General features: G+C 37.1%; 244 protein-coding genes, 2 tRNA genes, 1 pseudogene, 2 riboswitches and 3 other annotated features (2 of these 252 running past the window's edge). Of the genes and pseudogenes, 45 read left to right on the forward strand and 202 right to left on the reverse strand.

What is annotated here, in order from left to right; translation table 11 throughout:
• From IGK96_RS10300 to udk, 17 genes are all read right to left on the reverse strand, one after another.
• Nucleotides 1-754, reverse strand: the 5' portion of a protein-coding gene (locus IGK96_RS10300) for a DNA topoisomerase II (RefSeq protein WP_085443128.1). Its footprint begins 275 nt before the window's first position; only the first 754 of its 1,029 coding nucleotides appear in the window; it begins with the start codon at nucleotides 752-754; the stop codon falls past the left edge of the window.
• Nucleotides 755-847: 93 nt separating this feature from the next.
• Nucleotides 848-1,858: a sugar kinase gene (locus IGK96_RS10305; protein WP_002415894.1), complete on the reverse strand. Its 1,011-nt coding sequence runs from the start codon at nucleotides 1,856-1,858 to the stop codon at nucleotides 848-850.
• Nucleotides 1,859-1,867: 9 nt separating this feature from the next.
• Entirely contained in the window at nucleotides 1,868-2,611 is a 744-nt protein-coding gene (gene dagF / locus IGK96_RS10310) for a 2-dehydro-3-deoxy-phosphogluconate aldolase (protein ID WP_113851318.1), read from the reverse strand.
• A 3-nt stretch (nucleotides 2,612-2,614) separates the two neighbouring features.
• Nucleotides 2,615-3,721, reverse strand: coding sequence for a DgaE family pyridoxal phosphate-dependent ammonia lyase (locus IGK96_RS10315; protein WP_104846706.1), 1,107 nt, complete (start codon nucleotides 3,719-3,721; stop codon nucleotides 2,615-2,617).
• Nucleotides 3,711-4,820, reverse strand: a complete 1,110-nt coding sequence (locus IGK96_RS10320; protein WP_002381282.1) for an amidohydrolase/deacetylase family metallohydrolase — start codon at nucleotides 4,818-4,820, stop codon at nucleotides 3,711-3,713. Before IGK96_RS10320 ends, IGK96_RS10315 begins: the two co-directional genes overlap by 11 nt.
• 8 nt (nucleotides 4,821-4,828) lie before the next feature.
• The gene (locus IGK96_RS10325; RefSeq protein ID WP_002355714.1) at nucleotides 4,829-5,917 is read right to left on the reverse strand and encodes a DUF871 domain-containing protein; all 1,089 of its coding nucleotides are present in this window, start codon (nucleotides 5,915-5,917) and stop codon (nucleotides 4,829-4,831) included.
• Nucleotides 5,918-5,925: 8 nt separating this feature from the next.
• Nucleotides 5,926-6,225 (reverse strand): hypothetical protein, encoded by a 300-nt coding sequence (locus IGK96_RS10330; protein WP_002363233.1) that lies wholly within the window; start codon nucleotides 6,223-6,225, stop codon nucleotides 5,926-5,928.
• Between the two features lie 25 nt (nucleotides 6,226-6,250).
• Nucleotides 6,251-7,564, reverse strand: coding sequence for a PTS sugar transporter subunit IIC (locus tag IGK96_RS10335; protein ID WP_002358780.1), 1,314 nt, complete (start codon nucleotides 7,562-7,564; stop codon nucleotides 6,251-6,253).
• A 130-nt stretch (nucleotides 7,565-7,694) separates the two neighbouring features.
• Complete coding sequence (locus IGK96_RS10340; RefSeq protein WP_002361314.1) at nucleotides 7,695-8,390, reverse strand: DUF4310 family protein; 696 nt, start codon at nucleotides 8,388-8,390, stop codon at nucleotides 7,695-7,697.
• Nucleotides 8,391-8,409: 19 nt separating this feature from the next.
• Entirely contained in the window at nucleotides 8,410-9,189 is a 780-nt protein-coding gene (locus IGK96_RS10345; RefSeq protein WP_002355709.1) for a DUF4311 domain-containing protein, read from the reverse strand.
• Nucleotides 9,190-9,204: 15 nt separating this feature from the next.
• A complete protein-coding gene (locus IGK96_RS10350; RefSeq protein WP_002355708.1) occupies nucleotides 9,205-9,561 on the reverse strand; it encodes a DUF4312 family protein in 357 nt (118 codons plus the stop codon).
• 30 nt (nucleotides 9,562-9,591) lie between these two features.
• Nucleotides 9,592-9,948 (reverse strand): glycine-rich SFCGS family protein, encoded by a 357-nt coding sequence (locus IGK96_RS10355; protein WP_002355707.1) that lies wholly within the window; start codon nucleotides 9,946-9,948, stop codon nucleotides 9,592-9,594.
• A 14-nt stretch (nucleotides 9,949-9,962) separates the two neighbouring features.
• Nucleotides 9,963-10,286 carry a PRD domain-containing protein gene (locus tag IGK96_RS10360; protein WP_002386165.1) on the reverse strand — a complete coding sequence of 108 codons (324 nt, stop codon included), beginning with the start codon at nucleotides 10,284-10,286 and terminating at the stop codon, nucleotides 9,963-9,965.
• Complete coding sequence (locus IGK96_RS10365) at nucleotides 10,252-12,171, reverse strand: BglG family transcription antiterminator (RefSeq protein WP_002388793.1); 1,920 nt, start codon at nucleotides 12,169-12,171, stop codon at nucleotides 10,252-10,254. The genes IGK96_RS10360 and IGK96_RS10365 overlap by 35 nt, the downstream gene beginning before the upstream one ends.
• Before the next feature lie 370 nt (nucleotides 12,172-12,541).
• Nucleotides 12,542-13,507 (reverse strand): Gfo/Idh/MocA family protein, encoded by a 966-nt coding sequence (locus IGK96_RS10370; protein WP_033625730.1) that lies wholly within the window; start codon nucleotides 13,505-13,507, stop codon nucleotides 12,542-12,544.
• A gap of 101 nt (nucleotides 13,508-13,608) precedes the next feature.
• Nucleotides 13,609-13,950 carry a type II toxin-antitoxin system PemK/MazF family toxin gene (locus IGK96_RS10375; protein ID WP_002355703.1) on the reverse strand — a complete coding sequence of 114 codons (342 nt, stop codon included), beginning with the start codon at nucleotides 13,948-13,950 and terminating at the stop codon, nucleotides 13,609-13,611.
• 168 nt (nucleotides 13,951-14,118) lie between these two features.
• A complete protein-coding gene (gene udk, locus IGK96_RS10380; RefSeq protein ID WP_002355702.1) occupies nucleotides 14,119-14,748 on the reverse strand; it encodes a uridine kinase in 630 nt (209 codons plus the stop codon).
• Nucleotides 14,749-14,922: 174 nt separating this feature from the next.
• On the opposite strand from udk, the gene IGK96_RS10385 reads away from it, so the two are divergent.
• The gene (locus IGK96_RS10385; RefSeq protein ID WP_002386989.1) at nucleotides 14,923-15,378 is read left to right on the forward strand and encodes a GNAT family N-acetyltransferase; all 456 of its coding nucleotides are present in this window, start codon (nucleotides 14,923-14,925) and stop codon (nucleotides 15,376-15,378) included.
• Nucleotides 15,379-15,554: 176 nt separating this feature from the next.
• On the opposite strand, the gene IGK96_RS10390 is transcribed toward IGK96_RS10385, so the two are convergent.
• Both IGK96_RS10390 and IGK96_RS10395 read right to left on the reverse strand, forming a co-directional pair.
• Nucleotides 15,555-16,235, reverse strand: coding sequence for a YjjG family noncanonical pyrimidine nucleotidase (locus IGK96_RS10390; RefSeq protein ID WP_002355700.1), 681 nt, complete (start codon nucleotides 16,233-16,235; stop codon nucleotides 15,555-15,557).
• Complete coding sequence (locus IGK96_RS10395; RefSeq protein ID WP_002358774.1) at nucleotides 16,232-17,014, reverse strand: 16S rRNA pseudouridine(516) synthase; 783 nt, start codon at nucleotides 17,012-17,014, stop codon at nucleotides 16,232-16,234. The genes IGK96_RS10390 and IGK96_RS10395 overlap by 4 nt, the downstream gene beginning before the upstream one ends.
• 330 nt (nucleotides 17,015-17,344) lie before the next feature.
• Between IGK96_RS10395 and IGK96_RS10400 the strand changes: the two genes are divergently transcribed.
• Complete coding sequence (locus IGK96_RS10400) at nucleotides 17,345-17,953, forward strand: 50S ribosomal protein L25/general stress protein Ctc (RefSeq protein WP_002358773.1); 609 nt, start codon at nucleotides 17,345-17,347, stop codon at nucleotides 17,951-17,953.
• A gap of 251 nt (nucleotides 17,954-18,204) precedes the next feature.
• A complete protein-coding gene (locus tag IGK96_RS10405) occupies nucleotides 18,205-18,528 on the forward strand; it encodes a DUF960 domain-containing protein (RefSeq protein ID WP_002355697.1) in 324 nt (107 codons plus the stop codon).
• A 69-nt stretch (nucleotides 18,529-18,597) separates the two neighbouring features.
• On the opposite strand, the gene IGK96_RS10410 is transcribed toward IGK96_RS10405, so the two are convergent.
• From IGK96_RS10410 to IGK96_RS10425, 4 genes are all read right to left on the reverse strand, one after another.
• Nucleotides 18,598-21,612, reverse strand: coding sequence for a polysaccharide lyase 8 family protein (locus IGK96_RS10410; RefSeq protein WP_085443328.1), 3,015 nt, complete (start codon nucleotides 21,610-21,612; stop codon nucleotides 18,598-18,600).
• A gap of 114 nt (nucleotides 21,613-21,726) precedes the next feature.
• Entirely contained in the window at nucleotides 21,727-22,527 is an 801-nt protein-coding gene (locus tag IGK96_RS10415; protein ID WP_002383066.1) for a PTS system mannose/fructose/sorbose family transporter subunit IID, read from the reverse strand.
• The gene (locus tag IGK96_RS10420) at nucleotides 22,520-23,311 is read right to left on the reverse strand and encodes a PTS mannose/fructose/sorbose/N-acetylgalactosamine transporter subunit IIC (RefSeq protein ID WP_002358771.1); all 792 of its coding nucleotides are present in this window, start codon (nucleotides 23,309-23,311) and stop codon (nucleotides 22,520-22,522) included. The genes IGK96_RS10415 and IGK96_RS10420 overlap by 8 nt, the downstream gene beginning before the upstream one ends.
• A 48-nt stretch (nucleotides 23,312-23,359) precedes the next feature.
• Entirely contained in the window at nucleotides 23,360-24,253 is an 894-nt protein-coding gene (locus IGK96_RS10425) for a PTS mannose/fructose/sorbose transporter subunit IIAB (RefSeq protein ID WP_002407978.1), read from the reverse strand.
• Nucleotides 24,254-24,513: 260 nt separating this feature from the next.
• Here IGK96_RS10425 and IGK96_RS10430 point away from each other — a divergent pair, with 260 nt between their 5' ends.
• Nucleotides 24,514-25,221: a GntR family transcriptional regulator gene (locus IGK96_RS10430; protein WP_002366233.1), complete on the forward strand. Its 708-nt coding sequence runs from the start codon at nucleotides 24,514-24,516 to the stop codon at nucleotides 25,219-25,221.
• Nucleotides 25,222-25,245: 24 nt separating this feature from the next.
• On the opposite strand, the gene IGK96_RS10435 is transcribed toward IGK96_RS10430, so the two are convergent.
• From IGK96_RS10435 to IGK96_RS10460, 6 genes are all read right to left on the reverse strand, one after another.
• Nucleotides 25,246-27,024, reverse strand: coding sequence for a glycoside hydrolase family 35 protein (locus IGK96_RS10435; protein WP_085443327.1), 1,779 nt, complete (start codon nucleotides 27,022-27,024; stop codon nucleotides 25,246-25,248).
• A gap of 12 nt (nucleotides 27,025-27,036) precedes the next feature.
• Nucleotides 27,037-28,200, reverse strand: a complete 1,164-nt coding sequence (locus IGK96_RS10440; RefSeq protein WP_002390979.1) for a glycoside hydrolase family 88 protein — start codon at nucleotides 28,198-28,200, stop codon at nucleotides 27,037-27,039.
• A 271-nt stretch (nucleotides 28,201-28,471) separates the two neighbouring features.
• Nucleotides 28,472-29,299, reverse strand: a complete 828-nt coding sequence (locus IGK96_RS10445) for a hypothetical protein (RefSeq protein ID WP_085443309.1) — start codon at nucleotides 29,297-29,299, stop codon at nucleotides 28,472-28,474.
• A gap of 3 nt (nucleotides 29,300-29,302) precedes the next feature.
• The gene (locus tag IGK96_RS10450) at nucleotides 29,303-31,042 is read right to left on the reverse strand and encodes a DUF2264 domain-containing protein (RefSeq protein ID WP_050588841.1); all 1,740 of its coding nucleotides are present in this window, start codon (nucleotides 31,040-31,042) and stop codon (nucleotides 29,303-29,305) included.
• Nucleotides 31,043-31,419: 377 nt separating this feature from the next.
• The gene (locus IGK96_RS10455) at nucleotides 31,420-31,668 is read right to left on the reverse strand and encodes a GlsB/YeaQ/YmgE family stress response membrane protein (protein ID WP_085443311.1); all 249 of its coding nucleotides are present in this window, start codon (nucleotides 31,666-31,668) and stop codon (nucleotides 31,420-31,422) included.
• A gap of 106 nt (nucleotides 31,669-31,774) precedes the next feature.
• Entirely contained in the window at nucleotides 31,775-33,406 is a 1,632-nt protein-coding gene (locus IGK96_RS10460) for a peptide ABC transporter substrate-binding protein (protein WP_010707804.1), read from the reverse strand.
• Nucleotides 33,407-33,553: 147 nt separating this feature from the next.
• Nucleotides 33,554-33,787, forward strand: a binding site (T-box leader).
• Nucleotides 33,788-33,943: 156 nt separating this feature from the next.
• Nucleotides 33,944-34,186: a binding site (T-box leader), on the forward strand.
• A 53-nt stretch (nucleotides 34,187-34,239) separates the two neighbouring features.
• Between IGK96_RS10460 and IGK96_RS10465 the strand changes: the two genes are divergently transcribed.
• Genes IGK96_RS10465 through IGK96_RS10475 form a run of 3 tightly spaced genes read left to right on the forward strand, consistent with a single transcriptional unit; the run spans nucleotide 34,240 to nucleotide 36,376 of the window.
• Nucleotides 34,240-34,884 carry an amino acid ABC transporter permease gene (locus IGK96_RS10465; protein ID WP_002383057.1) on the forward strand — a complete coding sequence of 215 codons (645 nt, stop codon included), beginning with the start codon at nucleotides 34,240-34,242 and terminating at the stop codon, nucleotides 34,882-34,884.
• 12 nt (nucleotides 34,885-34,896) lie between these two features.
• The gene (locus tag IGK96_RS10470; RefSeq protein ID WP_002355681.1) at nucleotides 34,897-35,532 is read left to right on the forward strand and encodes an amino acid ABC transporter ATP-binding protein; all 636 of its coding nucleotides are present in this window, start codon (nucleotides 34,897-34,899) and stop codon (nucleotides 35,530-35,532) included.
• A gap of 10 nt (nucleotides 35,533-35,542) precedes the next feature.
• Nucleotides 35,543-36,376: an amino acid ABC transporter substrate-binding protein gene (locus IGK96_RS10475; protein ID WP_025188884.1), complete on the forward strand. Its 834-nt coding sequence runs from the start codon at nucleotides 35,543-35,545 to the stop codon at nucleotides 36,374-36,376.
• Between the two features lie 72 nt (nucleotides 36,377-36,448).
• On the opposite strand, the gene IGK96_RS10480 is transcribed toward IGK96_RS10475, so the two are convergent.
• Nucleotides 36,449-37,593, reverse strand: a protein-coding gene (locus IGK96_RS10480) for an IS3 family transposase (RefSeq protein ID WP_096397480.1) whose coding sequence is annotated in 2 segments (ribosomal slippage) — nucleotides 36,449-37,320 and nucleotides 37,320-37,593 — 1,146 coding nt in all. Because the reading frame shifts where the segments join, the coding sequence is not laid out codon by codon here.
• Between the two features lie 240 nt (nucleotides 37,594-37,833).
• On the opposite strand from IGK96_RS10480, the gene IGK96_RS10485 reads away from it, so the two are divergent.
• Nucleotides 37,834-38,277: a hypothetical protein gene (locus IGK96_RS10485; RefSeq protein WP_002355676.1), complete on the forward strand. Its 444-nt coding sequence runs from the start codon at nucleotides 37,834-37,836 to the stop codon at nucleotides 38,275-38,277.
• Between the two features lie 611 nt (nucleotides 38,278-38,888).
• Here the strand turns inward: IGK96_RS10485 and IGK96_RS10490 are convergent.
• The 6 genes from IGK96_RS10490 to spxA all read right to left on the reverse strand — a co-directional run bounded on the left by IGK96_RS10490 (nucleotide 38,889) and on the right by spxA (nucleotide 46,224).
• Nucleotides 38,889-39,827: a glycosyltransferase family 2 protein gene (locus tag IGK96_RS10490; RefSeq protein WP_002376017.1), complete on the reverse strand. Its 939-nt coding sequence runs from the start codon at nucleotides 39,825-39,827 to the stop codon at nucleotides 38,889-38,891.
• A complete protein-coding gene (locus tag IGK96_RS10495) occupies nucleotides 39,793-41,367 on the reverse strand; it encodes a hypothetical protein (RefSeq protein ID WP_010707214.1) in 1,575 nt (524 codons plus the stop codon). The genes IGK96_RS10490 and IGK96_RS10495 overlap by 35 nt, the downstream gene beginning before the upstream one ends.
• A gap of 327 nt (nucleotides 41,368-41,694) precedes the next feature.
• Complete coding sequence (gene pepF / locus IGK96_RS10500; RefSeq protein WP_010707213.1) at nucleotides 41,695-43,506, reverse strand: oligoendopeptidase F; 1,812 nt, start codon at nucleotides 43,504-43,506, stop codon at nucleotides 41,695-41,697.
• Between the two features lie 47 nt (nucleotides 43,507-43,553).
• Nucleotides 43,554-44,732, reverse strand: coding sequence for a competence protein CoiA (locus tag IGK96_RS10505; RefSeq protein WP_010707212.1), 1,179 nt, complete (start codon nucleotides 44,730-44,732; stop codon nucleotides 43,554-43,556).
• Nucleotides 44,733-44,820: 88 nt separating this feature from the next.
• On the reverse strand, nucleotides 44,821-45,483 hold the full coding sequence (locus tag IGK96_RS10510; RefSeq protein ID WP_010707211.1) for an adaptor protein MecA: 663 nt from the start codon (nucleotides 45,481-45,483) through the stop codon (nucleotides 44,821-44,823).
• Between the two features lie 342 nt (nucleotides 45,484-45,825).
• The gene (spxA, locus tag IGK96_RS10515; protein WP_002356477.1) at nucleotides 45,826-46,224 is read right to left on the reverse strand and encodes a transcriptional regulator SpxA; all 399 of its coding nucleotides are present in this window, start codon (nucleotides 46,222-46,224) and stop codon (nucleotides 45,826-45,828) included.
• Between the two features lie 359 nt (nucleotides 46,225-46,583).
• On the opposite strand from spxA, the gene trpS reads away from it, so the two are divergent.
• Entirely contained in the window at nucleotides 46,584-47,594 is a 1,011-nt protein-coding gene (gene trpS, locus IGK96_RS10520; RefSeq protein ID WP_002359559.1) for a tryptophan--tRNA ligase, read from the forward strand.
• Nucleotides 47,595-47,636: 42 nt separating this feature from the next.
• Here trpS and IGK96_RS10525 read toward each other — a convergent pair whose 3' ends face one another.
• Entirely contained in the window at nucleotides 47,637-49,352 is a 1,716-nt protein-coding gene (locus IGK96_RS10525) for an ABC transporter ATP-binding protein (protein WP_010707210.1), read from the reverse strand.
• Between the two features lie 327 nt (nucleotides 49,353-49,679).
• On the opposite strand from IGK96_RS10525, the gene IGK96_RS10530 reads away from it, so the two are divergent.
• Together IGK96_RS10530 and IGK96_RS10535 are read left to right on the forward strand one after the other, a co-directional pair.
• The gene (locus IGK96_RS10530; RefSeq protein WP_010707209.1) at nucleotides 49,680-50,393 is read left to right on the forward strand and encodes an HAD family hydrolase; all 714 of its coding nucleotides are present in this window, start codon (nucleotides 49,680-49,682) and stop codon (nucleotides 50,391-50,393) included.
• A gap of 110 nt (nucleotides 50,394-50,503) precedes the next feature.
• Nucleotides 50,504-51,648, forward strand: a protein-coding gene (locus IGK96_RS10535) for an IS3 family transposase (RefSeq protein ID WP_113821027.1) whose coding sequence is annotated in 2 segments (ribosomal slippage) — nucleotides 50,504-50,777 and nucleotides 50,777-51,648 — 1,146 coding nt in all. Because the reading frame shifts where the segments join, the coding sequence is not laid out codon by codon here.
• Nucleotides 51,649-51,712: 64 nt separating this feature from the next.
• Here the strand turns inward: IGK96_RS10535 and elrE are convergent.
• From elrE to IGK96_RS10585, 10 genes are all read right to left on the reverse strand, one after another.
• Nucleotides 51,713-52,738 carry a transmembrane protein ElrE gene (gene elrE, locus IGK96_RS10540; protein ID WP_002376547.1) on the reverse strand — a complete coding sequence of 342 codons (1,026 nt, stop codon included), beginning with the start codon at nucleotides 52,736-52,738 and terminating at the stop codon, nucleotides 51,713-51,715.
• A gap of 74 nt (nucleotides 52,739-52,812) precedes the next feature.
• Entirely contained in the window at nucleotides 52,813-53,589 is a 777-nt protein-coding gene (gene elrD / locus IGK96_RS10545; RefSeq protein WP_002388408.1) for a WxL domain-containing protein ElrD, read from the reverse strand.
• Between the two features lie 39 nt (nucleotides 53,590-53,628).
• Nucleotides 53,629-54,411 (reverse strand): WxL domain-containing protein ElrC, encoded by a 783-nt coding sequence (elrC, locus tag IGK96_RS10550; protein ID WP_002394120.1) that lies wholly within the window; start codon nucleotides 54,409-54,411, stop codon nucleotides 53,629-53,631.
• A 1-nt stretch (nucleotide 54,412) separates the two neighbouring features.
• Entirely contained in the window at nucleotides 54,413-54,781 is a 369-nt protein-coding gene (gene elrB / locus IGK96_RS10555) for an LPXTG anchor domain-containing protein ElrB (protein WP_016618106.1), read from the reverse strand.
• 3 nt (nucleotides 54,782-54,784) lie between these two features.
• Nucleotides 54,785-56,956: an enterococcal leucine-rich protein ElrA gene (elrA, locus tag IGK96_RS10560; protein WP_010713154.1), complete on the reverse strand. Its 2,172-nt coding sequence runs from the start codon at nucleotides 56,954-56,956 to the stop codon at nucleotides 54,785-54,787.
• A 189-nt stretch (nucleotides 56,957-57,145) separates the two neighbouring features.
• Nucleotides 57,146-58,051 (reverse strand): Rgg family transcriptional regulator ElrR, encoded by a 906-nt coding sequence (elrR, locus tag IGK96_RS10565; protein WP_016618104.1) that lies wholly within the window; start codon nucleotides 58,049-58,051, stop codon nucleotides 57,146-57,148.
• Nucleotides 58,052-58,118: 67 nt separating this feature from the next.
• Nucleotides 58,119-61,316 carry a DEAD/DEAH box helicase gene (locus IGK96_RS10570; protein ID WP_002362298.1) on the reverse strand — a complete coding sequence of 1,066 codons (3,198 nt, stop codon included), beginning with the start codon at nucleotides 61,314-61,316 and terminating at the stop codon, nucleotides 58,119-58,121.
• 19 nt (nucleotides 61,317-61,335) lie between these two features.
• Entirely contained in the window at nucleotides 61,336-64,473 is a 3,138-nt protein-coding gene (locus IGK96_RS10575) for an SbcC/MukB-like Walker B domain-containing protein (protein WP_070415719.1), read from the reverse strand.
• A 4-nt stretch (nucleotides 64,474-64,477) separates the two neighbouring features.
• Nucleotides 64,478-65,746 (reverse strand): exonuclease SbcCD subunit D, encoded by a 1,269-nt coding sequence (locus IGK96_RS10580; RefSeq protein ID WP_016618102.1) that lies wholly within the window; start codon nucleotides 65,744-65,746, stop codon nucleotides 64,478-64,480.
• Between the two features lie 51 nt (nucleotides 65,747-65,797).
• A complete protein-coding gene (locus IGK96_RS10585; protein WP_010707202.1) occupies nucleotides 65,798-66,424 on the reverse strand; it encodes a lysophospholipid acyltransferase family protein in 627 nt (208 codons plus the stop codon).
• A 188-nt stretch (nucleotides 66,425-66,612) separates the two neighbouring features.
• Between IGK96_RS10585 and IGK96_RS10590 the strand changes: the two genes are divergently transcribed.
• Complete coding sequence (locus IGK96_RS10590; RefSeq protein ID WP_002356457.1) at nucleotides 66,613-67,347, forward strand: tRNA1(Val) (adenine(37)-N6)-methyltransferase; 735 nt, start codon at nucleotides 66,613-66,615, stop codon at nucleotides 67,345-67,347.
• Nucleotides 67,337-67,603, forward strand: a complete 267-nt coding sequence (locus IGK96_RS10595; protein WP_010707201.1) for a GIY-YIG nuclease family protein — start codon at nucleotides 67,337-67,339, stop codon at nucleotides 67,601-67,603. Before IGK96_RS10590 ends, IGK96_RS10595 begins: the two co-directional genes overlap by 11 nt.
• A gap of 66 nt (nucleotides 67,604-67,669) precedes the next feature.
• Here IGK96_RS10595 and IGK96_RS10600 read toward each other — a convergent pair whose 3' ends face one another.
• The 3 genes from IGK96_RS10600 to IGK96_RS10610 are packed head-to-tail and all read right to left on the reverse strand — an operon-like array spanning nucleotide 67,670 to nucleotide 69,258.
• A complete protein-coding gene (locus IGK96_RS10600; protein WP_002356454.1) occupies nucleotides 67,670-68,365 on the reverse strand; it encodes a 5'-methylthioadenosine/adenosylhomocysteine nucleosidase in 696 nt (231 codons plus the stop codon).
• 15 nt (nucleotides 68,366-68,380) lie between these two features.
• Complete coding sequence (macP, locus tag IGK96_RS10605) at nucleotides 68,381-68,677, reverse strand: cell wall synthase accessory phosphoprotein MacP (protein ID WP_002356451.1); 297 nt, start codon at nucleotides 68,675-68,677, stop codon at nucleotides 68,381-68,383.
• Nucleotides 68,674-69,258: an NUDIX hydrolase gene (locus IGK96_RS10610; protein WP_002356449.1), complete on the reverse strand. Its 585-nt coding sequence runs from the start codon at nucleotides 69,256-69,258 to the stop codon at nucleotides 68,674-68,676. Before IGK96_RS10610 ends, macP begins: the two co-directional genes overlap by 4 nt.
• Nucleotides 69,259-69,660: 402 nt before the next feature.
• Here IGK96_RS10610 and IGK96_RS10615 point away from each other — a divergent pair, with 402 nt between their 5' ends.
• From IGK96_RS10615 to IGK96_RS10630, 4 genes are all read left to right on the forward strand, one after another.
• Nucleotides 69,661-70,341: a 5-bromo-4-chloroindolyl phosphate hydrolysis family protein gene (locus IGK96_RS10615; protein ID WP_002356448.1), complete on the forward strand. Its 681-nt coding sequence runs from the start codon at nucleotides 69,661-69,663 to the stop codon at nucleotides 70,339-70,341.
• Between the two features lie 19 nt (nucleotides 70,342-70,360).
• On the forward strand, nucleotides 70,361-71,548 hold the full coding sequence (locus tag IGK96_RS10620) for a toxic anion resistance protein (RefSeq protein ID WP_113851301.1): 1,188 nt from the start codon (nucleotides 70,361-70,363) through the stop codon (nucleotides 71,546-71,548).
• Between the two features lie 144 nt (nucleotides 71,549-71,692).
• Nucleotides 71,693-72,532 carry an NUDIX domain-containing protein gene (locus IGK96_RS10625; RefSeq protein ID WP_002384084.1) on the forward strand — a complete coding sequence of 280 codons (840 nt, stop codon included), beginning with the start codon at nucleotides 71,693-71,695 and terminating at the stop codon, nucleotides 72,530-72,532.
• Between the two features lie 16 nt (nucleotides 72,533-72,548).
• The gene (locus tag IGK96_RS10630) at nucleotides 72,549-73,073 is read left to right on the forward strand and encodes a GNAT family N-acetyltransferase (protein WP_085443044.1); all 525 of its coding nucleotides are present in this window, start codon (nucleotides 72,549-72,551) and stop codon (nucleotides 73,071-73,073) included.
• 44 nt (nucleotides 73,074-73,117) lie between these two features.
• On the opposite strand, the gene IGK96_RS10635 is transcribed toward IGK96_RS10630, so the two are convergent.
• The 4 genes from IGK96_RS10635 to recX form a co-directional block, all read right to left on the reverse strand.
• The gene (locus IGK96_RS10635) at nucleotides 73,118-73,603 is read right to left on the reverse strand and encodes a hypothetical protein (RefSeq protein WP_002356444.1); all 486 of its coding nucleotides are present in this window, start codon (nucleotides 73,601-73,603) and stop codon (nucleotides 73,118-73,120) included.
• Between the two features lie 137 nt (nucleotides 73,604-73,740).
• Nucleotides 73,741-74,865, reverse strand: a complete 1,125-nt coding sequence (locus tag IGK96_RS10640; protein ID WP_033625435.1) for an LCP family protein — start codon at nucleotides 74,863-74,865, stop codon at nucleotides 73,741-73,743.
• Between the two features lie 180 nt (nucleotides 74,866-75,045).
• Nucleotides 75,046-76,230, reverse strand: a complete 1,185-nt coding sequence (gene mutY / locus IGK96_RS10645; RefSeq protein ID WP_016618101.1) for an A/G-specific adenine glycosylase — start codon at nucleotides 76,228-76,230, stop codon at nucleotides 75,046-75,048.
• Nucleotides 76,220-77,020 carry a recombination regulator RecX gene (gene recX, locus IGK96_RS10650; RefSeq protein WP_085443043.1) on the reverse strand — a complete coding sequence of 267 codons (801 nt, stop codon included), beginning with the start codon at nucleotides 77,018-77,020 and terminating at the stop codon, nucleotides 76,220-76,222. The genes mutY and recX overlap by 11 nt, the downstream gene beginning before the upstream one ends.
• 131 nt (nucleotides 77,021-77,151) lie before the next feature.
• Between recX and rlmD the strand changes: the two genes are divergently transcribed.
• Nucleotides 77,152-78,522: a 23S rRNA (uracil(1939)-C(5))-methyltransferase RlmD gene (gene rlmD / locus IGK96_RS10655; RefSeq protein ID WP_016618099.1), complete on the forward strand. Its 1,371-nt coding sequence runs from the start codon at nucleotides 77,152-77,154 to the stop codon at nucleotides 78,520-78,522.
• 71 nt (nucleotides 78,523-78,593) lie between these two features.
• Here the strand turns inward: rlmD and IGK96_RS10660 are convergent, their stop codons facing one another.
• The 3 genes from IGK96_RS10660 to IGK96_RS10670 form a co-directional block, all read right to left on the reverse strand.
• Nucleotides 78,594-78,842, reverse strand: coding sequence for a GlsB/YeaQ/YmgE family stress response membrane protein (locus IGK96_RS10660; RefSeq protein WP_002356434.1), 249 nt, complete (start codon nucleotides 78,840-78,842; stop codon nucleotides 78,594-78,596).
• Nucleotides 78,843-79,021: 179 nt separating this feature from the next.
• Nucleotides 79,022-82,144, reverse strand: a complete 3,123-nt coding sequence (gene ebgA / locus IGK96_RS10665; protein ID WP_161975143.1) for a beta-galactosidase subunit alpha — start codon at nucleotides 82,142-82,144, stop codon at nucleotides 79,022-79,024.
• Entirely contained in the window at nucleotides 82,077-83,576 is a 1,500-nt protein-coding gene (locus IGK96_RS10670) for an amino acid permease (protein ID WP_002359464.1), read from the reverse strand. The genes ebgA and IGK96_RS10670 overlap by 68 nt, the downstream gene beginning before the upstream one ends.
• Nucleotides 83,577-83,724: 148 nt before the next feature.
• On the opposite strand from IGK96_RS10670, the gene IGK96_RS10675 reads away from it, so the two are divergent.
• Entirely contained in the window at nucleotides 83,725-84,555 is an 831-nt protein-coding gene (locus IGK96_RS10675; RefSeq protein ID WP_002356429.1) for an AraC family transcriptional regulator, read from the forward strand.
• Between the two features lie 318 nt (nucleotides 84,556-84,873).
• Nucleotides 84,874-85,746: an LPXTG cell wall anchor domain-containing protein gene (locus IGK96_RS10680; RefSeq protein ID WP_161975142.1), complete on the forward strand. Its 873-nt coding sequence runs from the start codon at nucleotides 84,874-84,876 to the stop codon at nucleotides 85,744-85,746.
• Between the two features lie 249 nt (nucleotides 85,747-85,995).
• On the opposite strand, the gene rplL is transcribed toward IGK96_RS10680, so the two are convergent.
• The 5 genes from rplL to lsa(A) all read right to left on the reverse strand — a co-directional run bounded on the left by rplL (nucleotide 85,996) and on the right by lsa(A) (nucleotide 90,092).
• A complete protein-coding gene (gene rplL, locus IGK96_RS10685) occupies nucleotides 85,996-86,364 on the reverse strand; it encodes a 50S ribosomal protein L7/L12 (protein ID WP_002382519.1) in 369 nt (122 codons plus the stop codon).
• Between the two features lie 62 nt (nucleotides 86,365-86,426).
• Complete coding sequence (gene rplJ, locus IGK96_RS10690) at nucleotides 86,427-86,927, reverse strand: 50S ribosomal protein L10 (RefSeq protein ID WP_002356426.1); 501 nt, start codon at nucleotides 86,925-86,927, stop codon at nucleotides 86,427-86,429.
• Between the two features lie 130 nt (nucleotides 86,928-87,057).
• Nucleotides 87,058-87,187: a sequence feature (ribosomal protein L10 leader region), on the reverse strand.
• Between the two features lie 62 nt (nucleotides 87,188-87,249).
• Entirely contained in the window at nucleotides 87,250-87,939 is a 690-nt protein-coding gene (gene rplA, locus IGK96_RS10695; protein ID WP_002356425.1) for a 50S ribosomal protein L1, read from the reverse strand.
• A 111-nt stretch (nucleotides 87,940-88,050) separates the two neighbouring features.
• Nucleotides 88,051-88,473 carry a 50S ribosomal protein L11 gene (gene rplK, locus IGK96_RS10700; RefSeq protein WP_002356424.1) on the reverse strand — a complete coding sequence of 141 codons (423 nt, stop codon included), beginning with the start codon at nucleotides 88,471-88,473 and terminating at the stop codon, nucleotides 88,051-88,053.
• Nucleotides 88,474-88,595: 122 nt separating this feature from the next.
• Nucleotides 88,596-90,092, reverse strand: a complete 1,497-nt coding sequence (gene lsa(A) / locus IGK96_RS10705) for an ABC-F type ribosomal protection protein Lsa(A) (protein ID WP_010713140.1) — start codon at nucleotides 90,090-90,092, stop codon at nucleotides 88,596-88,598.
• A 375-nt stretch (nucleotides 90,093-90,467) separates the two neighbouring features.
• Between lsa(A) and sdaAB the strand changes: the two genes are divergently transcribed.
• Nucleotides 90,468-91,136 carry an L-serine ammonia-lyase, iron-sulfur-dependent subunit beta gene (gene sdaAB, locus IGK96_RS10710; protein WP_002414070.1) on the forward strand — a complete coding sequence of 223 codons (669 nt, stop codon included), beginning with the start codon at nucleotides 90,468-90,470 and terminating at the stop codon, nucleotides 91,134-91,136.
• 22 nt (nucleotides 91,137-91,158) lie between these two features.
• Complete coding sequence (gene sdaAA / locus IGK96_RS10715; protein ID WP_438756129.1) at nucleotides 91,159-92,019, forward strand: L-serine ammonia-lyase, iron-sulfur-dependent, subunit alpha; 861 nt, start codon at nucleotides 91,159-91,161, stop codon at nucleotides 92,017-92,019.
• Nucleotides 92,020-92,095: 76 nt separating this feature from the next.
• Here the strand turns inward: sdaAA and IGK96_RS10720 are convergent, their stop codons facing one another.
• Genes IGK96_RS10720 through IGK96_RS10730 form a run of 3 tightly spaced genes read right to left on the reverse strand, consistent with a single transcriptional unit; the run spans nucleotide 92,096 to nucleotide 95,683 of the window.
• Nucleotides 92,096-92,941: a M55 family metallopeptidase gene (locus IGK96_RS10720; RefSeq protein WP_002362310.1), complete on the reverse strand. Its 846-nt coding sequence runs from the start codon at nucleotides 92,939-92,941 to the stop codon at nucleotides 92,096-92,098.
• On the reverse strand, nucleotides 92,938-94,041 hold the full coding sequence (locus IGK96_RS10725; RefSeq protein ID WP_002356417.1) for a M42 family metallopeptidase: 1,104 nt from the start codon (nucleotides 94,039-94,041) through the stop codon (nucleotides 92,938-92,940). The genes IGK96_RS10720 and IGK96_RS10725 overlap by 4 nt, the downstream gene beginning before the upstream one ends.
• A gap of 13 nt (nucleotides 94,042-94,054) precedes the next feature.
• A complete protein-coding gene (locus IGK96_RS10730) occupies nucleotides 94,055-95,683 on the reverse strand; it encodes a peptide ABC transporter substrate-binding protein (RefSeq protein ID WP_002362523.1) in 1,629 nt (542 codons plus the stop codon).
• Nucleotides 95,684-95,759: 76 nt separating this feature from the next.
• Between IGK96_RS10730 and IGK96_RS10735 the strand changes: the two genes are divergently transcribed.
• Nucleotides 95,760-96,482: a MurR/RpiR family transcriptional regulator gene (locus IGK96_RS10735; RefSeq protein WP_070415713.1), complete on the forward strand. Its 723-nt coding sequence runs from the start codon at nucleotides 95,760-95,762 to the stop codon at nucleotides 96,480-96,482.
• A gap of 92 nt (nucleotides 96,483-96,574) precedes the next feature.
• Here the strand turns inward: IGK96_RS10735 and IGK96_RS10740 are convergent, their stop codons facing one another.
• From IGK96_RS10740 to rpmG (IGK96_RS10755), 4 genes are all read right to left on the reverse strand, one after another.
• Complete coding sequence (locus IGK96_RS10740) at nucleotides 96,575-97,453, reverse strand: alpha/beta hydrolase (RefSeq protein WP_085443040.1); 879 nt, start codon at nucleotides 97,451-97,453, stop codon at nucleotides 96,575-96,577.
• A 118-nt stretch (nucleotides 97,454-97,571) separates the two neighbouring features.
• Nucleotides 97,572-98,117 (reverse strand): transcription termination/antitermination protein NusG, encoded by a 546-nt coding sequence (nusG, locus tag IGK96_RS10745; protein ID WP_002384070.1) that lies wholly within the window; start codon nucleotides 98,115-98,117, stop codon nucleotides 97,572-97,574.
• Between the two features lie 124 nt (nucleotides 98,118-98,241).
• The gene (gene secE / locus IGK96_RS10750) at nucleotides 98,242-98,412 is read right to left on the reverse strand and encodes a preprotein translocase subunit SecE (protein ID WP_002356409.1); all 171 of its coding nucleotides are present in this window, start codon (nucleotides 98,410-98,412) and stop codon (nucleotides 98,242-98,244) included.
• A 20-nt stretch (nucleotides 98,413-98,432) separates the two neighbouring features.
• Complete coding sequence (gene rpmG / locus IGK96_RS10755; RefSeq protein WP_002356408.1) at nucleotides 98,433-98,585, reverse strand: 50S ribosomal protein L33; 153 nt, start codon at nucleotides 98,583-98,585, stop codon at nucleotides 98,433-98,435.
• A 285-nt stretch (nucleotides 98,586-98,870) separates the two neighbouring features.
• Here rpmG (IGK96_RS10755) and cbpA point away from each other — a divergent pair, with 285 nt between their 5' ends.
• The gene (gene cbpA, locus IGK96_RS10760; RefSeq protein WP_002365057.1) at nucleotides 98,871-99,509 is read left to right on the forward strand and encodes a cyclic di-AMP binding protein CbpA; all 639 of its coding nucleotides are present in this window, start codon (nucleotides 98,871-98,873) and stop codon (nucleotides 99,507-99,509) included.
• Between the two features lie 73 nt (nucleotides 99,510-99,582).
• Here cbpA and murB read toward each other — a convergent pair whose 3' ends face one another.
• Complete coding sequence (murB, locus tag IGK96_RS10765) at nucleotides 99,583-100,470, reverse strand: UDP-N-acetylmuramate dehydrogenase (protein ID WP_002387193.1); 888 nt, start codon at nucleotides 100,468-100,470, stop codon at nucleotides 99,583-99,585.
• 86 nt (nucleotides 100,471-100,556) lie between these two features.
• Nucleotides 100,557-101,471, reverse strand: coding sequence for a Gfo/Idh/MocA family protein (locus tag IGK96_RS10770; RefSeq protein WP_085443039.1), 915 nt, complete (start codon nucleotides 101,469-101,471; stop codon nucleotides 100,557-100,559).
• Nucleotides 101,472-101,677: 206 nt separating this feature from the next.
• On the opposite strand from IGK96_RS10770, the gene IGK96_RS10775 reads away from it, so the two are divergent.
• From IGK96_RS10775 to IGK96_RS10785, 3 genes are all read left to right on the forward strand, one after another.
• A complete protein-coding gene (locus IGK96_RS10775; protein WP_010707186.1) occupies nucleotides 101,678-102,433 on the forward strand; it encodes an exodeoxyribonuclease III in 756 nt (251 codons plus the stop codon).
• 34 nt (nucleotides 102,434-102,467) lie between these two features.
• Entirely contained in the window at nucleotides 102,468-103,001 is a 534-nt protein-coding gene (locus tag IGK96_RS10780) for a 3'-5' exonuclease (RefSeq protein ID WP_002356400.1), read from the forward strand.
• Nucleotides 103,002-103,121: 120 nt separating this feature from the next.
• Complete coding sequence (locus IGK96_RS10785) at nucleotides 103,122-103,712, forward strand: hypothetical protein (RefSeq protein WP_025194001.1); 591 nt, start codon at nucleotides 103,122-103,124, stop codon at nucleotides 103,710-103,712.
• Nucleotides 103,713-103,811: 99 nt separating this feature from the next.
• Here the strand turns inward: IGK96_RS10785 and IGK96_RS10790 are convergent, their stop codons facing one another.
• From IGK96_RS10790 to IGK96_RS10855, 14 genes are all read right to left on the reverse strand, one after another.
• Nucleotides 103,812-105,494 (reverse strand): FAD-dependent oxidoreductase, encoded by a 1,683-nt coding sequence (locus IGK96_RS10790; protein ID WP_085443037.1) that lies wholly within the window; start codon nucleotides 105,492-105,494, stop codon nucleotides 103,812-103,814.
• A 96-nt stretch (nucleotides 105,495-105,590) separates the two neighbouring features.
• Nucleotides 105,591-106,154 carry an alkyl hydroperoxide reductase subunit C gene (gene ahpC / locus IGK96_RS10795; RefSeq protein WP_002367212.1) on the reverse strand — a complete coding sequence of 188 codons (564 nt, stop codon included), beginning with the start codon at nucleotides 106,152-106,154 and terminating at the stop codon, nucleotides 105,591-105,593.
• A 240-nt stretch (nucleotides 106,155-106,394) separates the two neighbouring features.
• Entirely contained in the window at nucleotides 106,395-107,084 is a 690-nt protein-coding gene (locus IGK96_RS10800; protein WP_002381418.1) for an O-methyltransferase, read from the reverse strand.
• Nucleotides 107,085-107,697: 613 nt separating this feature from the next.
• Nucleotides 107,698-108,702, reverse strand: coding sequence for a lipoate--protein ligase (locus IGK96_RS10805; protein WP_002356394.1), 1,005 nt, complete (start codon nucleotides 108,700-108,702; stop codon nucleotides 107,698-107,700).
• Between the two features lie 32 nt (nucleotides 108,703-108,734).
• Entirely contained in the window at nucleotides 108,735-109,475 is a 741-nt protein-coding gene (locus IGK96_RS10810; protein WP_002356393.1) for an MBL fold metallo-hydrolase, read from the reverse strand.
• A 145-nt stretch (nucleotides 109,476-109,620) separates the two neighbouring features.
• Nucleotides 109,621-110,412: a DUF975 family protein gene (locus IGK96_RS10815; RefSeq protein WP_002372324.1), complete on the reverse strand. Its 792-nt coding sequence runs from the start codon at nucleotides 110,410-110,412 to the stop codon at nucleotides 109,621-109,623.
• Nucleotides 110,413-110,432: 20 nt separating this feature from the next.
• Nucleotides 110,433-111,515, reverse strand: coding sequence for a M42 family metallopeptidase (locus IGK96_RS10820; RefSeq protein WP_002367214.1), 1,083 nt, complete (start codon nucleotides 111,513-111,515; stop codon nucleotides 110,433-110,435).
• Nucleotides 111,516-111,727: 212 nt separating this feature from the next.
• Complete coding sequence (dltD, locus tag IGK96_RS10825) at nucleotides 111,728-113,002, reverse strand: D-alanyl-lipoteichoic acid biosynthesis protein DltD (RefSeq protein ID WP_010707183.1); 1,275 nt, start codon at nucleotides 113,000-113,002, stop codon at nucleotides 111,728-111,730.
• Nucleotides 113,002-113,238 carry a D-alanine--poly(phosphoribitol) ligase subunit DltC gene (dltC, locus tag IGK96_RS10830; protein ID WP_002356389.1) on the reverse strand — a complete coding sequence of 79 codons (237 nt, stop codon included), beginning with the start codon at nucleotides 113,236-113,238 and terminating at the stop codon, nucleotides 113,002-113,004. Before dltC ends, dltD begins: the two co-directional genes overlap by 1 nt.
• Nucleotides 113,239-113,270: 32 nt before the next feature.
• Nucleotides 113,271-114,476, reverse strand: coding sequence for a D-alanyl-lipoteichoic acid biosynthesis protein DltB (dltB, locus tag IGK96_RS10835; protein ID WP_161975141.1), 1,206 nt, complete (start codon nucleotides 114,474-114,476; stop codon nucleotides 113,271-113,273).
• Nucleotides 114,473-115,993, reverse strand: a complete 1,521-nt coding sequence (gene dltA / locus IGK96_RS10840) for a D-alanine--poly(phosphoribitol) ligase subunit DltA (RefSeq protein ID WP_085443135.1) — start codon at nucleotides 115,991-115,993, stop codon at nucleotides 114,473-114,475. The genes dltB and dltA overlap by 4 nt, the downstream gene beginning before the upstream one ends.
• Nucleotides 115,994-116,007: 14 nt before the next feature.
• Complete coding sequence (locus IGK96_RS10845; RefSeq protein ID WP_002356384.1) at nucleotides 116,008-116,157, reverse strand: teichoic acid D-Ala incorporation-associated protein DltX; 150 nt, start codon at nucleotides 116,155-116,157, stop codon at nucleotides 116,008-116,010.
• A 203-nt stretch (nucleotides 116,158-116,360) separates the two neighbouring features.
• Entirely contained in the window at nucleotides 116,361-118,457 is a 2,097-nt protein-coding gene (locus IGK96_RS10850; protein WP_104846701.1) for an ABC transporter permease, read from the reverse strand.
• Nucleotides 118,447-119,214 carry an ABC transporter ATP-binding protein gene (locus IGK96_RS10855; protein WP_002356382.1) on the reverse strand — a complete coding sequence of 256 codons (768 nt, stop codon included), beginning with the start codon at nucleotides 119,212-119,214 and terminating at the stop codon, nucleotides 118,447-118,449. Before IGK96_RS10855 ends, IGK96_RS10850 begins: the two co-directional genes overlap by 11 nt.
• A gap of 405 nt (nucleotides 119,215-119,619) precedes the next feature.
• Here IGK96_RS10855 and nrdD point away from each other — a divergent pair, with 405 nt between their 5' ends.
• A complete protein-coding gene (gene nrdD, locus IGK96_RS10860) occupies nucleotides 119,620-121,803 on the forward strand; it encodes an anaerobic ribonucleoside-triphosphate reductase (RefSeq protein WP_010825490.1) in 2,184 nt (727 codons plus the stop codon).
• Between the two features lie 32 nt (nucleotides 121,804-121,835).
• Nucleotides 121,836-122,432: an anaerobic ribonucleoside-triphosphate reductase activating protein gene (gene nrdG / locus IGK96_RS10865; protein ID WP_002356379.1), complete on the forward strand. Its 597-nt coding sequence runs from the start codon at nucleotides 121,836-121,838 to the stop codon at nucleotides 122,430-122,432.
• Between the two features lie 44 nt (nucleotides 122,433-122,476).
• Here nrdG and dinB read toward each other — a convergent pair whose 3' ends face one another.
• From dinB to IGK96_RS10935, 14 genes are all read right to left on the reverse strand, one after another.
• Complete coding sequence (dinB, locus tag IGK96_RS10870) at nucleotides 122,477-123,592, reverse strand: DNA polymerase IV (RefSeq protein ID WP_023894966.1); 1,116 nt, start codon at nucleotides 123,590-123,592, stop codon at nucleotides 122,477-122,479.
• A 128-nt stretch (nucleotides 123,593-123,720) separates the two neighbouring features.
• Nucleotides 123,721-124,479 carry an ABC transporter permease gene (locus IGK96_RS10875; protein ID WP_002356377.1) on the reverse strand — a complete coding sequence of 253 codons (759 nt, stop codon included), beginning with the start codon at nucleotides 124,477-124,479 and terminating at the stop codon, nucleotides 123,721-123,723.
• Nucleotides 124,463-125,125 (reverse strand): ABC transporter ATP-binding protein, encoded by a 663-nt coding sequence (locus tag IGK96_RS10880; protein WP_002356375.1) that lies wholly within the window; start codon nucleotides 125,123-125,125, stop codon nucleotides 124,463-124,465. The genes IGK96_RS10875 and IGK96_RS10880 overlap by 17 nt, the downstream gene beginning before the upstream one ends.
• 14 nt (nucleotides 125,126-125,139) lie before the next feature.
• Nucleotides 125,140-126,012 (reverse strand): 16S rRNA (cytidine(1402)-2'-O)-methyltransferase, encoded by an 873-nt coding sequence (gene rsmI, locus IGK96_RS10885; protein ID WP_002356373.1) that lies wholly within the window; start codon nucleotides 126,010-126,012, stop codon nucleotides 125,140-125,142.
• Nucleotides 126,013-126,123: 111 nt separating this feature from the next.
• On the reverse strand, nucleotides 126,124-126,471 hold the full coding sequence (locus IGK96_RS10890; protein ID WP_002356372.1) for a DNA replication initiation control protein YabA: 348 nt from the start codon (nucleotides 126,469-126,471) through the stop codon (nucleotides 126,124-126,126).
• Nucleotides 126,464-127,303, reverse strand: a complete 840-nt coding sequence (locus IGK96_RS10895; protein WP_002356371.1) for a PSP1 domain-containing protein — start codon at nucleotides 127,301-127,303, stop codon at nucleotides 126,464-126,466. Before IGK96_RS10895 ends, IGK96_RS10890 begins: the two co-directional genes overlap by 8 nt.
• Nucleotides 127,304-127,418: 115 nt before the next feature.
• Nucleotides 127,419-128,369: a DNA polymerase III subunit delta' gene (holB, locus tag IGK96_RS10900; protein ID WP_002384059.1), complete on the reverse strand. Its 951-nt coding sequence runs from the start codon at nucleotides 128,367-128,369 to the stop codon at nucleotides 127,419-127,421.
• Between the two features lies 1 nt (nucleotide 128,370).
• Entirely contained in the window at nucleotides 128,371-128,700 is a 330-nt protein-coding gene (locus tag IGK96_RS10905) for a cyclic-di-AMP receptor (RefSeq protein WP_002356367.1), read from the reverse strand.
• 19 nt (nucleotides 128,701-128,719) lie between these two features.
• The gene (gene tmk / locus IGK96_RS10910) at nucleotides 128,720-129,358 is read right to left on the reverse strand and encodes a dTMP kinase (RefSeq protein WP_002382493.1); all 639 of its coding nucleotides are present in this window, start codon (nucleotides 129,356-129,358) and stop codon (nucleotides 128,720-128,722) included.
• A 208-nt stretch (nucleotides 129,359-129,566) separates the two neighbouring features.
• On the reverse strand, nucleotides 129,567-130,163 hold the full coding sequence (recR, locus tag IGK96_RS10915) for a recombination mediator RecR (protein ID WP_002356363.1): 597 nt from the start codon (nucleotides 130,161-130,163) through the stop codon (nucleotides 129,567-129,569).
• Between the two features lie 175 nt (nucleotides 130,164-130,338).
• Nucleotides 130,339-131,001 carry a thiaminase II gene (gene tenA, locus IGK96_RS10920; protein WP_002379778.1) on the reverse strand — a complete coding sequence of 221 codons (663 nt, stop codon included), beginning with the start codon at nucleotides 130,999-131,001 and terminating at the stop codon, nucleotides 130,339-130,341.
• 11 nt (nucleotides 131,002-131,012) lie between these two features.
• Nucleotides 131,013-131,666: a CbiQ family ECF transporter T component gene (locus IGK96_RS10925; RefSeq protein WP_002362491.1), complete on the reverse strand. Its 654-nt coding sequence runs from the start codon at nucleotides 131,664-131,666 to the stop codon at nucleotides 131,013-131,015.
• Nucleotides 131,657-133,015, reverse strand: coding sequence for an ABC transporter ATP-binding protein (locus tag IGK96_RS10930; RefSeq protein WP_049095896.1), 1,359 nt, complete (start codon nucleotides 133,013-133,015; stop codon nucleotides 131,657-131,659). The genes IGK96_RS10925 and IGK96_RS10930 overlap by 10 nt, the downstream gene beginning before the upstream one ends.
• The gene (locus IGK96_RS10935) at nucleotides 133,012-133,575 is read right to left on the reverse strand and encodes an ECF transporter S component (RefSeq protein ID WP_002359429.1); all 564 of its coding nucleotides are present in this window, start codon (nucleotides 133,573-133,575) and stop codon (nucleotides 133,012-133,014) included. Before IGK96_RS10935 ends, IGK96_RS10930 begins: the two co-directional genes overlap by 4 nt.
• Before the next feature lie 104 nt (nucleotides 133,576-133,679).
• Nucleotides 133,680-133,770, reverse strand: a riboswitch (TPP riboswitch).
• A gap of 178 nt (nucleotides 133,771-133,948) precedes the next feature.
• On the opposite strand from IGK96_RS10935, the gene IGK96_RS10940 reads away from it, so the two are divergent.
• Nucleotides 133,949-134,734, forward strand: coding sequence for a TraX family protein (locus tag IGK96_RS10940; RefSeq protein ID WP_002374038.1), 786 nt, complete (start codon nucleotides 133,949-133,951; stop codon nucleotides 134,732-134,734).
• A gap of 163 nt (nucleotides 134,735-134,897) precedes the next feature.
• On the forward strand, nucleotides 134,898-136,259 hold the full coding sequence (locus IGK96_RS10945) for an MFS transporter (protein WP_002382490.1): 1,362 nt from the start codon (nucleotides 134,898-134,900) through the stop codon (nucleotides 136,257-136,259).
• Nucleotides 136,260-136,327: 68 nt separating this feature from the next.
• On the opposite strand, the gene IGK96_RS10950 is transcribed toward IGK96_RS10945, so the two are convergent.
• Nucleotides 136,328-137,500: an MFS transporter gene (locus IGK96_RS10950; RefSeq protein WP_016618086.1), complete on the reverse strand. Its 1,173-nt coding sequence runs from the start codon at nucleotides 137,498-137,500 to the stop codon at nucleotides 136,328-136,330.
• 144 nt (nucleotides 137,501-137,644) lie between these two features.
• Between IGK96_RS10950 and IGK96_RS10955 the strand changes: the two genes are divergently transcribed.
• The gene (locus IGK96_RS10955) at nucleotides 137,645-138,001 is read left to right on the forward strand and encodes a winged helix-turn-helix transcriptional regulator (RefSeq protein WP_002356348.1); all 357 of its coding nucleotides are present in this window, start codon (nucleotides 137,645-137,647) and stop codon (nucleotides 137,999-138,001) included.
• Between the two features lie 92 nt (nucleotides 138,002-138,093).
• Here the strand turns inward: IGK96_RS10955 and thiD are convergent, their stop codons facing one another.
• The 8 genes from thiD to galE form a co-directional block, all read right to left on the reverse strand.
• Nucleotides 138,094-138,924 carry a bifunctional hydroxymethylpyrimidine kinase/phosphomethylpyrimidine kinase gene (gene thiD / locus IGK96_RS10960; protein ID WP_002362487.1) on the reverse strand — a complete coding sequence of 277 codons (831 nt, stop codon included), beginning with the start codon at nucleotides 138,922-138,924 and terminating at the stop codon, nucleotides 138,094-138,096.
• On the reverse strand, nucleotides 138,921-139,556 hold the full coding sequence (gene thiE, locus IGK96_RS10965) for a thiamine phosphate synthase (RefSeq protein WP_010707177.1): 636 nt from the start codon (nucleotides 139,554-139,556) through the stop codon (nucleotides 138,921-138,923). Before thiE ends, thiD begins: the two co-directional genes overlap by 4 nt.
• Complete coding sequence (locus IGK96_RS10970) at nucleotides 139,553-140,371, reverse strand: hydroxyethylthiazole kinase (protein ID WP_085443138.1); 819 nt, start codon at nucleotides 140,369-140,371, stop codon at nucleotides 139,553-139,555. Before IGK96_RS10970 ends, thiE begins: the two co-directional genes overlap by 4 nt.
• A complete protein-coding gene (gene thiW, locus IGK96_RS10975; RefSeq protein WP_002356342.1) occupies nucleotides 140,355-140,843 on the reverse strand; it encodes an energy coupling factor transporter S component ThiW in 489 nt (162 codons plus the stop codon). The genes IGK96_RS10970 and thiW overlap by 17 nt, the downstream gene beginning before the upstream one ends.
• A gap of 140 nt (nucleotides 140,844-140,983) precedes the next feature.
• Nucleotides 140,984-141,072: riboswitch (TPP riboswitch) on the reverse strand.
• 147 nt (nucleotides 141,073-141,219) lie between these two features.
• Nucleotides 141,220-141,534: a YbaB/EbfC family nucleoid-associated protein gene (locus tag IGK96_RS10980; RefSeq protein ID WP_002384048.1), complete on the reverse strand. Its 315-nt coding sequence runs from the start codon at nucleotides 141,532-141,534 to the stop codon at nucleotides 141,220-141,222.
• Between the two features lie 20 nt (nucleotides 141,535-141,554).
• Nucleotides 141,555-143,315 carry a DNA polymerase III subunit gamma/tau gene (gene dnaX / locus IGK96_RS10985; protein ID WP_085443139.1) on the reverse strand — a complete coding sequence of 587 codons (1,761 nt, stop codon included), beginning with the start codon at nucleotides 143,313-143,315 and terminating at the stop codon, nucleotides 141,555-141,557.
• Nucleotides 143,316-143,386: 71 nt separating this feature from the next.
• Complete coding sequence (locus IGK96_RS10990) at nucleotides 143,387-144,637, reverse strand: UDP-glucose--hexose-1-phosphate uridylyltransferase (protein WP_161975140.1); 1,251 nt, start codon at nucleotides 144,635-144,637, stop codon at nucleotides 143,387-143,389.
• Nucleotides 144,618-145,610 carry a UDP-glucose 4-epimerase GalE gene (galE, locus tag IGK96_RS10995; protein ID WP_002378649.1) on the reverse strand — a complete coding sequence of 331 codons (993 nt, stop codon included), beginning with the start codon at nucleotides 145,608-145,610 and terminating at the stop codon, nucleotides 144,618-144,620. The genes IGK96_RS10990 and galE overlap by 20 nt, the downstream gene beginning before the upstream one ends.
• Nucleotides 145,611-145,877: 267 nt before the next feature.
• On the opposite strand from galE, the gene IGK96_RS11000 reads away from it, so the two are divergent.
• A complete protein-coding gene (locus IGK96_RS11000) occupies nucleotides 145,878-146,045 on the forward strand; it encodes a DUF3042 family protein (RefSeq protein WP_002356337.1) in 168 nt (55 codons plus the stop codon).
• Between the two features lie 162 nt (nucleotides 146,046-146,207).
• Here the strand turns inward: IGK96_RS11000 and IGK96_RS11005 are convergent, their stop codons facing one another.
• The 8 genes from IGK96_RS11005 to IGK96_RS11040 form a co-directional block, all read right to left on the reverse strand.
• Nucleotides 146,208-148,046, reverse strand: a complete 1,839-nt coding sequence (locus IGK96_RS11005; RefSeq protein WP_085443045.1) for an FAD/NAD(P)-binding protein — start codon at nucleotides 148,044-148,046, stop codon at nucleotides 146,208-146,210.
• Nucleotides 148,047-148,059: 13 nt separating this feature from the next.
• Nucleotides 148,060-148,410, reverse strand: coding sequence for a DUF488 domain-containing protein (locus tag IGK96_RS11010; protein ID WP_002365077.1), 351 nt, complete (start codon nucleotides 148,408-148,410; stop codon nucleotides 148,060-148,062).
• A gap of 121 nt (nucleotides 148,411-148,531) precedes the next feature.
• Nucleotides 148,532-148,930 carry a rhodanese-like domain-containing protein gene (locus IGK96_RS11015; protein ID WP_002356334.1) on the reverse strand — a complete coding sequence of 133 codons (399 nt, stop codon included), beginning with the start codon at nucleotides 148,928-148,930 and terminating at the stop codon, nucleotides 148,532-148,534.
• 15 nt (nucleotides 148,931-148,945) lie between these two features.
• Entirely contained in the window at nucleotides 148,946-149,917 is a 972-nt protein-coding gene (locus IGK96_RS11020) for an ROK family glucokinase (protein ID WP_002356333.1), read from the reverse strand.
• Entirely contained in the window at nucleotides 149,918-150,136 is a 219-nt protein-coding gene (locus IGK96_RS11025) for a YqgQ family protein (RefSeq protein ID WP_002356332.1), read from the reverse strand.
• 17 nt (nucleotides 150,137-150,153) lie between these two features.
• Entirely contained in the window at nucleotides 150,154-150,864 is a 711-nt protein-coding gene (locus IGK96_RS11030) for a rhomboid family intramembrane serine protease (RefSeq protein WP_002362481.1), read from the reverse strand.
• Between the two features lie 10 nt (nucleotides 150,865-150,874).
• The gene (locus IGK96_RS11035) at nucleotides 150,875-151,417 is read right to left on the reverse strand and encodes a 5-formyltetrahydrofolate cyclo-ligase (protein WP_002384041.1); all 543 of its coding nucleotides are present in this window, start codon (nucleotides 151,415-151,417) and stop codon (nucleotides 150,875-150,877) included.
• A gap of 87 nt (nucleotides 151,418-151,504) precedes the next feature.
• A complete protein-coding gene (locus IGK96_RS11040; RefSeq protein ID WP_010707173.1) occupies nucleotides 151,505-152,275 on the reverse strand; it encodes an alpha/beta fold hydrolase in 771 nt (256 codons plus the stop codon).
• Between the two features lie 165 nt (nucleotides 152,276-152,440).
• On the opposite strand from IGK96_RS11040, the gene IGK96_RS11045 reads away from it, so the two are divergent.
• The 3 genes from IGK96_RS11045 to IGK96_RS11055 all read left to right on the forward strand — a co-directional run bounded on the left by IGK96_RS11045 (nucleotide 152,441) and on the right by IGK96_RS11055 (nucleotide 155,757).
• The gene (locus IGK96_RS11045; RefSeq protein ID WP_002356327.1) at nucleotides 152,441-153,016 is read left to right on the forward strand and encodes a DUF805 domain-containing protein; all 576 of its coding nucleotides are present in this window, start codon (nucleotides 152,441-152,443) and stop codon (nucleotides 153,014-153,016) included.
• A 90-nt stretch (nucleotides 153,017-153,106) separates the two neighbouring features.
• Nucleotides 153,107-154,672, forward strand: coding sequence for a membrane protein (locus IGK96_RS11050; RefSeq protein WP_025192000.1), 1,566 nt, complete (start codon nucleotides 153,107-153,109; stop codon nucleotides 154,670-154,672).
• A gap of 371 nt (nucleotides 154,673-155,043) precedes the next feature.
• Nucleotides 155,044-155,757, forward strand: coding sequence for a DUF4950 domain-containing protein (locus tag IGK96_RS11055; RefSeq protein WP_411860126.1), 714 nt, complete (start codon nucleotides 155,044-155,046; stop codon nucleotides 155,755-155,757).
• 259 nt (nucleotides 155,758-156,016) lie between these two features.
• Here IGK96_RS11055 and IGK96_RS11060 read toward each other — a convergent pair whose 3' ends face one another.
• The 42 genes and pseudogenes from IGK96_RS11060 to IGK96_RS11265 form a co-directional block, all read right to left on the reverse strand.
• Entirely contained in the window at nucleotides 156,017-157,081 is a 1,065-nt protein-coding gene (locus IGK96_RS11060; RefSeq protein ID WP_002362350.1) for an FUSC family protein, read from the reverse strand.
• A gap of 255 nt (nucleotides 157,082-157,336) precedes the next feature.
• Complete coding sequence (locus tag IGK96_RS11065; RefSeq protein WP_002393583.1) at nucleotides 157,337-157,588, reverse strand: hypothetical protein; 252 nt, start codon at nucleotides 157,586-157,588, stop codon at nucleotides 157,337-157,339.
• Nucleotides 157,589-157,677: 89 nt separating this feature from the next.
• Nucleotides 157,678-157,767: transfer RNA gene (locus IGK96_RS11070), tRNA-Ser, on the reverse strand.
• 324 nt (nucleotides 157,768-158,091) lie between these two features.
• A complete protein-coding gene (locus IGK96_RS11075; protein ID WP_113821090.1) occupies nucleotides 158,092-159,351 on the reverse strand; it encodes a LysM peptidoglycan-binding domain-containing protein in 1,260 nt (419 codons plus the stop codon).
• Nucleotides 159,352-159,363: 12 nt separating this feature from the next.
• Nucleotides 159,364-159,744 carry a phage holin family protein gene (locus IGK96_RS11080; protein WP_010706839.1) on the reverse strand — a complete coding sequence of 127 codons (381 nt, stop codon included), beginning with the start codon at nucleotides 159,742-159,744 and terminating at the stop codon, nucleotides 159,364-159,366.
• 10 nt (nucleotides 159,745-159,754) lie between these two features.
• Nucleotides 159,755-159,877, reverse strand: coding sequence for an XkdX family protein (locus tag IGK96_RS11085; protein WP_002368228.1), 123 nt, complete (start codon nucleotides 159,875-159,877; stop codon nucleotides 159,755-159,757).
• 1 nt (nucleotide 159,878) lies between these two features.
• Entirely contained in the window at nucleotides 159,879-160,274 is a 396-nt protein-coding gene (locus tag IGK96_RS11090) for a hypothetical protein (RefSeq protein WP_113821091.1), read from the reverse strand.
• Nucleotides 160,275-160,290: 16 nt separating this feature from the next.
• Nucleotides 160,291-160,761: a hypothetical protein gene (locus IGK96_RS11095; RefSeq protein WP_113821092.1), complete on the reverse strand. Its 471-nt coding sequence runs from the start codon at nucleotides 160,759-160,761 to the stop codon at nucleotides 160,291-160,293.
• A complete protein-coding gene (locus IGK96_RS11100) occupies nucleotides 160,761-161,048 on the reverse strand; it encodes a collagen-like protein (RefSeq protein ID WP_002365086.1) in 288 nt (95 codons plus the stop codon). Before IGK96_RS11100 ends, IGK96_RS11095 begins: the two co-directional genes overlap by 1 nt.
• The gene (locus IGK96_RS11105; RefSeq protein ID WP_002365087.1) at nucleotides 161,045-161,641 is read right to left on the reverse strand and encodes a hypothetical protein; all 597 of its coding nucleotides are present in this window, start codon (nucleotides 161,639-161,641) and stop codon (nucleotides 161,045-161,047) included. Before IGK96_RS11105 ends, IGK96_RS11100 begins: the two co-directional genes overlap by 4 nt.
• Nucleotides 161,634-162,515 carry a phage baseplate upper protein gene (locus IGK96_RS11110; protein ID WP_438756145.1) on the reverse strand — a complete coding sequence of 294 codons (882 nt, stop codon included), beginning with the start codon at nucleotides 162,513-162,515 and terminating at the stop codon, nucleotides 161,634-161,636. Before IGK96_RS11110 ends, IGK96_RS11105 begins: the two co-directional genes overlap by 8 nt.
• A gap of 14 nt (nucleotides 162,516-162,529) precedes the next feature.
• Entirely contained in the window at nucleotides 162,530-165,256 is a 2,727-nt protein-coding gene (locus tag IGK96_RS11115) for a phage tail tip lysozyme (protein ID WP_438756147.1), read from the reverse strand.
• Nucleotides 165,253-165,957, reverse strand: a complete 705-nt coding sequence (locus IGK96_RS11120) for a phage tail protein (RefSeq protein ID WP_002418624.1) — start codon at nucleotides 165,955-165,957, stop codon at nucleotides 165,253-165,255. Before IGK96_RS11120 ends, IGK96_RS11115 begins: the two co-directional genes overlap by 4 nt.
• Before the next feature lie 2 nt (nucleotides 165,958-165,959).
• A complete protein-coding gene (locus IGK96_RS11125; RefSeq protein WP_033781481.1) occupies nucleotides 165,960-168,257 on the reverse strand; it encodes a phage tail tape measure protein in 2,298 nt (765 codons plus the stop codon).
• A gap of 191 nt (nucleotides 168,258-168,448) precedes the next feature.
• On the reverse strand, nucleotides 168,449-168,904 hold the full coding sequence (locus tag IGK96_RS11130) for a hypothetical protein (RefSeq protein ID WP_002380802.1): 456 nt from the start codon (nucleotides 168,902-168,904) through the stop codon (nucleotides 168,449-168,451).
• Complete coding sequence (locus IGK96_RS11135) at nucleotides 168,904-169,548, reverse strand: major tail protein (RefSeq protein ID WP_002385663.1); 645 nt, start codon at nucleotides 169,546-169,548, stop codon at nucleotides 168,904-168,906. The genes IGK96_RS11130 and IGK96_RS11135 overlap by 1 nt, the downstream gene beginning before the upstream one ends.
• Nucleotides 169,545-169,907 (reverse strand): HK97-gp10 family putative phage morphogenesis protein, encoded by a 363-nt coding sequence (locus tag IGK96_RS11140; protein WP_002385662.1) that lies wholly within the window; start codon nucleotides 169,905-169,907, stop codon nucleotides 169,545-169,547. Before IGK96_RS11140 ends, IGK96_RS11135 begins: the two co-directional genes overlap by 4 nt.
• Nucleotides 169,897-170,235, reverse strand: coding sequence for a hypothetical protein (locus tag IGK96_RS11145; RefSeq protein WP_002385661.1), 339 nt, complete (start codon nucleotides 170,233-170,235; stop codon nucleotides 169,897-169,899). Before IGK96_RS11145 ends, IGK96_RS11140 begins: the two co-directional genes overlap by 11 nt.
• The gene (locus tag IGK96_RS11150) at nucleotides 170,225-170,551 is read right to left on the reverse strand and encodes a phage head closure protein (protein WP_002365100.1); all 327 of its coding nucleotides are present in this window, start codon (nucleotides 170,549-170,551) and stop codon (nucleotides 170,225-170,227) included. The genes IGK96_RS11145 and IGK96_RS11150 overlap by 11 nt, the downstream gene beginning before the upstream one ends.
• Entirely contained in the window at nucleotides 170,529-170,819 is a 291-nt protein-coding gene (locus tag IGK96_RS11155; RefSeq protein ID WP_002385660.1) for a head-tail connector protein, read from the reverse strand. The genes IGK96_RS11150 and IGK96_RS11155 overlap by 23 nt, the downstream gene beginning before the upstream one ends.
• Nucleotides 170,812-172,176, reverse strand: a complete 1,365-nt coding sequence (locus IGK96_RS11160; protein ID WP_010711435.1) for a phage major capsid protein — start codon at nucleotides 172,174-172,176, stop codon at nucleotides 170,812-170,814. Before IGK96_RS11160 ends, IGK96_RS11155 begins: the two co-directional genes overlap by 8 nt.
• 12 nt (nucleotides 172,177-172,188) lie before the next feature.
• A complete protein-coding gene (locus tag IGK96_RS11165) occupies nucleotides 172,189-172,761 on the reverse strand; it encodes an HK97 family phage prohead protease (RefSeq protein ID WP_002385658.1) in 573 nt (190 codons plus the stop codon).
• Entirely contained in the window at nucleotides 172,733-173,959 is a 1,227-nt protein-coding gene (locus IGK96_RS11170; RefSeq protein WP_002385657.1) for a phage portal protein, read from the reverse strand. The genes IGK96_RS11165 and IGK96_RS11170 overlap by 29 nt, the downstream gene beginning before the upstream one ends.
• An 18-nt stretch (nucleotides 173,960-173,977) precedes the next feature.
• On the reverse strand, nucleotides 173,978-175,705 hold the full coding sequence (locus IGK96_RS11175) for a terminase large subunit (RefSeq protein ID WP_033781484.1): 1,728 nt from the start codon (nucleotides 175,703-175,705) through the stop codon (nucleotides 173,978-173,980).
• Entirely contained in the window at nucleotides 175,702-176,154 is a 453-nt protein-coding gene (locus tag IGK96_RS11180; RefSeq protein WP_002365107.1) for a P27 family phage terminase small subunit, read from the reverse strand. The genes IGK96_RS11175 and IGK96_RS11180 overlap by 4 nt, the downstream gene beginning before the upstream one ends.
• A 111-nt stretch (nucleotides 176,155-176,265) precedes the next feature.
• The gene (locus tag IGK96_RS11185; protein ID WP_002367266.1) at nucleotides 176,266-176,640 is read right to left on the reverse strand and encodes an HNH endonuclease; all 375 of its coding nucleotides are present in this window, start codon (nucleotides 176,638-176,640) and stop codon (nucleotides 176,266-176,268) included.
• Nucleotides 176,640-177,047, reverse strand: coding sequence for a hypothetical protein (locus IGK96_RS11190; RefSeq protein WP_002367268.1), 408 nt, complete (start codon nucleotides 177,045-177,047; stop codon nucleotides 176,640-176,642). The genes IGK96_RS11185 and IGK96_RS11190 overlap by 1 nt, the downstream gene beginning before the upstream one ends.
• Nucleotides 177,048-177,202: 155 nt before the next feature.
• Nucleotides 177,203-177,274 (reverse strand) — tRNA-Trp (locus IGK96_RS11195).
• Nucleotides 177,275-177,574: 300 nt separating this feature from the next.
• Nucleotides 177,575-178,042 (reverse strand): ArpU family phage packaging/lysis transcriptional regulator, encoded by a 468-nt coding sequence (locus IGK96_RS11200; RefSeq protein ID WP_002380819.1) that lies wholly within the window; start codon nucleotides 178,040-178,042, stop codon nucleotides 177,575-177,577.
• Between the two features lie 764 nt (nucleotides 178,043-178,806).
• Nucleotides 178,807-179,217, reverse strand: a pseudogene (locus tag IGK96_RS11205) (YopX family protein); the annotation flags it as partial.
• Entirely contained in the window at nucleotides 179,201-179,773 is a 573-nt protein-coding gene (locus tag IGK96_RS11210; RefSeq protein ID WP_173950968.1) for a hypothetical protein, read from the reverse strand. The pseudogene IGK96_RS11205 and the gene IGK96_RS11210, both read right to left, overlap by 17 nt.
• 12 nt (nucleotides 179,774-179,785) lie before the next feature.
• The gene (locus IGK96_RS11215) at nucleotides 179,786-180,730 is read right to left on the reverse strand and encodes a tyrosine-type recombinase/integrase (RefSeq protein ID WP_174125538.1); all 945 of its coding nucleotides are present in this window, start codon (nucleotides 180,728-180,730) and stop codon (nucleotides 179,786-179,788) included.
• On the reverse strand, nucleotides 180,727-181,380 hold the full coding sequence (locus IGK96_RS11220) for an N-6 DNA methylase (RefSeq protein WP_174125540.1): 654 nt from the start codon (nucleotides 181,378-181,380) through the stop codon (nucleotides 180,727-180,729). Before IGK96_RS11220 ends, IGK96_RS11215 begins: the two co-directional genes overlap by 4 nt.
• A gap of 53 nt (nucleotides 181,381-181,433) precedes the next feature.
• Nucleotides 181,434-181,640 carry a hypothetical protein gene (locus IGK96_RS11225; RefSeq protein ID WP_002395701.1) on the reverse strand — a complete coding sequence of 69 codons (207 nt, stop codon included), beginning with the start codon at nucleotides 181,638-181,640 and terminating at the stop codon, nucleotides 181,434-181,436.
• 15 nt (nucleotides 181,641-181,655) lie between these two features.
• Nucleotides 181,656-182,261 carry a hypothetical protein gene (locus tag IGK96_RS11230; RefSeq protein ID WP_438756154.1) on the reverse strand — a complete coding sequence of 202 codons (606 nt, stop codon included), beginning with the start codon at nucleotides 182,259-182,261 and terminating at the stop codon, nucleotides 181,656-181,658.
• Nucleotides 182,262-182,280: 19 nt separating this feature from the next.
• On the reverse strand, nucleotides 182,281-182,751 hold the full coding sequence (locus IGK96_RS11235; RefSeq protein ID WP_002365121.1) for a DUF1064 domain-containing protein: 471 nt from the start codon (nucleotides 182,749-182,751) through the stop codon (nucleotides 182,281-182,283).
• A gap of 148 nt (nucleotides 182,752-182,899) precedes the next feature.
• Entirely contained in the window at nucleotides 182,900-183,169 is a 270-nt protein-coding gene (locus IGK96_RS11240; protein ID WP_002385648.1) for a hypothetical protein, read from the reverse strand.
• Nucleotides 183,170-183,307: 138 nt separating this feature from the next.
• Nucleotides 183,308-184,159 carry an ATP-binding protein gene (locus IGK96_RS11245; RefSeq protein WP_195945315.1) on the reverse strand — a complete coding sequence of 284 codons (852 nt, stop codon included), beginning with the start codon at nucleotides 184,157-184,159 and terminating at the stop codon, nucleotides 183,308-183,310.
• A gap of 11 nt (nucleotides 184,160-184,170) precedes the next feature.
• Nucleotides 184,171-184,950: a DnaD domain protein gene (locus IGK96_RS11250; protein ID WP_195945314.1), complete on the reverse strand. Its 780-nt coding sequence runs from the start codon at nucleotides 184,948-184,950 to the stop codon at nucleotides 184,171-184,173.
• Between the two features lie 17 nt (nucleotides 184,951-184,967).
• Nucleotides 184,968-185,783: a PD-(D/E)XK nuclease-like domain-containing protein gene (locus tag IGK96_RS11255; protein ID WP_181037376.1), complete on the reverse strand. Its 816-nt coding sequence runs from the start codon at nucleotides 185,781-185,783 to the stop codon at nucleotides 184,968-184,970.
• Nucleotides 185,746-186,762, reverse strand: a complete 1,017-nt coding sequence (locus IGK96_RS11260; protein WP_010821115.1) for a recombinase RecT — start codon at nucleotides 186,760-186,762, stop codon at nucleotides 185,746-185,748. Before IGK96_RS11260 ends, IGK96_RS11255 begins: the two co-directional genes overlap by 38 nt.
• A gap of 74 nt (nucleotides 186,763-186,836) precedes the next feature.
• The gene (locus IGK96_RS11265; protein ID WP_002400767.1) at nucleotides 186,837-187,142 is read right to left on the reverse strand and encodes a hypothetical protein; all 306 of its coding nucleotides are present in this window, start codon (nucleotides 187,140-187,142) and stop codon (nucleotides 186,837-186,839) included.
• Between the two features lie 50 nt (nucleotides 187,143-187,192).
• Here IGK96_RS11265 and IGK96_RS11270 point away from each other — a divergent pair, with 50 nt between their 5' ends.
• Nucleotides 187,193-187,447, forward strand: a complete 255-nt coding sequence (locus tag IGK96_RS11270; protein ID WP_002400768.1) for a hypothetical protein — start codon at nucleotides 187,193-187,195, stop codon at nucleotides 187,445-187,447.
• Here the strand turns inward: IGK96_RS11270 and IGK96_RS11275 are convergent.
• The 5 genes from IGK96_RS11275 to IGK96_RS11295 form a co-directional block, all read right to left on the reverse strand.
• Nucleotides 187,422-187,640, reverse strand: a complete 219-nt coding sequence (locus IGK96_RS11275; RefSeq protein WP_002370011.1) for a hypothetical protein — start codon at nucleotides 187,638-187,640, stop codon at nucleotides 187,422-187,424. The genes IGK96_RS11270 and IGK96_RS11275 overlap by 26 nt on opposite strands.
• A 103-nt stretch (nucleotides 187,641-187,743) precedes the next feature.
• Complete coding sequence (locus IGK96_RS11280; RefSeq protein WP_002358104.1) at nucleotides 187,744-187,968, reverse strand: hypothetical protein; 225 nt, start codon at nucleotides 187,966-187,968, stop codon at nucleotides 187,744-187,746.
• Nucleotides 187,965-188,264, reverse strand: a complete 300-nt coding sequence (locus IGK96_RS11285) for a hypothetical protein (protein ID WP_002388460.1) — start codon at nucleotides 188,262-188,264, stop codon at nucleotides 187,965-187,967. Before IGK96_RS11285 ends, IGK96_RS11280 begins: the two co-directional genes overlap by 4 nt.
• Before the next feature lie 66 nt (nucleotides 188,265-188,330).
• Entirely contained in the window at nucleotides 188,331-188,510 is a 180-nt protein-coding gene (locus IGK96_RS11290) for a hypothetical protein (protein ID WP_002400769.1), read from the reverse strand.
• 34 nt (nucleotides 188,511-188,544) lie between these two features.
• Nucleotides 188,545-188,814: a hypothetical protein gene (locus IGK96_RS11295; protein ID WP_002365131.1), complete on the reverse strand. Its 270-nt coding sequence runs from the start codon at nucleotides 188,812-188,814 to the stop codon at nucleotides 188,545-188,547.
• Between the two features lie 75 nt (nucleotides 188,815-188,889).
• Here IGK96_RS11295 and IGK96_RS11300 point away from each other — a divergent pair, with 75 nt between their 5' ends.
• Nucleotides 188,890-189,204, forward strand: a complete 315-nt coding sequence (locus tag IGK96_RS11300; protein WP_010776102.1) for a hypothetical protein — start codon at nucleotides 188,890-188,892, stop codon at nucleotides 189,202-189,204.
• On the opposite strand, the gene IGK96_RS11305 is transcribed toward IGK96_RS11300, so the two are convergent.
• The gene (locus IGK96_RS11305; protein WP_010776103.1) at nucleotides 189,185-189,313 is read right to left on the reverse strand and encodes a hypothetical protein; all 129 of its coding nucleotides are present in this window, start codon (nucleotides 189,311-189,313) and stop codon (nucleotides 189,185-189,187) included. The genes IGK96_RS11300 and IGK96_RS11305 overlap by 20 nt on opposite strands.
• Before the next feature lie 146 nt (nucleotides 189,314-189,459).
• On the opposite strand from IGK96_RS11305, the gene IGK96_RS11310 reads away from it, so the two are divergent.
• Nucleotides 189,460-189,642, forward strand: coding sequence for a hypothetical protein (locus IGK96_RS11310; RefSeq protein WP_122634212.1), 183 nt, complete (start codon nucleotides 189,460-189,462; stop codon nucleotides 189,640-189,642).
• On the opposite strand, the gene IGK96_RS11315 is transcribed toward IGK96_RS11310, so the two are convergent.
• Nucleotides 189,634-189,936 (reverse strand): hypothetical protein, encoded by a 303-nt coding sequence (locus IGK96_RS11315; RefSeq protein WP_104802090.1) that lies wholly within the window; start codon nucleotides 189,934-189,936, stop codon nucleotides 189,634-189,636. The two genes, IGK96_RS11310 and IGK96_RS11315, sit on opposite strands and share 9 nt — an antisense overlap.
• A gap of 12 nt (nucleotides 189,937-189,948) precedes the next feature.
• Complete coding sequence (locus IGK96_RS11320) at nucleotides 189,949-190,140, reverse strand: hypothetical protein (RefSeq protein WP_010829959.1); 192 nt, start codon at nucleotides 190,138-190,140, stop codon at nucleotides 189,949-189,951.
• Between the two features lie 289 nt (nucleotides 190,141-190,429).
• On the opposite strand from IGK96_RS11320, the gene IGK96_RS11325 reads away from it, so the two are divergent.
• Nucleotides 190,430-190,762, forward strand: a complete 333-nt coding sequence (locus IGK96_RS11325) for a helix-turn-helix domain-containing protein (RefSeq protein WP_085382934.1) — start codon at nucleotides 190,430-190,432, stop codon at nucleotides 190,760-190,762.
• Nucleotides 190,763-190,780: 18 nt separating this feature from the next.
• Nucleotides 190,781-191,125: an ImmA/IrrE family metallo-endopeptidase gene (locus IGK96_RS11330; protein WP_438756162.1), complete on the forward strand. Its 345-nt coding sequence runs from the start codon at nucleotides 190,781-190,783 to the stop codon at nucleotides 191,123-191,125.
• A 24-nt stretch (nucleotides 191,126-191,149) separates the two neighbouring features.
• Here the strand turns inward: IGK96_RS11330 and IGK96_RS11335 are convergent, their stop codons facing one another.
• The gene (locus tag IGK96_RS11335) at nucleotides 191,150-191,383 is read right to left on the reverse strand and encodes a hypothetical protein (RefSeq protein ID WP_002367290.1); all 234 of its coding nucleotides are present in this window, start codon (nucleotides 191,381-191,383) and stop codon (nucleotides 191,150-191,152) included.
• Nucleotides 191,384-191,472: 89 nt separating this feature from the next.
• On the opposite strand from IGK96_RS11335, the gene IGK96_RS11340 reads away from it, so the two are divergent.
• Both IGK96_RS11340 and IGK96_RS11345 read left to right on the forward strand, forming a co-directional pair.
• Entirely contained in the window at nucleotides 191,473-192,156 is a 684-nt protein-coding gene (locus tag IGK96_RS11340) for a hypothetical protein (protein WP_129194668.1), read from the forward strand.
• A 175-nt stretch (nucleotides 192,157-192,331) separates the two neighbouring features.
• On the forward strand, nucleotides 192,332-193,513 hold the full coding sequence (locus IGK96_RS11345) for a tyrosine-type recombinase/integrase (protein ID WP_085444263.1): 1,182 nt from the start codon (nucleotides 192,332-192,334) through the stop codon (nucleotides 193,511-193,513).
• A gap of 102 nt (nucleotides 193,514-193,615) precedes the next feature.
• On the opposite strand, the gene rpmG (IGK96_RS11350) is transcribed toward IGK96_RS11345, so the two are convergent.
• From rpmG (IGK96_RS11350) to IGK96_RS11390, 9 genes are all read right to left on the reverse strand, one after another.
• On the reverse strand, nucleotides 193,616-193,765 hold the full coding sequence (gene rpmG, locus IGK96_RS11350; RefSeq protein WP_002356321.1) for a 50S ribosomal protein L33: 150 nt from the start codon (nucleotides 193,763-193,765) through the stop codon (nucleotides 193,616-193,618).
• Between the two features lie 125 nt (nucleotides 193,766-193,890).
• Complete coding sequence (locus tag IGK96_RS11355; protein WP_002359399.1) at nucleotides 193,891-196,026, reverse strand: peptidoglycan D,D-transpeptidase FtsI family protein; 2,136 nt, start codon at nucleotides 196,024-196,026, stop codon at nucleotides 193,891-193,893.
• A 164-nt stretch (nucleotides 196,027-196,190) separates the two neighbouring features.
• Complete coding sequence (gene thrS / locus IGK96_RS11360) at nucleotides 196,191-198,128, reverse strand: threonine--tRNA ligase (protein ID WP_002359397.1); 1,938 nt, start codon at nucleotides 198,126-198,128, stop codon at nucleotides 196,191-196,193.
• 396 nt (nucleotides 198,129-198,524) lie between these two features.
• Nucleotides 198,525-198,704 (reverse strand): 2-hydroxymuconate tautomerase, encoded by a 180-nt coding sequence (locus IGK96_RS11365; RefSeq protein WP_002356318.1) that lies wholly within the window; start codon nucleotides 198,702-198,704, stop codon nucleotides 198,525-198,527.
• Between the two features lie 118 nt (nucleotides 198,705-198,822).
• A complete protein-coding gene (locus tag IGK96_RS11370) occupies nucleotides 198,823-199,533 on the reverse strand; it encodes a M15 family metallopeptidase (RefSeq protein WP_002356314.1) in 711 nt (236 codons plus the stop codon).
• A 97-nt stretch (nucleotides 199,534-199,630) separates the two neighbouring features.
• On the reverse strand, nucleotides 199,631-200,743 hold the full coding sequence (locus tag IGK96_RS11375; protein WP_010707131.1) for a sensor histidine kinase: 1,113 nt from the start codon (nucleotides 200,741-200,743) through the stop codon (nucleotides 199,631-199,633).
• The gene (gene vanR, locus IGK96_RS11380; protein ID WP_002356311.1) at nucleotides 200,736-201,440 is read right to left on the reverse strand and encodes a VanR-ABDEGLN family response regulator transcription factor; all 705 of its coding nucleotides are present in this window, start codon (nucleotides 201,438-201,440) and stop codon (nucleotides 200,736-200,738) included. The genes IGK96_RS11375 and vanR overlap by 8 nt, the downstream gene beginning before the upstream one ends.
• Before the next feature lie 98 nt (nucleotides 201,441-201,538).
• The gene (locus tag IGK96_RS11385; protein WP_002370561.1) at nucleotides 201,539-202,984 is read right to left on the reverse strand and encodes a L,D-transpeptidase family protein; all 1,446 of its coding nucleotides are present in this window, start codon (nucleotides 202,982-202,984) and stop codon (nucleotides 201,539-201,541) included.
• 146 nt (nucleotides 202,985-203,130) lie between these two features.
• Nucleotides 203,131-203,994, reverse strand: a complete 864-nt coding sequence (locus IGK96_RS11390; protein ID WP_016622607.1) for an aminoglycoside 6-adenylyltransferase — start codon at nucleotides 203,992-203,994, stop codon at nucleotides 203,131-203,133.
• A gap of 121 nt (nucleotides 203,995-204,115) precedes the next feature.
• On the opposite strand from IGK96_RS11390, the gene IGK96_RS11395 reads away from it, so the two are divergent.
• Together IGK96_RS11395 and IGK96_RS11400 are read left to right on the forward strand one after the other, a co-directional pair.
• On the forward strand, nucleotides 204,116-204,697 hold the full coding sequence (locus IGK96_RS11395; RefSeq protein ID WP_002359392.1) for a YdcF family protein: 582 nt from the start codon (nucleotides 204,116-204,118) through the stop codon (nucleotides 204,695-204,697).
• Between the two features lie 157 nt (nucleotides 204,698-204,854).
• A complete protein-coding gene (locus IGK96_RS11400) occupies nucleotides 204,855-205,799 on the forward strand; it encodes an endo-beta-N-acetylglucosaminidase (RefSeq protein WP_002382461.1) in 945 nt (314 codons plus the stop codon).
• A gap of 280 nt (nucleotides 205,800-206,079) precedes the next feature.
• Here the strand turns inward: IGK96_RS11400 and IGK96_RS11405 are convergent, their stop codons facing one another.
• From IGK96_RS11405 to bgsA, 26 genes are all read right to left on the reverse strand, one after another.
• Nucleotides 206,080-206,910, reverse strand: a complete 831-nt coding sequence (locus IGK96_RS11405; RefSeq protein WP_161975151.1) for a DUF6287 domain-containing protein — start codon at nucleotides 206,908-206,910, stop codon at nucleotides 206,080-206,082.
• Nucleotides 206,911-207,144: 234 nt separating this feature from the next.
• Entirely contained in the window at nucleotides 207,145-207,864 is a 720-nt protein-coding gene (locus IGK96_RS11410) for a YebC/PmpR family DNA-binding transcriptional regulator (RefSeq protein ID WP_002356305.1), read from the reverse strand.
• 86 nt (nucleotides 207,865-207,950) lie between these two features.
• Complete coding sequence (locus tag IGK96_RS11415) at nucleotides 207,951-209,138, reverse strand: nucleotidyltransferase (RefSeq protein ID WP_002362361.1); 1,188 nt, start codon at nucleotides 209,136-209,138, stop codon at nucleotides 207,951-207,953.
• Nucleotides 209,139-209,218: 80 nt separating this feature from the next.
• Nucleotides 209,219-209,959: a class I SAM-dependent DNA methyltransferase gene (locus IGK96_RS11420; protein WP_002356302.1), complete on the reverse strand. Its 741-nt coding sequence runs from the start codon at nucleotides 209,957-209,959 to the stop codon at nucleotides 209,219-209,221.
• 1 nt (nucleotide 209,960) lies between these two features.
• Nucleotides 209,961-210,299: a ribosome silencing factor gene (gene rsfS / locus IGK96_RS11425; RefSeq protein WP_033072556.1), complete on the reverse strand. Its 339-nt coding sequence runs from the start codon at nucleotides 210,297-210,299 to the stop codon at nucleotides 209,961-209,963.
• 46 nt (nucleotides 210,300-210,345) lie between these two features.
• Complete coding sequence (gene yqeK, locus IGK96_RS11430; RefSeq protein WP_002356300.1) at nucleotides 210,346-210,936, reverse strand: bis(5'-nucleosyl)-tetraphosphatase (symmetrical) YqeK; 591 nt, start codon at nucleotides 210,934-210,936, stop codon at nucleotides 210,346-210,348.
• Nucleotides 210,914-211,573 carry a nicotinate-nucleotide adenylyltransferase gene (locus IGK96_RS11435; RefSeq protein WP_002379799.1) on the reverse strand — a complete coding sequence of 220 codons (660 nt, stop codon included), beginning with the start codon at nucleotides 211,571-211,573 and terminating at the stop codon, nucleotides 210,914-210,916. Before IGK96_RS11435 ends, yqeK begins: the two co-directional genes overlap by 23 nt.
• A gap of 17 nt (nucleotides 211,574-211,590) precedes the next feature.
• A complete protein-coding gene (yhbY, locus tag IGK96_RS11440; RefSeq protein ID WP_002356298.1) occupies nucleotides 211,591-211,902 on the reverse strand; it encodes a ribosome assembly RNA-binding protein YhbY in 312 nt (103 codons plus the stop codon).
• 23 nt (nucleotides 211,903-211,925) lie between these two features.
• Entirely contained in the window at nucleotides 211,926-213,035 is a 1,110-nt protein-coding gene (gene yqeH / locus IGK96_RS11445) for a ribosome biogenesis GTPase YqeH (RefSeq protein WP_330502086.1), read from the reverse strand.
• Complete coding sequence (locus IGK96_RS11450) at nucleotides 213,032-213,559, reverse strand: YqeG family HAD IIIA-type phosphatase (protein WP_002356296.1); 528 nt, start codon at nucleotides 213,557-213,559, stop codon at nucleotides 213,032-213,034. The genes yqeH and IGK96_RS11450 overlap by 4 nt, the downstream gene beginning before the upstream one ends.
• 221 nt (nucleotides 213,560-213,780) lie before the next feature.
• Nucleotides 213,781-214,569 carry an acetyl-CoA carboxylase carboxyl transferase subunit alpha gene (locus IGK96_RS11455; RefSeq protein WP_002362363.1) on the reverse strand — a complete coding sequence of 263 codons (789 nt, stop codon included), beginning with the start codon at nucleotides 214,567-214,569 and terminating at the stop codon, nucleotides 213,781-213,783.
• 1 nt (nucleotide 214,570) lies between these two features.
• Nucleotides 214,571-215,437, reverse strand: coding sequence for an acetyl-CoA carboxylase, carboxyltransferase subunit beta (gene accD / locus IGK96_RS11460; RefSeq protein WP_002356293.1), 867 nt, complete (start codon nucleotides 215,435-215,437; stop codon nucleotides 214,571-214,573).
• Between the two features lie 94 nt (nucleotides 215,438-215,531).
• Nucleotides 215,532-216,902 (reverse strand): acetyl-CoA carboxylase biotin carboxylase subunit, encoded by a 1,371-nt coding sequence (locus IGK96_RS11465; protein WP_002359385.1) that lies wholly within the window; start codon nucleotides 216,900-216,902, stop codon nucleotides 215,532-215,534.
• A gap of 7 nt (nucleotides 216,903-216,909) precedes the next feature.
• The gene (gene fabZ, locus IGK96_RS11470) at nucleotides 216,910-217,335 is read right to left on the reverse strand and encodes a 3-hydroxyacyl-ACP dehydratase FabZ (RefSeq protein WP_002356286.1); all 426 of its coding nucleotides are present in this window, start codon (nucleotides 217,333-217,335) and stop codon (nucleotides 216,910-216,912) included.
• A 3-nt stretch (nucleotides 217,336-217,338) separates the two neighbouring features.
• On the reverse strand, nucleotides 217,339-217,827 hold the full coding sequence (gene accB, locus IGK96_RS11475; RefSeq protein WP_002362458.1) for an acetyl-CoA carboxylase biotin carboxyl carrier protein: 489 nt from the start codon (nucleotides 217,825-217,827) through the stop codon (nucleotides 217,339-217,341).
• 1 nt (nucleotide 217,828) lies between these two features.
• Complete coding sequence (gene fabF, locus IGK96_RS11480) at nucleotides 217,829-219,064, reverse strand: beta-ketoacyl-ACP synthase II (protein ID WP_002356284.1); 1,236 nt, start codon at nucleotides 219,062-219,064, stop codon at nucleotides 217,829-217,831.
• An 18-nt stretch (nucleotides 219,065-219,082) separates the two neighbouring features.
• Nucleotides 219,083-219,820, reverse strand: a complete 738-nt coding sequence (gene fabG, locus IGK96_RS11485; protein WP_002356283.1) for a 3-oxoacyl-[acyl-carrier-protein] reductase — start codon at nucleotides 219,818-219,820, stop codon at nucleotides 219,083-219,085.
• A 3-nt stretch (nucleotides 219,821-219,823) separates the two neighbouring features.
• Nucleotides 219,824-220,753, reverse strand: a complete 930-nt coding sequence (gene fabD / locus IGK96_RS11490; protein ID WP_002356280.1) for an ACP S-malonyltransferase — start codon at nucleotides 220,751-220,753, stop codon at nucleotides 219,824-219,826.
• 32 nt (nucleotides 220,754-220,785) lie between these two features.
• Complete coding sequence (gene fabK / locus IGK96_RS11495) at nucleotides 220,786-221,742, reverse strand: enoyl-[acyl-carrier-protein] reductase FabK (RefSeq protein ID WP_002356279.1); 957 nt, start codon at nucleotides 221,740-221,742, stop codon at nucleotides 220,786-220,788.
• Nucleotides 221,743-221,878: 136 nt separating this feature from the next.
• Nucleotides 221,879-222,106: an acyl carrier protein gene (locus tag IGK96_RS11500; RefSeq protein WP_002356278.1), complete on the reverse strand. Its 228-nt coding sequence runs from the start codon at nucleotides 222,104-222,106 to the stop codon at nucleotides 221,879-221,881.
• A gap of 52 nt (nucleotides 222,107-222,158) precedes the next feature.
• Nucleotides 222,159-223,124, reverse strand: a complete 966-nt coding sequence (locus tag IGK96_RS11505; protein WP_002388469.1) for a beta-ketoacyl-ACP synthase III — start codon at nucleotides 223,122-223,124, stop codon at nucleotides 222,159-222,161.
• A 15-nt stretch (nucleotides 223,125-223,139) separates the two neighbouring features.
• Complete coding sequence (gene fabT / locus IGK96_RS11510; protein WP_002362455.1) at nucleotides 223,140-223,580, reverse strand: fatty acid biosynthesis transcriptional regulator FabT; 441 nt, start codon at nucleotides 223,578-223,580, stop codon at nucleotides 223,140-223,142.
• A gap of 389 nt (nucleotides 223,581-223,969) precedes the next feature.
• On the reverse strand, nucleotides 223,970-224,200 hold the full coding sequence (locus IGK96_RS11515; protein WP_002379802.1) for a YkuJ family protein: 231 nt from the start codon (nucleotides 224,198-224,200) through the stop codon (nucleotides 223,970-223,972).
• 100 nt (nucleotides 224,201-224,300) lie between these two features.
• Nucleotides 224,301-225,191, reverse strand: a complete 891-nt coding sequence (locus tag IGK96_RS11520) for an NAD(P)-dependent oxidoreductase (RefSeq protein WP_002359377.1) — start codon at nucleotides 225,189-225,191, stop codon at nucleotides 224,301-224,303.
• A gap of 72 nt (nucleotides 225,192-225,263) precedes the next feature.
• Entirely contained in the window at nucleotides 225,264-226,487 is a 1,224-nt protein-coding gene (gene bgsB, locus IGK96_RS11525) for a cell wall glycolipid biosynthesis glucosyltransferase BgsB (RefSeq protein ID WP_010707124.1), read from the reverse strand.
• A 46-nt stretch (nucleotides 226,488-226,533) separates the two neighbouring features.
• On the reverse strand, nucleotides 226,534-226,815 hold the 3' end of the coding sequence (gene bgsA / locus IGK96_RS11530) for a cell wall glycolipid biosynthesis glucosyltransferase BgsA (protein WP_010707123.1). It continues 723 nt past the right edge of the window; the window shows 282 of its 1,005 coding nt (coding positions 724-1,005); its start codon lies beyond the right edge, outside the window; its stop codon occupies nucleotides 226,534-226,536.

Consider the following 226,815-nt stretch of genomic DNA (forward strand, 5'->3'; position numbering starts at 1 on the left):
CATAGTGGGTTCCACCAAGACTGGGATAATGCCCATTAACAAATGTTTTTTGCACTTGCGGCGCATGATTTTTACTCAAAATAAATTGAACAAGGGCCAATTCTGTTTGCTTGGCTTGAATAATCGGTGCAGTTTTTCTAGTTAATGGGTTATCTTTTTCAAATAAATAATTACTTAAACCTTTAGGGTAATAACAAAGATTTTTTTGTTCCTCTTCTTGTGTTAAGAGAATCTTTAAGCCTGGATTCAACATGGCAATCTGTTGACATTGTTGTAAAACACGCATATAAGAAAGTGATTCTGTACCAAAAATTTGCGTATCTGGCCAAAACAAGACTTCAATTCGTTCCTGGGTTTCTTCAATAGGTAATAATAATCGTTTTTTCAATTGCCCTTGATGATAAATAAAAATAGTCCGCTGTTTTTCTTGATCGATACTGATTCCTACTTGTTTTGAGAAGGCTTGTAAAACAGATAAATACAGAAAAGGTGGTTCTAAATCGACTTGCTTTTGTTCAAAAACAAGCGGTCGTGTGGAAGATACCTGAAAAGAGATTTGTTGACGCGATAACTGTATAGCAATTTTCCCTTGATTCTTTTCAATGAAAAACTCTAATAAACCGTTAATTGTCTGAACAAGTAAATTCTCTAAGCCGACTAAGCCAGTCGTTCCAATGAACGCTTCTGGTCGTTTTTGAATCCGTTCAATAAATTCATCATTTTCTAAAACTGTTAAAAGATGTGCAACACTCATCCTGCTGCCTCCTTTGCAATCTGTTTCTTTTAATTATAATGAAAAAAAGACCAGAAGAAAAGCCACACACGACTTTTCTTCTGGTTTTCTTCTTTAACGAATTAAATCAATATTCGGATGCTCAAGAACGTGATTCACTTGTTTGACCGTTGTCAAAGGAATATCTCCTTGAATCGTATGTGCAAGGACCCCATTGACTGTGGCAAAGGTAACTGCCTTTTCTAACGACCAATTTTGGCTATAGCCATATAAAATCCCCGCCGCATAAGCATCACCAGCACCAATTCGATCAAGATTAAGAAGCGGTCTTTTTTCACTCTGTTGGTACTCATTTTGGGTATATAAATACCCACTTAAGTAGTTTTGATTTTGGGAATGACTTCTCGTTGTCCCAGCAAACCATTCCAAATTGTATTGAGACATGAAACGCTGAATCAGTTCAGTTTCTTGTGCCTCACCTTCTAAATCTTCTCGCGGAATGAAACCCAATAGCTCGACCAAATCACGTCGACTGCCAAAAACAATATCACAATAAGGTAAAATACGTTCGTACTGTTGACGCATAAAGAGTGCGCTATTTGCTGTATTCAAACTAGGTCGATAATTAAAGTCAAAACAAACTTTCTTTTGACAGGCATGCGCCTTTTGAGCAAGTATCAAAGCAGCATCACGAGTTTTTTCAGTTAAACTTAACGAAATACCACAAATATGCACCATATCTACTTCCGCTAAAAAGGCCTCAAAATCGTAGTCCTTCGCCTCGCTGATGCCAAAAGCACTCTGATGGCGATTTTGATAAGTTACTTGTGTGGGTCGGATTCCATAACCCATTTCTGCAAAAAAACTACCAATATGATCGCCCTTTTCTCCTACCCATTGATCTGAAATTCCTAACTTCCTTAGCGCTGCTTTGCCAGCTTCACCAAGACGATTGGCAGGTAATTTCGTAATCAATGCTGTTTCTAGTTGAAAATGAGCCAAATTTGCTAAGAGATTTACGCCAGTCCCTACAAAGTTCATTCTTAACTGCTCTGTTTGTTCTAACATTAGATACTCTGGCGGAGTGAAACGAAGCATGACTTCACCAAACGCAGCAATTTTCATCTTTGCCACCTACTTATTCAATGTGTTTTTCATCATGGTTAGTAACGTTTTCACGTCTTCTGTTCTAGTGTCCCCTGTTTCTTGATCAATAATTGAGCTGTAGACATGAGGAATGATTTTTTTAACGCCGGCATCCACCGCAATTTGAACAATTTCTTCAAAGTTTTCTAAATCAATGCCCCCTGTTGGCTCTAAATAAAAGTCATACTTGGCACAAGCTGCTGCTACTGCTTGGTATTCTTCTTTGTGAGCCAAGCCTTTTATCGGGAAATATTTAATGGAACTGCCCCCCATGTCTTTCAACAATTTGATGGCGGTTTCGATAGGCACTTCCGCCGCTGGCGCACCAGAGCTTAACGGACCTGTCGCAATGTTGACATAGCCAACTTTGCCTGTGGGTGAAACCAAGCCATTAATCACTGTTTCGTCTTGACGAAGTAAGGCCCGCGAAGCGCCGACACCTGTGAAGACTTGGTTCACGTGTTGCGGTTGTAAAACTTCTGATAAGCGAGCCACCATTTGACTTTGATTTGGATCACCAGCTCCTAAACCGACAGATAAAGCGTTGTTGGTTGCTGCTTGGTATTTTTTCATATCGTCAATGGCTGCTTCATCGGTTTCATAGTTTTTTGAAAGGACGCCTAACACAACATGCCCTTCTGCTGCTTCATAACAGGCTTGGGCATTTTCTACTGAATTGGCTAAGACGTTTAAACAAATGCGTTCTTCTAAATAATTAGGTTTTAATGACATGGCTTATTTCTCCTTTGTCTCCATAATTTCTTGTAATCGTTGCACGATTTTGTTCATTTCTTCTTGATTGACAGAACGAATGTCAAATTCAATGATGCCATTGTTGGCTTGATATTCTCGCGTATAAATGGCTGGACTTTCTGCTTTTAATGCTTGGATGACTTCCTTAGCGGTTTTTCTGCCGTCCACTTTGACACTGGCGCGATAAATGTCTCGTCCGGCGCCATCCTGGACGATTTTAGCGGTTAAATCTGACAGGTTGTTGATGGCTTCAACAAACGGTTTTAAGCGCTCTTGCATCGAAGCCCCTGATTCACTGCCATGTGCCAAGTATTCTTCCACTGCTTGCGTAAAGCCTAGGATATTGTCTTTGCCAATTTTCATTGCTCGACCAATGCCTTTGCCTTGCAGGCGCACCCAGTCAATGTATTCTTTTTTCCCGACCACTAAACCAGCACTTGGCCCTTCAATGGCTTTGGCGCCGCTGTAAATCACCAAATCAGCGCCTGCTTCGGTGTATTTGAAAAGATCTTCTTCTGCTGCCGCGTCAACAATTAGCGGCACCTTGTGGCGTTGCGCCACTTTGGCCGCTTCGGCCACCGTCAGCATACTTTTTTGCACGGTATGGTGGCTTTTGATGTATAGAATGGCCGCTGTTTTTTCAGAAATCATCATTTCCACGTGTTCTGGACTGCACATGTTGGCGTAGCCAGCTTCCACCACTTGGCCGCCACCTTGCGCTATCATAACTTCTACAGGCGTGCCGTAGTCCACGTTGTGCCCTTTAGGTAAAACAATCTCTCGCTGTTCGATCTTTTCTGTATAGGGATGATACGCGTGGTACAAGCTGCCTTTTCCAATCAAGGCAGCCACCGATTGGGCAATCCCCGCCGAAGCCGAGGAAACGATTTGGGCATCTTCTACCTTCAACAAGTTGGCTAAAAAGGCCCCTGTTTGCACACTAAGTTCACTCATTTCAAAGAAATGTTCGCCGCCGAATCGTTGAGCCGCGAGGACTGCCTCCGAAACTTTGGAGACACCTAGAATGGTCATTTTGCCAGAAGCATTAATGACTTCTTTTAAGTGGAATTTTTCGTAACTAATTGTCATAGATTTGTCCTCCAATAATTGTTTTGATTGGGCGAATTTGCTCTTTGGCTACTCGTGTCAATCCATTAGAATCAGTCAATGTTTTTTCTTCTGCTTGAATCGTGAAAATCGTTAAATCAGCATCTTTACCTATTTCCAACGTGCCTTTTTGCGTTAAATGGAAATTCTCAGCAGGAGCCTTGGTTACCTTTTCAATAATTTCTGGCCAATCATAGCCGACCACACGGAGTTTTTCCATCGTTGTGGCTAAATCATAAACAGGACCATTTTCTCGGTTACGGATGTAGATATCTGTGCTAATTGATGCAGCTTTCATTCCCTCGCGCAACGCTGTTTCAGCTACGTGAAAATTGAAACTATCCGTACCATGCCCGATATCAAATACGACCCCTTTGTTGTACGCTTGCCAAGCGAAGTCTTTTATTTTATCCGTTGCTTGGTCTAAGATGCCATTTTCTTTCCCATTAAAACAATGGGTTAGGACATCCCCTTTTTCCATCAAGGCTAAAATTTCATCTAAATGAGGCGGTGCTGATCCAATGTGAACCATTAAGGGAATTTCTTGGTTCTCTTGCTGAATCTGTTTGGCCAATTCTAAAGGCGTAATGCCGTTATCGCCAATAACGGTCCTACTCATACGGGCTTTAATCCCTACAACAAAATCTGGTAATTCTTGAATCGCTTTTTTGACCAAACTCGCTTGTACTTTACTTAAATCTGCGAGTTCGTCCTGAGCAACGATGCCCCATTTAGAAATATTGACTAATCCAAAAACATTTGTTTTTGCTTGTTGCGCTAAGTCATAAAATTCATGAATGTTTTCAGCACCTGTTGTCCCAGCATCAATCACTGTCGTAACACCCTTTTTGACCCCAATTTCATCTGGATAATCATAATAAAGAGCCATTTTTTCAAAACAATGAACGTGATCATCTATCCAGCCTGCGGATACATAAGTACCTGGTTCTAAGTGGATAGTTTCTTTTGCAGAACCTGAAATAGTTGCTGCAACAGCAGCTATTTTTTTCTCTTTAATTGCAATTTCAACAGGCATACCATCTACTGTCTGTCCATTTTTTATAAGTAAATCGTAGTCCATATTCTTCCCTACTTTTCTATAAATCTAAATTTTGTCCAAGGCTTAATGAATTCTAATAATACAAGTTCTTCTTCTATAATACGCCCTACTCGATTTTTGCGTGAGTCTTGATGTGGTTCTAAAACGACTTGTAATTCATTTTTGTATTTTCCAAATGCATCATTTCCCACAACAACATCTCCAGGTTGTAGCATTGCTTGATTATCATGTGGGGGATTAGCTTCATTTTTATATTTTTTACGCACTTCTGTGGAACGAATCATCTGCTGAGTGATATCTCCACGGCGAAAATGTTGATTTTTTGTTACGATTTCTTTTTCAATTTCAGAAGTCGCTTCTTCAAAAACAATGGTCAATTCTGTTTGATAACGATTCAACTGACCCAATGCTTCTAATTCTTCGTTGGAAGCATAAGCATTTCCAATAACAACATCATCAATTAAATTTGTTGCAAATAAATGTTTAGCTTGAACAGTGACTGGCAACTGTCTATGCATTTCTAAAGTAGGTAGCCCATCATTCACATCCCAAGGACCAATTTCACCTACCTGTGATGAAATAAAAGCAGCTGTCCGAATACCTTCCTTTTTAAAACGGATGCTACATTTTTCAAAGAAATCATACGGCAATGCAGTTCCCGCTTGTGGATAAAAGTTATGACAACCATATAAGAAAGGTCGATTCGCTTCATACGTCAAAATGTTATCAAGATAAGCGACATCATTACTCATATTCAACTCAATAGCCACGCCGAATGGATTAAACGTCAACATGGCTTCTTTATTTCCATCAAAACCTGTATCCAACCGAATCCCATCAGCTCCTAATTCGCTGAAAAAAGTCAAATCATCATATGAAATTTCCAATTCATCAAAGATACTTGGAACGACATCTAAAATTGTTTCAAATCCTAAATTTTTCGCATAACTAATTAATTCTTTAAATTTTTTCTGAACCGCTTCTTTGCCATCGGTCACTTCTAACATACTCATAAAAATTCGAGTAAACCCACATTCGCTGGCTTTTTTTAAATACGCTTTATCTTGATTGATATCACTATGATCTGGATAAACTGATACACCTAATGCTCTTTTCATCTTCGTTCTCACACTCCGCTATTTTCAAATTTATTTCGAAATTTCCAAGCAATCACCGAGCTACACAGGATTGTTGTAGAGCCAACGAGCAATACTGGTTGATTTAGAAATCCGCCAATTATCATGGAAAGAGTAATACAAACTGCCGTAAAAACCAACGTCTTTACCAAACCAAATTGATAAACAACAGTAGGCAACTGCCCTTTTTCTATAATAATTTGACTAACGATAAAAAAGAAAATGAACCAAATAATCATCTTATACGCTCCTGACTTTCTTCTCTGACTTAGAAGGGGCAGGATATTCATATCAGAACACCCGCCCTAACATTTTTTAATTTTTCGCTGCTTGTTCAGCTGCTAATTCTTCTGCTTCTTTATCCAATTGTTGTTTTTCATAAACTTTGAAAAATGGATAGTAGATAGCCATTGTAATTAAGAAGTTAACAATCACTAATACTGCGGCCGAGAAACTCCAATTGGTACTCATCCAAGCAGCAATTGGTGCTGGAATTGCAAACGCTAAACGTGCAGCCATCATCGGAATTATATTAGCGACTGTTAAGAAATAAGATAACGTTGTGGTAATTAACGGTGCCACGATAAACGGAATACCTAAAATAGGATTCATTACGATCGGCGTTCCGAAAATAACTGGTTCATTAATATTAAACAAGCCTGGTAAGAACGATAAACGGCCAAGACTTTTCAGATACGTTGATTTAGAAAACATCATTAAAACAACTAAAGAAAGCGTAGTTCCAGCGCCACCAATCCAGATAAACCATTGTAAAAACTGTTCTGTAAAAATATTAGGTAACTGATGAACGTTTGCGCCATTGGTAAAAGCTTCAAGGTTTTCTGCAATCGACATATCCCAGAAAGGACGAATAACCGGGCCCATAATCGCTGGACCATGAATCCCTAAAACCCAGAAGAAACAGATTAAGAAGACTGTTAGTAAGCCGCCAAATAAACTGTTACCAGCAAGGATACCTTTAAGTGGCATTAATAACGTACTCAAGAAACCATTCAAATCAAAACCAATTACGTGGCGAATAACCCAGAATAATAAAAGAATAACTGCTCCTGGAATTAACGCAATAAATGAATTTGACACTTCAGGCGGTACGCCATCTGGCATCTTAATCATAATATCTTTTTCAATAAAGAAGCGATAAATTTCAACAGATAACAGCGCTGTTACAATCGCACCAAATAAAGAAGCTGAACCTAAATTTGCTAAATTAATATAGCGCCCTGCTGTAATGACGTTGTCAACATCTTCAAAGACACGTGTTGGTGGTGCCGCTGTTACTAAAAAGGCCATTAATGCTAAAATTCCGCACGTCAAAGAGTCAAGCTTATAACTTTTGGCCAATGATGAAGCAATCCCAAATGTTGCATAAAGTGCAAGTAATCCCATCGTATAGCGGGAAGGAATATCTAAAATTGCTTGATAAGGTTCAATCAATTTTGTGTATGCCTCAATTGGAATATTTTGAAAAATTGTAAAGAATGAGCCCACAATTGTTAAAGGCATCGTTGCAATTAATCCTTTTCTAATCGCTGTCATATGGCGTTGCGAACCAAATTTATTCGCAATCGGCATTAACTTAACTTCCATCCACTGTACAAAACCATTCATTTGTTAATTCCTCCGTTCAACTAATAAAAATAATAATTATTTCGCATTTATAATAACATAGTAACATTATAATGTAAACGCTTATTCTTATTCATGACAGAGAAAGTGCAAAACAAAAGGCTTTTTCTTATTATAAAGAAACTGGGAATATTGCACCAAAAATCATTGCGCCTAAAATTGCGCCCCCAGCGATTGGTTTTTTCCAAATGTAAAAACCTAAAGCTCCTAATGTAGCACCAATCCCAATAGGAATCGAAGCACCCGCCGCACTCAAAATAATTAACGGGCCTAAGAAACGTCCTGAGGCATTACCAGCCCCCATCATCACATCCGCACCAAAAGTGGAATTTCCTTGATTGATAGTAAATTTCCGAATCAACACAATTACGCCACCAACTGCTAATCCTAGTAGCGCACCTGTTAAAAGTGCTAAGCCAAAGTTTTCTACAGGTGCTTTAATACCCATGCTGAGGAAAATTGCAGGTACGCCAATCCCGATCCCCGTTAAAATTGAGCCACCTAAATCTAAAATTCCGACTAAAGAACCTTCTAAAATTCGTGCAAACAGGAAACTTGCACCAAATGCTGCGGCAGCGCCATAAGAACCACCATCTAAACCAGCTTTTAGCATAGCGACAATTGAAACTTCATTAAAGGCGCCTACACCATAAACTACATACATATGTGTTCCTGCAAAAATTGCCGCTGACATAATCCCGACTAAAATGGGAAAGCCCCAATCAGCATACCAAAAACTTTTGCCTTTTAAACCTTCTTGAATTTCTTGTTCTTGTTGTGCCCATTCATTTTTTTCTTGCTGTTCCATCTATGAGACCTCCTTTTTTCTATTTAACGGTGAAGACATTGTGTAAATTATTTAACCATTGAGGAATAGACAAGCGGAAACTTTCGATCATTTCTAAGTCGAACCCTCGGAAGAAGCCACTTAAAATAAATAATAAGATAATGGCACCAAGCATGCCGCGTGTCATTCGGGTCCATCCTAAATCATCGACACCTTTACCGATTAAGATCCCTAATACAACTCCTGGGACAGCATTGCCCATGACTAATTGAGATAATCCGCCAAATAACGTTCCCCAAAAACCCGTCCGTTTTCCTGCATCTAAAGCCGCTAGCCAGAATAAAACGGGCATCACAGTATTGATTAAAATCGTTGCTGCAGGTACCAACACCGCAACTGCTGTTACTTGTAGCGATTCTGGAATTGCTGCAGCTGTACTATTTAAGAAAGCCACAGTCGCCATTCCTACAAAGGCCCCGACAATCCCCATTTTTTTGGGATTATGCATCGTTTTAGTGACATCTTTATCCTTTACCAATAAAATTGCTGCAGCCCAGTTAGGCACAATCCGGTGGGTCACATCTTGTGTAAAGGCCCCTGCTCCCACGGCCGAAGCCCAAGCATTAAAGAAAAAACCTAAACCAAAAGAAAAGTGTGATGCTGGATCTCCTTGTGCCGCGTTCATTTCTCCTAATGTTCTAAATGCCCCTAACCCTTGCGTTTGTGGTGCATGAAACATCCGAGCAGCGCCTGCGCCAGCTGCAAAACCTAGTAAACCACCAATAAGCAATGACTTCAGCAAAATGATTACAAATTCCATTCCTTCTTCCTCCCTTTATACGCCTCTTTTTGAAAGAAACGGAACTACTACTGCGTTCGGTTCTTTAATTGTTTCCGTTAAAAAATCAACTTCTTCGACTGCAATGGCTTGGATTTCCACTTCTACAGCTAGTTCGACATGATAAATCACTCTCTTTCTAGGAAAGAAGAAGAACAGAAATTTTTCTGTATAAACTTGTTCTTTTGCCTGACGAATAGTTACTTCTTTCGGTTCAATCCGGATGAGGACCTCTGTTGTTTCTTTTAATACTTTTTTTGAAACATCATTCAACGCACTTGCAAAAGCTTCATTCTTCTTATTACCTTTTCCAGAAACAATCACGGTTTGTGTTGACCGTTTTGTGGCATCCATAATTACCGCTCCTTTCTAAGTTACTACTTTCTATGCTCCGTGTTTCTTAATAAATGCTTCAGTTACTCGTTTACCAAGTTCTTCCTGATCCATAAAACCAAATCCAAGAACAGTTTTCCCATCGTTAATTGCTGTTACCCCTTCTTCGATTGATCGCATGCCATGTCTTTCGGGATACCCGTATTTAGTAGCAGCCGTTAACGCCCCTGCACCACCACTGCCACAGAAAGAAATGCCTAAATCTGCCTTTTCTTGTTGCATCACATCTCCTAAACGCATATCAGCGCCCATTCCTGGAACAACAACCGCGCGACCACCGGCTTGCTCCACTCCTTTTGCAACATTTTGTCCTTTTCCTAAACGATCTGCGATAACTACTGTAATCATAACTTTTCCTCCTATTAATTGTTTTGTTTAGCAACTTCAAAATGAACAGCTAAAACATACCATTCATCTTCTGATAACTGACCAATTGCTTCTGTTGTTTCTTGTGCAATTTTCAACGTTTCTGGTGTTAGTTCCGTAAATAACGTCCGATCAACACCAGCTAATGTCGTTCCTTCTCTTGAACGATTCAGCATCTCATTGAGATGGTTAATCAAAATCGTCCACTGTAATTCCGTTGGTTCAATTTGTGCTTCTGCTAATCGCGCACTGGTTTGTTTGATAATCGATTGTAGCTTTTCTGGTTCAGCACTTTGTCGAATGATCTCCTGTGCTTCCATTGCTAGTTCCATCCTCTTCCTCCTTTGGTTGTTCTAAATAATTAAGTAATGCTGAAATTTCAGCATGATTGACAGGTAACTCATTTTTAGCAAATAAACATTCAATTTGCCGAATTTCTTCTTGCCTTTCATGAGATACTTCTCTATTACAAGGAATCTCTTCGTATTGTTTATTAAACGTAATCCGATGTGTCATTAATAAAACGTGAAGTAAAAAGGCTTCTTGATATTCGCTCAGTAACTTTGTTTGAAACATTCGTTTTAACTCTTCATAAATAATATACGCTTTTACTAATAAATCTTGGCTTTGTATCCGTTCATTTTTTTCAATTACATCAGATTTCGTGGAGCGAGCGGTACCTTTTCCTTGACGTTTCCCTAATAAAATTTTATCGACCTCTTCCCGAATCAAACTTAAATCTGTGTCCGTCAACAATGGACTAACTTTAATAAATGGGTATGTCATTTCTTCAATTGGGAAAATACTCAATACCAAATCGGGCTTTTCTGCTTGAATCACTTCAGTTGCATTTAAAACAGAAGCAAATCCTGCGAGTTCAACGTTTGGTACTTCCTCTAAAATTTTTTGTTCAATTAAACTGGTCACACCTAAGCCCGTCGAGCAAACATACACAATCCTAACAACTTTAGCTTCCTGCTGTTGTCGTTCCTGAGCTGCCAAAAAATGCAACGCAATATATGCGCAGAAAGAATCGTTGACTAACAAAACAGAACGTTGAATTAATTGTTTACAGGCACTTTGAATAGCTAAAAATAACGCTGGGTGTTTTCCTTTGATTTCTTCAGAAAACGGATTGTATTCATTAATAAATAAATGTTTTTTTGTAAAACGTAAGGACAGGTGTGCAAACAAGTTCGTAAATAATTGGCGATCATTTACAAAAGGATAATTCAGCTCTTTTGAAACGCTTTCAATCACTTGCTTTGTTAATTGAACCATATCTTGCCGTTGATGGGTTCCGAATAAATCACTATAAATATAAAAATATTCATCCGCTAATAAAGGCAAGTCATACCGTTCAAACACCTCTTGTAAAAGTAAAAGTGGTACTTCGTTCCGTTGTTCAAAGCGTGTTTTTTGCGATAACACTCGGTAAGTCCCAATTGTATGTGCCATCTGCATACGTGCTGCGGCAATTGCCACTCTCAACGTAATAGATAATATTTCGGCATAATCAAATTGATTTTGATCGAGTGGATTAATTAAATTTCGCATTTTTTTCAATGCACTACGATAACAACCTTGAAACAATGTCCCTGACCCAAATTTAATTTTAGGGATTTTTTCAGCCCCTTTTGTCTTTGTCACATAGTTCATAATTTGGTAAATATCGTATTCTGTAAGTTCTTTTTGAGTGATAAATTCCATCAGTAATCGTACATTGCTTTCTTCACCACTAATTGTAAACCCTTGCCGTGCTTGGCGAATTAAGGTTAAATCATATGCTTGCAGCAACCGTTCGACCTGTTCCAAATCACTGACAATTGTGTTTCGACTCACTAATAATTCATCTGCTAGCTGCTGTGCCGTTAAGTACCCTTTGACTGACAATAGCTGAAAAATCAATACATTGACTCGTCTTTTTTGATCAGGATAGGTTTCAAATCGATCGACATCGATAATTTCATTTTTTAACAGTAAGCGTTTAGAGTCAGGTAAATCTAGCCAGATTCCCTTATTTCGTTTTGAATAAAGTGTCTCATCGTGCTGTTCAAACCAAGCACGAATATCTTCTAAATCATACTTAATTGTTCGAACGCTGACAGTAAAGTTCTCAGCTAATTCTTGCGTGGTAATACTCCCTTCCAAATCCAAAAGCATCAATAAAATATTTATCGCTCTTTTGGACAACAACACGGTCATGCCTTGTCACCTCTTTTCTTTTCCCTTTACACTTAAAACTATAGCGTTATTTTATCTGTTCCACAACACAAAAAAGTTGCACTTATAAAAGTGCAACACTTCTCTTTTCATACAAAAAAAATCCCTTAACAGTAGTAACTGTTAAGGGATACCACACTATTTATTTGCATAAATAGACAGAAACCTTCTCCACAAAAGTATTCTGTCCGACACGTTACAAATCCGGTAACTGATAGCCGTACTATCTGGTGTCGTTGTGTTTGACAATCACTAGCCGTCAAAACGGAATAGCCGAAGCTATCTGATTGAGTCAACTCGTCGCATAAAACACACTTTAACACAGAATAGTTTGGATAGCAAGTGGGGGTAATTATTCGTTATCAAACCATTCTTGATAAAAACTTTCAACAATTTTAACGGTTGCTATCGTTAATTCTTTCGTCATTACGGGGCTAGTTAACTTTTTGTCTTGTAAACATTGATTCACATGATTGATTTCATAGGTAAATTCACTAGTGAATTGTTCAGACCATTTGACAGTGTTGCCGTGAGCATCTGTATAATAAGCACAATCTGTTTTCCAGAAATTAGGAATAACGATTTGCCCTTTTGTCCCACAAATGGTCATTTCACTAGGTATCTTTAAACCAACATTAATAAAAATATTGCCCAGCGTCCCTTCAGCAAATTTCAAAGCTAAATTACATTGACTATCCGTCGCCCCTTGCTGATACGTTGCGGTTCCCGTAACCTCTTGAATCTCTTTCCCTAGTACGTATTGTAAGTATTGTAATGGATAACTTCCTGAGCCATGAAGCGCTCCACCACCCGCTTCTCTCGAGTAAAACCAGGGAATATGATCCACATTGGGATAGGCAGTAACTGACTGAACCCATAAAATCTCTCCCAATCCCCCTTCTTGAATCGTCGCCTTTACTTTTTGGGTAATTGGTAAAAAGGCAGACTTCTGAGCTTCCATTAGAAAAACCCCTTGCTCCTGTGCGATTGCGAAGAGTTCTTCTGCTTCAGCAGCATTTAATGTAAATGGTTTTTCCAGTAGGACGGGTTTTCCTTGTGATAACGCAAGCTTAGCTGCTGAGTAATGTCCTTGATTGTAGGTGGGAATATAAATAATATCAATTGTTTCATCCTTACATAACTCTTCATAACTGCCATAAGCTACCGGAATCGCTAATTCTTTAGCCATTTTTTGAGCATTCTCTAAACGCCTTGATGCAATCCCGCGCACTTCAGCTTGCGCGCTTTCTCGAAGCCCTGCTACAAATCTTGGGACAATTTGGGCAGTACTCATAATTCCATAACGAATTTTATCCATGTGATCGCCTCCTCTTTCACTATACGAGAAAAACGAATATTTGGAAATCATTTCAACAAAAAAAGAAACCGTTTCCCCAAAACGATTTCTTTATATGTAAATTAACGGATACCAACGCTAACTTTTAAAGCTTGATTGACCTGTTCCATCTCTTCACGAGAAAGTTGACAAACCTTGTGTAGCATTCGTTCTTTATCCAATGTTCGAATTTGTTCTAACAAAATAAGTGATGGCGTCCTGCACTCGTTATGGGGAATTTCGATGAGGACTTGCGTTGGTTGCAGCCGCTTGCTTACGTTACGGGTAATCGGTGCAACAATCAACGTTGGACTAAATAAGTTACCTTTGTTATTTTGAATAATCAGGACAGGTCGAATCCCACCTTGTTCAGAACCAACAACTGGTGAGAGATTCGCATAAAAAACCTCACCTCTTTTTATCATTCAGATTCCCTTCCCTCCTTTTCCTTTAAAAAATTATAGCATATTGTTTCTTGCAATATTTTCAACTTTTTAGCTATCCCTTAAAATATTTGATAAAACCACCCTTTAAAAGTCAAAAAAAGCTTAAACAGTCGACTCTGATATAGAGACGGCTATTTAAGCTAACTATTACATTTTTGTTAAAATACTATCCACTTTTGTATTAATTAAATCAATAGCAACGTGGTTTTCGCCACCTTCTGGCACAATGATATCTGCATAACGTTTCGTAGGTTCAATAAATTGGTGATACATGGGCTTGACGACTGTCAAATATTGTTCAATCACAGAATCCAAAGTACGGCCACGTTCTTCCATATCACGCTTGATTCGACGAATAATGCGGATGTCATCATCTGTATCCACATACACTTTAATATCCATTAAATCCCTTAAGCGGCGATCTTCTAAAATTAAAATCCCTTCAAGAATAATTACTTCTTTCGGTTCTTGGATCACCGTTTCTGTACTTCTTGTATGCGCAACGTAGTCATAAACTGGCTTTTCAATGGCTTGATAGTTTAACAGTTGTTCAACATGTTGAATCAATAAATCTGTATCAAACGCAAAAGGATGATCATAATTGGTATTTAAACGTTCTTCAAAACTCAAATGGCTCTGATCTTTATAATAAGAATCCTGTTCTAACATCATAATTGAATGATCGGGAAAATTATTAAAAATCGCACGGCTAACACTGGTTTTTCCGCTTCCTGATCCGCCAGTAACACCAATGATAATTGGCTGACTATCTTTCATGTATAAACCTCTTTCTTTTCAAAAACTTCATTGTCTTTTACTATTATAATGAAAACTCTGAAGAATGCCAGACCTTTTCCAAGACTTTTCATGTGATTTTTATCTTCTTATGAAAAATCTGCCCACACTTCTTTCAATTACAGTATACTTATCAATAAAAGGAGAATCCTACCTATGATTAAAAAAGTCAAAAAAGAAGCACTTACAACGGCGCATTACGCTCTTCTTTATGAGGCAGATCCCTCAAAAAAAATGGTGGCAGATTACATTACCCGCGGCATTTGCTTTGACTATCAGACTGAAGAACTTCAAGGAATTTTAGTCCTGTTGCCGACTCACCCACGGACATTGGAAATCGTAAACATCGCTGTCTCAGAAGAAAGCCGAGGGCGGGGCATCGGGCAAGAATTATTACATTTTGCCATTGATTTTGCCAAAAAAGAAAAGTATGATTCCTTGGAGATTGGGACTGGGAGCACAGGCTTTCAACAGCTATATCTCTACCAAAAAGTCGGTTTTCGAATGACACATATTGAACCAGATTTTTTTATCCATCATTATGATGAGCCTATTATAGAAAACGGCTTGCCTTTAAAGGATATGGTTCGCTTACGGTTACATTTAAGTTAAAAAGAGGTCGGGACAGAACCGTTTAGCTCCGAGAAATAAGAAGAAATTTCCGAAAATTGCTCTTTAATTTTTGGAGAATTTCGGCTTATTTCCGAAGGAGTTGGTTCTGTTCCCGCCGTTTATCAGTTTTTGAGCGTGGAGCAAAAATCCAAAGTGATTTTTGTCCCACGCTCTTTTTAATGCCCAAGAATTGGTAACAACTCATCTAGCTGTTGAATCGTATAATTGGGTTGAATGGTTGGTGTTGCTGGAGCGGAGGTCGGATTGAGCCAAACAGTTTGAATTTTCGCTTGTTGGCCTCCTTGAATATCTGAATGCAAAGAATCGCCAATAATCATTGTTTTTTCTCGACTAAAATTAGGAATCCGTTCAAAAACAAAATCAAAATACTCTTTCATTGGTTTTTGATAACCCACTTCTTCTGAAACAAAAATATCTTTAAAATAAGGCATTAATTTCGAATCTTCCAACCGACGATACTGTGTTTTTGCCACTCCATTTGTCACAATATATAAATCATAATGGGGTGCTAATTTTTCCAAGATACGTTGACTATTGCCAAGCAAGTCATGTCCTTGACTTAAATATTCTCGGTAGTTTTCTCCCATTTTAACGCTATCAACTTCTCGATTAAACGCGTCAAATAATAAACCAAACCGTGTATCAAGGAGAACATCTTTTGTTATTTTTCCTTCTTCAAATGAACGCCATAATCCTTGATTAATTCGGTGGTATGTTGACTCGACTTCAGATGTAAATGGTACATTTTCTTCTTCAAATAAGGCATGGAGCGCCTTCTTTTCAGCCAATTTAAAATCTAACAATGTATCATCAACATCAAAAAGCAATGTTTTCATTTCCGTTCCTCTTCTCTTTTCAAATTACTCGGTAACGCTTTGCTTGTTTGTTGTTTTTCAATAAAAAAATAAGGCAATAGCAATTGTAACTCTTCTCTTGTTAATGAACGATAAGCACCTAAAGGTAATTGCGGATCTAGCCGCAACGGCCCCATAGTTTGGCGTTTTAAAGCAGTCACTTTTTTCCCCACAGATAAAAACATTTTTTTCACTTGGTGAAATTTTCCTTCTTGAATAGTCAGGAAAACATGACTCTCCGTTTCAGTCGCTGCAAGAACAGTTATTTTTGCTGGCTTACATTGAATGCCTCCTTGCAAAACAATCCCATCTTTAAATTTAGCACAATCTTCTGCAGAGACCAAACCATTGACTTTCACTTCATAACATTTCGCTACTTCTTTATTTGGCCGAATTAATTGATACCCTAATTGTCCATTATCTGTTAATAGAAGTAACCCTTCCGTATCGCCATCGAGTCTGCCCACTGGATAAAGACCAGGGCGTCTGTCTTGTGGCGCAATCAAATCAATGACTGTTTTTTTAGATGCATCTGAAACAGCGCTAACCACACCTTTTGGCTTATTCAACATATAGTACACATGTGTCTTATGCGAAATTAATTGTCCTTTTACTTTAATCATTTGTAATTGTGCATCGACGTTTTGGCTTTCATTTAATGTCACGATGCCATCCACAGTGACCTGCTTGCCTCTGATTATTCGTTTCACCGTTTTGCGTGATCCAAACTGAAGTTCTTCTAGTAATTTATCTAATCGCATTGTTCCGCTCCATTCTGGTATTAGTATAGTGGAATCCGTTAAAGATGAAAAGTAGAAAAAGGTAATTCCTTGACGTATAAAAATATAAGTGTTACGGTTAATAAGTAAAGTAAATAAAGGTTTCTCAAAAACAGCGTAATGACCTGGGAGAGAACAACGATAACAATGAACCATTCCCATGAGTGTTGCCTGGCAATATTTGTGGGGATTTTTTGATTATTGTTAGCATTTTTCTAGACAAGAACAACTGAAAAAAGAGTTTCTTTTTTCCATTATGTTTTGTTTCTGAGTTTAACCAAATCACTCATTATTTCAAGGAGGAATTAGGTTATGTCAGTACAATTAGAAGTTAAAGAAAGAGCTATCCGTCCACGTTCACTAAGAAATCAGCTACGTCACGAAGGGAAAGTACCTGCCATTGTTTACGGTTACCAAATTGAAAGTACACCAATCTATTTTGAAGAAAAAGACTTATCAAAAATTTTACGCGAACATGGTGCTAACACCGTTATTAAAATGACAGTTGATGGCAAAAACATCAACACATTAATGTCAAAAGCACAATTAGATACCTTTACTGGTCAAATGCTTCATGTTGAATTCTTATCTGTAAATATGAAAGAAACAACAGAAGTCGAAGCAGAAGTTCAATTAATTGGTGAATCTGCAGGTGTGAAAGCTGGGGGTACCTTAGCTCAAAACTTGTACACTGTTTTAGTGGCAGCCACACCAGATAAATTGCCAGAATCAATTGAAGTAGATATTACAAACTTAGAAATTGGTGATGCTCTTACAATCGCTGATTTACCTGAACACAAAGACTATGAAATTTTAACTGATCCAGAAGAACAACTAGTTGCTATTGTTGAAGCACAAACTGCTCCTGAAGAAGAAGAAGGAACAGCTGCTGAAACGACTGAACCAGAATTAGCCGAATAAAGAAAACACTTTTGTTCAGCTGATTCTCTTAAGTTTTAGAAATGGGACGTACGTTGAAACAACGTACGTCCCATTTTCTTTTTACTGCATGTCTTGATTTCTTTATATAAATGATGACACCTGCAAAGCTAGGAAGCTACAGAGGAATATTAAATTTTTGCTAATCTACGCAATATTTTCAAACGAAACAATTTCTTTTTTTAAAATTTGCAGTATACTAAAAGTAAGTAAACAAAAAGGAGGTCATCCATATGTTTGAACGTTTTGATAGTGACCGTAGCCGCTATGCTTCATTAGGTGTTGTTTCCAGCTTACCTAGTGGCTTAATTGATAGTATTTGGTTGATTATTGACTTAAATCTAAAAGGGGTTATCCCTTTAAACGACTTACTTCACTTTGATTTGTTGAACAATAATGGCAAAGTGACTGTCCATTTTTCTCAAGAAAATAGTTCAGTAGAAATGGCCATCGACTTACCATTTAGTTATTCTACGGCATATCCGTCGCGAATTTTTGCTTTTGATGATGGCCATCGTGAAACGATTTTATTACCTGCAGAAATGTTAGAATCTTAAATAATTTCAACAAAGTAGCCTCAAATTCCGATTAAAACTGGAATTTGAGGCTACTTTAATTTCTTTTAGTTATTCTACAATAATTTGTTTACTACTTCCTGCAGCATTTTCAAAATTAATAGTAAAGGTTTCTGTTGCATCATCATAAGTGATTCCGTCACTTTGACTAATTACTCTGCTGTAATCTTTTGGTATTTTTAAAGTCAGTGTCTTAGTTGTTTGTGTGGGATCAGAGAAAGTATACGTTTTTTGGTGTTGTTGTGTCTTTCTCATTAAAGAAATAGCTTTATTTGAGGTAATCCCTGCTATTGTACCGCCAGTTTCTGACCAAATGTTAACCCCAAGATAGCCTTCTTCTTCTTGCTTAACTGCTTGAATTTCTTCTGTATTTGAGAGAACTTCTACTGTTTTTTTGGCAGCATATGTTTTTAAATCAGTTTCATCGATTCCTGGTAAAACTACATAAGCATAATGCTCGTTCGTTGGGTGTTGACCATGTTGAATCGTAAATGTTCGATAATCACCTACATATTCTTTATCACTTGGAAATGCTTCATTAATTGCTTTATAGGTTCCTTTTCTAGTTTCACTTTTAACATTTACCGTTGTTTCTTCTGGAAAATAATAACCCATATTAGCATTGGAATGATCCGACTTTAGTAATAACCATTGTTTTTTACTCGTTTCATTTTTCTCATGAATCTCCCCAATATTTGATAGCACTTGATACTGATAGGCATCATTTAACAAACGATTATCAACAACTGTCTCAATCGAAGCTTCTGTATCCCCTTTAATTCTTGCGCCTAATGCGATAATTTGCCCATTTAATACAAACCAAGATTTTTTAGCTTGTAGGTTCATAGGTAAAAGTTTCCCATTATTTTTGGTCCCGTCTTTATTAAGAGCCATCCCTACTACTGCCTGATTTTCTGACGTTACTCCACCAACCCATTGCTCTTTCGATGTGATTGTTGTAAATGCTGAAACTTCATCTGCCAAAGAAATGGTATCTACAGTTGTTCCTGGTAGTCGATAGGGATCTACAGTTGGCCAATAGCTGGAATTAAATTGAACCTCGTCATCATTATATACGTACATCATTCCGTCACCAGTGTGCCAGCCACGTTTATTTTCTTTATTCCCTGCTTCAAAAGATGCAGTGCGCTTTGAATACAAGCCTAGCCCAAACATATAACTAGGTGTGCGTTGGACAAATCGATCCATCGAAGCATAAAGTTTCGTGCCTGTAAAAGGAAGTTGCCCTCCCGTAATTTCTGGATTAGTTAAAAGTTGCATAGTCATCTGTAAATCATTAAAATCACGAGCATTTGTCAAATAATAATCTGGGTTCTCCTTCATCCAATATTTAACGGCTTCTTGAAATTTCTTTTGATAATTATTAGGAGCAAATTTAGCCACAATTAATAAATTATACATGGTAGTTGAGCCATAGCCTGTTTTTCCAACTGCTGGGGCTCTTGAGATGGAACGGCCATTCACAGTTGGTAGCATTTCACCTTTATAAATCAAAGGAAGAAAGGCACGATCAACATTTTCAACAAATTCTGTCACAAGAGTTGCATCCATTTGAAAAGATGAATCTGCTGTAATGGCCAAAATTTGTCCAACCCCTTTCACCAAAACATTGCCATACGAACCTGTATAAGGAATGTTATTGTGCTGGATAAAAGAACCATCTTGGTAAAAACCATCACCTTTTGTGACTAATTTAAATACATCGACGATACTACTGGATGCTTGGTTAATTTTCCCGCTATCCTTTTGTAAAATTCCTAACCCCAAAACAGTTAAAGCTAAGTCCGTGCGGTTCGCTCCTGATGTCACAAAATTTGGGATAAAAGCTAAATCCACAAACGTTCCTTGTGGTTTTGTATACAACTGTTTAAACGGATCTGGGACATAACTGCTCAGCGCATTTGTATAGATTTGTTGCTTTTCCGGAGAAACTTTATCCTCTAAAATCATTAGAATATTAAGAAACTTCTGTGGCACACCAATTTGCCAGTCCCACCAATTTCCGTGGTACTTTTTCCCATCATACCCTTTTTGCGTCACCATAAAATCTAAGCCATCAATAATGGTTGTTGCCAATTTGTCATCTTGGTAAAGCGTACTCCCCTTCGTTCCATAGGCTAACGCTAATTTTTGCAATTTGGTAAATTGAGTCGTTAAATCAGCCGATGGCGTATTGCCAGGCTCTAGTGGCCATAAATAGCTGCGGTTCGGCTCTTTATTCATCGTTTGATCGAGTTCTGTTGCTTCATTGGAGATTTTTTGGACGTAGTCTACAAGCGCTTGGTTAGTTGAATCATATTCTTTTGAAACAAGCTGATTTCGCCATTTTTCTTTTAATTCTCGGTATTCTGCAGATGAATCGATAACAGGAATGCTACCAACGGAGCCACTTTTCATAGAAATGATATTCAGCTTTGATAGATTACCAAATAGTCTAATTCCTACAGCCCCCGTCCAGTCATCATTAATGGACGTACCATCAGGATAATGAACCTCTTCATTTTCATAAAATAATTGATCATTCAGGAATGTTTGAATTTTTTTCCCATCATAGCGAACCAGCAGTTTATATTGTTGGCCACTTAGTAATGTTGGTCCCGGAATATTAGTTAGCCATTTACCGCCTGGTTGTCCTAATTGCCAGCGGCCGTCACGATTATAAGCAAAAGATTGCCATTGACTCGTCTTTTGTTTATCTCCGCGAAAAACCAATCCGAAGTTACTTTGTCCTTCATATAAAAAGGTTAGTTCAAGATCTCCTGAAGATTGTTCGCGTGCATCAAGATTGATAGAGACAGATTCGAGGTTTGTCCCTTGCTTCGTGTTTGCGATCCATAAACCAGTAGAATCATTCTTTTTTTCTGCTGTTCCCACCAAATCTTGCCAATGCCCAACTTGATTGGGGAAATCTGAAATGTAAGAGGGTTGCTCAATCGTTTGGCTTGCTTCGTTTTCTTCTGCAAAAGTAAGGGTGGTTCCCATAAATCCACTCGTCAAAGCAGTAAACAGTCCGACCAGCATTACCCATATTTTCCTGTTTTTCATTCTTTCTCCTCCTAAAAAATTATCGTAAAACGCTTACATCCGAATTAGAGAAAAAGAGTGAAGAAAAATACTTTCTACACTCTCCGACTCTCTGAAAATCACTTAATATACTTTTTACGCCAAAATACCAAAGGCACTCAAAACAATCGATAAAATTAAAATAATCCAAATCACTCGTGTGGAATTTAATTTCTTTTGACCTAACATCCAATAAGTTAAAAGAACAAGTAAGATTGGAACTAAGGAAGGTAAAATTGCATCTAACGTATCTTGAATAACTAATTCGACCCCGTTCTTTTTATAAACAAAAGGAACTGTCGCCTTGATAACTGAAGGAATTAAGGCACCAATCACAGTCACACCAAGAACAGTTGCTGCATTCGTAAAGGCAGATAACTTGTCTTTTAAGGTCGTCACTAGTTTGACCCCTTGCTTATAACCAAGTGGTAAGAGCGCGGCCCGACCAAACAATAGTGCAATATTTGCAATAATCCAAATAACACAGCCCACCACCGAACCATTTTGAGCCAGTGTCCCTGCAACAGAGCCGAAAATCGTCCCCCAAATAACGTGGAATAAAGAGTCACCCACGCCTGCCAAAGAACCCATCAGAGCTGTTTTTAGCGCAATAATTGTTTCTTTCGCTTTATAGCCATCTTGCTCTTCAATCGCAACATCAATCCCCATAATTAAATTCCCAAAAATAGCATTGGTGTTAAAAAATTGATTGTGTGTGCGCATCATATCTTGAAATTGTGCTTCATCATGACCATAGAATTTTTTTAAAACAGGTAAGATGCCGTATAAATATCCTGAACTCATCATACGTTCATAGTTCCAGTTTAATTGGCTTCCTAAAATATAACGCCAGCTAATTGCATTTAATTCTTTTTTTGTCAGTTTATGCTTACTCATCGCCGTCATATCCTCCTTCAAAATCACCATTTCCTGTTGTTGCTTGTGTCGTGCTTTTTGCCCCATCACGTTTAAATACAAGCATCGCTGCTACCATCCCAACTATCGAAACACCTAACATTGGAACTTTTAAATAAGCCGCTAAGAAAAAGCCTAATAGTAAATAGGGGATATATTGCTTCGTTGGCAAGTAACGTAATAAAATCCCTACACCGACAACAGGTAATACTCCTCCAGCTGTTTTTAAGCCCGTCATTAGCCATTCTGGCATGTTATCGGTAATCGTTGTTACTACAGCATCCCCCGCTAATAACATTAATAAAATCGGAATGGCACGAGACAGTCCCCATAGAACAGAACCAGATAAAACTAAACGTGGAATCCGTTTTACTTGCATCTTATCAATCGCTTTATCGACACTATGAAGTAAAAAGACATTACAAAAACGGGCCACTACATCTAGTTGCAACATCAACAGAGAAACAGGAACAGCTAAACCAATGCCATACTCCGCTCCTTTTCCAGAGATTACAGCGAAAGCGGTTCCTAAAACAGCCCCTGTGAAATAATCAGGTACCGATGCTCCACCAAAAGCAGCAATTCCTAAACGCATTAATTGAAGAGTGCCGCCAACCATTAAACCAGTTTTTAAATCTCCCATAATCATTCCAGAAATCATTCCAGCAATAGCTGGTTGCGTCAACGTATTTGAAATAAGTGAGTCATTAATAGCAATAAACGCATAAATAGTAATTAAAATAATTTGATACGCTGCTAAATGCATTGAAATTTCCTCCTAAATTTAAAAATATTCTTTCTTAGTCTGACTGTTTTAGCCGCGTAATTTTTTCATAAAATCAACGACTGGATCGTTTGGAACTAATTGGGCTGTCACAGTGACGCCTTTTGAAGCGATTGTTTCAAAAATTTGTTCTTCTTCTGGTAAAACTTGAATACTTTTTGTTACTTCGCGTGCTCCTTCTTTGTAACTCATATTCCCAACATTTACAGTTTTGATAGGTCCTTGCGCTTCGATAAAGCGGAGCACATCTTTCGGATTTTTAAATAATAAAAATAAACGCTGTTTACCATATTTTCCTGATTGAATATTTTTAGCGGCAGCCTCTACTCCAAGAACAGATAAACGCATCGAAGAAGGCGCTGCCATTCTCAAAGATGATTTTTGTAAAGGATCTGTAGCCGCCTCATCATTGGCTACAATTATTCGCTGTGTACTAAGACTTGTCGACCAAATTCCCGCTACTTGTCCATGAATTAACCGTTCATCAATCCGTGTGTTTACAATATTTTCTTTTCCAACATATTGACTATAGTTACTTAATTCTTTTTCTTTGCTGGCTTCTGAAATCTCTTGTTCTGCTTGATTCATTCCAGCCTTTACATCAACAATATTTTCTTGTGCTAAACAAACTAATTCTTTAATCGAAGCCTGTTGATTAACCACTGCTTCAATCACAACAGAGAGCGTCATCCCTGCAATAATTTCCACTCCGTCAACGTTCAAATAATTCTTTGTTGCCACGTTACATGGCGTTCCTCCTAGTAAATCAGCAATAATCAGTGTCGTACCGTTAAGGGCTTTCATTTTTTCATTTAGCTCTTTCTCAAATTGAAGATTGTCACTATCTGGTCGTAATGAGACTGTATGCACGTGTTCTTGCCGACCAACAATCATTTCTAAGCTAACTTTGACGCCTTCAGCCATGCTACCATGACTAATTAGTACAATGTTTTCCACGAGTTTCCCTCCCTAGATGTAGGTGACCCTACTTAACATGTTATGTTCTCTACGAACTTACTATAACACATACTAAGTTATCCGTAAACCTAATATCTTAATATATTGAATTTATTTTTTTGAATTCTTTAAATAAAAATTGTCTTTCCTCTTTTTCAAAGTGTTTGCTAAAGGCTAGTTAACATGTTATGCTTAATTCATTCGATTACTAGAATGGAGGCAATCGCATGTTACCTAAATATGAACAAATTAAACAAGACCTTTTACGTGAAATAAAAAATCATACCTTTATTCCTGGTGATAAATTTTATTCTGAAGCCGATATTAAACGAAAATATGCTGTTAGTTCTATCACAGCTGTCAAAGCACTGAATGAGCTAACCAGTGCAGGTTACTTGTATCGTATCCAAGGAAAAGGGACCTTTGTTTCGAAATCAAAAGTTTCTCAAAATGTAAAATTTTCTGATATCGAGTTGCATTCTTTAGACTCTGAAAAAGTTAAAGTCCTTTCAATTGAAGAAGAAAATCAAGCCGAAATTTTAAAGGAATTAGGCTTACCAGCTAATGCTTCTTATTATAGAATCAAGCGTGTACGCTATTCTGAAGATACACCCTTTCTCGTACATATCACACATCTTCCCAAAAAGCTTGTTAAAGAGCCGCTCTCAAAGGACCTTACAGCTTATGCAAGTGTGTATGAACGAGTCCGTAAAGATTTTTCAGTAGACCTCTTCTCGTTGGCTTCTGTAGAAACAAATGAAATTGTCTTTCCCGAAGATGCTGAGTTATTGAATTTACTTCAATTAAGTTTTCGTGAACCCGCTGTTAAACAAGTTAAACATTCCTATCTCGCAGATGGTAGTGTTGCTGAATATATTATTAGTTATAAACATTGGAAATATTTCAAAACCAAAATAGAAGTAGAAGCCGAATAAATTTCAGCTTCTACTTCTATTTTTTTAGTCTATGATTACTTGATTCGTAAATTTCAAGTACTCAATGTTAATTCCCTCTGTTTCAAAAATTACTACTTCATTTTGTCCTTGCTGTAAAAATTCTTTGGGACAATACAGCGAATGAATGGGTCCTATTTCCCAATAACGACCTAGATGATGGCCATTGACCACAACGAATCCTTTGCCGTAGCCTCGACAGTCAATATACGTGTCTGCTAGCTGTTCTAATTCAAATGTTACTTGATAAAACGAAGGCTGCAATGGATTTTTTCCAGCTGTGTAATCAATCTTGGCTAATTGCTCTTGTGAAAAAGTTAAGGGATAGTGTTGATAGCCTTGGTGAAAATGAATGTCTTGCATCACTCCACCTCGAATTCCTTTACTTTGTGTGGGATTATTTAATTTAAAGCCATAATTAACGCGACCTAAGTTTTCCACTAAGATATCTAACGCAAGTGTGTCTTTTTCAGTTTGCCCTGAAATGAGTAGCTCTTCTCCCACTGTCTCTTGATATTGGGTAGCAGCTAAATCTCCATCTACATAAATGTGTAAACGATCACTGGCCTCGACCACTTTTAGTTTATTTTCATGATGATAATTTTTTAAATCAAACGAATAAAGCAAGTAGCCATAGCCTGAGCCAGCTTCTTCCATACTTAATGGATACGTGGTGGTCTTCGGTGTCATCATTTGATCTTTTACTGCGAATAAAGATACGCTAGCAGTTACTGGAAAGCTTCCCAAATTTCCCAGTTTTTTCGTGCGTGGTTGTGCTTGCCAAACTTCTGGACATACTTCTTTAATTGCTTTTTGAACGGCATAATATTTTTCTGTTGGTTCTCCTGCTTCTGTTAATAAAGCATCATAATCATAGCTAGTGACTTGAGGTAAATCTTTTGCACCTCGCGCCGAACACCCGTTATAAAAGCCGAAATTTGTTCCTCCATGAAACATATAGAGATTTAAAGAACCCACTGCCAGCATATCTTTTACTTCCTTCGCCAAGTCGGTACCTTCTCGCTGAATCACTGGTTCGCCCCAACGATTGAACCACCCATCCCAGTATTCCATGCACATCAATGGCCATTTTTTACCATGACGAGTCATAAATTTTTTCAAAACGGCAGCATTTTCTTTCGAATGACTACCAAAATTTCCTGTCACAAAAACATCCTCTTCAATTAACGTCCCCGCATCCAAAACCTCTTCCCAAGCGCCATCAGATGTAAAAAGAGGAACCTCAATCCCCAGTTCTTCCATTATCTGCTTGGTTTGTCGCAAGTACGCTTTCTCCATGCCATAGGACCCATATTCATTTTCAACCTGCATCATGATCACTGGTCCACCTTGTGTTATCTGCAGTGGTGCTAGTTTAGGCAATAATACTTGAAAATAGTTACGAACTTTAGTCATAAAAATAGGATCTGTCGAACGTAATCGCACGCCTTTTTCTTTCAAAAGCCATGCGGGTAAGCCACCAAACTCCCATTCTGCACAAATATAAGCCGAAGGACGCAGAATAACTAGTAAATTCAGTTTTTCTGCCAAGCGGACAAATGCTTCAATGTTTTTCATTCCTTCAAAATCGTATACGCCTTCTTCTGGTTCATGAATATTCCAAGGAATGTAGGTTTCTACTGTATTAGCTCCTAAAGCTTTCAGATTATAGAGGCTATCTTCCCATTGTCTAGGTGTCATTCGAAAGTAATGAATCGCCCCGCTAATAATTTTTATTGGTTGTCCATTTAATAAAAAGTCTTCTTTAATCTCAAACGTTTGCATCATTTTTCCCCTTTACCAGTATCTTTGCCATGATGGTTTTGCTAAACGCATTAAGGCTTCCATGTAAAAATAATCGCCCCATAAGTTGGGTTCATCAATCCCTTTTCCTTCTGCATGTGCGTAAACACCATGGAGTAGCAGTCCTTCATTTTCGGAATCATTTTGCGTACGATAATATTCTCCTAATTGATAAATCATTCCTTTGGCAAGCTCTTTCGCTTGAGGAAAAGCCTGTAGTTTGTCTGCTTCCAATAAACCACATGCCGCAATTGCCAGTGCCGAGCTATCTTTGTCAGATGGCATTTGGTCATTAAAATCAAAATCCCAATAGGGAATTAAATCTGCTGGCAAATGAGCTAGAAAAACCTCCACTATTTGTGGATAAATTTCCGGAAATGGTTGGGAATGGAGAAATGTTTCGTTTAGGGGAATCCCTAAAATTGCCCAACTTTGGCCTCGTGCCCAAATGGAAGTATCACTATGTCCTTGATGCGTAGCTCCATGTTTTGGTTTGCCTGTTTCTGGATCAAAATAATAGGTATGATAAGTTGTCGCATCGGATTTAATCACCGTTTTCATTAACGTATGATAGTGACGTGAGGCAATTTCCTCATAAACCCTATTTCCAGATAATTTAGTTGCTTCAAATAAAAGCGGTAAATTCATTAATGAGTCGATAATTAATCGATATTCTTTGGGATCACCATAATGGCCCCACGCTTGAATGAAGGAGCCATTTTCTTGGAATCGTGCTGACAATACTTCAGCGGCAGCTAGCACTTCTTGTTTACAGCGCTCATCACCGGTAATTTTATACCCAGCACCCGCCGATAGACTATATAAAAAACCAATGTCATGGTGGTCCAAAACAAAATGCTCCTCTAATCGTTGTTGAAAGCTGTCAATATTTTCCATTGCCAGTAAACGAAATTTTTCTTGGTGAGACCACTCATATGCCAGCCAAAGCATGCCTGTCCAAAAGCCATTGGTCCAATCATCGTTAGCTTTGAGACGATATCGACCATTCGTAGCACAAGCTGAAGGAAACTGTGTTCCGAAACGCTGCATATTTTTAGCAATTTTTGAAACGCATTCATTTAATTGCGTTTGAATCCATTCATCTGTGACATTTTCTCCTAGAGAGATCAGTCTTTGTTTATTTTCTTGACTACACATCTCCACCACTCCTTAACTTGTTAACATATTAACTTATTGTATTATAACGTAAAAGAAAATAAAAAGCGACCTTTCTTGATTATTTCTCTTAAAAACAAGAGCGTGGGACAAAAATCACTTTGGATTTTTGCTCCACGCTCAAAAACTGATAAACGGCGGGAACAGAACCAACTCCTTCGGAAATAAGCCGAAATTCTCCAAAAATCAAAGAGAAATTTTCGGAAATTTCTTCTTATTTCTCAGAGCTAAACGGTTCTGTCCCGACCTCTTGTTATTTATTCCGACCGAATACTTCAATTTGGGTCAACGCTGGAAACGGAGAAGAGTCCAGCGCTTTTCGTAAGCATTTTAATGTCAAAGTTTGTGTTGTTTTCATTGGGAACTTTATTTCTTGAAAACAGGCGGTATTCGTTGTGGCAACTACTCGTTCCTCTCCATCTGAAAAGGCTAAAGTGACTTCCTCCCAATAGCTATCATGTGGGTAATCCGCCCGAAATAGCAAGCGGATCCAGTCCGTTTCTACAGGTCTGCCAAAGTCAATCGTTAACTGCGCCTCCTTTTGTTGGTTAATTCCCCAAGAAGCAAATGGATACGAGCCATGAGAAAAGTTACCAAACTTAGAATCAATAGCATTTTTCGCAAAGAAAACAGCATCGTCTCTCGTTTCAACGTTTGCATACGCATGAGGATAGGCTCCTGAATATTCTTTTTGGTCATGTGTATTCATAGAAAGATTTTGATAATTGTCTTTTTCAAACGTGTGCGCTTGTCGAACCATTATTTGGTGCCTTGCTGAATGAAAGGCCGTCTCAACAAAAGCTTTTCGAGCAGATTCTTCTAATGGAATTTGATATTCCCAAACTTTTTCTTTCAAATAAATCAATGAAGGAGCCAAAGTTTCATCTAATTGAACCATCAAATAAGGGGTAGCCCCTGTATAAGTCACTACAATTTTATCGCCAACTTGATAAAGGTACTGTTTAATTGCTAATACCGCTAACGTGTCTCCCTCCGCCATGAATGGCGCTTCTGGCTTCTCGTGATCGATTCGGCCAGTAATAATCTGATTGTCTTTATTTTTCAATTCGATTTTTATCATTTTTTATTCCTCCCTTGTCACACCACCTACCAAACAAATCAGGCGATGCGTTCCTATTGGTAGCTCTTTTTGCAAATAAGGTAAACTTGTTCTTGGGAAAAACAACGATGTATTGGGTTCAGGTTGAAGAATACCTGCGTGGTCATACCCTTCAATTGCAACTATTTGCGAACACAATTCTCCTGAATCGACTCTAGCCCACTCTTTACCAAGTTCTTTTTCTGAAAATTTTCCAAGTAACGGTAGACTGAATCCTCCTTCGCGCACTTTTAATGGAACCGATGTCACTATTTCATGTACTCTAACATGCCATTCTCCAAAAGGATAAATGGTTGTTTCAATTTCTACTTCTTGAAAAGGTAGCCATTTATAATAAACTTGCTCCTCTGTTAAATAAAAATCATGAATTTTCCCTTTAACACGAAAATATTCACCATCACGAGAAACAGCCAATACGTTATCAAAAGCTCCCTCCTCATAACACGCGCCAGCTTTGGGAACGCTAAAACCAAAGCGGCTAGAATAGACAAATTTACTATATTTAGCCGCAGCATGTGCTTGATTTTCAAGCCATAGTCCTGCAGGATAGCCGAGGACATGCGTTTTCATTTTAGGATGGATTAATAACATGTTTCCCTTTTCTATCAAACGCTTTTCTTCTCGTTTTATAGCCAGCGGTTCAGCACGCCAAAACGGATGGTCTTGATCCACTGCGAGCAACAAAAATGTTTTAAAAGCCCAATACGGAGAGCCTGGTGCGTTATAACCTTCTGCCATTACTAAATTTTCGTAATGATAGCCAATGGACAACCGACCATCATAAGTGAAAATAGTCTGTTGCATCCAACAGTGTAAATGTTTTGCTAACAGCGTTTTTATTTGTCCCCAAGGTAACGCCTCTACTTCTGCAAATATCAAAGCTGCGAAAAACGCTCCTTGAGCAAACCGATACGTTTGACTACGTCCGTAAGGTAACGCTTCGCCCTCCTCATCAAAATAGTACAGATAGTCCTGAGCAAACATAACGGCTCGTTCTGTAAAACGTTTCGCACGAATAGGATCTCTTTCTCGCATAAATTTGACACAAATCAAACTATAATAATGAAAAGCAAACGAAATATAATAATCTCTTTGCGTAGTTTTACCATCCATATACCAACCATCACCTAAATACATGCGTTCAATCAACGCCAATTCTTCCTCTAGTTCCGCTTGGTTAATCACTTGTCCACATCCCTCGAGTGCCAAACGAATGAGCACTTTGAAAAACGTCCAATTATTTTTAGGAATTTTACACCCAAGTGCTTTATTTAACCAAACCATGATATTTTCTTGCTGTTTCTCAGAAAAACAGGACCAAAAATATGTCTTATGAAGCAATAAAGTTAAAGATAATGCTGCTGCTTCCACAATATATTGATCATAATCAACAATATCGCCCCAATAATCTGGGGATGACGGATCAGTTCCTGCGATTAATTTTTCCACATAAGCATCTCTTAAAACATCATCTTTACAAGCAACCCAATACGGTCCAATTCCCCATAATGGTCGAATGAGCGCTTCCATTTCAGCATGTTGCTGATCATAGACAGCACCACTGGACCCAAAATTTACACCAGGTTTTTCTGATGTTAAAATAGCCGTTTTTAAAGGTGTCATGATTGTTTCAAAAGCTTCCAAATATGCTTCTCTGGTCAAAAAAAGATTACTTTTTAACGATTCCATGCTTTTCGCCTCCATTAGTTTAATTCAAAGAATAACAAGGGCACTTATTTTTTTCAACTATCGTTTAATGAATAAAACGGCATATTATGAGAGCAGCATTTCATCTTCCCCAAACTTAACATATTAATTTTTTCTTTATTTTTGTTGAGCCTTGAGCTATTCACTTTATCCAACAAAACTTCCTTTATCAAAAATGAATAATAAATGAAAAATAAGCAGTCTAACGCAGGAAATTCTCATAATAAATATTTTAAAAAAAAGAGTCTATGACAAAAATCCAAAGAGATTTTTGTCATAGACTTAAAATATGAGAGAAAAGACATCAAAAGTAATGGTCTGATTAACCTTCACAAGTTTTATGATGCTTTTCAAGATATCATTTTGATACAATTTTACGCCTTGCGGTTTACAACAAAAGAGTAAATAGCGATACAGATAATCGCTCCTAGCAACGCTGAGATAATTGGAAAACCGCCGATGACTGGTCCTAAAGAAGGCAACAAGAGTGATGCTACCCAACTTCCTAAAAAGCCCACGATAATATTTCCAATAATGCCACCTGGCACGTCTTTTCCTAAAATTGCGCCAGCAATTGCGCCAATAATTCCTCCGACAATTAATGCCCATAGAAAGCTAAACATTTGAAAAACCTACCTTTCATAGTTGATTTTTTTAGTTAATTTTCCTACTTTAAGGATAAAACAGAAAGCAGACTTTTTCAAAAGATAGGACTTTTCAGAAGTCAATTTATTCTTCTACATAAGCTAAACGATAGGATACTGTGCGACCAAAAGAAAATACTTGCAAACCTTGTAGGCGATCTGATTTCAAGTAACCAATGGCTCCTTGGAATAGTGGTAAAACACCAGCATCTTTTTCAATTAATGTTTTTTCTAAACTTAGTAATTCATTCCAGCGTTTTTCAGGTTCATTAGCGTAATCTTTTCTAACTTTTTGGAGACCCGCATCATACGCTGAATCGTTATAACCAGAAGTATTTAAGCCACTTTTTGAGTCATAAAATTCTAAAAAATTAATGGGATCAGCATAGTCAGGTGTCCATGTTCCAAAGGCTAAATCGTAATTACCTGCTGTTTGTAAATCCAAACGATTTTGCAAAGGCAATGATTTTAATTTGATTGTTAAACCTGGTAAATTTTGTTGCAATTGCCCTTGAACAAATTCAATGGTTTTCTTGGCAATCGCTGAGTCCGCTGAGATTAGTTCCAATTCAATTTTATCTTTGCCCAACTCTTCTTTCGCTTTGGTCCAGTTAGCTTGGGCTTCTTTAATATTATATGGCAATAAATCACCATTTTCTTTACGGAAATCTTCACCTGTATCTGGATTTTTTGCAAAATTAGCTGGTACAAAACCATTTAAAGCTGTCGAGCCATCTCCTAAAATTTCTTTTGCAAAAGTTTCTTTATCAATCGCTTGTAAAAAAGCTTTTCGAACATGTTCGTTGCCGGTGATTTCACGGCGATGATTAGGGCTTAAATAACCTACCATAGCTTTAGGTACAAAATGCGCTTGTTTTGACTCTTTATACTGAAGTGCATAAGTATCTGCTAAAACAGTGTAATCTAAGTCGCCATTATCAAAAAGATTGGCTCCTGTGCCAATTTCTTTCACTACTTGAACATCAATTTCATTCAATTTTACGTGTTCTTTATCCCAATAATGATCATTCTTCTTCAATTTCCAAGTTTCGGAATTGCCATCCCAACCTGAAATTACAAATGGTCCATTGCCAACAAAATTATCTGCAGAAGTCCCATAGGCAGTACCTTTTTCTTTGGCAAAGGCTTCATTTTTAGGCATAAAAGGTGTTCCAACTAAGACTTGGGCTAAATAAGGAATTGGATTTTCCAATGTTAGTTCTAGTGTCTGGTCATCGATTGCTTTGACACCAAATTCTTCCATCGTGGCTTGTCCTTCCCGCACCGCACGCCCATTTTTAAAAATATCCATTTGATTACTGCTACTTGAACCATACGCTGGATCGACCACGTTTCTAAACGCAACTACAAAATCCCCTGCTTTAACTGGATCCCCGTTTGTCCATTTTGCTTCTCGTAACTTGAATGTATAGACTAACCCGTCTTCACTAACTTGTGGCTCTGCTTTCGCCATAGCTAGCTCAGGATCTCCGTTTTTATCTTGTCGATACAAGCCTTCAACTACTTGACCAATCATATCGGAACTATAGACATCTGTATAATGAGCGCTGTCTAATGTCGAGAGTTCACCACCAGATGCGACGTTAATTTTCTGTGTAATTGGTTCGTTCGAGGTTGTTTTCGAACCGCCACTTCCACATGCTGCTAAAACCAAGCCCAGTGCAACAAGTCCGATTAACCACTTTTTCTGTTTCATACCAAAACTCCTCCTTCTGTTCAAACAACTTACCTACATTTTACATGATTTTCCATACATTTGTCCTTTTTCAGCACTTACTTTTTGAAAGAAAAATATTTTTTTAAGAATAAGAGTTGACAGATATTTTTTCTGGTGGTACAGTATTGAAAAACAGAGAACAGAAGAGTAACTGTTTCCTTTAGTGAAGAGAGTCTTTGGTTGGTGGAAAAAGACGTAAAGAAACAGCGAACCACATCTGGGAGTTGACTTTTTGAACCCTTAGTAGGAAAGTCCGGGACCACTCGTTAACAGGCGAAGTTATGAACTTCATAAGGTTCGTGTTGCGAAACACGAATAAACTAAGGTGGAACCACGATAATTTGATTATTCGTCCTTTGGCTATTCAGCCAAAGGACTTTTTTGTTTTTTTAGATGCGCTTTTCAACCTGAGAGAGTGCCTCAACTGCTCAAGTCTGTTGTCCTCTTTTCCATATGCTTAATGGGATAATCTAGAAAAGCAACAGGTTTTCTGTTCCGTTCGAACAATTTCATACTTACAAATCAAGGCTTAGGACATAGTAATTTAGCTCTTCCTTTACAGAGACTTTTTCATTGGCTGAAAGAAAAAGATGGATTCTTCTTTACTCACACCTAAAAGATGTTTTTCTGAATCCTTTAGTAAGAAAAACCGGTGACTCTATCGTTAACAGAGAGTAGTTGTCAACGCAACTACATAAGGCTTATCTTGTGAAAGATAAGTAAATTGAGGTGGCACCACGAATGCGATTCGTCCTCTTGGCTCACAGCCAAGAGGCTTTTTTGTTTTTTAATAAAAATTGTTGGAGGAAAAAATGATGGATTATATTTTAGAAATTTTACCTGCTTTAGTTAGCGGAGCTGGCATGACACTGAAAGTCTTTTTCTTTACACTCCTTGGCTCGATTCCACTGGGGATTATCATTGCCTTTATTTTACAAAGTTCGTTTAAACCTTTACGTTACTTAATTAACCTCTACATTTGGTTAATGCGCGGCACTCCGCTATTGTTACAATTAATTTTTGTTTTTTACGGCTTACCATTAATTGGTATTGTCTTTGAACGTTACGATGCGGCCTTATTCGCATTTATTTTAAATTATGCTGCGTACTTTGCTGAAATTTTCCGCGGGGGGATTCAAGCAATTCCCCAAGGTCAATATGAAGCTGCTAAGGTTTTACGTTTAACACGTTTTCAAACAGTCACGCGGATTATTTTGCCACAAGTTGTTAAAATCGTGCTGCCTTCCGTAGGAAATGAAATTATCAATTTGGTCAAGGATACTTCTCTTATTTATGTACTTGGCTTAGGCGATCTTTTACGTGCTGGTAAAATTGCGATGAGCCGCGATGTTACATTAGTGCCATTAGCTTTAGTGGGAGTGATTTATTTACTCTTTACGGCAATTTTGACTGTTGCTTCTAAGAAAATTGAAAAATTCTATCAATATTATAAATAGGAGGACTCTACCATGTTAACTATTAAAAATTTAACCAAACATTTTGACAACCGGACTATTATTGATCACTTAAATTTAGAAATTCCAGAGGGTAAAATTTTAACGATTGTTGGTCCTTCAGGCGGCGGAAAAACCACTTTACTTCGTTGTTTAGCTGGTTTAGAAACCATTGATTCTGGTGAGCTTTTGTTGGATGGTGTTCCTTTCAATCCTGCTGAAATGGACAATGCCGATCAAGTGGTTGGGGTCGTTTTCCAGGATTTCCAACTTTTCCCTCACTTATCAGTTTTAGAAAACATTACCTTAGCACCTACATTAGTACTAAAAGAAGAAAAAGCAAAAAGTCAGCAAGAAGCTTTAGAATTACTGGAAAAATTGGGCTTGGCTGGTAAAGAAAAACTCTATCCATATCAACTTTCCGGTGGACAAAAACAACGAGTTGCACTTGCTCGTGCCTTAGCAATGAAGCCAAAAGTTCTTGGGTACGATGAACCAACGAGCGCGCTAGATCCAGCTTTACGTCAACAAGTGGAAGAAGTTATTTTAGATTTACGGAAACAAGGCATGACACAGATTGTCGTGACCCACGATATGGCTTTCGCTGAAAAAATTGCAGACAATCTTTTGACGGTTGCCCCCGTCCAATAGAAAGGAGTTTATGATGAAAAAGAAATATTCTTTAGCCTTGCTGGTTATCTGTTGTAGTTTACTCCTATTTGCAGGTTGTGGTAAAAGAAAAAGCAACGAAGATCAATGGACACGGATTAACGAAGAAAAACGGATTATTATTGGCTTAGATGACTCCTTTGTGCCCATGGGTTTTCAAGATAAATCAGGCCAAATTGTCGGCTTTGATGTCGACTTAGCCAAAGCGGTTTTTAAACTTTATGGCATTTCCGTTGACTTCCAACCGATTGATTGGTCTATGAAAGAAACAGAATTACAAAATCAAACCATTGATCTTATTTGGAATGGCTACACTAAAACGAGCGAACGGGCCGAAAAAGTTCAATTCACACAACCTTACATGACGAACGACCAAGTACTTGTTTCTTTAAAAGAAAAAAACATTGCAACAGCGAGCGACATGCAAGGCAAAATTTTAGGGGTTCAAAATGGCTCTTCTGGCTATGATGGCTTCGAAAGTCAGCCTGACGTTTTGAAAAAATTTGTTAAAGACCAAACGCCTATTTTATATGACGGGTTTAATGAAGCTTTCTTAGATTTAAAATCTGGCCGAATTGATGGGCTCCTAATTGATCGCGTCTACGCCAACTACTATCTTTCCCACGAAGATAATTTAAAAAACTATACTATTTCTCATGTCGGCTATGACAATGAGGATTTTGCTGTGGGCGTCCGAAAATCAGACAATCAATTAGTCCAAAAAATCAATACTGCCTTTGAAACGTTACGAAAAGATGGCACCCTTAGTAAAATTTCTCAAAAATGGTTTGGAGAGGACGTTACAAATAACACAAAAATAAACTAAATAACGAATAAAAAGGTGTACTGCTGACGGAACTGACCTAAGATTGTGAGACAGGAATAAAAAAGCATTTTCCTAGACTGCTGATTTCCGATAATCTATCGGCGATTGGTAGTCTAGTTTTTGTTGAATTCGACTTTCATTATAATAAGTAATGTATTTTTTTACAATTTCTATTACAATAGATGTAGGTTCATTTGTGAGCCCATCTAAGTAGAACGTTTCAGACTTTAGTGAGGCATGAAACGATTCGATGCAGGCATTATCTGAAGGTGTCCCTTTGCGGGACATACTCATGGTAATGCCTTTTGTTTTTATTTGATTCTGGTAGTCAAAAGAAGTATAAACAGAGCCCTGATCACTATGCAATAGACAATCCGTTGTTTGGGGCAATTGATCAAGTGTATCCAGAACAAAAGCCGTATCTTGCTTATCACCGATGGTATAGGCAATAATTTCACCATTGTATAAATCCATAATTGAAGACAAATACAATTGCTTTTGACCAAAAGGCAGATAAGTAATATCTGTTACCAATTTCTTTAAAGGAGCGTCTGAAGAAAATTGTCTATTTAGCTTGTTCTCGACAACCGTGTAAGGTTGTCCCACTTTACTGCGTTTCTTCATTTTCACGCGACAATTCCAATGATATTTCTGCATAATCTTTTGTACGGTGTTTTTGTTTACTTTGTATTCCTGATTAATCAACGCAGTAATCTTTCGATAGCCATATCGAAACTTATGTTGGAAGCAAAGTCGACGAACAGCTTCTTCAAGAGGTGTTAACTTTCCCAAGTCTTTTCGATGAGTCCAACGATAATAAGTAGCTCGCGAAACGCCGAAAAGTTGACACAATGCAGTAATGGTTATTTTTCCTTTCATTCTTTTAACTAATTCTACAAATATTTCTGGCTCCACGTCCTTTCCAATTCTTTGTACTTTTTTAGCACCTCAATATGCATTTTTAAATAGTTATTTTCATTTCTAAGCTGTTGTTCATTTGATAGAATTTCTGGACCTTTTCCATAAGCATATTGTTTTCCAACGGGTTGAACCAGACGATGATTCTCGCCATTACGGTACCAACGCCACCATGTTTCAATTTGTGTTTTGTTTTTAATTCCTAATTCTGCCATAATTATTTTTACAGGAATATTCTCTTTTTTCATCTGTATAGCCATTTCTTTGATGTGAATCGGATAAGAAACTCGATTTCCCATTGAAAAAGCACCTCCTAGTTAAATTCATTTTAACGTGAATTCAACAAGAGGTGCTTTTTTATTTTGTCTCAGTTTATTGGGTCAGTTCATGACTTAGTACACCTTTTTATTTGAATCAAATTCTTAGCAAATTCTAACTTATGAAGAACTTTTATTTTTGCTACACTAGTAAAAGTCGAGAGAATTTGTCCTTTTCTGCCTAGAACAATCATTACTCTCAATAAATGAAAGGAGAAAAAAATGCCTACTAATAAAAAAGAAGGAATGCTTTTTACTACGTTAATGTGCTTTCTGATGGTTTTCGGAATGAGCACCTATAATTTATTATTGCATGGAGAATTTTCATTGTACGCCTTATCAAAAGGTTTGCTTCCTGGATTTATCGTTGCTTTTATTTTAGACGTTTTCATCGTTGGTGTCTTAGCTAAGAAAATCGCTTTTTCTTTACCCTTTAATAAAGAAAAACGGCTATTACTTATTCTGACCATTTCGAGTCTCATGATTATCGGCATGGTGACTTGTATGTCTTTATTTGGCTTATTAATGGAAGGCCAGACGTTGTCACTAAGTGCGTATTTCCAAGCTTGGGGCCTGAACTTTATTGTTGCCCTTCCTTATCAATTGCTGATTGTCGGTCCCTTTTCACGTATGATCTTAACCAATTACCAACAACGACAAACTTAGAAAATAGATTTTCATTATTTATTAACTTTTACTATACAAAAAAGAAATGAAAAAATGTATTACGCCTCCAAAATTAGAACAAAAATCTAACTTTGGAGGCGTATTTAAACTAGCAAAATATGATTATGCATTCAAGAACAAAGTAGTAAAAGCTTATCAAAATGGAGAAAAGATGCTATCAAACACTGGACAAAGCAATTTAATATCTCTTCATATTCCACTGTACAAGAATGAGTCAAAATAGTAGAAAAATTTAATTTTAAGGTCCTTCATCAAAAAACTGCCAACGGATACACCTGAATTTAAGCATTCGAAACATAATCAAAACGGAACATCCTAATTAAGAATGATGCTCTAGCTGAATCCTTTTCTTGATTTGTTTAATGATAAAGTTTTGTCCTTTCCATATTGCTAAACACTCGAATATAAAAGCGATTCTTGACAAAAGAAATTAATAAATTGATTTCCTCTAATTATCAGCGAAGCAAAACGAAACTTCGGTTCAGTGTTCAATACTGTAAACGGTTCATTTCATAAAAATACCGGCCAGATTTCTCCAGCCGGTATTCGAGCTCAATTTTGTATTTTACTAAAAAATTCTATTTTTTAATTTAGACTTCTTCTTCAATAATAAAACGTGGTCGCCCCTTAACTTCGGAATAAATTTTACCAATATATTCGCCCACAATAGACAGACTGATTAATTGAATTCCCCCTAAAAACCAGATACTGATGATAAGAGAAGACCAACCAGCTTCAACATTTCCTGTAAAATGTTGTATTAAACTATAAATCATATAAAAGATACCAATTAATAAAGTAATAAACCCTATGTTTCTAACCATTTTTATTGGTACAATTGAAAAGGAAGTAATGCCTTCCATAGCAAAATTAAGCATTTTTTTTAGCGGATATTTTGACTCACCAGCTACTCGAATATTTCTTGAATAATAAACTTTTGTACTAGGAAATCCAACTAATGGAACCATCCCTCTTAAAAATAAGTTTTCTTCTTTAAAAGTTAGTAATACCTTAGTCGCTCGATTGCTCATCAAACGAAAATCTGCATGGTTTGGTACGGTATTCACACCTAGTTTATTCATAAATGAATAAAACATTTCTGCAGTTTTTCTTTTGAACGCGGTATCTGTATCACGGTTACTACGAACGCCATAAACAACATCGTTTCCATCATGATAAGCATCAATCATTCCCTCAATTGCCTCGACATCATCTTGTAAATCTGCATCAATCGTAACAATCATATCTGCAAATTGAACCGCTGTCGTCATACCAGCTAAAAGTGCATTTTGGTGACCAAAGTTGCGACTAAATTTAAGACCTTTAAAATGTTCTTCTTGTTCAGATAGTCTTTTAATAATAGCCCATGTTTTATCTTTACTACCATCATCCACAAACAAAATGGAACTTTCTGTACTTACTTTATTCTTAGCAATCATTCGTTTTAAAAAATCCAACAATACCTTGCTGGAAATAGGTAGTACTTCCTCTTCATTATAACATGGTACTACTATAAAAAGTTTTGACATTTTCTTTTTTCCTCCTATTAGTTGCTGTTAACACACTTTCCCATCCAATTGCTGAAAGTAAATAGAAAAATGGTAAAAATTGAATTAAATAGCGTGAGCGACCACCTTCAAATAATAGTAGAAACATCATAGCTCCAATAATAGTAAGCTTTATGATTAATTCTTTTTCATCTATTTTTTTCATATTAAATGAACATCCAGTAATAAACATACCTATTATGGTTATTAGCCACATAATCTGCATATAAAGTTTCATGAATGACGTCCATTTACCTACTTGAAAATAATTGTCTTGTAAAAATATTTTAAACCTTGATCTATTAGAATCGCGGTCGAGTTCCATAGGTCGTGGTCCATAATCTTTCCAATCAAAATCTCCAGCGGCTGTATTATAATATTGCTTATTCAATAAAAACTTTGTATATCCTATCGGTCCATAATCTTTTAGTCTTTTTTTTATGACTTTAATATTGTAGTCCTTTTTATCCTGATATTTTTTTTGACTACTAGTCGCATTAGAATCGGATAAGTTATATCCTCCGTTGCCTTTTAATCCCATCATCATCCAATGAGTCATTGGATACTGTTCATTTTTATTGAATTCAATCGTTGTTTGTGTACTTCTATAAATAGAGAAACTACTGATTGTACCAAACATAAAAATAAAAGCAATAAGAATATTCAATACCTTCGCTAAATTTATTGGTTGTATTTTCTTCTGTAAACAATCAATAAATTTAACAATACTCCAAGCAATGATAAATATGATTGCAGATGGCTTAATTAGATATAATATTGCACAACAAATGCCTAACATCATACTAAAAAGTAAGCTATTTTGTTTTTTTGTGTTAATAAACGAATACAAAAACATACTAAAAGACACAATTGTGAATGCTCCTATATCTGTGTACGGAACAATAATTAACGGAGATAACGCTAAACTAAGAATCGACAAATAAAATACTAAATAAGCAATCATATGAGAAAATAACCGTTTGGTAGCGGTATATAAGAAAAAGAAACCTAAATCAATAAACACCGTACTACATAATTGCCAAAATAGCCACGTATTACCTATACCATCTACAAAAATATTAGCTATTTTTGTTATTCCTAACATCACAAAAAAGAAAAATGCATTATTAGGATATCTCGAAAGATACGCATCCATGGGTTGATTTTTTGTTACTCCCAAAAATATCACTTTGACATCCCAACCAATGGGGGCTGATATAGTACTCACAAGAATGAATTGTAATAATATAGTAATCGCAACAATTAAAATTGTAATAACTTTTATATTCTTTCTAATATAATCCTTAATTTGTTTCAAAAAAAATAAAAAATAATTTCTAACGTTACTTGATATGATAATACAGACAATAAAACAAACTAATGCTAATCCTAAAACAAGTGATGCACCCTTTAAGTTTGCTATATTGAAATACGGATGTCGTATAACTCCAAAAAGTGTAATTAAGATTGCTAAAGTAAAAATAAAGTTAATAGACTTGTATAGAAAATTCTTAATATTCATCTCTTCTTCCTTCCAAAAAAATTACTGTATATTTTAACATAAGCAAAAACAGACAGCTTAAAATATAAAATCTCAGCTGTCTGTTAATTATATCATATTTATTTTGCAAAAAAATTTAATATGGGTAAATTTAAACTTATAAAAAATTAATTATTTTAGAACGCTTTTTATTTAATAATCTTCTCATAAAATACAGACAATAGAATTTAACACTTTATTTGATAGTTGAAACAGAAGCATTTCATTTTGATAAAACAAAGATAGAATCTCTATTCACTTATCAAGTTTCTAACATTTCTTAACTTAAACTTTAGTTTCTAATCCTTGTTATAATTTTTCAACCAAAGCTTCTAATTCCGTTAAACGTTCTTCAAAAACTTTCATTGCATCTTCGATATACGCGGCTTGTGTCATATCCACGCCCGCTTTTTTCATCACTTCAATTGGGAAGTCACTACTTCCTGCTTTCAAGTAGTTAAGGTAGTTCTCTAAAGCTCCCTCTTCTCCAGCTAAAATATGTTTAGACAATGCCGAAGCGGCTGAGAAGCCAGTTGCATATTGATAAACATAGTAATTGTAATAAAAATGTGGAATTCTCGCCCATTCGTAACTGATTTCTTCGTCTCTAACTACTTCTGGTCCATAATATTTAGCATTGAGCTCGCCATAATACTCACTCAAATATTCACTTGTTAATGGCGTGCCTTTAGCATCTTCCGTGTGAATAAAATGTTCAAATTCCGCAAATTGGGTTTGACGGAAAATGGTTCCCTTAAAGCCGTCTAAATAGTGATTTAAGACATACGCACGTACTTTAGGATCTGTTTCTGTTTGTAATAAATATTCTGTTAAAATATTTTCATTTGTGGTTGAAGCAATCTCAGCTAAGAAAATTGAATAGTCGCCATAAACATACGGCTGATTATTTCTTGTATAGTAACTATGAACACTATGGCCCATCTCATGGACTAATGTAAATAGTTGATCCAAACTATCATGCCAATTCATTAAAATGTATGGGGCTGTGTCATAAGCTCCTGAAGAATATGCGCCGCTTCGTTTTCCTTGATTTTCAATCACATCAATCCAGCGACTTGAAAAAGCTTCTTTAACAATAGATAAATAGTCTTCACCTAGTGGTTTTAAAGCCTCAATTGCTTTTTCTTTTGCTTCTTCATAGCTGTAACGAATTGGTGCTTCACCTAGCAAAGGCGCATACAAGTCGTACATGTGTAATTCTTCTACGTTTAATAATTTTTTTCTTAATTTTACATAACGATGTAGCAAAGGTAAATGTTTATTTACTACAGCTACTAATGTTTCGTGAACACTTTCAGGAATATGATTACTTGCTAAAGAAGCTGCCCGAGCAGAATCATAATTTCTAATTTTTGCTTTATAGTTATGTGTTTTAACATGTGCACCTAAAGTTGAGGCTAATGTATTTCTAAATTGTTTGTATACTTTGTACAACCCTTTAAATGCTGCTTCACGAACAGATGGATCGACACTTTCCATTAATTGACCATAAACGCCATGAGAAAGTTGAATCGTTTCGCCTTCAGCATTTTGCACAGTTGGAAATTCTAAATCTGCATTATTTAAAATTGAAAATGTATTACTTGAAGCACCAAAAATTTCACTAGCCCCCGCCAGTAAAGCTTCTTGTTCCATCGATAAAACATGGGGACGTTCATCTAAAATATTTTGAATATAGTGACGATAAACAGCTAATTTCGGCTGCTCTTCAAAATATCCCCAAATTTTTTCATCACTTAATGTTAAGACTTCTGGATCAAACCAAGAAACAGCTTCACTAACTTGTGCATATAAAGAACTAGCTCTGGCATATAAAGCTTGGTAAGCTGTATTTGTAGTGTCTTGATCATTTTTTAAATGAGAATAGACATATAATGTTTCCACTTTTCGATAGACATCTAAAACGTATTCTAACGCAGCTAGAAAAGCTTCTGCACCATTCCCTAAGGTACCTTTAAATGATTCTGCTTGATTTAGCTCTTCTGTCAACTGATTATACGCAACATCAAAAGCAGCATCATCTTTAAAAATTTTGGTTAAATCCCAAGTCAATGGAGTTGGAACTTCATCACGTGTTGGTAATTGTTTAATTTCGCTCATAGTTTACTCTCCTTTAAGAAACGTTTTACTCATTATACTATCATAATTTAACACGTGTGACTAAAAAAATGTTGTTTTTTCACTTTTTTTAGCCAATGAATGAGCTTTTCAGGATCTTCTCTTAGGAAAATACTAGTTATTAGGTACTTATTGTTTACTTTAATTAACACATAACATTCTTGTAACCATCTCAATAAGTTATTTCCCACAATTTTAAAAAGCTTTTTTAAGCCAATATTCGGCAGTGGCTGCCAAACAAAGTTCCCTTCTTCCAAAAAAATAGCTTCCAAGATACGCCATAGTTCCTGTTTGGTCACTAAACGCTCTTCTTCGGTTTTTAGTGCTTCCCAAACAAGCATTTTTAAATGAATATCTTCTTCAGAAGAAGGTAATAGCTTCAATCCAGGATAGTAAAACCAAGGAGGTAACTGGAGAAGATGACAACCTTTCGTATATAAAAAGCTCTGTGTTCTAAGCAACTGAGCATTTCTGTAACCAAGTTGTTGCGTCAATTTTTGATAATAATCATGCATCAATTGACCAGTGTGCCGTCTATTTGGCAGTAAATTTAAATTAGCGGTCGGTAGTCGGAAGATTTCTAGTAATTTTTTTTCGTAAAAATCCCATGATTGTTTTCTTCTATAAAATTGTTGACATTGACTCTCTTCAATATGACAAAGTAATTCTATTCGTTCTTGCTTCTTATTGGCCGTCCATAAATAAAATCCCAAGGACTCCGAAAAGTAAAGGAATTGTTTCGTTAATTGCGTGAGCTTGTCTTTAGGCACTAATCGTTCACCTAAAATCCAAACAACTTGATAGCCATGAGCTTGATAAGTCTCCGTCCGTTCCACCAAACGTTTAATTGGCAATGGACTACATTGAATTTCAATGGCTATCTTGCCAATGAGTAAATCTGGGCGTTGCTTCAAGGTGGGTAAGTATGCCTCAACTTGAAAGGACAGCTTTTCGCGTAAACACTTTTCCGCAAAAAGCTGCTTCAAGCGGAGGTGTTCTTCTGTTTCAGCTTCTGCTTCGTACCAACAACTATTCTTTTTACGATGAGCAAAATGGGGTATTTTAATGGGGCCTGCCTTCAAAATGACCGATTGATGACACATTGGACACACAAAAGCTTGTTCGCTTCGTATCTGTGTTAATTCATCAATCGAGCAATCGATTAAAGAAAATAATTCTTGGTTGTCTGCCGTTAAAGCTGTTAACATGATTTTCACCTCTCATAAATAAACTACGCAAAGTTTCTTAATTTTCATCAAAAAAAAAGCAAAAACTCGAAAGTTTTTGCTTTTTTGCTTAATCATTAAAGTAATAACGTGTTAATTCCAACGCACTGCGTTCCATAATACAAGTGCCATATTCGACTAAAGTATCCTGAGTGACAGTTGTTTTATGAGCAAATTCTAAAATCTGTGCAATTTCATTGTCAACATTTGTCTTTTCTAATTCATCGGTTAAGAACAAAACTTGTAAGTAATAACGATCGTTGTACGTGTATAAGTTAGTCAAAACAGATTGCATGAAGACTTCTTTGGATAATTGGATCATCGCTTCAAAATTATCTAATTCAAAGATTACATTTCTGTTTGTTTCATCTGTGGTTTCCATCTCATCAAGTTCATCGGCGGCTGCCTTGTCTGCTTCAATTTGTTTGCGAATTAATTCGCTAACATCTGCATTGACTTCGCTCAGACCTTCTAAGGAAGACAAGTCGTCCATAGCGACATTTTTACTAATAAACAGTTCTAAACCATCATTTTTAGGCAAGACTTGGAAAGTGACTGCTTCACTACCTTGGAATTCATCTTCGACATCAACTTCTTCTAAAATACTATAAAAGAAATTTTCAACATCTTTGTGGTTTCCTAGTAAGTCAAGAAAAGTAATCCCTCTATCCGCCAGGTCTTCGTTGCCAATTAACACACGAATCGTATTTTCATTAATATGTTCCATTTCCATAGCGCTACACCTCTCTTTGCTTCAATCAGGAAACTTCTTACGTTCATTGTAGCGAAAACTACACAAAAGTAAAGTGGAAAGTCTATAAATCCTCGAAAACTAGCGAACGTTTTATAAACTTTGAACTTTTTTAACGATTGGTTTTTCGCTCCTTCTACCTCTTCATCTTAACGCAGTCTCTCCAAAAAAGATACTATTTTTCCTTGACCACGTTCTGCCAAATCAAATGAATACAAGTTCTAAATATGTATTAAAAAGCCAGAGATAAAAATCCCTGGCCCTAAATTCATATGAATCGTTCTTTATTACAATTAACAAATACAGAACAAAATTTTATATTTTTTATAAACCTGCCATTAATTGTGCTTGGCGCAATTCCAGTTGTCGAACATCTCTTGGTAAGAATCGGCGAATTTCATCTTCGTTAAAACCGACTTGTAATCTTTTCTCATCAATCATAATTGGCCGACGCAACAATCCAGGGTTTTCTTGAACCAACTCTAATAAATCTTGAAGTGGAAGCTCGTCCAAATCCATATTTAATTTTTGGAAAACTTTAGAGCGAGTAGAGATAATCTCTTCTGTTCCATCTTCTGTCATGATTAAAATTGCTTTTAATTCCTCAATATTTAAAGGTTCAGAAAAAATATTTCTTTCTTTAAAAGGAATTTCGTGCTCTTGCAACCAGGCTCTAGCCTTACGACATGACGTGCAACTTGGGGAAGTATAAAGTGTCAACATTGTGCATCACTCCTTTTCGCGAATCATCGCGTTTCTGAAACAGGGAACTGTACTGTTCCTCTATTTAAAACCAGTATACCTAATTTCTAATAAAAATACTAGGGGTTTTTAAACATTTTTTATTAACTTTGTTTATTTTTCCTTCATTACATCCGTGTAAAATTAGGGTTAATTTTTATGAAATTTTATGGATATTCGTTATAATTCTGTAAAAAAGTAATACAGTTTTCTATTTTCATGGTTGCTGTTATAATTTACTTCTCTTGGTGATTTTTCAAGAAGTTCCCATGTATTTTTTTCTAATAAAATGTATAATAGAACTATTCACTATCTTAAGTCTAAAGTCAGGTGGTTATTTAATGAAAACAATTTTTTCTGGTATTCAGCCCAGTGGTACTCCGACAATCGGAAATTACATTGGTGCAATGAAACAATTTATCGAATTACAAAATGAATACAATTGTTATTTTTGTATTGTGGATGAACATGCCATTACCGTTCCCCAAGAACCGCAAAAGCTACGCCAACAAATTCGTAGTTTAGCAGCTCTTTACCTAGCGGTTGGTTTAGACCCACAAAAAGCAACAATTTTCATACAGTCTGAAGTGAGTGCGCATGCAGAAGCTGGTTGGATCATTCAGTGCAATACTTCTATTGGTGAGTTAGAGCGAATGACACAATTTAAAGATAAATCGCAAAAAAATGGTCGTGCTGGCGTAAGCGCTGGTCTTTTAACATACCCTCCATTAATGGTTGGTGATATCGTGTTGTACAACGCTGACTTAGTGCCAGTCGGAGATGATCAAAAACAACACTTAGAATTAACACGTGATTTTGTGGAACGCTTCAATAAACGTTATGCCCAAAAAAATCAAGAAATTTTAACGATGCCTGAAGTAAAAATCGCTGAGCAAGGTAGTCGAATTATGAGCTTACAGGAACCAACGAAAAAGATGAGTAAGTCTGATACAAATGTGAAGGGCTTTATTTCAATGCTTGATGAGCCAGCAGTGATTCGCAAAAAAATCCGCTCTGCTGTAACTGATTCAACTGGTGTAATTGAATATAATAAAGAAGAAAAGCCTGGTATTACTAACTTACTAAATATTTATTCTGCTGCGACAGGTCAAACTGTTGAGGAACTTGTTCAAGCATACGAAGGCAAAGGCTATGGAGACTTCAAAGCAGATTTAGCAGAAGCAGTAGTTGCCTTATTAGAACCTATTCAAGTGCGCTACCAAGAGCTTCTAGCTTCAGAAGAATTAGATATGATTTTAGATGAGGGTGCAGAAAACGCTCGCCAGGTAGCCAACAAAACACTTCAACGAATGAAAAATGCTGTTGGTTTGGGAAGAAAAGTTCGGCGCTAACTAAACATAATAAAAACCTGCGAAGTTTTATTCGCGGGTTTTTTATGTTCTAAATTGAGCATCGTACAAGCGACGATAGTGGCCTCTTTGCGCGTACAAAGTTTCATGTGTTCCATCTTCTAAAATTCCTTGGTCACTCACTACGATTATTCGATCAGCATGTTTAATCGTTGCCAGTCTGTGGGCAATAATTAATGTTGTTCGCCCGTCAGCTAACGAGTTTAATGACTCTTGAATCACTTGCTCTGTTTCTGTATCTAATGCAGAAGTCGCTTCATCTAGAATTAAAATCGGCGGGTTCTTCAAGAACATTCGCGCAATTGCCACTCGCTGCTTTTGACCGCCCGATAATTTCACGCCACGTTCGCCAATAATTGTGTCCAAGCCATCTGGCATTAGCTGAATTACATGTTCTAAATGTGCTAATTTCACCGCTTGTTGAATGTCTATTTCTGTAGCATTTAAATTCCCATAAGCAATATTTTCTCGTAATGTTCCAGGGAATAAAAACACATCTTGTTGAACAATTCCAATCTGCTTACGTAATGAAGCCAAGGTCATTTGCTGGATATTTCTACCGTCAATCGTAATTTCACCACTACTGACTTCATAAAAACGAGGCAACAGATTACACAAGGTCGTTTTTCCTGAACCACTTTGTCCAACGAAAGCAACGGTTTCGCCAGGTTGAATTTTTAAATTGATATGGTCTAAAACTTTTGTGCCATCTTCATAAGCAAATGAAACATCTTTATAGGCAATCGTTCCTTCTAAATGTGAAACAGCAACAGCTCCTGGCAAATCTTTGATGGACGGTTGTTTGTCCATTTCTTCCGTAAAACGTTTAAAACCAGCAAATCCTTTGGGATAACTTTCAATCATATTATTGACTTTTTCAATCGGCCGAATAAAAATATTGGCTAATAAAATAAATCCTACAAACTGACCTTCTGTAATTTCTCCTTTAATTGTATAATACGCACCAAAAATTAATGAAAACAAATTTATCAGACGAATTAATAAGTAATTATAGGCGGAACTGACACCCATCACCTTATAAAAATATAATTTCGATTTTCGATACATTTGATTTAAATAATTAAACTGTTTTCGTTCAAATGGTTCATTTGCAAAAGATTGCGTGACACGTATCCCACTTACTGACGCTTCAATCCCAGCATTAAATTCACCTAAATTATCGTAAATATCCGTATTCGCTTTTGTCATTTTCTTATTAAAATAACCTAGCGCAATCGTGATAAATGGCAATAAAATAAACGTAGCGATGGCTAATTTCACGTGAATGGTTAACATTAATAAAAAAGAACCTGCTAACGTCATAACCGTAATAAAGACGTCTTCTGGACCATGATGCGCCACTTCCGAAATTTCAAAAAGATCAGTGGTCAAACGGCTCATTAATTTCCCTGTTTTTTGATTATCATAATACTCAAACGGTTGTGTTTGAAGATGTTGATATAATTCTTCACGCATATCTGTTTCAATATTCACGCCTAACATATGACCAAAATAAACCACAATAAATTGTAAAAACGTATTGATTATATAAAATGCAAATAAGCCCGCACTAGCTAATGCAATGAGGCGAAAATCTCCTTTTGGCATAATCTTATCAATTACTTGGTTGACTGCTACTGGAAAAGCCAACTCTAACAGCCCCGCAAAAACGGCACACCCAAAATCCAAAATAAATAATCCACGATACGGCCGATAATACCCAAAAAAACGCTTTAACATAACTCCCTAACTCTCCCCCTTCATTCTCATTCATTATACGGAAAAAGACTGTCTCTTGCAAAATTCTAACTTCTATCAGAACACGTGTTATTTAAGTAACTTTGACTCAAAATCATTTTCACAAACTTTTCATTATCAGAATATTTTTTCATTTATCGTTTCCATTTTTTCGGTAAAAATAACTATAATTGTCTTTTCCCGCAAGGCTTTGATTTCTGTGCAAAACCTTGAAATACAGTGAAAAATACTCTATTTATTTGTGAAAATATCGGCTACAATATAACATATGAAAAGTTTTGTAAAAAAGTTAAGAGGTGCACTTGTTAAATGAGAACCATTGTTTTTGATGTTGATGACACGCTGTACGATCAGCAACAACCCTTTCGAAATGCGATGACTAAAATTTTCCCGAACGTTGCGACAGAGGATATGCATGAATTGTATCTTCGTTTTAGACACCACAGCGATGAAACGTTTCCGAAAGTTTTAGCCAATGAATGGTCCCTAGATTTCATGCGGTTTTTCCGGATGAATGAAACATTAAAGGATCTAAACTATCCAGGAATTTCACAAGAAGAAGGAAAAATTTTCCAACAAGTTTATGAAGAAGAATTGGATAATATTACGATGCATCCAGAAGTTACTAAGCTTCTTGATACTTTACAAGAAAAGGAAATTCCGATGGGGATTATTACAAATGGTCCAACAGACCATCAATTTAAAAAAGTTAAACAATTGAATCTTGAAAAATGGGTTCCAAGCCAAAATATCATTATTTCTCAAAGTACGGGTTTCCAAAAACCTGAAAAGGAAATTTTTGATTTAGCCTGTAATCAATTTTGTATGGAACCTGAACATACTTTATATGTTGGTGATAGTTATGACAATGATATTGTAGGCGCACGTAATGGTGGCTGGCATTCTCTTTGGTTTAACCACCGCTCTCGTGAACTACCAAGTTGCCAACCTGCATCACACCTTGTAGAAGTCACTTGTTTCACTGAACTTTGTCCGACTGTGGAGAAATTATTTAATCTTTAAAAAAAAGCCGCTCTTCAAATTTGAACTGACCCAATAAACTGAGACAAAATAAAAAAGCACCTCTTGTTGAATTCACGTTAAAATGAATTTAACTAGGAGGTGCTTTTTCAATGGGAAATCGAGTTTCTTATCCGATTCACATCAAAGAAATGGCTATACAGATGAAAAAAGAGAATATTCCTGTAAAAATAATTATGGCAGAATTAGGAATTAAAAACAAAACACAAATTGAAACATGGTGGCGTTGGTACCGTAATGGCGAGAATCATCGTCTGGTTCAACCCGTTGGAAAACAATATGCTTATGGAAAAGGTCCAGAAATTCTATCAAATGAACAACAGCTTAGAAATGAAAATAACTATTTAAAAATGCATATTGAGGTGCTAAAAAAGTACAAAGAATTGGAAAGGACGTGGAGCCAGAAATATTTGTAGAATTAGTTAAAAAAATGAAAGGAAAAATAACCATTACTGCATTGTGTCAACTTTTCGGCGTTTCGCGAGCTACTTATTATCGTTGGACTCATCGAAAAGACTTGGGAAAGTTAACACCTCTTGAAGAAGCTGTTCGTCGACTTTGCTTCCAACATAAGTTTCGATATGGCTATCGAAAGATTACTGCGTTGATTAATCAGGAATACAAAGTAAACAAAAACACCGTACAAAAGATTATGCAGAAATATCATTGGAATTGTCGCGTGAAAATGAAGAAACGCAGTAAAGTGGGACAACCTTACACGGTTGTCGAGAACAAGCTAAATAGACAATTTTCTTCAGACGCTCCTTTAAAGAAATTGGTAACAGATATTACTTATCTGCCTTTTGGTCAAAAGCAATTGTATTTGTCTTCAATTATGGATTTATACAATGGTGAAATTATTGCCTATACCATCGGTGATAAGCAAGATACGGCTTTTGTTCTGGATACACTTGATCAATTGCCCCAAACAACGGATTGTCTATTGCATAGTGATCAGGGCTCTGTTTATACTTCTTTTGACTACCAGAATCAAATAAAAACAAAAGGCATTACCATGAGTATGTCCCGCAAAGGGACACCTTCAGATAATGCCTGCATCGAATCGTTTCATGCCTCACTAAAGTCTGAAACGTTCTACTTAGATGGGCTCACAAATGAACCTACATCTATTGTAATAGAAATTGTAAAAAAATACATTACTTATTATAGTGAAAGTCGAATTCAACAAAAACTAGACTACCAATCGCCGATAGATTATCGGAAATCAGCAGTCTAGGAAAATGCTTTTTTATTCCTGTCTCACAATCTTAGGTCAGTTCCAATTGAAGAACGGCTTTTTTTTATTTATTTTTTTGTTTTTTCAGACGTAAAATGATGAACAGGCAGATTATCAGTAAAAGGATCAATAAACCGATTAAGAGATAAATAAGTTTAGATTCCGTTTTTTTGACGGTTACATCTTTCTCATTAAATGTTTTTGCTTCTTCTTTTGAGATCGTAAATTCTTTCGTAAATTGCCATTTTTTTCCTGAGCCTTCCACAGTCATTGCCAATACATACGTCCCAGCTTCCATTTCATTTTCTTCATAAGGAATAGGGAAATTAAAAATTGAATTGGGCGCCATTTGCATATCTTCTTGTTCTTTCTCTAAAATAACGTTATTTGTTTTCTTATTTTTAACATTTGCCGTTACTTTCATTGATTGAAGATAGGCTGCTTCATGGTTTAACAGTGTTGCAGAAATAACACTGCGCGCATTTCTTTGCGTCGGTTCAACTTTCTCTAAAGACAATTCTGGTTGTACAACTGTTTCATTTTCTCGAAGTAAAACAGCTACTGTATAGGCATAGCGATTTTCAATTGCTAAGCCGTTTGTATTTTCTTTTTGCTTGTCTTTCGTTTCATCGACTTTTTCACTAAACGTGATCCCGCCCGCTAGTTGCCCTGAAAACTCTTCTTTAGGCATCTTCACTCGTAATTCAACTACTTTTTCACTTTTAGCAGGCAATTCAACACTCTCACCGCCGTCTTTCAGTTGAATGATTTCTGATAAATCTGCTGGTGCAGATTTATCTAATGCTGTCAACGACTCACCATATTCAATCACTCCGTTGCTGTTTGTTGTGGCCGACTTCACACTAACATCAATCACTAAATTTTCATCTGTACTATTGGCCGCTCGAACTTTCAAAATTTGTTCTTGGTCTGGTTTCATCATTAAATCAAAATATGTTTTTGTTTTATCTATTTGGTTTTCTGGAATTTCTGTTTCAACACTAAATCGTAATTCTGCTGCTGAGGTTTCAATCCCAAAAGCAAAGAAATAAAAACTTAGGATCATCAGAATAAAATATCTATTTTTCATTTCGCTCTACACTCCATTTCTATGTAAAGGAGAAAGGCTGAGTTCCCCTCTTCCTTTCTCCAAAAAGGTTCTTTTTATACTGGCGTATTAGCTAATGTCCAAGTAATTGTTGTTTTGTAGGCATCATTTAATTTAACTGATTTACCTGGCACTTTTAATTGAACATCTTTCATTACTTGACGGCCGTCAACTTCAGCAATTGAACTAGCATTGCCGTATAAGTATGACCATTTCCCAGCGCCTTGATCTGTTGCGGCTACCATCACGTTATGACTTTCACCCACTGTACCAAAAGTTACGCTCGCTAAACTTGTTGGTGCAGCGCTTTGTCCTGCTGTCACAGCTGAAGCATTTTGAAAGACAATTTCAGTTCCTTCAAGCGTCTGACCTTTTGTAGCAGAAGTAAATGCAGAATTTTGTTTTGCAGATAAAGTCCAGCCTTCTAAAGTTCCACGATTATCTGTAATTTGAGCAAATAATGGGCCCGTTTTTTCAACATTATTTTTATCTTTTAAAACTTGTGCTGATGCAAAATAGGTTTCATCTTTTGTGCTGATGATATTTTCACCAAAGTTTAAACTTGAAGCATAGTCCAAGGTTAAGGGACCTGTAGAACCTTCATCAACTGGTTTGTCAGGATTTACTGGGTCGATAGGTGTCACAGGATCTTTGCCGTCTTTGTCTTCTGGATCCACTACAGGATTTTTGCTGTTGGGGTCTTTTTCATCTGGTGCTTTAAATTTTACAATAGCATCTGTGTCGCGATTAGCCACTTCCTCTGCTTGAACTGGTAGTGTGCCTACCGCGATGGTTGCTAAAATTAAGCTGCTTGCGATGGTCATTTTTTTCATGTTAGTGCTCCTTCTCTTCTATTGTTATAGTTTCAATAATTATACGCTTGGTAAATCAGCGATTGTCCATGTTAAAACAGTTTTGTATTGAACAGCATCTTTTGGTGTTGCTCCTGGTACAGTTAATGTGATCGCTGTATTTTTATCTACGCTTTCACCGTCAACTTCCACTTTTTCAATCCCACCGAACGCACTAAGCCAAGTTCCAGAACCTTGACCTTCAGCGGCAGACATCACATTTGATGAATCGCCAGCTACTAAAGTTACTTCATGCGCAGTTGGTGTGACTGCTTTGGAATTAGACACTGCTTTGTTTTGACTTAATTTAATTTCTGAACCGTCTAAAACTTTATTTAATGTTTCTTTTGTCGCTGTTAATTGTGTTTCTTGTTTAACTGTTAAGGCCCAACCGGCATTCGTTCCGCGTTTGTCGGAAATTTGTACATAATTTGGTTTAGGATTAGTCAAATCAGGACCAGAACCGTCTGCCAAGAAAAAGTATTGTGGATTTGCATAATATTTTTCATCTTTATTTGAAATTTTATTTTTGCCAAAGTCTAAACTAGAAGCATAATCGATACTTAGTGGACCAGTTGTTCCTTCATTTGGCTTATTACCAGTGTCTGGTGTCGTTGGGTCAAAGGGTTCAACAGGTTTTTCGGTATCTGGATTCACTGGATCGACAGGTTTGTTGATAGAGGTATCCGGCGTAAATTCTACGATGGCATTTGATTCATAGTTTTTTTCTTCTGCATTCACTTCTGGTGCAATAGCCACGCCTAAAGTGATAGCTGGGATTGTTGCTAAGATAATTTTTTTCATTTTATTGTTCCTTCTTTCTTTTTTTTAAAATAAAACTAGCCAAAAAGATGACTATTATTCCGAGATAATTAAACATTTGTTGCTGTTTAATACCAGTTCGAGGTAAGAAGCCTGAGCCTTTTTGATCAACCGTTTTACTTGTTGAATGCTTCAATGATTCTCCACTCACTGCTGGTATTGCTTCCGACTGCTTGGGGAAACGCTGTGGTATCTTACCATCTGGTTTTTCTTTGTTGGCTGGTGGCTCATACTCGCCATAAAAAGAAACTTCTGCATTTGTCGGATAGGCATTTGTTTCAGCAAATACATCAACTGATGAAAACAATCCTAATAACAACACGCCGTTAACTATTTTTTTGATAAGACTCACCCCCTATTTTGCACTGCCATCAGGTACGTCCATCAAGTGCCAAGTTAGTTTTGCTTCGTATTCTTCTGCTTTGGCCGTCCCTCCAGGAACAGATAATAACAACTCTTGGTCATTTTCTTTCCATTGATCAGAAATATTTGTTTCTTGATGTCCATTGACTTGGTTGTGAACAAGAATCGATTGGCCTTCTGGAATGTCCTGTAAGCGATGGTTGGTTCTAAATTTTAAAATATTTGGCAACGTAGCACCTGATTCAGATTTGAAATCAGAAGTAACGGTTAGTGCAAGCGACCAATTATTCCCCGTTTGACGAGTATCCCGTATCACTAATGGTTGATCCATGGAAACAATTGGATATTGGGTCGTGCTACTAGCGATTTGCAGCTCATTCCCAAAGGAAATCGCTGTGGGTACCGTTTTGAACCTGACAGAGCCAACCACAGTGACTGTTAGCGCTAATTCATCAATCTTGTAGCCTTTATCATAGACTTCCACGACCAACTGCTGTTTTCCATAAGTTAGTTCTGGTAATAACAAGGCTTTTTCCTTAAATGTTTTAGAATTAGTGGTTGTTTCATCTGCTAATTTCTGGATTTCTTGGCCCTCTTTTTTGACAATAAATTGTAATCTATTCCCAGCATCGACATCTTGCCAATAAAAAGGCAGGGCTGTTTTTTGAAAGTCATCAATATCGATTGTTTTTTCCATCGACTTTTCTATACGCTCTTTTGACCAAGATAGTTTCGTTTCACTTAAGAAAACTTCTTTGACAGGTTGGACGACTGTTCCAGAAAAGTTCCCTAAGTATGCTTTATCTGTTGATTCCCAGATATAAGAAACGCCTTCATGAGCTTTGGGTAAATTCCATTCAAACAGTCCTTTTGTGGCATCGTAACTTCCATAAGGGCTAATCGTCAGCGGTGGAAATAGTTGACCATCACGAGATACCACCTTATTTTTTAATTGCAGGGGCTTCCCAGCAATATAATCGACAGAAGATAAGATAATCATTTGATTAGATACATCTAGCCCTGTAATGGCCGTTAAGCCTTTTAACGGACTGATATCTGAAATTTGATTTTCTCCCACATCTAAAACTGTTAGATTGAGTGTTTTCTCTAACGGTGCCAAGGAAGAAATTTGATTGTTTCTTGCATACAGTACACGCAGATTAGGAACAGTGCTTAAAGCTTCCAGACTAGCAATCGTTTGATTCATAATACTCAACTCTTCTAGACGTGGCTTATTCGCCAAGGGCGCAATTGTTTTTAATTGATTATTTTCCACATAAAGACGGAGTAGGTTATTTGCTTCCGTAAGCCCATCTAAAGTAGCAATCTGATTATTGGCAGCCCAAATGGTTTCTAAATTACGAAGAGAACGAAGCGGGTCGAAGGAAGTCACTCGATTATTCGGCGTGATTTTTGACGGATGATCTGTCGTATTTTGGATACTTAAATTTTTTAAAGCAGCCATTCCTTCAAGTCCATTTAATGTCGTTAATTGATTGTTCTCAACATACAAGCCTTCTAAACTAATTAATCCTGCTTGACCTAACGGACTAAGATCAGCTATTTTATTGTTTCTCATATATAAAAAACGTAATAGCTTAAATTCACCTTTAGCAAAAGGACTCAAATCTGTTACATTGAGCGAATCTTGAAAAGATAATTCTTCTAAGTTTCTTAGGTATTGAACTCCTTCCACATTAGAAACAACGACATTTTCTAAAATAACTTTATTCAGTTTATCCAATTCTGCTTGGGTGACAGTATTAGAGGTCCGAGATTTGCTTAACTGTTTTCTGATATTTTCCGCAAAGGCTGGATCAGGAAATAGTGTACTGATAGGCGTCGCTTTATCTAAGACAGCACCTGCGTATAATTGGGGCATCATCAGTTGTGCTTCCGTTATCGCTAGTGCTTCATTTGGCGGCTCTTCACTTGTTTCAACAGTCGTTAACTCTTCTGATTGGGGAATCTCCGAACTACTGGTTGCTGAATTTTGCTCTTCTGCCGATGAAGTTTCTGGAATCTTTTCTTCTGAAACAGATGAAACATTTTCTTCACTGGAGGATGCGATTGTTTCGGTCGTTTCGGCGAAAGTTGTTACAGGAAGTAGCAAACTATTAGCCAAAAGTAAGGCACTAACTGCGGAGATGCACATTTTTTTCATAAACTTCACCTCCTGATATTTTCTTAATTATAGTGAATATCAACTGAAAATGGGTTCAATTACGACAAACTGTCCAAATTAATTTGTATAGACAAGACAAAGAGCGCCAAATAGGGTTTTCTACCCCTATTTGGCGCTCTTTGTCGCTAAACACAACCAGAATGTATTATGACAAATTCTCAATTATGCCTAGTTTTCTTTTATTTCTTTTAAACTATCCTCTATTTTTTCCAATTGCCCAGCAAAAAATTCTTGTTTGGCTTTTGGTAAAAACAATGTGATAGATAAGAGGATTTGTTCTTTAAAGATTGACCAATCTGCGAATATTTCTTCATTGGTTAAAATCATTTCTATTTTTTCTGCTATTTTTTTCCAGAGGATCATTCGCCAGTTATTTTCACCCACTTCATATTCTTTAAACATGCCTAATACATGAAGAATATGGGGAACATTTTGGCTGACAATCGCCGCAAATAAAAAATCAATAATTACTTGCTCGATAATTTCTAGCGAGCGAATATCAATAATTTCCCGCTCATTGACAGATTGTAGCACACGAAAAAGTAACGAAGTTGGAAACGGCTGCAAGCCAACGTTTTTTTGTAATGCTAAAAATTTCAAATTAAAAATAGTATACACATCGGCATTAATTAATCGTTCCAGAATCTGATTTTCTAATGCAATAATCTCTTCTTTTGTCACAACTGTTTGAGGGTTAAAAAGATATTCCAACGCCAACATCGAATACATTACTTCTTGCTTTCCTAAAGCAAAAGACGATTTATCATAATACGCCCGATAATCTGCAACGATTCGACTACTTTCTTGAAAATTTTTACTAAAGATTGCTTGATTAAACTGCTCCTTAGCTAAAACTGTTTTGGACATTGGCGTTAATTTTTCTGTCATTTCCATCGGCGAAATAGACAAGATTTCGACAATAATGGCTAAATCCGAAATACGCAATTCACTATTTCCTTGGACAAAGCGTTGATAACTTCGACTAGAAACACCATTTTCATCAAAGACACGCAGAGGAATATTTTTCCCTTTACGAATCCGTTCAATTTCTTCACCTAGCGGCCGATATTCCATATATTCTTTTTGTTTCAAACGAATTACTCCATTTCTCTTTAAATAAGATAGCAACTAAGTTGAACGGCTATTCCCCAATGCTTAAAATTGTGCGAATATCTTCTTCCGTCATTTTCGCTAATTGCTCTTCATTTCCTTGAATCACTTTTTGGAACAGCTCGCGTTTTTCTTGCTGTAAGGAATTCATTTTTTCTTCAACCGTTCCTTCTGCAATCATCCGCCACACTTCAACAACCTTTTTCTGTCCCATGCGGTGCGCCCGACCAGCCGCTTGTTCTTCGACTGCGGGATTCCACCATAAATCGTATAAAATAACTGTATCTGCACCAGTTAAATTTAGTCCGGTTCCCCCTGCTTTCAATGAAATTAAGAAGACATCTTTTTCTCCTTCATTGAAGGCATTCGCCATCGTTAACCGATCTTGAGGCTTCGTACTTCCTCGTAAATAAAACGTCTCTAAGCCTAATTCATTTAATTCTTTTTCTAAGATAGAAAGCATGCTTGTGAACTGAGAAAATAATAGGACACGACGATTGTTTTCTTTGGCAGCCACTAAAAAGTCTTTGACTTGTTCCACTTTGCCAGAACCTCCCGTGTAATCCTCAATAAACAAACGCGGATCGCAACAGATTTGTCGTAAACGGGTCAAGCCTGCTAAAATACTCATGCGATTTTTCTTGAAGGTCGCCTGATCCATTTGACTGACATCTGCTTGCATTTGTTTTAGATAGGCCAAATAAACCGTTTTTTGTTCTTCTGTTAAGACACTGTACATATTATTTTCAATTTTTTCTGGTAAATCTGCGAGCACCGTTTTCTTATCTCGTCGCAAAATAAATGGTTGAATCATTTTGGCAATTTCTTCCGGCTTAATTTCTCGAAAGGCTTTTTTGCCTGGGAACAATCCCGGTAAGATCATTTGGAAAATTGACCACAGTTCATCTAAATTATTTTCAATTGGTGTGCCACTTAATGCAAAACGTTGGGGTACTTTTAAACTTTTTAAGGCTTGCGCCGTTTTAGTTCCACTATTTTTAACCATTTGGGCCTCATCTAAAATCAAATAGCCGACACGCATTTCCTGATAAAGCTGAACATCTTGTCGCATACTTGCATAAGAAGTAATCAGAATATCTTCGGTGCTATTTTGTAAAAGCGCTGCTCGTTCTTGGCGATTGCCAGAAACCACTTGAACATTTAAGGTTGGCGCAAAACGTTTGACTTCGGCTAACCAGTTATAGGTTAAACTTGCAGGAGCGACAATCAAAGCTGTCCCTTTCAAGCGCTCTTCTTCTTTTTCCGAAAGTAAATAGGTAATGGTTTGCAGTGTCTTCCCTAAACCCATTTCATCAGCTAAAATACCGCCAAATTGATAATGGCTAAGCATTTTCAGCCATTTATACCCTGTTTCTTGGTAATGGCGTAACGTTGCTTGTAAGGTTTTGGGGACTTGCGCTTCAAAGTTTTCTGGATGCGTTAAATCCGTGACCATTTTTTTAAAGGAATCTGAAAAATGTGCTCGCTCATTGTCTTCTAATAAACTTTCGATCATGAGGCCTTGGTTTTTGGGCACATGAATGACATTGTCTTCTTGATGCATATTTTTTCGCAGCTTCGTTAAAATTGCACTTGTATGGAAAAATTCCTCTGAATCAAAAGCAAGAATTTCACCACTTTTTAACGTATAAAAAGCATCATTACGTAGCAGACTAGTCAATACTGCATCGATTTCGGTTTCATCAATGCCAGTGACATCAAACCGAATATCCAACCAAGAATCCCCTTCCGCAACTTCAATCGTTGGTTGATGATGCTGGGCATCTAAATACAATTCCCGTAATTTCCGTCCCATCCGAACTTCTCCTAATTGACGGAAAGCTGGTACTTCGGCTTTAAAGAAATAATACAAGGACTCCCCAGCAGGTAAGACTTTTTCAAAGCCTGTGGTTGTTTGCTGATAGGCAAACTGTTGAAATTGCTGCTTAATTGCTGTTTCTTTTGCTTTATCTCGAACGATTTCTTGATTGACTTCAGGTAATTGAGCATATTTCGGGTTTGTCGAGAAAATGACTTCTCCATAGTGATAGTCAATTCGAGCATTAATCCGACCTTTAATTTTCTTAAAAATAAAGACTGCTTTTAAAGGATGATGGACGACTAGTTCTTCAACTGATTCTTCAACAGACACTCGACCAATTTTTTCCAATAATGGTAACACTTCACTAAATAAATCAGAAACTGTTTCTTTTTCATAAATAATTGACGGCTCTTCCAAGCGTTTCATTAATTGAAGTAACGTGGTGTAGATGGCTTCCTGCTCTTCTGTTAGTAAATAAACCGTTTGATCCGCAATCGCCCAGTGATAGTGGGCTAGAAACGTTGTAATAGGATTCTGAATAGTTAATTTGAAGCTTTGTTCCTCGGTTTTTTGCACTGTAAACGTAAGTGGCAAACTGGTTTCTTTGAACGTTAGATAGCGATACTTATGAGTTTGATTGGTCAATATAAACTGACCCGTTCGATTCATTTTTTCAACTAACGATTGACTGCGATCAATTGGTAATAATAGATAACGTTTGTCGATTTTCCCTTTAACTTGAATACCGTTTGCACCTAATAATTGGCTGGTATGATAAATTGCCGCAAGTTCTGTTAAAATTTCTTGAATCTCCATTGAAAAAGAATCATGTAGCAAGGTAAATTGGTGTTGTTTATTCACCATAAAGGTCATTTCTTTTTCATATGCTTGTAAAAAATCACCAATATTTTTCACAATATATGTTTTAGGTTTGGTGCCTTCCAAACCAATTTTTAAAGAAAGACCAATCGTTGATAATTCTGGATAGTAATTATTCGTTTCGATCACATCTAAATGAAATTCTAAACGTAAAGGCTGCAAGGGAACTTCGGCAGAAGCTTTGCTTAATTTGGCAAAGCCTTTGGTAAACATTTCAGCTGTTGATCGATTTGTTTTCTCAAAACTGACTGTTTGATTCGCTTGAATAATTCTTGACACGCCTCGTTGTTTCAGTGCCAGTTCAACTGCCACTGTATGCTTGCAATAGCCATGTTCCATCCAATATTGACATTCACAAACATCTTGTTCTTTGGCGGTACCATCCAATTCAACAAGATAAAGTTCTTCCCCTAAAACCTCAGACAACCAGATCCTTTTTTCTGGATTTTGAACGATAGATAAGACCCGGCCTTCTTGCATATATTCGCGCCCTTGTTCAACGATTCGCTCTGGAATACTCCATTTCATCGACTCACCTCCTCTTCTACTAAGCTAGCTGATAGTGAACGGTACTTTGACCATTCCCATTGCTTTTTATTTGTAATTGTTGTGGAATTCGTGCTTTTAATTCGCCAATATGACTAATAATCCCAATCATGCGGCCTTCATTTTCAATCGTTTCTAACGCCTCCATTGCCATTTCCAATGCTTCTTCATCTAAGGAACCAAAGCCTTCATCAATAAACAACGCATCAATTAAGACTCCGCCGGCTTGTTCTTGAATCACTTCTGCTAAAGAAAGTGCCAAAGCTAACGCTGCTATAAAACTTTCCCCGCCTGATAACGTGTGAGCACTGCGCACCGTCCCCGAATTGTCATCATAAATATTGATTTCTAGCCCCGTTTGATTCCGATAACTGCCTGCTTCGTGATTCAATTCAAATTGATAACGACTATTGGTCAGGCGGTCTAAACGCTGATTAGCGACTGCCAGCACTCTTTCTAAATACGTTTGTAACATATACCGTTCAAAACTAATTTTTTTAGGATTATTGCCATTCACCGTATCTGCCAACTGCTGTAGTGCAGCAACTTCCGCAAACTTGTCTTCAATTGTTGTTCTTTGCGCATTAATTTCTTGAACCAACTGTTGGTTATTTTGCATTTTTTCATGCAGTTGATAGTATTTTTTTTCTTGTTCTTCAATTTGTTGTGTTATTTGTTCAATTTCTGTGGTGATTAAAGATAATTCTGGGAACGTATCACTAGATAATTTTTTTTCAATTTCAGCGAGTTGGATAGTCAGTTGGGTTTGCTCTTGTTCAAATAAAGCAATTTGTTCTTGCTGACTTTCTAGTGTCGGTACTTCTTTCAACCACTCCGTCAATTGGTCCTCTGTCACGCCTTGTTCCGTTAAAACTGCGTTTAACTGACTCTCAAGTTGCGCGACTGTTTGTTGAAGTGTTTGTTGTTCTTTCTCCAAATGCGTCAACGTACTTTCAAGGATCATTTCTTCTTTCTTCAAGGTTTCTCCTTGTGTCGTCACGTTTTCTTTTTGACGTTCAAATGCAGAGAGTTCTTCTTGAAGCAAAGCTTGTTGTTTGGTCATTTCTTCGTATGTGACGGTTGCATCCAATAATTGGCTAGCAATCATTTGCTGCTGGATAGTGATTCTTTCCAGACTTTGTTGCATTGTTTCTACTTGTTGTCGGAGCACTTCAAAGCGTTGAGAATTTCCAGCTACTTGTTCTTCTAGTTCCGCCAGACGGTCCTTTTCGACTGAAATTTCCGTTAGTTTTTGTGCTATTTGTTGTTTTTCTTTAGCTAATTGCGACTCAACTTCCGCAATTTCTGCAGGTGTTACTTGTGAAAAAGTTAGTCCTGTTAACGGCAACTGCAAGTCAGCAAACTGCGCTGCTAATTGTTCTTGTTCCTCAGTATACGCAGCTTCCTGTTCTTGTAATTGGCTTTCTTTCTGTTGCTTTTCCGCCCCTAATGCAGAGAGCGTTTCAGTAAATCGTTGAACCGTTTTTTCAACTTCCGTTAATTCCCGTTCCGCTTGATCAATCTCTTCTAAGGAAACTTCTTGATGAGTTTGTTGCTTTGGATGTTCTAAAGAGCCACAAACTGGGCAAGGTTCCCCCTCTTCAAGTAACAAGCTTAATCGTTGGATTTGTAAAGAGGCCCATTGACTTTTCTTTGTCTGCAACTTCGCTTCTTCGGCGCTTTTTTGTTGCTGTTCAACAGCAAACCGTTGTGTCAACTCGTGCAATTCCACTTGGTTTTGACTAATTTTTTGCCAAGCTTTTTGATTTTTTTGCCAACGTTCTACAAAATTTTGCCAATGATCTGCTACACTAGAACATTCAAAATTTGCTTTTTCAAGTGTTCCTTCTTGTTCAATAAATTGTTTGGCTGTCGCCACTTTATCCGCTAATGTTATTTTTTCCTGTTGGCAAGATTCATACTCTTTTTGAATGGCTTGATAATTGGCTTGTTCTGCTATTTGTTGTTGGGCTAACTGTTCATATTCTTGGTATTGTGGTAATTGACGTTGAATCGTTTGAAGACGTTCTTGTTTTTCAGCAATCAATGGTTGTTGTTCTTCCAACTCACTCATGATTGCTTGCCAATCTGTCAATGCTTGTTGCGTTTCCATAAGAGCTTGTTGTTTGGACTTTGTTTCTTGCTCTTTTTGTTGTTTTTCGCTTCGTTTTTCAAAGACTTTTTCAGCTAAAGATTGCTGTTTTTGGCTCCATTTTAATTGCTGAATCTGTTCCTTTAGCCGCTCAATGACGGTTTCCTGTTCAGCTTGTTTTGCTTTCTTTTCCAGTAATTCTTCTTTTTGCTGTTGCAAGTTTTGCCGTTCTTCAATGGCATAACGAACTTGCTCTTTTGCTTGTTTGGCTTGTTTTAAGGTTGCAATTTGTTCTCTTTCAACTAATAGTTGTTGCTGAGCCTCTTGTTGTTGGCTTTCTAATAATTGAAGTTTTTCAAAAAGTGTCATTGTCGGTTCAGGTTCTTCTGACCAATGCAACTGTTCTGTTTTCAGTTCAATTTTTTGCTGGGTTTCTTGAATCTCTTGATTGGCAATTTTTAAGCGTTCTTTTAAATTTTCGCTGAACAACTGATACAATTCTGTTCCGAATAAATTACGCAAAACCTTTTCTTTTTCATCACTTTTAGCAATTAAAAAAGTCCGAAACTCTCCTTGTGGTAACAATACAATTTGAGCAAATTGATTGGCATTCAAATGCAATAATTCTTGAATGAGTTCGTCCACTTCGCGTCTTTTAGAATAGGCTCGTAGTTCTTTCCCTTGAGCATCTTTGACAATTAAAGAAATTTTGGCACTTTGTTTACGGACTCCTGTGCCACGTTTTTTAAAAAGTTCTTGTTCGGGAAGGCGGTTCAGTTCATAGAGATACTCGTTATGTTTAAAAAGCAAAGTAACTTCAGTGGCTTCTGAGGGGTCAGCAAATGTGGAACGCATTTCTTTGCCTAAACGTAATTTCCCAGAACTTTCACCAAACAAAGCATAGCTCATTCCATCAAAAATCGTTGTTTTCCCAGACCCTGTTTTTCCACTAATTAGAAAAAGTGAAGAATCTTCAAACTTCGTAAAATCAATGGTTTCATTAATATACGGTCCGAAGTTTTTCAATGTTAAAGATAATGGTTTCATCCTGTTACTTCCCTCTTTCTAATTGATTAAGTGTACTCAGTTCTTCTTGGACCCATTGTGCTTGTTGTTCTGTCAAGGCCTCTCCTGTCACATCGTTAAAAAAGTCATGCAGATGTTCTTCTGGTGAACGTTGTTCTATTTGTACCACTTTTTTCTGATTTCCGTTGCTTGTTTCTCGACCATTCAAACGTTCCAACCCAATAATTTTGGGGTAAATTTTTCGCAATTGATTCATCATGTTGGGAATGATCGCTCGGTCGGTTAATTGGACATGTAAATAATTTTCCCGATTCACTTCTTGATAAAAAGCGGGATCCGTTAACTGCTGAAACGAGCCCGTCAATTGTTGAATGTCTCGCAATGGTTTCAAAGCACGGAATTGAAAATGAACTTCAGTTTCTGTTTCAACAAGCCAAACACCCTTTTCTTGTGTCATTTCTGATAAAGAAAATTTTACAGGCGAGCCACTGTATCGAGCATTAGGTGCCTGCAACGCATTTTTTCCATGTAAGTGGCCCAACGCGACGTAATCAAAAGGCTCTAACAAAGCCGTCGGAACAACATCCAAACCACCCACTGTTAATTTTGTTTCAGAATCAGTTTTTTCACTGCCAGCGACAAAAAAATGACTAACTAACACCTGTTTTTTGTTGGGAAGAAAAGATTCCTGCATTTTCGCGACAACTTTTTCCATCGCCGCCTGAATCGTTCGAATCGTTTCATCTTCAAAATATAAGCGAGCCGCAATCGGTTCAAAATAAGGCAACAAATAAAATTGGGTATTGTCGATTTCAATTGGTTGAAAGGCTTGTTCTAAACGCGTATTCAAATGAAATTGCGTTTGGTTAAACCAAGGGCCTCCTGTTTCTAAACGAGTGCTGCTATCATGGTTTCCCGAAATAGCTAACACGGGGAAATGCTCTTTGAGATTCATTTGAATCATCATTTCATTAAAAATCTCGACTGCTTCAACTGCTGGAACAGAGCGATCATACAAATCTCCAGCGATCACAACAGCATCCACTTGCTCTTCTTTCGCAATTGCTAAGATTTGTTTAAAGGCTTCCCTTTGTTCTGCCAACAAATCAAAACCATGTAATTTTTTGCCAATATGCCAATCTGCTGTATGTAAAAATTTCATTTTTTCACCGCCTAAAAAAGTCCTTCTTATTATTATAACAAATTTCTGGTATTTTTTAAGAAAATCGGACAGAAGAATTAGATTTTTAACAAACTTTTTTCTTAACGCAAGAAAAAAGACAGGGAGCATCATCTTTTGATGAGACTACCTGCCAGTAACATTCCTATTCTATAGCGGTTTGTTTTATTCTTTTTCTGTTGATTCATATTTAAAAGTTGGATCAATTTCTTTATCTAACTGATCAAATGCTTCTTGCATCCGACGTTCCACTTCAGCTAAACCGTCTTTATCCATTTTTTTAATATCGCTAATATCGATTGGCTCCCCAAAACGAACCGTTACTTTTTTACGTTTAAACAACTCTTTTAAAGTTAACGGACCTTGATAAACAGATGGCACGATAGGTACTCGACCCATTTTAGCAATCAAGGCTACCCCACCTTTTAATTCTGAGGAATGACGCGTGCCACTGGGGAACATAATCAAACTTAAATCAGAATTTTTTAAAATTTTGACAGGTGTTTTAATCGCGCTGGGACCGGGCTTCTCACGATCCACCGGAAACGCATTCGCATGTTTTAAAATGAAACGTAAAACAGGATTTTTAAACAACTCTTTTTTTGCCATAAAGCTAAACTTCTTAGGACTGCCAGCAACAGCTAAATACAGCGGTTCCCACCATGTTCGATGCGGCGCAACTAAGATATAGTTTTGGTCTTTTGGTAATTTTTCTTTATTTTCATAATGTGCATTTCCATTAATCACAAATAAAATGACGCGAACCACGCCACGCATAAATGTAAAAAACATAATTTTCTTCCTTTCTTCTCTCCGCTTTCTAGTATGCCGAAAGCTCTACCTTTTGACAAGCTTTTTTTACGTCTATCAATCAGAGAAATAACATGTTCCTACTAATCTAGCGAACAGATTTTGTCATATGGGTTTAAAAGTAGTATAATACATGAACAATCAGATGAAAAGTTGGAGGTTCTTAATCTATGTTATTATCCGGCGAACGGATTGATCAATTATATGCGGATGATATTCAAATTATTCAAAGCAAAGAAGTCTTTTCTTTTTCCATTGATGCAGTCTTATTGGCTAATTTTCCGCAACTACCAAAAAAAGGCAAGATTGTCGATTTGTGTGCTGGCAATGGCGCGGTCGGCCTCTTCGTTAGTCGGAAAACAGCTGCAAAGATCGACCAAATCGAATTACAACCTCGTTTGGCAGATATGGGGCAACGAAGTATTCTATTAAATAAATTGGAAAAACAAGTAACGATGTATGAACGTGATTTAAAACAAGCGACAGAGGTCATCAAAAAAGATTCTGTGGATTTAGTACTATGTAACCCCCCATACTTTAAAGAACGACCAACTAGCCAAAAAAATCCAAACCCGCATTTAGCGATTGCCCGTCATGAAATTCACACGTCTCTTCAAGAAGTGGTCACTGTGTCGGCGGATTTATTAAAAACAAATGGTCGCCTCGCAATGGTTCATCGTCCTGATCGTTTCCTGGATATTTTACATGCCATGGAAAACGCCAATATTGCGCCGAAAAAAGCTCGGTTTGTTTATCCGAAGCCAGGCAAAGAAGCCAATGTTTTACTAATTGAAGGCATTAAACAAGGCAAAAAAGACGGTTTTCGTGTGTTACCACCTCTTTTTACATACAATGAAAAGAACGAATACGAAGCAGAAATGAAGGCTATGCTGTATGGAGAATAAGAAATCCCATTATTTTTATGTTTTACTTTGCCAAGATGGTTCCTTTTACGGTGGCTATACAACTGAGCCAGAACGTCGATTAACCGAACATAATAGCGGAACTGGTGCAAAATATACTCGATTAGCCAAACGACGGCCAGTCGAAATGATTCATACAGAGAAATTTGAAACACGTAGCGCGGCCACCAAAGCCGAAGCCGCCTTTAAAAAATTAACGCGCAAACAAAAAGAACAGTATTTAAAAACTTTCCATTAAGTGACAATAAGCAAAAAGAAACAGCCATCATTTCATTGATGAAATGATGGCTGTTTCTTTCTCTTTTTAAACTAAGTTTTCGACAAAATGAATAACCATTTCGGCTGATTTTTTCCCAGCTTCATCGATGAATTCGTCAAAGCTTTGAGTTGCTTCGCCATCTGCTGTATCACTCATTGCCCGTACAACTAAGAATGGAATATTGAACTGTGAAGCGGCTTGGCCAATTGCTGCGCCTTCCATTTCACAAGCTAAGGCTTCAGGAAACTCTTTCTTAATTTTGGCAATTTTCTCAGCGCTGTCCACAAAAGTATCTCCAGTAACAATCAATCCTTTACGAATAGCTAAACCAGTTTTTTCAGCAGCTTTCGCAATTTCCATCCGTAAGTATTCACTTGTTTCAAAATACAAAGGCACACCACCAGGCAATTGTCCATAGGCATAACCAAAACCAGTGACATCAACATCAAAGTAAGCTAATTTGTCCGCAATGACTAAATCGCCGACTTTTAGTCCTTCACCGATACCACCAGCAGAACCGGTATTAATCACCATATTTACGCCATATTGATGAATCAATAAAGTCGTGGTCACAGCTGAGGCCACTTTACCAATTCCTGAACGAACCACAATCACCTCATGTCTTCCTAACGAACCAGAAACAAATAAAGCGCCTGCTCGTTCCCATGACATCGTGTCTGTCAATTTTTCTTTTAGAATTTTGACCTCTTGATCCATTGCTCCAATAATTCCAATTTTCATAGTGATTCCTCTTTTCTATAAATTCAAAACGATATATGCCACAACGGCTAATAAAATCGCTACAATAATAATTGCCTTGTTTAACCAAGTACTCCGTTCTCGACGCTTCGAGTATTCTCCTACTCGTGACTTGTTGATTGGTTTTTGTTTTTTCTTTTCTTTACGATAAAACGTCGAAATTTCTTTTTCTTTTCGCTTATACGCTTTTTCCGCCAGCTTCTGCTCTTCTTGCTGACGACGTTCCGCTTCTTTTTCTTCTGCTTCTCTGCGTTTGCGAAGCTCTGTCCGAGTGACTAACGGACCTTTGCTCATTGCGTGTCCTCCTTAAACTGTCTCTGCAGTAAATACAATTCCCAGTATTGTATAGCAAAAAGTGTTTTGGCATCACAAATCGTGCCTTTTGCCACTTCTGCTTTGGCTTCAGCTATTGTTAGCTCGTAAAGTTCCAAGATTTCATCTTCATCTTGAGGACGCGGATTTTCGACTTTCTGCAAATCCGTTGCCAAATAGAGAGCCAATTTTTCATTAGCAAATCCTGGTGACAGATACATTGAATTTATGTAGGTGAGCTGACCTGCACGATACCCAGTTTCTTCTTCCAATTCCCGCATAGCCGTCGTTTCCAGTTGATTTTCTTCTCCAGGATCAATTTTTCCCGCCGGAATTTCTAAAATTACTTGTTCCAAGGGTTTTCTAAATTGTTTAACTAAGACGATTTTTCCTTCTGCGGTTAACGGAATCATAGCTACTGCGCCTGAATGAAAAACCAATTCGCGTTTAGCAGTGCCGCCTGTCGGTAAAGCCACGTCATCCAAAAAAACATCAATAATCTTTCCTTTAAAAATTTCTCGACGTTGAAGTGTTTTTTCTTCGAAGTCCTCATAATTTAACATATCTTTCACCAACCTTTCTTGTTTATCATACCCTAAAATGATAAAAATCGCACCCCTTCTTCTCTAGTTAAACCCTTTTCAAAGAAAAAAATTTATTGCTTTAGAAAAAAATTACATTTTCGAAAAAAAATAGACATAAAAAATTCACAACTTCCTTGTATTATTTAAGCATACCAACAAACAACCCTAACAAAACACTTTTTCATTTTTAACTCCTTTCCCGTCCTACCCCCAATTAGGACGGGTCTTTTTTTGCGTTTTATACTTTTTTTCTTAGGATTTCACTAAATCATAAAATACATCTTCCGCTGTATGTCTTTTCTCTCACAGAGTATGCTAAAATAACTATTGTAACGAGAGCTGACTCTTTCGAGGATTAGATAGATAGGAGGAACTATATAAATGAACAAATTAAATACAAAATTACTGATTGGCTATATTCTTTTAGGAGCCTTAATCATTGCTGTCGCTAGAGAATATGGCTTCTTCGCTTTTGTGATTCTGGTAGGCTTTTTAGTATTCGTTCTCTATCGAAAAAAGAAAAATGCCGCCGACAAGAGCGATCAAATGCCTTACTTAACAAAAGATAAAGAAGCCCATTATCGTGAGTTGGGGTTATCTCCACAAGAAATTGATTTTTTCAGAAGTACAATGAGCACAGCCAAAAAACAAATCATACAATTACAAGAAAACATGAATCGTTCAACTAAATTACGGGCGATTGACTTACGTAATGATACTACGAAGGTTTCTAAAGCTCTGTTTAAAGAGTTAGTGAAAGAACCTAAAAAGTTACACTTAGCCAATCACTTTCTCTATACACATTTACCAAATATCGTTGACTTAACAAGTAAACATTTAGAAATCGAACAACATGAAGTAAAAAACAAACAAACGTATGAAAAATTAGAAGAAAGCGCACAAATCATTGACCAATTGTCAAAATTAGTTAAAAATGATTATGAGGAAATCGTTTCCGATGACTTAGACGATTTAGATGTCGAAATGTCGATCGCTAAAAGCAGCTTGTCGCAAAAAGCTGCAACTGAGGAATCACCTCAAGTAAACGAAGACCAGCAATAATCATTAGGGAGGAAAAAAAATGACTGAGCAACAACCCAAAGAAACAACATCTGTAACCAATACATTGGATGATTTATTAAGTAATCCATTTTCATCAATGGATGAACTAACACCAACGCAACAAAATGAACTATCTGAGTTAAAAGAACAGCAAGCAGCTCCTCGTTTAATTGATAAATTACCACAAGAACGTCAAGCCCAAGCAAAAGAGTTAGCTTCAAAAATTGACGTCCAAGATTCACAAGCAGTAATTACCTATGGTTCAAATGCCCAAATCAAACTCGGCGAATTTTCGCAAGCGATGTTAAACCACGTTCAAGCACAAGACATTGGTCCTGTTGGTGATTCACTGACCGATCTAATGTTTCGTTTAAATGAAGCCAATCCCAATGAATTACGTGCTGGCGAAGGCAACTTTATTCAAAAAATGTTAGGTAAAGTCAAACAATCCGTTTACGAAATTACCGCCAAATATCAAAAAATTGGTGCGCAAATTGACAAAATTGCTGTCAAATTAACCCATGAAAAAGATGGTCTTTTAAAAGATAATGCCATGTTAGATCAATTGTATCAAAAAAATAAAGATTATTTTGATGCCTTAAACATCTATATTGCCGCTGGGGAATTAAAAGCAGAAGATCTACGGACGCAAATTATCCCTGAAGCCATGAAAAAAGCGGAAGAATCTGGGGATCAAATGGATGTCCAAATTGTTAATGATTATAACCAATTCCTAGACCGTTTAGAAAAAAGAACCCATGATTTACGCTTGGCTCGTCAAATTACGATTCAACAAGCCCCACAAATTCGTTTAATCCAAAATACTAACCAAGCTTTGGCTGAGAAAATTCAATCATCGGTGAATACAGCGATTCCGTTATGGAAAAACCAAGTAGTCATCGCCTTGACCTTACTCCGTCAAAAAGATGCTGTGACTGCTCAACGTCAAGTCTCTGAAACCACCAATGACTTACTGAAGAAAAATTCAGAAATGCTAAAAATTTCTGCAATTGAAACAGCAAAAGAAAACGAACGTGGCCTAGTCGATATTGAAACATTACAAAAAACACAAAATGATTTAATTGAAACTATCCAAGAAACATTACGTATTCAACAAGAAGGAAAAGAAAAACGCCAAGCTGCCGAAATCGAACTTGGCCATATGGAAGAAGATTTGAAAAATAAATTATTAGAATTAACACAATAAACAACGTTTAGAACAAACTTCTTATAGTACAAGCCTGGGACAAAAATCCAAAGTGATTTTTGTCCCAGGCTTGCTTTTCTTTTTACGCTTGAATATTGTATTTCAGCCACTTAATGATACAATAAAAGAAAACCATGTTTCTTTTTGAAAGGAGGAGCAATTGTGCCACAATTTGCTTCTAAAGCCGAAGAAAAAAATTATTATGAACGCCAAGCTAGCTTAGCAGAGTTTTTAACTTGGTATCATCAACAAGAATTACCTGAATATGAAAAACCCTCTTTAACCGTTGATATGGTTCTTCTTTGTTACAACAAGGAAGCCGATCAATTAAAAGTCTTACTGATTCAACGTAAAGGTCACCCCTTTAGAAACTCATGGGCGCTTCCTGGCGGTTTTGTTAATCGTAACGAATCTACTGAAGATAGTGTTTTAAGAGAAACAAAAGAGGAAACTGGTGTGGTGATTTCTCAAGAAAATATTGAACAATTACACAGCTTTAGTCGCCCAGATCGTGATCCTCGTGGCTGGGTCGTGACAGTCAGCTATTTAGCCTTTATTGGTGAAGAACCTTTAATTGCTGGCGACGATGCCAAAGAAGTCCACTGGTTCAATCTTGAACGGCATGGTCAACATATCACGTTATCTCATGAAGATGTGGAAATTACTTTAGACTTGAAAACAGCGGCCTCTCTTGGTAAAGATACATTAGCCTTCGACCATAGTGAAATTATAATTAAGGCGTTTAATCGTGTTGTTGATAAAATGGAACATGAACCGCAAGTGCTTCAAGTCTTAGGAAAAGATTTCACCATTACGGAAGCCCGTAAAGTTTTTGCGAAGTTCCTCGGCGTTGATTATCGTAGCATTGACCATTCAAATTTTAAAAAAGCCATGACACAATATTTTGAAGAGTTAGGTGAACGTCCCGTTGGCATTGGCCGCCCTTCAAAAATTTACCAATTGAAAACAACAACAGGTTTCTAAGAGGAGGGAATATTTTTTGACTGTTTACTTAAGAAAAGCAGAACCTTCTGATTTGCCAGACATCCTTGCTATCATTGAAGATGGACGCCGCACCTTACAAAAAAGTGGCATTCCCCAATGGCAAAACGGCGATGGCCCGAATCAAGAAATTTTAGCAAAAGATATCGACCAGCAAACTTGCTATATTTTAATGGTTGAGGATACCTTGGCAGGCGTTGGTGTTTTATGTTCGGAGATTGATCCTGCTTATGAAGCGATTTTTAATGGTTCTTGGCAACCTCATTCTCAAGCTACGTATACGGCAATTCATCGTGTTGCTCTAAAAAGTTCCTTTCAAGGTCAAGGACTGGCCTTGGTGCTTTTGCGCTCACTGGTTACAGCCGCTCGTTTGCAAGGCGCTACTGATATTCGAATTGATACACATCCACAAAATCTCGCTATGCAGCACCTGATTAAAAAAGCTGGCTTTGTTTATCAAGGTGACGTGATTTTAGATGTTAACGATGGCGAACGTTATGCTTATCAGATGATATTGAAATAAAAAAGTTAGGGATAACTGCCAGATTGACAGCTATCCCTAACTTTTTACATCTTATGAACACTATGAGCGCTTTGAATGCCCTCACAGGCTTCTTTACAAGCTTGATTAATTAATAAATAAGAGGATTCTTTTTGGCGGATTCCTAATTGATATTTCAATTCATCTGTCACTTGGCAAGATTCACTTAATGCCTCTAACCAGAAAAATACTCCTTCTTTATACGTATCTAATCCTTCTAGCAAGATTTTCGTTGCTTCTTTATCATAATACGGCTCTAAATTTTTACGAAACATCATTTCTTCTGTAAAAAAACGATTCACATTATTTCGGCAAAACATATAAGTGTCACGGCCTCTCCGATGTGCAGCCTGATTACAACCGTATTCTTGAACTTCTTTAGAGATGGCTTTGAAAATTTCGTTGTATACTTCAATTCTTTGCATAATTGACAAAATGGTATCTGTATAACTAAACATAACTCCTTGCTCCCTTCCCCTTCTAAGTAACAAAAATTTGCTTGTTACTTTCATTATAAAGGGAATGTTGGGTTTATATCAAATGATACGCTGTTTCCTTGCTAAAATCCTTCGTTTTTTCCTTAGAAGAATAATAAGTAAGCGGATTATTTAATCTGTTATGTTCGGATTTTCTACACTTGGAAAATAAATTATTTTATAAAGCCATTTTCCGTTTTAACTGATGGCAACGGGCCAGTCTGTGTATTGCCAGGAACACCAATATACGTATTGCCGTTGATGGAAGTCATTTCGTTTTCCTCAGCTGCTTCATCTTGAACGGTATAATCACTTTGATATAAAAATTCACCGTTCGTATGGAAGACATAGCCGTCTTGATCTCGTTCATCTGGCTTTTCTAAATTTAAAGACACACGTAATTGATGACGGACATTTTCAATACTATCTGGATATAGTTCAACCATACTGCGCCCTTCATTACTAAAAGTGCGCCAATCAAAAGAAAGCTGTTGTTTATCATAATTGGTCCAAGTCAAACCTTCTTTGACTAAATGAGTCAATTCATTGGAATCCACATCAGTTTGAATGTTTCCATTTAACGAATCAATAATGTCCATTATTTTCATGATTGATTGACCAGATTTCAACTTGTCTTCAACTGCTTGAATAATTTCTTGTTGTCGGAATCCACGCATAATATCGTTATCGCTATGTCTTTCACGGGCATAAGATAAAGCTTTCGTACCATCTAAATGCTGTTTCCCTGCATCAAAATGAATGGATCCTGGCCCGTCTTTGGTAACACCATCAAACGCCTGCTTGACATTGATATCTATGCCACCAACCGCATCAATTAACTTAATAAAAGATAAAAAGTTAAACACAACGTAATGATTGATTGGAATATTCAATAATTTCTCAACGGTGTTAACAGAAGCTGTTGGTCCATCGTAGGTATAGGCAGCTTCAATTCGCTGCATCCCTTGGTAATTTTTCGCATCAATTTGAACAAAACTATCCCGTGGCAAACTTAAATAGGTTATTTTCTTCGTCTTGTTATTCACGGTAATCACCATCATAGCATCAGTCCTAGTTGTGCCTAATTTCCGTTCAATTGTATTGTCTAGACCCATGACCAAAAACGATTGACTATCTTTATTTTGCGCTTCAGTATAATCATTTTTTATGGGGACATAGCCTTTATCAATCGTTTTCTTTAAATAGCTACCCGCTACAGCAAAGTATGCTGAGCCGACTGTGACAAAAAACAAAATGATGACTAAACTAATTAAGCTGATTTTTCGCTTCCTACTCATTGGCTGTACTTCCTCTCTCTTGAAAAGTCTCCACCATCATTACTACTCCTCTAAGCAGACAAGAGACAAGTCTATCTTACCAGTCCCCTTCAAAACTAAACATAGCAGAATTTATATAGGGGTATAACCTAGAGGAAACAAAAAAGAGGGGCTTGTTTGTTTAAAAGCCTCTCTTTTTTGTTATTTATTTTTGTGTTCTTTTTTGAACAATTCCACCATTTTTTGCTGTGGTTTTGGAAAAACATACTCTGAAAATTGTTGTGCTGCCACCCATCGCTGCGACTCTAGTGTGGCTAATTCGCCTGTATTTCGGCCATAAAAGACTAAGATATGCCATTTTAAATGACTGAAAATATGAACGACTTCGCCTAAGGCACGTTTTTGCCAGACAACTGTTTCATAGTCAGCAAAAACATTGACAGGTTCTTCAGCGACCAAAGGCTCTGTTACAGGCTCTAACTCTAAAGTTAATTGTTTTTCCGTTTCTGCTGGTTGCGCCAGTTTTTGCAATTGTTGAAATTGTTTTTTGCTAATTTCTTCAATCGGAAACAGCCACATATTGGCTAACAAACCGGTTTCAGGGCGTTGTTCTAATAAAAATTCTTGCTTTTTATTTTCAATAATAGTGCCGACATAATACACATCTTTCGGCTTAACTTTTTTTGATTTGACTGGATAAGCGGTCATTTTATCTGCCTGATAGGCCGCACAATATTGCTGAAGCGGACAACTTTCACACTTAGGGGAAGTTGGGGTGCAGACGGCTGAGCCTAGATCCATTAAGGCTTGATTAAAATCCCCTGGACGCTCACGATCGATGATTTTAAGCATCGCCGCTTCAAATACTTTACGACTACTCGCTTTTGCAATATCTGCATCAATTTCAAATAAACGGCTCACTACCCGCATGACGTTACCGTCAATTGCTGGTTCGGGGAGATTAAAGGCAATACTGCCAATCGCACCAGCCGTATAGGGGCCGATTCCTTTTAAACTCCGAATATCTTCGATTGTGTCAGGCATTTTCCCACCAAATTCTGAAACAATCTGTTGCGCTGCCACTTTTAAATTACGCGCTCGTGAATAGTAGCCTAACCCTTCCCAAGCTTTCAACAACTTATCATCTGGCGCTTCCGCTAAATCTTGAATCGTCGGAAACCATTCCATAAATCGATAAAAATAATCAATGACTGTATCTACGCGAGTTTGTTGTAGCATAATTTCAGAAATCCAAATACGATATGCATCTGTATTCGCTCGCCAAGGTAAATTGCGTTTTTCTCGTTCATACCAAGCTAAAAAATCTTCCTGGAATGAACTAACTTTTTCGGGACTCCACGCCTCCCAAGGCTCTTTATTCGTCATGTTCTACTTCCTTTTCGCTAATAAATTGCTGAATCAAATCATAGTCAAACCCTTTTTGGAATAAGCTTTGTTTGACTTTTTGGACTTTTTTAGAAAAATCAAATCGCTGATTGGCACGCCATAAACGTTCGCCTTCCTTGTTTAACGCTTGTTGTTCTTGTTCTTCGTCCTTTTCAAAAGCTAAAGATTCCAAAGCTAGATCAATGATTTCATTTGTAAAGCCCTTTTGCATCAGATGCAGACGCGTTTTCTGTAGTGCATCTTTAAAACTTTTAGTTCGATAGCGTTTCATGGCCTTTTCTGCAGTTGCTATGGCAACATTAAGCTGTTCATCTAACGTATAAAAGGTCAAGCCATGCTGAATATCTTCTTCACTAATGCCTTTTTGCTTTAATTGTTGTGCCACATTTCGTGGTCCCTTATCACTGGTTCGCATAGCTGTCCGTACGTAACTTTCACTAAAAATTGCATCATCCAACAACCGCAGCTCTTCTAAACGTTGAACGATTTTTACTCGATCTTCAGGTACAATTTCTTTCTCTTTTAAATAAGTAAAAATTTCTTTCTTTGAACGTAATTGATAGCTTAAGTAATTCATCGCCATTTGTAACCCGACATCATAAGAACTAGCTTTTTTTATTTCTTCTATTAAAGTATCTGATAACTCTTGGCCTTTTAGCAGACGCTGCCGTACTAAAATATCTTCCGAGACACGCAGTTTTTCGCCTGAAGATAGCCAAAGTAGATAAAATTCACCTTTATCTTTACTAATTCGTATGATTGTTGTCATCTTATTCTCCTGCCCCTCTAAATCAGAACATATATTCTACTATAACATAGAATCCTTGGAAGCCAAATAAATAAAAATGTGCTAAAATGGGAGGAAGTGAAAAATGTGAGATGACTAAAGGATGAAAGAATATGACCCAACAACTAGTAAAAAAAGGCCAACAAATTTCTTTAAAAATTAAACGATTAGGAATTAATGGCGAAGGTATCGGCTATTATAAAAAATTAATTATTTTCGTTCCTGGGGCGCTACCGAAAGAAGAAGTGACTGCCACGATCACAAATGTTACACCAAAATTTGCTGAAGGAACCCTTCAATCTGTCAAAAAAGCTGCTAAAGATCGCGTGGTCCCTCCTTGTCCTGTATATGAAACATGTGGCGGCTGCCAACTACAACATTTAGCCTACAAAGCACAATTAGACTTTAAAAAAGATTTATTAAAGCAGGCGCTTAACAAATTTAAACCAGCCAATTATCAAAACTATGAACTACGAAAAACAATTGGGATGGAGAATCCTTGGAATTATCGAAATAAAGCCCAATTCCAATTACGCCAAATCGATGGCCAAGTAGAAGCTGGTCTCTATCAAGCTGATTCACATCAATTAGTACCGATTGATAACTGTTTGGTCCAACAGCCTGCGACAACCAAGGTGATGAATACATTAGTTGATTTATTGAATGACTTTCAATTACCAATTTATGATGAACGTAAAAATAGTGGTATCTTTCGAACATTAATGGTTCGAGTGGGCATCCAAACTGGCGAAGTCCAAGTAGTGTTCATTACACAATCGCAGAAATTTCCACAAAAAGAAAAAATGGTTCGCGCAATTAATGAACAATTACCAGAAGTTGTTTCTATTATGCAAAATGTCCAAAATAAAAAAACCTCTCTAGTAATGGGTGATGATACCATTCACTTATGGGGCAAAGAAAGCATTGAAGAACACATTAACGACGTTGTCTTTGATTTATCGCCGCGAGCATTTTTCCAATTGAATCCAGAACAAACGGAAATTTTATATAATGAAGGAATCAAGGCCTTAGATTTACAACCAAATGAAACTGTTGTTGATGCTTATTGTGGCGTCGGGACCATTGGCTTAAGTTTAGCGAAACAAGCGTATCAAGTTCGTGGTATGGATACCATTCCCGCCGCAATTGACGATGCTAGATTCAATGCAAAACGACTTGGTGTTACGAACACACATTATGCTGTTGGAACAGCTGAAGACTTATTACCTAAATGGTTCAAAGAAGGCTTTAAACCTGATGCCATTGTAGTTGATCCCCCACGGACTGGTTTGGATCGTAAATTATTAACGGCCCTTTTGAAACAACCACCTAAGAAAATGGTGTATATTTCTTGTAATGTATCCACGTTAGCACGTGATTTAGTTCAATTAGCCAAAGTATATCAAGTAGACTATTTACAATCTGTTGATATGTTTCCACAAACCGCTCGTTGTGAAGTTGTCGTAAAATTAACGAGAAAATAAAAAAAGGCACCAAGTTTCACGAAATTCGTGAGACTTGGTGCCTTTAACTAATTAAACAATTATTTACTTAATTAGCTATTTTTTCGTCCGAAGAAGAATGAAACCACAGCAACTAAAATTACTGCCCCAATAATTGATGGCACAATTGCCATACCTGCTACGTGAGGACCCCAGCTACCTAAGATTTTTTCTCCGATAAATGAACCAACTAAACCGGCAACGATATTCGCAATCCAACCCATTGATTGACCTTTGCTTGTAAGCGCGCCAGCGATAGCACCGATAACAGCACCAACGATTAAAACCCATAAAGTATGCATAAAATAATTCCTCCTAAATGCTTTATCTAGCGAATAATTCGCTATGTTACTATTATGGACTACTTTTATTAGATAACAAAATAGTTTGCTTGTTTCCATGAAAAAAAGCAATAATTTCTGATAATTTCATTAAAAAAACTCAGAACAGGAGACCGAAGTGCACTGTTCTGAGCTTTTATTTAAGAAATTGTTGGTCGTTTTACTCGTTCATGTGCGACATCCGCTGCTTGAATCTCTTTATTATTAAAAGGTGTTAAGCGGAATGCCAATTGGAATTCTTCAAACGTAGTCCGGTATTTTTCTAATTGCCACTGGCCACAAGAGTAGCTACCTAGGGCGTTTTGTTTGTAATCGATATTTAAAACAACATACTCACTTTCTTGTAATTCATTGGTATGCTTAGCAACATCTAGCGCTTGTTCTTCAAAATAAGAAACACTAAAATTATATGAATCAGCCGCTGTTGCTACTACCCCTTGGCCGCGATCATCCGTGAATGCGGACCATTTAGTCGCCATGTGGTTACCATTGGCTTGTGGAACAACATAATTAGTGAACATTTCCGCCACTGTAGCATCATAAACGCCAAGTAAACCAGCTTCTTGTGAATCTACATAGTTTTCTCTCGGCCCTTTACCGAAATATTTTACTTCTGATAGAGACTTGTCTAAATGGAGAGTCACACCCAAACGTGGTAACATATCTGGCGCATTTTCAATTTTACCAGCAGGACTACCTTTTAAGTCGAAGAAAATTTCGCCATTTGGTGCAATTAAATACTGATAGGTACATTGATAATGCCAAGCACTGTTAGTCGTTCCGTTAATTGTTTTTACGATGACTTGGATAAAATCATCAACTTTTTTCCACTCAAAAGAACGGACAATTTCATGCTCTAAATGTAAGAAATATTTCTTCTTCATTTCATCAATAATTTCCATATCATTACTGATCGGTGCCCGCCAAAATGTAAATTTCGGCCCTTTATGCAATAATTTTTTACCATCTCGTGTCACATTCGTTAAGGCACCCTTCACTTTATCAAAATTAATTGAAAAGTTTGGTCCTTCAATGTATAAATGAGGGCCAATTTCCTTTGCCATTAGCGAGCCAACTGGTGTGATCTCAATCCCTGGTGTTGCAATTGGCAATTCAAACTGTGCGGTAGCTAATTCATGACCAGCAGATGCATAGGCAGTCGTTTCTTTCAATTGATATGAAAGAGTTAAATAATAGGCGGCTCCTGCCTTTTTAGGAAAATCTAAATGATAAGGTAAGTGCAGTCTTCCTTCTTCTCTAGCAGCAATTGCTGGCACTGCTACTGTCCCTGATTGAATCACTGTTTGATCTTCAGTAATTGTATAAACCAGCTTAAAGATAGCCAAGTTTTCAAAGTCAAACCGACTCAATAATGAGAATTCACCTGACAGAACGTCAATAGCGCTAGTTGTAATGGGTTCAATGACTTTTTTGTATTCATACAAGCTAGGAGATGGCGTACGGTCAGGCATCAACATCCCATCAATACAAAAATCTTTGTTACTTGGATCATCGCCGAAATCGCCGCCATAACGATAATAAACTTCACCATTATCTGTTACAGATTCAATGCCATGGTCAAACCATTCCCAAATAAAGCCACCTTGTAATTTATCATGAGCATAAAATAGCTCTTGGTATTCTTTTAAATTCCCAGGGCCATTCCCCATCGCATGACAATATTCACATAAAATATGCGGTTTTTTTGAATTTTCAATAATCGTATTCATCAGTAATTCTCTAGTTGGGTGTTCCAACCACGTATACATTGTAGAATAGACATCCGTGACCTCTGCCTCAAAATCACCTTCATAATGAACCAAACGTGTTGGATCCATTTCTTTGGCAATACGGGCCATTTCAATAAAGTTATGACCAAACGCAGATTCATTTCCTAACGACCAAAAGAGAATTGATGGATGGTTTTTATCCCGTTGAATCATCCGTACCATCCGAGAAACATAAGCCGTTTCCCATTCTGGATCGTTGCTAATCCAATCATATTCTCCGGTTAATTCAAAGCCATGACATTCCAAATCAGTTTCATCAATCACATACATTCCATATTCATCGCATAAATCATAGAAATAAGCAGATGCTGGATAATGACTGGTTCGAATGGCATTAATATTAAATTGTTTCATTAAACGAATATCTTTTTCAATTTCTTCACGACTAACCACTCGACCATTTTTCGGATTATAATCATGACGATTCATTCCTTTTAGTTTAATGGCCACACCGTTGACTAAGAAAGTCTCACCAGATACATGAATATTTCTGAAACCAACTTTTTGCGGAATAACTTCGACGACTTCCCCTTCAGAAAAAACAGTGATAAATAGTTGATACAAGTATGGTTTTTCAGCTGACCAAGCAGTGACAGACGGTAAACTTGCTGAAAATTCAACCGTACCTTGATTTCCTGCGACAGTCTCTTTAAGAACCGTTTTTCCCTGCTGATCCATCAACTCCAATTGAACTTGTTGTCCTTTGTCTTGCCAAAATTTACCCGTAATTGCCAAGTGGCCATTTTGATACGAATCATCTAAATCGGAAATAATAAAGAAATCTTCCAGCCCATTTTCTGGTACACCGAGTAATTCAACATCACGAAAAATACCACTTAACCACCACATATCTTGATCCTCTAAATACGTACCATCTGACCATTGATAGACTCGCACCGTTAAATCATTTTTTTCACCAATTTTAGCGTAAGGCGTAATGTCAAATTCTGCTTCATTTCGTGCACCTTTACTGTAGCCAACTTCATGGCCGTTCACCCAAACATGATAAGCTGAATCTACGCCACAAAAACGTAAAATGATTTTTTTATCGTGAAATGTTTCATCTATAGCAAATGTCCGTTTGTAAATACCTGTTGGGTTTTCAGTTGGTACATACGGCGGATTAATGGGAAAATTGTACCATAAATCAGAGTAATGCATTTTGCCATATCCTTGGACTTGCCAATTTCCAGGAACAGCGATTTGATCCATTTGGCTTGTATCAAAGTCCGTCGCAAAAAAGTTTTCTGGGCTGTATTCTGGCGCTTCTAAAAAGATAAAATGCCAGCATCCGTTTAAATTTTTGTATGCTTGTGTATATTTATTTTCATTTAATAACGCTGTTTCTTTCGAAGGAAAGCTCGAAAAATGTGCTCGTCCAGGCAACCGATTGATACTATCTACTTTATAATTTTCCCAAGTCTTCATAATCCATTTCTCCTTTACCAACTTCATTTTTTTCTTTTGTTTCATATCGTTTCCAACAAATCCAAGCAAAGCCCATAAAGACAATTAACCCAATAATGTTATACGCCAACATGCCCAGTGGACTAGCGGTTCCTTTCGGTAACGTGCCATTGATTTCTTCCATGATTAATTTTGGATCCGGCACAGTTGACATAAAGAATACAAAGATAAAAATGGCTAATAAGAAAATTCCCGCAATTAAGCCAAAGGTTCGATTACCAAAGCGGAAACTTCTCGGCATTGTTTCTTTTTTCCAACGAAGCCCAATATAGGCGATTAACAAAAACAAGACAGGCACTAATGACGTAGAAGCTGTCATATTAATTAACGTTTCTAAAAAGCTATCCATATTTCCAATTCCTAATGCTGGAATGGCAACTAAAATCGTCACAATAATTCCTTGAACTAACAAAGCATTGGTTGGATTTCCCTCTTCGTTGGTTTTCACTAGCCACTTACCGAAGACCCCATCAGGAATTTCTGAGAAAAATACTTTAACTGGTGCTGCCGTCCACAGAGCCAAAGAACCAAGACTTCCGACAAATAAGATAATTCCTACTAAGCGCACCATCATTGCTGCGGGAATATGGAAATACGTACCTAAAATTTTAAAGATATCAAAAATACCATTTGAAAAATTTCCTTTTAAGACGTCCGTTGGCACTACCAAACCTACAGCAACGGCACCAAGAATATACATGATACCGACCGCAATCGTTGCACCAATCATCGTGCGGACAAACGTTTTATTGCCGCCTTTAACATCCTTAATATATACACCGATACTTTCACCACCGCCAACAGCTTGTAAAATCCACGCCATCGTCATGAAAAAAGTCCAATTAAAAGTTGGCATAATTGACGTCGTGGTAAACTCTTGTGCTGGCTCATTGCCAAAACCAAACACGACGACAAAGGCTAAAACCACAAAAGCTACGCCCATAAATAAACGAGCACCACCCGCTAAGCTAGTCACTTTCGAAATCCACGAAACCCCTTTAATACAAACCCATGTCATTAACCAAAATAACAGGATAGAAATCACTGCAATTATTTTAGTACTATGGTTTCCTTGAAAAACGTTTTGACCTAAAAAAGCGTATGAACCATAAATCAATGTATTCGGTAGTAATGAACAGAAGAAAAACAAGTTGACAAAGAAATATGACCAAGCGCCTAAAAATGCCCATTTAGGTCCTAACACAGATTCCAACCAACTGTGAACACCTGATTCATTTTCAGAATTAGCAGAAGCAAATTCTGCAATCATTAGAATAAATGGTAAAAAGTAAAAAATAGAGCCGAATAAATAGCCTGGAATAGTTGCTAGGCCAATCTGAATACTGTTGTTAACAATGCTGGGAAAGGCAAAAACCGCTGAAAAAGTCATGAGCATCAATGCGACAGAACCTAATCGTTCCCGTGAATGTGTTGCCATTTTACTACATCCTCTCTTTATCAAATTAATTAGTACTCACACATTGTAAAACGCTTACAGTTTTTTAAAAATAAAAAATGTTGCCTATTTCTTGTAAAGATGTTGACTTTTAGAAAGCCTTTACATACTCTTATAAAGAGGTGATAGCATGCAAAATGTTTTTACAAATAATGTCAGCATCCTGATTAATGATCAACCTATTAGCCAAGAATTTCATCTTTATGAAGCTGGCTATGAAAAATGCCGTCCGACAAAACCAACTGAGTTTGCCCCCATTAATTATTGGGTTTTGCATTATTGTAGCGATGGTGAAGGCTATTTTTCAACACCCTTTATGGAAAAACAACACATTACCGCTGGCGATTTGTTTATGATTCCAGCCAATTGTCGCAATATTTATTATCCTAATCGGCAAAATCCTTGGACCTATCATTGGGTCGGTTTTGTTGGAGATCTTTCGTCTCAGTATTTAGAAAAAATAGGCCTGACTACCGAAAATTGTATTTTAAAAGGAACTGTTGATAAGAAATTAGAAAGTTTATTTAAAAATATTTACCAAGAAGCGAAGAAACATAATCATTTTGGCAGTTTAAGTGAAAGCTTTCAATTGTTGAATTATCTAGAGCATCATTCCGTTACACAGCACGAAAACCAAAGCCAACAATTATTTAACCAAATTAAAATGGCTATTCACGAAAATTTTTCAAACAATCTTTCAATTAGTCAATTAGCTTCCGAGTATAACATTGATCGTAGCTATTTATTTAAGCTGTTTCAGCGTTATGAACAAACAAATCCTAGTATTTATGTACAAAACTTAAAATTGCAAAAAGCCTGTTCTCTGTTAAGAAAAAGTTCCTTAACCATCACGGAAATCAGTTTTGAAGCAGGTTTTTCTTCACCTTCTTATTTTTCAAAATTTTTCTTCCAGAAAAAAGAGATGACACCTCGACAATATCGTCAACAGTTTTTGACTTAAAATAAATTGTCATTATTCTTAAATCTGTATTTTTATCCTTTTAAAAGATTGACAAGTTTTCGTTATGCAGCATACTTGTCAATCTTTTATATAATGACTAATTTACTCGAAACTACCATTAAGCGAATACAGTACTTCTATAACCAACACCTTTGAAATATTTTGACACTAATGTAGTGCTCTCTATGGATCGTTTTTTTGATAGATTAACAGTTTAAAATTTATATTTTTTATCACCTAGTATATATTCTTAAGCTTTTCTTAATATTTAATTGTTACAAAAATATTTCAAAAATGTTACAATAGGTAACGAAAGGAATGATTAAAATGAAAAAAATGTTTTTAGGACTCTTTTGTTTTGTTTCGATTACCACACTATCAGTTTCTAATGTATGGGCAGAAGATTCGGCTAATGAAGCTTCTGTGGAAAAGTCAACAGTTACTTCTTTAACTCAAGAAACTTCAGCAACAACAATTAATGCTTCAACTGATTCAACAGCACTTACAGCTGAAAGCGAGGAACTTCCATCGCTTCGTCAAACACTTCTTAATTACGTAGGTATGTATGGTTTAACAGAAACCTTGATAAATCGTTTATCTGATGACGAACTGGACTACGCAAAAAAAGTTTCGTTTCATTTTGTAAACCAAGACATCAGTGGAACAGCGAGAATGATTACTAAATTATATGGTGAGAAACCTATCCCGGAGGACTCCTACTCTACAGATTACTCAACATTAACGATTGATGACTTAAAAAATTATTTACCTCAAATTCGACTTTCGTTAATTTATGTATATGATTTAAATAGTGATGTTGTAAATAATTTAAGCGATCAAACACTCGTCGATTTAATTAATCAAGTCAAGGTAGACTACGCTAACCAAAATTACCCATCTGATGTCCGTGGTGATTATGGTTTAGCATCAATGGCAGCTAAAATAAAAGCAAACGATTATACGTCAATCAATCAAAGTGCTGAAAGTGTTTCTTCGGATACTACTAATACAGAATCTACATTACAAACAACTACAAGCAGTTCGAAGAAAGCTACTACATCAAGTTCAACCGAGCACAAAAAGGGTATATTTCCCAGTACTGGCGAAAAAAAATCAGTTTTATTTACCATCATTGGAATCATCTTACTATCTTTAGTTAGTATATTCATTATAAAAAATAAAAAGAAATAGACCTACTATTCAATCATTATTTAAATAATTTGCTTTTTATCAAATAATATTGATAACGAGAACTTATAGAAATTATCAAATCCAGAGGTTAAGATCCTCTGGATTTTCTCTTTAGCTATGAATGCTTATCTTTATTAAACAAAAAGATTATTTTGACAATCAATTCACTAACTTTACCACCATTTAAAAGCTTAATAAAAAAGAACCCTTGTAACACAAGGGTTCTCGAACATTCAAAAGTTGAATGAATTATTTTACTGTTACTGAAGCGCCAACTTCTTCTAAAGCAGCTTTTAAAGCTTCTGCTTCTTCTTTAGAAACGCCTTCTTTAACTGGTGCAGGAGCGCCATCAACTACAGCTTTAGCTTCTTTCAAGCCTAAGCCAGTTGCTTCACGAACTGCTTTGATAACTTTAACTTTTTGATCGCCAGCTGCTGTTAATTCAACAGTGAATTCAGTTTGTTCTTCTGCTGCTCCACCTGCTGCTGGTCCAGCTACTGCTACAGGAGCTGCTGCTGATACGTCAAATTTTTCTTCGATAGCTTTAACTAATTCGCTTAGTTCTAAGATAGTTGCTGTTTCTAACTCAGCAACGATGTTTTCAATGTTTAATGCCATTTTGAATTTCCTCCATTTAAATTAAAATTGTTTGTTTTTTATTTGTTTGAATTAGACTGCAATTAAGCAACTTCTTCGTTTTTCTCTGCCACTGCTTTGACAGCGTAAGCCACGTTGCGGACTGGCGCTTGTAATACAGATAATAGCATAGATAGTAAACCTTCGCGGTTTGGTAGTTTTGCCAACGCAGTAATTTGTTCCACTGAAGAAACTTTTCCTTCGATGACGCCACCTTTGATTTCTAATGCTTTTGCATCTTTAGCAAATTCGTCGATGATTTTAGCTGGTGCTACTACATCGTCGTTGCTGAATGCGACAGCAGTTGGGCCTGTAAAGACTTCGTCTAAGCCGTCTAAACCAACTTTTTTAGCTGCACGAGAAAGGATTGAGTTTTTGATGACTTTCATTTCTACGCCTGCATCACGTAATTGTTTACGTAAGTTAGTGACTTCTTCAACTGTTAAACCACGGTAGTCCACGATTACAACTGATGCTGCTGATTCAAATTTCTCAGCGGCTGCTTGAACTAGGGTTTCTTTTTTAGCGATTGCTGCTTCACTCATTTATTTCACCTCCTGATTTTGATGGTGGAGTTGGACTTGGTTTACGTTATGTAAAGTAGAAGAATCAAATGAAACTTCGCTCACTTCGTTCGCCAAGTATTGTTTTACATCGGCTTTTTTTCAAAAAGTCGTGTAAAACAACAAAACTCCATGCCACCGTAGACATAGAGGGACCGAATTGTATATAACTCAACAATTGTCCTCGGTAGGAAATTAAGACTTGCGTCACCTACTGTCTTCGGTACAGTTAATTATTAACCTCACTCACTTTACCATAGGGTAAGTGAGTGAGTCAAGAATTTTTTAATTATTTTCTTTCAAATTAGAAAGAAGCTTGGTCAACGTGGATTCCAGGTCCAAATGTTGTTGTTACTGAAATGTTTTTGATGTATTGACCTTTAGCAGTTGATGGTTTAGCTTTCAATAATACGTCGTTAATTGTGTTGAAGTTTTCAACCAATTTTTCGTTATCAAATGAAACTTTACCGATTGGTACGTGGATGTTACCAGCTTTGTCAACGCGGTAAGTTACTTTACCAGCTTTAACTTCTTCAACAGCTTTTGTAACGTCCATTGTTACAGTACCAGTTTTAGGGTTTGGCATTAAACCTTTTGGTCCTAAGACACGGCCTAATTTACCAACTGTAGCCATCATGTCAGGAGTCGCAACAACTACGTCAAAGTCGAACCATCCACCTTGGATTTTTGCAACCATGTCGTCGTCGCCTACGAAATCTGCACCAGCAGCTTCAGCTTCTTTAGCTTTTTCGCCTTTAGCGAATACTAAAACAGTTTGTGTTTTACCAGTTCCGTTTGGAAGCACAACTGCTCCACGGATTTGTTGGTCTGCTTTTTTAGGGTCAACGTTCAATTTGTAAGCAACTTCAACTGTTGCGTCAAATTTCGCGATGTTTGTATCTTTTGCTAAAGCTACTGCTTCTTCAACTGAGTAAGCTTTTGTAGCATCAACTTTTTTCAATGCTTCTTGCATTTTTTTGCTCTTTTTAGCCATTTTGTTTCCTCCTTGATTGTGGTTATAACGGTTGTACCTCCCACGTCTTTCATATCTTTAAATATGAAACGAACTGAGAAGCTACTTCTTTGAGTAAGTGTGGAATAAAAATTATTCTACGATGATACCCATGCTTCGTGCAGTTCCTGCAACCATGCGCATTGCTGCTTCAACGTCAGCGGCGTTTAGGTCTGCCATTTTAAGTTCAGCGATTTCTTTCACTTGATCGCTTGAAACTGTTGCAACTTTAGTTTTGTTTGGTTCACCTGAACCTTTTTCGATTTTTGCAGCTTTTTTCAATAAGACTGCAGCAGGTGGTGTTTTAGTAATGAATGTAAATGAACGATCTTCATATACAGAGATTACTACTGGAATAATTAAGCCTGCTTGGTCAGCTGTACGAGCATTGAATTCTTTAGTGAATCCCATGATGTTGATACCTGCTTGACCTAACGCTGGACCTACTGGTGGAGCTGGTGTTGCTTTCCCCGCAGGAATTTGTAATTTAACGATTTTTTCTACTTTTTTAGCCACGAAAATACCTCCTTAAGTTCTCGTGCGTGGTTAATGGGGTTGAGATTTCCCCTCCCACTCAACGTACATTTAAAACATACCCTATTACTATACAGGATTCCCTTTACTTTTTCAAGATGTTTTTATGATTTCAAGACAATTTTTTTATCCGTTATTTTCTTCATGAAATGCGCATCATGCTCAATCACTAGCATTGCAGGCTTCACAGATAAGATTAGCGCTTCTAATTGTTGATGATTAAACACATCCAAGTAATTAAGGGGTTCATCCCAAATATAAAGCTCTGCTGATTGAGACAATGATTTGGCTACTTCGACTTTTTTCCGTTGCCCCATACTCATTTGTTCAATTCGATTAGTGAAAACGGCACGCTCCATCCCAAGTTTTCGTAAGTTATTTAAAAATTGAGTGTAATCTAACTGATTTTTCTCTGCAAATTCGGATAAAGTTCCTTGATTGTCTTCATAATCTTGGCGCACATAAGAAATGGTTAATTGGTGAGCCAAAGTGGCTTCGCCTTCTGAATCCCCAGAAAAATTATCCAATAAATACTGAATTAAGCTCGATTTTCCTGAGCCATTTTTTCCTGTTATTCCGACAATTTCTCCCGCGTTTATTGAAAAAGAAATTGGCGCAAACAGCCAATTTTTCTCGTAGCCTAGACGAAGCTCTTCCACCGTCAATAATGTTTTGTGATGCGTTGGCTGATAATCCATTGACAAAGAATCAATATACTCAAGATCTTTTAATAGTTTTTCTTTTTCTGCTAATTGTGTTTCGGCGCGTTGTTGAATATGTTTCGAGCGCTTCATTACGCGCGCTGCCCGGGCACCAATGGCTCCTGTATCAAAAATCGCCCCGCTCCCTTTTTCCTTAGCGTTGCCGTACTTATCACCTTCACGGTTCATCGACCATTCCGCTTTTTTACGAGCGGTTTCTTTCAAGCGATTGACTTCTTTTTTGATTTTTTCATTTTCTGCCAGTTCAAAAGCATCTCTTAATTTTTTTTGCTCTTCATAAATAGAAAAATCCCCTTGGTACAGTGTCAATTGACTTTTTTCAATCGCCAAAATATGATCAACCACTTCATCAACAAATGCCCGATCGTGGCTGACTAAAATAAATCCATGTTTCTTTTTCTTCAAATATTCAGCCACTTGTTGTCTGCCAGCTAGATCTAAATGATTTGTTGGCTCGTCAATTAAAGGAAAGGCATTTTCTTCAATAAAAAGAAGACCTAATAAAACTTTCGTCTTTTCGCCGCCTGATAAAGAAGAAAAGGGCCGCCATAAAACTTCAGGATCAACGTTTAAAAGCGTTAATTCTCGTTCTAATTCCCACTGTTCAAAAGAAGTCACCTCTTGTAAGACATAATAAGTGAGCTGTTGTTCTTCTGCAACTGTTTGTGGAAAATAGACGAAATCGACTTGATGAAGAATCTCTCCTTGGTAATCCAACTGCTTTTGTAACAATCTTAATAAGGTTGTTTTCCCACGGCCATTTCGGCCAATCAATCCTAATTTCCAATTGGTATCCATCGTGATATTTGCCTGATCAAAAAGCAACGCTTCTTGATTATCATAGGCAAAAGATAGTTGTTTTAGTTCAATTTTCGACATAAATATACCTCCATAAAGCAAAATTGATGCAGCTTTACGGAAATCAGCGGCATCAATCCAAGGTATACAAAAAGACCCGTGGCTGAATTCTTTAAGCTAATTTCCGAAAATCCGCACACTCCACCCGTTATAATCAGGCAAAGTTATACAGTTTCTCTAAAAAATTAACTTAAATTTTCAACGCACGAATCCCTCTTTTCGTCTTTTATTATCTAGAATTTAGCATCTCTTCACTGATTTGTCAACGAAGGCCCCTTGCTTTCATTCTGATAAAAATTTAAATTATTCGCTAAAACACAAGCGATTGCCTAGTTCCCCGCCATTTTTTGTGTTAGACTTCCAATGAAAACATATTCTAATGAAGAAGGTGCTGAAATGGAAGAGTTACGCTTTAATAGTGTTTTTGATATTATCGGACCCGTTATGATTGGTCCAAGCAGTTCTCATACAGCTGGAGCGGCAAGAATTGGAAAAGTGGTTCGGAGTATTTTTGGACAGCAACCTGATAGCGTTGACATTTATTTATATGAGTCTTTTGCTAAAACTTATCGTGGTCACGGAACAGATATCGCCTTAGTTGGCGGCCTTTTAGGTATGGAACCAGATGATGAGCAACTAGCCAATTCTTTGGAAATTGCTTATGAACAAGGAATGGAAGTTTGTTTTATTCCTAAAAGTGAAAAAGCAGACCACCCTAATTCCGTTAAAATTGTGGTTTCTTCTGGCGACCGAAAACTATCTGTGACAGGAATTTCAATTGGTGGTGGAAACATTCAAATTTCTGAATTAAATGGCTTCAAATTGTCTTTAAGTATGGGCACGCCAACATTTATCGTTGTCCATCAAGATGTTCCTGGCATGATTGCTAAGGTGACCAACATCCTTTCAGCTAGCGATATCAATATTAGTACAATGACCGTTACCCGAGAATCTAAAGGGGAAAAAGCGATTATGATTATTGAAGTTGATCAAGCCGAAGTCGGTGACATTGTCATGCAATTAGCTGAAATCCCTCATATATATAGCGTCAACTATTTTGACTAAATGAACGTAAAGGAGTAATACGATGTTTTATTCAATTGAAGATTTGGTAGCTCAAGCGAAAGAGTACCCTTCTGTGAGCGAATTAATGATTGCAACAGAAATGGCTCATGGCGGGTATTCTCGTGAACGAATTATTGAAACAATGGAAAAAAATCTAGCCGTTATGAAACAATCTGTCGCTGAAGGAATCGCTGGTGTTACCTCAGTAACAGGGCTAACTGGTGGCGATGCAACCCGCTTAAATGATTACATACATTCAGGCAACTTTTTAAGCGGTGAGACCATTTTACAAGCCGTGCGAAATGCGATTGCTGTTAATGAAGTTAATGCAAAAATGGGCTTGATTTGTGCTACACCAACCGCAGGCAGTGCCGGAGTAGTTTCTGGCGTCTTGTTGGCAGTTATTGATCGCTTAAAGTTAACGCATCAGCAACAATTGGATTTTCTATTTACAGCTGGGGCTTTTGGCTTAGTGATTGCCAATAATGCCTCAATCAGTGGTGCCGAAGGTGGTTGTCAAGCTGAAGTCGGCTCTGCTAGTGCAATGGCCAGTGCCGCTTTAGTTGCGGCTTCTGGTGGTACGCCTGATCAATCTGCTCAAGCTGTGGCTATTACGATAAAAAATATGATGGGCCTCATTTGTGATCCTGTTGCAGGACTTGTTGAAGTCCCTTGCGTGAAGCGAAATGCATTAGGTTCTTCTCAAGCCTTCATCTCAGCTGACATGGCTTTAGCGGGGATTCGAAGTGTCATTCCACCAGATGAAGTCATCCACGCAATGTACCAAGTGGGTCGCCAAATGCCACAAATTTTCAAGGAAACCGCTGAAGGCGGTCTTGCGGTGACACCAACTGCACAACGTTTAAGCAAAGAAATTCTATAGAAACAAAAATAGAAATAACTATTGCAAGAAGCTTACAGAAAAAAACGTCCATTCGTTTTTTCCGTAAGCTTCTTCTTTAATAACTTGTTCCGCCTAAACCAACCACAGCGACAATTCCATTCATGACATCTTTCATCGTTTCACCTACAAATGAAACAGTTCTACCATCAATGCGTTTAATCATTGGTAACATTTCAATACGATCTGCTTGTGCTGTCGTCACGCATTGCAATTTTACAGTTGCTGGTGTTTGCAAGGCATATCGGGGTAATTCAGACAACGCAAAGGAAGTTAACACCTGACTTGTAGTTGCTACGATAGCTTCCCGAACTTGTTGCATGGGTCTATTTTTGATTGCATAACGTCCCAGAGATTCTTTGGTGGAAACAAAGGGAACTTTGGACATCATTTTTTCTTGAAAAAGTTGTTCCTCTAAGCCTGATTCACCGATAATTAAACCAACAGGGACACCTAATTCGCTAGCGTAAGCTGCATTAATTGTCGTTTCATTCATCGCTAAGTCGTTTATTTTTAAATCATAAGCAACACTAGCGCTATACCCATGATCCATATTCCCTTTTTGTTTACCAATACCGGCATGATAACCTAAGAAAAAGACCACATCATAGCTACTATCCAAGCCACTCATCATATAATCCATGCGAGGAAAGCCGCTCACTAAGGAAATTCGTTCATCCATTTCTGCCAAGCGCGCATAAGCTAAATTCAATCCACGGCTATGCGAATCGGCAATAGTAATTTCTGTAATTTGTTCATTTTTGGCACTCTTTTGAATCCCTTCAATCAACCAAGCCACATGTTGGTGATATAATTCTCGGAATAAAACGGTGTCTTCTTTTTCCATATCAAATGTCGCAATACCTGCTAATCCTTCAATATCGCATGATACATAAATCTTCATTTGTTCCACTCCTTTGACAATGGCTGAACCAGTGCTTGAATTTTGTCAGCATCTAAATTTTTGATTAATTGAATGACTAATTCTTTCGCCGCTTGGTAATCTTGAAAGTCTACATAGCAATGGGGTGTGTGAGCGTAACGGACAGGAATTCCTACAACAATCGTCGGGGCTCCTTGAACTTGTGTAATCGCCATGCCATTGGTTCCACCACCACTTCGAACAGAAACTTGAACAGGAATTTTGTGTATTTTAGCAATCTCTAGTGCATACTCTTGAAATTCTGGATTCGTAATCATAGAAACATCAAAATAGCGTAACATCGGTCCTTTTCCCATTGCTGATTGAATCATCTCTGGCGTTTCTGCCGTATCATCAGCCGGGCAGCCTTCGAAAACAATAGCTAAATCAGGATTGACTTGCTTTGCGGCAATAAGTGCTCCTCTTTCGCCAACTTCTTCTTGTGCAGTTACTGTCGCAACTAACTTGAATGGAAGTGTCTCTTCTTTCAACTCCTCCATGACATCCACTAAGCAAGCACAGCCAATGCGACAATCAAAAGCTTTTCCTAAAAAAAGATCTGTCTGTTCGTTGTAACAACACGTCACATCTGGAATGACCGGTGCACCAAGATCGATTTTGTACGTTTCAATTACTTCTTCTTTTGAGGTAGCACCAATGTCGATCGTCAAATCAGCAATGGTTAATGGCCGCTGTCGTTCCTCTGGTGTCATAAAATGAGGGGGCCGACTAGTAACTACGCCTGGCAGATAGGTACCTTCCCGGTTACGAATCCGAACTTTTTGTGCAGAAATCGTATTTGGGACCCAGCCACCTAACGGAAGAAAACGCAACAAGCCGTTTTCTTTAATTGCTTGAATCATAAAACCCACTTCGTCACTATGGGCATCAAAAAGCACAACTGGACCTTCACTTAGATTATTTTTCTTCTCAAGATATAAATTTTTAATGGCATCTAGCCGTTGAATAGTAAAATCCGCAGTTGCATGTTGAAGGATTCTAACGACTTCTGTTTCAAAGCCTGAAACACCATTAGCATTTGAAAGTTCCTGAATTAATTGAACAGCTTGACTTTTTTTCATTTTTTCCCAACCTTTACTTGTCACTGATAGAGACTGATTTGTAATAGCCTGAACCTAATGGACCATAGACTAAATTTTGGACAGAATCGGCCACTAAGCGTGCTTCTGTTAATTGATAAAGAGGAACTAGGGGGGCTTCTTCCGCAACCAATTGATCCGCTTTTTGTAATGTTTTCCAACGTTCTTCATATTTATTTGCATAAGTTACGTTTGCTTCTTGAAGCAACTGATCAAAGGTCTTATTAGACCATTTACCAAAATTATTGGAATTTTTTGATTGCAATAAGTTTAAGAAATCGATTGGATCAGCATATACTGGCGTCCAGCCACCAACCACAATGTCGAAATCTCCGCTGCGACTTTTTTCTAAACGATTATTAAAAGGAACTGGCGAAACATTGACTGTTAAATTTTCTAAATTATCTGCTAAAGCTCCTTGAACATACTCACTGATTTTTTTTGCATTTTCTGTATCCGAACTTAAAATGGTTAGCTCCGCTTTTTCAATTCCTAATTCTTTTTTAGCTGTTTGCCATAACTCTTTCGCTTTTTCTGGTTCACTAGGATTTAAATCTCCTAATTCCTCTGCAAAATCTTTTTGCGTTTCTTGATTAGTGAAACCTGTTGGCACGAAGCCAAGTGCTTTTTTTGAGCCATCATTTAAAACATTTTTAGCTAAACGTTCAGAATTTAATGATAATGCTATTGCTCGACGTGCATTCTTATTTGCCAAAAGATCTTTTTGCGTATTTAATTGGATATAATACGTTCCAGGAATTTCACGAATTTTCAAAGCTGCATTGCCTTGTTCTTGTGCAACAATTTCTCCAGAAATTTTTACAACATCTAATTCTTTCCCTTCGAAAAGATTTTTCCCAGTATTGACTTCTTTAACTACTTGGACATCCACCTTATCCAATGAAACATTCGCTTGATCCCAATAATTTTTATTCTTCACATAGGACCAAGTATTATTCGTGCCATCCCAACCTTCTAATGTGAAGGCGCCATTGTAAAGTGTTGACTCAGCTGATGTACCATAGTTTTTGCCCGTTTTTTCGACAAATGCTTCATTTAAAGGATAAAAAGCTGGTACCGCCAATAATTGTTGAAAATAACTCATAGGATAGCTTAGCTCTACTTCCAAGGTATGGTCATCAATGGCTGTTACCCCTAACTCTTCTTTAGATTTGCCACCGTCAACAATAGCACGATAATTTTTTAGCCCTTCAAAGTAATACGCTTGCGGGGAAGCTGTTTTTGGGTCCACTGTGCGCTTCCAAGAGTATTCAAAATCATTGGCTGTGATTGGCTCGCCGTTACTCCATTTTGCATCTTTTCGAATCGTAAAAGTATAGCTTAAACCATCATTGGAGGGCTGTACTTTTTCAGTTGCCAATGCTGGTTTAGCTTCTCCTTTTTCGTCAAAGGAGAAAAGTCCCTCCCCTACTTGACTCATTACATCTGCTGCTGTATTATCCATTGCCAACGACACGTCTGCCGTTGATAATTCCGAATCAATCCCGACCCGTAATACCTGTTGTTCTTGCTTTTTGGTTTCTTTCCCAACACTTCCACAGCCCGAGAGAAGTAGAACCATGATTGCTGCCAAAGACAGCCTTTGCTTTGTTGCCCTTTTCATAAAAACACCTCATTTTTTATTTTTTGATACCTTTTTCCCACAAAATTATTTATAATCTGATAAAGGAGGTTTGCTCATGAACTTAGATTACTTAAAAGAAACGTATCATTTAACAAAAACAGAAAGTCAGATTTTGTATTATTTGGATCAACAAAGTACGAACGCGGCCGATTTGAGTATTCGAGAAGTTGCCAAACACTGCTTTTCTTCGCCTAGTTCCATCATTCGTTTAGCCAAAAAATTAAATTTATCAGGTTATAATGAACTTATTTACAAATTAAAAGAAGCCCATTTTTCTCAGCCAATCCCTTTTGAAACAGCACCTTCATTTGAAACAACCAACGAGTTTTGTCGACTGCTTGCCAAACACAAGAGTCATTTATTTGTTATTTTAGGTCATGACTTTTCACGACATTTGGCGGCTTACATTAGTGAAGTTTTCAATTTTCATGGCATCCCCAGTATCACAACAGCCCATACTCATTCGATAAATAGTCAAAATAATCAGAATTTTCTTTTTATCATCCTTTCACATTCTGGTGAAGAAAAATACTTAAAAGAAACAGCTCTGCTTGCGAAAGAGAAAAAACATCCTATCATTTCTTTTGTTGGTGCCAAAAATTCAACTCTTGGTCGACTGGCAGATCTCGTTTTTTCAACTGACTCTTACAGCCCGTTTTCAACAAGTGTCGCTCAGCCACAAATGTTTTTTGGCCAAACATTAATCATCTTTGAAGCCTTGATTTGTGCTTATTTAAATCATGAGGATTCCATTCCAATATCTCCTAAAAATAAATAATTTTATTTATTATAGCTGAAAAAAGCTATTTCGCTAGCCAAAGTATAGAAAAAGGCACATGTTCCATTTTTTATGGAACATGTGCCTTTTTGCTATTTTTTACTCGGCCATAGAAATTCAATTAGCAATTGATCTACTTCAGGATTTTCATGTAATTGGCTATGTTGTGCATTTTCTCCTTTAATAATCTGGCTAGTGACTTGAGTTCCTCGCTGTCTTAGCAAGGCGTTGACTGCTAAGGCACTAGATAACGGTACCGTTCCATCACTTAAATCTGTTGCACTTAATTGACCACCAATTAATAAAATGGGCAGTTTTTCTGGAACAACATTGATCATCTCTTGATAATCCAAATAGCGGCTACTTTTTTCTGTGGGGCCGTTTTCTAGTTCCGTTTCGATGGTTTGCTGTTGACTCGTATCAATAAAATCATTGAAAGGTGCTCCAATGCTGACGAATTTTTCAATTTTAGGTAACGATGCGTCTTGCCCATAGGTTCCTAAATAACGTAAACCACTAACACCACCCATAGAGTGCCCGACAATATTGGCTTTGTTCACTTGATAATTTTTTTGTAAATAGAGTAATGTGTTTTTTATCCATTCTGTTTGATTCCATTCATTGTTTTTATTATCTTCAAATAGAACTTGAACACTGGGATTCGTCGCTTTGCCACTTAAAGCTCCTCGCTCTTTAACCACGGTCCCATCAGGTTTAACGAGTAGCACTAACTCTTGAGTTGTGGCACCTTGTTTCTCCAAGCGATGAAGTAACGAGCCAAACGAATTTTTAGTTCCCGCGTAACCATGAAAAAAAAGCGTTGGTGTTGTTGTGCGGTTTAACTCAACGGTTGCTTCTTTTGTGGGGGCTTGGTTGTCATTCTTCGTGGTTGCTCCAATTTGGCAAGCACTTAATAATAGAACAAGACCCATTAGCAAAGAAAAATAACGATATTTTTTGGCCTGTTTCATTTTTTCATTCCTTTCTGCGATGAAATAAAAAAGGGCTTGGAAAAGAAGTCAGTTGACTGCTTTTCCAGACCCTACAATCTGTATCAATCAGCTGAACAATAGTTTGTCAGCTTGTTTATTAATCAATGTTATCGACTTGTTCAAAGTCTAATTCTGTACTTGTTTCACGACCAAACATATCGATGTTTACTTTTAATTTTTGTTTTTCTTCATCGATTTCTGTCACAACACCTTCAAGACCAGAAAAGGCACCTTCGATAATTTTCACTGTATCGCCTAGCGCTACTTCTAAGTCTGATTGACGGGTGCTCATGCCAATTGAACGTAAAATGTGGTTAATTTCTTCTTGTAATAAAGGAGCGGGTTTACTACCAGCACCATGTGAGCCTACAAAACCAGTTACGCCTGGCGTGTTACGAACAATATACCAAGAATCATCGGTCATAATCATTTCCACTAACACATAACCAGGGAAAGTTTTATGAACGATTTCTTTTTCTTTACCATTTTTGACTTCTTTTTCTGTTTCTTCTGGTACAACGACACGAAAAATATAATCGCCCATCCCCATGCTTTGTGCACGTGATTCAATGTTTGCTTTTACTTTATTTTCATAGCCTGAATAGGTGTGCAATACGTACCAATTTCTTTCAAAAGTTTCCATTACTGATTCGGCTCCTTTAAATGTTTTAGTTTATTTTTTTCGAGCAAATAAAAAAAGCTCAGTTTCCCGAAGCTTTTTCTCGAATACTATTATAGCACCCCTCGTCGGGAAATACTAGAATTAATTATTTTAAAATCCAGCCAAATGCCGTTTGGATAACAGTATCCATGATAAAGAACAATGCTGCAAATAAAATAGATGTTTCAATTACAACTAATGTATCTTTACGCAATTGTTTTTTTGTTGGCCAAGTTACTTGCTTCATCTCATCAGCAACGCTGCGGAAAAATTTCATGTTGATACCCTCCTCTAAATCTATTTCGTTTCTTTATGTAACGTGTATTGATTACAATATTTACAGAATTTATTGATTTCTAAGCGTTCGCCACGTTTACCTTCACTAACGGATTTAGAATAGTTGCGAGAGCCACAAACGGAACAAGCAAGAGCTGCTTTCTTTGTTGCCATGTTCTTCGACCTCCTCTATTCACAAATTTACTTCTTAACAGTACCATTATTCGAAAAAGTTGTCAAAGTTTAATTTACTTTTTAAAGAAGCGCCGTGCCGATTCTTACGTAATTTTTTACCATTATCGCGAATACGTGCTTGATTTCTTTTATAAAATATCTGATTTTTCTTTATTTTCTATTTATTTTAACAAAATTGCTTTTATTCTGAGGTCTCAGCTATTGTTTTCTGCTAAGTTATGATATGATAAATTTATTAAAAATGAACCCTTAGGAGGCCTGTTTATGTTATTAAAATCTGTAGTTATTAAAAAAGATAATTTAACAACAGTCAATGAATCTTGTACTCTAGAAGAAGCTCTTTCTATTTTAGAAGACTCAGGTTACCGTTGTGTCCCAATTTTAGACGAATCTGGAAAAATTTTCCGAGGAAATATCTATAAAATGCATATTTACCGCCACAAAGCAAACGGTGGCGATATGAGTTTACCTGTTACCTATTTGTTAAAAAATGCCACAAAATTTATTTATGTCAACACTTCATTTTTCAAGGTATTTTTTACTATTAAAGAACTACCTTACATTGCTGTTTTAGATGAAAATAATTATTTTTACGGCATTTTAACACACAGCACCTTATTAAATATTTTAGCGCAATCTTGGAATGTAAAACAAGGGAGCTACGTTTTAACAATTGCTTCAGTTGGTCAACAAGGCGACTTAGCAGCCATTTCAAAAATCATTGCCAAATATAGCAGCATCGCCAGCTGTATTACATTGGATGTTGATAGTGAAGAATTTGTTCGTCGCACACTTATTACTTTACCAGCCGGCACAACTGCCGAAACGTGTACAGCCATTGTAGAACATTTAGAGCGGAAAAACTTTAAAGTTGTAGAATTGGAAAATTTAGAAGACGAGTAAAATTTACGACCTTTATCTTAGGATTTAAAGCTAGGGAGGCAAGTCAAAATGACTTGCCTCCCTAGCTTATTTTTTAGACTTCTTCACCAATAATTCGAACTTCCGTTTGCAATTCAACATCAAATTTTTCTTTAATCACTTCTTGGATATGTGCAATTAATTCCACATAATCTGTTGCGGTTGCATGATCGATGTTAACAATAAATCCCGCATGCTTTTCGGAAATTTGAGCACCGCCCCATTTCAAGCCTTGTAAGCCAGCGTCTTGGATTAATTTCCCTGTAAAATGACCAACAGGGCGTTTAAAGACACTGCCACAAGAGGGATACTCTAGCGGTTGCTTCAGTTCACGAAGTTCCGTTAATTCATCCATTTGGGCTTTAATTTCTGCATGGTTTCCTTTTTCTAAAGCAAACGTTGCTTGCAAGACAATACAATGTAATTCTTGAATTTCACTATGACGATAACGGAAATTCAGGTCTTCTTTCGTCATTGTTTGGATAGTTCCATCTGCCAACAGCACTTCTGCAGATTGGAAAACATCTTTAATTTCCCCGCCGTATGCTCCAGCATTCATATAAACAGCACCACCGACACTTCCCGGAATGCCACAAGCAAATTCAAAACCAGTTAAGTCAGCTGCTAAGGCTTCGTAGGTTGTATCAATCAGCTTGGCACCAGCATCCACAATCATGGTGGTACCGGCTACTTTGATTTCTTTCATTTCTGTTAGCATAATCACGACATCGCGAATACCGCCATCACGAACAATCAAGTTGCTAGCATTGCCTAATACTAACCATGAAAGTCCTTGTTCTCGGCAATACGCCACAATCTCTTCGACTTCTTTTTTTGTTTTGGGTAAGGCCAACACATCAGCTGGGCCGCCTGTTTTGGTAAAGGTTACGTTTTTTAATGGTTCATCTACTAATAAAGTAATTTCGTTTAATGTTTCTAACATAGCTTTAGTGTTCACGAAAGTTAGTCCTTTCTTTTCAAAATATCTGTCTTATTCTAGCATGATAGAAAGAAAGTTGCTAGTCCTCTTTAAAGAACATGCCGTTGTTGTTGGCGTAGCATTTCTTCACATAACGCATGACTTTCATAGACTTTTTCTTGCTTTAACTCTTGCTCTTGCGGTTTTTGAACGGCCTGAATGAAAGCAGTAACCATTTGGTAAAAACCTCTTTTTTCCAATGTCGGCGTCCAATCCCCCATCTCTTTTACTTGGTATTCTTCTTCTGTTTGGATGGTCAAATGCGTTAAATTTTCCAAGCGATAAGTACCTGTGGGGCTGGTGACTTCAAAAGTTTCTGTATTGGCCCCAGAGTGTAAATCCATGGAACAAACAATCGTTGTCTGTTCGGTTTCTAATTGTAAAATTGCTCGTTTTAAATAACCGTTTTCTTCCACTAATTTTGACTGCACCACGTGGAGCGGTCCTTCCGCTAAATAAACTGCGGTATCAACGACATGTAAAAATAAATCATACATCATAAAACTTGTTTCTCTCGTTGTATTGATGCGGTTCTTTTTAATAAAAATAGTTTGTTTTTCAGGAATATTTTTCAATACTTCCGTATAAGGGGCAAAACGACGATTGAAGCCAACCATCAGGCGCAGATTTTTGGCTGCTGCCAATGCTTGTAATTCTTTGACTTCAGCAAGCTCTTCACTTAAAGGTTTGTCCACAAAGACGTGAATACCAGCCTGTAATAATTGGCGAACGACTGCACCATGCACTTTTGTGGCTACATGGACAAAACAAGCATCAATCTTCGCTTCAATCAATTCTTCTACGGTCTCAACGGTTTCTGTAAAGCCATACTGATCAGCGATTTTTTGTCGTGTTTCTGGGTTCCTAGTTGCTAATACAAACTCTGCCAAGTGACGGCATTCACTATAAGTTGGCAAATACGCTTTTTGTGCAATGTTTCCTAAACCAATGACTCCAATTTTCATTCGTTTGTCCTCATTTCTGCTCTTTTTACTATTTTATCATAGACTACTTCTTTCCAAAAATCAGTCATTTTCTCTTTTTCTTTTCAAGTATTTAAAACTTCTTTAAAAAGTATTAGAATAGAAGAAAGCACCAAGCGACCTTTTCTTTGGTTCTGGTTTGCACTGAAACGAGCAAAAGCGTTTCTTATTTGAAAGGAGTTTCAACAATGAAATGTATTTCTTGGAATGTCAACGGCTTACGAGCGGTTGTTAAAAAGAATTTTATGGATGTTTTTAATGAATTAGATGCAGATTTTTTCTGTTTACAAGAAACAAAATTACAGGCTGGGCAAATTGATTTAGAACTTCCTGGCTATCATCAGTATTGGAATTACGCCGAAAAAAAAGGCTATTCTGGCACAGCAATTTTCGCTAAAGAAGAAGCGTTAAGTGTTCGCTATGGCTTAGGTATCGAGACTCACGATCAAGAAGGCCGCGTGATCACTTTAGAATATCCAGAATTTTTCATGGTCACTTGCTACACACCAAACTCACAAGCTGAACTAAAGCGTTTAGCTTATCGAATGACATGGGAAGATGCGTTTCGTGCCTATTTAAACGAATTAAATCAAGAAAAACCCGTAATTCTTTGCGGTGATTTAAACGTAGCTCATCAAAAGATTGATTTAAAAAATTGGAAAACCAATCAAAAAAATGCGGGGTTCACGCCTGAAGAACGGCAAAAATTTACTGAGTTGTTAGACAGTGGCTTCACTGATACATTCCGTTATTTTTATCCAGAAGCTGAAGGCATCTACTCATGGTGGAGTTATCGCTTTAACGCACGAAAAAATAACGCAGGATGGCGGATTGACTATTTCGTTGTGTCAGAATCCTTGAATGAACGTTTAGTCAGTGCTAAAATCCATACAGATATTCTTGGTAGTGATCATTGTCCAGTGGAAGTTGTACTTGATTTTTAAGTGTTACTCAACGCGTTGAAAGGAGTTTTTTTTAATGAACTTTTACGCTTTTGACTTTGAAACAGCTAGTTATGATAAACATAGTGCCTGTTCCATTGCAATTGTTAAAGTAGAAAATAGTCGGATTGTGGATGAATTTTACACGTTAATCAAACCAGAAACACCTTTTTTCTGGCGAAATACGCAAATTCACGGCATTCATGAATCAGATGTTGTCAATGCGCCCAAATTCCCTGAAGTATGGCAACAAATTCAGCATTGTTTTCAACCAAATCGGTTAGTGGTCGCTCACAATGCAAGTTTCGATTGTAGTGTTTTGGCTGGCTGTTTAGATTACTATGGCTTAGAACAACCTAATTACCTTTCTTTATGTACAGTCAAAACGAGTCGCAAACTGTTTCCTGAATTTCCTAATCATAAATTAAATACCGTTTGTGAAAACCTCAATATCACTTTAAATAATCATCATGATGCTTTAGAAGATAGCCGAGCTTGTGCCGAAATTCTTTTACAGCAAGAACAACGATTTGGGGTTGAACCTTTAAAAAAATTAGTATTGGTGAAATAATCCAGTTCTTGTTTCCAGCAAGGGCGTTATCTCTTTCAGTGGCTAGTTGGCAGGAGATAACGTCTTTTCTTTTACATAACTTTTCCGCTAAACCAAAAATTTTTCAGAAAGGACGCGATGATGTATTCGATTCTTTACTTATTCACAGACTCTCTCAAAAATGCGTGGCGCTCAAAAAACCAATTTAGTACGTTGATTCTTATCTTTATTATTAGTTTTCTGACTTTTTCTGCTCTATTATTGACTTTGTTGTTTTCTCGATGGCTTTCACAAATGATTCTTCTTGATAATTATGCAGTGATTCCTCCCTTGAAAATTTTCAGAGGTTTGGCTGGAATCAGCGCTGGAACACTCTTTTTCTTCCTGATTAGTTATATTTGCCGAACTTTCTTCCTAACTTTTTTAGAGCAAAAAAACGACTTACTGATCTTAGCTCTTTTAGGTACGACAAAATTACAAATTTTAATTAGCTATGCCTTACAACCCCTCTATTATTTGATTTTTATTTTGCCTTTAGCTGCTTTTCTAGCCAATAAGCTCATTCAACAGTTTATCCATGATTTTTTCAGCGAGGTACCTGGTTTAATGCATATCGATAGCTACATGCAAGGTATCTTTTTACCACTAACAGGAAGCCTATTGTTCATTTGCTGCTGTGTCTTTTTAATTCTTTTTAGGAAACTCAATCGCCTAATCAAAAGAGATACTTGACTAACTATGCGAAAAAAGTGAGAAATACGTCATCTCGACGTATTTCTCACTTTTTTGAATGACTTAGGTTCTTTAGGCTAATTACTTTTTCCGCCTCTTTTAAGCCAAGGCTTCAATAATTTCGGTCATTGTTTTTGAACCAAAAATCATTTGTTCGCCATCAATTAGCATTGCTGGAACGCTCATAATTTTCTTTTCTTTTTTCAACTCTGGAAACAGACTAATGTCCACCATTTCTGCTTCCACATGAGGATTAATTGATGCAATATGTTGGCAAGCGGCCACGACATCGGGACAGAAATGACATGTTAGTGAAACAAAAATTTCTATTTTTCTTTTTGGCAATGCAAGTATGTTCTTTTGCAGACTTGCTTCTAACGGCTGCCCCTCGCTGCCGACATTATAAACCGCCAAAACCAACGAGTTTACTTCATGACCACTAGGAATACCACTAAATTTAATTCCTGTATAGTTTCCTGCCGCATCTAAGAGCACAACGCTAGGCATTTTTTCAATCCCATACAGCAATTCTTTGGCTGGCTCAGTATCTTTCAAAATCGTTTCTAAAGTAATCTTCTGATCCAGACTTGCAAATTCTGTTAAGAATGATTGAAGTTCCAATGATTTTTCATCACTTGCATCCAAAAACTGAAGCAATGTCACTTTTTTGGTTAGTTTAGCGAAAATACCGCTTAATTGTTGGCGCATACTTTCTGGGAACCACTGATGCTTACCAGTAACTTTCGCTGGCTGTTTTTCTTTTGATTGCTGACTGTTTGTTTCAGGGGCAGATTGATTAGCTAATCGTTCAGTCATTCGCTTCGTTACAATCGGTTGGCCCGCCTGTGTTTTTTGTTCTGTCACGTAACGTTGCGCATGAGTGGCGGCAATTGCACCGTCTGCAACCGCCGTCACAATTTGACGTAATTCTTTTATTCGTAAATCTCCTGCTGCATAAACGCCAGGGATATTGGTTTCCATATTCTCAGTTGTTGGCACATACCCACGGTCTAAGGCAATTTTTCCTTCAAAAATTTCTGTACTTGGTTTATTTCCAGCAAAAACAAACAGACCAAATGTACTGTCTTTTGGTGCTTCATAAACCGTTTCTTCTCCCGTCTGGTTATTGACAAACACAGCTTTTCGGACAAAATCATCTCCCGTAATTTCTTTCACTTCTGTGTTATAAACAATCTTAATTTTCGGGTGATTTTTAGCCGCCTCCGCAGTTAATTTTGCACATGTAAAATCGGGTTCTCGGATAATCATCGTTACTGATTTACCGTAACGTGTCAAATAAACGGCCTCTTCCGCTGCTGCATAACCGCCACCAATCACAAAAATATCTAGGCCTTGGAAAAACTCCCCATCACAAGTAGAACAATAGGCCACGCCGCGTCCTGTAAATTCACTTTCACCAGGGAAACCAATTTTACGAGCAGAGGCCCCTGTCGCAATCAATACTGCATATGCTTGATAGGTTTGACTCGCTGATTGAACAGTTTTTATCGTTTGACTAAAATCAACATCAATAATCTCGTCGTTTGTAAAAGCTACACCGAAGTCTTGTGCTTGAATGCGCATTTCTTCCATTAGTTCTGGACCTGTTGTGTGACGAATCGCTGGATAGTTCACAATTTCAGAAGTCGTCGTTACCTGTCCGCCAATTTTGTCTTTTTCAATAATTAAGGTATCCATCATTGCGCGACCTGCATAGATACCTGCAGATAAAGCAGCTGATCCGCCACCAATAATAATCAAATCGTAGATTTCTTCTGTCACTTGCTTCTCCTCTTTCTTCTGTGTTTCAGAAAAAGAGCTGAACAAAACATTTTCTCTGTTTTATCCAACTCTTTGACCTCTATTTACAAAGCGAATTTAAATTTTACCAACTAAATCTAAGCTTGGTGCAATTGTTTCTTCTCCTGGTTGCCAATTGGCTGGACAAACTTTATCACCATGTTCTGCTACAAATTGAGAAGCTTCTAATTTACGAACAAGTTCTTCAGCATTACGACCAATACCCATGTCGTTGATTTCATAAGATTTGATGTCCCCTTCTGGACTCACAATAAATGAAGCACGGTAAGCCATTCCAGAAGCTTCATCTAAAACGCCAAAGAAACGAGCAAGTTGACCGTTGGGATCGGCTAACATTGGATATTTAATTTTTCCAATCGTTTCTGTAGCGTCAGCCCATGCTTTATGCACATAATGACTATCTTCTGAAACAGAGTAAACCTCACAATTTAATTCCTGTAAATGCGCATAATGCTCTTGCATATCCCCTAATTCCGTAGGACACACGAAAGAAAAATCAGCTGGATAAAAGAAGAAAATACTCCATTTTCCTAAAATATCTTCTGTTGATACTCGTGTAAATTCACCATCGTGATAGGCATCACATTCAAAGTCAAAAAGTTTTTGATTAATTAAATTCATTGTCGTTCCTCCTCTGTTTTTTTACTCTTTAAGGATAACAGTTTATAATTATTCCGTCAATAGAATAATTATAAACAAACGAGGTTCTATTAACGCATAATACTGTCATATTGAGAATTTTACGATTATCATTCTCAATTAGAAATAGCGAGATAACTTTTTAAATAACATAAAAAAGAAAGCGAATCATTAAAAGAACTTGCTTTTTAATGATTCGCTTTCTTTTTGTGAAGACATTCTTTAACTATCTAAAATAATCGTTTCTTTCTCTTTGGTAATTAAAATAACTCCATCACCAAGAGGAACTAAAGTAGAAGTTAAATCAGGGTGCGCCATGACTACATCTAAAAATTGGTTTAATTTACGATGAATCGCTCGATTTTTTTTCGGTACTTCCTCAGCAGGGTCTAAAATTGTCCCAGCTTGAAATACATCATCCACCATCAAAACGCCGCCAACTGGTAGCAACCGTAAACATTCAGGTAAAAATTCAATGTATTTTGATTTGGCACTATCCATAAAAATAAAGTCATAAGGTCCTTCCAACGTTGGTAGAATCTCAGCTGCTTGTCCTTCTAAAAGAGTGACCTTTTCTTCTAAGTCTAGGCGTTGGTAGGTTTTCTTCGCTTTTTTTATCATTACGTCAAAACGATCAATCGTGGTCACGTGACCATCTTCACCGACAAATTGGGCCATCAAGCTTGAAGAAAAACCAATTGCTGCCCCGATTTCTAAAATATTTTTGGGCTTTAGTTGTCCTAGCAAAAATTGTAGAAAAACTACTGTTTCGTGTGGAATAATCGGTACCCCTGCTTCATTGGCTTCTGCCTCCACGGCACCTAATTCTCCGGGAAGTTTCTTTTGTTTTGTACGCATATACTCAACCAATTCTGGTTTAACGACTGGTCGATGCATCATTTCGTTTCTCATCACTTTCGCTCCTTTTCGTCCCTTTATTATACGAAGTCCTTGTTCCTCTGTAAAGGATTGAAATAGGATTCTTAGTATTTGTTTGAAAATAACATGCACATTCTTAACTTCCTAGCTAAGTGCGGATTACTTCTTGTAAGCACATTTTTTCTTTGTTTCTGCTATTTTTTATTAAGTTTTATTCAGAAAACGTCAAAAAGTAGCCCTCAAGAACATACCTATTGATTTTTTCTCGTTATTTCTTATAAAAATATTTCTACATATGTTAATATTTTCCCTTAAATCACTATTAATTCTTGCTATTTCAAGCCCCAAAACAAGCCTGTAACCTTGCCAAAATAAGAAACGTCAAATTTTACTACTTTGTCTGTAAAAATTTGATATCACAAAAGAAAGGAAATCTTGTATACTCTTTACAGATAGTGATTTATAGTGAAGCACATAACCAAATTCCCGGACTTGACTTGGTTCAAGTACATATGCAGGCGAGCTATTTGATAGTTCCCTGATAAAAATCGTTTCGACGATTTTGCACATAGCACTACCTTTCTAAAAGCTAAAAATTATTTTTAGCTAGAAAAAAGACAACCGTTTGAAACGGCTGTCTTTTTTTTTAATAAATTAACCCAAGCAAATCTTCTTTTTCGATATTGCCAAAGTATTTTTTAACGTCAATTTGATCAATGGCTTCTTCTAAAGAAGCTTTATCATATTTCACGCCGGTTAAAATATCTTCAACATCTTTAATTTCACCAAGCCCAAAGAAGTCCCCAAAGATTTTAATTTCTTGAATGGCACCATCCGCCACATTCATTTTCATTTCAATTGAACCAATTGGGAAACGATGACGACGTTCTAAGTTAAATGCAGGTGATTTTCCATAATTCCAATCCCAATTGCGATAGTATTGCTCTGAAATTTTGTTAATAGCCGCCCAGTCTTGATCAGTTAATTCATACGTTTTAACTTGGTCGATCGAATCTACGCCGAAAATTTTCAAAAGAATTTCTTGGCGGAATTCTTCCGTTGTCATCTCTTGTTTATCTTCAGATAAAAATGGTTTAATGTTTGTTACCCGTGAACGAACAGACTTGATACCTTTAGATTCGATTTTATCTTTCCGTACTTTCAATGTATTTACAACTTCATCAATATCACTATCAAACATTAAGGTTCCATGTGCAAACATGCGGCCGTTGGTAGCGTACATCGCATTTCCTGAAAACTTCATATCATTAATCACTAGGTCATTGCGCCCTTTTAATTCGGCACCTTCAACGCCTAAGTCGTGCAATGCTTGAATAATTGGTTGGGTAACTTTCGCAAAATCACGGAAAGAGTTGCCGTCATCTGGCATAATAAAACTAAAATTCAAATTACCATGATCATGATAAACGGCGCCGCCGCCACTTAAGCGACGAACAACATGAATGCCGTGCTCATCTACATATTCTTTGTTAATTTCTTCAATTGTATTTTGGTTACGGCCAATAATGATTGACGGCTCGTTAATGTAAAATAAAAGAATGGGCTCATCTAAAGGCATTTCTGTTAACAAATATGTTTCAATTGCTAAGTTCACTCGTGGGTCATTATTTTCATTCGGTACAAAAATCACAATCGGTTCTCTCCCTTGGTATAGTTACTTTTTTAAATCTCAACTGTTAAATCTGGTTGGGCTAATGTCACTGGAATTTCCGTTCCAGCATAGTTTTGCGCTTCTTCACGTAGTTGTTCCAATGACCCATGTTGTGGTAAATGGGTCAACATCAATTGTTTGACTTGTGCTGCTTTGGCAATTTCACCCGCTTCTCTTGACGTAAAATGTGCATGATGTCGTTCATTACCTTCAAATAAGTACGTATCCGCTAAGAATAAATCAGCGTCTTTTGCAAAGTCTTCAAAACTTGCTAAGTAACCAGAGTCTCCTGTAAAGACAAAGACTTTGCCAGTCGCTTTTTCAACAATCCGCATCGCGTAACAAGTGACAGGATGAATCGTTTCCATGAAAGTAATTAAAAATGGTCCTACTGCCAACTCTTCTGCTTCAAAATACTCTTTCCCTTCGGAAACGTTAGGAAGCGTTAGTTCTTTGAAATGCATTTGATCTTGTGTATGGCCATATATTGGCAAAATAGGCGTCGGTTCCAGCGTTGGATAAAGCTGACGATAATATTGTAAAACACCTAAATCTGCGATATGGTCATGATGGTAATGCGACAGAATGACAGCATCTAATTTCAATGGATCTAGATAGTTTTCTAAACGCACTAATGTCGTACTGCCTGCATCAATAAGCAAATGAAAGCCTTCAGATTCTAACAAATAGGAACTCGTTCCTTCTCCTTTGTATGGATAAGCACCTAAACAGCCTAAGACAGTCAATTTCATGTGTGGACAACCTCCTTCAATACGATACTTCCATGTTACCATAAAATAACGGAAAAACGAGGTTAAAACGCTTAAATTTTCACAAAAAGACCAAAGAAAAAACCTGAACCCTTTGTTGAGATAACGAAGGATTCAAGCTTCTTTTTTATTCTTCGGCTAAACCTTTTTCTTCTAAGGCAGTTTGATAAAAACTAGCTAACGCTACATAGTTATAAGGAATCACCCATAATAGACCGATACCAATAGCTAAAAAGCCCACAATATACCAACCAATAAAAGAAAATTGTAAACATAAATATTGCCAAAAACGATTTTTCATTAAATATAACGCCTGTTTCAATGCCATCATAATTGGCAGTTCTGGATTATCAAAACGTAGCCACACAGCAAATTGAAAAACGCCACTCACAAATAAGCCAATTAAAAAGATTAAGATAGAGGCAACGCCAAACGCTAGGAAAAAGGAAAAATCATTTAAGAAAAAGGTCTGAATTTCCTCTGGTGTAACTGTATTAAACATCAATTTGAAATACAAGGTTGTCCCTGCCCCAAATAAAATTGGTAACAAAAATAACAAACCAATTACACGTTCAAGTACTTTTTGAAGTAGGTTGACCACAAATAGCGGACCATAATATTTTCCTTGAAAAACACTCATTAAAATATTGACCCGCACCTTTTCACCACGCAACACCTTCAAGGCTGCGTAATATAGCGCATAACTTAACGCGAATAAAACAAAAATTTGCAGTAATACTGCGGCAAAACTACTTTGAAAAACTTGATTTTCACCAGAAAATAAATTTTGCACAATCGATGTTAAGAAGCTCTGTAAAACCACTCCTAAGAAAGTTAACCAAGCCATGATCCCCCATTGCCCATCAAGGGCTCTGCGAGCATTGGCACGATGTTGTGAATTTGTTACTAAACTTTTCATTCATTCCATCCTTTCTGAAACTAATAACTAGTCAATTTAGCGACTGTTTCTTTATCTAGACGTTTCACCACTTCTGTGACTAATTTGACTGTGTTGAAATAATCATCTTCATGAATAACTGAGGTATGTGAATGCAGATATCTAACAGGCACCGTGATGGCTAATGATGGAATCCCGTTGCGCGTTAAATGCATGCGACCAGCATCCGTACCTCCCCCTGTAATTACTGTATATTGGAAGGGAATGTTATTTTCTTCCGCCACTTGAATAACAAAATCACGTAATTTTTTATGCGGAATCATTGATGCATCATAAATCAAAATTTGTGGCCCTTCACCTAAAACAGAGTCGGCTTCTTTAGGTGTCATTCCTGGTGTGTCACCAGCTGTTCCTGTGTCTAAAGCAAACGCTATGTCTGGATTCACAAGATGCGTACTTGTTTGCGCACCGCGTAGCCCGACTTCTTCTTGCACATCACTGCCTGCAAATAAAATATTGGGGTGCCCTTCTGTCGCTAAATTTTCTAAAACTTTTAATGAAACGGCCGTACCAATTCGGTTATCCCACGCTTTTGCCAATAAAAATTTTGTATCATTCATGCGACGATAGTCAATATATGGTGTCACCATATCCCCTGGATGAATCCCCCATTCTGCAACTTGTTGATCGCTACTTGCACCAATATCAATAAACATATCTGCAATCTCATAGGGTTTGTTACGAACTTCCGCTGTTAACACATGCGGTGGTTTAGACCCAATGACACCATGGTAAACCTTACCAGTCGTGGTTTTAATCTGAACTTGTTGGGCCAACATCACTTGCCCCCACCAACCGCCAACGGTTTGAAATTTTAAAAAGCCTTTTTCTGTGATTTGGGTAACCATGAAACCGACTTCATCCATATGCCCAGAAATGTAGACTTTTGGTCCTTCTTTATCACCAACATTTTTTGCAATAATACTGCCAAGGCCATCATATAAAAATTTATCCGCATACGGTGCTGCATACTTTTTAAATAACGAACGTACTTCGTCTTCATTCCCAGCAATCCCTTTAGCACTTGTTAAATCAATTAACATTTTTTCTTCTTTTGCATCCATAAAAATAACTCCCCTCAAAAACCAATTTTATCCATTATACCACGAACTAAAAAAATACTTACAAAAAATAAATTGAGCAACGTTCTCCACTAAAAGTAAACGAAAAAACAGCCTGCACGCTCGTTATTCAACGGCAGGTACAGGCTATTTTCATTGTTACGAAGCGTTTCTAGTCCGCTTCAGATAATTGGTACTTGATCCATCTTGCCTTCTTAAAATTGAGGTAAGACCAATGGATTTTGTTGTTGCCAATCTGTCTGATAAAAACGATCATCAATTTGATACGCTAACTTTTTAGACGCAGGTTGTTTCATAAATTCATCTACTTGACGATCAACAGCGAGCCAACCACGCCAACCTAAATGAATCGTGTCCGCCATAAAGTAGCGTTCATTACTACATGTTGAGAAGTCAGCAATGTTAGTAAACCCTTGCTCTTGAAGTTGATATTTCAGCTTGCGTGCTACTTGTTGCAGCATATCTTGTGACAAGCCCGTATAGTCCGACCAACGTTTGTTAACAGGTGGGATTACAAATAAAACATCGACATTTTTTTCTGCTAACTGTTCTAACGCAGCTTGGAAATCACCATATTCTGGAGAAAAACGGTAATCCCATTTCTTTTGTGAATGAGCTAATTTCGGTAAAACTGGTTTAATCCGTTGGCGATAAAAACCGTTACTAATTTCAAATTTATTATTATTAATGGCTTTTGCCGCAATTTTTCCAGCTAGCTGATCTAATTCATTAAAATTATACGTAGAAGGTAATTGTTTCATATCTTTTTCAACAATTGGTTCTCTGCTAACCATGCCAATTTGGCTAAACAATTCATCTTCACGATTCAAGAAACGGAGATTCATTATAAAATAATCTCGTTGAGAGCGTTGGGGAAGTTGCCCTGCCTGCAGATTTGCCAAAGTTTCCATTAAGACTTTGTCTTTTTGAACAACTGGAAATTTGGTCAAACGTTGTGCTAGATATTGGTCACCGCTGGTTAATTCGGTTAAATTAGCTAACCATTGATAGGTTTGTAATTGTGAATAGTGTGCACCAAAACTATCATTAGGTACACCCTTTTTGACAAACCATTGCGGAGATAAAATAAAGACCGCTTTCTTATTGGCAATCGCATCGCCCATCGAATGAATGACCATTGCTTGGGTTAATGACTGTGTGCCCGCTTCTCCTAGTAAAAACGGTCGGTAGTTCCGTTGATACTTTTCAGAGAGCACACTAGGGTGGAAAGCACTAAATCGACTTAATTCAGAAGAGCCAAAAAAAGGAACATATTTACCAGAAGCCACTGCTTTGTTTTTAATCACATTGCCTTTTAAAACGTTCGGTGCCATTGACGTTGATGCTTCCTTCAACGTTTTTTCGGAAGTTAAATTGATTCTGAACGGTGCAAAAAAGAACACTGCAACCAAGACCGCTGAACAAAGCACTGGACCTAAGATTCTGATTAGTCGTTTTTTTCTAGACATTATTGTAAAGCTTCCACTTGTTGAATGATTTGTTTTGGTGTTCCCCATACTTCACGGTCAAAGTCTGATACAGGAACTTGGATTCCTAATTGTCCTTCAATTTCTACTAATAATTGAACCGTTGCTAAAGAGTCCAATAATCCTTCTTCAAATAATTGAATGTCTTGATTGTTCACAACTTCGTCTGTTCCTGTAATATCTTCTAAAATGTTTAATACTGTTTCTTGAATGTTCATTGTAAATTGCCCCTTTATATTTTTATTTTTGTTTATTTAAACCATAGTTTGTCTAAAAATCCTGAGAAAATCAGGAAGCTGACACAAACCGCTTGGAAAGTTAAAAAGACTGCAAATGCATGTGTAAATTTGTTTGATGGTATCTTGTCTTTATGTTTTTTCTTAAAACGTAGCCAAGCATCTGTTACACAAATTAGTGTTGCATGGTAGAGCCCATAAGCGATGTAGAACCACGTTAATCCATGCCAAATGCCCATGATTAAGAACAACGCAAAGTAACCAATATTAGAAGTCACAATCCGACTCTTAAAGACTTTCTTTTTCATTAAGAAAAACATTAAGCGCATGTAAATGTAATCACGGAACCAAAAAGATAAGGTCATGTGCCAACGATTCCAGAATTCTTTAATATTCCAACTTAGGAACGGTTTGTTAAAGTTCATTGGTGTATCATAGCCCATTAAATAACTTGTGCCAACGGCCAGTAAACTATAGCCTGCGAAATCAAAGAATAGATACAAACTGTAATTATACATATAGCCGACTGTCCACCAAGATAAACCACCTTGTGCCAAGGCCATTTTTTCCACATGTGGTAAAAAGACACCACCAAGATAATGACTGATAATAAACTTATATAAAAATCCTAGAAATAAATAAAAAATTCCTTTTTCTAAAAAGTCTAAATATTTCTCCGCACTCGGCGGGTTTTTCAAATCTTTTTCAAAGCGCCGATAACGATCGATGGGTCCTGAAGAAATAGTCGGGAAAAACAAGAGAAACTGAATGTAACGAAACGGATGATATTCTTTCATTACGCCATCCCGTAAATCCATGACCACTTGGACCGCTTTAAAGGTTAAATAAGAAATCCCTAAAAAGCCAAGTAAGGTTGTTTTGCCTGTCATGAAGGGAGAAACTTTCACCCAAACAAGCGGTAATATAGCTAAAAAGACAGCCAGATAAAAGACCCAACCTGCATTTTTATTTTTTCGATAAGCCGCATAGCCCCACGTTAGTAACGTTTGATAAATAACATATACAATCAGAGCGACTCCTTGTTGCCAAAATTCGCCACCAAAACTGATATATAGAAAGACCAGTGTCACGAGCGTTTGATACCAAGGCCAACGTGTCCCTTTAATGGCTAAAGTTAAAATCATCGGCAACAAGGTCGCAATTAGCAGAACAAAGTAATACGGTGCATTATAGGGAATCATATGAGGAAAATTCATCATGTGGCATTCACCTCATTCATCAACCCTTTCCGATCAATTTTGCCATTACTTGTCAAAGGTAATTGTTCAACATATACAAATTTTTGCGGAATCATATAGTCCATTGTCAACGTGGCTAATTCTTGTTTAATTGCCTTAGTTAATTGAAAATCACTTGAAAATTCATGTGCTTGCGGAACGACATAGGCAATTAATTGTTGGACTTTATTTCCTTGATATTTCGGCACAACGACTGCTTGTTTCACGTAGGAAACATTCGTTAAGTGATGATCCACTTCTTCTAACTCAATGCGGTAGCCATGCAATTTAATTTGAAAATCTAAGCGTCCCTCATACTGCAATAGGTTATCGACTAACTTTCCAGCATCGCCTGTGCGATAAGCTGGTACGCCATCTAATTGGAAAAAAGTTTCAGCTGTTTTCGCAGGATTATTTAGATAGCCTTTGGAAACACTTGGTCCAGCAATGACGATTTCACCAATTTCACCTGCAGGTAATTTTGACATGCCTTCCATAATATAAATTTGCGTATCCTCTTTCACATACCCGATTGGTAAACGTTGGACACTTTTTAAAACTTCTTGAGTGATTTCAATGGCACTAATCGCTACAGTCGCTTCTGTCGGCCCATACGTATTATAAATATGCGCAGTTGGGAAACGAGCGGCTAATTTTTCAGCCGTTGGTTTTGGTAATTCTTCTCCACAGAATAAAAACGTGCGCAGTGCTGGTAAATGTTCACCATCAAAGCTTGGTTCCATTAGACACAATTCAATAAAGGACGGTGTTGAAACCCAGACGTCGATTGTTAATTGTGGCAAACGCGTAAATAATTGTTTAAAATCGTTAATGATTTCATTGGGTAACGGAGTTAATGAGCCACCTAACGCCAATGCGGGATAAATAGACATCACCGATAAATCAAACGAATAAGGTGCCTGTGCTAAAAAGCGGGCCCCTTCTTCTAAACCAAAATCTTGCAACAACCAATTCGTAAAGCTAACTAAATTATCATGGCTGATTTGCACACCCTTTGGTACGCCAGTTGTCCCTGAAGTGAAAATGATATAGTAATTACTTGCTCCTGTGACAGGCGTCAACGCAGGCGCATATCGGGGTGCATGCATCATCATTTCTGTTAATTCTTCCGCCGTAATTACTGGCACTTCGGTGGCTAATTCAGGCCATTCATGCACAGCAATCACTGCGGTTGGTTTGGCTACGTTTAGAATTAGTTCAATGCGTTCTTTTGGTGTATGTGCATCAATGGGGATATAGCTAAAACCAGCTTTCGATGCGCCTAGAAAACTCACAATCATTTCAAAATCTAATTCTCCGTATACGACAATCGCTGACTTGTCCGTTTTCAGCTCAGCTAAATAAGCGGCTAGATTGTCTGACTTTTCTTTTAACTCTCCATACGTAGAGACTTTTTCTTCGGTTAAATAAACAGGACGTTGGGGTTCTTTACGTGCCCATTCATCAATCGTTTGAATCATATTAATTACTTTTTCCATATATAGCCGCCTCCTTAAAACTCGTTATAAATGAAGGTTCCTCCATTGATATTCTTGTAATGATAAAGATAAATTAATGCAATGACAATGAAAGAATAAAATAACGTTTTACCGATGAATTTAAGACTTTCGTTATTGAGAATTTTCTGAAAAGTTGTTTTCATTATCATTCACCTCCTAAGGTTAATCGCTATCCATTATTTTATGCTATATTTCAGCAAAGTCCATTGAAATTTCTTACAATTTAATAAAAAAACTAACAATTTCGTCACTTCTTAAATTTTCATGATTTTCATAAACGGAACTCTCATAATTTTTTCGCATAAAGAAACTGTAAAAACCGCTTCACAACGGCTTTTACAGTTTTTTAAAAATGGATGTGTCGAATCATCCGCGCATAAATGGCAGACGTTAAAATATAAAAAATTAGATAAACAATTATTAAGATTCCACAAGAAAGATATACTAACAAATATCCTGGACTCTTAATAAATTGGCTTAGCAAATAAATGGCAAAGGTAGTATGCAAAATCCCAATGACCATCGGCGGAAAGAAAATCAAACTATTCTGTCGATAAATTTGCTTAGTTATCGCTTTACTAGAAACACCCATCCGTTTTAAAGTCACGTAATCTTGACGCTCACTTACAGCTGAAAACAGTTGTCGTAACATCAAAATACTGCCCGTAATAAACAACGCTAAAATTGCCACAAACATGGAGACATATAAAGTCAAGCCGTTAATTTTTCGTTCATAGCGTAAAGAGGCGTAGCGATCATTCATATTTAGCCTCCAAGTTTCTGTGACATCATCTTGCGTATTCTTTGCCTCTTCGTTAGGCATTTGTTTGGCAAAACCACTCAACTGCTGGTTATTTTTTTCATACTTATACAAAATTGGCGCTTGCCATTCTGTGGCAATCTGTTTATTTACGGCTTCATAAAGTTTTTCACGGCTTTTCGTGTCAACATTTACGGCGTTAATCTGATACTGAATGGAGTTTTTTGTCACTTTCTGATAAAGGGTATCGGAAACGACAATCGTTGGTAAGGAATATTGCAATAAAAAATTGCCTAGATAGTTAGGCAGCACTTGTTGCAGTTGTGCCTTCTCTCCTTCAACAAATTGCAGTTTCGATTCATAACGAGACATACCACTTAAAATATTGGTAAAGCTATCCATATAGATAACACTTTGGTCATTTTTTAAATGTAAATCGTTTAAATAAGGATTAATTTTTTGATAGTTGCGGTAATTTGAGAAGGATAAAACATTAACTGCTTCAATCGTTTCTTGTTCCTCTTGCGCTTGACCAATTCGCAAACTGCGTTCAATTCCAGTAATTTTATAAGAAAGTGTCACTTCATTTTTTATTTTGGTGTCCTTCGCTTCATCGAGAACTTTCTTCAATTTAGGATAGCTTTCTTGTGAAACTAAAAAGTCCACGGGGCCATCACTGTTGACCGTGTGCATACTAATCGTATACACAAAAACCATCACGCCAATCCCACTCAAGGCTGTCGCAATTAACAAGGTCAAACCAGTGAGTGTTTTGCTACTTTTAAATAAGTAGCGTTTGGCATTGCCTAAAGTAATCATGCGTAAATCTTGGTAATACCATTTTTTTCTATGATTAAATAAGCGAATGATAAAATACATGGTATAACGGAAAAATAAATACGTTCCCACCACACAGAGACCCAAAATGATAAAAGGCGTCAATGTAATAATCATCGGAATCGAGATATCCAATGAATCATTTAATTGTTTATACACAATACCTGTCGCTAAATTCCGAAAATCAAACGCAATAAAATAACCAGCCAGTAAACAAATAGGTCCTAAAATACCTAGAAACTGCCGCCGTTTCGTTAAACGACTATAATTAATTTGACCAATTTTTTCTTGGTGCATAAGCTGCGACAATGGATAACGATAAATCATCCAAATACTTCTTAAGCAGACAATCAAAATCATAAATGCAAAAGCTACACCGGTTTCAATAACGGAACGCCAAGAAATATAGAAGAAACTGGGGACTTCTAAAAACATAACTTTGGCTAAAATCATTGAAAACAACTTGGTGAAAATCACTCCTAAAATAATCCCATTAATTAGTGAAACAAAGCCTAAAACTAAATTTTCCACTAAAAAAATTAGTGAAACTTGGCTCTTTCTCAAGCCAATTAATCGATACAAGCCAATTTCTTGGCTACGTTTGCCTATAAAAAAGCGATTTGCTGCCAACATAAAGCCCAAAATAATAATCGTGACTAAGGTACTACCGAGTCCTAAAGATCGCTTAATTTCGATATCACGGCCTGCACCTGCGACAAGAGGCTGGTTGTAAGCAATCGCACGGAAACAATAATAAACGACCGCTGCAAAAGTCATACTAATGTAATAAACCAGATAATTAGGTACATGAGCTTTTAAATTTTTTAATGATAGTTTAAAAATCATTTGCGCGCCCGCCTCCACCAATCGTTGCTTGCATATCTATCACACGATTAAAAAATTCCTTACGTGATCCTTGACGAACAACTTCTGAGAAAATCGCACCGTCTTTAATGAATAAGATGCGATTGCAAAAACTGGCCGTGTACGGGTCATGTGTCACCATCAAAATTGTGGCATCATCATGTAGATTAATTTCAGCTAAATATTTCAACAATTCTGTTGCTGATTTTGAATCCAGCGAGCCAGTTGGTTCATCTGCAAAAATAATTTTAGGGTTCGTAATCAAAGCACGAGCAGCTGCTACCCGTTGTTTTTGTCCCACAGATATCTCTGGTGGATAAGCAGATAAAAGCTCCTGAATCCCCAAAATCGAAGTCACATGTAACAAACGTTTATCCATTTCTTCTAATGAAACTTTTTCTACAGCTAAAGGCAACAGAATATTGTCCTTCACATTTAACGTATCAATTAGGTTAAACGATTGAAAAATAAACCCCATTTCGTTTCTCCGAAAATCACTTAATTGATTATCTCGCATTTTTAAAATATCTTGTCCGGCGATGCGCACGATTCCTGCGGTTGGCAAAATAATCGAGGATAAGACATTCAACAGTGTTGATTTCCCAGCACCGCTGGGACCCATAATCCCCACAAATTCGCCTTCATCAACGGTAAACGAAATATTATCTAATACTTCTGTTTTATTATTTAAACGACCATATGTCTTGCTGACATGGTTTACTTCTACAATTTTTTTCATTTTTCTCGCTCCAACGTTTTGTTATTACTCTTATTTTACCAAGAAAAAATCTGAATGAACATCGTTTTATCTTACAATATCGTTCGGTAGTCAAAGAATAATTGGCATTTCGCGAATAAATCCGCAAACAATTATTATTTAATAATTGTTATTTTTTAGTGTTGCTTTTAGCAATTTGGCAAAAAACTCTTTGCTGTTTTTTAATTTGGACAAAGAATTTTTTTCACGCAAAAAAATTTGCTCAATCCTTTTCTTCATTTGTTTTCATATTTTTTCAAAACAACACAAGCACAATATATAGTGTTTGTCTAGTGATATTTTACTAAAAATACGCAATATATCGATTGAATTTAGCCGACCTTTGTATTAGGATAGTTACTAACGAGATATAAGGAGCTGGATAAAATGATGAAGATTACTGATGAAAAAGCCGAGGATGTTAATCTCTCAACAATTAAAGTCGTCAAACGAGATGGTCGTTTAGTGACTTTCGATGATCAAAAAATATACGACGCTTTGATCAAAGCTGAACAAAAAATACATGACCAAGTCACTCCTTTGACACATCAAAAAGTCCAATCGATTGTTGCCGATGTCAATCGAGAAATTGCCGAACGTTTTACCAATAACGTAAAAATTTATGAAATTCAAAATATTGTGGAACATACTCTGCTATCCAACAACGAATATGCCTTAGCCGAAGAATACATTCATTACAGAACCCAACGTGATTTTGAGCGTAGTAAAGCGACTGATATTAATGTATCTATCGGCAAATTAATTAATAAAGATCAGACTGTCGTGAACGAAAATGCCAACAAAGACAGTGACGTTTTTAATACGCAACGTGATCTAACCGCTGGGATTGTTGGAAAATCAATTGGTTTAAAGATGTTGCCTTCACACGTGGCTAATGCCCATCAAAAAGGCGACATTCATTACCACGATTTAGATTATCATCCATATACGCCCATGACAAACTGCTGTTTAATTGATTTTAAAGGCATGCTAAACAATGGCTTTAAAATTGGGAACGCTGATGTCGAATCACCAAAATCAATTCAAACGGCCACTGCACAAATTTCTCAAATTATTGCCAATGTAGCTTCCAGTCAATATGGTGGATGCTCTGCCGATCGGATTGATGAATTATTAGCGCCTTTTGCAGAACGTAATTATGAAAAACATTTAGCAGATGCGCAAGAATGGATTGAAGGAGAAGAACGCCAAAAAGCATTCGCTCAGAAGAAAACGAAAAAAGATATTTTTGATGCCATGCAAAGTCTTGAGTATGAAATTAATACTTTATTTACTTCCAATGGACAAACCCCTTTTACTTCTCTGGGATTTGGTTTAGGTACCAACTGGTTTGAGCGAGAAATTCAACGGGCGATTTTACAAATCCGAATTAATGGTTTAGGGATTGAAAAACGAACAGCTATTTTCCCAAAACTGATTTTCACAATTAAACGCGGCGTCAATGCGCAACCTACTGATCCAAACTACGATATTAAACAACTGGCACTGGAATGCGCAACGAAACGCATGTATCCTGATGTTTTAAACTATGATAAAATCGTTGAACTAACAGGTAGTTTTAAGGTACCAATGGGCTGTCGTTCCTTTTTACAAGGCTGGAAAGACGAACAAGGTGAAGAAGTAAATGTTGGCCGAATGAATTTAGGCGTTGTGACCTTGAACTTACCAAGAATCGCTTTAGAAGCGCAAGGAAGCCAAGAAAAGTTCTGGCAAATTTTAAATGAACGTTTAGCGATCGTTAAAGATGCTTTGGTTTATCGGGTTGAACGTGTTAAAGAAGCTAAACCAGCGAATGCACCGATTTTATACATGTATGGTGCATTTGGAAAACGTTTAGCTACACAGGATGCCGTAGATGAACTGTTTAAAAACAAACGTGCCACGGTTTCGCTTGGCTATATTGGCTTGTATGAAGTGGCTTCTGCCTTTTACGGCGGTGCTTGGGAGGACAATCAAGAGGCCAAAAACTTTACACTGGATATTTTAAAAGAACTGAAAAAAAATGCCGACAACTGGGGCAACGAATACGGCTATCATTTTAGTGTCTACTCTACACCGAGCGAAAGCTTGACTGACCGTTTTTGCCGTTTAGATACTGAAAAATTTGGCATCGTCGAAAATATTACAGATAAAGAATATTACACAAATAGTTTCCATTATGATGTACGCAAAAATCCAACGCCTTTTGAAAAACTTGATTTTGAAAAGGATTATCCAAAATACTGTTCTGGTGGTTTTATCCACTACTGTGAATACCCCATGTTACAGCAAAATTCCAAAGCACTTGAAGCTGTCTGGGATTACGCTTATGACAAAGTTGGCTATTTAGGAACCAATACGCCAATTGATCATTGTTATGCCTGTGGTTTTGAAGGGGACTTCCATCCAACTGAACGTGGCTTTGAATGTCCAGAATGTGGCAATCATGATCCTAAGACTTGTGATGTCGTTAAACGGACTTGTGGTTATTTAGGTAACCCGCAAGCTCGCCCAATGGTACATGGTCGTCACAAAGAAATTTCCTCTCGTGTGAAACATTTAAAAAATTAAACTCGATTATTCTATAGAAAGAAGTTTTGCTGATGCGTAATCCGAAACCACAAGAATGGAAAACCGAAGACTACAGCCAAAAAAAGATTGCCGATTACAAAGCGTTCAACTTTGTTGATGGCGAAGGTGTACGCAATAGTTTATATGTGAGCGGCTGTCTCTTTGCTTGTGAAGGTTGTTTTAACAAAGCTGTCCAAAATTTCAATTACGGTACGCCGTTTACAGAATCTTTAATGAATCAAATTATTGAAGATTTGTCCCATGACTATGTCCAAGGTTTGACTCTTTTGGGTGGTGAACCTTTTCTGAATACAGATGTTTGTCTTAGTGTAGTCAAACGTGTGCGGGAAACATTTGGCTCAGCCAAAGATATCTGGTCTTGGTCTGGGTATACCTTTGAAGAACTACTTTTAGAAACGCCTGATAAGCTTGAACTACTCCATTCAATTGACATTTTAGTTGATGGGCGCTTTGAACTGGCAAAACGTAATTTAAATTTACAATTTCGTGGCAGTAGTAATCAACGGATTATTGATGTACCCAAATCACTTGCTGCTGGCAAAGCTGTTATTTGGGAAAAATGTCATGACGCCGAAACGTCTTATGAACAAATCAAAAAATCAATTTAAAAAAGTTAGCCCTTTAGCCATCTCTTGAGGATGTGTCTAAAGGGCTAACTTTTTTCCCATAAAGGTAAAACAATGTTTTCATACGCTAGTGGATCTAAATTCGTTAAAGTAATGCCTAATAAACGGATTCCTTGTTCTAAACCTAAAATATCTTCCCAAATTAAATTCGCTTGATAGAAAAGTTCTTCTTTTTTAGAAATATATTCAGGTAATGTCACACGTTTCGTAATCGTCGTATAGTCAGTATAACGAACTTTCAGGACTACTGTTTTGCCATGTTTTTGCACTCGTTGCAATGCACGCTCAACACCTGCTGCTAATTGTCTCAATTGAGCCGTAACCTGCTCTTCCGTCGTTAAAGGGGTGCCGTAAGTATGTTCCTTGCCTACCGACTTACGATCTCTAGTCACTTGAACTGGCGCATCATGGATACCGCGGACTTTACGATACAATGAATAACCCATTTTACCGAATAACCGAATCAACGTCATCTCATCTTGCTTGTATAAATCTGCTCCAGTAAAAATCCCTAGTTCATGCATTTTGGGCACTGTTTTTTTGCCGATTCCGTGGAAATCTTCAATCGGTAATGCTTTCAAAAAATCTTCGGCCTCTTCTGGTAAGACAACCGTCAGGCCCTTTGGTTTCTGAAAATCTGATGCTAACTTGGCTAAAAACTTATTGTAACTAACACCTGCCGAGCAAGTTAACTGCAATTCATGCCAAATATCATATTGGATCATTTTCGCAATTTTAATAGCCGACTTACTGTTGACCTTATTTTCAGTTACATCTAAATACGCTTCGTCAATAGATACTGGTTCAATCACATCTGTATAGCGGCGAAAAATTTCACGGATTTCTTGAGAAATTTCACTATATTTCTGATAATTACCTGGCTTAAAAATGGCACTTGGACATAGTTCATACGCCTTTTGAGCACTCATAGCCGAGTGAATACCGTACTGTCGAGCAATATAATTCGCTGTGGTCACCACTCCTTTGCCCCCAGTATCACTTGGATGGCGCGCAATAACTAACGGATGTCCTACTAACTCTGGATGATCTCGTTCTTCAACTGAAGCAAAAAACGCGTCCATATCTATATGTATAATTTTTCTCGACGTATCTTTTTTTAAGGGAAAACGTAATTCGCTCATCATTTTGATTCGCCTCCTCCCTCCATTATATACGAACGTCCGTTCTTTTTCAAATTGAAACTTCTTTATTTCAACCAGAAAAAGCTGAAAATCCGTGAAGTTATAAACACAGATTTCCAGCTTTTTAATTAAACAACCAATTGTTTTTGTTGATTATAGTAGCCTTTATAGGCAAGATAAGTTGCAATCACTGAACCAATACTTGTTGCTGATAGCAACATAAAAGTCACCATAATCTGATATTTTATCGCATGGACCGGATCAACGCCCGCAAAAATCAAGCCTGACATCATCCCAGGCAAACTAACAATTCCGACAGTTTTGGCAGAATCAATCGTCGGCGCCATCCCGGTTTTCACACTTTGTTGGATGATTGGTAAAGAGGCGAGTTTGATAGTTGCACCTAATGCTAGTTTCTCCATTACCGCTTGCCGTTGGTTTTGAAAAAGAGTATCTAAATTGCGATAGCATAAACCAATTGCCACCATCGAATTGCTGGCAATCATCCCACTGATAGGAATGATTTGAGAAGGAATAAATTTAATAGAACCAGAAAAAATCAAAATACCAATGGTAATTCCTGTACTACAACCAATTGCAATGAAAGAAATCAAAAAGCCCTTTTGTAATTGCTGGCTGCGTTTTTTTGCATTAAAGGCTGCGTTGGAAACAATCACCAAAACCATGATGAGCGTTAAAATCAGGTTATTGACTTGAAAAACATATTTTAATAAATAGCCGACTGCGACTAATTGAATGACTGCTCGAATCACACTAATAATAATATCTTTGGTAAAACCTAATTTTTCTTTAGTACTAATAATTAATGCGACCACCACTAGCATGGCTGAAAAAAATAAGGATAAATTATTAACTGCTAAATCCATCTGTCGGCGCCACCTTTCCTGCTACAATACGAATCACTTGCTGTGCTTGCTGAATTTCTTCGGTATCATGCGTGACACGAACCAGCGTGACTCCTTGCTCTTTGTTTAATTGGTTTAACAATTGATTGACAATCTGTTTGCTTTCTTCATCTAATCCCGTTGTAACTTCGTCTAATAATAAAACATCTGGTACAAAAATAATGTTTCGTAGCAAAGCAACCCGTTGTCGCTCACCACCAGAGAGTTCAGCTATTTTCTTTTCAAGATAAGCAGCGGGCAATTTCACTTGTTGGAGCAATGCCACGACTTTTTCCTGATTAAACGCTTCTTGTCTGACGGTAAATGGAAATAATAAATTATCATACACGGTTTCACCAAATAAAGTTGGCTGCTGAAAACAATAAGAAACCTTTTGGCGGTATGTTTCGATTGGCATTGTAGTAATTGGCGCTTCTTGATAAAAAATTTCGCCTTCTGTAGGACTTAATAATGAAGATAAAATTTTTAAAAATGTACTTTTCCCGCTACCTGAAGGACCAACAATTGTTGTATTGCTGCCTGTTTCAAATGACAAATCAATATCAGAAAGAATGCTACGACCATTTACTTGATAAGACACGCCTTCTGCTCGCAATAAATTACTCATGTTTCTCTCCTTTTTTAAATGGAATGATATTCTTTATATACTTCTTGTTTTTTTACATTTCTCAATTTGGCCACTTCTTTGATTGCCTCTTTGGAACTCCGTCCCTCTTCCTCCATTAAAACTTGCACATGTTCCTTGAGGGAAATAGCTGGCATTGCTGCTATTGTCTCTTTCTCACCAGTAAATCCGCTAACTAATAAACAACACTCGCCTTTTAGCGTATTTTCTGCTAAATATTCTGTTAGTTCACCTAAGGTACCACGCAAATACTCTTCATGAAGTTTCGTTAATTCTCGACAAATCACAGCGGGGCGTTCTTGACCATAGACTTCAGCAAACGTTGCTACCGTTTTAGCAATCCGATAGGGGGACTCATAAAAAATCTGTGTCGGCCGTTCTTCTTTTAATGCTGATAACACGTCTTTCTGTTCTTTTTTCTTTCTTGGTAAAAAACCATAAAACGTAAATGGCTGTGGTAAAAGACCCGAGGCAATCAAGGCGGTCATTCCTGCCGTAGGTCCTGGCAAGGCAATCACTGCCAGTTCTTCTTCAAGACATGCTGTAACCAATTCATGACCAGGATCACTAATTGAAGGCATACCTGCATCGCTAACTTGGGCAATCGTTTCACCACTCAGCAATCGTGTAATCAGTTGAGGAATTCGCTCTTTGTAATTATGTTCGTGTAAACTAATTTGTGGTGTTGTAATCTCAAAATGATTTAGCAATTTTTGTGTGTTTCTTGTGTCCTCACTAGCAATCACCGTTGCTTCTTTCAATATGTTTAAACAACGAATACTCATATCTTCTAAATTGCCGATCGGTGTTGGGACAAGATACAATTTTCCTTTTGTTGTTTGCTTATCAAAACTTTTCTGTTTTTGCATAGCGCATCCCTCATTTTCCTTTTTCGTTCTATAAATAGATAAAGGTTTGATTTGACAATCGATTGACTGTCAAACCAAACCTTTCCTTTTTATTTGCAGTGTCCACTAGACTTAACGCGTACGTTCCCCATAAATAACATCAAGACAAAAGGCACATTCTTCATCATTTTCACGTCTTGAACCATATAAAATATTGCAGACATGGAAGCCCTCTTCATAAAGTTTTTCCAAATTCATACGTGATTTTGATAGCTCTTGTTTTTCAGTTTCAGTTGTATTTCCTGCTAACTTATTCAGTTCTTGGAGATGCTCTCGTAAGCGTTGGTTTTCGATTTCCAACGTGGTATTTTTTTCTACCAACTCATGGAGTGCTGCTTTAATTTCTCTTAATTGTGTCACTGAACTGTCTAAATCAGTTTCCAACGAATTTAATCCATCATAGAGCGAACGTTTATCCATTTTGATCACCTTTTTCAGCAGCAACTTTCGCAGTAGCTTCTTTGATTTCTTCGTAATCATAATCCGCTGCGATTTCACGACCATGCAGACGAACTTTGACAATCCGACTTAATAGATTCAACCCGACGACTTTGCCTTTGCCATCTGGTGTTATTACTTCTTTTCCATAATCTGGTAATTCTTTTTTAGCGGCTTCATATTCGTCGTTTTCATATTTCAAACAACACATTAAGCGGCCACATAATCCCGAAATTTTGACAGGATTTAAAGATAACCCTTGATCTTTAGCCATTTTGATTGAAACTGGCATAAAATCTCCTAGAAATGTTGAGCAACACAGTTGTCTGCCACAAGGGCCAATGCCACCTAATATTTTCGCTTCATCTCGGACACCAATTTGACGTAACTCAATTCGCGTCCGGAAAATAGCCGCTAAGTCTTTGACTAATTCACGAAAATCAATTCGCCCATCTGCCGTAAAGTAAAAAATCATTTTGCTACGATCGAAGGTATATTCTACTCGCACTAATTTCATTTTTAAGTCATGAGCTCGAATTTTTTCATTGGCAATGCTTTTGGCAGCTTCTGCATCAGCCAAATTTTTTTGTTCTTTTTCTAAATCATTGGCTGTTGCTTTATTTAAAATGGGTTTTAGGTCCTCTGGTAAATCGTCTGAATCGACTGTTTTTTTAGGAATAGCAACAGTAGCTAATTGTTTTGACTGTTGAGATTCAACGAGTACTTTCTCATTATAAATATACTCAGATTTTCCAGGAGCAAAATAATAGATATGACCGGCTTCACGGAAGCGAACTCCTACTACTTCTACCATTTTATTCCTCCTAATCTAGTTCAAGTGAACGTCGCTTCAATCGGTTAAGGAACTTGTGAAACAACTAAGTTCCTACTATATTATGAAACTGAATGCCACTTGGCACTTTTTTCCTTTATGATTTAGGGTGAATCATTTGGATAACTAATTGTTCACAAACATTTTGCCAACTAACATTGGCAGTCCATTTTTGGCGTGCTTTCAAAATTAGCGCCAACCGTTCCGCCTGCTCTTCCGTTACTTTTTTGGCTTGCTGTGTCGCAACACTTTCTTCCAATAATTGACGGTAATAAACCATGAGCAAGTCAAAGCTAAGCGCTTGTTGTTCTTTTTCCTTAAATACTTTGACCATTTTCTTCTGAACGTAGATAAATGCCTGTAAATCATTACTTTTTAGATAATTAAACCATTGCAAAATGATTTCCCTAGCTTCATTAAACCATTCATCTTGAGAGATTTCAACTGCTTTCTCAAAACTATTTGTCAGCTCAGCTAAAAGGGTTGCAGTCTTTTCACCAATCCCCTGTTTGATTAAGCGATCAATTAATGTTTTTTTGACTAATGGTTGAAAATGTAAGGTTTGGCATCGTGATTGAATCGTTGGTAAAATTCGAGAAAGCGAAGTGGTTTCTAAAATAGCTAAAATTTGTCCTTCTGGTTCTTCTAAAAATTTTAAGAGACTATTGGCTGCGCCGGTACTCATTTTATCTGCTTCTTGAATTAAGAAAACTTTTTTAGCAGTCTCGACCCCACTTTTAGAAAACTCCGCTTTTAATTCACGGATTTGGTTCACTTTGATGGTTTGCCCATCTGGCGCAATTCTTAAAACATCTGGATGTTCATTTTCATTAATCCGCACACAATTATGGCATTCGTTACAAGGCTGTTGATTTACTAAATTCGTACAAAAGACATGTTTCGCCATCCATAAGCCAAATTCTTGTTTTCCAGTTCCTGTATCTCCTTCAAAAAGATAAGCATGGGCAAGACGACCATGCTCAAAACTTTTTTGGAGTTGCTTGTACAGCAAAGGTTGCATTTGCTGTAGCTGTTGTGCTTCATTCATCTTAATATTGATGGAATCCTTCAACTGGTAAGACGAAGCAAGTAGCGCCGCCTACTTCAACTTCCACAGGATAAGGAATTTGGCCATCCATTGTGATATCTAAAGTCACAGGTGTTGAAACATATTGTTTTCTTGATTGACATGTTTCTTTAATTAAAGCTAATGTTTCGTCGACACGTTCATCATCAATCCCAATAATAAATGTGCTGTTTCCCGCTTTTAAGAATCCACCTGTTGAGGATAATTTTGTAGCACGAATATTGGCATCAATAAATTCGTTGGCTAATCGGTTACTATCTTTGTCTTGTACAATGGCTAAAATAATCTTCATGGTCTACACCTTCCTATAATTAAAAGTTTTCTGGATAACGTCCAATAATCGCCTGATACGTTGCTTCTACTACAAGTTCTAAACTCATCCGTGCATCAATCTTTTTGATCCGTTGTGGATTTTCTTCTGCTAATTTCAAATATTCATGACGAACACGTTGATGAAATTCTAATCCTTCTGAATCTAAGCGATCAATTTGCTGTGTTCGATTTTCTTGAATCCGCCGTAAGCCAGTATCTGAGTCAACGTCTAAATAAATTGTAAAATCTGGTGAGACACCTTCTGTCGCAAACGCATTAATTGAAGCAATGGGGGCAATCCCAATTCTACGCCCAGCGCCTTGGTAGGCTAATGAGCTGTCAACAAAACGATCACATAGGACTAAATGACCCGCTTCCAAAGCTGGCAAGATTTTTTCCACTAAATGTTGACGACGAGCAGCTGCGTAAAGTAAAGCTTCTGTTCGCTCATCCATTCTGTCATTTCTTGGATCTAAAATAACTGTTCGAATCTTTTCGGCAATCGGTATGCCGCCTGGTTCTCTTGTGGTGACAATTTTTCGTTTTGACTCTTTAGCTAATCTTTCAGAAACTTCCTTCAAAACACTGGTTTTGCCAGCGCCATCTGGACCTTCAAATGTGATAAAAATACCCTGCACGTGCGAAAACTCCAATCAATTTTTACTTGTATCTATTATACTTCATCTTGCTCTATCAGTCTAATTGAAATCCTTATGTCCTATTTAAAGTGATACATCCGCTGAAAAAAAGAAACTGAAAAAGAAGTACGGAAAAGCTTGAACTGCGACATTTTCTCACAGAAACGACCTACTTCGATTTCAACCTCTTTTTCCAACGATGTTTCTTTTAAATTTCTCGACGTCCTTCGACTGCTTTTAGCAAGGTTATTTCGTCTGCATATTCAATATCGCTGCCGACAGACAAGCCGTGTGCCAAACGAGTAACGGTGATTCCAGCTGGTTTAATGAGCCGTGATAAATACATCGCCGTCGCTTCTCCTTCAGTGGTAGCGTTGGTTGCTATAATGACCTCTTTCACTTCATCATCGTGCAATCGTTTGATCAAAGAGGCAATATTAATATCTTCTGGTCCTGTTCCTTCCATCGGTGAAAGCACCCCGTGGAGTACGTGATACAAACCTTGATATTCACGCATTTTTTCCATTGCCATAACGTCTTTTGGTTCTTCCACTACTAAAATAATACTACGGTCACGATTTTTATCTTGGCAAATTTCACAAGGATCTTCTTCAGTAATATTTCCGCAAATACTACAGAAATGGAGATCTCTCTTGACACTAATTAGCGCTTTTGCAAAAGCATTAGCATCTTCTTCTTTCATATCAATTGTATAAAAAGCAAGCCGTGTCGCTGTTTTTTGACCAATTCCTGGTAATTTCATATAACTTTCAATCAATTTTGCAATCGGTTCTGGATAATTCATGAGGCTTCTACAGTCCTTTCTTAGCAAGGCGTTTCTGTTATTACTAAACGAGTTATAACAGATTTTGCGTCACTGAATATCTTATCACGCCCTGTCAAAAAAGCAACTGACAATTACTGCGTTCTAATGCAAAAACAAGTCGTTAGTTACGAGCACTAAACGACTTGTTTTTGCATTAACCAATCCAGGTTTCGTGTGTATAGGCCATTTCCCAAAAAGCGTATTCCATCTCACTGCTGATAACAAAAGCGGTGATCATAGCTGCTTGTTCTTGTGGTGAACTTTCTTCATATAATTGGTCTAACAGTTGGCGTTCCTCTTGGACGTGTTGGTACGCTTCCTCCCCAGCATAGGTTTCAATCCAACGTTGGTACAGTGGCTCTGGTGAGTGTTGTTTGACTAACTGTGCACCAATTTCTTGATAGAGCCAAGAACAAGGCAACATACTTGCTGCGGCCGTCTTAGGCGTTCCTTCAATAAGTTGGCGATACATATGAGAAACATAGTGATAAGCGGTTGGTGCAATCGGTGTCGCTGCAACTTCTTCTTCCGTAATTGCTAGTTCTTCAAAAAAAGTTTCACGAATAGCTAATTCGCCCAACGCGAGATTTTCCGCATTTGTTAAGAGTAATTTTTTCAATCGAGGTTGTTGCGTTTGTGCCGCAATCAAGCGATAAAGTTGACTAAAGTGTTTTAAATAGTAATGATCTTGAATTAAATAGTAGCGAAAAATCGTTGGACTCAAGGTTCCTTCATGTAACTCTGTGATAAAAGGATGCTGAAAACTTCCTTGCCAAGAAGCTTGCGCTTGATCTTTGGCTTGTTCTGTAAATGTCATAGGTTTCTCCTTTACGTTAGAAAAATAAACAAATTGGTAAAAATGATGATCAAAATAGCAAGCCCCAGACTGACTTTTGCTGACACAAAATGCTCTTTTCGACTTCTGGTGGCTCCTTCTTCATAGCCATGGGCAGACATTGCTTCAGTATATTTATCTCGCCAAGAAACAGCAACGAGCAGTGTTTTAACATAAAGCATCGGCGACCAAAAATGAAACGTTTTGCCACGGAGTAGGCTTGCTTCTTTTAAATCATTAATTTCTCTTTTCACTTCCGGTAAGGCGTGAACCACCACTAAAATTCCATAAACAAAGTTCGGTGCTAGCCCCTTTTGTTCCAATAACAACAATAATTCTTCAAAATCAACGCCTACAGCAAAAGCTAGTCCTAAACCGGCAAAGGCATACGTTCGACTAAACAAAAGCCAGGCTTGTTGACTACTCGTACCATGCAAATAAATAGACCAAAACGTCCCGATTGCTGGTAAAAGTGGCAAGAAAAATAACCAAAGCAGTAAGCGGGATTTTCGCTGGCCTATTAAAAAAATGACACAACCCATAAAAACCGCCAAATTTGCCAAAATTGACTGAGAAAAAGATAATTCAAAGGTCAAAATAAGAATCAAAGAAGCATAAATTGCTGCATTTGTTTGCTTTATTTGCATGTGGTTCCCTCCTGCCAGATAATCAATTGTTGCTGCAGCAATTCTATTCGGTAATTGCTCACGCCAGAGAGAGGTTCTAGCCGATGCGTGACGATTAGAAAATCTTGTTGCGCACTTTTTTCTTTGATCCATTCAACAAAATAATTGCATGCTCGCTCATCTAATCCAGCAAAAGGTTCATCTAAAAGTAAACAGTCCAAATCTAAGCTCAGCAAACTAATTAATTGCACCATCTTTTTTTGCCCTTCACTTAGTTGAAAAACACTGTGCTCTAGTTTTTCTTTTAAACCTAAAAAAGTTAAGGCTTCCTCTTGTTTTCTTCTTTTTTCTGCTGTCATGTTCTGACCAAACAAAAGCTCTTCTCGTAAAGTCAACGTGACAAACTGACGATTGGCTTGTTGCACCGCTAATGTCATGTGTTGATACAATTTTTTTGAAGCCCGCAAGCGACGGCCCGCCAAGAACATTTTTCCTTGATATTTTTGTCTCTGAACGATGGCTTTTAATAAGGTGGATTTCCCCGCCCCATTTGGCCCCGTCAACGTGGTAATTCCTTTAAAAAAAAGCGCTTCTTTTTCTTCAAGTAGCACTCGTTTTCCCTGAGACAAACGAAAATTTTTCAATTGGAGCATTGGTTGTTTTACCACAGAATTTGTCAGTTGAAATGTCTGCGGTTTTGTTTTGATAAACGTCAACGGTTGCTTTTCAAACTGGCCATTTTTCAACGTGACGACTTGGTCCACAACATCAGCGTAATCGCTGAAATCGTGGTCGCACACCAAAATCGTTTTGCCTGCTTGATGGAGTCTTGCTAAAATTTGAATAAATTGTTTTCGAGAGGTTGGATCAATGCTTGCAAAAGGTTCATCTAATAAAAGAATATCTGGGTTCATTGCTAGCAGAACTGTCAACGCCGCTTTTTGTTTTTCACCACCAGATAACGTCGCTAATTCTCGTGTGAATAAGGTTTGAGTCTGAACAAGTTGAAGCGCTGTTTGGATTTTTCGGTTCATTTCTTCAGGCGGGATTCCTAGATTTTCTAAAGCAAAAATCAGTTCTCGTTCCAAGGTTTTCATTGTAAATTGTTGACTGGGGTTTTGAAACAGCATGCCAATTTTTTGCGCCTTTTCACGAGTTGATAATTGTCGGCGCTCCATTCCTTCAATCAAAATTTCTCCTTGGTAATCAAGCGGAGCAAATCCGGCAATCAATCGTAAGAGCGTTGATTTTCCACTACCACTATCGCCAATTAATAAGGAAAAAGTTCCTTGAGGAATTGCTAAATTTGTCTTTTCAAACAAGGGTTGTTCTCGTGAAAAGGACACAGCTTTTAATTGGATACTATTCATTTTGCCTTCACAGCTAACCCTTGCGCAGACTGATACATTCGTAAAATAACTTTCGTTAAGAAAATACCAAAGAAACAAATGGAAACGAACCGAACGCTAATTAAAGCAATGTTCATCCCCAGACCGTAATTGCCATAACCAAACTTAAAGTATTCATACACATAACTAAAAATAGTCGTCCCAATCGCACTATAAAATAACGTTAGTGTATCGTACCGTTTGTAGCGTGTCACAAAAAAGCCACTTTCACTACCTAGGCCTTGAATCACACCAGAAATTAATACACTAGGTCCGAAATACGAACCATAAAGCATTTCTGCCAAAGCGGCTAAAACTTCCGCCAAAACAGCACTTCCCGCTCGTGGAATCAGCATCGCTGCAATTGGTGCCACCATGGTCCACATTCCAAATAAAAGCTCATTGGCAAATGGACTCAGTCCTAATGGTAACAGCGCAGCATTCAATAACGCATAGAGGAACCCTGCCCCCATAAAAACACCGCCAAACAAAAAGGCTAAAAAAGCGAGTAAGACGACTTGTTGCAATGACCATTTTTTCAATAAAAAAACTCCTTTCTCTTAACAAAAAGCAAAAGGAGTGACTTAAATAAACCCTGATAAAAGAAAACACACTCATCCTAGGACAGAATGAGTGCGTGAAAAATCAAAGTAAATCGGCATTTCCCTGCGACAGTACTAACTGCATCAGGTTCAATGGGTATCATCTCAGCCATAACAGCACCCCAAATGTTTTTTATTAAAATGTACTTTTACTATAGCATAGAATAATTATAAAAACTAGTCTTGGCACTTTTTTCTTTCATCAAAAGCTGAAGAAATCAAACAATTTTGTAAGATAACTGTTAGGCAAATAAATGGTTGGTTTTTCTGGACTTTGTTATATTGTTCTTTATGAAAGAGAGGCGTTTATACTATGGGTAAAACATTAACTGGCTTTCATTTGAAAGTCATTGGGGTTATTTCAATGGTCTTTGACCATCTATTGCAATTTTTTAGTTTTTTAGGCGTGCCTGGTTGGTTCGGATGGATTGGACGAATTGCTGCACCTATTTTCTTATTTGAAAGTTCTGAAGGCTTCATTCACACAAGCAATCGGCGAAAATACATGTTCCGGTTATTGTTAGGCTTCTGGATTATGGGGATTCTGAATGGCATTTTAAATGCGTATTTTTCAACAGGTGGCTTAATTATCAATAATATTTTTGGGACGTTATTTTTAGGTACGGTCTACATGCAGTCTATGGACTATTTTAAACAAAAACAAATTGGTAAAGGGCTTCTTTGGTTTATTGTGCCTTTATTAATCAGTGCTCTACCTCTCGTTGTTTTTAGTTCTCCAGACATATTAAGCAACCCTGCTATCTTAATTGGTTTCCAAATTTTCAATCTGATTGTGCCATCACTAATGATGACAGAAGGTGGGTTTTTATTTGTTCTCTTGGCTGTGGCTTTTTATTTATTCCATGGCAAAAAGTGGTTACAAATTTCAGCACTTGGCGTTGTTGCGTTGATTTCAGCAGCCAGCTATAATTTCCAAGAACTATTCGGGGTGAACCACCAATGGATGATGATTTTAGCAGCGATTCCAATTGTTCTTTATAATGGTGAAAAAGGCCGTGGCATGCGGAATTTCTTTTATATTTTCTATCCAGCTCACATTGCTATTTTTGCAATTATTAGTTTCTTCATGCAACGTTAATTATTTTCTGCTTGACGATTGCCTAAAAACTGTTTACAATGCAACATGTAAACAAATCGTACAGATAACACGCAAGTTGCGTGTCGAGAGAGAGGCGGTTTCTATTCTTATAGAAACTGCTTCTATTTTTTTACGAAAAAATGAAAACTATAGAGGTGATTAAATGGAACAAAAAAACGTACGATTATTCCCTGCCGTTTTAGCGACAGGAATTATGTCTTTTGCTGGCGTATTAATTGAAACAGCAATGAATGTAACCTTTCCGACATTAACAAAGGAATTTGGTGTTTCCACCGGTACCGTGCAGTGGGTGACAACGATTTATTTATTAGTTATTTCTATCATGGTGCCCTTATCCAATTATTTATTAAAAACCTATTCGTTAAGACGCTTATTTATCGTTGCGAATCTTTTCTTTTTGATTGGTTTAGCGATTGATGTCTATTCGCCATCTTTCAGTATCTTGTTATTAGGCCGACTCTTCCAAGGGGCTAGCACTGGGATTGCTTTGCCACTGATGTTTCATATTATTTTGAACTTTACCCCGCTGGAAAAACGGGGAACGATGATGGGGGTAGGCACATTGACCACTTCAATTGCTCCAGCCATTGGTCCAACGTATGGTGGAATCTTAACATCTTCCCTGTCTTGGCACGCCATCTTTTTATTCTTAATTCCTATTTTACTACTTTCTTTGTTTATGGGATTATCGGCTATTCCAGAAATACCTGTTAAAAAAACCACCACTCTTGATTTGGTTAGTTTAATTGGTATTGCCCTGTTATTTAGTGGTTTGTTGATGTTTTTAAGTAAAATTGGCACATTGTTTGGCTGGCTTTCACTTCTGGCAGCCGTTATTGGCTTTGTTATTTTTTATAAACGAGCAACGACCGCTGAACAGCCACTAGTTCGTTTGACAATTTTAAAAAATCCCGCCTTCGTTTTATTTTTATGTGGCTTTTTAGTTTGTCAATTCTTATTGTTAGGTATTTCCTTTGTCTTACCAAACTTTGTTCAAATCGTCCTTGGAAAAAATGCGTTTGTAGCTGGGCTAGTCATGCTGCCAGGTGCTACAGTCGGGGCCATTTTGGCACCACTTTCTGGACGAGTGTTGGATCAATACGGCGCTAAAAAACCTATATTATTTGGCTTAAGTTTGGCGACAATCGGTTGGCTAGCTTTAACAATTTTACTAGAGATGCCTGTTTTATTAGGATTCGTCGCTGGACATGTTACCTATATGATTGGTCTAGGTTTTGCATACAGTAATATGATGACGACTGGTATGAGCTTGTTAGAGGAGAAAGATTTTGGCGACGGCAATACGTTATTTAATACACTTCAACAATTTTCTGGCGCTATTGCGACGGCCATCGTAGCGACGATTATTAATATCGCTCAAGACCACGCAGATAATTTTGCTCAGGGGACAACGATGGGCTCCCTCATTTCTCTGATTTTCTTGTTAACCTTATTAGTAATTGTTTTAATTGCTTGCTGGAATTATTTCCGCAAAAAAGCTTAAAAAAAAGCAGCTGGTCAGTTCCATAGTGACCAGCTGCTTTTTTTAGTTTTCTAAAGATAGTTGTTTTTTTATGCTTCTTGCTTCCGAATATAAAGTACGAACAAGACAGCAATTAGCACGATAAAACCACCAAAAATCGGTGTATATGTTACTGATAAATGATCTGTGACCACCCCACCTGTCATTGAGCCAACGGTAATCCCAATATTAAAGGCTGCAATATTAAAAGCTGAGGCCAAAGTGATATCTTCTGGAACATACTTTTCCGCTAATTCTACAACATATAGTTGTAAACCAGGTACATTCATAAAGGCAAATAGACCCAACATCAAACTTGCTAATAAGCCTAGAAGACTGTTATCCATTAAAACAGTAATAAATAAAAAGACTAAGGACAGAATTAATAAGCTAAACATTTTTACTAACGAATCTAAGGGTTTTTTATTTGCCCAGTGACCACCTACTGTATTGCCAATTGCGACCATTACGCCATAAATAACTAAAATAATCACTACTGCGTTGGCTGAAAAGCCTAAATTTTCCAATAACGGTGACAAGTACGTATATGCAGCAAACGTTCCACCATAACCAAAAGCAGTAATTAGAAAAGAGAAAACGAGGGGTTTGTTCGTAAAAATCCGCGTGATTCCTTTTAAGTCAACCTTCCCTGGTATCGGTAAATTTTTGGGAACTAAAAAATAACTAGCAATCAGTCCCACCAAGCCAATACTGGCTATAAAAAGAAAGGACATATGCCAAGCTGTTTGTTGCCCAATAAACGTCCCTAAAGGTACACCAGTCACTGTTGCAACCGTTAAGCCCGTAAACATAATAGCAATAGCGCTAGCACGACGTGATGGCGGCACAACATCTGCGGCGATGACAGTCGAAACAGACATGAAAATACCGTGCGCCAATGCAGAAAGTATCCGCCCTACCAATAAAATAATAAACGTTGGCGCAAACGCAGCAATTAAATTCCCACTAATGAAAAGAAGCATAATCCCCAGCATTAATGAGCGACGATTCCATTTTCCTGTCAAAATTGTTAATAACGGCGCCCCAATCGTCACACCTAAAGCGTATAAAGAAACAGTCAAACCTGCTTGGGAAAGACTAATATGAAAACTTTTAACAATCATTGGTAATAAACCCACACTAATAAATTCTGTTGAACCGATTGCGAAAGCATTGATAGCTAATGCAAAGAGCGTTAAATTTGGTGAAATTTTCTTTTCCATTCTCTTCCTCCTAAAAAACATTTGAATTTCAACAAAAATTACTATATACTAAGATTGAATTTTTGATAAGTACCTACTTTTTTGTATCATAGGTACCTTTTAGTAACTTTTGTTTATTATCAACCTATTAAGGAGGAATGTTTTTTGGAAACTCGTACATATGCGATTGGTGTCGAAGCAACAATGGATGTTATTGGCGGTAAATGGAAACCAATTATTCTGTGTAATTTACGGCACGGCGCCATGCGCCCCAGCGATTTAAAACGCGGTATTACTGGCATTAGTCAAAAAATGCTGACACAACAATTACGGGAACTCGAAGAAGACAACATTATCGAGCGGAAAGTTTACAACCAAGTTCCACCAAAAGTCGAATATTATTTAAGCGATTATGGTCAAAGCCTCTCTGCTGTCTTAGATAACTTATGTAATTGGGGAGAATCCCACGTGGCTCATTTGCAAGAACAAGGCCAAGAAATTTATTTAAAATGTGAAGATTAGTGAACAAAACGTTTATAAACTATATTAAGAGGGAACTTTAAGCTATTTAAAGCCTGGGGAAAAATCATTTTAGATTTTTCCCCAGGCTCTTCTTATGCTTTAATAACTTGAATATCTTGCGTTAATTGGGCCCAATGATTAGTAGGTCCGTGACCATGTCCAACAGAGATTGCTTGGCTAATGGCCCCTTGTATAAACTGTTTGCCAATCACAATCGCCGCTTCTAACGGCGTGCCTTTTGCTAATTCGGCTGCGATACACGCTGAAAAAGTATCTCCTGTTCCATGAGTATTTTTCGTTACAATTCGTGGTGCACTTAGCCAAAAGCTCGAACCGTCTTCCATTAACACATAATCAGCCGCTTGTTGATTTGTGCTATGTCCGCCTTTCATAATAATATTTTTTGTGCCCAATTGCTGTAATTTTTTTGCTGCGGTCTGCATTTCTTGTTCTGTCTTGATGGTCGTCTCTAGTAAAACTTCCGCTTCTGGTAAATTAGGTGTCACGACCGTTGCTAATGGCAACAGTTGCTCTTTAATCGTTTGAACTGCCTCGGCTTCTAACAAATGATGTCCACCTTTAGCCACCATTACAGGATCGACAATCAACGGACCAAAATCAACTTTCTGCAAATTGCGAACAACAGCTTCGACACGCTCACTATCTGCTAACATCCCCGTTTTCGCTGCCCCAATTTTAAAATCAGCCGCCAGTGATTGAAATTGTGCATCAATAAATGAACTAGGAATCGGTAAGCTATCTTGCACGCCATACGTATTTTGTGCCGTCAATGCAATGACAATATTTAAGCCAAATGCCTGCCGCGCTTGAAATGTTTTTAAATCTGCTTGCATGCCAGCTCCCCCACCAGAATCAGAACCAGCAATCGTGACTACTTGTGGGGTCAAATTATATTCGGTCATTTTCTCGCCTCCAACATTCGCTCCGTTACACGCATCAACCCTTGAACTTTCTCGGTTATCTGTTCAGCCAGCATAATTTCACTGACCAGTGAAACACCAGCCACTCCCGTTCCCATAAGTTGTTCTATATTCTCTTCTTTGATTCCACCAATCGCTACAACAGGAATCGTGACTGCTGCGGCAATTTCAGAAAGTGTCTGCAAAGAAGTTAACGGACTGTCCTTAGTCGTTGTGGGGAAAATTGCGCCCACGCCTAAATAATCGGCGCCCTCGTTTTCCGCTTCAACTCCTCGTGCCACCGTTTTGGCTGAAACACCTACGATTTTTGTGGACCCAACCAGTTTTCGCACAAGAGCAACCGGTAATTCATCATCCCCTATATGCACACCTGCCGCATCCACTGCCAAGCAAATATCGACACGATCATTAATAATCAACGGAATCTGATACGCATCTGTTATCGCTTTAACTTTCACTGCTAATTCGTAAAAGCGCCGTGTTGACACTTCCTTTTCGCGCAGTTGGACCAATGTCACTCCACTGCGACAAGCAGTTTCAATTCGTTTTAAAAATTCAGTATCACTAAAATCATACCGACCTGTCACCAAATAAACTTTCAATTGCTCTCTCATAGCACTCGTCCTTTCACCGCCTCAAACCAATCCTTCTCCTTCATTAAAAGAGATAACTGATTTAACGTATTTTGACGAAAATCGGCCAGCCCTTGGCTCTTAGTCTGGGCTTTTTCTCCGCAAAGATTAAAATAGCTCACTGCGGCTACTGCCGCAGTCATTGGCGCGTTGCCTTCACCTAATAAAGCGGCAACTAATGCGCCGACTAAATCGCCCGTGCCAGTGAAACAATCCAACTCAGGAACGCCATTTTGTAAGACAATCACTTGCTCTTGACTAACCAAGACATCTTGAATCCCTGTTGCTAAAAATACCGTCTGGGGAAACTTTTTCGTTTGTTGACGTAAAGCCTGAATCAGTTCCTCAACTGCTTCTTCACTTTGATCCAAAGGGCTGCCATCCACTCCTCGGCCATGACTCACCAACTGGCAAAAAGTTCGCATTTCTGAAAGATTCCCTTTCACAACGGTTGGCTGATTGTGCACCAGCTTTTCCCCGACTTCATTTCGAATATCACTGGCGCCATAACCGACTAAATCGACTACGGTCGGTTTATTCACTTGCCGAGCATAATCACTAGCTGCTAACAAGCATTGCTCTCGTTCTTGTGATAAATGGCCTAAATTCAAAACCAAGGCACTGGTTTGCTGAAACAACTGCGGAAATTCCCGGGGATCATCTGCCATAATGGGTTTAGCATCAATATAAAGTAATGCATTCGCCATAGACTCACACGTAATTTCATTCGTAATGCACTGAATTAATGGTGCCGTTGTTAGTGGAAAAATCGTTTCAAACTTAACGCTTGTTTTCATAAAAGTACCCTCCCAAAAATAATTCCTGTGTTTGTTTAAATACTCGAGTTTCTTTCAGTTTTACTAAGACAAGCCAAGCAATCACTGAACCAATCAGTGTGGCACCAATAAATCGTGGTGTATAAATGAACCAATAAAAATTCTGCTTACTGCCAGTAAACCAAACCATTACAGGATAGGACAATAACGAGCCAATGATGCCTGTACCAAAAATTTCCCCTAGCATCGACCAGCCTAATTTTTGTCCCCATTGATAAAATAAACCAGCAAAAAACGCGCCAAAAACGGCACCTGTTAACGCTAATGGCGGAATACCTAAGAATGTCATACGGATTAAGCCGCAGACAAGTGCCATGAGCGTTCCGTAAAGAGGACCTAATAAAACTCCGGCAATAATGTTCATGACACTGGACATAGGGGCCATTCCCTCAATTCGCATTAACGGCGATAATACAACGTCCATCGCAATCATTAAAGCCAGTAACGTAACTCTGTGGATTCGATTTTTTTCCACGTAAAAAAACTCCTTTCTGCGAGAAGCAAAAGGAGGCGCGACTGAAAAAGACAGAAAAACCCAACCACAAATAAACGTAGTTGGGTGCAATAATCGGTCAAAATTTCAAGACATTTCCCTGCGCCAGTCCTAACTGTTTCAGGTTCCATGGGTATAATCTCAGCTAATAGCACCCCAAATGTTTCTCTTCAATTGGCTTTAGTATAGCATAGTTTTTTGGAAGCGACTACTAAAATTGCCAAAGAGTTTTCCCTCAAAAATAGAAAAAACGTCATGCCCAAAAAGTTCGATTTTTTGGGCATGACGTTTTTCATACTTTCGTTGGTCTTATTATTTAGAATCCTGGCATTCCTTTGGTGTATTTACCTAAAGTTGCTTCGGTTTCTTTTTCAATTTTTACTAACGCATCGTTAACAGCCATAATGACTAAATCTTGTAGCATATCAACGTCTTCAGGATCAACCACGTCTTCTTTAATGATCAAATCTTTCATTGTGCGATCACCAGTAAATGTCGCTGTCACAAGTTGATTGGTGGCTTCACCGATAAATTCTTTTTCATTTAGCGCTTCTTGCGCTTTGGCCATTTCTTTTTGCATTTTTTGTACTTGTTTCATCATGCCTTGCATGTTGCCCATTCCTCGCATCATAATTCCTCGACTCCTTCATATTAATCATCTAGTACTTCGACAAGCTCTTCACCAAACATAGCGATTGCTTCATCTACTACTGGATTTTCTTGTGAATGTTCATTTGTTACAGGCGGTTCGTCCGCTAGACGAGCCATTTCATTTTCAGGTTCAGAATGATTCAAACTGCCCTGATTTTGGTTAATAAAACTTTGTCTTAGTTTTGGCCAGCTTTCTCTAGTAATGCAGACCATCTCTGGTGTATAGTCCATCAAACGGCTTAAATTATTATTGAAAGCTAACTGCATCTCTTCATCGTCTGTTGCACGAGCACAAACAATCTCATAGTCAAATGCCACCACGATGCCCTTAGGACTCGCTGCGACAGGTTCACTAGCTTTGAGCATCGCTCGTTGAGTCACAGATAATGTTTGCAGTAAGTCTTCCCAGACATTTTTCACATTCATTAAATGTGTTCTAGTCGCTTCGTTTAGGACTTGATATACCCGTTCTGTGGGTACGCGGAACGAACTTTTTGGCGCTTGTGGTCGTGCTTGTTGACGTGGCGCATCTGCTTCTTTGACAGCTACACCGTGTTTCTTTAATTCAGCCAGTTCTTTCTTCAGTTGCCCGATTTGATTTTGTAAATCTGCTAATTCTGGATTTCCCTCTGCACTACCATCTTGATTAGCTGTTTCTGGCGTGTTGTGTTTATTGGGTTGCACCGTTTTAGCTAATTTGACAGTGGCTACTTCCAGATAGATATTCGCATTGTTGGTAAAGCGGATCTCATTTTGTGTGTCACTTAAAATTTGGATTAGTTGGTAGATTTTTTCAGCAGGTGTTTGTGTAGCTAGTTCCTTAAATGCTTCTGTCAAAGTTCCTGCTTTTTCTGCTAATAACTTCGGTGCTTGCTGATACATCAGTAAATCTCGACAATATAATAACAAATCTTCTAAGAAACGACGCGCTTCTTTGCCTTCGCCTAAAATACTTTCCAAGCCTTCTAATGCTCGTTCAACATCACCGGCGACACAACACTGAATATAATGATCCATCATTTCATAGGTTAGGCTGCCTGTCACTTGCATTGCATCTTCCAGTGTTACTTTTTCATCACTAAATGAAATCGTTTGATCCAAGATACTCAAGGCATCTCGCATCCCACCTTCCGCAGCACGTCCAATCACATAAAGGGCTTGTTCCTCATAATCGAGAGCCATTTCCTGCATGATATGGGCCATATGATCGACGATATCTTGCGTACTAATTCGCTTAAAATCAAAGCGTTGCGTCCGTGAGATAATCGTTAACGGAATCTTGTGTGGTTCAGTCGTTGCTAAGATAAAAATAACATTTTGTGGCGGTTCTTCCAAGGTTTTTAAAAGTGCATTGAACGCGCCTGTTGATAGCATATGAACTTCATCAATAATATAAACTTTGTACTCGGCTTGTGTCGGTGCATACTTTGCTTTATCACGAATATCACGGATTTCTTCCACGCCATTATTACTCGCCGCATCAATTTCAATGACATCATTTAAACGACCTTCCGTAATGGCTACACAGGTTTCACAAACATTACAAGGTTCACCATCTTGACTATGTTTACAGTTAATCGCTTTAGCGAAAATTTTTGCGGCACTGGTTTTACCTGTACCACGAGGGCCAGTAAATAAATAGGCATGAGATGTTTTCTTTTGCACTATCGCATTTTTCAGTGTCTGAGTAATTGCTTTTTGTCCTACTACGTCATCGAAACGTTGTGAACGCCAGACCCGATAAAGTGCTTGATAAGCCATTTTTTACCCTCCCTTATTTTTCATTCTTATCTATTATACGTGATTTTTAGTCATTCGGCATCTTTTTTCTTTTAATGAGTCACTGGCGCAACCATTGCTAAAAAAGCCGCTTTTCCTTCACTTGTTTCTGCAAACGCACTGGCTTCTTTTAATCGCTGTTGATACGCTGAAGCGACAGTTTCAAGTGCCTGCGTTTTCTGGTTGTTCCAAGTCGTTAAACCTTGGACTTCTGCTAACGTTAACGAAGGCTTTGCTTGAGGTCGACTAAAAATTAAGTCCATGACATATAAAAGTTCTTTTCGTCGGGCAACGATTTGTATCTCATCCGTTGGCAGTTTTAGCATTTGCCATTGCTCAAAAATATCATTTGCGGCTTGGGCAACTTCTGACGCATTCGGTCCCTCTAGGCGAAATGTCGCAACTGGCCAATTCACCATTCCTGCGTTGATTAAAGGATAGTTAGCTAACTCAACATATTCTGAAATGCTCGCTTCGGCTAATGGAAATTGTTGCAAACCCGTTTGATAATAGACATGCTCATCTTGTTCAAAGTCAGCATCAATCCCAGCAAAATAATGAGGAAAGACCTCAACAATTTTCAACAATTGCTGAAAAGTCTTAATTGAACGTTTCGCTGCCTGATGTTTTTCAAACGCAATCACACCTTGTTGCTGATATTGTGCCTGTTTTACAAAGGAAAACCCCCAGCTTTCGCCATCTAAGTTCATTCGAATCACTCGATGGTTCGTAGTCGCAGGAAATTGCTGACTTCCCTGGTAGCCTTCTGTTGCCATGCACCATTCACAGCGGGGATAGCTTTGTGCAGAGAGCGTTGCTTTTGACGCCTCACCGTGGACCTTATTTGCTAAAAAATCACCATAGACTGTTGAAAAAACAACAGGTTCTTCCTGTTCAATGACCGTACCGTTTTTTTGACAAAGTTGGTAAAAATACTCGGTAGCCTCTTGTGGCTCTTTGGCATAATGTTGCGCAAAAAAAGCATTAACCACAGAAGGTGGCGGTGTCAACAAATCCATCAATTGCACCATGAACTGTTCTTTTTGTTGCTCTGTTTTTACAAGTTGATTGGCACTCGCAATTTGACACAATTGTTCCGCCAAATCAGCGGCGGGTGTTGCCACAGGCCGTATGTCTACTTCGCCTAATTCTTGTTCACCAATCATTGATAATAAACGATTCTGAAGATATAAGCGATCCAATTCCATCCAACCACCTGCTTGAATAGCAAGTGTGGTAAAATCGGCAATCATTTGACTCGTGGTCATCGCTTCATTCCTCCTATTACTTTTCTTGATATCCATGTGGATGAGCTTGGTGCCATTGCCAAGCGGTGGCGATAATGTCCTTGACCTCAGTTACTTCTGGTTGCCAGCCTAAAACTCGTTTGGCTTTTTCACTAGAAGCAATTAACGTACTAGGATCCCCTGCTCGGCGTGGCGCGATTGTCGCAGGAATTTCTTGGCCTGTCACTTCGCGAGCAGCATCTAACATTTCTTTAACAGAATAGCCGTTGTTGCTTCCCAGGTTAAAGACGTCACTTTCGCCGCCATTTTTCAAATATTCTAAAGCCAAAATATGTGCTGCAATCAAGTCTTCAATATAAACATAATCTCGAATGCACGTGCCATCTGGTGTATCATAATCATCCCCAAAAATACTTAGCTCTGCTCGTTGGCCTAATGCCACTTGTAAAATAATTGGCACAATATGCGTTTCTGGCGTGTGATCCTCACCAATTGAGGCATCTTTTTTTGCTCCCGCAACATTAAAATAACGCAAAGCAACATATTTCATTCCATAAGCGTTGTCGCACCATTTCATGATTTTTTCCATCATTAATTTACTTTCCCCATACGGGTTTTTAGGATTCGTTGGGGTTTCTTCTGTAATAGGCATTGCTTTTGGTTCGCCATAAGTGGCCGCTGTGGAAGAAAAAACAATGTGTTTCACTCCGAATTCTTGCATGACTTCCAAGGCAATTTGAGTGCCGTGAACATTGTTATTGAAATACATTAACGGTTGCTCCACGGATTCTCCTACTAAAGAATTGGCCGCAAAGTGCAACACCCCTTCAATTGATTCTTTTTCAAAGACACTACGTAAAAAAGCTTTATCACGAATATCGCCTTCATAGAAAGTCGCTTGTTCATGAACTGCTGAACGATGCCCCGTTAATAAATTATCAACAACCACAACGGCATATCCTTTTGAAATTAATTGATCGACGGCATGTGAGCCGATGTAGCCTGCGCCACCTAATACTAAAATAGACATAAATACGCTCCTTTTACTCTCTAATTTCTTTTTCTATTGTACCATTAAATAAGGTCTACTTCTGAATTATTTCATTTTGTAAACAGGATTTAATTTGGCCATTTCTCCTTATTCATTTTTCCTATAAAAATACAGAAAAGACTTGGTAAATTTTAACAAATCTCTAAATTAGTCGTAGAGTTTATGAAAAATCATTGTAACTATTGGATTTTTTTGCTTTTTTCCGTCATAATAGAAACAAATACAATTTGAAAGAAGGAATGAACGATGAAAAAATTTGTATCAGGTATGTTAGTCGGTACTGCTATCACAGTTGCTGCTTTAGCCGGTGTGGCTACAACTATTAAAAAAACAGTCATTGATCCAATTGAAGAAAAAGAAGATATGATTGAAGAAAACCGTAAAAAAGCGATGCGTAAACGTATTGCACGTTAAAAAATAGCTGTGACGTTGAGATAAAAAATCTAACGCCAAGAAATCAACAGAAGCGCTTCTGGCTCGGTTGATTCTCTTAAGCATAACAAGTGGTCATCCATCGCTTTGATGGATGACCACTTGTTATGCTTTCTTTTTTACCAAAGGAGCTGACTATTTTTCTTAACTATTAAAAATAGTGGCAGCAATCCGATCCATATCGCGCATATTCCAAGGATCCACACCAGGACGAGCTGCAGCGGCTGTTAACCAATGAATACCTTCTGTTGGAATACCACAACTAAAAAGGCCTGTCGCCACCTGTCCATCTTTTGTGATGACTTGATTCGTGGCAGGCACAATCAAGAGTGCACCTGTTTTGACTATTTGACCATCGGCTAATGCCAGTTGATGGAGCGTAGCTAGCTTATCGGCTAACAACTGCCTCGTTAAAGGATTCAAACTTTTTTCATTATTGACTTTGGGAATGCGCGCTTCAATTAAAAAGTGACTATTATACCGATTTTCCGGAAACAAATTAGCATAAGTAATAAATTGACCCGCTTTCATTTCGACACGCATTTCTGGCCCCAGAATCGTGACTAATCCCAGTTCAACTAACGCCTGTAGCTCTTCTGTTCTTTCAACAGAAGGTCCCACTGACAAAAAGGTATTCAACGGGGTAAACCAGTGCCACAACCACTTCTGACTCTCGTCATTCGTTAATAACCCTTCATCCAAGACAAAGCGAATCTGATCTCTTAAATCTTTTAAACTGTCTAAAGCAGTGGTCAAAGGACCGCTAAGATTGCCTTTCTCTGCTTCTTGAATATCCCATTTTAAATACTCTAGTAAAAACGAACGAAAACTTTCATGAGTGGTTTTCTTTGTTTCAGGATGTTCTAACGCTTGCCAATCAAACCAATCTTGTTTTTCAAAGTGGGCTAAGCTTTCCGGCGCTCCCTTGGTTTGAATAAACAGCTGTTGAAAGGCCTCTTTAGAAAGATGCGGATATTTTTCTTCGATTAAGCAAGTGTAATACACATATTCCACTTCTTTTTTTAAATACCCAAAAAACTCTGCACCTGTAACCTGTCCTTTTTTACGACATTCAGCTAAATAGGTTTCGGTTAAAAAAACAGGCTGATAGGTTTCCCCGTAACCTTTTTGATTAATCCCTCGAGGATGAGAAGGAAAACCGCGACCAGAACCAGCAATAATAATAGGCTCTCTTCCAGAAGGTTCATAACGTGAGCGGCCATTTTGACGAGAAAAAACACCCCCGCGGCCAATCGTCAAGGCAGATAAATAGTCAAAAAATGCCAAACCTAAGCCTTTTAACACAACGGGTTGTTTTGCAGGTATATTGGCAAGTGCCAATAAAGCATCCGCCGCATTTTTAGGAGAAGAATAAAACAAACGATGCTCCTTGGCGTAGTCCGCAAGCTCTTGTTCAACAGTCGTTAATTCATTTTCTTGGTGACCCAAAGCTAAAATTACTTTGTCTGCCGTAAACTCAATGGATTGAGTATACACATAATAGTTATCCTCTCCTGCCCGCACAGCAGTTACTGGCTCTTTAAAAAACGTCAGCGATGTTTGTTCGTTACATCGCGTGGCTAAATACGTATAAAACCATTTTTGATACATGCCATAAAAAGCCCTCGAGCAGTGATCATTCGGTCCAAGGCGATGACATTCTTTCAACAACTCAAGATAATTATAGGGTTGTTGCTGTTGAATGTACTGCGCAGCTTCTGTTTGGGTCCATTCATAGAGAGTGGGGCCCTTGACAATTGGTCCTTCGCCACTAAAAGATTCATCTGTAAATAAAGTGACTTGACTAATCACGGTGTTCATTAATAAATAATTAGGTTGCTCTGCTCGCCAAATTTTCCCACCTGGACCGTATGGATCAAACAATGTGAGCTGAACATTTATTTCCGTTTTACGAGCCCATTCAATGACTCGTTCTGCAGCTGATAAGCCTCTGGGTCCAGCACCTACAATTGCAATTTTCATCCAATCACCTACTCTATTTTTCTAATAATTCTTTTAAGACAACCGCTTGATTATGCACTGTATCTTTCGCCCCATAGACCAGCGTGACTACTGGCTGATTTTTTACAATCGTCTGTAACTGCTTAAACGCTGTGGCAGTTGGCTCATGTTTCAATTCTTCTTGGTATTTTTGTTTAAACTCGGGATATTTATTTACTTCATGATTAAACCATTTCCGTAGCTCTGTACTTGGGGCCACTTCTTTGAGCCATTCATCTAACTTTTCAGATTCCTTGGATTTTCCTCGTGGCCAAATACGGTCAACTAAAACACGGTAGCCATCTTGCTCTGTCGGTGCTTCATATGCTCGCTTGATTTGAATCATCTGCCTTCACCTCTTCTCTTTATTGTAGCTCAAAAAGTGAGGACTGACAAAAAGCAGCATCTCTATTAAACTTTCCTATACAAAAAGAGTTGGTCTCAATGAAGACCAACTCTTTTTGTTATTAACTATTTCTCTTTTTCACTTTCCCAGTCCAGCCATCATAGCCGCCTTTTAAAATATAAATATCAGTATAGCCATTTTTGCGTAATAAATTAGCTGCTCGGATACTTAAAGCTTTCTTCTGATCATAAAGATAAACAGGTTGATCCTTACGAAGAGAACCAATTGTTGTTTTTAACATGCTGTATGGCATGCTGCGCGCCCCTAAAATATGCCCAGCATCAAATGTATCTTTCTCACGAACGTCAATCACTTGTGCTTTACGCATTGTTTCTTTAAATTCTTCTTCCGTCAGCATTTTTGCTGAACGTTTCACCATAATTTTCAAATATAATTCATTGAATACCATCGCTAGTACAATAACTAGCAAAATGCCATTGATTACCCATAAAATACTCATTCTAAAAAGCCCTCTCTATTTCTCTTTTGAAAATTGTAATGCTAGTGAAGCGGCACCAATGACGCCGGCCTCATTACCTAGCTCTGCTAATTTGATTTTTGTACTATTTCGAACTTGCGGGAAGGTAAATTCTTGGAAATATTTTTCGACACGACTACGTAAAAATTCTCCTGCTGCAGAAACACCTCCACCGATAACCACGCTATCTGGATTTAACGTGTTACCTAAGTTTCCTGTGGCTAAGCCTAAATAGAAACAAACACGATCCACAACCATTAAAGCAAAATGATCGCCTTTTTCGGCAAATTCAAAAACGTCTTTACTTGAAACATCCTGTCCATCATCAATCGCTTGTTTCAGTTCAGAGTCACCTGCAAACTCTTCTGATAAATGACGTGCAACACGAACGACACCAGTGGCACTAGAAACAGTTTCTAAACAGCCACGTTTCCCACAGGTACAGTCAAAGCCGTTAGGATCAACCGTCACATGCCCAACTTCACCAGCACAGCCAGCAACACCGTGGAGCAATTCTCCCGCTGCAACAATGCCTCCGCCAACACCTGTTCCTAAAGTAATAAAAATCACGTCGGGATTGTTTTCCCCCGCGCCCTTCCAACGCTCACCTAAAGCGGCAACATTGGCATCATTATCTAATGCAAACGGAATTCCTAAAGCAGATTCGATTTGTTCTTTGACAGGCTGTACAGTCGTCCAGTTTAAATTATAGGCACCTACAACAGTTCCTTTTTCAATGTCGACACTTCCTGGTGTTCCCATACCAATTCCCACAAAATCTTCTTTTTTCATATTATAAAGATCTATACGGTGACGAATACTTTCAATAATTGATGGCACAATGTGCTTGCCATCTTCTAAAATATTCGTTTCAATACTCCATTTTTGTTGAACAACGCCATCGGTTGTTAAAATAGCAAATTTGATGGTCGTTCCACCTAAATCAATCCCAATAATCTTCTTATCCATTTAGTCGATTCCTTTCTGCTTCCCTCTAGATTCTTCTATTCGATGCTCTCTTTGCAAAATATGCCGGGCCTGTAAATACGTATCTCGGTCTACCAATTGACCTTCATACAATTTTTTTAATTCAATCATCATTAACTCAATATCATAAATCCGTGCACCGACATAAATATACATCCCAAACTGTTTAAAAAGTTGTTGTACATCATATAACGTTTCCATACGAAAACACTTCCTTATTATACAGGTAAACCGTATTTTTTAAAACCCAATAACAGACAAATTACGACAAGAAAAATAAAAATTAACGTGGCCATAATTCGCTCGTGCTTATTAAATGCTTCTTCACGATTTGGAACAGCAAAAGCCGTCGCTACTAATAGTCCACCGATTAGACCGCCAACATGACCCATCATATCTACAGAGCTACTAAACAAGTTAAATAACAAATTAATCACAATAAACATTGAATAGCGTTGCACCATATACATAATCGCTGGATTGTCTCTAAAATGGCGTCCTAAAATAACAAATGCGCCAAACAAACCAAAAAGCGCTGTACTAGCACCCGCTGAGACACTGTTGGGTGTCCCAAAGGCAAAACTGGCGATATTTCCAGCAATCCCACTCAATAAATAAATGCCCAAATAGCGCCAATGCCCATAAATTGCCTCAACCTGTGCGCCGATATAATAAAGAGTAACCATATTCAAAATAATATGCATAAACCCAATGTGAAGAAACATTGGCGTGATAAACCGCCAGTATTCATGATTTTGAGCTACCAGTGGACGAACCATTGCCCCCCAATTAACTAAGTTTAAAATATTTTCTGATCCTCCAGTTAATTCCAATCCAAGGAAAACAATGATTGAAATACCTAAAAGGGCATACGTAATGAACGGCTGATTTTTTAGCCGTTTCAATTTCATTTCTGTTTGATAATTCATTCCATTCCTCCTATTGTATAAATAATTGTTCGATTGGCTGATCAAACGCTTCTGGTTGCCATTGCTCATGAAGTTGTTCACTAAAAACTAAACTACATGAATGGCCCGAAAAATGTTCCAAATAACGATCATAAAAACCACCGCCGAAGCCTATTCGATAGCCAGCACGATTGAAAACAATCCCTGGCACAATCAATAAATCAATCGCTGTAGCTGTTATTTCTGCCGCTGTTAACGGAGGTTCTTCCACGCCAAATGCACTGGTGTCATAAACCGTCTCTGGAAAGACTTGATAAAAGTGCATTTTGCCTCCTTTAAATGTTCGCGGCACCGCCACTTGCTTGCTCTCTTGCATGGCCCGCTCGAAAATTGGCTGTGTTGATAATTCTAGCGGTAACGACCGAATCATTCCGATTGTTTGTGCTTGTTGCCATTGCTGACTAGCAAACAACTGTTCATAGAGACTTGATTCTTTATGTTGTTTAATTTCTGGATGTTGTTTTAGCCATTCTAGGGCAGTTAAGCCCACTTTTCTCAACTTGTTTTTCTCCATGTACACCTTCAACCCCTTTTCTGTTAAGTTTATAGAAAGTGTTCTTAAAAAACAAGCTGATTCCCCTTTTCTCTTTGAAAAATCCCGTTATTTTTCTAACGTTTTTGACGCTTCTTTAAAAAAGTCAGCAACCAAATCCATTGTTTCTCCTTTCACTAAATGCCGCTCACCGATTTCCGTTATAAATTGCGTATTTCTCGCATACGTTTTCCCAGACACTAATTGTTCAAAATCAGCCATGTCTTCATAGGGAATTTTTTCATCTTCCGTTCCATGCCAAAACAGCATCGGTCGTTCTTGTAGTCTTTCTGGCGTTTGTGATAAATCGTATTGATGTACCCAACTTAGCAACAGTGGCAAGTCTTTAGGTACAAAAATAGCAAATTCTTTCGCCCGTTGAATCACTCGCTGAATATAGCGCGCCGGATAGGGTGTTCCCATTAAGCAAGCAGCAGCTTGAATCTCAGGATGTTGGGTCATAAGAGCGCTAGTAGTAATACCGCCCATGGATACACCACCTACGCCAATCCAATTTTCTTTAATCAACCCTAATTTATGAAAATGATGGATAATTACTGGAAATTCAATTAAATTATATTGAATGCTACTCCAAAATGTAATCGAAGGAATCGTGGAAATAGGTCCTGTTTTTCTTTCTCCATGGTTCATGGCATCTGGTAAAATGACCCGAAACCCCTCGTGTGCTAATTTTCTTGCTTGTGTTAAAGATAATTCTTTAGCTGATTGCCAACCATGATAGTAAACAATTAAAGGTAATGCTTCGTTTTTTTGCTCTTCTGTTGTCACTTCTAATGCTGGAATTTTTGCTATGTAGCGATGTCTAATACTGATTTTCATTCATGATTCCTCCATTATAAAATATCTTCTCTTATTTTACCGTTTTTTGATAAAACCTGCTCTTTATATGATTTATCAAAAAAATCACAAAATATGCGAATTCGCATTTTCCTATTTTATTACTTTCCGTTATAATCATTTTATTAAATACAAAGGGGTGTTTTTATGGTTAAAATTGAGGAAAAAGGCAAAGTAACATTTGGACAAGCTTTTAAAGATTATTTTCGTGGATATGTTGATTTTAAAGGTCGGACCACACGTGCTGGTTATTGGTGGATGACATTGGTATTAAGCATTTTAGCACTTATTTTTTATATTGCCATTGTCGGCAAAGCCGTGTCAGCAATTTTAGCAGCTGAATATTTTGAAACCTATGATTTTGGGAACTTATTACCGTTGATGCTTTTTGCACTTGTTTTATGGTTAGCTTTATTATTACCAACGTGGGCAATGTGTGTCCGTCGGTATCGTGATGCTGGGATGACAGGTTGGGGCGTGCTTGTTTTATATCTACTTTCTATTGCCTGTAGCTATACACAAGTTTTCTCTGTTATGTCAACACTGAAATATGATGTTCAAACAGATACTGTGATAACAGGTGGCAGTCCCGTCTTCTTATTTTTCACTCTTGTGATTAGTCTGTTTTTCTTCTTACTAACAGTCTTACCGACAGATAAACTAACAACAACTAGCCAAAATAGCGTCTTACGCTTCTTCTTCCGTTACAAAGAAGTGAAGTAAGGAAAAGTTTTAAGCCTTTCTTTTAAAAGAAGGGCTTTTTTCTTATTTTAAAATCTTTATGATAAAATAAGAACTAGTCTAGCTAAAAAAATGGAAGGAGAAAATATGGCTACTTTTAAACGGATTCTGAATCTAGAAAATTATATTTTTAGTTTTTTTATTTTATTTGTCTTTTACGGCGCAATTAACTCTCCCTATTCGCTGGTAAAAATTCTTTGGGGAAAGCCTAAGCACTTGCTTGTTTTACTTCCTCTATTAATTATTCTATTGTTGATTATTTATAAAAACAAAAAATTTCTTTACACTAAGATTCAAGCGCTCTGGCACTTAATAAAAACCCATGATCGTGTGGTTATTATTGGTAGTTTGATCAGTTTATTTTTACTGCAACTTTTACTCCTGACGCAGATTACTGTGCCGATTGGTTGGGATGTTTTTGACAACTTTCATAGTATTACCACTGAAAATAAGGATTATTCAAAAATCGTACTTTCTTTAAACCCCAATAACGAATTTTTCTTTTTCATGATGTATTACCTGAATAAATTTTTGCGTTTCATTGATGTAACAGAGAGCTGGAGCAATACTTGGTTTAGTTGGCAAGTGGTTAATTGCTTGTTTATTAATAGCAGTTTATTTCTCTTTTATCATGCCTCTAAACGTGTCTTTAATCCATTAACCGCCTTCGTTGCTTACAGTTTATTTTTTCTTTCTTTCGGATTGTCTCCATGGTTACTCACGCCTTATACAGATACGGCCGTCTTATTGTTCATCAACCTAGTCTTTTTTGCATATAGCCTTTTTGACCAAGTTTCCCCTCCCTTCGTAAAATATTGTTTATTACTGTTTATTGGAATTGGCTTAGCTTGGTGTTTTTTAATGAAACCTTCGTCTATTATCTTTTTTATTGCATTTAGTTGTATCAAAGTGCTGCAACTTCTTTTAGTAAATCGGAACAAACAGTCTATCGTAAAATTAACCGTGGTTGCTCTCTTTTTACTGACTGGTTTCGCCAGCGCATATTATAGTTTTCAATTTTTTGTGGAAAAACAAACGATTACGGAAATCGATAAAGAACAAGCCAAACCTTGGACACTTTTTGTAATGATGGGTTTGACGGGAACTGGCGGTTACAATGATGCAGATACACAAGCAGTAAATCAGTTGCCTACACAAAAAGCCAAAAAAGCTTATACCATAAAAATGATTCAAGACCGTTTAAAAAATAAAGGATTCTTCGGTTATCTCCGTTTTCTGGCTCAAAAAAATCGTCATAATACTGCCAATGGTGATTTTGACTGGGGTTGGGATGGCGGTGATTTAATCCCAGAAACACCTTCTAAAAATCGTTGGCAAGAACACTTGCGGTCACTGTATTATCCGCAAAATCAAAAAAGTAACTATCTACGAATTTATATGCATTTTTTCTATTTACTCACATTACTAGGTCTATTGTTCAGTATCCCTCTAAAAGATTCAAAAAATAACTACGCGATTTTAAAATTAGCTTTCATTGGAGCTATTCTGTATTTATTGCTCTTTGAAGGCGGCCGCTCTCGCTATCTAATCCAGTTTATGCCGTTTTGGTACTTGTTATCAGCGAGTGGTTGGCTGGGGTTGAGAGAGATTCGAAGATACAAAAAAACAGTAAAATAGAAAAGAGGATTGAGTTAAAAATGAAAAAAAGTTTACTGGGGTTGATTGTTTTTTTATCCTTACTGACCCTTACTTCTTGCAGAAATAAAGTGACCACAAAAGAGCTAATGGCAAACGAGTGGGCCGTAAACTCCAACGTTGATGAAGTAGTAATGATTGTATCATTCAGCGAAGATACCGCTACTTTCAAAATCAATACAGATGAACACACATCAACTGCAAAAAATGATTTGGAAAAAGCAGGCGAAGAATTAGGTAAACAAATTGCAAATAAAATAGAATACAAAGTCAAATACCATCTAAAAAACAATCAAATTCGTTGGGAAAATGAAGGAAAAGAAGTAGCTTACAAGATAAAAAAAGAAAAGCAAATTCTACTTTTCACTCCTACTAAGACAAACAATTCTGATAACCAAGCAAAACTAGTTTTGAAACCTTACACAAAGAAAAGTATTGATTCTTCCACTCAAAAAGATAAAACGGAAGAAACCAACTCTAATTATCAAAACGTCTCATCTGAAACAAACCAATCTACCTCTTCATCTACTACTAAAGAACCGCTACCACAAGTTAGCTTAGCTGATTTTATAGGCGGTTGGGGTATTCCTCAAAGTGATAACTTATTTTTTATAAATGCTGACGGAACACTCACTAACATTACTCAATCGAATGTTCCTCTTCAAAAGGTAAGTTTTTCTGTGGATGAGAATGGTAATCAAACAATGACGTTTCTTTTGAATAATACGCCCCGAACAGTAACGAAAAATAATGATGGTACTTTAACTGTTAATGGACAAATATACACTTATCTAGGTAATATTACGTTGGAACAATTAATTGAAAGAAATAATCAAACTCAGCAAGTTTTTGAACAATCTGAACAGCAACCACCTCAAAACTCTGATTCTAGTGAACAAATACAAAATTCTAAATCAGACCAACCTATATACGATACGGTACGAAGTGGTGAAGGTGGGCGACAGTTAGCCGAAAGAAATGGTTTAACCTTAGAAGAATTATTAGCATTAAATCCAGGCATTGAAACTTCTGTTTTTTATCCTGGTCAGTCATTACGAATTAAATAGAAATTTAGGTATACTAATAGATAATAGTCTATAAAAGTAGAACTGGACCATCTACCATTTACTTTGGGATACCAGTTGATGGCAATCAGTTTGACGAAGTGGAACTAGACCTTGTACCGACTGACTCAGCAAAAATTGCGACATTGGATATAGCAGTTGGTCATTGATTAACAGCATGCATATAATTTGATAATATGGAATATAAACAAAAATGTCTAAGGAGCCTAACATTCTTTCAAGAAAGAATGTTAGGCTCCTTTTATTCAGACAATTTCAGCCACTCTTTGCGATTGCAATAGGACATAGTTTTTACAAAGACAAAATGATAAAGCAAACCGTAAGCTAGCCCCAACATATTTAACAAAATTCTTAAGTAAAGACTTGTTTCTAGCCCAAATATCATAGAAGCTGCCATGATAGCACCAACACAATTAAAAATCGTTTTACTTTTATAAGATGTGCATAAGCCCAAACAAAGTCCTCCTAAAATACCAAGTAGGTTCGTTGGTATATAAAATAACAAGATAGCCGATACTAGAGAACCAATAACGACCCCTATTATTCGTTCTTTGGCTCGTTCAGACAATTTAAACGTATCATACCCAGAAAATAATGACGAACTAGCAAATGTTGCCCACATAAAGCGGTCAATCTGAAGGTGCGTTCCTATAAAAAGTAATAAGCTAATGCCTAAAGCGTAATAACCAAACCAAATATTTCTTTGATTAAAAAAACCATTTTCTGTAACCATCTGTATAAAAGTAATCTCTTGATCCAATTTTTTATGTTTCACATGATAAACAAAAGCTAAAAGTAAATAGGCAAACACTAATACAAAGAAAGTTTGTTCTAATTGCTGAAACGATTGATAGTGAACCGTGCCAACTAAATATAAGTAGGAGAACGTATACAAGCCCGGATTACCCATTTTAGGGTTTTTACCAGTTAAGAAAAACAATGCCAGCAAGCAGATAAAATGAAGACCCCATTGTAAAAATGATACAGAAATCAGTGAAATTAGTGGACTAACACCTAGAATTGTTAACACGATTCCTAAACTAAGCAAGGCCTGTTTTTCCCTGTAGCCATATGAGACGAAACGGATACTCAACAGCAAACAAAATAATACAATTGAAAAAGGCGCTACAGCTTTTCCAAAGAAAAAAGTAATCGTCGACACCCATAAAATCGCAAACGAAACTAATAAAATATCCCTTATTAACAAGGCGCGCCAAAAATATCTCCGCTGTTTTTTAGTGTCCGCTTGATGAATTTTTTGTTTTAAAATAAATGGATCTAACTGCAATAATTGATAAAAAGTCACCTAAAATCATCTCCTAAAAATCGACTCTTCTCAATTCATTATTCCAACTTTTCCTTCTATGAAATCATAAGAAAAGTAGTTGTGACGAACATTTTACTACAACTTTTTTTCTGAATCAATACATGCTTTATTTCTTAATTCAATACCTCTCCCGATACGATTTGCTTACTTCATAAAAAATAAGCCTAGAAAAAATCAAAACGATTAATTCTAGACTCAAACTTAAATAACTGTTGAACAAAAGCTAGCGCTTTTTTACATAAACTTTTCCAACAGATCCATTTCTTTTTCTAATTCTTTTTCATCATACTTGTCATACTTACCAGCTTCGTGTGCAATTTTTTTAATCTCATGAATGGCTTTTTTTTCAACAATCCATCTCTTCATACTATGTTTTTTTGTATCCTCATCTAGCGAGCCCAACTCTTCTAAACTTGCATCCAATTTGTTCAAAACGTCAGCAATTTTTACTAATGCTTGCGCTTCTTTTTCTTCATAGTTTGACATAATAGACACCTCTTCTTAAGTATTTTTCTACTTTAAGTGTACGTCTCTGTCGTTTTATTTGCAACTAATAACTCAACTGCTTCTCGGTACGGAGGATAAGGGATTCGAACCCTTGCACGATGTTACTCGCCTAACGGTTTTCGAGACCGTCCCCTTCAGCCAAACTTGGGTAATCCTCCCTCTACATTCCATCTACAAATGAACATGTAATGAATCAATAGATAAAAAGCCTAGACCCTTACACAACAAGGATTCTAGGCTCTATCTAACTAAATTATTTAGTTTCACGGTGTAATTTTTCTACAACACCATATTTAGACAGACTAGAACTCACAAGGGTTTGCGTAATATCATTTTAATTCAAATTAGCAAAATAGACTATAACAACAAGATAAAATCTACATCAAAAAATAAAAAAAGGCAAGCGAATAGACATGTAAAATATACTGAATAAACAAAAAAACCCTACCTCTCACAATGAGAAGTAGGGATTTGCTTATTTCTTAATAATTTAATGTTTGACCAGGATAAATCAAGTTAGGATTTGCTAATCCGTTTAATGTAGCTAAGGCTTGATAATTAGTGCCGAGTTTGGCTGCAATACTAGATAAATTATCGCCGTATTTAACCGTGTAGACATTGCTTGTTGCCGATCCATTGACTTTCAAAACTTGACCAGGATAAATAAGATTTGGATTAGCCAATCCATTTAATGCAGCCAATGTTTGATAATCTGTTCCGTATTGATAAGCAATGCTGGATAACGTTTCACCGTATTGTACCACATGAGTTGCTTCTGGTTGCTTATCAGGAACAACTGTTGCATCTGGTAATAGTTCAATATCGCCTTTACTAATCCACGATAAGATGCCTTCTAGCAACACTCTGCTTCCAGTTACTTCTTGCACTTTATAGCTGTTTCCTTTTACCCAATCTGGAATAGCTTCACCCGTAGCCCAAGCATCAACGCTAAATTTCACTTTAACCGTATCACCGACTTTAACATCGGAACTTGGCGTATTTTCAACTTCTTCCCCTACGTCAATTGCAGGAGTTTCTGTTTCTGGTTTGTCTGTTGCAGTATAACCATTATCAGTAATACCTGTTAAGTCTACGTTGCCATCTAACCCACCAGCAATATAAGTAGAAGTAAATTGCCAAATCCCGATACCATCCATACTTGGGAAATAAGCATACAATGGTTCTGGCGTTACCTCATAACTGGGATAGGCTGCAATCCATAAAGAATTAGGAAACTCTTTAATAATTCGCTGATAGTCCACATACTGCAACGTAAAAGGCTTGTATGAATAATACATTGGTGTATACCCTGCTTGTTTAATACGGCGCATACCATATAGGATTGTTTCCGTATTCGCGTTTACGTCAGAACTAGCGCCATGTTCAAAATCTAATGCGACAATGGAATTTTTAGGCGTTTGAATGCGTGGCAAGAAATAATCCATTGTTGTTTTCGCAATATCCATATTTCCCCAAGTGTCATACCAAATATAGGTATGCGCACGTTTACCTTGAGCAATGGCACTTGCTACTTGCGTTTTATATGTGTATTGTTCATAAATACCACTAGCGTTGTATCCACCAATTTGAGCAATAGCAAATTTGTCGTGCGCATAGCCAAAACGACCTTGTTCGCCTTGATAAATCGCCCAATCAACGCCTTGATCACCTTTTGCAGCAAATACGTTCAACGGTGTAACTGCTGTCAATGCTACAATAATCAACGTCACAATTTTTTTCATAAAGTCACCTTCCTATTTTTTATTTTTTAAATTTTTTATGAAATCTTCAAATAGTTCCGTAACTACTCCCATCTTCTGATAGTTCTCAAATATCGATTTAATTTCCATCATCAGATAGCCAACATACAGAACATATAACAGCCCCACACCAGCGCCACCAGGTACCAACGGTGCTAAGGGAATGAAAAAAAGCAGCAAGACAATACTTGCTACTTTCCTTAATATTCCGTTGATTCCTATTTTACTTTTAAACTCAATTTCTGGATTTATCTTGGCTGCGATAGTACCACTAATAAAATCAATAGTCATTGCAATGCAAATCAACATTAAAACATATACCGCTTTATGCTCTTGATCTACTACGAAACGTTCTAAAAAATCAAATACCGCCAAACCTAATTCCCTACTTTCCGACAATTTCTTTCGCTTCTTTTTCTGTAATGCAAAGTGGGACAAACTCCATTACTTGTTCATCTGTAAAACAGCCCCAGTCATACATCATTTTAATGTCATCAAATGTAAACATTTTATTCCACTCCTTCTGCTAATTTTTCATTAATTTCTTTTACTTGATTGGTTAATTGATTAATCGCAAGCATTGATTTTGCACTAATTTGCGCAAAATTATCTGCTTTCTTCGTTACTTCGGAAAGCTCTTTTTTTAAATTCATGTCATTAATCATAAGTTTTGAATTCAATTGTTTTAATTCCGCATTTTCGGCTTGTAATACCTCAATGTCGGTTGGTGGTGCTGGCTCTGGTTGTGGTGCATTTTCTGGATCATGAATCAATTGTGCGCCGTCATAACGCCAATTCATAAAATCAAACGGTTCTTTTTTTACTTCAAGCTCAATTGTGTTAGGCTGTTCCATTTTATGATACCCAGCTATATAACCAATTTTGTTTTCAATCCAAATTTTCATTGTTACTTAACCTCCTTTAATATTCAAAAATTTCAGTTAAAACTAATTTGTTATTTGGGGAAATAGAGTTCATTTCATGACCAGTAATCTGGTTTTCTCTTACATAAACATATTTCAAACCACGATTTACACCTCGCCAATCACTAATTTGTAAATTAATTCCAGCGCCGTTGTGGTAAGTGGCATGTGATTTAGGAATATGGAAATAGTGGAAAGTAGATTCTGACGCACTTCCACTTTCATACGCTTGGAAAACAAGTATCCATCCTGTTTGACAATCTGTTATTTTCTTTGACGGAGTCGCACTCTGATTAGCATATAACCCTAAAACTCCCGTCCATAGCGGAGTTTTTTGTGCTATTTTCTGATACGTAGCATCCGTATCTGCTTTAGTTGGATACGATTCAAGCCCATCAATAGCTGCAGTATGTGTTTTAAGATAGACTGGTTTTCCTTTTTCTTTTAATTGAACAATATCTGTTGTCATTACACTTCCCCTACCTTTTCAAATGTAATTGCTGGCAATCCATCTAGCTTTGTTTTATCTTCTTTAGACATCAAGCCATTTTTTATTGAGGTTGCAACGTCTGTCGTTGTAGCGTTTTGCCCTGCTGGACCTTGCGGACCAACATCTCCTTTATCTCCTTTTGGACCTTGTGGACCAGGGTCTCCCTTTTCACCTTTTAATACTTCCGGTTTCCCTTCCACGGCATTCCAATGTGTTTGAGGAAATACCTGTATTCCTCCTTGTTTTAATTTAACAATGTCTGTCATTGTACTTCGCCTACTTTCTCAAACGTAATATCAGGTATTCTGTCAATGGCTTCTTGAACTTTTTGGTCGACATATTGTTGATTCACTCCGCCGCCATCGCCGCCACCAGTTGCTGAAATCACACCATCTTCTGAAATAGAGATATTCGCTCCAGCAGTATAATTTTTCAGTTCTTCCAGTTTCAATTTTAGTTCAGTGGTGAAATTTTGATCTGTTTGTTTTACCGCAGACAACGTGCCGTCTTCTGCAATTTCTAACAGTTGGCCAACCTTTATTCCGCCCAGTTCGTCTGTGGTAGCGATTGGAAGAATATACACGCCTCCCTCGCCATTTGACAATCGTTGAAACATTTCAGAAGTGATAATACCGTCTGTTTCTTCTGTCGCATAAGGAAGTTCTGTCAGTGCATTTTCTAAGCCTAAATCTGCTTTAGTGATAATTACTGCCCCAGTATATCCATTAACAGATAATACTTTTGATTGACCCGCAATAATTTTTTCTAATCCTCGAACAGCGGATACATGTGTAATAGGATAAAACTGACGTTCCACGCCATTTTCTTCGGTTTCCATCATTCGTTTTACTTTAACCACTTATTTCACCCACTTTTTCAAACGCATAAGCGTTCTGTTTTGTATCATCAACTGTTGCGATAACCAATGCTCCATCGGACACAGGATAATCAACAGTGCCAACAATTTCTGTTTCATGATTTAGCGAAAAAGCATCATCTTGTAAAATAATCAAGTCACTTATTTCGCCATATTCTAACGTATATAAGCGTTTCTCTAATTTCTGATACAAATATTCCATATCTGCCAATAAACGTTCAGAAATTGAATTATGGCGCACTCCTTGAATGTCTACACGTGCATCCATTAGTTCTGCTAACATTGTTCCGCCTGGATCAACAGTTTTTAAAATATCTTTGATTGATTCGAACCAGGAAGTGAAATCTGTTTTTTGCGCATCTCGCCATGCTTCGAACTCTTCTTTTCTAGCATTCATCCAATCAGTAAAATCGCCCTTATTTTCGTTGATAAAAGCGTTCATGTCCGCGATTAAATCTTCAATGGACTGCCAATAAGAACCCATTTCACCTTCTGTTTTCGAAACAGCATTCACTACAAAGTAAGAAAAGTTTTGCGTTGAACCGATTAAATTGTCGCCTTTGTAAATACTAAAATAAGCTTCTTGTCTGTGTAACGACTGCATAGAATATTCATCAAAGGTATACTGAATAATTCCTTTTTTAGCATCTATAATTTTTGCTGCTCGTTGAATCGGGAATTTATTATTAATAATTGACTCTAAAAAAACTTTGCAGAGACTTAAGTCTAACGGCAAAGCATTTTCTACAATATTTACTTCTAAGACTTCTGTGTTCTTATTCCCTTGACGTACATTAATAATACCGACATAGTTGTATGGTTCGGTTGTACTTAGCGTTGCTTGCCATTTAACCATTTGTGCACTCCTTTCTAAAAATTAATTACATCACGTGGATTGATTCGTTGCCACTGTGCGCCTTTCCACACTTCAAAATGAAGATGAATACCTTTAGCAAGCCCAGTGGAACCCATTATCCCAACACGTGAATTGGTCGTTACTTTATCGCCTATAGCTAAATCAACAGAATTTAAGTGACCGTAATAGGTCCAATAACCATCATCGTGTTTAATTACAACATAATTTCCTCCAGTTCCATCATAAGTAACAGTTTCTACTGTGCCACTACGTGCCACATAAACAGGCGGCGTACTTCCAGCAGGAACTGAAGCAATATCGATTCCGCCATGAATAACGTTCGTTCCCCAGCCAATTTGATCCCACTCTTGCGTAATCGTATAGCTAGATCGTACAGGATTCATCCACGTTGGATTGCTAGGTTGCAACCCATGCAATTTGTTATACCAGTAAATCGCCATATCAATCCGCTCTGGATGTGTAACTGCTGGTCGCTCAAAGTTGGCTTCAAAAGCCATCGTAGCTGTTCCTATATCTGTTAATGCTTTAAATTGTGCAACGGAATATGGATAAGCAGAAGTAGGAATATACTGTCCGTTGTGCATATGCCAGTCCAGTAATTGAAGTTGCGTATTAATGTTTCGATAGTCACCACTAATACCAGCTTGTGCCAATAAACGTTGAACATATGCACGACCACTTTCACCAGCTACAGGTGATGTCCACTGAACTAAACCATAGCCAGGACCGCCACCGCCTTCGTCAATGTCTGGCATAATTCCAGATTCTTGTTCCATATTTCCTAAAATACCTGCAGTTGCTTGTTCGCTATAACCTTTAGATTTTAAGAACTGCCAAACCGCCCAAGCGTTTTTCTCTTTTTCAGTAGTCAATTCTGGAGGTGTACCGCTACCAGTTCCACCAGTACCGCTTCCTGGTATAACTTCTTTACCTCCAACATATAATTTATCGAATTTACCAATAGTTCCTTTTAAAATACCACTAATATCTACTTCATTAGAAACACTGAAATTACCTTTGTGCGACCAGCTAGCATAACTATTCACTTTCCTATTGTCTGGATGAACATCTGCTGGTATTTGAATAATTGGAACTGATTGCCCCTCATTATTTTTACTAATCGTATTGATCGAAAAAATGTAACCATGTTTTTGTCTAACAGCGAAACCATTAGCTTTTTTTCCACTTCCATCATACGTAGCCTTAATGTCACCAAATAATTCACCATGAACATCTTTTAGGCCTGTGCTTACTCTTTTACGTTCAAATGCTACCTTTCCACCTTCAACCACAACTTGGAAATCTTTATCATCTAACGTTTTTAAAGCCACACCTTGTACTAAAATCCCTGTCAAAATTCCTGCTGTAATAAAATTAGCAACAATTGAGCCATCTTGAGTAATTGCCGTTTCAAATGGTCCATTTACACCGCTATTTGAATACCCAAGACCTCCTAGGTTCCAACGCCATACTTTTTTTGCATCATTCGCATTTAGTCTGTCCATAATTAAAATTTCTTCTGGTGCATCTTTAGGACGAAAACGAACATAGCCACCTTTTGTTCCTGTTATCCATTGAGTAGCGTTCACGATAGCATTCTGTAAATCCTCACTCTTTACTTCAAGATTTTTAGTTATTTGATTAACTGCAGTATTTACTGAATCTGTGTAAGATTTTATTTCGTTTCCTAGTACGATATTTTTATACTTACCTAAAGTAGGAAACCAAGTACACTCTGTCACTCTTTCTTTTACCCCAGTTATTCCGTTGTATTCAATATCGCAATACACAGTGTCCCCAAAATTCAATTTCATTATCTTACCGTAAAGTTTTTGATACTCTATAGTATTTTCTAAAGTAACCATATTGATTTCATGTGTTACTTTTGGTTCATGGATTCGTTCTTTGTCAAAAAGTGATTGTCCCCATTTTTTTAATTCCTCTACAGTTTTACATTCGCTATTGGTCCTACTAGTAATACGTCTATTTTCATCGGTTACCCCTTTTGTTTCTAAAAAAGCAAAGGTTATTGGCTCTTGATCTTCGTTATAATTAATATCTTCAGGTGTTCCACCAATTAAATAGAGACTGTTGGATACATTTAAGTCATCCACAGTCTCTTTTATTGATTCTAAATTAACACCTAAATCTATTCTAAAACCATTATCTTCACCAATTCTGTCTTTTAGTATAAGTCTGTAGTTATCCATATCTAGTTCGCCAGAAGTTACACCTGCTAAATTTTCATTACCGTTATTTTGCCCAATAATAGCCGATATTGGATTTACTTCTTTTGCGGTAAATTGATGTTTGGAATTGATATTACTTTCATAGATAAAAGGTTGCTTAAATGCTAAATTCGCTTTTAAGTTTTCCATAATTTGATTACCAGTACCATTAGCAGTATATGCCATTTGAATAAAGTTACGATTTGCCTCATACCCTAAATGTAGAGCTTTGATTGAAACAGAATGTAAATTTTTATCAACTGATTTTATTCTGAAATACTGCCATGAATCATTAGAAACTAAAGCTTTTATATAATAACCTTTCTTTAAATATTCTTTATTTTCACCGACTAATGAATAATTACCGTAAAAAGAATATTCACTATTCAATGAACGAGTTATTTCAGGGTCATCAGCCCAATCTAATAGAGGGATGCCATTTTCGGATAAATCTTTTGGTACTTTTTCATAAATGTAAATTGGATTAATCAAAAATATACACTCCTCACCTTTATTTTTATACTTGAAACACTTCCAGTTACCTTTACTTTGTTAGTTCCTGGTGTCATTCGTATCCAGTTTCCTTTTGTTCGTTGAATTCTTCCCTCATGTAAGCAAACAGCTAGTTCATTATCTAATGATAACAAGCCAGCAGGTGTATTTATTAAAATCAAAGTATTTTTACCACAAGTAATACTGATGTCACCGCCAGTAGATTGAATTTCAAATAAAGGGAAGCAAATTTCATCCCCATGATTGGTAATGTCATTCTCTCCTTTTTTTAGACTGACAAATTCTTCATTTACTTTTCTCTTTAGAGGTTCACAACGAAAATTTATTTCAAAAGTATAAAAAGTTCCCCACTCATTTGTGTATTCAACTTCATTACTAACATTGCATACCGCGTTAACATACAGGTTTTCATTATTATGTGTGATTAATTCTGACTTGCCACTAAGCCATCGTTTCACTTCCGCTAATCGGTCATAACTAACACTGACGTCTTTAATTTTGAAATCAAACGGTTCATAATCACCAAACCATTCATTCAATACCCTGTTACTACCTACAATAGTTATCTCGTTATATCTTGGTTTAGCGACAATTTCAGGCAATTCAGATTCAATAATTAAACCATAATCTATAAGAGCATTCGCTCCTTTCCATACAAAATTAGGCGTATATCTATCCATTTTTACACATCCCCTGTCGCTAAATTATTCCAAACATTCGCTTGAAACATTTTCCTGTTCAAACGATTAATTTCACTCGGATTATTTGCATCTACTTGGCCAATATGAACATGTTGCTCAATAGTGTTGCCACCTTTCAAAGCACCACCAATTCCACGAGCTTTTTCTTCTGGTGACAATGGAGTTACTGTTGTCTTGCCGTTTTTAGCGGTTAATAGTTCAGGACCAGCTTCACCAACAATGGCTTGACCATTTAGAATCGTTCCACCTTCTGCTAAATAAGGAATTTTTCCAATATGAAATCCTTTACCGCCAATTCCTGGCACCCATTTAGGTATTTTTATATTATTTAATCCACCAATAAATCCATTGATTAACGTAATCATGGCATTGATTGGAGCTTTAGCTACTGCAGCGATACCTTCAAAAATACCACCAAAAATGTCAACAACACCTTGCCACGCTCTTGACCAGTCTCCAGTAAATACTCCCGTTACAAAATCAACGATACCGCCAAAAATACGCTTAATTGCATTTACATAATCGCCAATAATTTTTGCAGCCCCATCCATGGCACCACCAATAAATCCTGTGATGAAATCAAAAGTAGATTTTGTCGTATCTTTCAAAACATTAAATACACCAACCACAATATCTTTAATTACTTTAAAGGAGGTATTGATAAAATCCCTAAACCAACCGATTTTATTATATGCAACTACGATTGCAGCTACCCAAGCGGCAACCGCCGCAATTACTAAACCAATTGGCGACGCAATAAAAGCAATAACTGGAATCAAACTACTAATGGAACTAGCAAGTGTTCCTAAAACTACTAATACTGGACCGATAGCAGCCACAACACCAGCTATTTTCAGTATGGTTTGCTTTTGACTATCTGTTAAACTTCCAAACCATTCTGAAACTTTTTTTATTGCATCCGTTGCAGCTTGAAATGCTGGTAATAATGCTATTTGTACTTGTTCTCCAAGTTCACCCATTGCTATTTTAAATTGATTTTGTGCCAACTTTGCTTGGTCAATTGGATCAAGAATATCACTAAACGTCTGATCCACAGTGCCAGCTGCGTTTTTTGCTGAATCTGCTAAACCATCCATTGACAACGCTCCGCTATCAATAGCTTCTACCATTTTTGAAGCAGCTTTAGTTCCAAAAACTTCACTAGCAATAGTGAGTTTTTCTTGTTCAGTTGTGGCCCCTTTAATAGATTCAATAGTTCCGCTAAGCCCTTCTTGCATGGTTTTATTATCTTTCGCATATACGACACTAGCTTTTGCCAAATAGCCAAGAGTTCCTGCTGAATCAATACCAGCTTTTTCCATTTGACCTATTAACATAGTTGATTCAGAAAAACCAAGTCCCATAGCTTTGAGTTGGGGCGCACCTCTATTTACGGCATCAAATAACTGATCTACCCCTACTCCAGTATCTTGGCTAGTTTTAGATACTGAATCTAAAATCATTGGCAAATCCTCAATAGACAACCTAAAAAGGTCCATTGATTTTTTTGCATTAATAGTTGATTGAGAAACATCTGAGCCATTAATTTCTGAAAATTTAAGCATTCGGCCTGTTGTATCTTCCAATTGCTTATCCATTAAGCCAAATTGAGTATTTACTTCACCAATACCAGTTGATATATCTTGCATATCCGCGGGTATTTGACCTGCTACTGTTTTAAAACTGGCTTGTAAAGATTCTAGCTGACTACCAGTAGCCCCTGTTGCTGTTGTTATATTATCCAAACATTCATCTAATTCTTTGAATGCGGCAATAGAAGCAGCACCAATTCCCATAATTGGTGCTGTTAATCCAACAGACAGTTTTTGCCCAACTGATTTAATTTTGTTTCCAGCTTTTTCAATTTTGGCTAGTTTTTCAGCTGTTTTTATTGATAAATTACCTTGCTCTTTCAAAGCTTCATTGGTACTTTGCAATGCAGAACGCAGTTTATTTTCACCTGTTTCGGATTCCAATAAACGCTTATACAGCTTTTGTGATTGCTCTGAATATTCACCAGTTTCTTTTACTGATTTTTCGTATTCCTCACGTAATAATTTTGTTCTTTGTTCAGCTAAAGATAATTGTTTTTCTAATTTTTTCTTTGTAGCTGTTAATTTTTCAGTTTGAGTTGCATTTTTATCCATTGCGGATACCTGGTTTTTGTACTCGGTAGCCGCTAAGTTCATTTCTTTATTAATGTCTTTAATTGTTCGTGAATAGTTTATTTCTCCATTCATCTTAAAATTTAAGACAACATCGGATTCTTGTTTTGACACGTTAGCGCTCCTTCCCTACCACCAAGGACTTTTATCCATTGTCACACTTCTGGGTGGTTCAAACTCCGTATTACTTACTAACCACTGAATATATGACTTAAGCCACAAGTTGGGAGTTGCTTTTAAAAAGAAGTCCTCACTCCATCCCAAAAGAGTGAGAGCTACATATAAATAAAAAGCCCACGGCGTTCCTATTTCCGTTGAGGCTTTTTCTTTTTGTTTTTCCTTTTTTTCGGAGTTTGATAATCTTGTGGCTTCTTGGATTTTTTTAAGTCTTCAACTTGAAAATTCTGCTTTGCAAATATTTCCATACATGCACCATAAATTTCAACAATTGTGGCACTCATACCTAAAAACTTAAAAATGGTTTCTGGCGTTTCTTCCAATCCACCAGTTCTTAGCATGCCGTAAATCAATGCACGCATAATTTTTAAATCAGAAGCTGATAAATCTTTTGATGAAATACGACCACCACTCTTGTTAATCATTTCATTCATATCTGCTTCAAATTTTGAATAGTCATCATCATAAACATCAGCAATATACTCCATTGTTTCCATCGTTAACAAAATGGGAAACTGATGCCCTTGAATAGTAACTGTGGGTGTATCTGAAATAACAATCCCATAATCCGCTAATTTTGCCATTATTCACTGCCACCTCCACGTGAAGGACCTGCTAGTTTCTTCCATTGTTCTTCGTCATAAACAGGTTGTGCGATAAATTTTTCAAATAGTTCTATTGAAGCACTATCCCGATTAGAATCAAAACTTGAATACATAACATTATTGTATGTTAAACCAGTTGAAACAAAGTTAGCAGTTACATCATCAATTTTGGTTTCATCTTCTGCAGTAGTGTATTCTTCATCAATAACATTTGATAACTGCGTTTTAGGATACCAAACAGCTTTTTTTCCACCATTTTCAATATTTCCGATAAACCCAAAGGCAAAATAAGGAAATTCTCGCGCAGTGTTTTTACCAAAAGTCACTCCACTTTGAGCGATTAATCCTTTTATTTCATCCATCACCGCAATAGGAATGCCCACATGATCTAGCGCAATTTCATGTTTCGTTTCACGACTTACGCGTCGGAACATTTTACTTGATGCCCATTTTTCTAAAGCTGTTCCATTTCCTTTAATTCCCAATTTTGTGGCTATTGGCAAACGAACAACCTCGCCAAATGCTGGTTCTGTACCTACTGCATCTTTTGTGGTCATCATGGCAATTAAGATGTCATCTAAGCCTTCAAAATAATACACATCTTGTTTTCCCAATTTACTCATCCTTTCCATAAATCTAATATTTGTTGAGTCATAATTTTTTCAATTTGATCTTTATTTTGTTCAAATGTTCCACTGGCAAAATGTTGCGCTTTTTGATTTACTGTTCCATTTTCAGCGAATCGCCAATAAAAAGCTGTATCTTCAAAAGCTACTTGTACTTCATTATCTTTAATATTTACTTTCACTTGATCAACCATGTGCTTCTTTTTTAGAAGCGATTTAGGTATATTGGGTAGTAATTTTTCCATATAAAAATTAGCTGCAGCGGTTAATGATTCTATTGATAATTTTGTCGCATCTACTTGCGAAAGCTTTCCTAAATAGTCTGCCATATCTGCAAAACCATTATTATTTTCCATCTTCAATACACCTCACATATGTGTAAAAATTTGTCACAGTATCATCATTTTCATCGCCTTGAATGCCTACAAAATCAGTGTAAGGAATACCAGCTTCCTCCAATGCATTTTCTAAAGCAATTAAATCCTTTTCAGTACCTGTTGTATAAAAAGAGATTTGATAGTAGGGCATTCGTCTATGCACTTTAGACGATGCCATTTTTTTACCTTGACTAACATTTGAATAAACAATATATGGATAGTCCGTTCCTTTTTCCGCTTTATCACGTGTCACAGGTACGCCTACTGATTTCAGAGTTATTCTCAATTTTTCAAAACTAATCGACATAAGCCAAACTCAACTCCATTTCTCGTTTATCCATATTTGTGTAAATACGAGTGATTTTATAGGTCACAGAATCGATTCTAACAGCGCTAAACTTTTCTGTGATAGATTTATCCAATCTCACTTTAATCCGTCTGACAACGTCTGTTTTGGCTTGCTGTGAAAGATATTTTTCTTGTGCAGTTACTCCAATATCTTCGTACCATAAAAGCCTATTAAGTTTATAGGTCGTAACTACTTTATCGTTCGAATCTGTTTCTTCTTTTACATTTAGCAAGTCCGCTTTCCATCGAAACCTATTCGTCTGCCTCTTCGGCATGTTGAATCACTCCTTGGATGATAAATGGCGTGATCGCATTCAACGCCTTATCTAATTCATCTTCTGAAACACGATATTCATAAGCAATACCAGCAACCATCAAAATTAAATATTCTTCTTGCCCTCCAGTTGCAGTTTTTACATAATTTTTTGCCATATTTAAATAAAAAGAGAGCATGGAATCATCCATCCCCTCTTCAAAATGAATATGTGCTTTGAATTTTTCTTCTAAAGATAATGTTTCAGCTTCGTTATTCACATTAACCACCTACTGGTTTTGTAATTTCATAACGATAAACAGCTGGCTCGAATGGTGAGTAAACTAATTGGCCATCTAACAAGTTGTAAATTTGGAAACCAACTTGATTTTTTCCAGAGAATTTTTCAACCAATTTTTGAATTTCTAACGCTCCAATAACTTCTTGAATTTTGAAAGCAGAAAAATCACCAAAATATAATACTGGTGTATCTGGTTCACCTTTTTTATCTGCTGCATCGGTCCAATCAACTGGATAACCAACTAATTGATAACCAATACCACCTTCTGCTTGCGTGAATGGTCGTAACAATGGGAATCCATCATCTGTTTTCATTTTTTCAATAGCAGTTAAAGCTGCACGATTAATAATAAAACGACCTTTTTTCATTACTTCTGTTACTGGTGTATTTTTAAATTCAATCAATGCATCATATAATTTTTGACCAGCACCTGCAGCTGTTAAATCTACAGGTTTTTCAAATGCAACAGCTTTTTTAGCTAAAGCTCCTGGGTTTTCATTTCCTGCATCGTCGCCATTAAACATATAATTAATTTCTTTGCGAACATATGCTTTTTTCAATTCTTCTACAACAATATCTTCTACTGGCACACCAGACATTTTTAATAGTTTTTTCGTTACAGTTGCCAATGCATCAAATTCTGCTGGATCAAGTAAAATTTCGTCAAATTGAATCGCTGTTTCAGCAATATCTGTCGTACGTTCTTTTTTGTTTACATTAGCCTCTGCTTTTTTCACAAGAATTGGATATTTCACATCGCCAGCCGTGCGAATCACTGTTCCGTATTTACGCAATAAGTTTTCTTCTTGAGCATAAGAAATCACTTCGGATGCAATTACTTCTGGTACTGTCACTGAACCATTGCCTGTTTCAATACCTAATGCACGTGCTTCACTTTCTGAAATATTACCAATAACAAAATCAGCAAATGCTTTACGAATTTGTTTTTCACGTTGTTCATTAGACATCGCATTTCTAGCCTCCATTCCTTCATGAATTGTGCGTAACAAGCCATCACGCTGTTCTTGGCTAATCATGCCGCCACGATTTTCTTCGTTTTTATCATCGTTGTTTCCGTTCGTATCTTTCTCACGATCTTCTTTATTTTCATCATCAGTATTATCAGATTTAGCGGTTCCGTCATCGCCTTCACCATCACCAGATTCTGAATTATCATCCCCTAATTCAGCTTTAATGGCTTTTAATTCATCGATTAAACCATCAATTTCTTCATTAACTGAATCTAAATCTACTTCACGCACTTCTCCAGATTCAATTTTGCCTTGTAAATCACTTAATCGTTTCTCGTGACGAGCTTGTAATTGACGCAATAATTCTTTGTTCATAATAAATTCCTCCTACGCTTCAAGCGCTGTTTTGATTTTTTCAATTAATTTTTTTCTAGTTTTAATATCTTGCTTCATTTCTTGTTTGTTTCTTGATAGTGCTGCTTCTGTATCTTCATAAGCAGGTAAAGAAACAATAGAAACTTCATACAATTCGACTTCATGGATAGTTCTTAAAACTGGGTCTGAACTATAATCCCAAGTTTCTTCCGTTGGATAAAAACCAAAGCTACACTGATTAATGTCCCCACGTGACATTGATTGAATCAAGTCATTGGCAACGGTTGTATTGGGCAACTCAACTTCAAATCGTAGTCCCTTATCATCTTCTTCAAGTTTCAAAGTTCCACTTCTTGTGCGCCCTAATACTTTGCCCCAGTCATGATCGAATAAACAACGAACATCAGAATTTGACAAAGCACGACTGAAAGCTCCAGGCTTAATCACTTCATTTAGGCCTTCCCATAATTCTGTTGGACTATTAAACACCGCCGCATAGCCAGTAACAATCTGTGTTTGACTATCTTCTTCGCTTCTTGTTTTAAGGTTTGTGATGTCAAATGTCCGAATTTCCTGTTTCTTCATTCTTACCACCTCCCTTCAAGTCATCCTCTGTTGTCAATGAATTATCGGTAGCATTCTTTTTGCCGATTTCCGTTAAATCATTTGAAATATAGACGGCTTGTGTTGCTTCAGTATTTTGTCTAGGAAAACCAAGCATTTCTGCCACATTATCAGGACTGGTAATACCTGTTCGAACAATGTTGTACCCAATATTTGTTTTGGTGGAATAAGGTACAAAGTCCAAAATATTAATTTTCCATTCCACTCGATAACCAGAATTAGGTACAAAAAAAAGAGCCGAGTAATGCTCGCTCTTATTTTTTAATATTGGTTTAATTGCTTTGTTGTGCAGATACATCATTGCTTTTTCAATATCTGTTCTCATTAATGCTTGATAAGTATTTACATCTATTCCTAAAAATTTTCCTAGGTCTTTTTTGTAAACACCCAAATAATTAAGAATAGCTGCATCATCAATTGGGCTTTTTAAAGTATCAATTGAGTATCCTTTGCCCAAAGGAATCATTTTAACTGAATGACTATCATTATCTTGCGTTTCTTCCAACTGATTTAAAATAGCTTTTACTATCTTTTGTTGAGCGCTGTTATTTGGATTGATATGCGCATCCAGCTTTAACAAGAAAGCGAGCAAGCCGCCTTTCTTATATTTTTCTGTCAAAACCTTTTCAGCACTTAAAACGCCTTCTAACGTGCTTTTTGCAAGATCAATAATTCCAGCACCTTTTAAGGAATCCACACCAATATTTTTTATATGACGAATCATACTCCCTGGTATTGGTTGGCCATTCATTGAAAATTTTTCAATCAAACGATCATCTAATTTCGTTTGAACACCATATCCTAAATGTAACTGGTCATTATCTGTAATAGGAAAAGCTTCTCCATTGATTAACAATGTATTTGTTTCAAGCTTTGCAAATTCAAAACCAGTTAAATAATCATTAGGATTTTTCAATATGTTTAGCAAGAAATGGTTTTTGACTTCTTCGCCATCAGGGCCAATCACTACTGGCTCTGCTAGTGCAACTTGATTAGAAATATCTTGTACCAATTCATAAACATCAGACGATTCCATAATAGAAGAATCGTTAACAAAACGTTGTGAATATCTTGTTACATTGCCATAAATATCTTCAATCCAGCCACGCTTTTCCAAAAATCCATATACAGCATTTGAAAGTCTATCTCTTAGCTTCAAAATCTCACCGCCTTTCTATTATCGATAGATAGAATCTAAATATTCATCCATATCATCTTCGTTGACATCAATCATTTGATCCATTGTTTCCTTATGCGCACAAAGGAAAGCAACAAATCCATCGATCTTTCTCTTTGACTGGTTTTTACTTGGTACTTTACGGCCTTGAAAATCCATTTTGACAACCACATTTAAAGCGCAATACAAAAATAAAGGATTATCAAACATAATCCTTTGCTCATAAAATAATCGCTCGGCATCTTCAAGCGGCGAGTTCAATACTCTTGCATACTGATCAACTTGCACACATTCCAAGCCTAAATTTTCCAATTTTTCAACTAATCGGTCACTCATCGCTGGATCATAATTAACTTGTTGAACATCATAAAAATCCATGCAATCTTCAATAAAATGAAATATTTGTTCTTGGTCAATTAACTTACCATCACAAAATTCAACAAATCCTTGTTCTGCTAATTCAGAATACGGCACATTATCTTCCTTTTCTCGAAAATCAATATTTTCACTAGGAATAAAATATAATTGTTTTACTTTGAGTATCGCTTTTCCTTCGGCATCCCATGTAGGAAAATTTAATGATACACAAGTTAAATCTCGGCTTTTAGATAAGTCCAAACCAATCCAACATGGCTCGCCACTTAAGTTTCCTAATTCATTTGTGGGAACCAAACACGGTTCCACTTGATCTTGTTCAAAGAAATTATCTGCACCATTCACAAACACATCTAAATGCTTCGTTAAAAATTCAGCTTTCGAGTGAGCGGAACGTTGCGCAGTTTTAAAGGCTGATTCTAAAGCAGACAAATCAACAGATATTCCCCAGTTAGGATTGCACATTTCCCAAACTTTTTTATCTGTCCAATCGTATCCTTTATTTGGTTCATAAATCAAAACAAAGTTTGAATCATTATCATCACGCTTCAAAACTTCTTTTGCTTCTTTATAAACACGAATACCAACCGAACTACTTCCTTTACCAGCTGTAGAAATATTAAACATTAACGGCTGTGGCAATGAAATTTGTGCAGATTTAAAGTTATCGTACTGCTCCATTTTCTCTTGTTTATGCAGCTCATCATTTAAAACAAAATATGGATTGGAACCTTCTATGTTATCAATGTTTTTTGTCTGAACAATAAACTTATTTGTATAAGCCATATCTCCATGTAAATAGTCATACGTAATACTTGAAACGGTGCCTTTTGGACCTTTAAATATTTTAGTCCCATCTAATAGCACTGGATTATTTAGGATAGTAGCGGCAAAAGGCTTAGCAGCATACTGAGCTTGCGCAAAATCAGAAGCACATGCATAGCAATCGACAGATAAGGCACCTTCGCCATACATAGCATATCCCAACGCCCCTACGGCTATTAATGTTTTCCCATTTTTCTTTGGTATTTGTACGTATGCCTCACGAGTAACACGGACTACTTGCCCTTTTTCATTTTCTTTTACCCAGCCATAAATCCAAGAATAAATGAATTTTTCCCATGGCTCTAAAAGAAATGGTTTACCTACCATATCGCCTTTTGTATGAACAATAAAAGATTCTACCCAGTCCATCATTTCATTTGCACGATCAACATCAAACCAAATATCTTTTCGTTTCTTCCATCGATACCAACGATCTATTGCTAAACGAACCGTTTTCGGATATTTCTTAGGATGTTTTCGAACTTCTTCCGCAAATAAATCAGCATAATTTACACCAGGTTCAATCATGTTTCATTCCCTGCCTTTTTACGCCATTTTTTCCGATGTTCTGCCAATTCATCTACAGGCTTTTCTTCTGGCCGTTTCATTTCTTCATCTGCTCTAGCTGTTGAACCACCAGTAATTTGTCTGCCTGTTTTTGACTTATTGGTCAATCCTAATAAATCCAATGCTTTCATTTTTTTATCGGCCCAAACTTCGACTTGTTGCGCTAGTGGATGCTTGCTATTGTTAGTAGCTCCAGCCTTGTTTGTTGTTTTTTGGGTTTCGGGAAATCCTTTTTCTTTCCACAGCATGTATTTGTATTGGTAAACTTCAAAAATATCCAAGTATGATTCAATCAATGGATCAAGAGTAATAGTGTATAAATCAGACTTGCGCATAATTTCTAAAATTCGCGTTTTTTCGTGATTAACTTTTTCATCAATAATCGCTTTGCGTTGCGCTTTTGTGGTCATTTTTTTATACACCCCCCTTTTATTTTTAAAATTTTTGACCTAACGACACGCGTGACTGCCCCCTACCCTATCCCCCGACAAAAATTTTGAATCAAATTTGATAGGGGGGCTTCATTTTTTAAAATAAGATGCAAAAACTTTTTTCTCATCTGCTTCATTTTCTTCAATCACATGACACTTCGGACATAACAAACGAATATTGTTTGGATCAAGCTTGAGCATTTCGTTCTTCTTGATTGGAATCACATGATGTCGATGTGCTTGCCTTCCAAATACAAAACGGCCACATCTTTGACAGCAACCACCTTCTCTTTCATAGACAAAGTCAGCGACATCTTGCCATTCTTTTGTTCGATAAAATGATTTGTTGTCATGATGATAAACATTGATTGGCTTTTTCTTTTTTCTTGACTTCCTAGCATGTTCTGAACAATAAGCTCCTTTTTCTGTTGTATTAGAACAACCTTCAAACTGACAATAGCGCATTATTCAGATTCTTTAATAATATTGAGAATTTCACCTTTTGCACGTACAGCACTTGGAATCTCAATACCTTTTCGTTTTGCATATTCACGCAATTCTTTTACATTCATTTCTTCTAATACAACAGATTCATCATCAGACGGAACAATCTCATCTTGTTCTTCATCATCAGCAGCACTTGCAGTTGTTAATAATCGTTCGCCTTTTATTCCATCAGTATCAATCGTTACATTCCCAACAGTAATTGGTAAGCCACCAACATATAAATCAGCTTCTTTACTTAGCATTGATTCAGGATTTTCAGTAACTTCAAAATCAGGTTCTTGGCCTTTAGGAACAAACACATTTCTTTTTTCTTCGGTATCCCAATACTCTTTACCAGATGCTGAACTTCTAATTAATACACGCATTGTTTTGTTAATCCCCTTTCAAAATGAAAACTCTACTACACTTAAAACAAAAAAGACTGCATATAAATGCAGCCCTCGTGAAAGGTAGTAGCGCCAATTTGTTTGTCCGAACATTCATTGACGATCTATATTATTTAAGCAGCTTATGCCACTTACTGGAACAATAGGACTCGAACCTATACTAACGGTTTTGGAGACCGCTGCTCTACCGATTAAGCTATGCTCCATTAACTCTCGCAAACCTGTAGAAAAAAGAGAGAGGAAATTCACCTCACTTCTTTAGTTTTATAATTTGTGGTTTGCGAGAGAATCTAAATGAGATCACAAGTGACTAAACGAAGAAAGTAGAATTTTTTTGCTTTCTTGTAATCTCCAATCAAAAAAATAAGTAGGCAATCGTTCCGTTTAAATTTTGTGTAAGTGTGTCGCATTTCTTATTTTTTTGACACTATCATAATAACCTGTTTCAAAGGTATATGAAGTGTAGATAAAGTGTATAAAAGAGGTATAAAAAGTGTAATAAATGGCTACTTAAATGCAACCAGTTCCAGTGCCGAAGCAAATTGAACAATGATCATGTTAGATTCTTGTTTCACTGATTCTTCACTGATACAGTTTCGTTGTGCCGCTAGATAGATTGGATTGCCATTGATATAACGGTCATAGAAAATTCTTTTTCTTCGCTCAGTAACATCTGGTTTGTGCGGATGCTGAATCGCAGAATAACCTCTAACAAAAAGCTTATGAAGGTAATCAAACTCTTCTTGGGCTTCTTCTTTCTGGATTAACATTTGCTCGGCTTCGAAAACGTTATTGGCCGTTGATGGTGGAACCAAAGAGAATGAAGCTGTTACTTTTGGTTCCCTCGGCTGGCCAACACGACATCTAGCAGCAAGATAGGCAGACAGGAACACACTTACGTTATGTTTAGTTTGTTCCATGTCTACATCCTTTGCATCTGGTGTTTCATATTTCTTTACGTCAAAAAGTACCATCCTTTGATTCCCCCGTTTATGGTATAATATTCGTGTCGAGAATATTACCCACGGTCGGAGGAATCCGGCTTTTTTTATTGGCAGCTTTCTTTACTCATGATAAAATATTTTTATTGTGACCAATGTTTGGGGCAAAGTAACCTCACATATCACAAGCTACCACTTTTCTGGTAAAATATTCTTCTTAGTCAGCCAGTGGTCGGCTGGCTTTTTTTATATTTCTCTATCTAAAATATTTTTGTTAAGGTTTCTTTATATTTACATTTTGCAACCGACATTACTAACATTTCGTGTTACTCTTAAATAGTGACAGAAAGTAGGTGTTCGTATGAATACTAATTTTTATCCCGTCAAAGTTTATAGCTTGAACTATCGGCTGTATTCTTCACGTATTAAAGCAAATCTACCGCAAAAAGTTACTCCTCTCAATTTTTTGATTCCACATTTTTACGCCGTATTAAATTTAAAAGAACTAAGAAACATTGAACTATGTTTATCGATATTAGATATTGACATTGAAAAATTCAGTACCCTCGTTCAAGCAAACGACAGGTGCAATGAACTAATGTACAATTGATTTAAACAGCCATTCGTGGCTGTTTTTTTGTTGTAATCGATCTACCATACTTCTATTTTTGGAATCATCTTCTTAACTCGCTTTCTTACAAACTCAGTGGCTCTTTTTGATAACCAGCGTCAATCAAAATTCCCTCAATCACATAAAGATCCGTTTTCTGCTTCAAACTAGCCTTAAATTTCTTGGCAATATTTCTAGCTGTTTCTAAAGAACTAGTTCCATCAAAAGTATTAGAAACATCAATAAAATCATAGTTGTCATCTGGTTCTATTCCATCGATAAAAAATTGATAACAGTCTCTTTTAACGATACCTAGGTAGCTATATTCTCCATCTCGATACTGAACAATATCACCCTCAAAAATTTCAACGCCGTTCTTGTCTTTCAAGCTAGTAGATTGCATCAGTGGCAACTCTTTAACATGTCTGAAAAGATATTCCTCCTTTGACGAATACAATAAATCACAGTGAATTTCATTTTTATTTCTAACGACTAATTCACCTTTATACCAACCGTCAACTTTTTCGATTTTTTCTCTGTAAAAGTCATAAATCATTTTTTCGTTAATATCGTCCCACGCTCTAAACTTTGGAATCATCTTCTTCACTCGCTTTCAACTCTTGTTTGCTTAAATATTCTTGGAATCTCACTTTATCTTGCACATTCCAAACGTGGTTACCATAGTTTTTATACTCAGTTCTAGGCATTTTTTTATAGGGGATTTTTTCACGTTGGCAATGTGCAATTAGAGACGACATCTTAATGTTTAATTTTGTGCATATTTGGCTGAGGTAGTAATCTTCGTCAATCAAACGTCGGATTTCTGTATCTAGTTCTTTAATCTTCTTGTGCTTTGTCAGCCCTAATTTTTTAGCCCTAAACTCAACAGCTCCAACTGTACGATTTAACCTATTAGCTATATACTTATTTTTCATAGATAAATAGTGCTTTTTTAAGAACTCATCCTCTTTTTCAGACCATAGACGGTGCATGTAGCATCTAAAATCATCTTCTTTTCGCATTTTGCACAATTTTTTTCTAATCGCATTGATGCTCCTGTTCAAGTACTTAGAAGCTTCAATTAGCTGAGTATCGTTTTCAAAAACGAAATACTCTAAATACACTAGTTCGTCTTCTGTCCATTTTCTATACATAAAATCACCACACTAGGAAAGTTGCATCAATGCACCAAGAATCTTTTCGTCGTCTTTACTCTGCAATTCATCAATTATATGCATGTATGTTTCTTGAGTAGTAGTCACGCTTGAATGACCTAGACGTTTAGCTATGCTATGAGTTGACACCCCGTCAGCGAGTAAAATACTTGCATGCGTATGTCTAAGTCCGTGCATTGTGATGACAGTGATTCCTGATTCTTTGCATTTTCTGATCAGGTGGGAATTGTATGTTGAATTAAAAATTCGTTTATACTTGCCTGTCTGTCCATCTCGATTTACAAAAATCAATTCATCTTGAGGCAAGTTTTCAATGAGCGGTTTAAACTGACCAACTATTTGCCAATCAATGCTTATCGTTCTAACAGAACTTTTGTTTTTCGTATCCTGAAAAAACATTGTAGAATTTTTGTAGTTCAATGTTTTATTAATGCTGACGGTATTTCTGGTCCAATCAAAATCAGCTGGTGTTAACGCAATGGCTTCCGCAAAGCGCATTCCTGTTTTTGCAACCAGTAAAATGAACCAATCCATATTTATCCCTTCCCCAAGTTCTAGTGATCTCAACAACTTTTGTAGTTCGCCTTTTTGCAGGAATTTTTTCTTTTTTGGTCTCGGCGGTATTCCTTTGATGATCGCTTTGTAGGTTGGATCACGTTTAATTAATCCTTCGTGATACATATCTCTTACACAGCTGCCAATTTGGTGATGAAAATCCATTGTTGTCTGCCGCTCATGTGTCAGAGCGTATTCATTAAGAATGCTTTGATAAGCCTTTCTATCTAATTTATCTATCGTTAAATCAGGGCAAATTTCAGTAAGGTGTTTGTGGGCTATATAATATTTACTAACTGAGATATCTCTAATTGCACCGACTTTGTAAGTTTCAATCCATTCTAAAAAATAGCCAGTAAAAAGTCTGGGGCGTTTACTCATTCGTTTTCTCCTCCTAACATGCTGGGACTTTCGATGTGGTCGATAGCCTCTTCTAGCCATTCTCTGACTTGAAACTCTCTTGTGACCACATCGCTGTGTGGCATAACATTTACATCGCTAAAAGCCAACGAATCATCTTTTGAATTTTGTAAAAAGTAAATCTGTTTTATTTTTCTGTCTAGCGAATCACCGTGGACTACGGTGGCATTCATCCCACGAATAGCAAGATTGAACAGAAGGAACGGAATGGTTCTATCAGATAACTCCTCTAAATCGTAAAAAGTCATTGATGGTTTATATTCAAAAAAACCAATAGATAGTCTGTCTGTTCGCCATTTTTGTATGATCATTCCACCTGTCCCAGAAGCTACTTCATGTGTCAATCCACTTCCAGGACCTACGATTTTTGCAATCACTTCGCCAATGGAATTTGGCGTAAAATCTTGTTTCTTGACTTTTCGATCAGCGTGTTCGTCTTGAAAATATTCGTGAAACCAATCGAAAGTTAAATCCTTTTCTATTTCTAAAAATTTGTTAAACACGATTTCTCGCTTATCACGACTTAGTAATATATTCATGAGCGCTTCTGGCGCTTTGTAGGCATCATCAACACCTAGCAGTTCATTTATTTTTTCTGTTGTTAATTTCATAATTTCAAAGGAGTAAAGAATTCTTTGTGGTCGACCAAACCTCCACTCCTTTCTCACAAATTCACTGGCTCTTTTTTATAACCAGCATCAATCAAAATTCCCTCAATCACATAAAGGTCCGTTTTCTGCTTTAAACTAGCCTTAAATTTTTTGGCAATATTTCTAGCTGTTTCTAAAGAAACGACTTCATATGTTTTAGCCAGGGCATCCGCAATTATTGCGGATGTTGGCGTGTAATAAATCTCAAGCAAAATGAACACTCACTTTCTACGAGATTATTCTTCGATTTCTTCTTCATCATCTTCAACTGTCTTTTCTGGGAAAATGATGTTCTCTTTATTTTTGCTCCAAGAATCAGCAAACGGCGCAAAATGTTGGCGTGCGATTTCCACTTGATTAATTAGATTCTCAACCGAAACCTCATGATCAGCCGCAATTTCTTCTAGCGCTTCCCCTTCATCGATCCGATGCAACACACCACGAACGTTGATTTTTACTGATTCTGGCCATTCGATAGTCGTTGCTTTCTTGATGAATTCGTCAATGGTTTCTTTCGATACTTGCACAGCAACTTCTTCGACTCCTTGCACATCATCGCCCATTTCTAAAGAAGTTTGTTCTTCTTTTAGAACTTCAACTGTCCCGTCGTTATTTACAACATATTCGACATTCGGCTTATTGGTCTGCTTGTTAACTGGTACCTTGTATTCTACTGTTTCTGGTTCGATGGTCGTTGATACTGTTTTGCCTAAAAATTCGTTTAAACTTTCATATTTTCCTTTTAATGAAGCGTTGCTAACCACTAATAACACTTCTGTATTTCCATTTCCTTTTGATGTAGCTTTCTTTAATTCTGGTCTGAAATTTACTTGTTTTGTCATTTTATTTTCCTACTTTCTTTTAATAATTAGTTGCATCTTTCCATTCGTAATCGAAATTATCGGTTATGAATGGTCTTTTTTCGTTTAAAGGCTTAGTTACACCTTGTGTGATCACTTTAAAATCTCTAGCACGAACAACAATCGCTTCAACTGGATGACCATATCTAAGGGCAAATAGACGAAAACGAAGCTTAACGGATTGGTCAATGCCATACACGCCAAAAGAGTTTTTTATATCAATGACATGTCTCCAACTTCCATCTAAGTTTTTTATGATGAAATCAGGTGAATAAGCTATCGCCGAAATTTTGCCTATACCATCCGCAGTTGGTGTAAGTTCGGTTAGTTTAAAACGCGGATGAACTTCAAAAGGCAACCCACAATTTTTGACAAACTTTGTATAAAAGTTAGCTTCCTTCTGGCTATCAAATGTGTAACCATCAATCGTGACTTTATTTCCTCGCTTATTCAGGGCTGTTGGTGATTGCATTGTTTTAACTCCCTTTCCTTGGTCGCAGTTTCCGCTCGAACTGCTTTTCCATCTTTATTGCATTCAGGACATGGAACGGGCGTTGCATAATTAAATCTATCTTTGCCCCAAATCACACGCTGATCTTGACATCTAACACACTTCATTCTTATTTAGCCCCTTTCATCCAAGCTTGGTTATCTTTTGTTACTTTTTCGATTGGGTCCTTTTTAAAGTCTACTTTGGTAGCTTTTACTGTGTGCCTCTTCGGTTTTTCTGGCATTATGATGGCTTCCTTTACTTCTGAAACGGTTCCGCCAGATACGATTGTTGCGATAGCTGCTGTCTCTTTTTGTTCAAATAGCACAGCATCTTTTAAATTAGCTACTGGCCAACCATCTTTGCCAAGATAGGCTGAAATTTTTACTACATACGGCATTGAATAATTCTCCTTTCTATCGATTTATTTTTAAGGCTTTAAAATGCGTTTTAAGCCTTTTTTCTTTCTTTACACCTATTTATATTCGCTTGATTGTAGAACTGTTCTACGCTGAATATATTCGCTAAAAATAATATTTTAGATGCCTGCTACTCGTTTGTCTGATGTCCCCTCAATTTTCATCACGAATCCTTGTGAATTACTCATGATGCGAGAAAGGATTCTCTCACCATAGGCTTGACTCATTTCTTTACCAGTTAAGTTCGTAGTAAAAATAGTTGCTTTATTCTGCCGAGCTTCTACAATGCGATTCAAGGTGTCGTTATTGAAGTTAGTACTTTTATTCCTATCATTAATTTGTTTAACTCCCAACTCGGCTCCTAAATCGTCCAGAACTACTAAATCTGCGCTTTTGATTTCTGCCATCAAACTACCTGTTATCTCTTTTCTGGCTTGCTCATCATTCATCGCAAATTTTAGCTGTTCTAAGAGTTCCGCATAGCTAATAAATAAGCAGCGTTTATCATAGTTTGATTTCTCCAACACTTCCCAAGCCGTTGACATAGCTAAATGACTTTTACCAACACCACTTTTGCCTGAAAGAATCATATGAATTGGTTTATTCAAAAGAATTTCAGTTGTGGCTCGATTTGCAATTTCAAAAACAAGCTTAGTTTCTGTGTCTACTGTTTTGTAAGTTTTAAAACGACAATTAATTAAATTTTTGTCGGTATAAAGTGAGCTATATTTCAGGTAATTAATTGCTCTGGCTTTCAAACTATCGTTAAACATTTTCTCTGTTTCAAGGTCTTCTGCTTTTTTGCGTGCTTTATAGCCACATTCCATGCAAGTTGGCGGACACCTATCGGACCCATCTTTATTTTTGGCACGCCACGCATAAAGATTTCCTCCGCAATCTGGACATGGATCAGGTGTGATATAAAGCAATGTTTTAATCATTTTTGAAAATCCATCTGATGCCGACTTCATTCTTTCACTTCCTAAAATCCAAGATCATCGTAATCCAAATGACCTGTATTTGATTTCTGTTGCTTGGTTGTTTTCTTTTGCTTCCTTGCCGCTTCTCGTTCATCAACAGATTTGAACCCTCTTTGTTCCCAATCTTTCAATATGGCATTGATATAGTTATAGTTTCTTGCGTTTGCATCAATAGCAATTTCAATAGCTTTAACAATTAATTGTTCAGCATCTTTTTGACTAGCTCCGATTTTTTCAAAATCAGAAATCCAATAATCAAAATCGGTCATAGTTTTAGACGACATCAATCCAAATCCGTTGTTTTCCCAAATTGAACGAATGGACGACCCTTTATTGTTGTTATTAATATTCTTTTCATTCTTATCATTCTTTTCATTCTTGTTTGTGTGCACTTGTTGTTCACTTGTTGTTCGTTTGATGTTCACTTGATGTTCACTTGCTTGATAATCATCCCAGTTATTTATTGATACGACGCTGTATTTCGTAGTTGATTTGATGTTCAACATTCCTTCTTTTTCAAATCGTTTTAACCATCTCCATACAGAACCGCTGTTCACTTGATGTTCACGTTTGACACCTTTATTCATCTCAAACGTTATTGCGTCGCGCCCTGTGACGAATTCTCCGCTGTTCAACCATATTTCTTTTCCATTAAAAAGAAATTTTCTGTTTTCGTGGCTAGCTTTCATCAAACACAAGTTCCACAATTTGTACATGTAAGGATTAGTCCATACGAATGAATCCATTACCTTACGATACAATTTGACGTAACCAGCATTCATTCGTTATGCACCTCCTCCTATAAATCGTCCATACTGGTAAAATTTGTAATTTTGTTGTGTCCTCTACAATATTCACAAATTCCACAACTAACTGGTGCTTCCTCACCATTTTTAACTCGCACAACATGCTCGATGTTTTCTTTTAATTCTTCTAATTCGTAAATCATTTTTTCTTCACTAAGAGTGATGAGTTTTGCTTCACTAGGTGTTTGTTTCGAAACAGCTGCAATGAGAGGAAGAAAATTTTTGTCATATTGTTGTCGAAGCAGTTCGCAATAAACAGCCATTTGTAACACGTAACCGAAGCGTTCAATGAAGTTTGCTTTTCTGTTTAAACGTTCATCCCATTTCTTCTCATGCATATCTTTGGTTGTTTTGATGTCTACAAAATACTTTTCTTCTAAATTCAAACAATCAATTTTCCCTTTCCACATTGCACCACCAATTTCACCTGTGACGATCACTTCTTTTTCACCTTGATAAATATTTAAAAAGGCTTCTTCTTGTTTTAATCTTTCAATCATCTGCTCCGCAATTTGGAAATCTTTCAGTAGGCCAAACGGTTTTCTTGAAGAAAACATCTTGTTTTTATTTTCTTCTTTAAATGCTTCATGAATTTCTGGTGATTCAAAGTAAGAATGAACATAATTACCAACTAGCAATGCTTTTTGATCACTCTCTGGTGTCCATTCGCCTTTTAACTTGGCAAGAGCTGCAGCTTCACATTCAAGAAATTTTTTATATTGAGAGACAGACATATAAGCTAGGTCCGCTTCTTGTGAATAATAATTTTCATCAGAAAGGATAATCGTCTTCTTCAATCGTTGAGACATCAGCTTCACTCTCTTTCTGATTGGTTTCATAACCAGCCATCACATCTAAAGTTTCCTGAACTGGCTCTTCTAAAATTCGGTCCGCCGCTTTCATTAAATCTTCTTTTTCAATTGGTTTGGCTTGTTCGATATCTGGTTGCTCTGTTACATCAGCCACACGTGTAATTCGTTCATTATCTTTTTCTTGATCAACAGCTTTTTTATTGTTGGAAAATAGTTTTTCTTCGAGTACCGCAGTTTGCTCTTCTCGCTCTGGTGTCACATCTTTTCGTTCGAATTCATTTTCGAGTGTGTCTTTAGCGGCTTGCACAAATAAATCATTATCGTTACTAGTATTGATTAAATATTTAGCAGCTCGATTGATGACAGTTCTTTTTGCCATTTCTTCTGGAAAATCATTCTGAACATTTTTTGTTTTTGCTTTGCTCCATGACTTATCAATTTGTTTCTTTGTCATGACGGTTGTTACTTCCTTACCATTTGCTAGCTTAATAACCACATAAGCAGCCTTAATGTCGTTGTCTAGGTTTTCGAAGGACGTTTCATGTTTAGCAACAACTAAGTCGGGACCATCCATAGCAATTTCAAATACATCGCCTTCTCTTACTACAACAGGCGTGATATCTGCCCCTCCAGTTACTCGATCTAATACAGCCATGGTTCCAAAATATGAGCGCATAAGCTGGACTTTATTTCCATATTTAATGAAATAGCATTGTTTCTTCGCAGGTGATAATCCTTGGATAACCATATCAAGCAAGGCGTTAGAAATAGATGTTTTAGTTTCTGGATTGTTAGCTGCCAACTGAAGAAGGTTCCCTCCTGAATTGTTAGTTAATTCAAAGAAAGCACTTTTCAAAGCATTCTGCGGGCTATAGCCTGGTGGCATTTCTAACCCTTGCTCTTGCAATCTATTTAAATTTCCGATGACTTGTTCATCTAAAGAGCGTTGTGTCATTTGTGTTAAATCGTTACTCATATTTATGTTCCTTTCTTGGTATAATATTTTTAAGTGAGCATTGTGCATACATCTAAAATTTACAACAAACTTTGCTATGGATTGATTTCTTGATTCATAGCTTCTTTTTCTATTTCTTTGTACGTCCATAATAAAGTCGCACTTAGTAATCTAAACGCATTATCCTTTCTCATGATGTCCTCATTACCAAAGACATCTAACAAAATGCTGTCGACTTTAGAATCTATCGTTCTTTGTAAATCCATTGCTTCTTTATAAGTTCTTGCATTTTTTTTAATCATATCTTTTGTACTTTCTTGAAATTCATACAAAGCAGGTAAAAACGGTTCAATCACTGCTACTATAATTTGATCTGCTTTTACATCTAAATCGTTACTCATATATTTTTGCTCCTATTCTTTGTTATACTATTCGTAAAAGTGAGGTGATTATGTTGCTGAATTATGATGTTGATAGAGTTGAAAAAATTGATACTAGTGAAACAGAGCTTGTAAATCTTTTGCTTGATCATGGTTGGAAAATATTATCAATTGTTCAAGAATCTATTGATGGTTCTTCGACGGTACAAGGTTTTGCGTCATCATTCTTTATTTTGGGTGCATCTAAAGAAACTGCTGAAAAATATCCCATTAAAAAATCTAAGGATGAACTCGAAAAACTCATTGAGAAAAAGTACGGTTTTTAGTAACCGCATTTTCAAAATAGCGGTCATCAATTACAGTGATGACCCTATTTATTTGTTCATAACTAAGACCATGTTTTTTTATTACCTTTTTTAACTCATCGTACAAGGCTGTTTCCTCAATATCTAAATCAAAACCTAAAATTTCACGTTGATCCATTAAACTCATTCTCATTATCAATTGCTTTCTATTCATATTTGTTTCTCCTCTTCTTCGTCATATTCCCATGTTGGCTCTAATACTTCTTTTTCTTCTGGCATCTCTTGTCTAGCTCCTAATGAATCAAATTCAGGCATTTTCACCACTCCCAGAATATTTTCGTTTTGTTTTCTTCAAGTTCAACGTGATCAAATCCTTCTGTTTCTAATTGAGATAAAAACGTTGATGTAAGACCTTTACTATTCACCACGCAACTTGTATTACCATTTGATGCTGCAGTTCGAATTGATTGAACAATTCTATTTTGAGCATTCGCTAACATTAATTCGTAAACATCATCACTTAAACCTCTTACTTCAATCATTGCAGTTCACCTCGTAAAAATGCAGTTAGTAATTCATCCATAGATTTTTCATTTGCAGCATCTTCGGCTCTTTCTGCTACGCATTCTGGACAATCACAAGATTCGCTTATACTTAATTGCTCTTTTAGATCACCTACAAGTTTTTGCAAGAGTATAGCTAACCCGATAACTGAACCACAAAACGCAGTACTTCCTTGGCCTGTTTCAAAATTTGTAGCACATAGAAGAAGTTCAACATTCTGTGCCTTACATTCTTTTTCAAGTTCAATAATCATTCTTTCAATTTCTTTATTCATGTGGTACACTCTCCTTGAATTTGATATTTGTAATTGACCTACTTTGATGGCCGTCGAAGTGGGTCTTTATTTTTGTTTTTTTACTTCTCGATCTTCCAACGCTAAATCGTAGTAGAGCAACCAAATGATAAAAGCTGCTATATATATGTTTTGGATTAATGGACCAATATTGCCACCTACTAAAAGCCCCAAGCCAAAAACGATTAGCAATGCCGCTATACGTCTTAAGTGATATATTTTTTTCATATTATTTCCTCCCTAAATTTCGCTTGCCCAAGATTTATCTTTTTTGTGATAGAAGCCATCTGCGACACTCTTCTTTGTCGTAGAACTTCCCTTGTTTACTTACTGATCCATGTGGAAGACCTAGCTTCTCCCATTCCCTTATTGTTGTGGTGGATACATTGAAATATTTTGCAATCTCTGTTTGATTTAAGACTCGCTTATCAACTGCGGTATCTCTTCGTGCTTTTTCTATTTCATCAACAATAATTCCGTGTACAAAATCTCTTAGAGAAGCTTCATTTTCTGGAGTTAAAATCACTTCCATTACTATCACCTCCTATACTGATTGTTTTACAATTCACCTCTTGGTAAAATGAATTTGAAAGCGAGGTGAAATATTATGAAATTCGAATTAAATGGATTTGACGAATTACAACATGAGCTAAATCAATTTGCTAAAAATGCCGAGTCTTTAGATGGCGAACATTCTGTACCATTCGATGAACTATTCACTAAAGAATTTATGATTGAAAATACTAAATTCTCTAATATTGATGAGTTTATTGAAAAATCCGGATTTGATTTCTCTGATATGGAATCAATAGATGACAATAAATTAGATAAATTCATTAGCTCAAACACAAACTTCGATTCGTGGGAAGATATGAAGTCTGCCGCTGGGTCAGAATGGGCAGCTAAGAAATTAGGATTTTAGTTTTATTTATCTCATCTAAAGTTTTTTGAAGTTGGTCAGCTTGCTCCTCAGCTTGTTTGATCAACTTCATTAGGTTTTGTAAGTCAACTTTGATAATCGCTTCTTCCACTTTTACCTACACCTCCTATCTAATATCTAATATTTTTTTGATATTCCGAACTTGCTCTTCTGAACGTCTACGACACTTTCTTTTTTTGATATAATTTCCTTATCAGTGAGTGGTCCACTGAAATAATTGATAAGGTGGTAATGTTTTTGATTTCAAAACGTGAACATGAAATGGCTATAGCAATTGCTCAAGCATATATCATTGCTGAAATGAATCATCCAGATTACTTTGATCCAGGAGCTAGCGCTACAGCAGCCGCATTCGCTTCATATTACGAGGAAGCTTTGCAACAATTGAACGGCGATTTTCCTGATGATGAATTAACTTAATTTATTAGACATCATTTCGCTATGAAATTCGGCTTTTACTTCAGTAAGTAATATCATCGCTTGACTGTAAGTAAGGTCGAATTTTTTTATATATTTTTTTAGTTGTTCAACTTCATTTTCTTTTTGACCTTCATCAACATTTGCGCATTCATTACTTACTCCTTTTTTAATTTCAATCCGTGTACATTTTTGATCAATTTCTTGTGAAATCTTAGTCAACAACTTACTCACAGGAATTTCTTCACATGAAGTTTCATTTCCTTCTTCGATGATTAGAGTTGCTTTCTTTTCCATTTTTTATTCCTCCTATCTGATTTTGTAGTATTCAATAATAGCCGTTAGTGTTTCGTGAGCTTTTTTACTTTGATTTTTTCCAGAAAGATAATCGTTTAAGTCCTGTTTTGGAATGTTAAAATATGTTGCTACAGATGTTAATGATATTTTCTTATCATCGAAATACTCACGAATTTTCGTTCTGCCCACTGACGTATCTGGCATGGTCTATACTCCTTTCTTTAGTATTTAGTAAGTTAATTAGATAGAAATATAAAAATATGTTGACAAAAAGTACCCGAACATATACTATAAATACATAGTTAAATAAGCCTATAACAAAGCCTTTATTTTGCACTCGGTCGCCAAACTTAATGCTGTAAGGTGTGTTTTAGCTTGCTTTTTTTCTATCTAATTAACTTACAAACAAATAATAATACGAACTTATACATTTGTCAACAAAAATATATAAGTTCAGGTACTTTTTATTTGTTTTAGAATGGAGAATGCTTTTATGTCACTGTTTGAGAGGATAAAATCTTTAGCAAAAACGAAAAATAAAAATGTTAAACAAGTAGCTCTTGAGCTAGGATTTAGCGAGAATTTATTTTATAAATGGAAAACAAATGATCCTAAAGCAAAAGATTTAGAAAAAGTAGCAGAATATTTCAATGTATCGGTAGATTATCTATTGGGAAGAACTGATAATACTAAAGTAACTTATGAAAAAAATTCTGATGATTTAGATGATGTACTGGATAACGTCATGAGTTTTGACGGTGAACCACTTGATGATCATGACAGAGAAGTTATCCGTGCATATTTAAAGGGTAGATTCGGGAAATAAGTCAAAGGTTGTGCTTATATGAAAAGTATCAAAGAGTTGGTAGAAGAATATAATGTGGAGTTAGTTTTTACTACTTTGAACAAACGCGCATGTTTCGACCCTACCTACGGTATCATATTTGTAAATCAAAATTTAACACCATCAGAACAAGAAGAAGCAATATATCACGAGTTAAAGCATGTAAAAGACCATGTGTATATAATGGCATTGTATAAAATTCCTGTTTTTCGTTCTAAGATGGAAGCTGAAGCAGAACAATATATGTTTAGAAGCTTAATCGAAAAATATGAAGGACAATACAATTACTCAAATGTTATAGCTCATTACAACTTAAAAATGGGACAAGAAATTTATTTGAAATAAAAAAGTCCGTGCTGGAAACACGGACTAAAGAATATTTTTTTCTTTTATAAACTGTATAGCTTCATCATCCAACTGAAAAAAATGTATATACTCACCATCGCTTAAATCAACAATAGGATACCCTGCCAATAAATGAACTAATATTTCTTTTGTGATATTTGGTGTATTATCAAAAACGGAACACATAGTTTCGACATTAGGACTGCCCCAGATATCATTAATTTCTTTTATTGGAACTAATTCGGAAGGAGTTGTCATTTTATCACCTCATGAAAAAAAATTATAGAGTTAACAGATTACCTGAAGAAACTAAACAACAATTAGTCGAAAGTGTAGAAGCCTTAATCTTGGATTCTGAAGCATACGATAACGGAATGTTTAATATGATAAAACGTTCTTCTGCCACTTTGAGAATGTTATTTTACGATTCTCGAACTTCTCATAGCTTGATAAATCAAATAGAAAGTAAAAAATCACTCAAAATGTATAGTTTTATTGATTATCCAATCAAACAAGAAATCTTTTACGGTAGTATTTATTGTGCCAGATTTTTAGCACAACCACCCAAGGTTGGATACTACGATACATTTTTATTTAATCCACTAAAAAAAAGACATATCGAACTTTCTTTTGATGATTGGTGGAATGGGACAATTTTTAGAGTTGGGAAAAATAGTGACTTTTCAAGAGGTAAAATCATTATCACTTTAGCAAATCAAGATGGCGGTGCTCACTTTGATCCTACAATCGATAGTAATTACAGTTCATTGATTAAAGGAACTACTGGCTTTCAGATTCCACCACAATCAAATAATCACATATTTTTAGGAGGGTCTCCTGATTATAATAATCAGCCAGTTCAATTCACAGACATACACTTAGCGATTATGAGGCAAATAGTACATGAAGCTATTCTTTCGTTAATTAAAAACTTCTCCCTAAAAATGCATTACAACCCAAATTTCGAATATAACTGGAACAGAAAAATAAATCCTATTGCTTTTCATTTTAGCGCATCAAGAAACGACTAACATAAAAATTGGATGATATCTTCATAGGCCAATTATAACATAATTTCTACTATAAATCCCCTCTCTGGTGAGTTCTAGCGTGTTCGATTCATGCTAGGGGCTTTAAAATTTAATAAGGAGGTGCTAAAAATTTGTCATTCCTTCTATTCGCTTGCCCAAGTGGAAAGGATAAAAAATGGCAACTTTTAAACAATATACAAAAAAAGGGAAAAAATACTGGAAAGTAACTGCCTATTTAGGCGTAGATTATTTAACTGGAAAACAAATTAATGTCACTATCAGAAACTGTAATACAAAAAAAGAAGCACAGCTCAAGCTTAATCAAAAAAAATTAGATTTTGATAACGGAAATCTAGCTAACGAGCATACTCGTTTAACCACTTTTGAAGAAATTTATTATATGTGGTTGGACGAATACAAAAAAACAGTTAGGGAATCCACATTCATAGCTACTGAACGACGTATGAAAAAACACATTTTACCCACATTCGGGAAAATGCGACTTGAGCGTTTAACAGTCAAGATCGTGCAAAAATCTGTTAATGAATGGTATAAAAAGAATGAAATGGGAAAAGTACTTTTGAGTTATGCTTCTCGTGTTTGTGACTATGCTGTTGGTTTAGAAATAATAGACTCAAACCCATTTAAGAAAATAACTAAGCCTAGTTCGCTAAAGAAAGTAGAAAAGAATATAAAAAGAAAGTTCTATACAAAAGACGAACTGGAACATTTCTTAAATACAGCTGATAGCATTGCCAATCAAGCCAAAGAAGAAAGTTTAGTTCTAAAATACTATGCTGACTTAGACTGTGCTATTTTTCGCTTACTTTCTTTTACTGGTATACGTGTTGGTGAAGCTTTAGCATTGAATTGGAGTGATATTGATATTAAAGAGCAGGTAGTTAATATAAATAAAACTACTGCTATCAGTACAAATGGATTGACTATAAACGATCCTAAAACTCCCAATTCTATTCGTAAAATTTCTTTTGATAACAAGACTGCTTATATCTTAAAAAAATGGAAACTTAGACAGCGTGAGGCTTTAATGAAAAAAGGTGGGTTTAAAACACAGCTTATTTTTACAAAAATTGATGGTACCATGTTCCGAAGTCAAGACATTTACCAACGTTCCAAAAGATTGGCAGAAAAAGCTAACTTACATTCTATTGGTTGTCATGGTTTTCGGCATACACACGCAACATTATTATTCGAATCAGATAATGTTAGGTCTAAAATAATCCAAGAACGTTTAGGACATTCTTCTTTACAAATAACTATGGATACTTACACTCATGTTTCTGATGAAGTTACTAAAGAAGCAACAGATGCTTTCAGTAGCTATGTAAATTTTTAAAATAGCAAATCTACATCAATAACTAAATCAGTAAATTCCTAACAACAAAAAAAGAGCCTAGAACCCTTATAAAGCAAGGATTCTAGGCTATATTCAAATAAATTATTTAGTTTCACGGTGTAAAGTAACTTTTCTTTCACGTGGGCAATATTTTTGTTTTTCTAAACGATCAGGATTGTTACGTTTATTTTTATTTGTTAAGTAGTTACGTTCTTTACAAGAAGTACACTCTAAAGTGATGTTTACGCGCATGTTTTCCCCTCCTACTAATAATTGATCTTTCCAAGAGATTTCTTAGACTTGAATATCATACCATTTTTTTTGTCATTTGACTACCCTTTTGGGCAAATTTGTAAAGTAGTTCTACTTTACAAATTTTATTTTTTGTACATTTCCATATACGCTTCTAAAACTTCTTTGGCAATCGTTTGATTTGGTTTGGAAGATTCATCATTTAAGTGTGGTAAAACAACGCTAATTGCAATTTCAGGATTTTCGTACGGCGCATAAGCCACCAAGTTACTATTAACCGTTGTATGGTTTACTCCATTAGCATCTGTTGCTTGCGTTTCGGCGGTCCCTGTTTTAGCAGCAATCGAAAACTTGTCTGATTTTAAACCACGTGCAGTTGTAAAAGGACTAGTTCCATTTACCACATTATAGAAACCTTGTTGAAGAATTCCTATCTGGTCTTCAGAAATATTCACCTTATTCAAAACTTTTGGTTCAATTTCTTTTAAAATTTTTCCTAAAGCTCCATTTTCATCATTGCCATAGATTCCTTCTACCACATGGGGTTGCACGCGGATACCATTATTTGCGACAGTGGAAACGTACTGTGCTAATTGTAACGCGCTATAGGTATCATATTGTCCAAAAGATAGGTCAAGAAGATTACCGCCTTGTGGCGCAGAAGACGAATCCTTAAAGTCCTTGTTTTGAATTCCTGTTGTTTCTCCTGGTATATCAATTCCAGTTTTCGTTCCCATACCATATTCTGCAAAAGCTTTTCTTAATTCTTTAAAGACAGTGTCATCTCCTACTTCATAAGGGAAAATCATATTGGGATAATAATTCACACCCATCATTTTAAAGACTAATTTCATCATATAGGCATTCGAAGAATATTCTAACGCTTGCTCCGCAGTTAATTGCATGGTTGTTCCGCCAGAAGCATTCCACCAAGAAGCTTTTGGATTACTACCTGCTAGTAAAATAGCTTCATCTGTTAAAACGTCATTGCCTTTAATGACGCCTGTTTCATAACCAGCTGTTAAAGTACCTGCTTTCACAACTGATCCAGGAACTTCAGAATTCAAAATAGGTGCTAAAGGATTAGGTGTGACTTCCCCAGTTGCTAAATCATGATGAAATCCGGACATCGCTAAAATAGCACCTGTTTGAGGGTTCATAGCAACGACATATGCATTTTCTGAGTATGGTCCAATGGTTTTGACTATTTGTGAATAGTTTCGTTGTAAAATTTCATCAACTTTGTTTTGGAAATTTGAATCAATCGTTAATTTTAAGTTGGAACCTTTTTCCCCTTTGGAAATTGGGGTTTGTGAAACAATCTTTCCGTTATTGTCTAAAACGACTTCTGATTTTGCTTTTTTACCTTGTAGAACGTCTTCATATTGTTTTTCTAAATAGCTAGTCCCAACACGGTCATTTCGTGCATAGCCTTTTTTCAAATATTCATCGACTTCTTCGGCTGGCAATCCTTGTTTTTCAGTTGAAACGGTGCCCAACAGGCTACGTAATGCACCACTTTGAGAATAATCACGCGTCCAATCAGTCCCTGTTGAAACACCAGATATTTCCGCTGTGTGTTCACCAATTGTCGCAATTTCACCTTCTGTTACCCCTTCATTCTTGATGAAGACCGTGTTCATTTGTGACGCGGCATTCATTCGTTTAAAAATCGTCACTGCTTGTAAGGTTCGGTCATCAAACGCAATTTCTTCAGGGGTGACTTTTTCAACGGCTTTGGCATATAATGTGCCTTCGTCCGTAATTTTGTTGCCTTTTTCATCTTCTTTATCTTGATCGGTTAAACGGGCTTGGGCTGCTTTTAAATTTTCAGGATTCGCTAACCAATAATCTTTTTTATCACGGTCCGTTAAGTTTGGATCAACTGGAACGTTAATAAGTTCGTTGACTTTATTCGCAATCGGTAAAATATCTTTTCCTTCAATATTTTTTCCTCGTGTGTAAGTGATTGCTAAATTGGCTTTGTTAGAAACCAAGACTTTTCCTTGTGAATCATAAATTTGTCCTCGAGGGGATGGTGTCGTGATTTGTAGTGAAGAATTGGCAGTGATTTTTTTGTTAAACTCTTCTCCTTCTACAATCTGTAAATACCCTAAACGGACAATTAATGAAACAAATAAAGTGAATATCACAAAAAATAATAAGTTCAATCGAAAAGGAATATGTGGCTTTCTACCTCGTTGACTCTTTGCTGCGGCATCTGTTTTTTTTATTTTATCTATAAATGAGTTTTTCTTCATACCTCTAGTCCCTTCACTAAAAAGTTTCGCATTCTCATTGTAACAAAAATTAGTCAAAAAATCAGGATTATTCCTAGCTCTAAGGAAATATTTAATTATTTTGTTGTTGAAAAAAGTCAAAAGGACTTCTGAATTCAGAAGTCCTTTTGACTTTTTCTCTTTTTTTAACGGCTGTAATTGTGAACTTCAGCAGCCATGCTGTCAATGAAAATTGATAAATCTTCGACAGAAGTTTCTTTGCTTCCATAACGACGGACGTTCACCGTTGCATCTTCCATTTCTTTGTCCCCGACCACTAATTGATAAGGTACTTTTTGTGTTTGAGAGGCCCGAATTTTGTAGCCCATTTTTTCGTTACGATCATCGACTTCAACACGTAAGCCTTGTGCTTGTAAACGTTCTTTGATTTCATAAGCATACTCAGAATGCGCTTCTACAGAAACTGGGATAATAGTTGCTTGAATTGGTGCTAACCAAGTAGGGAAAGCGCCTTTGTAAACTTCTGTTAAGTAAGCCACAAATCGTTCCATTGTTGAGACGATACCACGGTGGATAACAACTGGGCGATGTGTATTTTCACCATCTTCGCCAACATAAGTTAAGTCAAAACGTTCTGGTAATAAGAAGTCTAATTGGATGGTTGATAATGTTTCTTCCATTCCTAAAGCTGTTTTTACTTGAACATCTAACTTCGGACCGTAAAAGGCAGCTTCACCTTCTGCTTCAAAGTAATCTAATTCTAATTCATCCATGGCAGCTTTTAACATCGCTTGCGCTTTTTCCCACATCGCATCATCATCAAAATATTTGTCTGTATTATTTGGATCACGATAGCTTAAGCGGAAACGATAATCCGTAATGTTAAAGTCAGCATAGACTGCCACCATTAACTCCAAAGTACGTTTAAATTCGTCTTTAATTTGGTCAGGACGAACAAAAGTATGGCCATCGTTTAAAGTCATTTCACGAACACGTTGTAACCCTGATAATGCGCCAGATTTTTCATAGCGGTGCATCATCCCTAATTCAGCGATTCGAATTGGTAATTCGCGGTAACTATGAATGTCATTTTTATAAACCATCATATGGTGTGGACAGTTCATTGGACGTAATACCAGCATTTCGCCATCGCCCATATCCATTGGTGGGAACATATCTTCATGGTAATGATCCCAGTGACCAGATGTTTTGTATAATTCCACATCTGCCATAATTGGTGTATACACATGTTGGTAACCTAAGCTAATTTCTTTGTCCACAATATAACGTTCAATTGTACGACGAATGGTTGCGCCTTTTGGTAACCAGAAAGGTAACCCTGAACCAACTTCTTGTGAAACCATAAATAAATCTAATTCTTTTCCTAATTTACGGTGGTCACGTTCTTTGGCTTCCTCGCGCATTTTGATAAATTCTTTTAAATCTTTTTTATCGAAAAAGGCAGTGCCGTAAATCCGTTGCATCATATGATTGTCAGAGTTTCCGCGCCAATAAGCACCAGCTACTGAAAGTAATTTAAAGACTTGAATCCGTCCTGTTGAAGGGACGTGAACACCACGACATAAATCAACAAAATCGCCTTGATCATAGACAGTGATGATTTCATCTTCTGGTAAATCTGTAATTAATTCAACTTTGTAAGGATCATCAGCAAATAATTCTAACGCTTCTGCACGTGAGATTTCTTTACGAACGATTGGGTTATTTTCCTTCACAATTTTCATCATTTCGGCTTCAATTGCAGGTAAATCTTCCGCTGTCACAGGGGATTCCCCATTATCTGTATCATAGTAGAACCCAGAATCAATCGCAGGACCTACGCCAAATTTAATGTTAGGGAAAAGACGACGTAAGGCATTAGCCATTAAATGAGCTGACGAATGACGTAAAATTCCTAAAGCATCTTCATGATCAGGCGTCACGATTTCAAGCGAACCATCTTCTACGATAGGACGATCTAAATCGATTAAAACACCATTGAATTTACCAGCTAAAGCTTTTTTGGCTAAACTGTTGCTAATACTTTTAGCAACATCAAATGTTGTAACCCCAGAATCAAACGGTTTGACAGCGCCATCTGGAAAAGTAATGTGAATAGACATAATAAAATTCTCTCCTTTTAATTTTTTTGATTTGAAGCGTTTCATTGTGTTCCTGTTTTTCACAATGAAACGAAACAGCCACCTGTTCCCCTTGTTAAAAAACAAAAAGTCCTAGTATTCTAACGAATACTAGGACGAAAATATCGTGGTTCCACCTAATTTTGAACACAAATAATCTGTGTTCCTCTAGCGTGTTAACGGTGCGACCGCCTTTGTTTCAACAAAGGTTTCGAAAGTGGTCATCCCTTGTGCCAATCTGGAAAATTTTCAGCCAAGATTTTCCTCTCTAATAGATCGCGGGCAAGTTCAGTTGTCTTTCTCATCAATCATTTATGCACTTATTTAACCACTTATTTTCAGAAAAAGCAAGTGATTCAACAGAAATTCTCTGAAAACTTATTTTTTCCATTCGCCGCCTTGTGCATAGCGGTCTTTTTTCAATTCATTGACAATCACATGGATATTCTCTTTTGGTGCACCAGCATTTTTTGACACAGCTTCTGTAATATCTTTGACCATATTAGTTAACTGTTCTTCTGTGCGGCCTTCAATTAATTCTACATGTACAAATGGCATCTTCGTTCCCCCAATTTAAATTGCTTGTTCTGTTTGTATCATAGAGCGGGTTATGACGCTTGTCAATAAAAAATAGCCTATGTTCAGTAAAAGCTAAGATAGCTTTATTGATAAACAATTAATTATTATTTTCTGCTAAGTATTCTTCTAACGTTAGACTCGCTTTTTGAATCTCTAGTGCTGCTTTTTTACCCACATATCGATAATGCCAAGGTTCATAACTAACACCCGTAATTTCCACTTTGTCTGAAGGATAACGAAGAATAAATCCATATTTATAGGCGTTCTTTGCCAACCAAGCGTAGACTTCTTCGTCAGTAGATCGCTTACTTTGCGCATTTATATCCACTGCTAAACCTACTTCATGTTCACTAGTTCTCGGCACTGCTACCCAACTTTCAGCTGTTTCAATCGCTTCTTGTTCGCTGAATCCTTGATCTTGAAAAGCCTGTACTTTTTCTGCCATAATTTCTTTTTGCTCTTCATTTGTTCGATAACTAGAAGTGACTTCAAGATAGAAGCCTTGTCTTTTGGCATCTTTAAACATCCTGTTCAAAGCTGGATAAATTCGTTTATCCACTGCCTGTTTGTTAGGTAATTTTTTTAATTGGATTTGATAATCTTCAGGAATCTGATGCGTTTGATTTACTAATAATAATTTCCATGATTGATCGCCTTCTTCAGGAGAACTCATTTTTTCCTCTTCCTCTAAACTGAGGGCTTGCTCATTTCCTATTGAAACTATTTTTTTCTCAGCAACTTGTTTAACAGCCATGCCCACAATAAAAAGGCCTAAAATAGCGACACCAATTGTAACTTTAAATTTCATTTTTATTTCTCTCCTCTTTACTTACTTAACAAAATTAGTATAGCAAGCTAGTAAAAAGGAGCATTCTTTTTTTTCGCAAGAATTTCTAACGATTTTCTTACAAAATCGATAAAGAAATCATAAAGGTAGTTTTTTCATTTTCGCTTTCAGCTGAAAGCACCCCGCCATGCAGCTCCACAATTTTTTTAGCAACCGCTAAACCTAGTCCTGCGCCTCCTCGGTTTGTTTGACGGGCAGTATCTAATCGGAAAAATTGTTCAAAAATTCGGGCTAATTTTTCTGGTGGAATAGTAGGGCCATGATTTGTAAAATAAATATTTACTCGTTGATTTTCATTATCAACTTTAGTGGAAAGAGAGATGGTTGTTCCTGCATAGCTGTAGTTAATGGCATTTTGAACTAAGTTATCAAAAACTCTTTGCATTTTATCGACATCAAGATGAATAGACAAAGCCTCAGTAAAATCTGTTTCAATAGTTAACTGTTTTTGTTTCAACATAGGTAAAAATTCATAACTTACTTGATTTAACATACGATCCAAGCGAACACTCGTTGGTTCTAATTCAATATTCGAGAGATTAAATCGAGCTATTTCAAAAAATTCATTAATCAACTCTTCTAAATGCTCTGCTTTTTCTAATGAAATAGCTAAATATTTTTCTCGTAATTGCGTCGAAATTTCCAGTTCATCATGAAGAAGTGTTAAATAACCAATGACTGATGTTAAAGGCGTTTTTAAATCATGTGCTAAATAAACAATCAAATCATTCTTTCTTTGCTCAGCTTCCTTCGCTTGTTGCTGGCGTAAGTTAACTTCTTGACGGATTTGATTCAACTCTTTGTCAAACTCCATTAAATTTGCTGACAAGGCTATCGGTTCTTCGGAATTCTGATAGAGTTTCCCTGTTGCCTCCAATACTTCTGTTAATTGATTGATGCTTTGCAACCATATCCGAAAAAGAATGATTACTGAACCACCTAGAATTACTAAGCTAATTAAATAAACGTAGTTCTCCTCAATTCCTTTGGCTAAAAGGTAGAGTGGATCTTCCATGCCCCATCTACGTAATCCAAACAAAAAATTACTAAAAAAATACAAGACTGCTGATAACGCCAATATTCCCAAACTAAAAAACAAAAACTTTGTTAGTAGTTGTTTAATCATTCGTTCTTTAAATTGCTGTTTTCCTGTTTTTTTCTTTTCAGTCAATTTTATACCCCACTCCCCAAACAGTTTTAATAAACTTTGGCTTCCTTGGTGGTTCTTTTAATTTTTCCCTTAAACGGCCAATATGTGCCATCACGGTATTTCCATTGTTTTCCAAATATTTTTCACCCCAGATTTCTTCAAACAATATCTCTGCTGGGACTACTTCTCCCTGACGTTCTGCTAAATACCAAAGAATTGAAAATTCTAATGGCGTTAAAAATATATCCTCCCCGTATAGTTTACTTGTATGATGTATTTTATTTATCACCAAACCATGAATATCTATTTCTGTTCCTTCTGTTTCTTGTTGTAGACTCGCCTGTGAATTATATTTACGAAAACGTCTTAGTTGTGTTTTAATACGTGCGACTACTTCCAATGGATTAAACGGCTTTGTAATATAATCATCAGCGCCTAAAGTTAGCCCAGTAATTTTATCAATGTCCTCAATTTTAGCGGTTAAAAGAATAATAGGGAAAAAATATTTTTCCCGTGCTTTTTTAACCATTTGAAAGCCATCAATATCTGGTAACATTACATCAAGTACCGCTAAATCGAACTGATTATTTGCCATTGATTCCAGAGCAGGTTTCCCTCGATAAAATTTTTCTACTTCATAACCGTCACTCGTTAAATATACTTCCAGCAAATCAGCTATTTCTTGTTCATCATCTACTAATAAAATTCTTTCTGCCATGGTTTTGCTCCTTGCTTGTCCATTTATAAATTATCTATTCAACTAAAACAGCACCAAAAAGACTGCTCATTTGCCCTTTTGGTGCTGTAAATAATCATTTATACTTCTTCGCCGTAATCCACAGGTTTATCAAATTCACCTGGTGCATCATCATAGATATGTCCGTAAATAATTACCGGCATTCCGTCATAGGATACGTCAAAGATTTTTGAAACTTCTGTTCCTGGCGTATTGATACAGCCATTACTACCAGCATCGGTTTTAAAGGCTTCTTTATCGCCGTACTTATCCAATTTATGGTCGGAGTCATGAATCCCAATTTGTGTGACAACGCCCCCTTGACTTAATAACGGCATCCAATATTTTACTGGCACACTGTATCGAGAACCATCAAGCATTTGACCTTCTAAATTCACATCGGTTGTCCGATATAAAATTGTATGGAATCCTGGTACTGTTGCGGTTCCTTTGTTATATCTGCCAGTAATGACATCTGTGGTGACTATTTTTTTGCCATCAATGAAACAATACATTTTTTGATCTTTTAAATCAATTTCAATGTAATTATTGGCAATTTTACTATTTTCTTTGGTATCACCAACCAACGGAGCAGTGATTGCATTCGTTTGTTCTTGGCTATTCAGCGCGTTTACTAGTAGTTCTTGCGTTTTGGCCCCATCAATCGACCAGCCATAACTTCCATTGTTTTTAAAACGACGTGTCGTACCGTGAACATCTGTAAATAAAACTGGTTGATTAGCAGAACCATATGTTGTTTCTAATTGTGTCACCCAAGTAGTTAGTTTTTCTTTGTTGATTGTGCCATCATCATTCAGCACGTTTTGAATTTGTGTTTTATCAAAGGCTACTTTTTCACCATTAATATCAACTGTAATTGTTTTATTTAACTTGTTATTGAGCGTTGTCAATGTCGCCTTTAACGTTTGATCCTCTTTTGTAATTTCAGGGGCTTTATAAAAATCTTTGGCATTGTATTGATAGTTGCCTTTTCCCGCTTCAACATCCGCAATAATCTGCTGATTTAAGCGCTGTGTGTCCACTACTGTGCCTTGTTCTTCGGGAACAATTTCAAAAGTGCCATTGCCTCGACGGATACTCGCATTTTTGCTTGGTTTCCCCTCTGGAAAACTCAAAGTTGCTAATTTGGCTTCTAGTTCTTTTTTGAATGCCTCGTTTAACGGTAGCTTCACCTTGCTACTGTGTAAATGGTCTTTTAAAAATTTTTGATCCAATTGGTATTTTTTAGGAAGTTGAATTTTTTCTTCTTTTGTCCCCGTTTGAACCACAACTTCTTCGGTTTGATTAACTTGCGCTAATTTTTCTTCCGCTGCATTTACATTTAACCAGCCTACAGAAACTCCATTTACTTTTGTGGTTGGTAAAAAGTGACTTTGAAAATAAACATAGCTGCCCCCAGCAACCAGAGCTAGTCCAACCAAAGAAGTAATAATTACTTTCTTTTTATTATTTTTTCCTGATTTTTGACGACGTGTATTACGCATTTGCATTTCTTCTTTTTTCATTTGTTCATCCTTTATATCAATAATTTTAGGTTTATTTCTTAGAGACTAGGCAACAAACAACTGCGGTGATCTACAATCAAAAAAACTTCCCTTTCTCTCGCAGATTAATTTTTTCAATTATACACTATTTTTACGTTGTTTTCAGCTTATTTTCCTTGTAAATCCTTTAATCTTAAAGAATTTGTATACTCTGTGACTTTTTTTGCTTCTTGTAAATGATACGTAAACTGGGCCATTTTAGCAAAATCCTGAGCGACGACATCAAAAAAGGCTTGTGTCTTTATTAAGCTGTTCCAACAAGCTTCTTTACTAGAAAAATCCAGCAACGATGCTAATTGATCCATCGTGTCAGGAGTGACATAATTTTTCAGATACTTAAATTGTTTCCCAACAGAAATTGGCTCCGGTTCCTGCCAAGCCGCTTGCCAAGAAAGCAAGCGCAACAGTTCCTGCTGACAATATTCATAGAGATGTGTGACAGCGTAAAATAGTTCATTCCGACAAAGCCCCTTAACTACATACGTACTAACCCACCAAAATTCATTGCAACAATCGTTAAACTGCTGCTGATTCGGAACTGTTACTGTATAATTTTTATCAGATGCTACAGGTAAAGATGGCAAATTTTCATCTTTGTCTAACAAGATAATTGCTAAAGAATCGCCTTCATGCCAATTGTCTTTTTCTGCGAGAGGACACAATGTTAAATCGATACGTTGGCCATCTTCAAATAACATTAAAAATGTTTCCCGCGTCTTCGGTTCTGTGGGAAATAAGGTCATTTCCTTGGGACGTTGCATAATTAATGGTTGTCCAAATTTTGCTATCCACGTTGCTGTTTCAAAAAACTCAGCACATGGTTCTACAATATAAACAATGTCGAAATCTTGAAAACTATCTTTTGGCGCTTTCACATTCGTGCGAGAACCCACCATTCCCACAGCTCGAATGTGTTCTTCTTGTTTTGCTACATCCATAATAAGTTGAAACATTTCTTCTTCTGTACGCATGCATTCGCTCCCTCTCTTCAAAAGTTTCTATTAAAACATAGATTTTTTTATAAGTCTTTTGTTTTCTATCGCTTTTTCTATGGTACTTCGTATACACTAACATTACAAGGAGGGATGTTTCATGCATTGGTTAAAAATAACAAGTTTATCCATTGTCAGTTTTGGCTTTTGTATTCTTTTGATTTTAGGTCTACTTATTTTTACTGGCAAAAATACGCAACCCACCGATAAACCAGATGCTATTTTAATTTTAGGGGCCCGTGTTTTAGGGACGTCTAAAGAAACCGCACTGCCCAGCCGTGTTTTGCAAGCTCGGTTAGATGTGGCTATCCCCTATATTAAACAACACCCCGAGACACCCGTTATTGTTAGCGGAGGGCAAGGAGCAGATGAGCCGGCTACGGAAGCCGCGGTTATGAAACAATACTTGCTAAATAAAGGTGTTCCAGAAAAACAGATTCTCTTAGAAAATCGTGCCACACGCACCAAAGAAAATATTGTCAATTCACAAAAACTCCTTTCTTTTAAACGGTTAGTGATTGTTACTAGTGACTTTCACATGTACCGCTCGCAACTTTTAGCCAAGCGAGCAGGCATCTCAAATGTTTCAGGCATCACTGCGGCTTCTTCTTTTCCAAAAGATATCAAAAATTTTGGTCGAGAGCTGCTTTCTTTAGGCTATGCCTTACTCTTTGATTGGTAAAAGAGCGTCCTTCGCAAGACCATTTTGCGAAGGACGCTTTTATATTCTGTGGATTTGCTCACTTTTGTTCTCTTCTTCTTGTGTTTAAATTATAAAAATGATAACATATCTTTGTTAGCGCTTACAAATAATATTTATTTTATAGGAGGAGAAAGTTATGGGGCATCAATTGAGCACTCATTTTTTTAACAAGAAAACAGGGATTATTTCAACTTTTTTAAGTTTGATACTTTTAGTCGGTGGGTTACTGTTTGCACTACCTGCATTTGAAGTACAAGCAGCATCAACTGTTACACCTAAAACAGTCATGTATGTAGAAGTAAACAACCACGATTTTAACAATGTGGGAAAATATACTTTAGCTGGAACCAATCAACCTGCTTTTGATATGGGGATTATTTTTGCAGCCAATATTAATTATGACACGGTCAATAAAAAACCTTACTTATATCTAAATGAACGGGTCCAACAAACTTTAAACGAAGCTGAAACACAAATTCGTCCAGTTCAAGCACGCGGCACTAAAGTCCTATTGTCTATTTTAGGCAACCATGAAGGCGCTGGCTTTGCTAACTTCCCAACTTACGAAAGTGCGGATGCCTTTGCAGCTCAATTAGAACAAGTCGTTAATACGTATCATTTAGATGGTATTGATTTTGATGATGAGTATGCTGAATACGGAAAAAATGGAACGCCTCAACCAAATAATTCTTCGTTCATTTGGTTACTTCAAGCCTTAAGAAATCGCTTAGGCAATGATAAATTAATTACTTTTTATAATATTGGACCAGCGGCTGCGAACTCTTCTGCTAATCCTCAAATGAGTTCTTTAATTGATTATGCTTGGAACCCTTATTATAGTACCTGGAATCCGCCACAAATTGCAGGTATGCCTGCTTCTCGTTTAGGTGCTTCTGCCGTTGAAGTTGGTGTCAATCAAAATCTAGCTGCGCAATATGCCAAACGTACAAAAGCGGAGCAATATGGTATTTATCTAATGTATAACCTCCCAGGAAAAGATTCATCTGCGTATATCTCGGCGGCGACACAAGAACTTTATGGTCGAAAAACGAACTATTCACCAACTGTTCCAACACCTTAATTATTATCTCGTGTCTACAAGCGCCAACATGTAAAGAGTTAAAAGCCAGCTTACTACAAGCTGGCTTTTTGGTATCTTGAGCGAATCGTTTTGAACATAAAAAAGACCCGCCCTTTGGGTAAGGACGGGAAAGGAGTTAAAAATGAAAAAGTGTTTTGTGTTGTTAAGGTTGTTTGTTGATATGCTTATATCTTACAAACTAAATGTGAAGATTTTGTGATCATTTCATTCTTATTTTGCTACTTTTATAGGAATTAAATAGATTGCCACGAGACTATCTTTAGTTGCCTTGTGCATCCGTTATTCTGACTGCTCCTTGTGGCGATACTCTGAAAAAACCAACAGTCCCAGTCCCTCCATTTGCAGCCATCTGTTTCGATTGGGCTCTAAAAAAGAAGTCATTTCCATTCATACAAAAAAATCCAAGGTTCGTATCATCATTTTCTGCATCAGTCAATGTACTTCTGATACATGCCTCTGCTTGTTCTTGGTTCTCGATGATTTTTGCCTCTTCATTTTGGTCTTGAATTTCCTCTTCAGAAGAACGATAGTAATACTCTTCCGCAGGATAATTTCCACTATCTTGAGTAATTAACAATCGCGGTTTCGTCTTATCCGATTGGTCGCCGTTAGGATTTTCAACACCAATTTTATATAATAATAACGCAGCACCAGTAGGCCCCCACCTAATACTTAAGCTTGTAATTGGTCGCGACTCATCAGTAGGTGAATCCTTCGTAATCATTCCTCCGGTATTTGTACTACCATCAGGATGAATGATCAAACTCTCTCCTTTACCATTTTTCCATGTTCCAACTAAAGTAGTAAAATCGCCAGCATTAATCGCTGTAGTATCTAAATCAGCTACAGTTAGCTGACTATTGTTTCCATCAGCTGTCGGCTCTTCATTTTTCACTGATTCGTTAGACTCGACACTGCTGCTCGCTTGTTCGTTTGTCTTATCAATTGTTTCACTGGTTTTTTCATTCGTCTCTTCAACTTTAGAGGATGCCTCCGTTGAAGCGGTCACTTTCTTTTCTTTTGGTTCCCGACAAGCAGTTAATGATAAAACCGCTAGCCCGACAAAAAACGCGAACATTCCCTTTTTCACGCCTATTCACCCCGTTCAATGATCTATCTTACTAGACTATTGTACTATTAATTCAACTGTTTAGACAAATATTTATGGAACAGACAAAAGTTGAACCTGTCATTGAATGCTTTGTGTCACATGGACCTATCAATCAACTTTCTTTTTTCTATGTATTATATGAAAAAAAGTGAGCCATCAGTCAAAATGACCGATGGCTCACTTTCTAAATCTTAAAACAAACGAACAAATGGATTATTCAGGTAAATCTACATTATGATGAACTTTTTGAACATCTTCTAAATCTTCTAAAACGTCTAACATTTTTTCAAAGTTCGCTAAATCGTCGCCTTCTAATGTTACTTCATTTTGTGGAACCATTTCTAACTCAGTAACTGTGAATTCTTCAATGCCTTTTTCTTTTAACGCTTCTTGTGCATGGTGGAAATCTTCTGGTTCTGTGTAAACGATAATTTGACCGTCTTCTTCAACAACATCGCGAACATCAATGTCTTTTTCCATTAAGTATTCTAAAATTTCATCCGCATCGTCACCAGCAAAGCCAATGATACCTGTATTATCAAACATGTAGGAAACAGCACCGCTGACACCCATGTTTCCGCCGTTTTTACCAAATGCGGCCCGCACATCTGCTGCTGTTCGGTTCACGTTGTTTGTTAAAGCATCAACAATGACCATTGAACCATTTGGCCCAAATCCTTCATAGCGTAATTCAGAATATTGTTCATCTGCTGAACCTTTTGCTTTTTCAATAGCGCGATCAATAATATGTTTTGGTACATTGTATGTTTTGGCGCGTTCGATTACAAACCGTAATTTTTGGTTTGCATGAGGATCAGGGTCTCCTGACTTCGCTGCTACGTAAATTTCAATCCCGAATTTTGCATAAACACGGCTATTGTTTGCGTCTTTGGCAGCTTTTTTCTCTTTAATATTTGCCCATTTACGGCCCATATTCTCACTTCGCTTTCTCTGATTTGTTGTTAGTATCTTATCCCTTGTTTATTATACTGGGGAAACTGATTTTTGTTAAGTATTTTTTAGGTATCTGGCGAAAATCGTAAGGGAAACCGACCAAAATTTTGTTCTTTTAAAGAAGAATCTCCCATTTGGTATAGTTGATTGGCGCGAATATCTAACGAAAGCATTGCGCGGTTTTCTTTAGATACTTTGGAAATTACCGGCAATTGAATCTGTGCTTTGGTTTCTTTTAGATAAGCTTGTCCCTTTGGCGTAAATCCTAGCACATGGAGATAACTGTTTTGCCAAACAGTTTCAACTTCTTCTTTGGTCATATTTAACAATATATAGGTTGCTAATCGTTGCAATCTTGTCCAAGTATAACGCTTCGTTTTCATACGTTCCATTAATTCGTGAAAAGAACCTGCTGCTTGGATTTGATCTTTTAGTCGATATTCAAGTCCTTCCGTCATTTGGTAAATGGCTTGTAACTCTTCTAACGAGGATTGAACAATTTTATACTTTAGGAAGGGCCAATAATTTTCCCATGAAATCATTGTCTGTGTTTGTAAATGTTGTGCGGTTATAGAAGGCACCGTTGGCAGCACTTGCGTTATTTCTTGTTGAAAAACACTTTGCCTAATCGCCGTGGCGCTAGCAACTTTCCCAGAAATCGTTGCATCATGAAAGCCCGCTTGTTTTCTAGCAATTGGGTAGAGCGTCATCGGGGTTGGATACGTGGCATTTTCCTTTGCATAACTCATCCCCAAAATATGATTAGGCGAAGAAAAATCAAACCTGCTTTCAGGATATACTTGACGAAAAACAGCAGTCATTTTTTGTGGATAACTCAATTGTTTGTCTGTCAATGCGTGGAACGTTTGATCAATTAAGGATTGATTTTCTTGGACAAACTGGCCGAAAGCCGCATAATCAATTGCGCTTGTACTATCTGTTCCAAAACATAAGCTCTCACATTGCAACGCCTGCAATAACTTTATACCGCCTTTGGCAAAGTAATCCGCAGACTGTACCGACCAAGCTGTCGGCAATTCAATGACTAAATCCACACCATTTTGCAAAGCTTCTTCTGCTCTGGCCCACTTATCTAGTAAGGCTGGTTCTCCTCTTTGTAAAAAATTTCCACTCATTATAGCAATCACTACTTCAGCTCCGCTTTGTTGGCGAGCTTGTTGGGCATGATAGCGATGTCCATTATGAAAGGGATTATATTCCACGATAATGCCACAGGCTTTCACTCTAGCCACCTCCGTTATAAAAAAATGGACTTATCAGCAAAGAGACAAACGTTTTTAAGCGCTGTCCCAAGCTCATAAGCCAAATCTTATTAATCTCTTTGACAAACAAAGAACCAGCGTTCACTTGTTTCAGTTGGTGCTTCATCTGTAAAATCTGCATAAACTTTGACATTCATGAAACCAGCACTTTCTAACATTCGTAGATAGTTATCTAACGAATAGGTTCGTTCTTGATGCAATTCATCATACCGAACAAAGTGTTCATCTGTTTCCTGTTCTTTCACAAAAAATGTTAAGAAATGTTCGATGCTGTGTTCTTTTTCACCAGCGTAACTATCCCATAGAAAAGCAAATTCTTCTGTTTGATAATGATAGCTATATTCTGGAAAAACTGAATCAATTTTGTAAGTAGAATGAACATCAAAAATGAACGTTCCTTCCTCTTCTAACGCTTGATAAACTTCATCGAACACTTGTTGTACTTCTTGGCGGTTAGCCATGTAGCACAGTGAATCAGAAAAACAAGTGATGGCTTGGTATTGTCCCACTTCAGATAAATCTAGCATATTTCCCTGAACAAATTGAACTGGCACTTCTTCTTCAAAGGCTCGTTCACTAGCAATCATCAACATTTCTTCTGATAAGTCTAAGGCCGTCACATCATAACCACTTTTCGCAAAATCAACTGCTAAAGCGCCTGTACCACAAGCCATTTCAAGAATTTGTTGGGTTCCTTGTGGGAGATGACGATTGGAAAAATCCAACCATTTTTGGTATAGGCTTTCGTCCATCACTTCGTCATAGACGAAAGCAAACGTTTCATAGGCCATTTTAGTCAACCCAAGCGCTTAGATCAACCATTGGGGCATCTGACCATAATTTTTCTAAGTTGTAAAAGGCACGTTCTGAAGATTGGAATACATGGACAATAACATCGCCTAAATCGATTAAAATCCATTTTCCGCCTTCTTTACCTTCCACACGTTTGACTTCTACTTGATTTTTGGCTTCTTGTTCGTTAATTTCATCAACAATCGCATTGATTTGACGTTCACTATTGGCTTGGCAAATTAAAAAATAATCTGCTAATAATGAAATCTCTCTTACGTCTAATGCGACAATTTCTTCTGCTCGTTTTGAATCTGCTGCTTTGACAGCAATTTCTAAAATTTTCTGGCTATCTATGATAGTTCCCTCCTAGTAATTCTTTCTTCTTTTATTTTTGATTAACGACCCATTGATTGTAGGTCTCTAACGTTTTTGGATAAATTTTATGTTCTTGTTCAATCAAATGTAACAAGGTATGTTTCGTTTCATAAGCAACCGCTGCATCTAAGTCAACAAGGGCAATTTCACGGGCTTCTTTCACACCTGGAAAATCACGTCCTGGTTCAATGTAATCTGCGACATAAATAATTTTATCTAACAAGCTCATCTTAGCAGCCCCAGTTGTATGCACACGAATTGCCTGCAAGATTTCTTCGTCATCAATGGCTAATTCCCGTTGAACAATATCCGCCCCAACTAAGCCATGCCAAATTTCATTGCCATAGTTTAATAAAGCCAAATCAAAACCATCTCGGCGAATAATCAACTCGAATTCATCGTTTGGACGTTCTTTGGCGTAATCATGCGTCAAAGCAGCAATACTGGCTTTGGCTTCATCGGCACCATATTTCGCTGCCAAGGCCACAGCTGTTTCCTCGACTCCTAACACATGGCGAAAGCGACGTTCACTCATTTGCATTTGAACTTTTTGCATTAATAATTCACGTTGTGCAGCATCATAATTTGTTATCCAGCTCATCTTGATACAGTCCCTTCTCTTGAATATAGTTTATCACATTCTCTGGAAGAAGATAGCGTGTTGAGCAACCACTTTTGACTTTTTGTCTAATCAAAGTGGAACTAATCGCCATCTGCGGAACATCGACCCAAATAATTGGATAGGTAGATTCCGTTGGATAATTAGGACGCCGAATGCCGACAAATTGAACTAAATGGAGTAAGTCATCAATCCGATGCCATTTGGGCAAGTATTCCACCATATCTCCACCAATTATAAAATAATAATCAGTATCTGGATTGGCTTCTTTTAAAGCTTTCATCGTATCATACGTGTAACTTTTGCCTTTGCGAATTAATTCAATTGGCTCAATATCTAAGCAGGGATTATCAGACACCGCTAGTTCTAACATTGCTAACCGATGTTCGCTGCTAATTGTTTTCTTTTCGTCTACATGTGGTGGTAAGTACGTAGGCATTAAGTAAACTTTGTCCAAACCTAGTTGATTTTGAACTTGATCGGCCATGACAAGATGTGCTAAATGAACGGGATTAAAATTACCACCTAACAAGCCGACTTGCTTTCTTGTTTGAAAACGTAACGGTTCCTCTTGCAAGAGAACGTCCGCTCCTTGACGCGCTTGTCTTTTTTCTCCCATTGTTCATCCCTCCAATATTAAATCTCTTTGACTGCTGCTGAAATTTTTTGATATTTTTCTTTACTTGATGGCTTGAATAAGACCAACACGCGACCAATAATTTGTACCACATCGCAATGAATGGCTGCTGTTAGTTCTTCTGCAACCTCTTCTGCTACTTCATCTGTATTTTGTAATAACGTAATTTTAATCAATTCACGTTTTTCCAACGCTTCATCAATTTGTGTAATCATTGCGTCATTCAAACCACCTTTGCCTACTTGAAAAATAGGTTGTAAATGATGTGCCTGACTACGTAAATAACGTTTTTGTTTTCCTCTAAGTTTCAAATTGTTTGCCTTCTCTCTAAAATTTAAATTAATGCTTTTCTACATAAAACATCGACACCTTTAGGCGCCCAACCAGCGACTACACCAGGTTCTGTGACAGTAATCCAACCTAGACCAGCAAACACAATATCCGTTTTTTCTTTCACGGAAAATTCAAAGCGCACTAATTCAGGAAACTCAGCGACTTCATCGGCACGTGGGGGCTGCAATAAGCCACCAACATGTTTTTCATAAAAAGCATCGGCGGTTGCTGTTTTTGTTCGGTGTAAATTTAAGTCATTGGAAACGTAGGCAATGAAGGAACTTTTAGCACCTTGGACATAATCAAAGCGAGCCAAGCCACCTAAAAACAAGGTTTGTTCAGCATTTAATTGGTAAACTTTCGGTTTGATTTCTTTTTGCGGTGCAATAATTTTCAAGTCTTTTTTACCTAGGTAATGTGCCATTTGATGACGGTGAATAATTCCCGGCGTATCGATTAAGAAGTGGCCATCGTCTAATGGAATTTCAATTTTATCTAGCGTTGTTCCAGGAAATTGTGATGTCGTAATCACATCTTGAACACCCACTGTTTGTTGAATGATTTGATTGATTAATGTTGATTTTCCAACATTGGTCACACCTACGACATAAACGTCTCGGCCTTCACGATATTTTTCGATCGTATCTAATAACTCTTGCATTTCTTGTGGTTTCTTGCCACTTGTCAGTAAAACATCAACAGGGCGTAATCCTGCTTCATGGGCCCGTTCTCTCATCCATTGAACCATTTTAGGTTTTTTTAATGATTTAGGCAAAATATCCACTTTATTGCCAACTAACAACACAGGATTATCTCCGATAAAACGATGTAGTCCTGGAATAAGAGAGCCATTAAAGTCAAAAATATCCACTACGTTCACAATCAGTGCATCTTCTGTTCCTAAACCATTCAATAAACGTAAAAAGTCATCATCTGTTAATTGGACATCTTGAATGTCATTATAATGTCTTAAGCGAAAACAACGTTGGCAATAAACTTCCCCTGTTTCCATTCCTTTTTCGAAAGCTGTTTTTGGTGTATAGCCTAATTCATGAGGATTTTCCGTTTGGATAATCGCACCACAGCCAATACAATGAATTGCCTCTGTCATTCTAATCCGCCTCTCCATGTCATTTCTGGATGTTTTTTTGATAAGTATTTCATAATTTTCCGTTCAAAGAACCGATTGATTCTAGTATTCCAGCCATCTGTATCGACAATCGGTTGAACTAAAACATTGCGTATACCCGCTGCGTTAGCTCCCCGAATATCTGTCATAATCTGATCGCCGACCATTAACATTTCAGATGGCTTCAAGCCTAATTTTTTTTCTGCTAATTTGAAGCCACGTGCGGTTGGTTTCAAGGCACGTGCTACATAATCTAAGTCAAACTTTTCAACAACGCGTTTAATCCGGCTGTCTTTGTTGTTTGAAACAACGAGGACAGTAATTCCTGCATTTTTCATTTCTAATAACCAAGTTTTTAATTCTTCTGTTCCATCGGGATTATTCCAAGCAATTAACGTATTATCTAAGTCAGTTAGTACTGCCTTAATCCCCAGTTTTTTTAATTGTGCGGGGGTAATTTTATAAATCGCATCAATCATCCATGTCGGTTTATATTTTGAAAACATCGTGACTCCTCTCACTGACACTATGTAGTTTCTTCGATTTTAAGAGACTGAAACATAACTAAACAATTATGCTTCAGTCTCTACCTATTGTATTATACTGCATTTTACTGAAAATTTCTATAAAGGACGGTCGTTCCTTGTAAAAGAACAAGTAAAATAAAAGAAAAAATAAAAAAAGCCACCCATCAACCCCTGAAAAGTTCGTTGATGAGTAGTAACTTCTAATATTTGCGAAAACGTTGGTATCTTTTTTCTAGTAACGTTTCCGTATCTAATTTAGCTAATTCAGTTAATTTTGAAATGAACGCTTTTTGTAACATGCGATTAATTTTTGCTTGTTCCAGAGGCTGACCGTTCATAACTTCCGGAATTACTTTATCTACAATAGCTAATTCCTTCAGCTCTGTCGCTGTGATTTTCATCAATTCTGCTGCTTCTTTCGCACGACTGCCATCTTTCCACAAAATAGAGGCGAAACCTTCTGGCGAAAGAACCGCATAAATCGTGTGTTCCAACATCCAAACTTCATCTGCGACTGCTAACGCTAAAGCACCGCCACTGCCACCCTCACCAATGATGACTGAAATGATTGGCACTTTCAAATCAGACATTTCTAACAGGTTTTGCGCAATGGCTTCCCCTTCTCCCCGCTCTTCGGCACCAATCCCACAATAGGCACCAGCAGTGTTCACAAAGGTAATGACTGGGCGATTAAATTTTTCCGCTTGTTTCATTAAACGTAACGCTTTGCGATACCCTTCAGGATTAGGTGAACCAAAATTACGTTCAATATTTTCTGGTAGATTTCGACCTTTTTGGATACCTACCACTGTAACTGGTTTCCCTTGCAAAGTAGCAACACCACCGACTACAGCTAAATCATCGGCAAAGTAACGATCCCCATGAAATTCTAAAAAGTCCTCAAAAATGGCTTCTATATATTCTAAAGTTGTCAAACGATCTTGGGCTCTTGCCAAGGTAACAACATCATTGGCTGTTTTCTTTTCCATGTTAACGCCACCCTTCCAAAGAATGTAAACGTAACAAGTCGCTCAATCGTTGACGCAAAAGATTTCTTGGCACAATCTGATCTACAAAACCATGTTCTAAAAGAAACTCGGCCTTTTGAAAATCATCTGGCAACTCTTGACGAATCGTTTGTTCAATTACACGGCGGCCAGCAAAACCGATTAAACTCTGAGGCTCTGCCAAAATAATATCGCCATCCATCGCAAAACTTGCGGTAACACCGCCAGTCGTTGGATCAGTCAATACCGTAAGATACAGCAAGCCTGCTTTGTTATGCCGTTGCAAAGCGGCCGAAATTTTCGCCATTTGCATCAATGAAAAAATTCCTTCTTGCATACGGGCTCCACCAGATGCAGTGAAAATCACCACTGGTAAATGCTTTTCTGTCGCCCGCTCAAACAAGCGTGTGATTTTTTCACCAACAATCGTTCCCATACTGCCCATGATAAAATTAGCATCCATGATTCCTATTGCAACAGCTTGTCCTTCAATTGTTGCTTCTCCCGTTAAGACAGCTTCATCTAGCCCAGTTTTTTCTTGCATTTTTTCAATTTTTTCAAGATAACCAGGAAAATTTAGTGGATCTTTTGTCACTAATTCACTGTCCCAATTGTGGAAACTTTTTTCATCGACGGTTATCGCTAATCGTTCCCATGCACCAATCCGAAAACTATAGCCACAATGCGGACAGATTTTTTCTGCACCCATTTCTTTTGTATACAGTGTTCGCTTACAAGAAGGGCATTTTGCCCACATATTATCTGGAACAGAAGGCTTCTTTGATGCATCATTTGCATCAGCACGATTTGGATTAATGCGAATGTAATTTTTCTTTTTAAATAATGCCATTTGCTTACTCCTCGTATTTTAGCGGCAAGAGCTCAGCTCCTTTCAAAAGATCACTGATCTTTCCAAGCAAGAGAGCTCTTGCGGCGTTCTTTCTTTAATGATTGCTTTCTGGCTCCCAATTTGGTAGAAATGTTTCTTGTAAAAAGCTTGTGTCATAGTCACCTGTCAAAACATTGTCATGTGTAATTAAATCCAATTGGAATTCGGCATTCGTAATAATACCTTCTGTTACAATTTCATTTAAAGCCCTTTGCATTTTCATCAAGGCATCAAAACGATTTTCACCATGTACGATGACTTTCGCAATCATTGAATCATAATAAGGTGGAATTGAATACCCTGAATACATAGCGCTGTCTACACGCAAGCCCATTCCACCACTAGGCAACAAGAGATTTTGAATTTTACCTGGTGAAGGAGCAAAATTAAAGGCAGGATTTTCAGCGTTAATTCGGCACTCAATCGCATGCCCAGTCATGATAACATCCTCTTGGGTATAGCCTAAAGGTTCACCTGAAGCAATTTCTAATTGCGCTTTGACTAAATCAATCCCTGTTACCATTTCCGTAACTGGATGTTCGACTTGGATGCGGGTATTCATTTCCATGAAATAAAAGTCGCCAGCTGGATCCATCAAAAATTCAATGGTTCCGGCATTTTCATAATGCACAGCTTGTGCCGCTCGAACGGCCGTTTCGCCTAACATCTGACGCTTTTCTTCAGAAATAGCAATCGATGGTGATTCTTCTAACACTTTTTGATTATTTCTTTGTAGTGAGCAATCACGTTCCCCTAAGTGAATCACATGCCCATATTGATCACCTAAAATTTGCACTTCGATATGACGTGCTGGATAAATAATTTTTTCTAAATACATATCATCATTACCAAATGCGGCTTTGGCTTCTTGCTGCGCTGAAGTAAAGTGTTTCGGTAACTCTTCTTTTGAAAGAACTTTTCGGATTCCTTTTCCGCCACCACCAGCAGCTGCCTTTAACATCACTGGGTAACCAATTTCTTCAGCAATCGTCAACGCTTCTTCGACAGAATCAATGACGCCATCACTCCCAGGAATAACAGGTACCTTGGCTTTCTGCATCAGTTGACGTGCATTTATTTTATTGCCCATTGCATCAATCGTTTCTGCTTTAGGACCGATAAAAGTAATGTTACATTCTTCGCACATTGAAGCAAATTGACTATTTTCAGATAAGAAACCAAACCCTGGATGAATCGCTTCAGCATTGGTAACAATCGCTGCACTTAAAACAGCTTGAACATTTAAATAAGAATCAGTTGCTTTCGCCGGTCCAATACAAATGGCTTCATCTGCTAACTGTGTGTGTAACGCTTCTTGATCCGCTTCAGAGTAAACAGCAACTGTTTGAACGCCTAATTCGCGACAGGCACGAATAATACGAACAGCGATTTCTCCGCGGTTTGCGATTAATACTTTCGAAAACATTTTTCACCTATCCAATCATAAAGGTTAATTCAGCCTCGGCAACTTTTTTTCCATTAACTTTTGCTACACCTTTACCCATTCCAGCAGAAGCGCGGACTTTTAAAAGTTCAACCTCTAAAATTAATGTGTCGCCTGGTGTTACCTTTTGTCTAAATTTTGCTTTATCTAATCCACCAAAGTATGCCGTTTTCCCTTTGAATTCAGGCATTGAAAGTAATGCCACGGCGCCTGCTTGAGCCAACGATTCAATAATTAAAACTCCTGGCAAAACAGGATTCCCAGGAAAATGACCTTGAAAAACTTGCTCATTAACCGTTACATTCTTTTTCGCTACAACGCGTTCCCCGGGAATGACTTCTTCAACACTATCTAATAATAAAAAGGGATAGCGATGTGGTAAAATTTCTTGAATTTCTGTAATTGTTAATTTCATGTTTTATTCTCCTTTAGCAACTCGGAATAGCGGCTGACCAAATTCAACCACATCTTCATTGTTGACTAACACTTCCGTAATCACACCGTCAACTGTCGCCGTAATTTCATTCATTAATTTCATCGCTTCAACGATACATACAACGTCACCCGTTTTAACAGTGTCTCCTACTTTGACAAAGTTCTCTTTATCTGGTGCTGGTTGTAAATAAACGATTCCTACAATAGGTGACGTAATTTCTTCTGTCTTTTCATTGGTTGTCGGTGTATTAGTTGGCGTTTCTTCAACGACAGAAACTGTTTCAACAGGCACTGACACACCACTAGCGGCTACTGGTGTTTCTTGTGGTTGCGCCACTGGTTCTACGGCACTTCGCCCAGAAACTGTATTTTTATTCATATATAATTCAAACGAGCCTTCTCGTAAATCAAATTCGGTTAAAGTTGATTGATCAAATTGTGTTAATAATGCTTTTACTTCTTCTAACTGCATGTTAATCCTCCCAGCGTTTTAAGCAAATAACTGCATTGTGGCCACCAAAGCCTAGCGAGTTACTTAAAGCATAATCAAATTTATGCTCTTTGCTTTCGTTTAAAACAACGTTCACCGTAATTGCTTCATCTTGATTTTCCACATTAATGGTTGGTGGAATAAATTGATGTTGTAAAGCATTTAGGGTAGCAATTCCTTCAATTCCACCAGCGGCGCCTAAGAGATGTCCCGTCATACTCTTCGTACTACTTACATACGCCGTTTTTGCGGCATCACCTAAAGCCAATTCAATAGCTTTAGATTCTGCACTGTCATTGGCTTGTGTGCTTGTTCCATGGGCGTTAATATAGCCAATTTTTTCTGGAGAAATCCCCGCTTCTTCCATTGCTAGTACCATGGCTTTCGCTGCGCCGCTTCCATCTGGTGTTGGTGATGTCATATGATAGGCATCGCAATTAGCACCATAGCCAACCACTTCACCTAAAATAGTTGCACCTCGTTCTAGAGCATGATCTAATGATTCTAAAATAAAGACACCCGCTCCTTCTCCCATCACAAATCCACTACGTTCTTTATCAAAGGGAATTGAGGCTTTTTCTGGATCAGTCGCCTTTGTTAAAGCGGTCAAGGAAGCAAATCCTGAAATACCGATTTCTGTAATAGGCGCTTCTGCTCCACCAGCAATAATGACATCGGAGTAGCCATGTTTGATATTGCGGAAAGCTTCCCCAATTGAATGGGTTGCACTAGCACAAGCCGTCACTGTTGACGTACAAATTCCTTTGGCACCAACACGTAAAGCAATATTTCCCGCCACCATGTTTCCAATCGCCATTGGAATAAATAACGGTGCCACACGTTCAGGTCCTTTGTCGTGCATCCGAATTACTTGATTTTGAATTGTTTCCAAACCACCAATCCCGGAACCCACCATGACGCCAAACCGATCCACATCTAGTTGACTGGTATCCAAGCCACTCATAGCCATTGCTTCTAAGGCCGCATAAATGCCAAATAACGAAAACTTATCCATGCGTTTGCCATCTTTTTTAACAAAATATTTTTCCATTGGAAAGTCTTTCACTTCAGCTGCTAAGGTGACACCTGTTTCACTAACATCAAATTTACTAATCGGTCCGATACCATTTTTCCCTGTTTTCAAACTTTCTAAAAAAGTCTCAGGTTCATTGCCAATCGGCGAGGTGACACCGTAACCGGTAATAACTACTCGATTCATCCTTTTGACTCCTTTCGTTTATCCGTGCATGACTAAGCCGCCATCAACATTCACGACTTGCCCAGTAATATAGGGACTTTTAGCTAAGAATATCGCTGTAGCTGCGACATCTTCGACTTGCCCAAACGTTTGTAAGGGAATTTGCGCATTCATTTGTGTTTTAACTTTTTCCGATAAAACATCCGTCATTTCTGTTTGGATAAACCCTGGTGCAATCGCATTGCAGGTAATACCGCGCGGCGCAACTTCTCGTGCCACCGATTTAGTAAAACCAACGACACCGGCTTTACTCGCAGCGTAGTTTGCTTGACCAACATTTCCCATTAAACCAGAAACGCTAGCCATATTAATAATCCGACCACTTCGTTGTTTCATCATACGTTTAACCGCTTGTTGGGTCATGTTAAAAGTTCCTACCAAGTTAATATCTAAACAGGCATTAAAATCCTCTTTTGTCATTCGTAATAATAATTTATCATTCGTAATCCCAGCGTTATTCACCAGAATATCAATCGAGCCTAATTGGTCAACGGTTGCTTGAATCATCTCACCTGCTGCATCAAAATCGGAAATATCTCCAGAAAGGCCAATACATTTTACCCCAAAGGCTTCAATTTCTTGTCGTTGTTCTGGCGTAATCTCACTCCGACCGTTTAAAACAATATTGGCGCCCTCTTTCGCAAAAGCCAATGCAACTGCTTTGCCAATCCCACGAGTGCTTCCAGTAATAAATACGTTTTTCCCTGTTAATTCCATTTTTTACCTCCCAGTAAGTGCTGTTAACGTTTCTGTTAATGTTGCAACATCTTCCACACGGTGCATTTCAATTGTTTTGTCAATTTTTTTAACAAAACCAGTTAATGTTTTCCCTGGACCAACTTCAATCATCGTTCCCACGTTCATAGCCTTCATCGTTTCGATACTGTCTTCAAAACGTACCGCAGACATGACTTGCTTTTCCAATAACGCTTGAATTGCCTCTTGGGGCATAATTTCGGCAGTCGTATTACTAATGACAGGAATTTGCATCGTTTGAAAGTTCAATTTTGCTAAATCCTGAGCCAACTTTTTTGATGCTGGTTGTAACAGTGCCGTATGGAAAGGGCCACTCACATTTAACGGAATCATTCGCTTCACACCAGCTTCTTTGAGAAGTGTCATCGCTTGATCAACAGCAGCAACCTCACCACCAATCACGATTTGTTGTGGTGTATTATAATTTGCTGGAGCCACAATTCCGAAAGCACTGGCTTCTTGGCAGGCTTTCTCAATTACTTCACGCTCAGCATTCATGACAGCAACCATTTTGCCAGTTCCTTGTGGTGCTGCTTCTGTCATGTACTGACCGCGCTTTTGGACCAAGGCCACTGCTTCTGAAAAACGCAAAGCCCCGCTGGCAACCAAAGCGCTATATTCCCCTAAGCTTAAACCCGCTACGACATCAGGCGTTAGTCCTTTTTGTTGCAAAAGACGGTAAAATGCGACACTGACTGTTAAAATAGCAGGTTGCGTATATTCTGTTTCATTTAAACGTTCATTTTCAGTAAAACAAAGTTCTGCCATCTCATAACCTAAGATATGACTTGCTTCATCGAAAGTTTCCCGAACAATCGCTTCTTGGTGATATAATTCTTCACCCATCCCTTGATACTGGGCTCCTTGTCCACTAAATAAAATCGCTGTTTTCATACGACACCTCATTTTTTGTTAAAATTATTCACTTAGCCCCAACGCTGATTCATCTTATGTACAATCGCTTTGCATTCAGACATGAGTGAATCAATGATTTCTTGGGCTGTTTCTTCTTTTTTTATTAACCCGGCAATTTGTCCCGCCATGACGGAACCGTAATCCATATCCCCGTCAACGACAGCTTTGCGCAAAGCGCCTTGACCAATCTTTTCAAACATTTCTAAATCAGGTACTTCTTTTTGAAGTTCTTGCTTTTCTAATTGATTATATTGAGCGGTTAATTTATTTTTTAAAGTACGCACTGGATGGCCAAAATGTTGACAGGTAATTACTGCATCTAAATCACGTGCCTTTAAAACTTTCTGTTTATAATCTGGATGAACGTTGCATTCTTTGGCAATTAAAAAACGTGTGCCTAACTGGACTGCTTCAGCACCTAACATAAAGGCCGCAGCCATACCACGACCATCACCAATCCCACCTGCTGCAATCACAGGAATTGACACAGCGTCAACGATTTGCGGTAAGCCACTCATAGTGGTTAACTTGCCAATATGTCCACCAGCTTCCATTCCTTCAAAAATGACAGCATCGGCACCAATTTTTTCCATTCTTTTTGCTAAAGCAACTGAAGGAACTACTGGAATTACTTTAATGTTATGTTCTTTAAAACGAGCCATGTATTTGGCTGGATTGCCTGCACCTGTCGTTACGACAGGAACCTGTTCTTCACAAACCAAATCGACAATTTCATCGGCAAAAGGTGAAAGTAACATAATATTGACACCAAAGGGTTGCTCCGTTAATTCTTTAACTTTTTTAATTTCTTTTTTTACGACTTCTTTTGGGGCATTGCCGCCAGCAATAATCCCTAATCCACCAGCGTTTGACACAGCACTTGCTAATGAAGCATCGGCTACCCAAGCCATACCGCCTTGAAAAATGGGATAATTGATTCCAAGCAACTCACATAACTGTTGATTCATTGATTTTATACGTCCTTTAGTTCTAAGATAAGTACACTTCATTCAAGTAAAAAAGGATTTTTCCGGCTTATTTACTTGTTTTTTTAGGGACTGGGTCATTTAGCAATTAAATGTCCCAGCCCCCTATTTTCATGTATTAGTTTGCTTGTTGTTTTTCTACATATGTTACTAAATCTTGAACGGTTTGGATGCCATCTTCTGTTTCGATTTTCACATCAAATTCATCTTCGATTTCGTTAATGATTTGGAATAAATCTAAGCTATCCGCGTCTAATTCTTCTTGAATGTTTGTAGTTAATTGTACCTCTTCAGCATCTTTTCCTAATTCTTCTACGATAATTGCTTGAATTTTTTCAAATACCATGTGTATATTCCTCCAAAATAGTCATTTTCTTCATTTATATGTGAACAGTTTTTTACAGCGTTAGGAGCAGTGAGCCCCATGTTAAGCCGCCGCCAAATCCTGTTAGCACCACGCGTTGTTGGGAACCTAAAATTAAGGTCCCATTTTCAACTGCTTCATCCAACAAGATGGGAATGCTAGCAGCTGAGGTATTGCCATATTTATCCATATTCGTTAAAAACTTCTCGCGGGAAATCTTCGTCTTACGTGCAATTTTATCGATAATGCGCACATTTGCTTGATGTAGTAGAAGATAATCCACGGTTTCGTCCGTCACGAGTGATAAAATATTTTGTGAAACATCTTTAATCGCAAAATCAAAAATACTACGTCCTTCCATCTGTAGCGTCTTACTAGCCTGCTCATGCCCCTGATAAAAAGGACTTTCGTTGATCGTGTAGCCTGACGTTAAAGCCGTCCACCGTTGTCCATCTGCTTGTAATTTTTCATTTAGAAAATGCGGTGTCTCAGCCGCTTCAATCAAGACGCCGGCAGCCCCATCACCGAAAAGCACCGCTGTGGAGCGATCGGTCCAATCCAACATTTTGGAAAATGTTTCGCCACCAATTACTAGACCTGTTTGATAACGACCACTTAAGACTAGTTTTTCTGCCATGCTTAAGGCATAGACAAAACCAGAACACGCTGCACTGATGTCAAAAGCAAAAGCCTCAGTAGCGCCAATTGCGCCTTGCACTTGGCAAGCAACAGAAGGCATATTGAAATCTGGTGTCACTGTTGCAACTAAAATAAAGTCAATCTCACTTGCTTGCTTTCCAGATTTTTCCAATAACTGTTTTGCGACTTGATGACATAAATCAGACGTATTTTCTTGCGTAACGATGCGACGTTCACTAATGCCTGTTCGCGAATGTATCCATTCATCAGAGGTATCCATCATTTCACTCAGTTGGTGATTCGTGACACAATTCTCTGGAACATAACGGCTTGTACAACTAATTCGTGCATAATTCTTCATGGGGATCCTCACTTTTTATTTGTATTCTTGCAAGAAATCATGAAGATTTTTTAGTGCTCTTAACAGCGCTTGTTCTTCTTCTTGCTCCATGCCTTTCAAAATGTTTTTAACCATTTCACGATGAAAATGCTGATGGACTCTAAAAAGTAATTTTCCTTTTTTAGTTAAGCCAAGCTTTACTACACGTCGATCATCTTCACTACGCAAACGTTCAACATAGCCTTTTTTAACTAAGTTGTTAATCGCTACAGTAAGTGTTCCGACGGTAATTGACAGTTCCTTGGCTACTTCTGAAGACGTTTTTTTCTTGTACATACCAATTGCTTCGATTGTGTGCATCTCCGTAATGGATAAATCATTAAATTGTGATTTTTTCAATTCAGATTCTTCAATCGTTAAGATGTCATTAAAGACACTGACTAAGTAATCGTTGACTGTTTCTAAATTAGGTTCCATTCTGTGCACCATCCATATACTTTGATTATCAAAACATTTGATGTTCAAACTATATCGTAAATAAGCAAAGAATGCAAGAGAATTTTCTATATTTTTAATGAAATATTCTTCAAATATTTCAAAAAAGGCGCATTTTCAAGGGACGAGGCTTTTAAAAAAAGGATCAATTACTTTGATACCCAAACTATTTTCACAGAAAAAGGAAAGAAGTGCAACTAAAAAGCATCACTGGCACTCCCCTGATTGAGAAGTGCCAGTGATTTTTGTTATATAATTCTTAAACTCCCACTAAGCTATTGCTACAACTTGACTGGATAATACGAGAAGAGAGTGAACCAGAAGCTTTGGTGCTTCTACTCCACTCCCTTATTAAAATGTAGGACGATTAATTATTGAATTAAGTCGTAAATTTCCATTGCTACAATATCGATGTTATCGAATTGATAGCTTTGGTGCGTATCAGATTCTGTTAATTCAAATGTTTCTGTTGATTTATCAAAACTTACAATACATTTCTCTACGCCTTCACGTTCAAAGCGGCGTACTTGTACTTCATTATCTGCTGCTTCGATCATTGCTTCCAGTCTCTTAATAATCGCCACAAGTTGTGAATGTTTCATCAGTGGGCCTCCTTTTGCAAACTAGTTCTGTACCATTGTAACAAAACATTGCCTAACTTGCATGATTTTTCGTCATTTTTTTTGATTTTTTTGTTGTTCTTTAATTTTTATTCGTTGGTTGCTTGCCATCTGTCCACCAAAGCTTAATTAAGGCCTGTGTGCCATCATTTTCAAACCCTTTATCTGCAAGGCTTTCATATAATTCTGTCGCTTTTTGCGTCGCTGGCAATGGAAGGTCAAGTTTTTTTGCTTCATCTAACGCAATCTTTAAATCTTTGATAAAATGTTTAACAAAAAAGCCTGGCGTATAATCTTCTTTTAAAATGCGCGGACCATAATTACTTAATGACCAGTTCGCAGCACTACCACCACCGACTGTTTCCAGAACTTTTTCTAAAGTTAATCCTGTCGCATTTGCATAAACGAGCATTTCAGTCAAACCGGTCATTGTGCCTGCAATCATTAACTGATTCGCCATCTTAGTGTGTTGCCCTTTTCCAGCTGAGCCGTGTAGCATAAACGTTTTACCAAATGTTTTGAAAATTGGCAAGACGGTCTCATAACTTTCTTGATCGCCACCAACCATAATTGTTAAAGTACCATTTTTAGCACCTAAGTCACCACCAGAAACTGGCGCATCCAACGCATGAGCACCCACTTCTGCTGCTTTTTTGGCAATCTTTTCAGCCAAGGTCGGCGTACTTGTGGTTAAATCTACTACTATTTTACCTGTAAGATCTGCTTGAAAAATCCCTGTTTCATTAAAATACACGCCTTCAACATCTGAAGGAAAGCCAACCATTGTAAAAATGATATCGCTGGCTTCTGCAATTGCTTTTGGTGTATCATACCAAACTGCTCCTTCAGCAACTAAATCATCTGTTTTACTTTTTGTTCGATTGTAAACATTGACAGATAAATTGTTTTTCATCATGTTACGAATAATTGATTTCCCCATGACACCCGTTCCAATAAAGCCGATTTTAGACATAGTAGCTTCCTCCGTTCTTAAAATAAAAAACTTTCCTCCTTCAGTATAAACGAAGGAGGAAAGTTTTGCAGTTTATTTTCTTAAAGATGTAAATTTTACTTTAATTTTTTTTATTGAGTCCGCATTTTCTTTTTCCATTTGAAGTTGATCAAAGTAAATCAATGTATCTTGATAAAATTCAATCATTTTGTTGCCAAAGTTTGTAGAAGAAATTTCAAATAATTTTTCATCTAAAATAGTTTGGTCCATTTTAATATTTGCTTGTATATAGTCAATCAATGTTGGGGCAAAATCACTGTCTGTCTTAAAAGTTTTGCCTAAGCTTTCATGATCAAATAAATTATTTAAATAGGCGTTCCCTTCTGCAACACATTGAACGCCAGCAGCCATCGCTTCTGTATAAGTTAAGCCTTGTGTTTCCGACGTTGAGGCGCTGACAAAATAGTCAGCAGCTTTATAATAAATAGCGACTTCTTCATTTGGCACTTCACCCGTAAATTGAACGTATTCACTAACTTCTAGTTCTTCTGCTAATTCTTTTAAATTCTCTAGATAGGGACCATTTCCAACTATTACTAAACGAGTTTGTGGTAATTTTTCAATAATTTGTGGTAATCCTTGAATAATTGCTTGAATATTTTTTTCATAAGAAATTCGACTTAACGATAACAACATAATCTGTTGCTCTTCAATACCTAATTGTTGACGCATTCCAGCGATCATTTCTTCAGTAATATCGGGACGTAAAAACTTATCAATTTCGATCCCTGTTGGAATAATTCTCATTGGTGCGGTCACTCCATAATCCCGTAATTTTTCAATTACACGTTCACTGGGACAAACAACACCTGTCGTATGATTTGTAAACACTCTTGAAAAGAATTTAACATGTGATGGACGGACAACTTTTCCTTTAGCAATATAATGTAAGTAATCTTCATACATCGTATGATACGTATGGATGACAGGAATTTTCATTTTTTTCCCAACCATTTTCCCTAAAATACCCGCACCAAATTCAGTATGTGTATGAATTAAATCTAATTCCAATTCTTTGGCAATTAAATAGGCGTACCACATGCCGCGAACCACTACTCGGCGATCTTTAAAAGACACGAATGGCACACTAGGCATCCGTATGACATCTTCTTCAAAATCAGTCGCGTTAGGATCGGTTGTCGTAAAAATATACACTTCATGGCCGTGCTTTTCTAATTCATCTTTTAAGGTCTTAATAGAAGTCGCTACCCCACTCACTTGCGGGAAATACGTATCAGTAAAAAAACCAATTTTCACTCTCATTACCTCCATTTCATCTAACAATAACTGCCTTCAAAATTTGTTAAGATAAGACTGTTTCGTAGACTTCTTTTAACTCGTAACCAATTTGCTTGATACTTCTTTGCTCTGCTACTTGATAGCCTGCTTCTCTAGTGCTAGGTATTTCCCCTTCTAATAAGCCTTCAATATATTTTTTAAATTCTTCAATAGAATGACCCATATAACAATTTTCATTAGCTACTAGCCAGCCTTGATAAACTGGAATATCACGCACTAAAACTTGTTGCTGACTAGCTAATGCTTCTAAAACAACAATTCCTTCCGTTTCTTCACGCGAAGGGAA

Source organism: Enterococcus sp. DIV0682, from assembly GCF_051712685.1.
Lineage (GTDB): Bacteria > Bacillota > Bacilli > Lactobacillales > Enterococcaceae > Enterococcus > Enterococcus faecalis.

What these genes read in the sequence shown, in the direction of transcription:
- IGK96_RS10320 (WP_002381282.1), bottom strand. Translation starts at nt 4,820, where the DNA reads ATGGACTACGATTTACTTATAAAAAATGGACAGACAGTAGATGGTATG.
- IGK96_RS10895 (WP_002356371.1), bottom strand. Translation starts at nt 127,303, where the DNA reads ATGGTAGAAGTAGTAGGAGTTCGCTTCCGTGAAGCCGGTCATATCTAT.
- IGK96_RS10725 (WP_002356417.1), bottom strand. Translation starts at nt 94,041, where the DNA reads ATGAAAAAAAGTCAAGCTGTTCAATTAATTCAGGAACTTTCAAATGCT.
- recR (WP_002356363.1), bottom strand. Translation starts at nt 130,163, where the DNA reads ATGAATTATCCAGAACCGATTGCAAAATTGATTGAAAGTTATATGAAA.
- fabT (WP_002362455.1), bottom strand. Translation starts at nt 223,580, where the DNA reads ATGGAACCTAATTTAGAAACAGTCAACGATTACTTAGTCAGTGTCTTT.
- nusG (WP_002384070.1), bottom strand. Translation starts at nt 98,117, where the DNA reads ATGGAAACTTTTGAAAGAAATTGGTACGTATTGCACACCTATTCAGGC.
- rsmI (WP_002356373.1), bottom strand. Translation starts at nt 126,012, where the DNA reads ATGCAAAAACAGAAAAGTTTTGATAAGCAAACAACAAAAGGAAAATTG.
- IGK96_RS10875 (WP_002356377.1), bottom strand. Translation starts at nt 124,479, where the DNA reads ATGGATTTAGCAGTTAATAATTTATCCTTATTTTTTTCAGCCATGCTA.
- IGK96_RS11385 (WP_002370561.1), bottom strand. Translation starts at nt 202,984, where the DNA reads ATGAAAAAAGAAGAAATGCAAATGCGTAATACACGTCGTCAAAAATCA.
- IGK96_RS11110 (WP_438756145.1), bottom strand. Translation starts at nt 162,515, where the DNA reads ATGGTTAAATGGCAAGCAACGCTAAGTACAACCGAACCATACAACTAT.
- IGK96_RS11290 (WP_002400769.1), bottom strand. Translation starts at nt 188,510, where the DNA reads ATGAAAAAAATATATCACTTAAGACGTATAGCGGCATTGCTAATCGTT.
- IGK96_RS10410 (WP_085443328.1), bottom strand. Translation starts at nt 21,612, where the DNA reads ATGAAAAACAGGAAAATATGGGTAATGCTGGTCGGACTGTTTACTGCT.
- IGK96_RS11450 (WP_002356296.1), bottom strand. Translation starts at nt 213,559, where the DNA reads ATGTTTTCAAAATATAAACCGACATGGATGATTGATGCGATTTATAAA.
- IGK96_RS11265 (WP_002400767.1), bottom strand. Translation starts at nt 187,142, where the DNA reads ATGAGTAACGATTTAGATGTAAAAGCAGATCAAATTATAGTAGCAGTG.
- sdaAA (WP_438756129.1), top strand. Translation starts at nt 91,159, where the DNA reads ATGTTTTATTCAATTGAAGATTTGGTAGCTCAAGCGAAAGAGTACCCT.
- rplA (WP_002356425.1), bottom strand. Translation starts at nt 87,939, where the DNA reads ATGGCTAAAAAGAGCAAAAAAATGCAAGAAGCATTGAAAAAAGTTGAT.
- IGK96_RS10575 (WP_070415719.1), bottom strand. Translation starts at nt 64,473, where the DNA reads ATGAAACCATTATCTTTAACATTGAAAAACTTCGGACCGTATATTAAT.
- IGK96_RS10730 (WP_002362523.1), bottom strand. Translation starts at nt 95,683, where the DNA reads ATGAAAAGGGCAACAAAGCAAAGGCTGTCTTTGGCAGCAATCATGGTT.
- IGK96_RS10435 (WP_085443327.1), bottom strand. Translation starts at nt 27,024, where the DNA reads ATGCAAACGTTTGAGATTAAAGAAGACTTTTTATTAAATGGACAACCA.
- IGK96_RS11455 (WP_002362363.1), bottom strand. Translation starts at nt 214,569, where the DNA reads ATGGAAAAGAAAACAGCCAATGATGTTGTTACCTTGGCAAGAGCCCAA.
- IGK96_RS11040 (WP_010707173.1), bottom strand. Translation starts at nt 152,275, where the DNA reads ATGAAAATCAGTATTAGACATCGCTACATAGCAAAAATTCCAGCATTA.
- IGK96_RS10450 (WP_050588841.1), bottom strand. Translation starts at nt 31,042, where the DNA reads ATGGAGGCGAAAAGCATGGAATCGTTAAAAAGTAATCTTTTTTTGACC.
- IGK96_RS11515 (WP_002379802.1), bottom strand. Translation starts at nt 224,200, where the DNA reads ATGAAACATTCACAACTTGTGGCGATTATTAAGAGACTGGAAGCAATG.
- elrA (WP_010713154.1), bottom strand. Translation starts at nt 56,956, where the DNA reads ATGAAAAAAATGTGCATCTCCGCAGTTAGTGCCTTACTTTTGGCTAAT.
- nrdD (WP_010825490.1), top strand. Translation starts at nt 119,620, where the DNA reads ATGATGAAGATTACTGATGAAAAAGCCGAGGATGTTAATCTCTCAACA.
- IGK96_RS10580 (WP_016618102.1), bottom strand. Translation starts at nt 65,746, where the DNA reads ATGATGCTCCCTGTCTTTTTTCTTGCGTTAAGAAAAAAGTTTGTTAAA.
- IGK96_RS10340 (WP_002361314.1), bottom strand. Translation starts at nt 8,390, where the DNA reads ATGGAACAGCAAGAAAAAAATGAATGGGCACAACAAGAACAAGAAATT.
- IGK96_RS11150 (WP_002365100.1), bottom strand. Translation starts at nt 170,551, where the DNA reads ATGCCGAAGAGGCAGACGAATAGGTTTCGATGGAAAGCGGACTTGCTA.
- IGK96_RS10315 (WP_104846706.1), bottom strand. Translation starts at nt 3,721, where the DNA reads ATGACAATTAGTTACGAAAAATTCCACTTAAAAGAAGTCATTAATGCT.
- IGK96_RS10570 (WP_002362298.1), bottom strand. Translation starts at nt 61,316, where the DNA reads ATGAAATGGAGTATTCCAGAGCGAATCGTTGAACAAGGGCGCGAATAT.
- IGK96_RS10430 (WP_002366233.1), top strand. Translation starts at nt 24,514, where the DNA reads ATGTTACCTAAATATGAACAAATTAAACAAGACCTTTTACGTGAAATA.
- IGK96_RS11215 (WP_174125538.1), bottom strand. Translation starts at nt 180,730, where the DNA reads ATGAGTAAACGCCCCAGACTTTTTACTGGCTATTTTTTAGAATGGATT.
- IGK96_RS11275 (WP_002370011.1), bottom strand. Translation starts at nt 187,640, where the DNA reads ATGAATAGAAAGCAATTGATAATGAGAATGAGTTTAATGGATCAACGT.
- rlmD (WP_016618099.1), top strand. Translation starts at nt 77,152, where the DNA reads ATGACCCAACAACTAGTAAAAAAAGGCCAACAAATTTCTTTAAAAATT.
- IGK96_RS11500 (WP_002356278.1), bottom strand. Translation starts at nt 222,106, where the DNA reads ATGGTATTTGAAAAAATTCAAGCAATTATCGTAGAAGAATTAGGAAAA.
- mutY (WP_016618101.1), bottom strand. Translation starts at nt 76,230, where the DNA reads ATGACGAATAAAGAGCCTTGGGAGGCGTGGAGTCCCGAAAAAGTTAGT.
- rplL (WP_002382519.1), bottom strand. Translation starts at nt 86,364, where the DNA reads ATGGCATTAAACATTGAAAACATCGTTGCTGAGTTAGAAACAGCAACT.
- IGK96_RS10445 (WP_085443309.1), bottom strand. Translation starts at nt 29,299, where the DNA reads ATGATAAAAATCGAATTGAAAAATAAAGACAATCAGATTATTACTGGC.
- IGK96_RS10990 (WP_161975140.1), bottom strand. Translation starts at nt 144,637, where the DNA reads ATGGATATCAAGAAAAGTAATAGGAGGAATGAAGCGATGACCACGAGT.
- IGK96_RS11315 (WP_104802090.1), bottom strand. Translation starts at nt 189,936, where the DNA reads ATGGAAAAGAAAGCAACTCTAATCATCGAAGAAGGAAATGAAACTTCA.
- IGK96_RS10495 (WP_010707214.1), bottom strand. Translation starts at nt 41,367, where the DNA reads ATGAATATTAAGAATTTTCTATACAAGTCTATTAACTTTATTTTTACT.
- IGK96_RS10970 (WP_085443138.1), bottom strand. Translation starts at nt 140,371, where the DNA reads ATGAAAACAAGCGTTAAGTTTGAAACGATTTTTCCACTAACAACGGCA.
- accB (WP_002362458.1), bottom strand. Translation starts at nt 217,827, where the DNA reads ATGCAGTTAGAAGAAGTAAAAGCATTATTAACACAATTTGATCAATCA.
- IGK96_RS10660 (WP_002356434.1), bottom strand. Translation starts at nt 78,842, where the DNA reads ATGCATACTTTATGGGTTTTAATCGTTGGTGCTGTTATCGGTGCTATC.
- thiE (WP_010707177.1), bottom strand. Translation starts at nt 139,556, where the DNA reads ATGAGAGAGCAATTGAAAGTTTATTTGGTGACAGGTCGGTATGATTTT.
- IGK96_RS10405 (WP_002355697.1), top strand. Translation starts at nt 18,205, where the DNA reads ATGTTTGAACGTTTTGATAGTGACCGTAGCCGCTATGCTTCATTAGGT.
- IGK96_RS10740 (WP_085443040.1), bottom strand. Translation starts at nt 97,453, where the DNA reads ATGAAACAGGCCAAAAAATATCGTTATTTTTCTTTGCTAATGGGTCTT.
- IGK96_RS10585 (WP_010707202.1), bottom strand. Translation starts at nt 66,424, where the DNA reads ATGTTTTTTACATTTATGCGTGGCGTGGTTCGCGTCATTTTATTTGTG.
- IGK96_RS11180 (WP_002365107.1), bottom strand. Translation starts at nt 176,154, where the DNA reads ATGACCACAAAAGCGCAACGCAAAGCGATTATTGATGAAAAAGTTAAT.
- IGK96_RS11065 (WP_002393583.1), bottom strand. Translation starts at nt 157,588, where the DNA reads ATGTCAAACTATGAAGAAAAAGAAGCGCAAGCATTAGTAAAAATTGCT.
- IGK96_RS10880 (WP_002356375.1), bottom strand. Translation starts at nt 125,125, where the DNA reads ATGAGTAATTTATTGCGAGCAGAAGGCGTGTCTTATCAAGTAAATGGT.
- thiD (WP_002362487.1), bottom strand. Translation starts at nt 138,924, where the DNA reads ATGACCGAATATAATTTGACCCCACAAGTAGTCACGATTGCTGGTTCT.
- IGK96_RS10675 (WP_002356429.1), top strand. Translation starts at nt 83,725, where the DNA reads ATGCAAAATGTTTTTACAAATAATGTCAGCATCCTGATTAATGATCAA.
- IGK96_RS10360 (WP_002386165.1), bottom strand. Translation starts at nt 10,286, where the DNA reads ATGGAAGCACAGGAGATCATTCGACAAAGTGCTGAACCAGAAAAGCTA.
- holB (WP_002384059.1), bottom strand. Translation starts at nt 128,369, where the DNA reads ATGAATGAAGCACAACAGCTACAGCAAATGCAACCTTTGCTGTACAAG.
- udk (WP_002355702.1), bottom strand. Translation starts at nt 14,748, where the DNA reads ATGAAAGATAGTCAGCCAATTATCATTGGTGTTACTGGCGGATCAGGA.
- IGK96_RS10350 (WP_002355708.1), bottom strand. Translation starts at nt 9,561, where the DNA reads ATGGATGCCACAAAACGGTCAACACAAACCGTGATTGTTTCTGGAAAA.
- nrdG (WP_002356379.1), top strand. Translation starts at nt 121,836, where the DNA reads ATGCGTAATCCGAAACCACAAGAATGGAAAACCGAAGACTACAGCCAA.
- IGK96_RS11120 (WP_002418624.1), bottom strand. Translation starts at nt 165,957, where the DNA reads ATGGATAGATATACGCCTAATTTTGTATGGAAAGGAGCGAATGCTCTT.
- IGK96_RS11010 (WP_002365077.1), bottom strand. Translation starts at nt 148,410, where the DNA reads ATGATTCAAATCAAGCGAGCATATGAAGCACCGACAGAGCAAGATGGC.
- IGK96_RS10820 (WP_002367214.1), bottom strand. Translation starts at nt 111,515, where the DNA reads ATGGATGCAAAAGAAGAAAAAATGTTAATTGATTTAACAAGTGCTAAA.
- IGK96_RS11390 (WP_016622607.1), bottom strand. Translation starts at nt 203,994, where the DNA reads ATGCGTACAGAAGAAGAAATGTTTCAACTTATTATGGATGTAGCAAAA.
- IGK96_RS10950 (WP_016618086.1), bottom strand. Translation starts at nt 137,500, where the DNA reads ATGGAAAAGAAAATTTCACCAAATTTAACGCTCTTTGCATTAGCTATC.
- IGK96_RS10325 (WP_002355714.1), bottom strand. Translation starts at nt 5,917, where the DNA reads ATGAAAAGAGCATTAGGTGTATCAGTTTATCCAGATCATAGTGATATC.
- IGK96_RS11210 (WP_173950968.1), bottom strand. Translation starts at nt 179,773, where the DNA reads ATGTATAGAAAATGGACAGAAGACGAACTAGTGTATTTAGAGTATTTC.
- IGK96_RS10815 (WP_002372324.1), bottom strand. Translation starts at nt 110,412, where the DNA reads ATGAAAAGTTTAGTAACAAATTCACAACATCGTGCCAATGCTCGCAGA.
- IGK96_RS11245 (WP_195945315.1), bottom strand. Translation starts at nt 184,159, where the DNA reads ATGAAGTCGGCATCAGATGGATTTTCAAAAATGATTAAAACATTGCTT.
- IGK96_RS10925 (WP_002362491.1), bottom strand. Translation starts at nt 131,666, where the DNA reads ATGCAAATAAAGCAAACAAATGCAGCAATTTATGCTTCTTTGATTCTT.
- IGK96_RS11285 (WP_002388460.1), bottom strand. Translation starts at nt 188,264, where the DNA reads ATGAATAAAGAAATTGAAAGAATGATTATTGAACTTGAAAAAGAATGT.
- IGK96_RS10800 (WP_002381418.1), bottom strand. Translation starts at nt 107,084, where the DNA reads ATGAGAAACGAAATGATGCATCGACCAGTCGTTAAACCAGAATTGGTT.
- IGK96_RS11005 (WP_085443045.1), bottom strand. Translation starts at nt 148,046, where the DNA reads ATGAAAATTGCAATTGTAGGTGCTGGACCCAGAGGCTTATCAGCTGCA.
- IGK96_RS11145 (WP_002385661.1), bottom strand. Translation starts at nt 170,235, where the DNA reads ATGTCGATTAGTTTTGAAAAATTGAGAATAACTCTGAAATCAGTAGGC.
- IGK96_RS10510 (WP_010707211.1), bottom strand. Translation starts at nt 45,483, where the DNA reads ATGGAAATGGAACATATTAATGAAAATACGATTCGTGTGTTAATTGGC.
- dltC (WP_002356389.1), bottom strand. Translation starts at nt 113,238, where the DNA reads ATGAACATTCAAGAAACAGTATTAAACATTTTAGAAGATATTACAGGA.
- IGK96_RS11100 (WP_002365086.1), bottom strand. Translation starts at nt 161,048, where the DNA reads ATGACAGACATTGTTAAATTAAAACAAGGAGGAATACAGGTATTTCCT.
- IGK96_RS10735 (WP_070415713.1), top strand. Translation starts at nt 95,760, where the DNA reads ATGAACTTAGATTACTTAAAAGAAACGTATCATTTAACAAAAACAGAA.
- IGK96_RS10335 (WP_002358780.1), bottom strand. Translation starts at nt 7,564, where the DNA reads ATGAATGGTTTTGTACAGTGGATGGAAGTTAAGTTAATGCCGATTGCG.
- IGK96_RS10370 (WP_033625730.1), bottom strand. Translation starts at nt 13,507, where the DNA reads ATGGATAAAATTCGTTATGGAATTATGAGTACTGCCCAAATTGTCCCA.
- yqeH (WP_330502086.1), bottom strand. Translation starts at nt 213,035, where the DNA reads ATGACAGAGGCAATTCATTGTATTGGCTGTGGTGCGATTATCCAAACG.
- IGK96_RS10465 (WP_002383057.1), top strand. Translation starts at nt 34,240, where the DNA reads ATGATGGATTATATTTTAGAAATTTTACCTGCTTTAGTTAGCGGAGCT.
- IGK96_RS10890 (WP_002356372.1), bottom strand. Translation starts at nt 126,471, where the DNA reads ATGGATAAACGTTCGCTCTATGATGGATTAAATTCGTTGGAAACTGAT.
- IGK96_RS10595 (WP_010707201.1), top strand. Translation starts at nt 67,337, where the DNA reads ATGGAGAATAAGAAATCCCATTATTTTTATGTTTTACTTTGCCAAGAT.
- IGK96_RS11300 (WP_010776102.1), top strand. Translation starts at nt 188,890, where the DNA reads ATGAAATTCGAATTAAATGGATTTGACGAATTACAACATGAGCTAAAT.
- IGK96_RS11075 (WP_113821090.1), bottom strand. Translation starts at nt 159,351, where the DNA reads ATGAAAAAAATTGTGACGTTGATTATTGTAGCATTGACAGCAGTTACA.
- IGK96_RS10590 (WP_002356457.1), top strand. Translation starts at nt 66,613, where the DNA reads ATGTTATTATCCGGCGAACGGATTGATCAATTATATGCGGATGATATT.
- IGK96_RS11335 (WP_002367290.1), bottom strand. Translation starts at nt 191,383, where the DNA reads ATGACAACTCCTTCCGAATTAGTTCCAATAAAAGAAATTAATGATATC.
- yqeK (WP_002356300.1), bottom strand. Translation starts at nt 210,936, where the DNA reads ATGAGCTGGATAACAAATTATGATGCTGCACAACGTGAATTATTAATG.
- rpmG (WP_002356321.1), bottom strand. Translation starts at nt 193,765, where the DNA reads ATGCGCGTAAACATCACTTTAGAGTGTACTTCTTGTAAAGAACGTAAC.
- IGK96_RS10400 (WP_002358773.1), top strand. Translation starts at nt 17,345, where the DNA reads ATGTCAGTACAATTAGAAGTTAAAGAAAGAGCTATCCGTCCACGTTCA.
- IGK96_RS11410 (WP_002356305.1), bottom strand. Translation starts at nt 207,864, where the DNA reads ATGGGCCGTAAATGGGCAAATATTAAAGAGAAAAAAGCTGCCAAAGAC.
- tenA (WP_002379778.1), bottom strand. Translation starts at nt 131,001, where the DNA reads ATGACATTTACAGAACAAGCCAAAGATCAAGCGCAAGCTTCTTGGCAA.
- elrE (WP_002376547.1), bottom strand. Translation starts at nt 52,738, where the DNA reads ATGAAAAATAGATATTTTATTCTGATGATCCTAAGTTTTTATTTCTTT.
- IGK96_RS11320 (WP_010829959.1), bottom strand. Translation starts at nt 190,140, where the DNA reads ATGCCAGATACGTCAGTGGGCAGAACGAAAATTCGTGAGTATTTCGAT.
- IGK96_RS10610 (WP_002356449.1), bottom strand. Translation starts at nt 69,258, where the DNA reads ATGTTAAATTATGAGGACTTCGAAGAAAAAACACTTCAACGTCGAGAA.
- ebgA (WP_161975143.1), bottom strand. Translation starts at nt 82,144, where the DNA reads ATGAAACAAAAGAAAAAAATGAAGTTGGTAAAGGAGAAATGGATTATG.
- IGK96_RS10850 (WP_104846701.1), bottom strand. Translation starts at nt 118,457, where the DNA reads ATGATTTTTAAACTATCATTAAAAAATTTAAAAGCTCATGTACCTAAT.
- IGK96_RS10390 (WP_002355700.1), bottom strand. Translation starts at nt 16,235, where the DNA reads ATGAAAACATTGCTTTTTGATGTTGATGATACATTGTTAGATTTTAAA.
- IGK96_RS11365 (WP_002356318.1), bottom strand. Translation starts at nt 198,704, where the DNA reads ATGCCATTTGTACATGTAGAATTAATTGAAGGCCGCACAGAAGAACAG.
- IGK96_RS11045 (WP_002356327.1), top strand. Translation starts at nt 152,441, where the DNA reads ATGGTTAAAATTGAGGAAAAAGGCAAAGTAACATTTGGACAAGCTTTT.
- trpS (WP_002359559.1), top strand. Translation starts at nt 46,584, where the DNA reads ATGAAAACAATTTTTTCTGGTATTCAGCCCAGTGGTACTCCGACAATC.
- pepF (WP_010707213.1), bottom strand. Translation starts at nt 43,506, where the DNA reads ATGAGCGAAATTAAACAATTACCAACACGTGATGAAGTTCCAACTCCA.
- IGK96_RS10810 (WP_002356393.1), bottom strand. Translation starts at nt 109,475, where the DNA reads ATGAAATTGACTGTCTTAGGCTGTTTAGGTGCTTATCCATACAAAGGA.
- IGK96_RS11330 (WP_438756162.1), top strand. Translation starts at nt 190,781, where the DNA reads ATGAAAAGTATCAAAGAGTTGGTAGAAGAATATAATGTGGAGTTAGTT.
- IGK96_RS10490 (WP_002376017.1), bottom strand. Translation starts at nt 39,827, where the DNA reads ATGTCAAAACTTTTTATAGTAGTACCATGTTATAATGAAGAGGAAGTA.
- dinB (WP_023894966.1), bottom strand. Translation starts at nt 123,592, where the DNA reads ATGAGCGAATTACGTTTTCCCTTAAAAAAAGATACGTCGAGAAAAATT.
- IGK96_RS11015 (WP_002356334.1), bottom strand. Translation starts at nt 148,930, where the DNA reads ATGAGTATTTTATGGGTAATCAATGGCATTTTGCTAGTTATTGTACTA.
- IGK96_RS10470 (WP_002355681.1), top strand. Translation starts at nt 34,897, where the DNA reads ATGTTAACTATTAAAAATTTAACCAAACATTTTGACAACCGGACTATT.
- elrD (WP_002388408.1), bottom strand. Translation starts at nt 53,589, where the DNA reads ATGAAAAAAATGACCATCGCAAGCAGCTTAATTTTAGCAACCATCGCG.
- IGK96_RS10845 (WP_002356384.1), bottom strand. Translation starts at nt 116,157, where the DNA reads ATGAAAACAACTTTTCAGAAAATTCTCAATAACGAAAGTCTTAAATTC.
- IGK96_RS11325 (WP_085382934.1), top strand. Translation starts at nt 190,430, where the DNA reads ATGTCACTGTTTGAGAGGATAAAATCTTTAGCAAAAACGAAAAATAAA.
- IGK96_RS11520 (WP_002359377.1), bottom strand. Translation starts at nt 225,191, where the DNA reads ATGTCTAAAATCGGCTTTATTGGAACGGGTGTCATGGGGAAATCAATT.
- spxA (WP_002356477.1), bottom strand. Translation starts at nt 46,224, where the DNA reads ATGTTGACACTTTATACTTCCCCAAGTTGCACGTCATGTCGTAAGGCT.
- murB (WP_002387193.1), bottom strand. Translation starts at nt 100,470, where the DNA reads ATGTTAGAAACATTAAACGAAATTACTTTATTAGTAGATGAACCATTA.
- IGK96_RS11085 (WP_002368228.1), bottom strand. Translation starts at nt 159,877, where the DNA reads ATGTTTACATTTGATGACATTAAAATGATGTATGACTGGGGCTGTTTT.
- IGK96_RS10440 (WP_002390979.1), bottom strand. Translation starts at nt 28,200, where the DNA reads ATGTGTAGTCAAGAAAATAAACAAAGACTGATCTCTCTAGGAGAAAAT.
- IGK96_RS10420 (WP_002358771.1), bottom strand. Translation starts at nt 23,311, where the DNA reads ATGCATTTAGCAGCGTATCAAATTATTTTAATTACTATTTATGCGTTT.
- IGK96_RS10770 (WP_085443039.1), bottom strand. Translation starts at nt 101,471, where the DNA reads ATGAAAATTGGAGTCATTGGTTTAGGAAACATTGCACAAAAAGCGTAT.
- IGK96_RS11030 (WP_002362481.1), bottom strand. Translation starts at nt 150,864, where the DNA reads ATGAATTATCAAACAGAAATGAAATTGAAACGGCTAAAAAATCAGCCG.
- dltB (WP_161975141.1), bottom strand. Translation starts at nt 114,476, where the DNA reads ATGATGAATTTTCCTCATATGATTCCCTATAATGCACCGTATTACTTT.
- IGK96_RS11240 (WP_002385648.1), bottom strand. Translation starts at nt 183,169, where the DNA reads ATGCCGTATGTAGTAAAAATTTCAGCCTATCTTGGCAAAGATGGTTGG.
- IGK96_RS10720 (WP_002362310.1), bottom strand. Translation starts at nt 92,941, where the DNA reads ATGAAGATTTATGTATCATGCGATATTGAAGGATTAGCAGGTATTGCG.
- fabZ (WP_002356286.1), bottom strand. Translation starts at nt 217,335, where the DNA reads ATGAAATTAACAATTACAGAAATTCAAGAAATTTTACCACATCGCTAT.
- IGK96_RS11370 (WP_002356314.1), bottom strand. Translation starts at nt 199,533, where the DNA reads ATGAAATTTAAAGTTACAATTGGTGTCGCTATTTTAGGCCTTTTTATT.
- IGK96_RS10855 (WP_002356382.1), bottom strand. Translation starts at nt 119,214, where the DNA reads ATGAAAAAAATTGTAGAAGTAAACCATGTCAGCAAGACATATGGTCGT.
- fabG (WP_002356283.1), bottom strand. Translation starts at nt 219,820, where the DNA reads ATGGAATTAACAGGGAAAAACGTATTTATTACTGGAAGCACTCGTGGG.
- IGK96_RS10305 (WP_002415894.1), bottom strand. Translation starts at nt 1,858, where the DNA reads ATGAAAATTGCTGCGTTTGGTGAAGTCATGCTTCGTTTCACTCCGCCA.
- rplJ (WP_002356426.1), bottom strand. Translation starts at nt 86,927, where the DNA reads ATGAGTGAAGCAGCAATCGCTAAAAAAGAAACCCTAGTTCAAGCAGCC.
- IGK96_RS11220 (WP_174125540.1), bottom strand. Translation starts at nt 181,380, where the DNA reads ATGAAATTAACAACAGAAAAAATAAATGAACTGCTAGGTGTTGATGAT.
- vanR (WP_002356311.1), bottom strand. Translation starts at nt 201,440, where the DNA reads ATGGCAGAAAGAATTTTATTAGTAGATGATGAACAAGAAATAGCTGAT.
- IGK96_RS10475 (WP_025188884.1), top strand. Translation starts at nt 35,543, where the DNA reads ATGATGAAAAAGAAATATTCTTTAGCCTTGCTGGTTATCTGTTGTAGT.
- IGK96_RS10600 (WP_002356454.1), bottom strand. Translation starts at nt 68,365, where the DNA reads ATGAAAATTGGAATTATTGGAGCAATGGATCAAGAGGTCAAAATTCTA.
- IGK96_RS11345 (WP_085444263.1), top strand. Translation starts at nt 192,332, where the DNA reads ATGGCAACTTTTAAACAATATACAAAAAAAGGGAAAAAATACTGGAAA.
- IGK96_RS11000 (WP_002356337.1), top strand. Translation starts at nt 145,878, where the DNA reads ATGAAAAAATTTGTATCAGGTATGTTAGTCGGTACTGCTATCACAGTT.
- IGK96_RS11270 (WP_002400768.1), top strand. Translation starts at nt 187,193, where the DNA reads ATGTTGCTGAATTATGATGTTGATAGAGTTGAAAAAATTGATACTAGT.
- IGK96_RS10620 (WP_113851301.1), top strand. Translation starts at nt 70,361, where the DNA reads ATGACTGAGCAACAACCCAAAGAAACAACATCTGTAACCAATACATTG.
- IGK96_RS10930 (WP_049095896.1), bottom strand. Translation starts at nt 133,015, where the DNA reads ATGAATAGTATCCAATTAAAAGCTGTGTCCTTTTCACGAGAACAACCC.
- IGK96_RS11185 (WP_002367266.1), bottom strand. Translation starts at nt 176,640, where the DNA reads ATGCGCTATTGTCAGTTTGAAGGTTGTTCTAATACAACAGAAAAAGGA.
- dltA (WP_085443135.1), bottom strand. Translation starts at nt 115,993, where the DNA reads ATGGAAAAAGTAATTAATATGATTCAAACGATTGATGAATGGGCACGT.
- dagF (WP_113851318.1), bottom strand. Translation starts at nt 2,611, where the DNA reads ATGTCATTAAAACCTAATTATTTAGAAGAACGCATTTGTTTAAACGTC.
- IGK96_RS10640 (WP_033625435.1), bottom strand. Translation starts at nt 74,865, where the DNA reads ATGAGTAGGAAGCGAAAAATCAGCTTAATTAGTTTAGTCATCATTTTG.
- ahpC (WP_002367212.1), bottom strand. Translation starts at nt 106,154, where the DNA reads ATGAATTTAATTAATCAAAAACTTTTTGACTTTGAATGTGATGCCTAT.
- galE (WP_002378649.1), bottom strand. Translation starts at nt 145,610, where the DNA reads ATGTCTATTTTAGTATTAGGTGGCGCAGGCTACATCGGCTCACATGCC.
- IGK96_RS11130 (WP_002380802.1), bottom strand. Translation starts at nt 168,904, where the DNA reads ATGGCAAAATTAGCGGATTATGGGATTGTTATTTCAGATACACCCACA.
- IGK96_RS10635 (WP_002356444.1), bottom strand. Translation starts at nt 73,603, where the DNA reads ATGAAAGTAACAAGCAAATTTTTGTTACTTAGAAGGGGAAGGGAGCAA.
- thiW (WP_002356342.1), bottom strand. Translation starts at nt 140,843, where the DNA reads ATGATTGCGATGGACGTTGTATTATCGCCGTTAATGCGAATTGAGGGA.
- IGK96_RS10365 (WP_002388793.1), bottom strand. Translation starts at nt 12,171, where the DNA reads ATGACCGTGTTGTTGTCCAAAAGAGCGATAAATATTTTATTGATGCTT.
- IGK96_RS11235 (WP_002365121.1), bottom strand. Translation starts at nt 182,751, where the DNA reads ATGCAATCACCAACAGCCCTGAATAAGCGAGGAAATAAAGTCACGATT.
- IGK96_RS11050 (WP_025192000.1), top strand. Translation starts at nt 153,107, where the DNA reads ATGGAAGGAGAAAATATGGCTACTTTTAAACGGATTCTGAATCTAGAA.
- IGK96_RS10530 (WP_010707209.1), top strand. Translation starts at nt 49,680, where the DNA reads ATGAGAACCATTGTTTTTGATGTTGATGACACGCTGTACGATCAGCAA.
- IGK96_RS11505 (WP_002388469.1), bottom strand. Translation starts at nt 223,124, where the DNA reads ATGAAGAATTATGCACGAATTAGTTGTACAAGCCGTTATGTTCCAGAG.
- accD (WP_002356293.1), bottom strand. Translation starts at nt 215,437, where the DNA reads ATGGCATTATTTAAAAAGAAAAATTACATTCGCATTAATCCAAATCGT.
- cbpA (WP_002365057.1), top strand. Translation starts at nt 98,871, where the DNA reads ATGTTATTAAAATCTGTAGTTATTAAAAAAGATAATTTAACAACAGTC.
- IGK96_RS11465 (WP_002359385.1), bottom strand. Translation starts at nt 216,902, where the DNA reads ATGTTTTCGAAAGTATTAATCGCAAACCGCGGAGAAATCGCTGTTCGT.
- IGK96_RS10775 (WP_010707186.1), top strand. Translation starts at nt 101,678, where the DNA reads ATGAAATGTATTTCTTGGAATGTCAACGGCTTACGAGCGGTTGTTAAA.
- IGK96_RS11090 (WP_113821091.1), bottom strand. Translation starts at nt 160,274, where the DNA reads ATGAAAATTTGGATTGAAAACAAAATTGGTTATATAGCTGGGTATCAT.
- IGK96_RS11190 (WP_002367268.1), bottom strand. Translation starts at nt 177,047, where the DNA reads ATGCGTGTATTAATTAGAAGTTCAGCATCTGGTAAAGAGTATTGGGAT.
- secE (WP_002356409.1), bottom strand. Translation starts at nt 98,412, where the DNA reads ATGAAATTTTTCCGCAGCGTTGCTGATGAGATGAAGCAAGTAACTTGG.
- IGK96_RS11200 (WP_002380819.1), bottom strand. Translation starts at nt 178,042, where the DNA reads ATGGTACTTTTTGACGTAAAGAAATATGAAACACCAGATGCAAAGGAT.
- IGK96_RS11250 (WP_195945314.1), bottom strand. Translation starts at nt 184,950, where the DNA reads ATGAATGCTGGTTACGTCAAATTGTATCGTAAGGTAATGGATTCATTC.
- IGK96_RS10425 (WP_002407978.1), bottom strand. Translation starts at nt 24,253, where the DNA reads ATGGCTGAAGGCGTCAAAGTTAGCTTAGAAATGATTGTTGGTCGGCAA.
- recX (WP_085443043.1), bottom strand. Translation starts at nt 77,020, where the DNA reads ATGACAACAATCATACGAATTAGTAAAGATAAAGGTGAATTTTATCTA.
- IGK96_RS11420 (WP_002356302.1), bottom strand. Translation starts at nt 209,959, where the DNA reads ATGGCCTATGAAACGTTTGCTTTCGTCTATGACGAAGTGATGGACGAA.
- dltD (WP_010707183.1), bottom strand. Translation starts at nt 113,002, where the DNA reads ATGTCTAGAAAAAAACGACTAATCAGAATCTTAGGTCCAGTGCTTTGT.
- fabK (WP_002356279.1), bottom strand. Translation starts at nt 221,742, where the DNA reads ATGAATCAACAGTTATGTGAGTTGCTTGGAATCAATTATCCCATTTTT.
- IGK96_RS11035 (WP_002384041.1), bottom strand. Translation starts at nt 151,417, where the DNA reads ATGGAGAAAAACAAGTTGAGAAAAGTGGGCTTAACTGCCCTAGAATGG.
- IGK96_RS10945 (WP_002382490.1), top strand. Translation starts at nt 134,898, where the DNA reads ATGGAACAAAAAAACGTACGATTATTCCCTGCCGTTTTAGCGACAGGA.
- IGK96_RS10780 (WP_002356400.1), top strand. Translation starts at nt 102,468, where the DNA reads ATGAACTTTTACGCTTTTGACTTTGAAACAGCTAGTTATGATAAACAT.
- IGK96_RS11295 (WP_002365131.1), bottom strand. Translation starts at nt 188,814, where the DNA reads ATGGAAGTGATTTTAACTCCAGAAAATGAAGCTTCTCTAAGAGATTTT.
- IGK96_RS10455 (WP_085443311.1), bottom strand. Translation starts at nt 31,668, where the DNA reads ATGTTTAGCTTTCTATGGGCATTAATTGTCGGAGGAATTATTGGCGCA.
- IGK96_RS11165 (WP_002385658.1), bottom strand. Translation starts at nt 172,761, where the DNA reads ATGAAGAAACAGGAAATTCGGACATTTGACATCACAAACCTTAAAACA.
- IGK96_RS11160 (WP_010711435.1), bottom strand. Translation starts at nt 172,176, where the DNA reads ATGAACAAAGAATTATTGCGTCAATTACAAGCTCGTCACGAGAAACGA.
- rpmG (WP_002356408.1), bottom strand. Translation starts at nt 98,585, where the DNA reads ATGGCAACAAAGAAAGCAGCTCTTGCTTGTTCCGTTTGTGGCTCTCGC.
- macP (WP_002356451.1), bottom strand. Translation starts at nt 68,677, where the DNA reads ATGAGCAAAGGTCCGTTAGTCACTCGGACAGAGCTTCGCAAACGCAGA.
- IGK96_RS10615 (WP_002356448.1), top strand. Translation starts at nt 69,661, where the DNA reads ATGAACAAATTAAATACAAAATTACTGATTGGCTATATTCTTTTAGGA.
- IGK96_RS11435 (WP_002379799.1), bottom strand. Translation starts at nt 211,573, where the DNA reads ATGGGAGAAAAAAGACAAGCGCGTCAAGGAGCGGACGTTCTCTTGCAA.
- IGK96_RS11020 (WP_002356333.1), bottom strand. Translation starts at nt 149,917, where the DNA reads ATGGATAAGAAGATTATTGGGATTGATTTAGGTGGAACGACCATCAAA.
- IGK96_RS10460 (WP_010707804.1), bottom strand. Translation starts at nt 33,406, where the DNA reads ATGAAACAGAAAAAGTGGTTAATCGGACTTGTTGCACTGGGCTTGGTT.
- IGK96_RS11135 (WP_002385663.1), bottom strand. Translation starts at nt 169,548, where the DNA reads ATGAGTAAATTGGGAAAACAAGATGTGTATTATTTTGAAGGCTTAGAT.
- IGK96_RS10485 (WP_002355676.1), top strand. Translation starts at nt 37,834, where the DNA reads ATGCCTACTAATAAAAAAGAAGGAATGCTTTTTACTACGTTAATGTGC.
- elrC (WP_002394120.1), bottom strand. Translation starts at nt 54,411, where the DNA reads ATGAAAAAAATTATCTTAGCAACAATCCCAGCTATCACTTTAGGCGTG.
- IGK96_RS11400 (WP_002382461.1), top strand. Translation starts at nt 204,855, where the DNA reads ATGGGGCATCAATTGAGCACTCATTTTTTTAACAAGAAAACAGGGATT.
- IGK96_RS10375 (WP_002355703.1), bottom strand. Translation starts at nt 13,950, where the DNA reads ATGATAAAAAGAGGTGAGGTTTTTTATGCGAATCTCTCACCAGTTGTT.
- IGK96_RS10680 (WP_161975142.1), top strand. Translation starts at nt 84,874, where the DNA reads ATGATTAAAATGAAAAAAATGTTTTTAGGACTCTTTTGTTTTGTTTCG.
- IGK96_RS11280 (WP_002358104.1), bottom strand. Translation starts at nt 187,968, where the DNA reads ATGATTGAAGTAAGAGGTTTAAGTGATGATGTTTACGAATTAATGTTA.
- IGK96_RS10525 (WP_010707210.1), bottom strand. Translation starts at nt 49,352, where the DNA reads ATGTTAAAGCGTTTTTTTGGGTATTATCGGCCGTATCGTGGATTATTT.
- IGK96_RS11395 (WP_002359392.1), top strand. Translation starts at nt 204,116, where the DNA reads ATGCATTGGTTAAAAATAACAAGTTTATCCATTGTCAGTTTTGGCTTT.
- IGK96_RS11175 (WP_033781484.1), bottom strand. Translation starts at nt 175,705, where the DNA reads ATGATTGAACCTGGTGTAAATTATGCTGATTTATTTGCGGAAGAAGTT.
- IGK96_RS11230 (WP_438756154.1), bottom strand. Translation starts at nt 182,261, where the DNA reads ATGACAAAACAAGTAAATTTCAGACCAGAATTAAAGAAAGCTACATCA.
- IGK96_RS10345 (WP_002355709.1), bottom strand. Translation starts at nt 9,189, where the DNA reads ATGGAATTTGTAATCATTTTGCTGAAGTCATTGCTTATTGGTGGTTTA.
- IGK96_RS11255 (WP_181037376.1), bottom strand. Translation starts at nt 185,783, where the DNA reads ATGTCTCAACGATTGAAGAAGACGATTATCCTTTCTGATGAAAATTAT.
- IGK96_RS11140 (WP_002385662.1), bottom strand. Translation starts at nt 169,907, where the DNA reads ATGGAAAATAATAATGGTTTTGCAGATATGGCAGACTATTTAGGAAAG.
- elrR (WP_016618104.1), bottom strand. Translation starts at nt 58,051, where the DNA reads ATGGAATATCGGCCGCTAGGTGAAGAAATTGAACGGATTCGTAAAGGG.
- IGK96_RS10905 (WP_002356367.1), bottom strand. Translation starts at nt 128,700, where the DNA reads ATGAAGATTATTTTAGCCATTGTACAAGACAAAGATAGTAACCGATTA.
- dnaX (WP_085443139.1), bottom strand. Translation starts at nt 143,315, where the DNA reads ATGGCTTATCAAGCACTTTATCGGGTCTGGCGTTCACAACGTTTCGAT.
- thrS (WP_002359397.1), bottom strand. Translation starts at nt 198,128, where the DNA reads ATGTCTATTCACATTACTTTTCCAGATGGCGCTGTCAAACCGTTTGAT.
- IGK96_RS11355 (WP_002359399.1), bottom strand. Translation starts at nt 196,026, where the DNA reads ATGAAGAAAAACTCATTTATAGATAAAATAAAAAAAACAGATGCCGCA.
- sdaAB (WP_002414070.1), top strand. Translation starts at nt 90,468, where the DNA reads ATGGAAGAGTTACGCTTTAATAGTGTTTTTGATATTATCGGACCCGTT.
- IGK96_RS10785 (WP_025194001.1), top strand. Translation starts at nt 103,122, where the DNA reads ATGTATTCGATTCTTTACTTATTCACAGACTCTCTCAAAAATGCGTGG.
- fabD (WP_002356280.1), bottom strand. Translation starts at nt 220,753, where the DNA reads ATGAAAACAGCGATTTTATTTAGTGGACAAGGAGCCCAGTATCAAGGG.
- IGK96_RS10670 (WP_002359464.1), bottom strand. Translation starts at nt 83,576, where the DNA reads ATGGCAACACATTCACGGGAACGATTAGGTTCTGTCGCATTGATGCTC.
- IGK96_RS10505 (WP_010707212.1), bottom strand. Translation starts at nt 44,732, where the DNA reads ATGTTAACAGCTTTAACGGCAGACAACCAAGAATTATTTTCTTTAATC.
- IGK96_RS10980 (WP_002384048.1), bottom strand. Translation starts at nt 141,534, where the DNA reads ATGATGCGAGGAATGGGCAACATGCAAGGCATGATGAAACAAGTACAA.
- IGK96_RS10355 (WP_002355707.1), bottom strand. Translation starts at nt 9,948, where the DNA reads ATGATTACAGTAGTTATCGCAGATCGTTTAGGAAAAGGACAAAATGTT.
- IGK96_RS11025 (WP_002356332.1), bottom strand. Translation starts at nt 150,136, where the DNA reads ATGGAAACGTTATATGATGTACAACAACTTTTTAAACAGTTTGGGATG.
- IGK96_RS10940 (WP_002374038.1), top strand. Translation starts at nt 133,949, where the DNA reads ATGGGTAAAACATTAACTGGCTTTCATTTGAAAGTCATTGGGGTTATT.
- IGK96_RS10395 (WP_002358774.1), bottom strand. Translation starts at nt 17,014, where the DNA reads ATGCGATTAGATAAATTACTAGAAGAACTTCAGTTTGGATCACGCAAA.
- IGK96_RS11095 (WP_113821092.1), bottom strand. Translation starts at nt 160,761, where the DNA reads ATGACAACAGATATTGTTCAATTAAAAGAAAAAGGAAAACCAGTCTAT.
- IGK96_RS10330 (WP_002363233.1), bottom strand. Translation starts at nt 6,225, where the DNA reads ATGAATATCCTGCCCCTTCTAAGTCAGAGAAGAAAGTCAGGAGCGTAT.
- IGK96_RS10385 (WP_002386989.1), top strand. Translation starts at nt 14,923, where the DNA reads ATGATTAAAAAAGTCAAAAAAGAAGCACTTACAACGGCGCATTACGCT.
- IGK96_RS10415 (WP_002383066.1), bottom strand. Translation starts at nt 22,527, where the DNA reads ATGAGTAAGCATAAACTGACAAAAAAAGAATTAAATGCAATTAGCTGG.
- IGK96_RS11260 (WP_010821115.1), bottom strand. Translation starts at nt 186,762, where the DNA reads ATGAGTAACGATTTAACACAAATGACACAACGCTCTTTAGATGAACAA.
- fabF (WP_002356284.1), bottom strand. Translation starts at nt 219,064, where the DNA reads ATGAATCGAGTAGTTATTACCGGTTACGGTGTCACCTCGCCGATTGGC.